Source organism: Sutcliffiella deserti (assembly GCF_020037475.1).
Classification (GTDB): Bacteria; Bacillota; Bacilli; order Bacillales; family Bacillaceae_I; genus Sutcliffiella_A; species Sutcliffiella_A deserti.
The window spans coordinates 115344-346029 of record NZ_JAIQDB010000001.1 but is presented as its reverse complement, the minus strand read 5'-3'; the positions used below and the strand labels follow the sequence as shown (position 1 = coordinate 346029).

The following is a 230686-nucleotide window of genomic DNA, read 5'->3' as shown; positions in this document are numbered from 1 at the left end:
GAAAAATGCATCAGCAAATCGAACTCAATTGGAAAAGACATCGGTAGAGCTAGAGCAGTTTCTTCAAACACATAAAGAAAAATTGACACAAGAACATGTGGTGTTAAATTCTTTGCATCAGGAGCTAATTTTAACAGAACAGCAACTTAAGGAAAAACAAGCGATACATGAACAGCTTGATCAAAACATTGAAGAGAAAATTGATACACTTAAAAGTGAATATATTGACCTTTTAAACAAACAAGCAACTGTTAGAAATGAACTTTCTTACTTAGAACAGCAAGAAAAACAAGAGAAGTTAAAGATAGATAGACTTGATGATGGAAACTTAAAGTATGTTACAAAACGAAAAGAAACAAAACAAAAGAGAGAAGCAGTTGAAGAAGAACAAAAGCGTCTCCAAACTGAATTAAATCAAACCGTTGATGCATACCGTAAAGAGCAGGCAACCTTAGAACAATACAAACAATCCTATCAAAAGAAAGAAACAACCCTGTATCAAGCGTACCAGTTTTTACAACAAACAAGGTCACGTAAAGAAATGCTTGAAACGATGCAAGGGGACTTTGCGGGCTTTTTCCAAGGCGTTAAGGAGATTCTTAAGGCAAGAGATGAGAATAGATTAGCAGGCATAAATGGGGCAGTAGCGGAGCTTATTCAAGTAGAACAGGAAGTAGAAACAGCAATAGAGATTGCTCTAGGAAGTGCTACTCAGCATATTGTGGTCGAGAATGAGCACAGTGCACGAACAGCCATTCAATATTTGAAGAAAAACGGTTATGGTAGGGCGACCTTTTTACCGTTGTCGGTTATGAAGCCAAGATTATTATCAGATTACCAGTTAAGCCAGATAAGTGGACATGACGCATTTGTGGGCATCGCAGCTTCCCTTGTAACCTTTAATCAGACGTATAGTAATATAATTCAAAACCTATTAGGTTCTATCATTATTGCGAAAGATTTAAAAGGTGCCAATGAGCTCGCAGGAATACTACAACACCGCTACCGCATTGTTACGTTAGAGGGGGATGTTGTTAACCCTGGTGGTTCCATGACAGGAGGAGCAGTAAAACAAAAATCCAATAGCCTGTTAAGTCGTGGTCGAGAACTAGAAACGATTGCAGCAAAGTTAGAAGAGATGGAAGGTAAGACAGCACTTCTAGAAGAACAGGTGAAGTTGTTAAAACAAAAAATAACAGATAAAGAAACTCAAGTTCAAAGCTTAAAAGACTCGGGGGAAGATCTTCGTTATAAAGAGCAGAAGGCGCAGAGCCAACTTCGTGAAGTGGAGCTTGAAGAGAAAAATGTAAATGAACATTTAAGTTTGTATGATTATGAAAAACAACAACTAACCTCTTCTATCAAGCAAGGGGTTGAGCGTAAAGAGAAACTTACAATCGACTTGAAAACAGTAGGAACCTATATTGTGGAGTTAGATAAGGAAATTGCTCAACTCCAAATAAAGAAAACTGAACAGCATACGTCCAAAGAAACTGTTCAGAATGAACTAACTCAGTTGAAGATCGATTATGCTAGCAAAAAAGAGAGGCTGCATAACCAATCCGAAAAAGTTGGAATCATTACGCAAGAAATTGATCAATCTCAAGAAAAGCTAACAGAAATTCAAGAAGATCTTGCACTCCTGCAAGGTGAGATGAATAATAACTCTTCTGGAGAGAAGCAATTGGAAATAGCTGCACAGGAAAAACTGCAGGATAAAAATACAACCATGCAGCTTATCGCGCAAAGACGTGCTCAAAGGTTAAGTTTCTATGAAAAGGTAGAAAATGAAGAACAAGAACTAAAAGAGATAAAACGTCAATATAAACAACTTACAGATATTTTAAAAGCGGAAGAAGTTAAATTAAATCGCTTAGATGTGGAGCTTGATAATAGACTTCATCATTTAAGGGAAGAGTATATGCTGTCATTTGAAGCCGCCAAAGAGGAGTATCCTCTTGAGATGGAAATAGATGAGGCAAGAAAGAAACTTAAACTTATTAAGCTAGCAATTGAGGAATTAGGTACCGTGAATATTGCTGCAATTGAGGAATATGACCGTGTAAGTGAGCGATATCTTTTCTTAAAAGTCCAAAAAGAGGATCTCCAAGAAGCAAAAGATACACTCTATCAAGTGATCGGTGAAATGGACGAGGAAATGAAAAAACGATTTGAAAAGACATTCACCAACATCCGTGCTCATTTTCATGATGTTTTCCGGTCTCTCTTTGGGGGAGGCCGTGCAGATTTAGTTTTAACCGATCCAAGTGACATGCTTAATACAGGGGTCGATATAGTAGCTCAACCTCCAGGCAAAAAACTGCAAAACTTAGGTTTATTATCAGGAGGAGAAAGAGCATTAACTGCAATAGCTCTATTATTTTCTATTTTAAAAGTAAAACCTGTACCATTTTGTATACTTGATGAAGTGGAAGCGGCACTTGATGAAGCGAATGTTCATCGCTTTGCACAATATTTAAAACAATTTAGTAAAGACACCCAGTTTATTGTTATTACTCATCGTAAAGGAACGATGGAGTTCAGCGATGTTTTGTATGGTGTAACAATGCAAGAATCCGGTGTTTCAAAGCTTGTTAGTGTAAGACTTGAAGAGTCAAAAGAACTTGTAAAATAATTTCATATTGTTGCGAAAAATGCCAAAATACTTGATAGAGAGGATTGAAAAAAATGAGCTTTTTTAAAAAATTAAAAGAGAAGATAACAATGCAAACAGAGACGGCCTCTGAGAAATTTAAAGACGGCTTAACAAAAACAAGAGATTCTTTTTCGGGTAAAGTGAACGATTTAGTTGCCCGTTATCGGAAAGTGGACGAGGATTTCTTTGAAGAACTGGAAGAGATATTAATAGGTGCAGATGTTGGTGTCAATACCGTAATGGAATTAATTGATGAGTTAAGAATGGAAGTAAAACGCCGTAACATTCAGGATCCACGCCAAGTACAAAGTGTGATCTCAGAAAAACTTGTCGACATATACGAGGAAGCTGGTGACGTTTCACCTTCCATCAATATGCAAGTGGACGGGTTGACTGTTATTTTAGTGGTGGGAGTAAATGGTGTTGGAAAAACTACCTCCATCGGAAAAATTGCCAATAAACTTAAACAGGATGGAAAAAGTGTGCTACTTGCTGCTGGTGATACATTTCGCGCCGGTGCTATAGAGCAGCTAGAGGTATGGGGAGAGCGAGTCGGAGTTGATGTAATCAAGCAATCTTCTGGATCAGATCCCGCAGCTGTCATGTATGACGCACTACAAGCTGCAAAAGCTCGTAAAGTAGATGTCTTGCTATGTGATACAGCAGGACGACTCCAAAACAAGGTGAACTTGATGAAGGAGCTTGAAAAGGTAAAACGCGTGATAGAACGCGAAGTGCCTGGTGCACCACATGAAGTATTATTAGTTCTAGATGCAACCACAGGTCAAAACGCACTGAGCCAAGCAAAAATATTCTCTGAAGCCACAAATGTTTCAGGTATTGTGTTAACCAAACTAGATGGAACTGCAAAGGGTGGAATTGTTCTAGCAATCCGCAACGAGTTGAAAATTCCGGTTAAATTTGTTGGATTAGGTGAAAAAGTAGATGACCTACAGGTGTTTAATGCTGAACAGTATGTATATGGTCTTTTTGCAGATATGATGGAAAAAGAGGAAAAAGCATGATGGAAGAGCTGCCTATTTTAAGGTAGCTTTTTTAACAGGCTAGCCCTGTTTAAGATGAGAATTGCTTTAAAATCAAGAATGAATACAGTGACAAGAAAAAAACTTGACATTACTTTTGGAACTCTGTAAAATAATTCATTATAAAGGCATTTCACTTAACAAGGGAGAGTGAGTAAGATGCTTGAAAAAACAACGAGAATGAATTATCTGTATGATTTCTACCAATCGTTGTTGACACCAAAGCAACGAAGTTATATGGCTTTGTATTACCTTGAAGATAACTCCCTTGGTGAGATAGCAGAGGAATATAACATAAGTCGTCAAGCGGTGTATGACAACATTAAACGTACCGATCATATGCTTGAACAATATGAAGAAAAACTTTTGTTATTTCAAAAGTTTCAAGAGCGGCAAAAGTTGATTGAACAGTTAAGAGAGACACTTTTGACAGAACAGTCGAAAGAAGAACTTCTGACGCTTATTGAGTCGCTTGAGAAATTAGATTAGGGGGCGGCATACATGGCATTTGAAGGTTTAGCCGACCGTTTGCAAAATACGATCCAGAAGATTCGCGGAAAAGGGAAGGTAAGTGAACAAGACGTTAAAGAAATGATGCGTGAGGTTCGACTGGCTTTACTTGAAGCGGATGTAAACTTCAAAGTAGTGAAAGACTTTGTAAAACGTGTAAATGAACGTGCAATTGGACAAGAAGTCATGAAAAGTCTTACACCCGGACAGCAAGTCATTAAAGTGGTAAAAGAGGAACTTACTAATTTAATGGGTGGGGAACAAAGCAAGATTGCGGTGAGCAACCGACCTCCTACTGTTATTATGATGGTTGGACTTCAGGGTGCCGGTAAGACAACCACAACTGGTAAGCTTGCTAATTTATTGCGAAAAAAACATAATCGAAAACCACTCCTTGTTGCGGCAGATATTTATCGTCCTGCGGCAATCAAACAGCTTGAAACGCTGGGAAAACAACTGAGTATGCCTGTTTTCTCCCTTGGAGATCAGGTTAGTCCTGTAGAAATTGCAAAACAAGCCATCCAAAAGGCGAAAGATGAGCATCACGATTATGTGCTTATTGATACAGCTGGTCGCTTGCATGTTGATGAAACCCTTATGGATGAGCTAAAACAGGTAAAAGAGATTTCTAAACCAGATGAGATTTTTCTTGTAGTAGATGCAATGACCGGTCAAGATGCTGTTAATGTTGCCGAAAGCTTCAATGAACAGCTAGGTTTAACGGGTGTTGTATTGACAAAACTAGACGGAGACACTCGTGGTGGGGCTGCACTTTCTGTTAAGGCAGTAACGAATACTCCTATCAAGTATGTAGGTATGGGAGAAAAGTTAGATGCTATCGAGGCTTTTCATCCTGAACGTATGGCTTCTCGTATTCTTGGTATGGGCGATGTGTTAACTCTTATTGAGAAAGCGCAATCGAATGTAGACGAAGATAAGGCAAAAGAGCTTGAGCAAAAGATGCGTACGATGAATTTTACGTTTGATGATTTCCTAGAGCAATTAGGTCAGGTAAGAAGTATGGGACCACTCGATGAAATTTTAGGGATGATCCCTGGTGCCAACAAGATGAAGGGCCTAAAGAATGTTCAGGTAGACGAAAAACAGATCGGTCATGTGGAAGCTGTTATTAAATCCATGACTAAAGCAGAAAAAGAAAATCCAGATCTTATTAATGCTAGCCGTAAAAAACGGATAGCTAAAGGAAGCGGTCGTCCTATTCAGGAAGTAAACCGTTTGCTTAAACAATTCGAAGAGATGAAAAAAATGATGAAGCAAATGACAAGCATGACTAAAGGAAAAGGCAAAAAAGGCGGCTTTAAATTACCTTTCATGTAATAAAACTAAATCATTTTTTCTCTTATAAATGAAGTGACAAGAAAAAACACTTTACAAACTTTAAACAACAGGTTATCATACTATCTTGTGTGAAATATTTTCGGAGGTGCTTTAAAAATGGCAGTTAAAATTCGTTTAAAACGTATGGGTTCAAACAAATCCCCATTCTATCGTATCGTAGTAGCAGATTCTCGTTCTCCTCGTGATGGACGTTTTATTGAAACAGTTGGAACTTACAATCCTGTAACTCAACCAGCTGAAGTAAAAATCAATGAAGACCTAGCTTTAAAATGGTTACAAGATGGTGCTAAACCTTCTGATACAGTTCGTAACCTTTTCTCTAAAGAAGGCATTATGGAAAAATACCACAATGCTAAGTTAAGCAAATAAGAGAAATAATGACAGAACTGATTAAAACAATTGTGACGTCGTTGGTAGATCATCCAGACAAAGTCGTTGTAGCGGAAAAAGAAACAGGTAATGCTGTCACGTATCAACTATCTGTACATCAAGATGATTTAGGGAAAGTGATTGGTAAACAGGGAAGAATTGCAAAAGCGATTCGTTCAGTATTGTTCGCTGCAGCCTCTCACGAAAATAAACGAGTGCAATTAGAAATACTGGAGTAGAGGGAGGCTTTCTAGCTTCCCTTTTTCCTGTTTTAGAAGAGGTTTTCTATTTCTTTTTTAAAATCTCAATTAAGGGTAAAATAGAATTACATATGTGAAAGTGCAAGGGGGTTGCCGTAAAATGTTGCGATGGTTTAATGTGGGGAAATTAGTGAACACCCACGGTATTAAAGGTGAAGTAAGAATTGTATCAAGAACAGACTTTCCAGAAGAACGTTATAAAAAAGGAAATCGACTATATCTATTTATGCCGGACCAAAAGGAGCCTATTGAGGTTGTTGTAGAAACGAGAAGAGTCCATAAATCTTTTGATTTATTAACTTTCGAAGGCTACTATAATGTAAACCAAGTTGAAAAACTTAAAGGAGCGATCGTAAAAGTTCCTGAAGACCAACTGGGGGATCTTGACGAAGGTGAATACTATTTTCACGAAATAGTAGGGTGTAAGGTGTTGCTGCAAGAAAACATGGAAGTTCTTGGTACCGTTAAAGAAGTCCTTACTCCAGGTGCAAATGATGTCTGGGTTGTTCAACCAACAAAAGGAAAAGATATTCTCATACCTTATATTGATTCAGTCGTAAAAAAAGTAGATGTTAAAGAAAAAACAATCATAATTGAGCCACTTGAAGGGCTGTTTTAATATGAAAATAGATATACTATCTATTTTTCCTGAAATGTTCACCGGAGTTCTGGAATCCTCCATTTTGAAAAAAGCGTCTGACAAGGGTGCAGTTGAATACAATGTCACCGATTTTCGTGATTTTGCTTCTAACAAGCATAAAACGGTCGATGATTATCCTTATGGTGGAGGTGCAGGGATGGTCCTGAAGGCTCAACCGATATTTGATGCCGTAGAGAGTCTCACAGCCTCAAACAAGTCATTAAAGCCGAGAGTAGTCCTGATGTGTCCCCAAGGAGAACGGTACACACAAAAGAAAGCAGAGGAGCTTGCAAAAGAGGAGCACCTGATTTTTATTTGTGGTCATTATGAGGGGTATGATGAACGAATTAGAGAACATATAGTGACAGATGAAATCTCTATTGGTGACTACGTTCTAACCGGTGGAGAATTAGCTTCTATGGTAATCGTAGATAGTGTAGTACGTTTGTTGCCGGATGTATTAGGGAAAGTGGAATCTCATGAACAGGACTCTTTTAGTACGGGATTACTAGAGCACCCGCATTATACAAGACCTTCTGATTTCAGAGGCATAAAAGTTCCCGATGTTTTATTGTCAGGAAACCATGCAAATATTGAAAAATGGCGCTCAAAAGAAATGCTTAGGAGAACATGGGAAAGAAGACCAGACCTATTGGAGTCATTTTCTCTTACTAAAGAACAGGAAGAATGGTTAAAGGAATTTAAAAAACAGGACGAGAGATATTGATTTTTTAGCGACGTTATGCTATGATACTCTTTGTGACTTAGCTATTGCTATGTCTTAAAACGGTGTTCCGCTGCATCCCAAAGTATGGTATGAGCATCTGTGGAAAAGGAGTAGAAAACTATGCAAAAATTAATTCAAGAAATTACGCAAGAGCAGTTAAAGACAGACCTTCCGACTTTCCGTCCTGGAGACACTGTACGCGTACACGTTAAGGTTGTAGAGGGAACACGTGAACGTATTCAGATGTTTGAAGGTGTAGTTATTAAACGTCGTGGCGGCGGTATTAGCGAAACATTTACAGTTCGTAAGATCTCTTACGGTGTAGGTGTAGAGCGTGCATTCCCAGTTCACTCTCCAAAGGTTGAGGGAATTGATGTATTGCGTCGTGGTAAAGTACGTCGTGCTAAACTTTATTATCTACGTGCATTACGTGGTAAAAAAGCGCGTATTAAAGAAATTCGATAAAAAGGGAGAGCTTGGAAACAAGCTCTTTTTTTTTACCTTTTAAGAGAAAACTGTTTTCCCATTAATTGTAGGCATTTGTGTAAGCTGGTACAATCCATAACAATTTTTGTGAATAATAAAATATATAACATATTTAAATCAAACCGGTTACTTGCTTATTAGTTTTCTCATGCCTATAAGAAGGTATATAATAGAAGATACATAAATACATATATTTTCTAGAGAACAGACAAACACTAACTGATAGTAGCGGAGGAATAATATGGCACGATCAAAAAATGAGATCTTCGAATGGGTAAAAGCACTGGCGATTGCCATTCTTTTGGCAGCTGGTATTCGATACTTCTTCTTTGCTCCAATTGTGGTAGACGGGGAATCCATGATGCCTACCCTTCACAGTCAGGATAGAATGATTGTGAACAAAATCGGCTATAAAATTGGAGAGCCAGAAAGATTCGATATCGTTGTTTTTCATGCAACCGTCGAAAAGGACTATATTAAACGCGTAATAGGGCTGCCAGGTGATGAAATTGAATATCGTGATGATACTCTTTATATTAATGGGGATGCTTATGAAGAACCGTATTTGGATTCATACAAAGAAGAAATGGCAGATGGCAAATGGACTGAAGATTTTACTCTAGAAGAAATTACCGGTTCAAAATATGTTCCTGACGGTCACTTATTCGTCATGGGAGATAACCGGAGATATAGCAGAGATGGACGGCATATTGGTACAATTGAACAAGACGAGGTGTTAGGCAAAGCGAATATTGTTTATTGGCCATTGCCCGATATAAGAATGGTTAAATAAACAGGTTATGGATTACAGGAGGCAATAGTTTATGACAATTCAGTGGTTCCCGGGACATATGGCAAAAGCCCGGAGGCAAGTAACAGAAAAGCTCAAATTGATTGATATCGTATTTGAGCTTGTAGATGCGCGGATTCCGCTTTCATCGCGTAATCCGATGATTGACGAGATTATATCCAACAAACCACGCATTATTCTTTTAAATAAAGCGGATATGGCAGATCCAAGAATTACAAAACAATGGCTTGAATATTTTAATTCAAAAGGCAGTACAACAAAGGCAATAGCAATTGATTCTCAAGAGGGAAAAGGCATTCAGCAAATTTCTGTTCTTTCAAAAGAGCTTTTGAAGGAAAAATTTGATAAAATGCAATCCCGTGGAATTAGACCAAGAGCAATTCGTGCCTTAATTGTTGGTATTCCGAATGTTGGGAAATCTACGCTTATTAATCGGTTGGCAAAGAAAAACATTGCTCAAACGGGAGACAGGCCAGGGATAACGAAAGCGCAGCAATGGGTAAAGGTTGGAAAAGAACTGGAGCTCTTGGACACGCCAGGTATTTTGTGGCCAAAGTTTGAAGACCAAGAAGTAGGATATCGGTTAGCGACAACCGGGGCGATTAAAGATACCATTATAGTACTTCAAGATATTGCCGTATTTGCGTTGCGGTTTCTAACGAAGCACTATCCTGAACAGTTGAAAAAGCGCTACAATCTTGACGAAATCCCTGAGGAGATTGTTGAATTATTTGATGCTATCGGCTCTAAGCGTGGTTGCATGATGAGTGGCGGATACATTGATTATGACAAAACTGCCGAATTAATTATTAGGGAAATTCGATCAGAAAAACTTGGCAAATTAAGTTTTGAGTCACCAGAACAACAATAAGAGGCTGGCAATTTATTGCAGCCTCTTTCATTTATCCTATGGCTGTTTTCCCATGTATTTTTGCTATTACGTAAGTGGGTACCACCAGTTACAAATCGTTGCAGTTGGCTCTTTTCAAAAAAATTCACAAATTGCTCTTAATCTTGAGTGAAAAGGATAGTAAAAAATCCAGGTACCGATTTTTTACGGACTTAGAGCAACAACCTTAAGAGAAGAGCCTATCATAAAGATAATATTATAAATGTGAGGTAAACCCGATGAAGAATCAACCGATAAAAGAATTAGAACCTCTTTTAATGGGAATTGAAAGTAAAGAAGACCCATTGTTAATCCAATTAAGAAAGGATGAACGCAAAGGGGTTAAGGATCTCATAAGCCGGTGGGAACGAAAAAAGGATCATGAGCTGCTTTTACATCATCAATTTGAAGAGATGTTACATTATGAAAGAAATCTATATATTAAAGGCTACAACTATATTGCAGGAGTAGATGAAGTGGGGAGAGGGCCGCTTGCTGGACCGGTTGTTGCAGCAGCAGTCATTCTTCCTGAAAACTTCTATTTGCCAGGCTTAACAGATTCTAAGAAGCTAAGTGCTTCAAAACGCGCCAGCTTTAATCAATACATTAAAGAGCATGCTATTAGCTATGGAATTGGAGTAATAGATTCAGAGACAATTGATAAAATAAATATTTACGAAGCAACTAAGATCGCTATGCTTCTAGCGATCGAGAGCCTTTCGGTAAAGCCGGATTATTTATTAATCGATGCCATGAAATTAAACATCAGTGTGGAACAGTCCTCAATTATTAAAGGGGATTCAGCAAGCATTTCTATTGCAGCAAGCTCAGTGCTTGCAAAAGAAACACGTGATACCTATATGAAAAAACTCAGTTTAGAGTATCCCTCATATGGTTTTGATAAAAACATGGGATATGGAACAAAGGAACATTTAGAAGCAATTAAAAGCCTTGGGATTATGAAAGAACATCGTCACTCTTTCTCTCCTATAAAAGAAATGGTAGTAAGCTAATAAAGGGGAATGACATATGAATATTTGGCAGATGATACATCAAAGAATACCAGAAAATTTGATGTCTAATTTAAATAATAAACTATTGCCAAAACTCCCTGAAACATTTCAGGCAAAAGTAACAGAGCGGTTACCTGGAGAATTGTATATCATAAAAAAGGGAACAACCTCTATCTCAGCTAAAATAACTGATGAGGTTACAGTAGGAAACGATTATGTTTTTAGAAGAAATGCCAAAGCGGATGGGATCGTTCTAACAATTGAGAAGACAGAGCACCTAAAAGCAAATACGCATAGTTCTCTAATGTCCAATAAGACCGGAGAGAGTGGAATGACATTATCCACAACTCAAAGGTTAGAGAGGTTTATAGAGGAATCTAGTGTAAAAATTTCAAATAATGAGTTGCAAGAATTAGTTAAAAACATCGAAAAACAAAAAGGCGTACAAAAAGAACTAGCACTAGAACTTACAAAATTTTTAGTTATTCGGCAAGCCCAAGCACCGCTCTCCATTCCGAATAACGTAAATATCTTACTTTCAGGTTTTCTTACAGATAAAACAATGGCTACCATAGTGGAAGAAGTTAAAGTGCTCCTACCTCCACAGGAAGCGTCTAGGCCGGAAATAAACAAATTGAGAGAGTTGTTGGAGGGGCTGACGAGACAAACCCCCTTATCCTCCAAACAAGAAACCGTGTTATTCTTAAAAAATCTGATTACTAATTTGGGTTTAAACTATGAAAAAGGTTTAGCTCAAAGTCTTATACCTCCATCAGCTCTTCAACTAGAGCAATTAAAGCCTCTTTTATTACAGTTAGCACATGTCGCAAGTAATATAGAGGACAGGGCAAACATCTCTCAGCTTGTTTCTAAGTTAACTGGATTTCAGCTTCTAAGCAGAGAAGAAGGTTCATTCCAACATTTTTTCCTTCCAATACCAGTTCAACTCGAACAGGAGAGTAAGGAATGGTATGCTCAAATAACCTCCAAAAAGAAAAAAAGTGAAATGGTCGATCCAGAATACTGCAGAATAGTTCTATATATTGACTTGCCTATCTTTTCCTCTACGATCATCGATTTGTTTGTTCAGCAAAAGGTTATTACAATGGGTTTTCATCATTCCTATCCACCATTGGAACGACTGTTGGAAGCAAGCATACCTATGCTAAAAAATACACTTTTGGAAAAAGGTTATACACTATCTACTGTTAAAATCACAGCTGAAGAAAGAGAATCGAAGGAAGAAATGTCCCTGCATTTCTTTCAAAAGATTTTAAACCGCAAAGAGGAAGGGGTGGATATTCGTATATGAAACCTTTTGAGGATTCTTTTTCCCTAAGAAAAAAAGCTGTCGCCCTCTCCTATGATAAATCAAAACAAGCGGCACCCATTGTAAGCGCTAAAGGTAAAGGTCTAGTTGCTGAAAACATTATTCAAGAAGCAATAAAACATAGAATTCCAATACAAGAAGATCCTGCTCTTATTGAGATGCTATTGGAGCTTGAATTAAATAAATCTATACCTGAGGAATTATACGAAATTATTGCTGAGGTTCTTTCTTTCGTTTATAAGCTTCATGAAAAAGAAAAGGAAAATCAATAAAATGTAAATGATATAATCTGTTAAACATCTAAGTTAATTGTTTGAACGCTGATTGCGCTTCGAATGGGACTTTTATAAGGCTTCCAAAGCCTAGTAAGGGGATTCCCTTACTAGAAGTACTAGCTTCCTAAGGCGTAGTTGAGGAGGCGCAAGCACCGCCCTGTGAAGCGTACCCTTTAGCGGAAAGCAACAACGGTGCTTAACAAAGTCAAGGTATTAGAAGGTTTTCTACTATAGGAAATTATTTGAATAATCTGTAAAAACATCAAAGAAAACTCTCTCTAGTAACAATTATGGTGTGTCAACTATTAATTTTTTGAAAATAGTATAATATTTTTGCAGAAAGGTAGACATTTCTGCTTCCTTTTAATAAAATGAAAGCGCAGTCTACTTTTTGAAAATTTTTTTGCTATACATAAGATTGGAGGATGGGAAATGAATATCCATGAATATCAAGGAAAAGAGATCCTCAGAAGCTACGGGGTTGCTGTTCCGAACGGCCGTGTAGCATTTACTGTAGAAGAGGCAGTAGAAGCAGCCAAAGAATTAGGAACGAAGGTTTGTGTAGTAAAAGCACAAATCCACGCAGGTGGCCGTGGTAAAGCTGGCGGAGTTAAGGTTGCCAAGAGTATAGATGAAGTTCGCGAATATGCGAATGAAATCTTAGGAAAAACATTAATTACTCATCAAACAGGCCCAGAAGGTAAGGAAGTTAAGCGCTTACTTATCGAGGAAGGTTGCGATATTAAAAAAGAGTACTATGTTGGTTTAGTTTTAGACCGTGCAACCTCACGTGTTGTGTTAATGGCATCTGAAGAGGGTGGAACTGAAATTGAAGAAGTGGCAGAAAACACGCCTGAAAAAATCTTCAAAGAAGTAGTGGATCCTGTTGTAGGTTTAACTGGATTCCAAGCCCGCCGTATCGCTTTTAATATCAATATTCCAAAAGAATTGGTAGGACAGGCTGTTAAATTTATGATGAGCCTTTACACAGCTTTTGTTGAAAAAGACTGCTCGATTGCTGAAATTAATCCACTCGTAGTTACAGGCGATGGAAAAGTTATGGCACTTGATGCTAAGTTGAATTTCGATGCAAATGCATTATATCGCCAAAAAGATATTGTGGAGTACCGTGATTTAGAGGAAGAAGATGCAAAAGAAATTGAAGCATCTAAATATGACTTAAGTTATATTTCACTTGATGGGAACATCGGTTGTATGGTTAATGGTGCCGGTCTTGCAATGGCAACAATGGATATCATCAAACATTACAGCGGCGACCCTGCTAACTTCCTTGATGTTGGAGGCGGAGCAACAGCGGAGAAAGTAACGGAAGCTTTCAAAATTATTTTGTCCGATGATAAAGTTAAAGGGATTTTTGTTAACATCTTCGGTGGAATTATGAAATGTGATATCATCGCAACTGGTGTAGTAGAAGCTGCGAAGCAAATTGGTTTAAAAGTTCCTCTTGTAGTTCGTCTTGAAGGAACAAACGTAGATTTAGGAAAACAAATCTTACGTGAGTCTGGTTTAAACATTGTAGCAGCAGAGTCTATGGCTGACGGTGCACAAAAAATCGTAGCACAAGTAGGATAAGAAAGGCAGGGGACATTCATGAGCGTATTTGTTAATAAAGATACGAAAGTAATTGTACAAGGTATTACAGGATCAACTGCCCTATTCCATACGAAGCAAATGCTAGAATATGGCACAAGCATCGTTGCAGGGGTAACACCAGGCAAGGGTGGTACCGAAGTGGAAGGAGTACCTGTATACAATACAGTAGAGGAAGCTGTAAAAGCTACAGGTGCGAATGCGTCTGTTATTTATGTTCCAGCACCATTTGCAGCAGATGCAATTATGGAAGCAGTTGACTCTGAATTAGACATCGCTATTTGTATTACAGAGCACATACCTGTTTTAGACATGGTAAAAGTAAAACGCTATATGGAAGGGAAAAAGACTCGTCTAGTTGGTCCAAACTGCCCTGGCGTTATTACTCCTGGAGAATGTAAGATTGGTATCATGCCTGGTTATATTCACACAAAAGGTCATGTTGGAGTGGTATCTCGTTCTGGAACACTAACATATGAAGCTGTACATCAACTGTCTCAAGAAGGCATCGGACAATCCACAGCAGTTGGAATTGGTGGAGATCCTGTTAACGGTACGGACTTTATTGATGTTTTAAAAGCATTCAATGATGACGAAGATACGTATGCTGTAATTATGATTGGTGAAATCGGAGGAACTGCTGAAGAAGAAGCAGCTCTTTGGGTAAAAGAAAACATGACGAAACCTGTTGTAGGATTTATCGGCGGACGTACGGCACCTCCAGGAAAGCGTATGGGCCATGCTGGTGCGATCATTTCCGGAGGTAAGGGTACAGCAGATGAAAAGATCCGTGTGATGAATGAGTGCGGCATTGAAGTTGCAGAGACTCCTTCTGTAATGGGTGAAACACTAATTAAAGTAATAAAAGAACAAGGAATTTTTGATAAATGTAAAACACATTAATTGCTTTTGATTGTCTTATAGGAATAGTCAGCGTGGCTATTCCTATTTCTTGTATATTTCTTTAATCAAACAACAGAAAGGTTGTGTTTCAATGGAACCATGGAGAAAGAGATTAATTGCTCTGCATCATTGTCCATATCTCAATGACTCTTCCTTATTACTTCTATTAAAAAGAGATCCAGAACTAGATAAAATCGATAAGTACACTCCAAGTCAGCTTTCTACAATATTAAAAGCTCCTATTAATAAAACCAGTAATATCCTCTCTTTTATGAAAAACCTTCAACTAGAAAATCTCCTGTCAAAATATAATGAAAATCACATAAGAATAATCTCCCTTTTTGATGAAAGTTATCCAAAGCTTTTAAAGGAAATTTACGATCCACCACTAATACTGTATACAAAAGGTGATTACAAGCTTTTACAAAGCAGAATGCTAGGTGTTGTTGGAACGAGAGAAGTAACAGAATATGGACAAAAATCACTTTCCATGATAATACCTCAACTGGTTAAAGAGGGATTTACAACTGTAAGCGGACTAGCGAGAGGAGTCGATACACTAGCCCATAAGAATACGATAGAAAACAAAGGAAAAACAATTGCTGTTCTCGGTAGTGGGATACTGCAGATATACCCAAAAGAAAATCAATTTCTAGCAAACACTATCTCTTCGGACCACCTCTTATTATCAGAATATCCCCCATTTACCGCTCCAAAGAAATGGCACTTCCCAAAAAGAAATAGAATCATAAGCGGCCTAAGTGAAGGGGTAGTAATTATAGAAGCCAAAGAAAAGAGCGGTTCTTTAATAACAGCCGATCAGGCTATTGAACAAGGAAGAGAAGTTTTTGCGGTTCCTGGATCAATTCTCTGTTCATCATCAAGGGGAACGAATTCTCTTATTCAACAAGGCGCAAAATTAGTAACAAGTGTGGCAGATATAATAGAAGAGCTACGCTGACTTTCTCTTCTGTAAAGGCATATTTTAGATATATTTTTATAATTTATTTATGTTTTCACTTTACAAATCACTATATGTCTATATTATTATAGGGTACAACGATATTACTTTGTTGTACTTTTTTAATTTATATAATTATTTAAAACACCGTGTTGGATTTCCGAAGCTGTGCAATCATTTGTCAGAACCAATACTAGCTCTAATCATTCAAAACTCTTTAACTGTTGCTTCAACATAGTGCTTAAGGCACAAAAAAGTGTACAAAGATTTAAGTGAGCAGATTAGTAATGTATGAAATAGGTAAAAACTGACTACATAATAAGATAGAAATATAAGTTATCGAGTTGAAACCAATCTATTTAAAGTGAAATTAGTGTAAGACTATTAAAGATAAAAACTTTAAGTTGTTTGACAAACCATTGGAAAATATTTAATAATGGTGAAGATTTAATATTTACACAATAATAAATAGAAACCCTAAAAAGGATTATTATACAAATTTAAAAGTGGTTGCTAAAAACTTTGAGAAAACAAAGGCAAATTGCTTATTTTTTTCTAAGAATTTACCCTCTTGAGGAGGATTATTAAATGTCAGATTACTTAGTGATAGTGGAATCACCTGCAAAAGCAAAAACTATTGAACGCTATTTGGGTAAAAAATATAAAGTAAAAGCATCCATGGGACATATTCGGGATCTGCCGAAAAGTCAAATGGGCGTAGATGTTGAAAATGATTTTGAACCTAGATACATAACCATTCGCGGAAAAGGACCAGTTTTAAAAGAACTAAAAACGGCCGCCAAAAAAGCAAAGAAAATTTTTCTCGCAGCTGACCCGGATCGTGAAGGAGAAGCGATTGCTTGGCATTTGGCGCATAGTTTAAATGTAGACATCCATTCGGACTGCCGTGTAGTTTTTAATGAAATAACAAAAGATGCAATAAAAGAGTCGTTTAAACACCCAAGGGCAATAGATCTAGATGTTGTGGATGCACAACAAGCCAGAAGGATCTTAGACCGACTTGTAGGATACAATATTAGTCCATTGTTATGGAAAAAAGTAAAAAAAGGATTAAGCGCTGGTCGTGTACAATCAGTTGCCGTTCGTTTAATTATAGACAGGGAAAAAGAAATACTGGCATATGTACCAGAAGAATACTGGACAATAAAAGGTTCATTCATCACCAATGATTCAAAAGAATTTGAAGGCAGTTTTTATGGTGTAGATGGGAAGAAGACTGATTTAAGTTCAGAAGATGACGTGAAAAATATTTTAGGAAAATTAAAAGGAAATGCTTTTGAGGTAAAAAGTGTTACAAAGAAAGAGCGTAAGCGTAATCCTGCATTACCATTCATTACCTCATCTCTACAGCAGGAGGCAGCACGAAAATTAAATTTCCGAGCCAAGAAGACCATGATGCTTGCTCAGCAATTGTACGAAGGGATAGAGCTTGGTAAAGAAGGAACTGTTGGTTTAATCACTTATATGCGTACAGATTCTACTCGTATTTCTGATACTGCAAAGAACGAAGCTTCTGAGTATATAATGAAAAATTACGGCAAAGACTTTCTTTCAGCTGAAAAGAAAAAAGATACAAAAAATGCTAAAACGCAAGATGCTCACGAAGCAATTCGTCCAACATCTACAATAAAAGACCCACAATCCATTAAACAATTTTTATCCCGCGACCAATTTAGACTTTATAAATTAATTTGGGAACGATTTGTAGCCAGTCAAATGGCATCAGCGATTTTAGACACGGTTAGTATAGATCTGCATCAACAAAATATCATTTTCCGTTCCACAGGATCAACAGTTAAATTTCAAGGATTTATGAAGGTTTATGTGGAAGGGAATGATGATCAACAAGAAGAGAAAGAGAATCTTCTGCCACCTTTGGAAAAGGGAGATAACGTTTTTTCTAAAGACGTAGATCCGAAGCAGCACTTTACACAGCCGCCACCAAGGTACACGGAGGCAAGACTTGTTCGGACTCTTGAGGAACTAGGAATAGGAAGACCTTCTACCTACGCACCTACACTGGATACCATTCAGAAGCGCGGCTATGTTTCTCTAGATAACAAGCGATTTGTTCCTACAGAACTTGGGGAAATTGTCCTCCAGCTAATATTGGAATTTTTCCCTGAGATCATCGATGTAGAATTTACTGCGAACTTAGAGACAAATTTAGATAACGTGGAAGAAGGAAAAGTTAACTGGGTTAATATTATTGATGGGTTTTATCACGGTTTTTCAAAAAGGTTAGAAAAAGCAGAGCTTGAAATGCAGGAAATCGAAATTAAAGATGAACCTGCAGGTGAAGACTGTGAGCTCTGTGATCATGAAATGGTATTTAAAATGGGACGATATGGGAAATTTATGGCCTGTTCCAATTTTCCGGACTGCCGTAATACGAAACCAATTGTTAAAGACATCGGTGTACCTTGTCCTAAATGTGAAAAAGGCAATATTGTGGAAAGAAAAAGCAAGAAGAAACGTATCTTCTTTGGATGTGACCAATATCCTTCATGTGATTTCCTCTCATGGGATAAACCAATTGCAAGAAAGTGTCCTAAATGTGAATCATTATTAGTGGAGAAGAAGCTTAAAAAGGGTAATCAAGTTCAGTGTGTGGAATGTGATTACAAGGAAGAGCAGCAGGCATAAGGAAAAAAAGGGTCTGACACCTAAACTTTTTTGCGTCAGCCCCTTTTCCTTTGTTATAGTATTTTTTTAGGGTTGTTTTCGCTTATTGATGGACCAATAAAGTAAAGTAATGAGATATTTAAAAATAGTAGTCTGTAAAAGATTTGGAGGAACTTTGCAATGAGTACAAAAGTAGTAAATGTAATTGGGGCAGGTCTAGCAGGTAGTGAAGCTGCATGGCAGCTAGCGAATAAAGGTATACGAGTTCATTTATACGAGATGAGACCAGTTAAACAAACTCCGGCCCATCATACAGATAAATTTGCCGAATTAGTATGTTCTAATTCTTTAAGAGCAAATAATCTTACAAATGCAGTTGGAGTGTTAAAGGAAGAAATGCGCATACTTAATTCGGTTATAATTAAATCTGCTGATGAATGTGCTGTCCCTGCTGGTGGAGCATTAGCTGTAGATCGTCATGAGTTTGCCGCAAATGTGACCGAACGGGTGAAGAACCATCCGCTAGTAACAGTGTTTCAAGAAGAGGTAGAAATGATACCAGAAGGACCGACTATTATTGCTACAGGACCTTTAACTTCTAAAAGCTTATCAGATCAACTAAGATCATTAACAGGGGAAGAGTATTTGTATTTCTATGATGCAGCAGCTCCTATCTTAGAAAAAGACAGCATAAATATGGATATTGTTTATCTGAAGTCGAGATATGATAAAGGGGAAGCAGCCTATTTAAATTGTCCTATGACCGAAGAGCAATTTAATACCTTTTATGAAGCATTAGTAGCTGCGGAGACGGTTCCGCTAAAGGAATTTGAGAAAGAGATTTTCTTTGAAGGTTGTATGCCAATTGAAGTGATGGCCAATCGCGGGAAAAAGACTATGTTGTTTGGACCTTTAAAGCCAGTTGGATTAGAAGATCCTAAAACAGATAAACGTCCTTATGCCGTTGTACAGCTCCGTCAGGATGACGCAGCAGGAACTTTGTATAATATTGTTGGTTTTCAGACACATTTAAAATGGGGCCCTCAAAAAGATGTGATACGATTAATACCTGGCTTAGAAAATGCAGAAATTGTCCGATATGGCGTGATGCACCGGAACACATTCATTAACTCACCTAATTTGTTAAAAGCAACTTATCAGTTTAAGGCTCGTGACGATCTTTTCTTTGCTGGTCAAATGACTGGTGTAGAAGGGTATGTAGAATCAGCTGCATCCGGCCTAATAGCTGGTATAAACGCTGCCAGATTAGTAAATGGAGAAGAACCTTTAGAGTTTCCAAAAGAATCTGCTATTGGAAGTATGTCTCACTATATCACAGCTACCAGCTCAAAGAATTTTCAGCCAATGAATGCTAATTTTGGTCTTTTCCCTGATTTACCTACAAAAATAAAAAATAAACAGGAAAGAAATGAAGCATATGCTAGGAGAGCGTTGGAAACAATTCAGAATTTTGTAAAAAGTGAATTAAATTAATTGCAAGGGCTACTAAATTATGATAATATTTAGTAGCCCTTGTGAGGTGAGAAAATGCCAAATGTTAAGATTCCGTTAAATTCTTTTCTAGAATATTTACAAATTGAGAAAAATTATTCAAAATATACTATTGCGTACTATCAAAAAGATATTGAAGATTTTTTTGATTTCATGAAAGAAGAAGCGATTACTAACATACATGAAATCACTCATACAGAAGCACGTTTGTACTTAACGTTATTGCATAAGAAGAAATACGCTAGAAGGTCTGTTGCTAGAAAAACTTCCAGCCTTAGAAGTTTTTTTAAATATTTGAGTAGAGAGGAAAAGATTACTAACAATCCTTTTTCCGTCGTTTCTCTACCAAAGCAAGTGAAGCATTTGCCTCAGTTCTTATATAGTGAAGAATTAGAGAAACTATTTGCTGTATCTAGTAGAGATACGCCTCTTGGGCAAAGAAACCAGGTCCTGCTTGAGCTGCTTTATGCAACAGGCATTCGAGTTAGTGAATGCTGTGACATTAAACTGCAAGATATTGATTTTAACCTTGGAACCATTCTGATTAACGGAAAAGGAAACAAACAAAGGTATGTACCGTTTGGAAGCTTTGCTCAAGAAGCGATGGAGTATTATTTAAAAGATGGTCGTGAGGCACTTTTGAAAAAGTCAAAACAACCTGCTTCTTCTAAGCATCTATTCTTGAATTATCTTGGTGAACCGATTACTCCGCGTGGTGTAAGAATGGTGTTAAACGAGTTAGTGAAACAAGCCAGTTCAACTTTACATATTAGTCCCCATGTATTACGCCATACATTTGCAACACATATGTTAAACGAAGGTGCAGATTTAAGGGTTGTACAAGAATTATTAGGTCATGCAAGTCTCTCATCCACCCAACTTTACACACATGTGACGAAAGAACGTCTACAACAAACTTACAATCAATTTCATCCTCGTGCATGAGGAAGGAACAGGAGGAACCCCCATGTCATCTTTTCATGCCACTACGATATTTGCTGTAAAGCATCAAGGACAATCAGCAATGTCAGGTGACGGGCAAGTTACATTTGGAAATGCGGTAGTCATGAAGCATACCGCAAGGAAAGTACGTAGACTTTTTAATGGTAAAATATTAGCCGGATTTGCAGGGTCAGTAGCGGACGCTTTTACTTTATTTGAACTATTTGAAGTTAAACTTGAAGAATACAATGGAAATCTTCAAAGAGCAGCTGTGGAGCTTGCAAAAGAATGGCGAAGTGACAAAGTGTTAAGAAGATTAGAAGCAATGTTGATTGTTATGGATGACACGAGCCTATTATTAGTATCCGGGACAGGGGAAGTAATTGAACCTGATGATGGCATTTTGGCAATCGGTTCAGGGGGCAATTATGCATTAGCTGCAGGGCGTGCTCTTAAAAGATATGCTGGTGAGCACATGACTGCAAGAGAAATTGCAAAAGCAGCCCTGGATATGGCGGGAGAAATTTGTGTGTATACAAACGACAATATCATTGTGGAAGAACTATAGAAAAGGCGGTTGCTAATATGAGTGAAAAATTAACCCCTAGGCAAATAGTCGAAATGCTTGATCAATATATTGTAGGACAAACGAAAGCAAAAAAAGCGGTGGCTGTTGCACTGAGAAATCGATATCGTAGAAGCTTGCTTTCTGGTAATTTGCGTGATGAAGTTGTTCCTAAAAACATTCTAATGATCGGCCCAACTGGTGTTGGTAAAACTGAAATAGCCAGAAGAATAGCCAAGCTTGTAGGTGCTCCTTTTATTAAAGTGGAAGCAACAAAGTTCACTGAAGTCGGCTACGTCGGCAGGGATGTGGAATCAATGGTCCGTGATTTAGTGGAAACAAGTGTACGTTTAGTAAAAGAAGAGAAAATGTTAAGTGTAAAAGAGAAAGCCTTAGAAAATGCAAACAAAAGATTAGTGGAGCTTTTGGTTCCAGGCAAACAGAAGAATTCCTCTTCCTATAAAAATCCTCTTGAGATGTTCTTTGGAGGTACAAATCAATCGTCTGATACAGATGAACAGATTAAGCAAGAGGAAACGTCCATTAAAGATCAACGAAAAAGAATGGCCCACCAATTAGCATTAGGTGAATTAGAGGACCGTTATGTAACGCTAGAAGTAGAAGAACAGCAAGGATCCATGTTTGATATGCTCCAGGGTTCGGGTATGGAACAAATGGGCATGAACATGCAAGACGCGTTAAGTAACTTAATGCCAAAGAAAAAGAAAAAGCGTAAGCTCACAGTTAGAGAGGCTAGACCAATTCTAACAAATGAAGAAGCATATAAACTTATCGACATGGATGAAGTATCTCAAGAAGCCATCGTTCGCGCCGAGCAAAGTGGAATCATTTTCATAGATGAAATCGATAAAATTGCGAAAAAGAACAGTGGTTCTTCTGCAGATGTTTCACGTGAAGGTGTACAACGCGACATATTACCTATTGTAGAAGGATCTACGGTTATGACTAAACATGGTCAAGTTAATACAGACCATGTGCTATTCATTTCAGCTGGTGCCTTTCATATTGCAAAACCGTCAGACCTGATACCGGAACTTCAAGGTCGTTTCCCGATTCGTGTAGAGTTAACGAAATTGACTGTGGAAGATTTTGTTAGAATTTTAGTGGAACCGGATAACGCCCTGATAAAGCAATACATAGCTTTATTGGAAACAGAAGGTATACAACTTGAATTTTCTGACGATGCTATTCGTAAGATAGCAGAAGTTGCATTCCAGGTGAATCAGGATACCGATAATATCGGAGCGCGTCGCTTGCATACCATCTTGGAAAAATTACTTGAGGACCTTTCTTTTGAAGCACCGGATATAAATCTGGAGAAAATTGTGATTACACCTCAATATGTTGAAGAAAAATTAGGTTCTATTGCGAAAAATAAAGATTTAAGTCAATTTATATTGTAGAAGTAGATTCTAGGAGGAAGTAAAATGCCGTTATTACAAAAAACAAGAACCATTAATGCAATGCTTCAAAAAGCTGCAGGAAAACCAGTTAACTTTAAAGAAATGTCTGAAACCTTGTGTAATGTAATTGAAGCAAACGTGTTCGTGCTAAGCCGTCGAGGAAAGCTTCTTGGCTATTCAATTAACCAACAGATTGAAAACGAACGAATGATTAAAATGTTGGAAGATCGTCAATTCCCAGAAGAGTACACGAAAAACTTATTCAAGATTTCCGAAACCTCTTCTAATCTTGATGTGGATAGTGAGTACACAGCTTTTCCTGTAGAGAATAAAGAGTTATTTAAGACAGGATTGACAACCATTGTACCAATTATCGGTGGTGGAGAGCGCTTAGGAACATTAATTTTAGCTCGTTTACAAGAACCGTTTTCTGATGATGATCTAATTATGGCTGAATACGGAGCAACAGTGGTAGGAATGGAAATTCTTCGTGAGAAAGCTGAGGAAATTGAAGATGAAGCTAGAAGTAAAGCTGTTGTCCAAATGGCGATTAGCTCTTTATCTTACAGTGAACTTGAAGCAATCGAGCATATTTTCGAAGAATTAGACGGAAAAGAAGGATTGCTCGTTGCAAGTAAAATTGCAGACAGAGTCGGAATAACCCGTTCAGTTATTGTAAATGCACTTCGTAAGCTAGAAAGTGCAGGGGTAATCGAATCACGTTCTCTAGGTATGAAAGGTACTTATATTAAAGTGCTTAATGATAAGTTTTTGATGGAATTAGCTAAGCTGAAATCGCATTAATTTATAGTACCCAAAAAACCTGCCTCTTTAAAGGGGCAGGTTTTTTTACGTGTTTTTGAGCGGTAAGTAGCTATGGTGATTAGCCATGTGAGCGAGAGCAGAAGGTCTATGACACCCTAGCTTTCAAAAGAGAATTTTATATGCAAAAGTAAAGTGATTTAGTATTTATTTAGCGGTTAACACTAACTATACTAATTTATGGGATTTATATGTAACTATAGTCCTGTTATGAAAAATGAGTCTATTTATCGCATTATTTTAACAAATAGTGCATAGACAGATGAGGTTCCTTAATTTACAATAAGGCTATATAAACAAATTTCGACAAATCTATATCTTTCGTCATTTTTTTCACTTTTATGGGGGTTATCATGAATATTTTTTCGTCATCCATTACCGCTTTAGAAAAAGGAATTCAATATTCTGCGGCAAAGCATAAAACGATTTCTCAAAATATAGCAAATGTTGACACACCAAATTATAAACGTAAGGTAGTAAATCCTAATTTTGGACAAGTTTTTAACGAAGCGATGAATGCTAAAAGAACAGATGCTCGTCACTTTGAATTTTCTGGAACTTCAAAACAAGCTTTTACTATTGATAACACAGCACATTCCTATTCTCATAATGGGAACAATGTTGATATTGATAAAGAGATGTCAGAACTAGCAGAAAACCAGATTCATTATTACACAATGATCGATCAACTGAGTGGAAAGTTTCAGTCATTGCAGTCTGTTATTAAGGGAGGTAGAGCTTAATGTCCATGTTTAAAAGTATGAACATCTCTGCTTCCGCTCTCACTGCGCAACGATTGCGAATGGATGTAACTTCCTCAAATATGGCGAATGTGGACTCTACAAGAGGCAGGTTTGTTAATGGAGAATGGGAGCCTTATAAAAGAAAGATAGTAGAGACCGCGCCAATGGAAAACAGCTTTCAATCATTTTTACAGAAAGCTTCCGGATCTAGTAATGAAATTGGTAATGGCGTAAGGGTTACAAGAATTAAAGAAGATGACGCCCCTTTTCGAATAGTATTCGATCCAAGTCATCCTGATGCAAATGAGGAAGGCTATGTACAACTTCCAAATGTTGATCCTTTAAAAGAAATGGTGGATCTAATGAGTGCCACAAGATCCTATGAAGCAAATGTAACTGTTTTCAATGCATCTAAAGGAATAATGATGAAAACGCTTGAGTTAGGAAAGTAGGAGGAATAAAGAATAATGATATCAAAAATTTCGAACCAAACACCCTTACTGCAGATATCCGATAATCAAAAAAAGTCGACAGGTGAGGTGCATCAGCAATTTTCCAGTTATTTAAAAGATGCATTAAATGAAGTGAACAGTAACCAAATTGTGTCCAACGAAGCAACAAGAAAACTAGTGAATAATGAAGGTATTGATTTACACGACGTTCTAATCGCGCAGCAAAAAGCGAGTGTCGCTTTTCAGTTGACGATGGAGGTTAGAAATAAAGGTGTTGAAGCTTATCAAGAAATGATGCGCATGCAAGTTTAGTGAAGTCAAATAGGCACCTAATGAATAATAAGATTTTAAATAATAGGGTCTGTTAAAGTTGTTTGTTGAAAAAACGCTATTCCAGCGATGATTGGAGCAAAAGGCGGAGACTCCAACGGGCTCCAGCAACGCCCCTTGGAACGCGTAGCCTTTTGCGGAAATCAACAGCGGCGTTTAACAGAGCCAAAAATAAAATAAATGCGGTTATTAACTGCATAAATCATGCTGCCAGATAATAACCGGGGGAATTGACAGAATGAAAGAGAAATTACTTGATATGAAAAATAAAACAGTCGTCTTTTGGAAAAACAGAGCAAAAACTCAAAAGACCGTTATTATTAGCAGTACATTAGTAGCAGTTCTCGCTATTATAGCTATCATATATTTTGTTACCAAAACTAATATGGCGCCTCTATATAAAGAATTAACACCACAAGAAACCGGGCAAATTAAAGAAGTACTTGATACTAGAGGTATACCTTCACAAATAACGGAAAATGGAACAGCAATCTTAGTTCCGCAAGAAACAGTGGATACCTTAAAAGTGGACCTTGCAGCTGAAGGAGTTCCGAAAAGCGGAAGTATTGATTATAGTTTTTTTGGTGAAAGATCTGGATTCGGTATGACCGACAACGAGTTTCAAATTATGAAACTGGATGCAATGCAAACGGAACTTGCCAACCTCGTTATGAGTATTGATGGAGTGAAAGATGCAAAAGTAATGATAACTATGCCAGAGGAAGGTGTGTTTGTTAGAGATTCTGTACAGGAAGCCTCTGCATCCATCGTATTACATACAGAACCTGGTTATCAATTCGACCAGACTGAAATAAATGCGCTTTATCACTTGGTTTCAAAAAGTATTTCCAATCTCTCTACAGATAATATCGTCATCATGAACCAAAATTTTGAGTATTATGATCTCGCAAATAATCAAAATTCGTCAAATAGTTTAAATGTTACGTCCCAATTGGAATTGAAGAAAGAAATCGAAAGAGATATTCAGCGTCAAGTGCAACAGATGCTTGGGATGATGATGGGACATAACAAAGTAGTAGTTTCTGTCACAACAGACATTGATTTTACACAAGAGAATCGAGAAGAAAAACTTGTTACACCCGTTGACCCAGAAAATATGGAGGGTATTGCTGTAAGTGTAGAAAGAATTACAGAAACCTATACAGGTAATGAAGCAGCTGCTGGAGGGGAAGTAGGTACCGGTGAAGCGGATGTTCCTGGTTATATTGCTGGTGGTGCAAATGGCAGTGGCGACTTCGAACGGATGGAAGAGCGAATAAATAATGAAGTTAATCGAATAAACAAAGTAGTAGTTGAAAGTCCTTACAAAGTTAGAGACATGGGAATCCAAGTCATGGTAGAACCACCGGTGGCAGATGATCCTTTATCTTTACAAGGTGACACAGTTGATGAAATCCGTCAAATTTTGGGTACAATTGTCCGGACTTCGATAGATAAGAATGCTTTAGCAGCTAATCCAGACGATGCAGACATCGATGAGAAAATTGTAGTCTCTGTTCAAACCTTTAATGGAAAAACACAATTTGAACAAGCACCAACACCTACAATCCCAATTTGGATGTATATTGTTGGAGGTTTACTAGTAGCTGTCATCATTTTATTAATATTCATGTTAGTTAGACGCAGCAAAAAAGAAGAGATTATAGAAGAAGAAATGATAGTTGATGAGATTAGGAATGTAAGTATTCCGGATATAAATAACGAAAAAGAATCTGAAGGATCTGCGCGTAAAAAGCAATTGGAAAAGATGGCAAAAGAAAAGCCCGATGAATTTGCAAAACTATTGCGATCCTGGTTATCAGAATAAGAAAAGGTGGTTCAATAAATGGCAAAAGCAAGTTCAAACAAAGTATTTACAAATAAACAAAAGGCAGCCATCTTATTAATCTCACTTGGACCCGATGTTTCCGCTTCCGTATATAAACACCTTTCGGAAGATGAAATTGAAAAGTTGACATTAGAAATCTCAGGTGTCAGAACAGTAGACTCTCATATAAAGGAAGATGTTCTAGAAGAATTCCATCAAATCGCTTTAGCGCAGGATTATATTTCTCAAGGCGGAATTAATTATGCAAAAACTGTATTAGAAAAGGCGTTGGGCAAAGAACAGGCATCTGCTATCATTACTCGGTTAACTTCGTCCTTACAGGTTAAACCTTTTGATTTTGCTAGAAAAGCAGATGCATCACAAATTTTGAATTTTATCCAAAATGAGCATCCTCAAACAATTGCTTTAGTACTATCTTACCTGGAACCAACAAAGTCAGGTCAAATTCTTTCAGAGTTACCACAGGAGCTACAAGCAGATATTGCGAAAAGAATTGCTGTAATGGATAGTACTTCCCCTGAGATCATCAATGAGGTAGAGCAAATACTTGAAAGAAAATTATCGACGACGGTAACAAGGGATTACACAAATACAGGTGGTATCGATGCTGTTGTAGATGTGTTAAATCAAGTGGATCGAAGTACAGAACGAACTATATTGGATGCTCTTGAGATTCAAGACCCAGAACTAGCAGAAGAAATAAAGAAACGAATGTTTGTATTTGAAGATATCGTTACCTTGGATAATATGGCAATACAACGTGTCATTCGTGATGTAGAAAACGAAGATCTAATGCTTGCACTAAAGGTAGCTAGTGAAGAAGTAAAAGATATTGTCTTTAAGAATATGTCTAAACGTATGGTAGAAACGATGAAAGATGATATGGAATATATGGGTCCTGTCCGTTTGAAGGATGTAGAGGAATCTCAATCCCGGATTGTAGGCATTATTCGTAAGCTTGAAGAAGCAGGAGAAATTGTAATTGCCCGCGGTGGAGGGGATGACATCATTGTCTAGATTAATTAAATCGACTTCTTTGATACTAGAGGGAAAAGAAAAAGTAGCCATCAAGGTTGCGCCGATATTTTTAAGACAGGAGAATGAGCATCAAAACAGTAAGAGTCCATCAATTGAAGAGATAAACAGCATGGTACAGAAAACCAAGGCTGAGGCAGCAGAAATTATTAATAAAGCTGTTGAAGAACATAATAGAATCCTTGGAAATATAGAAAAAGATAAACAGAACTGGTCAGAAGAAAAACAGGCATTGATAAACCAAGCGACCGAAGAGGGATACAGTGCTGGCTTTCAACAAGGAAAAGCTGATGCAAATGTGCAATACGAAAGTTATATTTCAGAGGCCAAACAAATGGTGACACTCTCAACTACAGATTATGAAAAGAAACTGGACAGCTCTTCTGAAGAAATCCTCTCCATTAGTATGAAGGTGGCTGAAAAAATCATTGGGATGAAACTAGATAAAGAACCGACCCAGTATATCAGTCTAGTACAAACAGCACTAAAGGAAGTAAAAGAAAAAGAGGAAATCAGAATTTATGTCAGTCCTAAACAATACCCGTTACTTATTCAAAATAAACATCTTTTACAAAATATAATGAACAGCCAATTTGATATTCATATATATCCAGAGGTGGATTTAGCTGAAGATGGGTGCTGGATTGACTCAACTGCTGGTCGGATGGAAGTATCCGTACAAACACAATTAGCAGAAATTAAAGAAAAACTGTTGCACTTAGTGAAAGCAGGGGCAGCGCAATGAAGATGATTGAGGAAATATTGCAGGAAATAGAAGATATAAATCCTTACAAACGGTATGGAAAAGTAAAAAGGGTTATAGGATTAATGATTGAATCAAAGGGTCCGGAAAGTTCAATCGGCGATGTTTGTAATATCATAATTGACAAGAAAAAAAGAAGAGTCGTTCAGGCAGAGGTAGTAGGATTTCGAGATGAGCATGTTATATTAATGCCTTTTACAGATATACAGGACATTGGCCCTGGCTGTATGGTGGAAGCCACACACCAGCCTTTAGAAATAAAAATTGGTGAATGTCTTCAAGGAATGGTACTGGATGCATTAGGTAATCCTCTGGATCCCTCCGAAGAGATGCCAATGGGACTTGGAAAATATCCAACCGATCAACCCCCACCAAATCCAATGTCAAGACCATCCATTTCCGAAGAATTAGAAGTAGGTGTCAAGGTCATTGACGGACTTTTAACCGTTGGTAAGGGTCAAAGGGTAGGCATATTTGCTGGAAGTGGTGTTGGTAAAAGTACCTTACTAGGTATGATTGCAAGAAATACATTTGCAGATATTAATGTAATTGCTTTAATAGGGGAACGGGGCAGAGAGGTAAGGGACTTTTTAGAACGAGACCTTGGATCAGAAGGGCTAAAAAGATCAATTGTTATCGTAGCAACCTCTGATCAGCCTGCATTAATGCGGATTAAGGGCGCGTATACTGCAACTGCAATCGCAGAATATTTTCGTGACGCGGGATTAAATGTAATGCTAATGATGGATTCTGTTACACGTGTTGCAATGGCACAACGAGAAGTTGGATTAGCTATTGGAGAACCACCGACAACAAAAGGATATACTCCATCGGTTTTTTCAATGCTTCCTAAGCTTTTAGAGAGAACGGGGACAAATGAAAAAGGATCCATTACAGCTTTCTATACCGTATTGGTAGATGGAGACGATATGAATGAGCCAATTGCGGATAGTGTCAGAGGGATATTGGATGGACATTTTGTTTTAGATAGAGAACTTGCCAATAGAGGTCAATACCCGGCTATCAATGTTCTCAAAAGCGTGAGTCGAGTAATGAACAATATTGTAAGCCATGAGCATAAGCAAGCCGCTGAGTACATGAGGGAGAAGCTATCCAAATATTATCAAGCGGAAGACCTAATTAATATTGGAGCATATAAGCGTGGTACTTCAAGAGATATTGACGAAGCCATCCAAGCATATCCCGCTATTATTCATTTTCTAAAACAAGATGTTGAATCGAAATGGAGTTTTACTGAAACAAAAGATGAGCTAATTAACTTGATGAAATAAGGTGGTCTCGTGACAGAAAGAAAAGATCGTTTAGGGAAAATATTATTTGTTAAGAAAGCAGAAAAAGATATCGCCAGCTCAGAATATCAAGATGCGATTTCTCAATTTGAATCAGAAGGCCAGGAACTCTATACATTGCTTAAGAAAAAAGAGCAACTTGAAACAACCTTGCATGGTCGACTACAAACCGGGATACCGATAGATATTTTAAAACAACAACAGTATTTTATTGGTAATCTAGAAAAAAATGTGCGGAATCAGCAGAGGAAAGTAAGTCATGCACGAGCACTAATGAATCTTAAAGAAGAAAAATTAAAAGAGCATTCAATAGAATGCAAAAAATATGAAGTGCTTGATGATAAGCAAAAAGTTTTATGGAAACAAAATGAGAGCAGGATCGAGACATCCTTTATAGATGAGCTTTCTATCCTACAATATACGCATCACACGAATAGGTGAAGTAGCTATGAAAAAAGAAAATCAACAATCAAGCATGGAAGAAGAACGCACTTATACTTTTTTACAGAAATTATTATATTTGTTTGTTTTTCCGATTTTATTTTTATTAACATTGGTTCTAGGATATTTAACCTTTCAAGGTGTAAATGTTTTTGATGTTGCTCAATCATTTATTCCTGAAAAAGCAGTTACACAAACAGAAGAACAAGAAAAAGATGAGGATTCTCAAGAAAAAGAGTCCAAGGATGCTCAAGCTCCTAAAGAGGTCGCTCTCCTTGAAAGAGAAATAATCGACAAACAGCAGGAAATAACTAAGCTTGCTGCACAATTAGATCAAGCAAATAGTCGAATTAAAGAATTAGAAACTCAAGAAGAAGAGGTTAAAGTATCAACAAAAGAGCTATCCAATCTTTATGAAAGAATGTCTACGAAGAAAGCAGCAGAAATTATGATGGAGTTAGAAGAAGAAATGGCAGTTCATATTCTAAGTGAATTAAGTGTTGCTAAGAAATCTTCTATTCTAGGCAGCCTGGAACCAGAACAAGCAGCAAGATTTACGGAGTTATTAGCAAAAGATGAGTAAATCTGTTGTGAAAGGATGAAGTAAGATGATGTTAATACCAGGTGATATAGAGAATGCTGTGCAAAATAACCCTCTTCAGCTTAAAAATGAAAAAAGTCAGAAAGTAGATTTACCTGAAGATGGGAAATTTCATCAGCTTTTATCAACCAGTTTGCTAGCTTTATTAAGTGAATCATTGCCAGAAACCAATAAGCTAACTAACCATATCGAAATGGAAACAGATACACAAATCGAAACACTTCTTGAGGAAATGAATGAAATCCTTCATCTAGAGCTTTCACTTCTTAACAGTCTAGAGGGTGAGAATGTTCCGGAAGAGTATTATGCATTAATAGAAGATTTACTTGCCTTTACTGAGATTGTGAACCAAATGCAACAAGCAATTCAGAATGTACCACAGCAGGCAATAAACGTTCAACAATTACCAGAAAAACTGTCCCATATTTCTGAAAAAGTGATAATTTTTATTAAGCAATGGGCTGAAGGTATGGAAGAAAAAAAGGAATTACAGCCTCTCAAACAACAGTCAGATATACGAGAGTTAATGGTGTTAATTGCTAAAAAGTTAGAAAAAGTATTTCCTGATTCAAGTAATCAAGTGCAACGAATGGATACATCTCAATCGAAGGTCATACCTTTTAGCCGGCATTTAAATGATGGCGAGTCTATTAATACTTTTTCAATGCATCTGCTACAACAGCCAAAGCAAGCTACTATTCAATTGACTTTAGATACAACAACTTCTCAAGTGGCAAGAGAACAGCTTATACAAAAGTTGGAAGCTATTCTATCTAAATCTCATACTAGGTTAGTAAATGGACATCAATCTATGACCATTAGGTTGAATCCAGAGCACTTAGGAACATTGCATATCAAGCTACAAGACTCGCAAAATGGGTTAATTGCAAAGCTTGTTGCTCATTCGAAAGTCAGTGCCTCTTTATTAGAAGGAGGAGTGGCATCACTTAAACAAAATTTACTAAATGCAAATATTAATGTAGACAAGATAGAAATCGTCTACCAAGAACAAGAACAACTCTCATTACAACAAGGAAGACAACAGGAAAAACAGCAGAGCCATCCGGGAGCCAATATTAATAATAATCACTCTAAGGAAGAACAGGATAAATCCTTTGAAGAATTATTATTAGAGGAAATAGAAACGAATCAATCTATAGGTGAGGGATTATGACCAATATATCATCCGATTTATACATTCAAAATCGTAGTGTAGAAACTGCCAAACAAAACAAAGTGCTTGGGAAAGATGACTTTCTTAAGCTGTTGATGGCACAACTGAAAAACCAAGACCCAATGAACCCTATGGAAGATCGGGAGTTTATTGCGCAGATGGCAAGTTTTTCTTCTCTTGAACAGATGACCAACTTGAATACCAGTATGGAAGGTTTCATTAAGACCCAAGAAAAACAACATGCGATAAACTTACAACAATATATAGGTTCAGAAATAACCTGGCAAGATACTAAGTTCGTAGGGGAAGAACCTGTCACCGAAATGAAGACAGGTAATGTGACAAGCGTAGCGATAAGTGGTGGAACACCTAAGCTTGTGATGAGTGATGGCAGTGAAATCACGATGGATCAGATTTCCAGGATTACAAGCGGTCAATCTAATAATGTTAATGATTCTACGTTGCTTCAAGCAAGTCATCTTATCGGGAAAAAAGTATCCCTTGTGTTCAAGGAAAAAGAATATACAAATATTTCTGTTGACTCTGTCGTATCAAAGAATGGGAAAACCTTTATTACCGTTTCTGATCCGAGCCTTATGGATGAAAAGATATCGCTTGATGCGATTACAAAAATATCTCAATAACTTAGATAAGATGGGGGAGCAATCACTATGTTACGTTCGATGTATTCAAGTATAGGGGCATTAAGAAACTTTCAAACAAAGTTAGATGTAATTGGTAATAATATTGCCAATGTTAATACGTACGGATTTAAAAAAGGAAGAGCAACATTTCAGGAAATGATGGTTCAACAGCTTTCAGGGGCCAGTGGTCCTGCGGGTGGTAAAGGTGGAGTAAATGCAAAGCAGATTGGGTTGGGCTCGATGATAAGCTCCATCGATTCGATTCAAACACAGGGTTCTTTACAGACAACAGCTAGACCTCTTGATTTGGCATTATCAGGTGACGGGTACTTTGCGGTTGCTTCTATAGCAGATGTTACTAGAGTGAATGTAGACTCCAATACTGCTTATGGAGATAATCGGATTCTTGGTGGGGCCATCAATAATTCGGTGGCGATGAATTATACACGTGCTGGTAATTTTTATATGGACAATAATGGGTATTTAGTGAATTCAAATGGAATGTATTTAATTGGGGAGACCGGAGAAAAGTCTATTCCAACCGAGGACATTATGAATGCTTCCAATGCTGCATTAAACGGAGCAGAAAACTTTTTTGGAGAATTTCAAGAATTTAGAACCGATACCACTAAATTTTTAAAGCTTTCACAAGCCTTCTTAGAAGCTCAGAGAACTTATGAAGATGCCCTGAAGGCGAGTACAGAAGCGGGTAACACAGATGCAAAATTATTAGCGGCAGCAGTGGCGGCCGAGAATGCTCGTGATAACTCTGCAGATGAACTAAATAACTTTTACGGTAACATTTATTCCTCTCAAATAACAAACTTTAATACAGCTGGTCAAACATTAAATACAAATATTGCTAATTTTATTAATGAGACTGGAGAAGTAGTTTACCAGTTATCCAATCCGATTGTACAACCTTATAATGGAACAATGCCTATTCCTAACGGCTCTAACGTCAATACTCTTTCCGATCTCGTATTTTACGCTCAATCTGTTAAAGAAGGCCTTGATAATGAATACAAAAGCTTTGAGAATTTTGTAGCAAAAGCCGAGATGGTTCAGTTGCCAGACTGGAGTGATTCTTTAAGTGGAAGCCCGGGACTTATTCAGATTCCGCCTAATGCAAAGAGTTTTAGTATTTCCGGTGATGGAAAAGTGAGTTTTATTGATCAGTTTGGAAACTTAAAGGTAGCTGGACAGGTGATGCTCGCCAAGTTTCCAAATGGTGCAGGACTGGAGCGAATTGGTGAAAACCTTTTCCAACAATCCAACAATTCAGGAACAATGGACAAAAATGGTGATGGTATTCAGTTAAATGAAATGTTCCGACCGGGAGATGCCGGCGCTGCTTCCATTATTGCCGGGACTTTAGAAATGTCTAATGTAGATCTTTCAGAAGAATTTACAGAAATGATTACAGCTCAAAGAGGGTTCCAGGCCAACACCAGAATCATTACTACCTCAGATGAAATTTTACAAGAGCTTGTCAATCTGAAACGGTAAAGGAGGATGGGGTTAGTATAGGTCTCTAGCCCCTCTATTATGATTATTTTAACAAAGCTTAACGGTAAATCCTTTGCGGTAAATCCTTGGCTTATTGAACAGGTAGAGGAAATGCCAGATACGACCATCAGCCTTAATAATGGTAAAAAAATTATTGTAATTGAAACGATGGATGAAGTTATACAAAGATGTAATGATTTTTACACAAAAATTCACCAAAAGACGCTAGGAGGGGAATTTAATGTTTCAGAATAGATTAGTGAATAGCATGATAATTATTTTACTAGTTATAACCCTCTTAGGAGTAGTTGCATTAGTAACGGTGAATGTATTTTATGCAGATGATTCTTCAGAAGAGGTATCCATCGATGATATTATTAATCATTCATTCGATATGGAAGAAATAACAACCAACCTTCAAAGTGGAGGATATCTTCGGGTACAGTTCAAAATTCAAACGGATAGCAAAAAAGCAAGAGCAGAAATAGAAAAAAGGGAATTCCAAGTGCGGAATATAGTAATTCAAGAGATTTCCGACAAGAAGTCTTCAGATTTTGACGGTAAAGAAGGGTTAGAGGAGCTTGAAAGTCAAATTATGACGAAAATAAATGAATTAATGCAAGATGGATTAGTCGTGAAGGTTTATACAACTTCCTTTCTCCTTCAAAATTAAACACCAAGGGATCCATGGGACTAGGAGGTGGTGGCTATGTCAACAGAAGTAATGTCTCAAAGTGAAATTGATGCACTTCTCTCGGCTATTTCTACTGGGGAGATGAATGCAGATCAATTAAAAAAAGACACCGAAGTAAAAAGAGTGAAAGTATATGATTTTAAACGTGCAGTCAGGTTTTCCAAAGATCAAATCAGAAATATTACAAGAATACATGAAAATTTCGCTAGGCTATTAACCACATATTTTTCAGCACAACTTAGGACATACATCCAAATAAGTGTGGCATCGGTGGATCAACTGCCATATGAGGAATTTATTCGCTCCATCCCAAAAATGACTATCTTGAATGTATTTGAAGTTGCACCGCTAGAAGGAAGGATAGTTCTAGAAGTGAATCCCAATATTGCTTATGCAATGCTTGACCGTCAATTAGGCGGCAAAGGGACAAGCTTTAACAAAGTGGACAGTTTAACAGAAATCGAAACAAAACTAATGACGAACCTTTTTGAAGGGGCGATTGAGAATTTCGGAGAAGCGTGGGAATCGATTGCAGAAATACAACCCTTTTTGGCAGATCTTGAAGTGAATCCACAATTTTTACAAATGGTATCGCCAAACGAAACAGTAATTGTTATATCGATGAACATAACAATTGGAGAAATAACAGGGATGATCAATATTTGTATTCCTTATGTGGTTCTTGAGCCTGTTATCCCTAAGCTTTCTGCTCATTATTGGATGGAAGATAAACACAAGGTAAGGCAGGAACACGAAGTTGCTTCACTAGAAAAGGCAATAAAGGCTACCACCTTAACAATTACCGCAGAGCTTGGCAGGTCAGAGATTTCTTTTGCAGATCTTTTAGACCTGAATATAGGGGATGTTTTGCCACTTGATCAAAAGATAGAGCAACCGATTTACGTTAATGTTGATAATGAAGCCAGCTTTTTGGCTCAAATAGGCCAAGTTAAGAAAAACATGGCAGTACAAATTATGAGTAATATCAAGGAGGGATACGAAGATGATGAGTGATGGTATGTTATCACAAGACGAGATTGATGCCTTACTTCGAGGTTCAGATAACGACAACGAAGAACCCCTCTTTGTTGCACCAAATGTAGAAGATTATCTATCAACACTTCAACAAGATGCACTAGGAGAAATAGGGAATATTTCTTTTGGCAGTTCTGCAACAGCCTTGTCCACTTTATTAAACCAAAAAGTGGAGATTACTACACCGAAAGTTTCTCTAATAGAAAAAGACCGATTAGAGGATGAATTTCCTGATCCCTATGTTGCGATTAGAGTAAATTATACGGAGGGTTTTTCCGGATCTAACATTTTAGTAGTGGAACAAAGAGATGCTTCTATTATTGCTGATTTGATGTTAGGTGGTAATGGTGAAAATCCATCGGGAGATTTTGATGAAATTAAGCTCAGTGCTGTTCAAGAGGCAATGAATCAAATGATGGGCTCTGCAGCTACCTCGATGAGCACAGTATTCTCTAAGAAAATAGATATTTCACCTCCTTCTGTTCTATTAATAGACTTTAAAGAAGGTGAAGGTACAGAACAACTACCAGAGGATAACTTACTTATAAAAGTTGCTTTTTCCATTCGAGTGGGGGACTTAATAGATTCATCGATAATGCAGATCTTACCTTTCCCGTTTGCAAAAAGTCTAGTAGAAGAGTTGCTAAATAAAGATGCAAAGCCGGCAGTTTCATCTGAGCCCATAGCAAGCAATGGGGTAAAGGATAGCCAACCTCAATCTTCTGAATCAGTTTCAGCTAGACCAATGGAGGAACAAGCTCTTGTAGCTAATGGAAATAATATAAATGCTGCGAATTCAGCCTATCAGCACGAGCAAAAGCAGCAAACGGCACCTCCTTCAAGACCTGCTCAACAAATAAATGTCCAGCCGGCAGTTTTCTCTAACTTTGAAACCACTGCGGTCGCAGAAGCAGAACCGAATAATTTAAATATGTTATTGGATATACCACTACAAGTCACTGTGGAGCTTGGAAGAACAAGAAGATCTGTTAAAGATATTCTAGATCTATCTTCTGGGTCGGTTATTGAATTAGATAAGCTTGCTGGTGAACCTGTAGATATTTTAGTAAACAATAAGCTCATTGCCCAAGGAGAGGTAGTCGTAATAGACGAAAGCTTTGGTGTCAGAGTAACAGATATTGTGAGTCAAACAGATAGAATAAAAAAGCTTCGTTGATTACTAGGAGGAATAATAATGAGTAAACGTATATTAATAGTAGATGATGCAGCATTTATGAGGATGATGATCAAAGATATTTTAACTAAGAATGGTTATGATGTAGTGGCTGAAGCAGCTGACGGCCAACAAGCAGTGGAAAAATATAAAGAACATCATCCAGATCTTGTAACAATGGATATTACCATGCCCGAAATGGATGGCATAACTGCACTTAAAGAAATTAAAGCAATCAATCCAAATGCGAAAGTTATTATGTGTTCGGCGATGGGGCAGCAAGCAATGGTTATTGATGCTATTCAAGCAGGAGCAAAGGACTTTATTGTCAAACCATTCCAAGCGGATCGTGTGATAGAAGCTATCCATAAAACACTGTCCTAGGAGTGTTCAACTTGCTTGCTAACATGATGAAAATGAGTTTAATAGTTGTGGTATGCTTCTTTTTCCTTCCTTCTCCCTTTGCAGCTTCTCCAGCATCTGGGGGGGGAAGCGAGATGGTGGATGATTTATTTAATGAAGACAACAACAGGGAAAACAATAACAATCTAATAAATAATGAATCTAATTCTGAAATGGTCAACACACAGAGTACCCCAAGTGTAACTGCTGGGGATTTTGTGAAAATGGTATTTGCACTACTTTTCGTTATTGTTTTAATTTATGGGGCTCTCCGTTTAATAAATAAACGAAACAAATGGTTTGATAAAGGTCGTGCAATCGAAAATATTGGTGGTACTACTCTTGGTAACAATAAGTCGTTGCAACTAGTTAAGGTTGGAAACAGCATATTGGTTGTTGGTGTTGGTGATTCTATAAATCTATTAAAGGAAATAACCGATGAAAATGAATCAGAGATGCTGCTTCAAGCTTACAAAAACAAAACAGAAACTTCTGGATTATCTGCTGAGTCTTTGATAGAGCTAGTGAAGAAGCTTCCCGGTAATAAAAACAAGGATAGTTCCAATAAGTTTTCTTCTTTATTAAAAGAACAAATTGGCCAGCTTTCAAAGGATCGAAAAAAGAAGATAGAAGAGATCGATGATAAGGATGGGTTTAAACAATGACAGAATTTATGGAAATCTTCAGTGGTAATGATGCATCTACTGTTTCCAGTTCTGTGCAGCTTTTATTGTTACTAACTGTTTTCTCCCTCGCTCCAGCAATTATTATATTAATGACAAGCTTTACTAGAATAATTATCGTATTATCCTTTGTGCGAACGTCGCTTGCAACCCAATCGATGCCTCCGAATCAGGTATTAATAGGGTTAGCCTTATTTCTTACTTTTTTCATCATGGCTCCGACCTTTTCGCAAGTAAACGAACAAGCGCTCCAACCATTATTTAATGAAGAGATCACATTGGATGAAGCGTATGAACTAGCAGCAATGCCGATGAAAGAATTTATGAGTAAGCATACACGTCAGAAGGATCTGGCTCTTTTTATGGATTATTCTGGAATGGAAAGACCTGAAACAATCCAGGATATCCCATTAACCGTTTTGGTACCTGCATTTGCAATTAGTGAATTGAAAACTGCTTTTCAAATAGGGTTCATGATCTTTATACCTTTTCTAGTGGTAGATATGGTAGTGGCTAGTGTACTGATGTCAATGGGTATGATGATGCTTCCGCCAGTTATGATTTCTTTGCCATTTAAGATTCTATTATTTGTTCTTGTTGATGGCTGGTATTTAGTTGTAAAGTCTTTGTTGCAAACATTTTAAACGAGGTGTGAAAGAATGAGCCCAGAATTTGTAATATCCATGGCAGAACGAGGAGTTTTTACGATCTTACTTATTTCTGCACCACTCCTTATTTTAGCTTTAGTCGTGGGATTATTAGTAAGTATCTTCCAAGCAACCACGCAGATTCAGGAGCAAACCCTTGCTTTTATACCTAAAATTGTCGCAGTGCTTGTAGGAATTGTTGTGTTTGGCCCTTGGATGCTTTCCAATATGCTTTCATACGCAATGGAAATATTTAATAATATGCATCAATACGTGAGTTGATTGAATGCTAGAATCTCTAAATTATTTTCCTGCATTTTTACTTGTTTTAACAAGAGTAACAGCTTTTTTTGTAACGCTTCCTCTATTCTCTTATCGGAGTGTACCATCCACTTTTAAAGTGGGATTGGGATTTTTTTTCGCACTGGTTATGTCCTTTTCGATTGAATTACCTGTGATTGAAATAGATGGTTTATATATTCTGTTAGTAGTAAAAGAGATGATGGTAGGATTGCTTATCGGGTTAGTCGCCTATATTATCCTTACAGCTATTCAAATTGCTGGTGGATTTATAGATTTCCAAATGGGGTTTGCTATCGCAAATGTTATTGATCCTCAAACAGGTGTACAAAGCCCAATCATGGGTCAATTCTTTTATATGTTTGCCATGCTATTATTGTTATCGGTTAACGGTCATCATTTAATGCTGGATGGAATTTTTTATAGCTACGAACTTATATCCATTACTCAACCTTGGATACCACTTGGGGATGAACTAGTCTTAGAGTACGTTCTAAAAGCCGTCAATATGATGTTCATTATTGCATTACAGTTGGCCATTCCGATAGTAGGAATTTTATTTTTAGTTGATGTAGCTTTAGGAATTGTAGCTCGTACTGTACCTCAATTAAATGTATTTGTGGTAGGGTTGCCGTTGAAAATCGGTGTAAGTTTTATTGCAATCATTTTTTCTATGACCCTCTTATTCACTCTTTTCTATAAGTTATTTGAGTTAATGCTTTACACCATGAGAGGCCTAATGGAATTGCTTGGAGGGGTATAAATGGCGTCATTGTTAAAACTAGATTTGCAGTTTTTTTCTGGTGAAAAAACGGAAAAAGCAACCCCGAAGAAGAAGCAGGATACCAGGAAAAAAGGGCAGGTTGCCAAAAGTGCTGACGTCAACACAGCCTTCGTACTAATTGCAGTCTTTCTTTGTCTGTTCGCTATGGGCCCTTGGATGAAAGCAAAGGTTACTCATATGTTTGTACATGCATTTGAAGTATATGTTTTAGAGGAAGTCACCATAAATCGAATTCACTTAATCTTTATGGATCTCCTGATGGAATTGGTAATTATCATAGGTCCGATTATGCTTGCTGCAATGGTTGGGGCGATTTTTGCAAACTTCATCCAAGTAGGTGCCATGTTATCCACAGAAGCTATTCATATGAAACTGAACAAATTGGACCCGATTCAAGGATTTAAAAGAATCTATTCCGTTCGTGCAATTGTTGAGTTAGTAAAATCATTATTGAAAATTGTCTTTGTTGGTATTATTACTTTTTCCATATTATGGTTAAGTATGGATGAGATACTTATTCTTTCTCAAAAGAATCTCCACGAAGCGCTGGCTTTTCTCGGAAACTTAACGATTCAGATGGGTCTAATTGCTGGTGTGGGGTTGTTGTTTCTTTCTGTGTTTGATTATTTATATCAAAAATATGACTATGAAAAGAACATCAGGATGTCCAAACATGATGTAAAGGACGAATATAAAAAATCCGAGGGAGATCCTCTTATAAAATCTAAAATCAAGCAAAAACAAAGGGAAATGGCGATGCAACGAATGATGCAGGATATTCCACAAGCAGATGTGATAATTACCAATCCTACCCACTACGCAATTGCCTTGAAATATGATGAAAAAAAGCGTGATGCTCCGTATGTGTTGGCAAAGGGTGTGGACTTTGTTGCATTAAAGATAAAAGAAGTGGCAAAAGAACATAACATAACAACCGTTGAAAACAAACCGCTTGCGAGAGCTATCTATAGTCAATCAGAAATAGGTGACTCCATTCCAGATGAGTATTTTCAAGCTGTTGCAGAGATTTTAGCTTATGTGTATCGATTAAAAAAGCACATTAAATGATAAGTGGACCCAAAGGAGAGAGAGAAATGTCAGCAAGAGATTTATCCGTACTACTTAGCGTTATCCTGATTATTGCCATGTTAATTATTCCTTTTCCTTCTTGGATGCTAAGTGTTCTTATCATTATTAACATCTCCCTTGCCTTAATTGTTTTATTAACGACGATGAATATTCAAGAACCTTTACAATTTTCTATTTTTCCTTCCTTGCTTTTATTATTAACACTTTACCGCTTGGCACTAAATGTTTCTACTACAAGGTCCATTCTTAGTGAAGGTGAAGCGGGTAGTGTGGTAGAAACGTTTGGTACGTTTGTAGTAGGTGGAAATGTTGTAGTGGGATTAGTTGTCTTTCTCATTTTAGTAGTGATACAGTTCGTTGTTATAACAAAAGGATCCGAACGTGTATCAGAGGTTGCAGCGAGGTTTACCCTTGATGCGATGCCAGGAAAGCAAATGAGTATTGACGCAGATCTAAACGCAGGTCTAATTTCCGAACAAACAGCCAAATCACGTCGTGAGAAAATATCAAGAGAAGCAGATTTTTATGGTGCAATGGACGGTGCCAGTAAATTTGTTAAAGGAGATGCCATCGCCGGGATTATTATTGTTTTAATAAATATGATTTTCGGGATAGTAGTCGGGATGGCCCAACAGGGTTTATCTTTTGGCGAATCGGCGCAGAAATTCACTTTATTAACCGTTGGAGATGGAATCGTTTCACAGATTCCTGCACTTTTAATCGCTACAGCTACAGGTATTGTTGTAACACGGGCAGCTTCTGAAGGTAATTTAGGAGCAGATATTACATCCCAATTGTTTGCGTATCCTCAAATGCTTTTTGTTGCAGGAGGAACTATCTTTCTGTTAGGTGTCGTTACACCAATTGAATGGATTTTAACTCTTCCTATAGCATTATTACTGATAGTTGGTGGCTATTTTATCTACCAGTCTCAGAAAAAGGAAGAACAAGTCGTAGAAGAAACCGAAGAGGAAGTGGTCACCGACGAACTTCGCAGTCCTGAAAATGTCGTGAATCTTTTAACAGTAGATCCGATAGAGTTTGAATTTGGTTATGGTTTAATTCCTTTAGCTGATTCAAAGCAAGGTGGAGACCTGCTTGATAGGATAGTAATGATTCGAAGACAGCTAGCTTTAGAACTTGGGATTGTTATTCCTGTAGTTAGAATACGAGATAATATCCAACTTCAGCCTAATGAATATAGATTAAAAATAAAAGGAAACGAAGTAGCAAAAGGTGAACTATTACTGGATCATTATTTAGCAATGAGTCCCGGTATGGAAGAAGAAAGTATTGATGGTATTGATACAATCGAGCCTTCTTTTGGCTTAGCTGCCAAATGGATTAGTGAAGAAACAAAGGACGAAGCGGAAATGTATGGTTACACAGTAGTGGATCCACCATCAGTTGTTAGCACACATATTACGGAGAAAATAAAGCAGCATGCCCATGAATTGTTGGGAAGGCAAGAAACAAAACAATTGGTAGATCACTTAAAAGAGTCTACACCAATTCTAATCGAAGAAGTAACACCTTCACCATTATCAATTGGGGATGTACAAAAGGTTCTTTCCAAGCTATTAAAAGAAAGTGTTTCTATTAGAAATTTACCAATTATCTTCGAAACGCTTGCAGATTACGGAAAAATGTCTGCAGATACCGATTTGTTGACGGAATATGTAAGACAAGCTTTAAGCAAGCAAATCACAAACCAGTATGTTGTCGGCAATGAATCTTTCAAAGTAGTAACATTAGCCGGGCGGGTAGAGAAACTGATCGCAGATTCTATTCAACAAACAGAACATGGTAATTACCTTTCTTTAGATCCTAATGTTTCGATGGAAATTGTTCAAAAAGTGGGAGATCAAATGGAGCAATTTTCTGTTTACGAACAAACTCCGGTCCTCTTATGCTCTCCTGCTGTAAGGATGTACATGAAACAATTACTTGAACGGTATCTTCCACAAATACCTGTTCTATCCTATAACGAATTAGAGTCAACCGTGGAAGTACAGAGTTTAGGGGTGGTGAATGTGGAAGGATGAAAGTAAAAAAATATAAAGCCTCTACCATGCAAGAGGCAATGAATTTAGTACGTTTAGAACTTGGAGATCAAGCTGTAATATTGAATTCTAAAGCTGTAAAAACATCAAAGTTTTTTGGATTAATGACGAAGAAAAGTGTAGAAGTGATCGCAGCAATTGATGAAGAACCTGTGAATAAAATAGTAAAGGTGAAAGCTGATCTTCCTAAGGAATACAAAATAGACAAGGAAAAGAATACACTTCCGGTTGATTCTGGTAATTCTAATGAAATCATGGCAAGTCTTCAGGAAATGAAACGAATGATGAGAGGATTTGCGACCGAAAATAAACGGGATCCACAGCTTCCTGATTTTTTCTATGAATTGGAAGGAAAAATAAAGTCCACGGATTTAAGTGGAGAAATGATTGAAGAAGCAATTGAAGAGCTTTATAAAATATGGTTTGTGAATAAAGACCTTTCTAAAACACAAATGATCAAATTCCTGCAATCCTTCTTCTTGGATGAGGTTAAGAATGTGAATTTTAATCAGAACATGTATAAAAAAAAGTTTATTAGTCTTGTTGGACCTACAGGAGTAGGTAAAACCACAACACTTGCGAAACTTGCTGCTAATGCGGTACTAAAACAAGGGAAATCTGTGGGTTTTATAACAACAGATACTTACCGTATTGCAGCAATTGACCAGCTGAAAACTTATGCGAGTATTTTAGATGCTCCAATAGAGGTTTGTTATAATGCAGCAGATTTTCAAGAGGCAAAAAACAAGCTTGCACATCTTGATGTTATATTTATCGACACGGCAGGTAGGAATTTCTTAAATAAAGAGTTTGTAAGTGATTTAAAAGCTGTGATTAATTTTGAAGAAGAAATGGACACATTTTTAGTATTGTCTCTTACGTCCAAACTTAAGGATATGAAAATAATCACAGAACAATTTTGGGAAGTTGGGATTCAACAGTTTTTGTTTACAAAAAAAGATGAAACAACTTCAGTAAGCTCCATGTATTCGTTAATTCATCATTATCAAAAAGGGGCATCCTATCTAACAAACGGACAAAGCGTTCCGGAAGACTTGATAGCTGCTACGAAAGAAACGGTTGTTGATTATCTTATTGAGGAAATAAAGTGATGAATGATCAAGCAAGACTTTTACGAAAACAAATAGAAATGCATCGAGATCAAAAGGATACAATTAAGGAGCCTGAAAAAGAAGCAAAGACTCTAGCAGTTGTTAGTGGTAAAGGAGGGGTTGGAAAATCAAATTTCTCCTTAAATTTTTCTCTAGCTCTTCAAAAACAGGGGAACAAGGTGTTGTTGTTTGATTTAGATATTGGTATGGCAAATATTGATATCTTGATGGGAACAACTCAAAAATACAATATTGTTCATTTGTTTGAAGAAGGCAGAACATTGGCAGAAATCATTCAAAAAGGACCTGAAAATCTTTCCTATATTGCAGGCGGGTCAGGTTTAACAGACATATTCAAGCTCAATGATGATAAACAGAGATTTTTTCTATCACAATTAGCGGAAGTTTCCGCCGAATACGATTATATTATTTTCGATATGGGAGCCGGTATCACAAGTGATAGTCTTCAATTACTATTGTCTGTAGATGAGATCTTTCTCCTAACAACATGTGAACCTACTTCGATAACAGATGCATATTCAGCTTTAAAACATATAAATATCCATAATCGTTCAATACCTTTTTATCTTATACTAAACAAAGTGCCAGATAGAAAAACAGCGATAAAATCTGCGGAAAGAATAAAGACTGTAGCGCAGAACTTTTTAACAAAAGATTTGACTCATTTAGGTTCCATTCCAGATGACCGCTTTGTTTTACGTGCAGTAATGGAGCAAACACCGTTCATTTTGGGATATCCAAACTGTTTAGCAAGTAAAGCAATTTTTCAGTTATCCTTTTTATATGAAGAAGGAAAAAGGATGTCTGATAAATCTACACAGCAAAGAAAACCATCATTTGTCGCAAAGCTATTTCGCCTTCTTTCTTAAAGAGAAATATCGGCAATTGCTTTCGAAAGAGAGGCAAGATAACATCATGAAGAAAATAAAAGTTTTAGTGACCGATGATTCCATTTTTATGAGAAAGCTTATCACAGATTTGTTAAAAGACCACCCTATAATCGAAGTAATTTCGACTGCTAAGAATGGGTTAGAAGCAATAAAAAAAGTCAAAGAATTATCCCCGGATGTGGTCACGTTAGACGTTGAAATGCCAGTGATGGATGGAATACAAGCATTACAAGAAATAATGAAGCACTCGCCGGTGCCAGTCATCATGCTTTCGAGTACCACTTCATCCGGTTCTTTAAATACAATCATTGCACTTGAGTATGGTGCAGTAGATTTTGTCACAAAGCCCTCTGGTGCTATTAGCTTGGATATTTTCAAAGTCAAAGAAGAACTTATAGAAAAAATCATACTAGCTGCTACGTCCAATATAATCTCAGCCCCCAAAAAGCAAGATGAGATAAAGGTATCTCCTGAAAAAGAACAGTATCGTAAATTCACCCGAATAATCAAAGGGAGAGCTGCGGATAAACCGATAATTTGTATAGGAACCTCAACTGGTGGACCACGTGCACTTCAAACCGTACTAACTTCTTTGCCAAATACGTTGACAGCTCCCATCCTTATTGTTCAGCACATGCCTCCGCAATTTACAAAATCATTAGCAGACAGACTTAATTCGTTATGTGAATTTAATGTATTGGAAGCGGAGCATAACCAAAAAGTTTTAGAAGGCACAGTTTATATTGCACCGGGTGGATTTCATATGGAAGTAAAGGAACGCGGAAAAGAGCTTTTTATTAGTTTAAATGAGGAATCGCCAATTAAAGGACATCGACCTGCCGTGGATAAATTATTTTCTTCCATGAGCAACATTAAAGGCTACCGTAAAATAGTTGCTATTTTAACAGGCATGGGAGCAGATGGTGCCGTTGGAGTAAAAAGTCTCAAAGAATCAGAAAATACTATTGTAATAGCTGAATCTGAAAAAACCTCCGTTGTATTTGGAATGCCTAAGGCAACAATACAGACCGGATTAGTAGATAACATAGAAAACCTTGAAGATATAGCGAAAGTAATTCATCAATATACCATGTGATAGGGGTGTTTTAAAATGGAATTAAGTCAATATTTAGATATTTTCCTTGAAGAAAGCAAAGAACACATTGAAACGATTAATAACCAGTTAGTAGAGCTTGAACGTAATCCTGAAAGCGTAAATATTGTTAATGAAATCTTCCGTTCGGCCCATACGTTAAAAGGGATGTCTGCAACAATGGGTTATGAAGATTTGGCGAGCTTAACTCACCAAATGGAAAATGTGCTCGATATGATTCGAAATGATAAATTGGCAGTCTCCTCCACTCTATTAGACGTAATATTTCAGTCAGTAGAATACCTAGAAGCCATGGTTTTCTCAATTGCTGATGGCGGAGATGGAAAGAAAGATGTTTCAGATGTAGTAGCATTGCTTGTCAAGATTGAAAAGGGTGAAGAAGTAGCTGACCTTCATCAAGGGTTTTCTAAAACGGAAGAAAACCATACATATGATTCCTATGAACTTACCATTTTGCAACAGTCTGAGGAGCAAGGTTATCATCCTTATGAAATAACTATAACACTACGAAATGATTGTTTGCTAAAAGCTGCGCGTGTTTTTATGGTCTTTGAGGTAGTGGAACAAGTCGGGGAAGTAATTAGATCGCATCCGTCTGTTGATCAGCTAGAGGAAGAAAATTTTGATCATACTTTTACTATTACAATGGTTACAAAAGAAGAACAACAAGTGATTAAAGACCGAATTATGAAGGTATCTGAAGTAGAGACGGTTATGATACAAACGATACAAACTAGTAATTTAACCACAACTGTTGAGCAGAAAGAAAAAACAACTGATGTGGAGAATCTAGAACAAGCAAAAATGCAAGCTGCTGTCGCTACAGATATAGAGAGACCCAAAAAAGCTGACAATAAGCCTGAAGGCAAAGTCATTTCCAAAGGCTCTCAAAATAAAACAATACGAGTTAGTATCGATCGTTTAGATGGACTCATGAACCTTTTTGAGGAGCTTGTTATTGATAGAGGCAGATTAGAGCAGATATCGAAAGAATTAAACCAGTCAGAGTTGATGGAAACAGTGGAGAGAATGTCTAGAATATCAAATGATTTACAAGATATCATCCTTAACATGCGTATGGTTCCTATTGAAACCGTTTTTAATCGCTTTCCAAGAATGGTAAGACAATTAGCAAGAGACTTAGGTAAAAAAGTTGAAATAGATATAATTGGAGCTGAAACAGAATTAGATCGAACCGTAATGGATGAGATAGGAGATCCTCTTGTTCATCTTTTACGTAACGCGATTGATCATGGAATAGAGCTGCCAGAAGAAAGAAAAAAGCTTGGTAAAGATGAAGAAGGCACCATAACTTTAAAAGCCTTTCATAGTGGAAACCATGTTTTCATAGAAATTGTTGACAATGGTGGTGGGATTTCGAAACAACGAGTATTGGATAAAGCGATAAGTCGGGGAATAGTTTCTCAACAGGTGGCAGAAACCCTAACAGATCAAGAAATATTCGGACTTATTTTATCATCAGGGTTCTCGACAGCAGAGGTGATTTCAGATATTTCAGGCCGCGGGGTAGGATTAGATGTGGTGAAGAATACAATCGAATCTCTTGGAGGAAATATTACGATTGATTCTAAAGAAGGTAAAGGGACTACTTTTTCCATACAGTTACCTTTAACACTTTCCATTATATCGGTGCTTTTGACTGAAATAGAAAAAGAAAAATATGCTATTCCATTATCTTCTATTATTGAAACGGCAATTATCAAAAAAGAAGAAATTTTAACTGCCCACGGCCAAGAAGTTATTGATTTTAGAGGGAAGATAGTGCCGATTGTCTCTTTGCAAAAAGTTTTTCAAGTAAACCAGCTAGATGAGAAAGAACCAGAATTATGCTCTATCGTTCTAGTGAAAAAAGGAGAAAAGATGGCAGCACTTGTTGTAGACTCTTTTATTGGCCAGCAAGAAGTAGTTTTAAAAGGGTTAGGACAATATTTAAACGCTACATTTGCGATTAGTGGTGCAACGATACTAGGTGATGGACAAGTGGCACTTATCATAGATTGTAATTCTTTAATAAAATAAGGCTCTACTAAAAAAGTTGACTAAACCGTCAAATTTAAAATGCCTGGAGGAAGAGGAATGCAGACAACTGCACAAAAATTGAAGCTTATTGTTTTTGAAATAAATAAAGAAGAATATGCAATACCGGTTCATCAGGTTCGTTCTATTGAGAAATTACTCCCTATAACGCGTGTACCTAATGTAGCAGCACATATAAAGGGAGTTATAAATTTAAGAGGTGTAATTACACCGATTGTAGATCTTCGTGCACGTTTTAATTTAGGAGAAAGTGAATACTCTAATTCTACTCGTATCATTATTACTGTTGTTGGGGACTTAGAAGTTGGGTTTATCGTAGATGCTGCTAATGATGTATTAGACATAATGGAGGATGACATAGAAATGGCTCCTGAAGTAGTAGGATCGGTTGAAACAAAGTATGTTCAAGGTGTAGTCAAAGTGAATAAAAGACTCTTTGTTTGTCTTGATTTAAAGGAAGTCCTTCAACTAGAACATTCTACTGATTAGGTTTTGTTAAAGATGAGTGGTGATAATAGTGATATTCCAGCTGATGATTGGAGCAAAAGGTTTAGCCTACCGCCCGCGGAAAGCGAAGCCTTTTGAGGGGATCAACAGCGGTGCTTAACAGAGCTAATGATAAAAGGAGGTTGACATGGATACGCATGAGAACTTAAATGAGCTTGACCTATTAAAGGAATTAAGTAATATAGGTGCTGGTAATGCAGCAACAGCTTTATCGAAACTATTAAATAAAGATGTGAATATGACGGTTCCTTTTGCCAAAATTGTTTCCTTTAACGAGATGATGGAATTAGCAGGAGGTCCAGATCGTCCCGTCGCAGCGGTATTCTTAACGATGGAAGGTGAGTTAGAGGGAAGCTTGTTCTTTGTGCTTTCGCTAGAAGATGCTACAAGACTTGTTCATCAATTAGTAGGAGATAAAAGTGTTGACCCAGATAGTTTATCCACTCATGAGATGGGGTTATCTGCACTACAGGAGCTAGGTAACATTATTTCTGCACACTACCTGACTGCATTATCTGATGCTATTGGTTTGAATGTAACACCTTCAGTTCCACAAGTAACGGTAGATATGGTAGGAGCTATAGTTATGGCAGGCCTTTTGGAGATTTCACAAATAAGCGATCACGCCATTTTTATTGATACAGAGCTTTCAGAAATATCCGACGGACTGACTGAAAAAGCAAAGGGGCACTTTTTTCTTATCCCTTATCCCGATTCTTTTGAAAAAATATTGACTGCATTAGGGGAGAAATAAATGCTTGGAGTACAAAGTATAATAAAAGTTGGTATAGCGGAAATGAATCTGGTGAAGTCGCCACAATGTATTCGAACATCTGGTCTTGGTTCTTGTGTAGGATTGGTATTGTATGACATAACAGCAAAAATCGCTGGAATGGTTCATGTGATGCTGCCGAACTCGAGTCTTGCGCGTACCTCTTCGTTCAACCCAAGTAAATATGCAGATACAGGGGTGGATAATCTACTAGAGGTGCTTCTTCAAAACGGTGCAAAATCCTCCTTACTCAAAGCGAAAATAGCCGGAGGAGCCCAAATGTTTCAATTCACAAGTAATAGTAGTGAAATGATGAGAATTGGGCCAAGAAACGTGGAAGCGGTAAAGATGATGCTTGAAAAATATCATATTCCTATTCTTGGAGAAGATTGTGGTGGAAACAGTGGAAGAACGATTGAATTTAATCCTGAAAACGGAAAACTAATGATTAAAACAGTTAATAAAGGAATCAGGTATATCTGATGTTTTGGCTCTTAGCAGGACAAAGGGAGGGAAAGCCATGAAGACAATGACATCCAACAAGGAATCTTATTATTGGAACCTTTGGAAAACTCGCAAAGATCCCGAAGCAGGCGATTATTTAGTGCAAAATTATATGCCATTAGTTAATTATCATGTACAACGCATCGCAACCGGCCTTCCCAAAAGTGTGAAACGTGAAGAATTGAAAAGTTTAGCGTTAGTAGGGCTATTTGATGCACTTGAAAAATTCGATCCTTCGCGAGACTTGAAATTTGACACGTATGCTTCCTTTCGAATACGTGGATCCATTATAGACGGATTAAGAAAAGAGGATTGGCTTCCACGCAGCTTGCGTGAAAAAGCCAAGAAAATTGAAAGCGCAATGGAAAAACTAGAACAAAATTATATGAGAAATGCTACTTTAGAGGAACTAGCGAATGAACTTTCCATGCCGGAAAAAGAAATAGCTTCCATCACACATGAAATTCTCTATTGTAATATGCTTTCTATAGATGAAATGCCTAGTGATCAGGAAGATTCCAACCAACAAAGATACACTTTGAGGGATGACTCTAGCATATCACCTGAAGAAGAAGTGTTAAAATCAGAGGCAATTCAAGATTTAATGGAGCAAATTGATAAATTAAATAAGAATGAGCAATTGGTAATCAGTCTTTTTTATAAAGAAGAACTAACACTAACAGAAATAGGACAGGTAATGTCTCTTACAACTTCGCGGATTTCACAAATCCATTCAAAAGCGATCTTCAAATTGCGTAAAGAATTGTCTGCTTTAAATTAAGGATGTATTAGTAACCGTTGTTGATTCCTGAAAAGGCAAAGCGGTTGCGGGTCGATTGGGACTCCCGTTGCCACCCTCAGGAGCTTTACACACTCCCTTGAATCAATAGCCAGGAACTATTAACAACCTGGCATTAACCTAGCTTTATAAAAAGGTCGTGAAGCTGTATGACAGTAATATTTTTAGTGATAAACTTCATGTTGAGCTTACTTGCAATATTTTTTGTAATCATCCTTTATGTTAAATTCTCGAAAGTGCAACAGCTTGAGCAGGATTATCACCATTTATTGAAAGAAGCGGAAGAAACAATAAGTGGCTATGTTTATGAGCTAAAAGAAGAAAATGAAATATTTTTATCAAAAATAACAGACAAACGACATGCTAATGCTCCTACAGTGAAAATGGCGAGGGAAAACCTCATTGATAGAACAGAATCTGAAATTACACAACAAGACGTTGAAATGCTTTTGAATGAAAATGAACAAAAGCTATCATCTGATAAGAAAGAGAACTTTGAGAGCTTAAGTTTGTATGAACAGGTGTCGCATTTAGTTGAAAAAGGGCATTCTCTTGAAGATATTGCTAAGAAGCTGAATAAAGGTAAAACGGAGATAGAGCTTTTATGGAAAATTCGACAGTGAAAGTCATTTTGCACTTGATTGTGTAAAGCGTATGTGATATAGTTACTTTCGGTGTTATAAATTCACACGTTTGCCGATTTAAGCAATGGTGCTGATCTTATCAGTTTTGTTTAAAAATGAAGTAAACGGAGGAAAAAAAACCATTAGGAGGAATATAACATGTCAGTAATCTCAATGAAACAACTTTTAGAAGCTGGTGTACATTTCGGACACCAAACTCGCCGTTGGAACCCAAAAATGAAGAAATTTATCTTCACGGAGCGTAACGGTATTTACATCATCGACCTTCAAAAAACAGTTAAAAAGGTTGAAGAAGCTTACAGATTCGTTAAAGAACTTGCTGGTAATGGCGGAACAGTTCTATTCGTTGGTACTAAAAAGCAAGCACAAGATTCTGTAAAAGAAGAAGCAGAACGTTCTGGAATGTACTATGTTAACCAACGCTGGTTGGGTGGTACTTTAACTAACTTTGAAACAATCCAAAAGCGTATTACACGCCTTAAGAAAATTGAAAAAATGCAAGAAGATGGAACTTTCGAAGTTCTTCCTAAGAAAGAAGTTGTAATGTTAAAGAAAGAGCTTGAGCGTCTTGAAAAGTTCCTAGGCGGAATCAAAGACATGAAAGGTCTTCCGGATGCATTATTCATCATTGACCCACGCAAAGAGCGTATCGCTGTTGCAGAAGCTAGAAAGCTTAACATCCCTATCGTTGGAATTGTAGACACGAACTGTGATCCAGACGAAATTGATGTAATTATCCCTGCAAATGACGATGCAATCCGTGCTGTAAAATTATTAACAGGCAAAATGGCAGATGCTATCTTAGAAGCGAAACAAGGCGAAGAGACTGCTGCTGCTACAACAACTGCTTAATTAGATTTAGAAAAAAGGTGATAAGAGGGGAAAGCCTTTTATCACCTTTTTTTGGAAAATATAATATGTGATAGGGCAACTTAAATTGATTGTACCTATTATAGATTTACATAACCTAAGGAGGAATTATTATTATGGCTGTTACTGCTCAAATGGTAAAAGAATTACGTGAAAAAACTGGCGCTGGAATGATGGATTGTAAAAAAGCATTAATGGAAACAGATGGTGATATCGATAAAGCAATCGACTTTCTACGCGAAAAAGGGATTGCAAAAGCTGCTAAAAAGACAGATCGTATTGCTGCAGAAGGATTAACTGCAATTGTTACTAAAGGAAACGAAGCGGTTATTCTAGAAGTTAACTCTGAAACAGATTTTGTAGCTAAAAATGAAGGTTTTAAAACTCTTGTTACTGAATTGGGTCAATTGTTAATCACGCATAAACCTGAAAATGTGGAAGCAGCACTTGAATTGAAAATGGATAACGGTGTTGTAGTTTCTGAACATATCAACTCAGCTATCGCTAAAATTGGAGAAAAATTAACTCTTCGTCGTTATACTATTGCTACTAAAACTGATGAGGATGCATTTGGTGCTTACTTACACATGGGTGGTCGTATCGGTGTTTTAACATTGCTTGAAGGTACAACCGATGAGGAAGCTGCTAAAGATGTAGCAATGCATATTGCTGCAATCAATCCTAAATATGTTTCTCGCGACGAAGTTTCTGCAGAAGAAGCAGAACGTGAGCGTGAAGTATTAACACAGCAAGCTTTAAATGAAGGTAAACCTGAAAATATCGTTGCTAAAATGGTAGAAGGGCGTCTTGGGAAATACTTTGAAGATATCTGCCTATTAGACCAAACTTTTGTTAAAAACCCAGATATGAAAGTACGTCAATTTGTACAAAGCAAAGGTGGAACTGTTAAGGCGTTTGTCCGTTATGAAGTTGGAGAAGGAATTGAAAGACGTCAAGACAATTTTGCTGAAGAAGTAATGAACCAAGTTAAAAAATAAGAGAACAACACTCTGAATATTCCGGGAGCACACTTTGTGTTCCCTTTTTTAAAAAGGCTCTTATCATGTAAACTGTAGTTGCGTAATAAACGAGAAATGGCGCACCTGGATGTTGTCTGGGGTGGAAACAAGCCATGTCTGGAATTAACAGTGGTACTTAGCAAGAGCTATTAAAATAAGAAATCCTTGGATTCCTGGAGGTTATTATGTCTGAAGCAAAATATCGTCGTATTGTATTAAAATTAAGTGGGGAAGCTTTAGCAGGAGAGCAAGGCTTTGGTATTAATCCAACTGTAATTAAATCTGTTTCTCATCAAGTTAAAGAATTGGCTGACCTAGGTGTGGAGGTTGCTGTAGTTGTTGGAGGCGGGAACATTTGGAGAGGTAAGGTTGGAAGCGAGATGGGAATGGACCGTGCCTCTGCCGATTATATGGGAATGCTGGCAACAGTAATGAATTCACTAGCACTTCAAGATAGTCTAGAGAATGCCGGTGTTGAGACACGTGTACAAACCTCCATTGAAATGCGTCAGGTTGCTGAACCTTACATAAGAAGAAAAGCAATTCGTCACTTAGAGAAAAAACGTGTAGTTATTTTTGCTGCTGGAACAGGTAACCCTTATTTCTCAACAGATACAACTGCTGCATTACGTGCAGCGGAAATTGAAGCAGAAGTGATTCTTATGGCAAAAAACAATGTAGATGGTGTATACTCTGCCGATCCTAGCATTGATCGTACAGCGACGAAATACGAAACGCTTACTTACCTTGACGTTTTAAGAGAAGGACTTGCTGTTATGGACTCTACCGCTTCATCTTTATGTATGGATAATAACATTCCGATTATCGTATTTTCTATCATGGAAGAAGGAAACATTAAACGAGTTGTTTTAGGTGAAAATATTGGAACGATTGTGAGGGGGAAATAACATGGCCAAACAAGTTATTACACAAACAAAAGATAGAATGGAAAAAGCAATTCAATCCTATTCTAGAGAATTAGCATCTATCCGTGCTGGACGAGCTAGTGCTGCTCTTTTAGACAAAGTAACAGTGGATTATTATGGCGCACCTACACCTGTTAATCAATTAGCTTCCATAAATGTTCCTGAAGCTAGGTTATTAGTTGTGCAACCATATGATAAGTCTTCATTAGGTGATATTGAAAAAGCTATTATTAGAGCAGACCTTGGACTGAATCCTTCTAATGATGGATCAGTAATCCGCATTTCTATTCCTGCTTTGACAGAAGAAAGACGTAAAGAGCTAGTGAAAGTGGTTAAAAAGTCGTCTGAAGAAGCAAAGGTAGCAATCCGTAACATTCGTCGTGATGGGAATGATGATTTAAAGAAGCTTGAAAAGAGCGGAGACATTACCGAAGACGAATTACGTGGCTATACTGATGACATTCAGAAGCAAACAGACAACTTTATTGCTAAGGTTGAAACAGTAACAAAAGAAAAAGAAAAAGAAATCATGGAAGTCTGAGCGATTTACATGTAAAATAGAAAGATGGAAAGACCCTCTAACGTTTACAGGGGGTTTTTTTGTTAATACTGTTACTATAAATAAGTACCAACAGTAAGGTAGTTATTTATTTTTAATGGAGGATTTTTATGCTGAAGAAAATACAAGAGTGGAGAGGCAAAGAAACCTCTAAATCTTCCCTTACAAAGGAAGAACTATTGAAACACCCTATCCCAAAACATATTGCTGTTATAATGGATGGCAATGGACGTTGGGCAAAGAAACGTGCTTTACCTAGAATTGCAGGACACCATGAAGGAATGAAAACAGTAAGGAAAATAACAAAAGCTGCTAATGGTTTAGGTGTTAAAGTTTTAACCATGTACGCTTTTTCTACAGAAAACTGGAAGCGACCGAAACTTGAGGTGGATTTTCTAATGAAGCTGCCAGAGGAGTTTCTTGGAACATTTCTTCCAGAACTAATTGAAGAGAATGTGCAAGTGCGCCTGATGGGCAACAAATCCGACCTTCCTGAACACACGCTTCGAGCAGTGGAAGGTGCAATGGAAAAAACCAAAAACAATACCGGACTAATATTAAATTTCGCCCTGAATTATGGCGGTAGAGATGAAATACTGCGTGCAGTGAAAAATGTAGCAATAGATTTACAGAACAATACTATTACTACAGAACAACTTTCTGAAGAGGTTTTCTCAGAATATCTTTTCAGTAATCAATTACCAGACCCAGATCTTCTTATTCGTACAAGTGGGGAAATAAGATTGAGCAATTTTATGCTCTGGCAATTAGCCTATGCTGAATTTTATTTTACGGATGTACTATGGCCTGATTTTGAGGAGCTTCACCTTTACGAGGCGATAAACAGTTTTCAACAGCGTGGAAGAAGATTTGGTGGTATATAAGAAGGTGTTGGACATACAATGAAACAACGGATTATTACAGCTTTAATAGCAGCAGCGGTGTTTTTACCTATTGTTGTTTACGGTGAATTGCCATTTGTCATCTTTGTTTACTTATTAGCATCTGTAGGTTTATATGAGGCTTTAAGGATGAAAAAGCATTCCATTGTTAGCATACCTGGTCTGCTGTCCCTTTTACTTATATGGATATTCTTATTGCCGAGCTCCTGGCTACCTTTAGATCCTATCTTTTTGAAAATTGATTTTCTGTTACTAATTGTCTTGCTACTATTAACTTACACAGTATTATCTAAAAACAAATTCACATTTGATGATGTAGGCTTTATTCTTGCTTCAACGGTTTATATTGGAATGGGTTTTTATTATTTTATCGAAATTCGTGAAATATCTTTGGCTTATGTGTTTTTTGCTTTATTTGTAATTTGGACAACCGACTCTGGAGCATATTTTATAGGAAAAGCAATAGGCAATAAAAAGTTATGGCCTGAAATCAGTCCTAACAAGACAGTGGAAGGCTCTATTGGAGGAGTTATTTGTGCTATTGTATTAGCAATTATCTTCCATTTTGTTGTAGATTTTACTCATTCTGTTTTAGTAACAGTTTTATTAGCGAGTATTCTTTCAGTAGTAGGGCAAATTGGAGATCTTGCCGAGTCTGCTTTAAAGAGATACTATCAGATTAAAGATTCAGGTAAAATCCTCCCGGGCCACGGTGGGATATTAGATCGCTTCGACAGCCTTCTCTTTGTGCTGCCACTATTACACTTTATACATAGATTTATATCCTAACTCAGAAAAAAAGTGAGGGTATGGAAGGAGAGGGTGCTAGTGAAACAAATAAGTTTATTGGGGGCTTCTGGTTCTATAGGGATTCAGACCTTGGAAGTAATTAGGCAGCACCCTGACCTATTTAAGCTTGTAGCATTTAGTGTTGGAAGCAATATAAAAGTTGCTTCTGAAATAATTGATGAATTTTCTCCATCATTAGTATCAGTTAAAAGCAGAAATGACCGAGAAATGTTAAAAAGTCAATTAGTTGGCCGGTCTATTAAAGTTGTAGACGGGGAAGAAGGCTTAATTGAAGTGGCGACCTTTAAGGATACGGATATTGTCGTCAATTCTGTAGTTGGTAGTGTAGGACTAGTTCCAACACTACATGCTATCGAAAGTAAAAAAACGATTGCACTTGCTAATAAAGAGACATTAGTGACCGCAGGGCATATCGTCATGGATGAAGCAAAGAAGCATGGTGTTTCCATTCTTCCTGTAGACAGTGAACATTCAGCTATATACCAATGTCTACAAGGAGAAAAGGAGAAAAATATCCAATCGCTGATATTAACAGCTTCTGGGGGGAGCTTTCGTGATAAAACTCGGGATCAACTGATAGGAGTTACGGTTTCCGACGCTTTAAATCATCCGAATTGGTCGATGGGAGCGAAGATTACGATAGACTCCGCAACCATGATGAATAAAGGACTTGAAGTTATTGAAGCACATTGGTTGTTTGGTATCCCGTATGAAGAAATTCAAGTGGTACTGCATAGAGAAAGTGCAATACATTCTATGGTTGAGTTTTGTGATACAAGCATCATCGCCCAATTAGGAACACCTGATATGCGGGTTCCGATACAATATGCTTTAAGTTATCCAGATCGTTTGGTTCACACATCAGGAAAAAGACTAAACCTTGTTGAAATGGGAAAACTTCATTTTGAAACGATGGATTTTGAACGTTTCCGCTGCTTACATTTTGCTTTTGAGGCAGGTAAAACAGGGGGAACGATGCCTACTGTTCTGAATGCAGCAAATGAAATTGCAGTGGAAGGATTCTTGTCAGGAAAAATCGAGTTCTTAACAATAGAGCACATGATAGAAAAGGCCATGGCAAGACATTCTGTTCAAAAAGTTCCAGATCTACAAACCATTACTGAAGTAGACATCGAGACGAGAGAATATGTTCGTTCACTAATAGATTAGAGGTGGAAATCTAGTGAATACAGTTATAGCTTTTATCATTATTTTTGGGGTGCTAGTTTTCGTTCATGAACTAGGCCATCTGGTCTTTGCAAAGAGAGCAGGTATTTTATGTAGAGAGTTTGCAATAGGGTTTGGTCCGAAAGTATTTTCTTTCAAGAAAGATGATACAGTTTATACAATTAGACTTTTACCTATCGGTGGATTTGTACGAATGGCAGGGGAAGATCCAGAAGTTATTGAGATAAAACCTGGCTATCATATTGGTTTATTATTCAATGATATGGGAGAAGTCAACAAAGTAGTTATAAATAATAAGGATAAGCATCCTGAGGCAAAAATTATTGAAGTAGAACATGCAGATTTAGAACATAACCTTATTATTCGCGGATATGAACTGAATGATGAAGAGACTCTTCACGAATTTGCTGTAAGCAGAGATTCCTATTTCGTGATGGATGGTCAAGAAATACAAAATGCTCCTTATGACCGTCAGTTTGGTTCAAAAACATTAGGTCAGCGGACGATGGCGATTTTTGCAGGACCTATGATGAACTTTATACTAGCATTTTTGCTTTTTGCCTTCCTTGGGATGGTGCAGGGATATCCTGTTAATGAGGCAATTATGGGTGAATTAACTTCAGACGGACCTGCGCAAGCATCAGGCTTGCAACAAGGAGATAAGGTTATTGCGATAAATGACAATAGTGTCTCTTCTTGGGATGATGTGGTAAAGATTATACAAGTGAACCCTAACGAAGAATTGTTATTCCTAGTTGACAGAAATGGCCAATCCTTAAATATTCCAATTACTCCAAAGGCTGAACAAGTCGAAGGAGGAGAAACAATAGGAATCATTGGTGTTTATATGCCGATGGAGAAATCTGTACTAGGAGCAATTCCTAAAGCAGGGACCGAAACATACAACTGGACTAAAGAAATCATTACAGGTCTTGGTAAACTGGTAACAGGTCAATTCTCCATCGATATGCTTTCAGGTCCTGTTGGGATCTATAAATCCACCGAAGTGGTGGCAGAATCAGGAGTCCTCTTGTTAATCAGGTGGACGGCCGTGCTTAGTATTAACCTAGGAATTATCAACCTGCTCCCTATTCCAGCATTGGATGGCGGCCGACTTATGTTCTTTGCTGCAGAGGCAGTAAGAGGTAGACCTATTGATCGTCAAAAAGAAGGTCTAGTCCACTTTATAGGATTTGCGTTATTAATGTTATTAATGCTTGTTGTTACATGGAATGATATTCAAAAGTTCTTTTTGTAAAGTCTCTGTTAAAGTTGTGCGTTGATATTAATGCTATTCCAGTGATGATTGGAGCAAAAGGCGGAGACTCCAACGGGATGATAGCGGTAGGCTGGAGACCCCGCAGGCACAGCCGAGGAGGCTCCAGCACCGCCCCGTGGAACGCGTAGCCTTTTGCGAAAATCAATAGCGGCGTTTAACACAGGCTTTGTAAAAGTTGTTTGTAATTTAAATGGTAAAGAGTCAACTTGGATCATGTACTTTGATGCAAGTTCTCTTTGCTTTAATAGAGAGCTCTTATGGGGAAAAATCTCTATTAGACCAGGCAGTGAAGAAATAAGACTCTTTTCTTAAAGGTTCTTGCTATAAGTCCGTAAAAAATCGGCCGCGATTATAACGGGTTGTGCCAATTACATAAAAGCAACAATCAATGCGAAAACAGCCAAAAAAAATAGGTTACGAGGTGCCCATTATGAAACAAAGTATGACGCTTATTCCTACTCTTAGAGAAGTCCCGGCAGATGCAGAGGTGAAAAGTCATCAGCTATTAATTAGAGCAGGTTATATACGCCAGAATACAAGTGGTATTTATAGTTTTCTTCCTTTAGGAAAAAAAGTACTAAAAAAAGTGGAGGATATCGTCCGGGAAGAAATGGATAATGCCGGAGCTGCAGAACTATTGATGCCAGCAATGCAAGCAGCAGAGCTATGGCAAGAATCTGGTCGCTGGTATTCTTACGGTCCCGAATTAATGCGCCTAAAGGATCGTCATAATAGGGAGTTTGCCTTAGGGGCGACGCACGAAGAGGTCATTACGACAATCGTACGTGATGAAATCAAATCTTATAAAAAACTACCTCTGACACTTTACCAAATTCAAACAAAGTTTCGCGACGAAAAACGCCCAAGGTTCGGTCTCTTACGTGGAAGAGAGTTCCTGATGAAAGACGCTTACTCCTTTCATGCCTCCCAAGAAAGTCTTGATGAAGTGTATAACATCATGTTCACAGCTTATTCTAATATATTTACTAGATTAGGATTGGATTTCAGGGCAGTTATAGCCGACTCAGGTGCTATGGGAGGAAAAGATACACATGAATTTATGGTTCTTTCTGAAATTGGGGAAGATACAGTTGCTTACTCAACAAAATCTGGTTTTGCTGCCAATGTAGAGATGGCGCCGGTAATGGCTAACTACGAGCGAAAAACAGAACAAATCAAAGACTTAGAAAAAATAGCTACCCCTAATCAAAAAACAATTGAAGAAGTAGCAGATTTTCTAGATGTTTCAAGTTCTGATTGCATAAAAACTCTAGGGTTTAAAGTAGACGACAAATTTGTGGTAGTGTTAGTTCGCGGAGATCATGAGATAAACGATATTAAGATTAAAAATTTATACCAAGCATCCGTAGTCGATCTTGCGTCACCACAAGAAGTGAAAGAGCAATTGGGATGCCCGATAGGATCCCTTGGTCCAATTAACTTACCAACATCCGTGGAGATAGTAGCTGATGCAGCCGTTGAGTATATTGTTAACGGTGTGGCCGGTGCAAATGAGGAAGGTTTTCACTATAAAAATGTTAATCCTTCTAGAGATTTCAACATCAGCCAGTATTGCGATTTGCGATTTATTAAAGAGGGAGACATGTCTCCAGACGGGGAGGGAGTCATCCAATTTGCAAAAGGTATAGAAGTTGGGCATATATTCAAGCTTGGCAAACGATATAGTGAAGCAATGGGTGCTACCTACCTTGATGAAAATGGAAGAGCTCAGCATATGATTATGGGTTGTTATGGAATTGGGGTCTCCCGTGTAATGGCAGCAATTGTTGAGCAGTTCCATGATGATAATGGAATTGTATGGCCTGATGCTGTGACACCTTATCAGGTACACGTTATTCCTGTAAATGCAAAGAACGATGTACAAGCAGGATTGGCCGAAAAACTGTACGGTGAACTGAAGGATGCAGGCTTTTCAGTACTGTATGATGACCGTCAAGAAAGACCAGGCGTTAAATTCGCAGATTCTGATTTAATTGGCTTGCCTGTTCGCATCACGGTTGGCAAAAAAGCAGAAGAAAATGTGGTAGAACTTAAATGGAGAAAAACAGGAGATATGGAAGAAATCTCTGTGGAACAATTAATACAAACATTACGTCGAAATATAGTACAATAAGAGATATATAAATACACGAAGGTACCCCTAATCAAAATAGGAGGTACCTTCAATTATGAGGCTTTTTTTATCCATTGTTGATGTTGCATACGTATAATCAACGGATATTGTGGCCGAATATGTATGTGGAAAGGAGTCTGAATGTTGCTAGATCCGTTGTCCCAAGAAAAGAAAGATCGTTTTCGACTTCTCCTTCAACAGCTAGGTCTAACTAGCGATGAAATATTTCCTTATTTTGCTGAGGCGGGAATCGAGAAATTAACAGTAGAAAAAGCACAAAAAAAATGGCATTTTCATTTTGTTTTCCAGAATATTCTTCCAGCATCCATCTATGAAATATTTTATGCAAAGCTGACAAAAAGCTTCTCACATATAGCAAGTGTTTCTTTTCATATTAGCGTTAATGAGAATTCTTATGAAGGAACATATATACAAGACTATTGGCCGATATGTTTAAAAGAATTGGAGGGATATTCTCCGCCTTTACTTATGCTCTTAAAAGGACAGGTGCCAACTCTAAAAGGAAATAAGCTTATTCTTACAGCAAGAAATGAAGCAGAGGCCATCGCTGTTAAGAAGAAATTAAATTCTGTTATTTGCTCCATGTATGAAGGTTTTGGTTTTCCTACTTTTGTATTAGATACAAGTTTATCTCATTCTGAAGAAGATTATCAGAAATTTGTAGAACAAAAACAAATAGAGGACGATCAAAAAGCTTTAGCTGCTCTTACTGAAATGCAAAAAAAGGATACTGCTGAAAGTAGTTCTGTAAGTGGCCCAGTAATGATAGGATATAACATCAAAGATGATGCAGAGATTAAGACTTTAGCAGAGATAGTGGATGAAGAAAGACGAGTAGCCGTACAGGGTTATGTTTTTGATGCAGAAACAAAAGAACTTAGAAGTGGAAGAACTTTGTTAACATTTAAAATTACTGATTATACCAATTCCATTCTAGTAAAAATGTTCTCCAGAGACAAAGAGGATGTACCTTTATTACAAGCAGTTAAAAAAGGTATGTGGTTAAAGGTTCGAGGCAGTATTCAGAATGATACCTTTGTTCGAGATCTCGTTATGATGGCAAATGATATAAATGAATTTGCCGGAAAAGAAATAAGAGATACCGCGCCGGAAGGGGAAAAAAGAGTCGAGCTTCATTTACACTCCCCAATGAGTACGATGGATGCAGTAAGCTCTATTACTTCACTTGTTGGACAAGCCAAAAAGTGGGGGCATGAAGCAATTGCTATAACAGACCATGCAGTAGCACAGGCTTATCCTGATGCTTATGCTGCCGGACAAAAAAATGGCGTAAAAATATTATATGGACTAGAAGCGAACCTTGTAGATGATGGTGTACCCATTGCTTATAATCCTATTCACCGCAATCTAGCAGAAGCTACCTATGTTGTTTTTGATGTTGAGACAACAGGTTTATCTGCAATGTACGACACGATTATTGAACTTGCAGCAGTAAAAATAAAAGACGGGGAAATTATTGACCGCTTTGAATCGTTCTCTAATCCGCATCACCCCTTATCTGCGACAACCATAAACCTTACAGGAATAACTGATGATATGGTTCAAGATGCACCAGAAGTAGGGGATGTTTTAAAAGATTTTCATCAATGGATAGATGATGATATTCTTGTTGCTCACAATGCTAGCTTTGATATGGGTTTCTTGAACATTGGTTTACAGAGAATAGGGCTTGGGAAAGCAAAAAATCCAGTTATTGATACATTGGAATTAGGACGCCTGTTATTTCCAGACTTAAAGAATCATCGATTAAATACTCTTTGTAAAAAGTTCGACATTGAACTTACCCAGCATCACAGAGCGATTTATGATGCCGAAGCAACAGGTTATTTATTAATGAAAATGTTAAAAGATGCACTTGAACGAGGAATAACACGTCATGATGAATTAAATGAGAATACTGGTAAATCGGATGCATATAAAAGAGCAAGACCATCACATATTACCTTGCTTGCTGTTAATGATATAGGCTTGAAAAATTTATTTAAAATCGTGTCGATCTCACATATGAACTATTTTTACCGTGTTCCTCGGATACCAAGGTCACAGCTTCAAAAGCTGAGAGAAGGTTTATTAATTGGAACCGCCTGTGATAAAGGGGAAGTATTTGAAGGTATGATGCAAAAGTCTCCAGATGAAGTGGAGAATATTGCAGAGTTTTACGATTATATTGAGGTACAGCCTCCGAGTAATTATAATCATCTTTTAGAATTAGAATTAATTAAAGATGAAAAATCACTACAGGAAATTTTAACTAACATTGTCAAGCTAGGAGAAAAACTGGAAAAACCTGTTGTAGCTACAGGGAATGTCCACTATTTAAAGAAAGAAGATAAAATCCATCGCGAAATTCTTGTTCGCTCACAATCGGGTGCAAATCCACTTAATCGTCATGAACTTCCTGATGTGCATTTTAAGACAACGGACGAAATGCTTGCTGCTTTTTCATTCCTAGGCGAAGAAAAAGCAAAAGAAATTGTTGTGACTAATACTCAAAAAATAGCAGGCATGATTAATGAGATCAAACCGATTAAAGATGATCTCTATACCCCGAAAATTGAGGGTGCTGATGAAGAAATTAGAGAAATGAGTTATTCTCGTGCTCGTAGTATCTACGGAGATGATTTGCCAGAACTTGTGGAAAAAAGAATAGAAAAAGAACTAAAAAGTATTATCGGTCACGGATTTGCTGTAATCTATTTAATTTCTCAAAAGCTTGTTAAAAAATCACTAGATGATGGCTATCTTGTAGGATCACGTGGATCGGTAGGATCCTCTTTTGTAGCAACAATGACAGAAATTACAGAGGTAAATCCCCTACCACCACATTATGTTTGTCCGTCTTGTCAAACATCGGAATTCTTTGACGATGGTTCGGTAGGCTCAGGTTTTGATTTACCTGATAAAGACTGTCCTCATTGTGGAGAATCTTTCACTAAAGATGGTCATGATATTCCCTTTGAAACTTTCTTAGGTTTTAAGGGTGACAAGGTTCCTGATATAGATTTGAATTTTTCTGGTGAATATCAACCAAGAGCGCATAACTATACAAAAGTATTATTTGGAGAAGATTATGTTTTCCGTGCTGGAACCATTGGTACAGTAGCTGATAAGACTGCTTACGGCTATGTAAAGGGGTATGCAAATGATCGTAACTTGATTCTTCGTGGTGCTGAAATAGATCGGCTTTCTTCCGGATGTACAGGTGTGAGGAGATCAACTGGTCAGCATCCAGGTGGAATTATAGTTGTTCCGGATTACATGGATATTTATGATTTCTCACCAATACAGTACCCAGCGGATGATACAGGCTCAGAGTGGAAAACCACACATTTTGATTTTCACTCTATACATGACAACCTTTTGAAGCTTGATATATTAGGACATGATGATCCTACCGTAATCAGGATGCTTCAGGATCTAAGTGGAATAGACCCGAAAACAATTCCAACCGACGATCCATATGTTATGAAGATATTCAGTGGGACAGAATCACTTGGTGTTACAGAAGATCAAATAATGTGTAAAACAGGTACACTTGGAATTCCGGAGTTTGGTACAAGATTTGTTCGTCAGATGTTAGAGGATACTAAACCATCCACTTTTTCCGAATTGGTTCAAATATCAGGTTTGTCGCATGGTACCGATGTATGGTTAGGAAATGCACAAGAACTTATTCATAATAAAACTTGTTCACTCAGTGAAGTAATAGGGTGCCGTGATGACATTATGGTTTATCTTATCTATAAAGGTTTAGATCCTTCCATGGCATTTAAAATTATGGAATCTGTCCGTAAAGGGAAGGGCTTAACTGATGAATTTAAACAAGAAATGGTAAAGAACGATGTGCCAGAATGGTATATAGATTCTTGTTTAAAAATCAAGTATATGTTTCCAAAAGCCCATGCAGCAGCTTATGTTTTAATGGCAGTTCGTATAGCCTACTTTAAAGTCCACTTTCCTTTAATGTACTATGCAGCTTATTTTACGGTACGAGCAGACGATTTTGACCTAGATTGCATGGTTAAAGGGTCAGCCTCCATTCGTAAGATAGTAGAAGAAATAAATGCAAAAGGCTTAGATGCCACACCAAAAGAAAAATCTTTATTAACTGTATTGGAATTGTCATTGGAAATGAGCGAGCGCGGTTTCTCTTTTAAAAAGGTAGACTTATATAAATCTCATGCTTCTGAATTTATTATAGAAGGTGATTCCCTTATTCCACCATTCAACTCCATTCCTGGACTTGGAACAAATGCAGCTATTAACATTGTTAATTCTAGAGCAGGTGGAGAATATCTTTCTAAAGAAGATTTACAGCAGCGTGGCCGTGTTTCAAAAACCATTATGGAATACCTCGACAAGCATGGTTGTCTCGAAGGACTACCAGACCAAAACCAGCTTTCATTATTCTAGGATGTACAATGCTGGCAATGGCGAGTCTCTAAACGCGTAATTGCTTGAAAGATTTGCATAAAATGTAGGAATATGATATATTTACATTGGAAATGCTATATACATGTAATCAGAAAAGAGTGGGGAAACCCACTCTTTCGTATTGTATTCTCATTTTTCTAGCGTCCATTCTTTTGCCGTTAGACGGCAACTTTTTGTTGTACATAAGCTTGCTTGTTTATGATTCCCTGCTAATTGGCAGGGTCTTTTGTTCAGATTTTAAATACATCGTTTCTCGCTATAGCGAAGGAGGAAAAAGATGAGCAAAAATGTTATTGATACGGTAGAACAAATGATGCTACCTATCGTGGAGGAAATGAATGTTGAGTTAGTGGATATTGAGTATGTAAAAGAAGGTTCATCTTGGTTTTTACGTGTTTATGTGGATAAAGATGGCGGTATTGATATTGAAGACTGTGGTACAGTCAGCGAAAAATTAAGTGAACAGTTGGATGAAATGGATCCTATTCCACATAATTACTTTCTTGAGGTATCTTCGCCTGGTGCAGAACGTCCGTTGAAGAAAAAGGAAGACTTAGAGAAATCTGTTGGAAAATATGTGCATATTAAAACATATGAGCCGATAGATGGTTTGAAAATGTTCGAAGGTGATCTTCTGAGTTTTGATGGCGAGACACTTAAAATCTCCATTACAATTAAAACACGTAAAAAAGAATTTGAAATTCCATATTCAAAAGTCGCCAAGGCTCGATTGGCAGTAAAATTTTAAAAGGTTCAACTACCTATAAGACCAATCATATGTGTCTAAAATGAATGCGTAGGTATGTTAAGGGGGACAAAGTTATATGAGCAGCGAGTTATTTGATGCCCTTACCCTTATGGAAAAGGAAAAAGGCATTAGCAAAGATGTAATAGTTGAGGCGATTGAGGCTGCACTGATATCTGCTTACAAACGAAATTTTAATCAAGCGCAAAATGTACGAGTTGATCTAAATCTAGAATCAGGAACAATGCGTGTATTCGCCAGAAAAGATGTTGTTACAGAAGTGTTTGATTCCAGACTGGAAATTTCTGTTGAAGAAGCAAAGGGCATTAATCCAAATTACCAAGAAAATGATGTATTAGAAATTGAAGTAACACCAAAAGACTTTGGTCGGATAGCCGCACAGACTGCAAAGCAAGTAGTTACACAACGAGTGAGAGAAGCAGAGCGTGGAGTGATCTACTCCGAATATATTGAACGTGAAGAAGATATCATGACAGGGATTGTGCAACGATTAGATGCTAAGTTTATTTACGTGAGCTTAGGAAAGATTGAAGCTCTTTTACCGGTTAATGAGCAAATGCCTAATGAACATTACAAACCTCATGATAGAATAAAAGTATTCCTAACTAAGGTAGAAAAAACAACAAAGGGACCTCAAATCTTTGTGTCTCGATCTCACCCAGGATTACTTAAAAGACTATTCGAATTGGAAGTGCCGGAGATTTATGATGGCACTGTTGAAATTAAATCAGTTGCACGAGAAGCGGGGGATCGCTCCAAAATTTCAGTTTTTAGTGATAACCCTGAAGTGGATCCGGTTGGTGCATGTGTTGGACCAAAAGGGCAAAGGGTACAGGCAATTGTCAATGAACTGAAGGGTGAAAAAATTGATATTGTGCGTTGGTCAAAAGATCCAGTTGAATTTGTTGCTAATGCGCTTAGCCCCTCCAAAGTGCTTGAAGTTCAAGTAAATGAAGAGGACAAAGCCACAACGGTCATCGTTCCAGATTACCAGCTTTCACTAGCAATTGGTAAAAGAGGTCAAAATGCACGACTGGCAGCAAAGTTATCTGGCTGGAAGATCGATATCAAAAGCGAGTCAGAGGCAGAAGAACTAGGAATCTACCCAAGCCTTACCTTATCAAAAAGTGATGAAGAAGAGATGGATGATTTCTTTGAGGAAGACAATACAGAAGAATAAAAAAGAGGTGTTGCCAGGTGAACAGTCGCAAAAAAATCCCTATGCGCAAGTGCGTTGCTAGTCAAGAATTGAGACCAAAGAAAGAACTAATTCGCATTGTTCGATCAAAAGAAGGCGAAGTCTCCATTGACTTGACGGGGAAAAAGTCTGGACGAGGGGCATATTTAGCAAGAAACAAAGATAGCATCCTTCTTGCGAAGAAGAAAAATATACTATCCCGACATTTAGATGTAGCGATTGATGATTCATTGTATGATGAATTGATTCAACTGGTAGAAACGGAGAAAGATTCGAATCATGAATAATCAATGGCTATCTCTATTAGGTCTCGCAACAAGAGCGAGAAAGACAATAACAGGAGAAGAACTTGTAGTCAAGGAAGTAAGAGCTGGAAATGCGAAGCTAGTACTTGTTGCAGGTGATGCATCTGTTAATACGTTAAAAAAATTAAATGATAAATGTACTTACTATGAAGTACCGATCAGAACAGTGGCAGATCGGTTTGAGTTAGGTCGGGCAATTGGCAAAGATGCGAGAGTTTCCATTGCAATATTAGATGATGGCTTTGCCAAAAAACTTCTTACGTTGCTCGATTAATCTTTGGGGGTGAATGTATGACGAAATTACGCGTGTACGAATACGCTAAACAAAAGAACGTATCAAGTAAAGATGTCATTACAAAACTAAAAGAAATGAATATTGAGGTATCAAACCATATGGCGACATTAGATGAAGACACAATTCAAAAATTAAACGGCTCCAGTTCAAAAGAAGCACCAAAAAAACAAGCAGCTCCACAAGGTGCTAACAGTACTGCAAAGAAGCCTGCAAATAATCAAGGTGCATCTCAAGCAAATAGAAACAAAAAGCCTTTTAATAACAATAACAACAATGCGAATAATTTCTCTAAAGGCAAGAAGAAACAACAAAAAACAAATCAAAACCGCGGTCCACAATCAGCACCAACACCACCCGTGAAGAAAAAAGAAACACCTTCGAAAATCACTTTCACAGGTTCCCTTACAGTTGGAGAGTTAGCAAAAAAGCTGAACAAAGAGCCATCTGAGATTATTAAAAAGCTCTTTATGTTAGGTGTTATGGCTACTATCAACCAAGACCTTGATAAAGATTCCATTGAGCTAATTGCTGGAGAATATAGTGTGGAAGTAGAAGAGGAAATTATCTTTGAAGTAACTGACTTTGAAGGTTATGACACAGAAGATCAAGAAGAAGTTCTTGAAGAGCGTCCTCCAGTTGTAACAATAATGGGGCACGTTGACCACGGTAAAACAACCCTTCTGGATTCTATCCGTAACACTAAAGTAACGGCAGGAGAAGCAGGGGGAATTACTCAACATATTGGCGCATACCAAGTGGAAGTAGAAAAAGGCAAGAAAATTACATTCCTTGATACTCCTGGGCATGCTGCATTTACAACGATGCGTTCACGTGGAGCTCAGGTAACAGACATCACCATTCTTGTAGTAGCTGCAGATGATGGAGTAATGCCTCAAACAGTGGAAGCAATTAACCATGCAAAAGCTGCGGATGTTCCTATCATAGTAGCGGTCAACAAAATGGACAAAGAAGGTGCCAATCCTGACCGTGTGATGCAAGAATTAACTGAACACGGGCTTGTATCGGAAGCTTGGGGCGGGGACACTATTTTTGTTCACCTTTCTGCACTTAAAGGAGAAGGAATTGATACACTTCTTGAAATGATTCTTCTTGTTGCGGAAGTGGAAGAATATAAAGCCAACCCTAAACGTGCTGCATCCGGTACCGTGATTGAAGCACAGCTTGATAAAGGTAGAGGATCTGTAGCTACCCTTTTAGTACAAAAAGGGACACTAAGAGTAGGAGATCCAATTGTAGTTGGAAACACATTTGGCCGTGTGCGTGCAATGGTAAGCGATATAGGACGTCGTGTGAAGGAAGCTAAGCCATCCACTCCTATAGAAATTACTGGCCTCAGTGACGTGCCACAAGCCGGAGACAACTTTATGGTATTCTCTGATGAGAAAACAGCTCGTAATGTTGGGGAGGCTCGTGCACAAAAACAGCTTCAGGAACAAAGAAGTGAAAAAACTCGTGTAACCTTGGATGATTTATTTGAGCAAATCAAACAAGGCGAGATGAAAGAAATTAATTTAATCGTAAAAGCAGACGTTCAAGGGTCTGTGGAAGCAATGGCTGCATCACTTCAAAAAATCGAAGTAGAAGGTGCAAAAGTTAAGATTATTCATACGGGTGTTGGAGCAATCACTGAATCTGATATCATTTTAGCTTCTGCTTCTAATGCCATCGTTATTGGTTTTAATGTTCGACCAGATGGTGGAGCAAAGCGTACTGCTGATGCAGAGAAAGTGGACATTCGTCTACACCGTATTATTTATAAAGCAATTGAGGAAATTGAAGCAGCGATGAAAGGGATGCTTGACCCAGAGTTTGAAGAAAAAGTGATCGGTCAAGTGGAAGTCCGCCAAACTTTCAAAGTTTCTAAAGTTGGTACAATAGCTGGAGCCTATGTAACTGAAGGTAAAGTTACTCGTGATTCAAGCATACGTTTAATTCGCGATGGCATTGTTATTTTCGAGGGCGAATTAGACACATTAAAACGATTTAAGGATGACGTAAAAGAAGTTGCGACAAACTATGAGTGTGGCGTAACAATTAAGAACTTCAATGACATTAAAGAAGGCGACATCATCGAAGCATATGTAATGCAAGAAATCGAAAGAAAATGATCGGGTATATCGAATGTGACTGTATAATCTATGATGCTCAATCTTTGAAGGAAAAAAGAGCCGTTTTACAACGAATTATTAGCAGGCTTAAGCAACGCTTTAATATTTCCGTTTCAGAGATTGATCATCAGGATGTATGGCAACGGACGAAACTTGGTATTGTTTCCGTTTCTTCTTCAAAAGCTATTACAGAAAAGGAATTACAGAAAGTGCTCGAATTCCTAGATTCTTTTCCTGAAATAGAACGAGCAGAAACTTCGCTTGATTGGCTTTAAAGGGGTGAAAAATATGACACTCAGATCAAACCGTGTTGGGGAGCAAATGAAAAAAGAGCTTTCTGATATTATTGGTCGAAAGATTAAGGATCCTCGTGTAGGTTTTGTAACTGTTACAGATGTGGAAGTTACCGGGGACCTTCAACAAGCCAAGGTATATATATCTGTATTGGGAGATAATGACCAGCGGCAGGATACATTAATTGGCTTAGCTAAAGCAAAAGGATTTATCCGTAGTGAAATTGGACGAAGAATTCGTTTAAGAAAAACTCCGGAACTTTTCTTTGAAATTGATAAATCCATTGATTATGGTAATCGAATCGAAGACCTAATCCATGAACTTAATAAAAAAGACTCTGAAGATCAAGAGTAGTAAAGAAGGATAGGCAGAAGTGTCTATCCTTTTTAAATAGCAATTTAGTTTATCTTGCATGTTGCAGATAGAGCCAAGAAGAAAGGGGTGCATCTTTTGGATGGAATTTTAGTATTAAATAAGCCAAAAGGATTTACTTCCCATGATTGCGTTTTTAAAGTGAGAAAAATCCTGAAAACGAAAAAAGTAGGACATACAGGGACGCTTGATCCTGAAGTAACAGGTGTTTTACCATTATGTATTGGAAAAGCAACTAAATTAGTAGAATTTTTAACTGCTGAACAGAAAACATACATAGCTGAAGTTACAATAGGTTATTCCACCACAACAGAAGACCAAACAGGAGAAGTTGTGGAAGAAAAAGAGGTTACTACCTCAATTACAAAAGATCACATAGATATGATCTTTGAAAAGTTAAAAGGCGAGATTGAACAAACACCACCGATGTACTCTGCAGTGAAAATTAATGGAAAAAAATTATATGAGTATGCCAGGGAAGGAAAAGTAATTGAACGTCCTTCCAGAAAGGTTACAATCCATGATATTTTCTTAACAAGTGACATTATTAAGGAAAACAAGCAAGTTCGTTTTTCTTTTGAAGTAACATGTAGCAAAGGAACCTATGTCAGAACGCTAGCTGTTCAAATAGGAGAAATGTTAGGGTACCCTGCCCATATGAGTAAATTGACGAGAACTTCTTCAGGTAGTTTTTTGTTAGAACAATCGATTACTTTAGAAGAATTGGAGAATCTTGTATCAGAAGATCAAGTTTCGAGCGTATTGATCCCGATGGAAAAAGCCCTATTATCATTGCCTAAGCTAGAGATAAATGATAAAGTAGCAGAGAAAGTGCAAAATGGAGCGGTTTTACCTTTTCCAGAAGGACTCGTGGATGATAGTGAATATTTTGGAGTTTTCCACCAGAATACTTGTATCGCAATCTATATGAAGCATCCTACTAAACCTGGGCTGATGAAGCCGAAAAAAGTATTCCATTGAGCACCGAACTTCTCTAATACTTATTGTGTAATACTAAGCATACATAATGTATGAATATATAGATTTAGGTGATTAAAATGAAAGTTGTTTATCTAGAACATCCTCATTCTCTTTCTCAAAATGAGTGTAATCCTGCTGTCGCAGCATTGGGATTCTTTGATGGTATCCATTTGGGTCATCAGAAGGTTATCCAGTCAGCGCTCAAAAAGGCAAAAGAACTAAACATAGAAACAGCAGTAATGACGCTTGACCCACATCCATCCGTGGTGTTAAGGAGAACCGTTCAACATGTTCGCTACATAACACCTCTTTCAGAAAAAATAAAGCTATTAACTGCACTCGGGGTAGATATTTTATATGTAGTTAAATTTGACTTAGAATTTGCTGGCCTAGTTCCGCAAGATTTTATCGACCTATATATAATAAGATTGAATATAAAACATGTGGTGGCAGGTTTTGATTATTCTTATGGCCGATTAGGTAAAGGAACTATGGAAACTCTCCCTTTTCACTCGCGAAATCAGTTTGGATATAATGTTATTGAGAAATATACAACCAATAATCATAAAGTAAGTTCAACCTTTATACGGGAGCAACTTCAAACAGGAAATGTAGGGGATCTTCCACAAACGCTTGGCCGCTATTATGTTATTCGCGGAACGGTTGGACATGGAGATAAGAGAGGGAGAACAATAGGTTTTCCTACTGCAAATATCGAGCTCTCTGATGAGTATGTTATTCCTAGAACTGGAGTCTATGCCGTCCGTCTATTTGTTAAAGGTCATTGGCACTTAGGCGTCTGTAACATAGGATACAAACCAACTTTCTATGAACGGAAAGAAGAGCGCCTTCCTTCAATAGAAGTTCATTTATTTGATTTTGATGAATTTATCTATGATGAACATGTAATTGTAGAATGGCACTGTTTAATAAGGGAAGAAAAGAAGTTCTCCGGTATAGATACCCTTATAGCTCAAATTCAGAAAGATAAGCAAACAGCAATCGACTATTTTGAAAAAAATACGCCCAATACTTGCTTTTTAACCCGGAAAGATGTATGCTATTAAACGTACGAAAACCATTGCTTGGCAAGTCGAATCACCAACGCTTGCTCGGTAATAGGGGTTTTTTACTATAAGGAGGTGAATAGGATGGCTATCACACAAGAGCGTAAGCAAGAGCTAATCAGTGAGTACAAAACTCACGAATCTGACACTGGATCACCAGAGGTTCAGATTGCTGTCCTAACAGAGCAAATCAACAGCCTAAACGAGCATTTACGTACTCACAAAAAGGATCATCACTCACGTCGTGGTCTATTGAAGATGGTTGGTAAGCGTCGTAACTTATTAACTTACCTTCGTAACAAGGATGTAACTCGTTACCGTGAACTAATTACAAAATTAGGTTTACGTCGATAATGTTTTATGGAAAAGCGGGAGAATTCCCGCTTTTTTATTAGTATTTTTTTGAGAGTATAAATTAGGGTTGATTTTTAATTTCCACCTTTAAGAATTTTTATGTAAAAAGGCAACTTTTAACCTATACAACACGGAATACTATTGATATGTTGTAGTTATTTCGTTCATACTATACATAATAGTAATAACATTATAATCAGTTATTTATGAATAATAGGCATTTCTATGAGTTACTTTTATCTTTTACAAGGCTCTGCTCACTATGAAAGATTGTTGCTGCAAGCCAGTGAAAGGCATTAGCACACTTCACAGTTATACAAACCCTACAAATGGTAGTTTTTCAAGACTGCACTGATAATTAAGGGTGGTAACAACTTACACTGAGGCTAGCTTTATACATAAAAGGTAACACACCCAAAAAGAAGCCTATATAAGAAATGCGAGAGAGGGGTTTAATAAATTTATGGGACAAGAAAAGCAAATTTTTACTATTGATTGGGCTGGAAGAAGCCTCTCAGTAGAAGTAGGTCAATTCGCAAAGCAGGCAAACGGAGCTGTAATGGTCCGTTATGGTGACACAGCAGTATTAAGTACTGCCACAGCTTCAAAAGAACCTAAAAAGTTGGATTTTTTCCCGCTAACAGTTAATTATGAAGAAAGATTGTACTCAGTTGGGAAAATCCCTGGTGGCTTTATTAAACGTGAAGGACGACCAAGTGAAAGAGCTGTTTTGACGAGCCGATTAATTGATCGTCCAATTCGTCCTTTATTTGCGGACGGATTTAGAAATGAAGTTCAAGTAATCAGTATTGTAATGAGTGTAGACCAAAATTGCTCTTCTGAAATGGCTGCCATGTTCGGGTCTTCCTTAGCTCTTTCTGTTTCTGATATTCCATTCGAAGGACCGATTGCTGGAGTTACAGTAGGAAGAATTGATAACGAATTTATTGTAAATCCAAATGTAGATCAATTAGAAAAAAGTGATATTCACCTCGTTGTAGCCGGTACAAAAGATGCAATTAACATGGTAGAAGCTGGAGCGGAAGAGGTTGCAGAAGAAATAATGCTTGAAGCTATTATGTTTGGGCATGAAGAAATCAAGCGATTAATCTCATTCCAAGAAGAAATTGTACAAGCAGTTGGTAAAGAAAAGACAGAAGTAAAACTGTATGAAGTAGATCAAAACTTAGAAAGCGAAATCCGTGCTTTAGCAGAGGATGATATGACAACAGCTGTTCAAGTTTTTGAAAAGCATGCGCGTGAAGCAGCTATCAAAGAAGTAAAAGCAGCTGTCATTGCGAGATATGAAGAGCAAGAAGTAGATGCCGATACTTTAAAACAAGTTAATGAAATATTAAGTAAACTTGTGAAAGAGGAAGTTAGAAGACTAATTACAGAAGAGAAAGTGCGTCCAGATGGTCGTAAAAGTGACGAAATCCGTCCTTTAGCTTCTGAAGTTGGCCTGCTGCCTCGTACTCACGGTTCTGGACTATTTACTCGTGGACAAACACAGGCTTTAAGTATCTGTACTCTAGGTGCATTAGGGGATGTTCAAATCTTAGATGGATTAGGGATTGAGGAAGAAAAGCGGTTTATGCATCATTACAACTTCCCGCTCTTTAGTGTAGGGGAAACAGGACCGATGAGAGGCCCTGGACGACGCGAAATTGGTCACGGTGCTCTTGGTGAGCGTGCACTAGAACCTGTTATTCCTTCTGAAAAAGAATTTCCATACACAGTCCGACTAGTTTCAGAAGTACTTGAATCCAATGGTTCTACTTCTCAAGCAAGTATTTGTGCTAGTACATTAGCGATGATGGATGCTGGTGTTCCAATTAAGGCTCCTGTAGCCGGTATAGCAATGGGTCTAATTAAAAAAGGAGAAAACTACACAGTTTTATCCGATATACAGGGAATGGAAGATCACCTAGGTGATATGGACTTTAAAGTAGCAGGAACAGCTAAAGGTGTTACTGCTCTTCAGATGGATATTAAAATTGAAGGCTTATCTCGTGAGATTTTGGAGGAAGCATTACAACAGGCTAAAATTGGTCGTATTCACATTCTTAATTCCATGCTGGCTACGATAAATGAATCCCGTACAGAGTTGTCTCAATATGCTCCGAAAATTTTAATGATGGCGATTAATCCTGATAAAATCCGCGACGTAATTGGACCAAGCGGAAAGCAGATCAATAAGATTATTGAAGAAACCGGAGTTAAAATCGATATCGAACAAGATGGAACAGTCTTTATCTCTTCTATTAATAACGAGATGAACGAAAAAGCGAAGAAAATCATTGAAGACCTTGTTCGTGAAGTTAAAGTTGGAGAAATCTACTTAGGGAAAGTTAAACGAGTAGAGAAATTCGGTGCTTTTGTTGAGCTATTCAGTGGTAAGGACGGCCTAGTCCACATCTCGGAATTAGCAGAAGAACGAGTGAAACAAGTGGAAGATATCGTGAAACTTGGTGAGGAAGTATTAGTAAAAGTAATGGAGATTGACAAACAAGGAAGAGTAAACCTTTCTAGAAAAGTCCTTTTAAAAGAGCAAAAAGAAAAAAATGAACAACCGTCTTAAGGTTAGAGCCTGGTAAACCACCGGGCTTTTTTTGCAATGGTTAAAGTGGAGATCTCTTTATGTTCTACCTTGTCCTTTTTCTACATAAATTTTAGTAGAAAGGGGGAAGTATAAAATGAATAGAACAACACTTCAACTACTTGCTTTTGTTATTGTTGCTTTTTTTACATATAAAACGGTGAGTCATCCTGATCCCAAAGTACTCACTACCGCTCTAACATTTAATTTATCTGAAACATCCAAGCAAAAAGATGAACTATATCTAGAAATATCAGATAAAGCAGAGGACTACGAGCTTGAACCACAGGATGCAAAAATAGATAAAGTATGGAAAGCACAACCAGGGTTAAACGGCTTAAAGGTTAACGTGGAAAAATCTTATGAAAACATGAAAAAAAATGATGTTTTTGACGAAAAGAAACTTATCATGGACCAAGTTCCACCGGCTATTCATTTATCTGATCTACCACCTTCACCAATCTACCGTGGTCATCCAGAAAAACAAATGGCTGCCTTTTTAATCAATGTTGCTTGGGGAAATGAACATATTCCTGTTATGCTCGAGACGTTGAAAAAGCACGGAGTTCAAGCAACTTTTTTTCTAGAAGGAAGATGGGTAAAAGAAAACCCTTCTATTGCCAAAATGATTGTTGATGCAGGTCACGAAGTTGGAAATCACTCTTACACACATCCTAATATGAAAACATTAGGCAATGATGCTGTCCGGGAACAACTTACGAAAACAAATGAAGTAATTGAAGCAATTACCGGCAATAAAGTAGAATGGTTTGCTCCACCAAGCGGTAATTATCGCGATGAAGTTGTTAAAATTGCACATGAGCTCAAGCTTGGAACTATTATGTGGAGTGTGGATACAATTGATTGGCAACGGCCTGAACCTAATGTTTTAATTAACAGGGTAATGGGAAAAATTCACCCAGGAGCAATGGTGTTAATGCATCCCACCCCGTCCACAGCTCAAAGCTTAGAAACTCTTATCATCTCAATAAAAGAGAAAGGTCTTGATCTTGGGACAGTTTCCACTTTACTGAGCGAGGAGAGAAACCATCACTAGATTTTGCAAACTCGAATAGGAGGATTTATCGTTGCTTACAAAACATACATGTTCAAATGGAGTTAGAATTGTAGTAGAAAACATTCCACATGTTCGATCTGTAGCGATTGGGGTATGGATTGGAACCGGATCTCGAAACGAAGATAAAGAAAATAATGGAGTATCTCATTTCTTGGAGCATATGTTCTTTAAAGGTACCAAAACAAAAAATGCAAGAGAAATTGCAGAGGCTTTTGATTCTATTGGAGGACAGGTTAATGCCTTTACCTCTAAAGAATATACTTGTTATTATGCAAAAGTAATGGACGAACATTCTACCTATGCACTTGGTGTGCTTGCAGATATGTTTTTTCAGTCCATTTTCGATGAGGTAGAATTGAAAAAGGAAAAAAATGTAGTATATGAAGAAATAAAAATGTATGAAGATGCACCGGACGACATCGTTCACGATGTTCTTAGTAAGGCTACTTATGGTAACCATCCACTCGGTTATCCCATCTTAGGAACGGAAGAGACACTATCCGGTTTTAATGGAGAAACTTTACGTGATTATATGAAGGAGACCTACACACCTGACAATGTAGTAATCTCTGTTGCTGGTAATATTGAAGAGTCTTTTATTAAAGAAATCGAGAGCCACTTTGGCAGCTACACAACAGGTTTCTCTAAACGTGATTATGTAAAACCTGTCTTTGAAACGGGTCGCATTGCTAAGAAAAAGACAACAGAACAAGCACATCTATGCTTAGGCTATAATGGATTAGGAATTGGCGATAAAGATATTTATAACTTAATCGTGTTGAACAATGTTCTAGGGGGAAGCATGAGTAGCCGGTTATTCCAGGACGTGCGTGAGGAAAGAGGGCTAGCATACTCTGTTTATTCTTATCATTCCACATATCAAGATAATGGTATGTTAACTATCTATGGGGGAACGGGAAGCCACCAACTTGATCTGCTTTTTGAGACCATCCAAAAGACACTTGATACACTAAAACAAGATGGAATTACTACAAAAGAATTAATAAATAGTAAAGAACAAATAAAAGGCAGCTTGATGTTGAGCCTTGAAAGTACGAATAGCCGTATGAGCCGTAATGGTAAAAATGAGTTATTACTTGGTAGACATCGATCACTTGATGATATATTAGATCGTATCAACACGATTACAGAAGAGTCAGTGAACAGTTTAGCGAAAAGGATATTTACTGATGATTATTCTGCAGCCTTAATAAGCCCCAATGGCGAATTGCCACAAACAATGAATGAATAATAATTTTTTTACCTGCTGGTTATAACTAGCAGGTTTTTTTTTGGACACCTCTTAATATAGTTAATATAAGGAGGCGGTTTGTAATGCGATTAAGTGAAATGAGTGGAAAAGAAATAGTAGATGTAAAGCGTGCTGAAAGATTAGGGATTTTAGGGCATACAGACTTAGAGATTAATGAAAATACAGGAGAAATCAAGTCACTGATTATTCCTTCCGTGAAATGGTTCGGTTTGAAGAAAGAAGGCAATGAGATACGGGTACCATGGCTGCATATTAAGAAAATTGGAACCGATATGATTATTATAGACATACCAGATGATGAAGAGTAAACACCTTAGCGATTCTTTACTTAAAGTGCTGTTCCAGGGAAAGGTTGAGGTGAAGTTTTAACTCCCTGTTCCTTTTCGTTCCAGGTGATCGCTTTCCGCGGGGCGGTGCGGTAGCCTCATCGGCTGCGCCTGCGGGGTCTCCCGTCTACCGCTATCGCCCGCAGGAGTCGATCACCTTGCACTCCAATACAAAGGGGGAGAGCCCTTATATGTGAGTGCCTTCTTTACATTGCTCATATTAGTTACGGTTTAGGGGCTAACCTTAAAATAAGGAGAATTCTTTCTATCCTCCCTGTTCCTTTCCGTTCCAGGTGATCGCTTTCCGCGGGGCGGTGCGGGAGCCTCCTCGGCTGCGCCTGCGGGGTCTCCCGTCTACCGCTATCGCCCGCAGGAGTCGATCACCTTGCACTCCAATCCATAGGGGGGGCACTTTAGATGTGGTGACCTTCTTTACATTGCTTATTAAAGTTTTCACTTGGAGAGCCAGCCTGAAAATATTAGAGTAGCTTCTTAAAACCCTGTTCCTTTGCGTTCCAGGTGATCGCTTTCCGCGGGGCGGTGCGGGAGCCTCCTCGGCGGCGCCTGCGGGGTCTCCCGTCTACCGCTATCGCCCGCAGGAGTCGATCACCTAGCACTCCAATCCATAGGGGGGGCACTTTAGATGGGGTGACCTTCTTTACATTGCTTATTAAAGTTTTCACTTGGAGAGCCAGCCTGAAAATATTAGAGTAGCTTCTTAAAACCCTGTTCCTTTGCGTTCCAGGTGATCGCTTTCCGCGGTGCGGTGCGGGAGCCTCCTCGGCTGCGCCTGTGGGGTCTCCCGTCTACCGCTATCGCCCGCAGGAGTCGATCACCTTGCACTTCAATCCACAGGGGGGGCACTTTATATCTGATGGCCTTCTTTACTTTGTAAGGGGTGAGATGCCTCCTTATGAAGATTCTTTGAATTTACAGGTGATTCTTAACTTTAACTACCATTGGTTTTTAGTTTTAGATAAGCAACATTGAATTCTAAGTACCCTAGCTGTGAATCGGAATGAAAGGCGGAGACTCCTGCGGGAGGTAGTGCTTAGGGAAGACCCCGCAGGCGTAAGCCGAGGAGGCTTCCCAAGCGCCCCGCGGACGCGAAGCCTTTCGTGGAGAGGAACAGCGGTGTTCAAAAAGACCTTTAAAAGTTTCTTGTACAAGTGGTTGTGTTCTTATAAGATCCCTTGAATAGAAAGATTTCTCCATACTTTACCTAAGAATTTCTATTTCAAATGAGTAACATTAATTCAAAGTACCCCAGCTGTGGATCGGAACGAAAGGCGGAGACTCCTTGCTAAGAGGTAGTGCTTAGGGAAGACCCCGCAGGCGATTAGCCGAGGAGGCTTCCCAAGCGCCCCGCGGACGCGAAGCCTTTCGTGGAGAGGAACAACGGTGTTTAAAAAGACCTTTAAAAGTTTCTCGTACTAGTGGATGTTTGCTTATGAAATCCCTTGAATAGATAGGGTTCCTCGACTTTGTATACATTCTGGAAGACCTAGCTAATGCTAGGTCTTTTTTTGCGCTTTTTAACACTGAGAAAACATAAATTCCTCTTTCTCCATATTCAATCACAGAATGAACCTAGATGACATAAGATGTGGAAGTAAGAAAAGTTGAGATGATGTTTTAATACTTCCAAGAAACAGAAGAAGGTGAACAATATATGCTGACCGGAATGCACATAGCTGTCATTGGCGGTGATGCGAGGCAGCTCGAGGTGATACGCAAGCTAATTGAGCTAGATGCAAAACTTTCACTTGTAGGGTTTGATCAATTAGACCACGGCTTTACAGGCGCTTCAAAAGAGCAAATTGATGAAGTGGATTTTTCCACTGTTGGTGCAATAATCCTACCAGTACCTGGGACGAATTTAGAGGGTCAGGTGGATACCATTTTCTCGAACGAAAAGATTGTGTTGACGGAAGAAATGGTTAAAAACACCCCTAATCACTGTACAATTTATTCTGGCATTACCAATGATTATTTAGATAAGTTAGTGAACGCAACTAACAGGAATCTGGTTCAACTGTTTGAGAGAGATGATGTAGCAATCTATAATGCCATTCCAACGGTTGAAGGAACAATTATGATGGTCATTCAACATACTGACATAACCATTCATAATTCAAAAGTGGCAGTCTTAGGGCTTGGAAGAGTAGGAATGAGCGTAGCGCGTACATTCTCTGCACTGGGTGCCAATGTACGTGTTGGTGCACGGAAAACTGAACATATCGCACGTATATTTGAAATGGGATTAACTCCTTTTTCATTAAATGATTTATCTTCCAATATGGCAGACGTAGATGTTGTTATTAATACCATTCCCCATTTAATCGTTACATCAGATGTAATTGCGAAAATGCCTAATCACACTCTAATAATTGACTTGGCTTCAAAACCAGGTGGAACGGACTTTCGCTATGCTGAAAAAAGGGGAATAAAAGCATTGCTAGCCCCAGGGCTTCCAGGCATTGTAGCACCCAAAACTGCCGGACAGATTGTAGCTAATGTATTATCACAGTTACTTGAAAAAGGCTTAGAACGGCGAAAGGAGAATTAATCATGGATTTAAAAGGAAAACGATTAGGCTTTGGCTTAACAGGTTCTCACTGTACGTATGATGCGGTCGTACCGGAATTAAAAAAACTAGTGAACGCAGGCGCAGATGTCATACCTGTTGTTTCCTATACCGTTCAAAATACTAATACAAGGTTCGGTGAAGGGGAAGAATGGATTAAGAAAATTGAGGAAATCACTGGGAATAAAATTATAAATTCAATTGTAAAAGCAGAACCCCTGGGACCCAAACTTCCATTAGATTGCATGGTTATTGCTCCGTTAACAGGAAATTCAATGAGCAAACTCGCAAATGCTTTAACAGAGTCACCAGTATTGATGGCTGCAAAAGCAACATTAAGAAATTTAAATCCTGTAGTCTTAGGGATTTCCACAAACGATGCGCTCGGTTTAAATGGAATGAATTTAATGAAGCTTATGTCAACTAAAAATATATACTTTATCCCATTTGGGCAAGATTCACCGGATAAAAAACCAAACTCTATGGTGGCAAGAATGGAAATGCTAGTACCTACAGTCCTACAAGCACTGGAGCATAAACAAATTCAGCCTGTTATTGTAGAACGATATAAAGATGATTTATAATATAGATCATAGAGGAGAAGAGAGTAAATAAAACTTTCTTCTCTTCTTTATTGGATTAATGTGATAAAATTATAAATTAAGAATCAATGTTTATGCTAGTTATTTTGTAATAGAGAGGTGCTTTATCAATGAATGGTTTTCATGTAGCAGTAGTAGGTGCAACCGGGGCAGTTGGGCAGCAAATGCTCCATACTTTAGCAGAAAGAAACTTCCCTATCAAGAAACTTACCCTATTATCGTCAGAACGTTCTGCAGGTAAAAAGGTAACATTTCAGGGTAAAGAGTATACGTTAGAAAAAGCTGAACCGGAAAAATTTGAAGGTGTTCATATAGCATTATTCAGTGCAGGAGGAGACGTATCAAAAGAGCTTGCTCCAGAAGCAGCAAAAAGAGGGGCTATTGTTGTTGATAATACAAGTGCTTTTCGCATGGATCCGAATGTCCCTCTTGTTGTTCCAGAGGTTAACGAGGCAGATCTAACAAAACATAATGGAATCATCGCCAATCCAAATTGTTCTACTATTCAAATGGTTGTGGCATTAGAGCCTATTAGAAAAAAATATGGAATGAATAAAATAATTGTTTCAACCTACCAAGCGGTTTCAGGCGCTGGAGCAGCTGCTATTGAAGAATTGGAAACCCAATCAAAAGCAATCTTAAACAATGAAGAATTTAGCCCTTCCATACTACCGGTTAAAGGTGAAAAGAAACATTATCAGATTGCATTTAATGCCGTTCCCCAGATTGATAAATTTGAAGAAAACGGCTTTACATTTGAAGAATTAAAAATGATTAATGAGACAAAAAAAATTATGAATGATCAAAAACTCCAGGTTGCAGCAACTTGTGTACGCTTGCCAGTTGTCACAGGACATTCTGAGTCAGTATATATTGAAGTAGAAGACGAAAATGCTACTGTTCAAGATATTAGAGCGTTGTTAGCAAATGCTCCTGGTGTGGTGTTGCAAGATAACCCGCAAGAGCAAATTTATCCTATGCCGGCAAACTGTGTTGGATTAAATGATGTTTTTGTAGGTAGAATCAGGCAAGACCTTGATAACAAAAGAGGATTTCACTTATGGATCGTATCTGATAATCTCCTAAAAGGTGCAGCTTGGAACTCTGTACAAATTGCAGAGAGCTTAGTCAAACTAGGAATCGTAGAATAAGTGCTAAACAGAAGGCTCTGTTAATAAAGAGTGTTAATGTAGTATTTTTCTACCCTTCTGTTGAAATCAAAAGATGTTTAACATAAGCTAAAAAAAGGTCTTTACAGCCCGGCCTTTTCTTTTCTGCTGGCTCCCCCACACCTTATATCTTGAACAATGAATTCTAGTACATTATGTACTAAATTGACAGCAACGTTCGTAAGTATTATGGATGCTTTAAAACAAAGAGGTGTCAAAAGTGAAGATCATTGTTCAAAAGTTTGGTGGTACTTCCGTTAGAGACGAAAAAAGCAGAGAGTATGCCTATAAACATATAAAAAAAGCAGTAGATGAAGGATTTAAAGTGGTGGTAGTTGTATCGGCCATGGGGCGTAAAGGAGAACCTTACGCAACAGATACCTTATTAAGTTTAATAGACAATGGAGGAGAAAACATTTCCAAAAGAGAGGTAGATATATTATTATCTTGCGGCGAAATCATTTCCTCGGTTGTATTTAGCAGTATGCTTAGGAAGAAAGGATTAGCAGCTACCTCCTTAAATGGTCCCCAAGCAGGATTTCGAACAAACAATGACCATACAAATGCTCGAATTATCGGTGTGAAAACGGAGAGGCTCTTAGAAGCCTTAGAGAAGCATGAAGTGGTTGTTGTAGCGGGCTTTCAAGGGGAGTCAAGGAATGGAGATATTTGTACAATAGGACGTGGAGGGAGTGACACCTCTGCGGCAGCATTAGGTGCTGCACTACAAACGGAATGGATTGACATTTTTACAGATGTGGAAGGCGTTATGACCGCAGATCCCCGTATCGTAAAAGATGCACAGCCCCTCCCGGTTGTAACGTATAATGAAATTTGTAATATGGCATATCAAGGAGCAAAGGTTGTTCATCCAAGAGCTGTTGAAATTGCGATGCAAGCTAAAATTCCGATTCGTGTGCGTTCTACTTATTCCGAATCTCCAGGAACACTTGTTACTTCTTTAGATAAAGTGAATAAAGACTCTTATGTCAAAGAACGGCTTATTACCGGTATTGCTCATGTTCCAAATGTTACACAAATAAAAGTGTATGCAAAAGAAGGAAATTACGGTATCCAAACCGAAGTATTTCGAGCAATGGCAAATGAGCAGATCAGTGTAGACTTTTTCAATATTTCTCCTACAAGTGTGGTATATACAATAACAGATGAGATGTGTGAAAAAGCCGTTAGCGTTCTTAGAGGCTTAGGGTATGAGCCGACGGTCACCCCCCATTGCGCAAAAGTAGCAACTGTAGGAGCTGGAATGACAGGGGTTCCTGGCGTGACAGCTACAATTGTAACAGCTTTATCAGAGCTTGGAATTCCCATTCTCCAATCAGCCGACAGTCATACAACCATTTGGGTCCTCGTGAAACAAGATGACATGATACAGGCTGTTAATGCATTACACAAAGCATTTAATCTAGCAAAAAAACAACTAACCATCATCCAAACCGTCATAGAAGAAGGAGAGACTTTATTACATGATTAATTTTGGCAAAATATCAACTGCAATGGTTACCCCCTTTGATAATAAAGGGAATATTGACTTTGAAAAGACAACGCAACTAGTGAACTATCTAATTAAAAATGGTACAGATTCTTTAGTGGTTGCAGGTACTACTGGAGAATCTCCAACCTTAACCACGGAAGAAAAAATTGCTTTATTTCGCCATGTAGTAGCGGTGACCGCAGGACGAATTCCTGTAATAGCTGGTACAGGTAGTAATAATACGAGATCGTCCATCGAATTGACAAAAAAAGCAGAACAAATAGGCGTAGATGCAATTATGCTAGTTGCTCCGTACTATAACAAACCAAGTCAAGAAGGTCTTTATCAGCATTTTAAAACAATTGCAGCCGAAACATCCTTACCAGTAATGTTATATAATATTCCGGGTAGATCTGTTGTTAATATGTCAGTAGAAACAATCTGTCGACTTTCAGAAATCTCTAATGTTATCGCAGTCAAGGAAGCTAGTGGAAACTTGGATGCTATGACTGAGATTATCGCCGGTACAGCGGATGACTTTCTTTTGTATAGTGGAGATGATGGCCTTACACTGCCAGTCCTTTCCATTGGAGGAGATGGCGTTGTTTCCGTAGCATCCCATATACTTGGGAACGAAATGCAAAACATGGTCAATTTATTTGAAAAGGGTGAAGTCGCTAAAGCAGCAAAAATTCACCAAGGATTGCTTCCTATTATGAAAGAATTGTTTAGTGCCCCTAGCCCCACACCAGTTAAGACAGCTCTACAACTAAAAGGGTTAGATGTGGGGGGAGTTAGACTTCCTTTAATTCCACTATCAATAGAAGAACGATCGAAATTAACAAGTATGATTCAATCTATGTAAATCATAGTGAAAAAGTCAAAGCCAGAGTTAAATAGTGGCTTTGGCTTTTTTTATGGTTTAGCGTAAAAAATTTACGTTGTGGAAGCTTGATCATCGAATCGCTAGCACTCTTTGTGTTTCCTTTATCTCGTAAGGCTCAGTCCAGTTTGGTGGGTTTAAAAAGGTTTCCTTTTTTATAAAATTTCTTGTATTCCAATTATTGTGTACGCTATAATAATGGAAAGTGACTGGAGCGGACATTCTTTTAGTAAAAGGTAAAAGGGCAAAAAATTCGTACCGTTTATTTTTGAGCATGGCTCAAGCCTAAGATTTAAGCAAAAGGCGTAGACTCCTGTGGGAGATAGTGCTTAGGAAGGCCTGGCAGACTAAAGGCGAGAAGACTTCCGAGCGCCCCTGGGTGTTGCTGCGCCTTTTGCGTTCATAAATAGAGGTACTATATTACTCTTGAGCTTAAAAAGAAGCATGCAGGATCTTCATAATTATTTTACATATATGTAGGAGGTAGCAGAGTGAGTACAGAAATGGTTGAGAAAGTAAAAGTATTCTCCCTTGGGGGCATAGGGGAAATTGGTAAAAACATGTACGTGGTAGAAATAGATCAATATATTTACGTTATTGATACAGGAGTAATGATACCCGAAGATGGCATGCTAGGTATCGATATGGTAATACCGGATATTTCTTACTTAGTGGAAAATAAAGATAGAATACAAGGAATTTTCTTAACTCATGGGCATGAAGAGCAAATAGGTGGATTACCTTATATTCTTCGAAAAATAAAAGCGCCTGTATATGGCACTAAATTAACATTGGCACTCGCACAAGAGCTTATAAAGGGGGAAGTGTTATCCGAACAAGTTACTTTTCACGAAGTAACGGGAGATACGATTCTTCAGTTAAATAATACAAAGATTTCTTTTTTTAGAACGAACCACAGTATCCCTGACTCTGTTGGCATTTGTTTTCACACCACACAAGGAGCAATTGTGCATACAGGGGACTTTAAATTCGATCAATCTCAATTAGCAAATAATACTGATATGGGTAAAATAGCTAAAATTGGAAATCAAGGAGTACTATGTGTTCTTTCTGATAGCACAAATGCAGAAAAGCCTGGGTATACTATTTCGGAATCCCTTGTCAAGCAAGAAATTGCTGACGTGATTTATCACTCAAAAGGCAGAGTCTTTGCTGCCTGCTTAGCTACCAACCTTTCTCGAATACAACAAATCGTTCAAGCTACCATCGACAGTAAAAGAAAACTTGTCATTGTTTCTCAATCAAGCAACAAAATCCTTGAACTGGCTACTAAGCTAGGATACTTGGAAATACCCGAAAACCTTGAGATATCTTTAAGTGATATGGGTAAAACTGATAATGAAAGATTAGTAGTCCTTACCATAGGAACCCATTCACAGTTAATGAATACACTTTTAAAAATGGCAAAAGGCACACATAAGCATGTTCAAATTAAGGAAAGTGACGTCGTTATGATTGCTGCCTCCCTTGCGCCAGGTACAGAAATTAACGTTTCAAAAGTTATAGACAAACTTTATCGAGCTGGTGCTTTTGTTATTTACGGTCAGAAAAAAATTCATGTTTCGGGTCATGGTTGCCAGGAAGAATTAAAGCTAATGTTAAATTTACTCAAACCTAAATTTGTTGTTCCAATTCAAGGGGAGTATAAAATGCAAATTGCGTTATCCAAAGTTGCCCAGAGTGTGGGGATAGATAAAAAAGCTGTATTCCTTCTTGATAAAGGTGAATGCATAGAGTTTTACGGTGGAGAAGCAAAGTACGCTGGAAAAGTTTATGCAGGAAATGTCTTGATTGATGGTCTTGGTGTAGGGGATATTGGAAATATTGTTTTGCGAGATCGAAGACTTCTTTCAAAAGATGGAATACTTATTGTGGTTGTATCGATAGGTAGAGGGAAAAAAACCATTATTGCCGGACCAGAAATAATCTCACGTGGCTTTGTATATGTACGGGAATCAGAAGAACTTCTTGAAAAGGCAAACTCTATTGTAATTGATATTTTAGATAAAGCTGTAAAAGAACAAATGATGGATTGGTCCAGTTTAAAGTTGAAAATAAGGGAATCTTTAAATCAGCATTTATATGAAAAAACCAAAAGAAGACCGATGATATTGCCTATAATCATGGAAGTATAGAAAATGAAAAGTTGCCTAAAGTGTAAAAGCTTAGGCAGCTTTTTTTATTGCTAAGACAATTTTGGGCAAACTTTTATTCTAAAGATCAACCCTTACCAATAATTCACGGCCCTTCGAAAAAGTTATATTTTATCGGAAATCATTAGCGATGTGTTTAATACAAGCTCAATATTAATAAGCATTATAGAATGAAAATATCTTATGGGTGAATACTATAATCGAATAGCCTTCCTAAGGAAAGGATTGAAAGGAGCAAAAATATATGTCAGATTCTACATATCAGTCATCAAATCAGCAACAGCAAGAACCAAATAAACAAGATGCAGGCAAAGATTCGCTTGTTAATAAAATCCAACAACTAGGACAAACGAATATTGCGCAAATGACACCAGACTCAAAAATCCACTGTTTAACCATTGTTGGTCAAATTGAGGGACATGTACAGTTGCCACCTCAAAACAAAACAACCAAATATGAACATGTCATCCCGCAAATTGTTGCGATTGAACAAAACCCCAATATCGAAGGACTGTTGGTTATATTAAATACAGTCGGAGGGGATGTTGAGGCAGGACTTGCTATATCTGAAATGTTGGCGTCCCTTTCTAAGCCCACTGTGTCACTGGTATTAGGTGGGGGACATTCTATTGGAGTACCAATCGCTGTGTCGTGTGACTACTCATTTATAGCTGAAACTGCGACTATGACCATCCATCCTGTTCGCCTAACAGGACTAGTAATTGGGGTTGCTCAAACATTTGAGTACTTAGATAAAATGCAAGACCGTGTTATTAATTTTGTTACGAAGAATTCGAATGTTTCAGAAGAAAAGTTCAAAGAATTAATGCTAACTAAAGGAAATTTAACAAGAGATATAGGAACAAATGTTGTTGGATCAGATGCAGTAGAATACGGATTAATTGATAGCGTAGGTGGTGTAGGGGAGGCAATAAGAAAGTTAAATGAATTGGTGGAAGAACGCCAAGAAGGTGAGGGGAAACTACTTCAATGATTTTGTATACGATGATGCCTTATGAAGCAATCTACCCGGTGGAGAACAGTGAGTATGAAAAGCAACGAGTGGTGGATTATAACGGAATTTCATTAATGGTTCAAAAAACAGAAACAAATTCTTATCAAATCGTCCGCAATCTCAGTACAGATCCAGCCCATTATCTGAACAGCGAGTATTCTCCAGGACAAATGATAAATATAGGAGAATAGAAATAGATGTCTGGTTGCTAATTTAACTATATTTTATTGAAACAACCTTTAAAGAATAGTTGCTTATGATATAATACAAGCATCAGAGGAAAAAGCAGCCAGGAATGTTTGGCTGCTTTCTTCTTCTCATTATGCTAGTAGATAGGTGAATGAAATGACAAAGCGAAAAAAAAGAAAAAGTAAAAATCGAAATGAATGGAAAAGAACAGTCACCTTTGAAGTGATGGGTCTATTTTTATTAGCTATTACGTGTATTGCTATTGCAAAGCTTGGAATGGTGGGACAAGCATTCGTTTTATTGTTTCGCTTTTTTAGTGGCGAATGGTACATGCTTATGCTACTCGGACTGCTGATATTATCAGGCTATATTATATGGAAACGTGATTTGCCCCCCTTTTTCACAAGGCAACTTGTAGGAGTTTATATTATTATAATGTCGATACTTTTACTAAGTCATGTGACATTATTTAAAATGTTGTCAAGAGGTGGTTCTTTTGTTGATCCATCTGTTATTGCGAATACATGGGAACTCTTTTGGTTCGAGGTAAATGGAGAAACAAGCACCACTGATCTAGGCGGTGGTATGCTGGGAGCCATCTTGTATGCCCTTTTTCATCTTTTATTTGATGCTAAAGGTGCTCAATGGATTGCAACCATTTTTATAATAATAGGTATTATTCTAGTTACCGGAAAATCATTAAATGATACGGTAATTAAAGTTGCACTAGGTCTTTTTTCTTTTGTAAAAGATCAGTGGTTAGCTTTTATGGAAGATATGAAAGCTTGGAGATTAGACAGTAAAGAACGCAAAAATGAAAAGCAAAAAGAAAAGAAAGAAAAAGAGAAAGAGAAAGCTGTGCCATCCTCTATTGAGGAAGAGGTTATTGTTGTAGATGGTAATAAGGAGGATACCCTTACTCCACCAATTATTTCATCATTTAATGATCGTTCAGAGCAGCATGCAATAGGGGAGAATGAAAAGCAAGGAAATGGAGTTAAACAAGAAGTTGACAATAAAGCAGAAGGGGCATCGGAGGATATTATCGCAACGCCAATGGCTTTTACAGAAGTGGAAAATAAAGAATATCAACTACCATCCTTGGACTTATTGGACGAACCGGTTGTAAATCACCAAACAACCGAACATGAAAATATTTATCAAAATGCAAGAAAATTAGAAAAAACATTTGCGAGTTTTGGTGTTAAGGCAAAAGTGACTAAGGTTCACCTAGGTCCGGCTGTAACAAAATATGAAGTGTATCCCGATGTTGGAGTTAAAGTAAGTAAAATTGTTAATTTAAGTGATGACCTTGCTCTAGCATTAGCAGCAAAAGATATTAGAATAGAAGCTCCGATTCCTGGCAAATCCGCGATTGGCATTGAGGTGCCAAACAACGAAGTGGCCATGGTTTCTCTTAGAGAGGTACTTGATACAAAACAAGCTGAAAACTTGGATGCCAAACTACTGATTGGGCTTGGTCGCGATATATCTGGTGAGGCGATAGTCGCTGAATTGAATAAAATGCCCCATTTACTAGTTGCAGGTGCAACGGGTAGTGGGAAAAGTGTCTGCATTAATGGGATCATTACTAGTTTACTTGTACGAGCTAAACCTCATGAAGTGAAAATGATGATGATCGACCCGAAAATGGTAGAATTAAATATGTACAATGGTGTTCCACATTTACTTGCACCTGTAGTAACGGACCCTAAAAAAGCCGCTCAGGCTCTGAAAAAAGTAGTTAACGAGATGGAGAGACGCTATGAGTTGTTTTCTCATACAGGTACAAGAAATATTGAGGGTTATAATGATTACATAAAAAGACATAATCAAGACGATGAAGCAAAGCAACCTTCTTTGCCTTATATCGTAGTTATTGTAGATGAATTAGCCGATTTGATGATGGTTGCTTCTTCTGAAGTAGAGGACTGTATAACACGGCTTGCACAGATGGCACGTGCTGCAGGTATTCACCTAATTATCGCTACGCAAAGACCCTCTGTAGACGTTATTACAGGGGTAATAAAAGCCAATATTCCGTCTCGGATTGCTTTTAGCGTTTCTTCTCAAACCGACTCAAGAACCATTTTGGATATGGGTGGCGCTGAAAAACTATTGGGAAGAGGGGATATGCTGTTCTTGCCTGTAGGTGCTTCTAAGCCAGTGAGGGTCCAGGGCGCATTTTTATCGGATGAAGAGGTACAGCGAGTTGTAGATTTTGTTATTGATCAACAAAAAGCACAATACCAAGAAGAAATGATACCTCAAGAAATTAATGAAGTAGTAGAAGAAGTGGATGATGATCTTTATGATGATGCAGTACAGCTTATTTTAGAAATGCAAACAGCTTCCGTATCCATGCTTCAACGACGGTTTAGAATTGGCTATACTAGGGCTGCCCGTTTAATAGATGCAATGGAATCAAGAGGGGTTGTAGGACCATATGAAGGAAGTAAACCACGAACGGTCTTAGTCACAAACAACAGTGAAGATGTCGGATCATAAATTGGGTCAGCTCTTTTCATCATGAGTCAACACAGAATCAATAACGGTATTTAAAGCCACGACTGAAATTATTCGTATTTTAGTTGTGGTTTTTTCGTTTTGTCCCAGGGTTTTTTGTTGTGTACAATTTGATGATGTTTGTTGGATTGCTACAGTAGAACCCACTCTTGCATTTGCAAGGACCTTTTGAATATTTTTATATTAATTTTCAATATGACAATAATTTAAATAATCTGAATTACTAATTTTCTATTTATTTTGTTTCAGAATAGTGTTATATTATTTTGGATAAAAGGGGCATACATAATTTAAGAGTGTAAACGGTTAATGGGGGCAGGTTTATGTCGATTCGGTCAGACAGTAGGCACTTATACTTACTTGTTGTAGATAGATTAAAGCAAGATATCGAAAATAAGATCTATAAAGAAAAAGAAAAACTTCCATCTGAATTTGAACTTTCGCGTAGCTTGGGAGTAAGTCGGGCAACTCTCAGAGAAGCTTTGCGTGTACTAGAGGAAGAGAACATTGTTATACGTCGTCATGGAGTAGGTACTTTTGTAAACTCAAAACCTGTATTCTCCTCTGGTATTGAACAATTAAACAGTGTAACCGAAATGATTTCACAAGCAGGTATGAAGGCTGGAACCATTTTTTTAACTTCTACGATTGAAAGTCCAACGGAAGAAGACATTAAAAAATTTAATGATCCTTCATTAGAACAATTACTTCATTTTGAAAGAGTTAGAACTGCTAATGATCAACCAGTGGTATATTGTATTGATAAAATTCCTACATCAATAGTGGAAGACTACCAGTCATACAAAAACGAGTCATTGCTAGAACTATTAGAACAAGAAGCTGGCAGGTATGTATCCTATGCCGTTACTCATATTGAACCAGTGGGGTACCATGACAAAATCTCACCAATATTGGAATGCGAACCAGAAACCGCTATGCTAGTATTGAAGCAAATGCACTATGATCAAGAGGATGAACCGATATTATATTCCATTAATTATTTTCGCGCAGATAAATTTAGTTTCCATGTATTAAGAAAGCGTCCATAAATTAAGTGCTAGGTAGGATCTCTTTGTGCTAAAAGGAGATCCTTTTTGCATATCATAAAAAGCAGCAATTCTCTCCTTTTAATAGACCATAACATTATTATGTAAACTAAACACCTAAGTCCTTTAACTTGTAAAACTTTCTAATCAACCGTTATATTGGAATTAAGACTAAATTTCCATTATTAATGAAAGAATAGTACTGACTGATTTCCAATATTTATTGAATACCTTATGAAATTCAGGGAAACATCATGTACTTATATTTTTGCCGACAAGGAGGAGATTTCTTGAAGCTTATTAATGAGCAAACATTTTCCCTTAAAGGGTTGAATGTTCATAGTGTGCCAACCGAAAAATTTAAAACTAATACCCTTATTTTAAAGGTGTTGGGACCTTTATCTGAAGAAGATGTAACACTAAGGGCCTTGTTGCCATACGTTCTCCAAAATGGTACAAAAACCCATCCTCAAGCATCCCAGTTTCGATCCTATTTGGATGAGTTATATGGAGCAAGCCTCGCCGTTGATTTAAGTAAAAAAGGGGAGTCGCACATTATCACCTTTCGATTGGAAATAGCCAATGAAAAGTTCCTGAAAGACTCAACCCCGCTATTGGAAAAAGGGATTCAGCTTCTGAGCGAAGTTCTCCTGCATCCAGTTACAGATAATGGCGCATTTGAAAAAACAACAGTTGAAAAAGAAAAAAGAGCATTAAAACAGAGAATTCAATCTGTATATGATGATAAAATGCGGTATGCCAGCCAGCGCTTAATAGAAGAAATGTGTGCTGAAGAACCTTATCGGTTACCGGCAAATGGATTGAAAGAGAAAATTGATGAAATTACCGGAGAAACCTTGTATCAGTACTACAAAGAAATTTTAGCGACCAACAACATTCATTTATATATTCTAGGGGATATCGAGGAAGAAAAGTTGGAAGGGATTGTAAAAAAACACTTCACCTTGAATGAGCAGCAACATAAAGGTGTTCCAGCGATAATGCCACATCCAAAATTAACGGATGAGCCAAAAGAAGTGGTAGAAGAACAGGATATTAAGCAAGGAAAACTTAATATAGGTTATCGGACCAACGTAACGTTTAACGATAATCTTTATTATGCTCTGCAAGTTTATAATGGAATTTTCGGTGGTTTTTCTCATTCGAAATTATTTATCAATGTAAGGGAAAAAGAAAGCTTAGCTTATTATGCTGCTTCAAGAGTTGAGAGTCATAAAGGGCTACTTCTTGTTATGTCCGGTATAGACTTCGCAAATTATAATAAAGCGGTCAGTATTATCAATCAACAAATTGAGGCGATGAAACAGGGCGAGTACACGGAAGCGGAAATATTACAAACTAAAGCAGTAATCAAGAACCAAATACTCGAAACTATTGATACTGCGCGCGGATTAATAGAGGTGCTTTATAATAATGAAGTAGCGAAAGTGGATAAACCTGTTGATGCTTTCCTTGATGGTATTGAAAAAGTAACAAAGGAAGATATACAAGAAGTGGCCAAACTAATTGAACTTGATACCATTTACTTTTTAACTGGAAAGGAGGCAAAATAAATGAAAAGTATTAAATTTAACCAACTATCCGAAACTCTTTATCACGAGAAAATGGAAAACGGTTTGCAAGTTTATTTACTACCTAAAGATGGGTTCAATAAAACATATGCTACCTTTACAACGAAATATGGTTCCATCGATAATAAATTTGTTCCTATAGATGGAAAAGATGTTGTTACAGTTCCAGATGGAATCGCCCACTTTCTCGAGCATAAATTGTTTGAAAAGGAACATGGTGATGTTTTTCAAGATTTTAGTAAACAAGGGGCATCAGCTAATGCTTTCACTTCTTTCACAAGGACAGCCTATCTTTTTTCAAGCACTTCCAATGTGGAAGAAAATTTAGAAACTTTAATGGATTTTGTTCAGAGTCCCTATTTTACCGAAAAAACGGTGGAAAAAGAAAAAGGTATTATCGGTCAAGAAATCACGATGTATGAGGACAATGCAGATTGGCGGGCGTATTTTGGCCTAATAGAAAGTATGTTCCATCACCATCCAGTTAAAATTGACATTGCAGGTACAATAAAGTCCATATCTGATATTACCGCTGATCTTCTATACACCAGTTACGAAACGTTCTATCATCCGAGTAATATGTTATTATTTATTGTCGGACCGATGGATACAGAGCAGATGATGAAGTTTATTAAAGAAAATCAAAATAAAAAAGCTTTTAAGGATCCACAAGAAATTAACCGGTATTTTGATGAAGAACCTTTAAGTGTACATCAAGAAAAGAAAGTATTAAAAATGAATGTCCATACATCCAAAACACTAGTAGGCATTAAAGAATCTAACCCGACAAAACAAGGTGTCGAGCTATTGAAACATGAATTAACTGTCAATGTAATACTTGATCTTTTATTCGGTAAAAGCGCTGAAAATTATCAAAAGCTTTATGAAAGTGGACTTATTGATGAGACATTTGCCTATGACTATACAGGGGAAAAGGGGTTTGGGTTTGCGATGCTTGGCGGAGACACATCAGAACCAGACAAACTTGCAGAAAGTCTCAAGGATATTCTTTTGAATTTTGACCCAACATCTGTAAAAGAGGAAGAGCTTGAAAGAATAAAAAAGAAAAAAATCGGTTCTTTTCTTAGAGCATTAAATTCACCTGAATTTATCGCCAATCAATTTACAAGATATGCATTTAACGATATGGATTTATTTGAAGTAATCCCGCAGCTTGAAAGCCTAACTCTATCTGACGTGACAAAAGTTGCAAAAGACTTTATAAAGAAAGATGCATTCACTGTCTGTCAAGTTATTCCTAAATAAAAGGAAGTCGATTTGATAACGCCCAAAGCCAATGCGTTATCGGATCGGCTCCTTTCCAATTTGGTTCGCTTAGAACATCGAATCTATCAAGACTCTTTTTCTTTAGGCTATGTTAAACTGCCGATTTTTTACGGGCTTATAGCAACAATCTTTTTATAAAGGTGCTGCTGTAGCTATGGATTGCAAAAAGGCGGAGACTCCAGCTTAGGGAAGACCCCTCAGGCGATAGCCAAGGTCACTGAAAAACTGAAAACATTTAGTTTTGAGTGGTTTCTAGCTGTGGATTGGAGCAAATGGCGTAGACTCCAGCGGGGGTGTAGCGACAAACTTGAGACCCCGCAGGGCATAGCCCGAGGAGGCTCAAGGTCGCCCTCTGGATAAGCGAAGCCATTTGCGGAAAGTAACAGCGGTGTTTAACCAAAACCTAAAATTATGTACTTTTTCAGTGGCGTCCGTTAGCCGAGCAGGCTTACCAAGCGCCCCATGGACGCGAAGCCAAACGCTGAAAATCAATAGCGGTGTTTTAACAGGTGCTTAAATATAAATACAACGGAACGGTATTTAACATGCCATAAAGTAAATAATGAAGGTGAAATTAATGAAAAAAACAGCTTTAATTATAGGGGCAAGCGGGGACATCGGAAGTGCGATTGCAACGAACCTTATAGAAAATGGGTACTTTACCTACTTGCATTATCATCGTGATATAACTACCATTCAAAAATTTGAAAACAAATATGGTTCCGAAAATATAGTTAAAATACAAGCGGATTTATCTGATACTAAAGGTGTTAAAATATTACAAGATACTATCACCAGAAATATTGATACCCTTATTTATACAGCTGGAACTAGCTTTTATGGACTAATGACCGAAATAGAAGAAGAAGCAAAACAAAATATGATACAGCTTAATGTTACGTCATTATACTCTGCTATCCAAGCATTTTTACCAAGCATGGTAACTAATAAAACAGGGAATATTGTTGTGATCTCTTCCATTTGGGGAGAAATAGGCGCATCATGTGAAGTACTTTATTCCATGGTAAAAGGTGCTCAAATTTCCTTTGTTAAGGCTCTAGCAAAAGAAGTTGCTCCAAGTGGAATTCGCGTAAATGCTGTGGCACCCGGTGCGGTCCAAACAAAAATGCTTCATCATTTCACTGAAGAAGAAAAAAAATCGATAGCTGAAGAAATCCCTATGGGAAGGTTTGCAAGCCCTAAAGAAATTGCAGAGACGGTTTCTTTTCTTATCTCCAGCAAAGCATCTTATACCACTGGCCAAATTTTAGGCGTGAATGGTGGATGGAACTAAATATGGTGCATAATTGAGTCTACTCTTAGCCATACTAACTCTTGAACATATGTGGAAGGAGGGGTTAAGATGTCGGTGTTAGACAATTGGGATCAGTGGAAAGGTTTTTTAGGGGACCGCTTGAACCATGCAGAGCATGAAGGAATGGACAATGGTGCTATCTCCCAGCTTGCTTATGAAATTGGTGATTATCTGGCAAAAGAAGTAGAAGCAAAAAATCCACAAGAGAGAGTACTTGCTGACTTATGGAAAGTGGCAAGTCCTGACGAACAACATGCCATTGCAAATATGATGGTTAAATTAGTTCAAAATAATGGGACACACTAAGAGAGGCGAACACCTCTCTTTTTTTTTGCTTCTTTAAAGTATTTTGTTCAAATTTTTATTAAAGACAACTAATTGCTTTCTTATTACCTGAATATTAGCTATTATAGAGTTAACAAAGGGATTAGGACGAACGTTTTTCCTGATTGGAGTGGTTTGATGGAGAAAAAAGAGTGGTATTTAGAATATGAAATACATATAAACAGGCCGGGTCTTCTTGGAGATATTGCCTCTTTACTTGGGATGCTTTCCATAAACATTGTTACAATTAACGGTGTGGATGACTCGCGACGTGGAATGTTATTATTAAGCGATACTAATGAGCAAATTGTTAGGCTTGAATCTATTTTAAATACAATGGATAATATAACAGTAACCAAGCTTAGAGAGCCTAAATTACGTGACCGTTTAGCCGTAAGACATGGTCGTTACATTCAACGAGACGCAGATGACAAGAAAACATTTAGATTTGTAAGAAATGAACTAGGTCTGTTGGTTGACTTCTTGGCAGAGTTGTTTAAGCAAGAGGGACACAAACTAATTGGAATTAGAGGAATGCCAAGGGTAGGAAAAACGGAATCTATTGTAGCTTCAAGTGTCTGTGCTAATAAACGCTGGTTATTTGTTTCCAGTACGTTGTTAAAACAAACAATAAGAAGTCAATTAATAGAAGACGAGTATAGCGAAGACAATCTTTTTATCATAGATGGTATTGTTTCGACTAAAAGAGCAAGTGAAAAGCACTGGCAGCTTATTCGTGAAATAATGCGATTATCCGCAGTGAAAGTGGTAGAGCATCCAGATATCTTTGTGCAAAATACAGAATATAATCTTGAAGATTTTGATTATATTATTGAGTTGCGCAACAATGAAGACGAGGAAATAACATATGAGGCACCTCAATCAAATAATATGTTTGAGGACAACCCTTTTGGGGGCTTTGATTTTTAAATGTTGGAAGGTGTTAGTTCGTGACAGAAATTGGAAATAGATTAAAACAAGAACGAGAAGCTAAAAATATGTCCTTAGAAGACCTGCAGACAACCACTAAAATTCAAAAAAGGTATTTAATAGGGATAGAAGAAGGCAATTACGCCATAATGCCTGGGAAGTTTTATGCAAGAGCTTTTCTAAAGCAATATGCAGAGGCAGTTGGGCTAGATCCGGAAGAATTATTTGAAGAATATCAAAGTGAAATACCTGTGAATGATAAAGATGAGATTCCTGCACTTTCAAGGGTGAAAACAAGAAAAAAAGTTCCAAGCAAAGGCAATAGCAAGGTAATGAATTTTCTTCCTAAATTATTTATGCTGTTTGCTCTTATTGCAGTATGTGCAATTATCTATATCCTTGTTTTAAGTTTTTCTAATGGAGAGGATAATCAAACAGTACCACAACAGCAAGAGGCACCTGCAGAGATTGATGCTCCGAATCAAACGGAGGATTCTGACGCCGAGGAGACTCCCGCTGAAGACGAGGCAATAGAAGAAGATGTGCAGGAAGAAGAGCCGGTAGAAGAAACACCAGCAAATGGTACCCTTACAGAAGTAGAGAAAAGCGGGACTTCAGCCACGCTAGAATTAAAAGATACAGATCAATTTATTGTTGAGATAACTTCACCAGGTGAGACATGGATAGAAGTAGATAATGCCAAAGGCAATAACTTCTACTACGGCCTCGTGAAGGAAGGGCAAACTGAAACTCTCGATTTATCCCAAGAAGAAGAAATTATATTTAAAGTAGGTAGGTCGTTCGAAACAGATATATCAATTAATGGTGAACCATTCGAATTTCCTTTCCCTACAGATGAGATCACAACCCAAATTATTACTATTAAATTTATGCCAACTGGAGAACAATAAAGTCATCAGCATGATGGCTTTTTTTGTACCCAGAGCTCTAGTGAAACAATTTATTTACACTTGAAGGAGCTAATTAATTCCTTGCACTTTACAATTCATTAGACAAATATTCTATCTTTATGTATAGTGGAAAAGCAATATTAGATGTTGGAGGAATGATTGATTGTGAATTTACCTAACAAAATTACCGTATCTAGAATTATCTTAATACCAGTTTTTCTTATTTTGATGTTAGCACCTTTAGACTTTGGCCAGCTAGTCATAGGAGAAGCTTCCATTCCCTACACTCACCTTATTGGAGCTATCATCTTTATTATTGCTTCTATTACAGATTGGGTGGATGGGTATTATGCAAGAAAATATAATCTTGTAACAAATCTTGGGAAATTTTTGGATCCTTTGGCAGATAAGTTATTAGTCTCAGCAGCGTTGATCGCTTTAGTAGAACTCCAACTAGCCCCTGCATGGATTGTAATTGTTATTATTAGTAGGGAGTTTGCTGTAACCGGATTGCGTCTAATCCTTGCTGGAGAAGGTGAAGTGGTTGCTGCGAATATGCTTGGTAAAATTAAAACATGGGCTCAGATTATTGCTGTTTCTGCATTGCTATTACATAATATACCATTCGTTTTTCTTTCAATCCCATTTGATATTATTTCACTTTGGGTGGCAATGATATTCACGGTAGTTTCCGGATGGGATTATTTTTACAAAAATAGATCTGCTTTTCTTCATTCCAAGTAAAATTTCGGGTATACAAAATAGGTAGTATCCCAAAGACGGAGTTAAACTTATATAGAGGGAGAGAGAGAAGATGTTTAAGCGTGCTGAAATCATTGCTGTAGGATCTGAATTACTCTTGGGACAGATTTGCAATACCAACGCACAATTTTTATCAAAGCAATTAGCAGAGCTAGGTATTAATGTGTATTATCATACAGTTGTAGGGGATAACCCTAATCGTCTTGCGTCGGCAATTGAAACTGCGAGAAGTCGGGCAGACCTTCTACTATTTACAGGGGGGCTTGGACCAACGAAGGACGATCTAACGAAAGAGACTATTGCTAGGGTTCTACAAAAAAATTTAGTAACTGATAATCAAGCTTTATCGAATATCGTGGATTATTACAAAAAATCTAATCGTCCAATGAGCGAAAATAATAAAAAGCAAGCCATTGTATTGGAAGGAGCCGCTATTTTGGCGAATGACAATGGCATGGCACCTGGGATGGCACTGAGCGATGAGAATCATACTTTTATGCTTTTACCAGGTCCTCCAAAAGAGCTGCAGCCAATGTTTATGAATTATGGAAGAGAGTATCTTCTTTCTAGATTAGGTGTAAAAGAACAAATACTCTCAAAGGTTCTCCGTTTTTTTGGAATTGGGGAATCCCAGTTAGAAACGGACATTGAAGATTTGATTGAACAACAAACCAATCCAACAATCGCGCCTCTCGCAGGTGACTATGAAGTTACACTTCGATTAACTGCCAAACACCACTCCCAAGAGGAAGCAGAATATCTAATTGAGCAAACGGAAAAACTTATACTCTCGAGAGTGGGTTCCTATTTTTATGGGTATGATGACGATACTATCTTTTCTGTACTGTTCAATAAAATCCAAGACTCGAAATTCACGCTTAGTTGTGCTGAGAGCTTAACGGGTGGATCTTTTGCTGAAAAGATGACCAGCTTTGAAGGAGCATCCTCTGTGATTGAGGGTGGTGTGGTCTGCTATACCAATGAGATAAAAGAAAATGTCCTGGGGGTTTCCCGAGAAACCCTTGATCAGCTGGGTGCTGTTAGTGAACAATGCGCAATAGAATTAGCTGATGGCGTAAAAAAACTGCATCGCACTGACATTGGGATAAGTTTCACAGGGGTTGCAGGACCAGGAACAATGGATGGTAAACCGGTAGGTACTGTTTACATCGGAATTGCATTACCTAATGGTACTACTATTTCCCATCATCTACAGCTTGCCGGTAACCGGGATGCGATTAGACAAAGAACTGTTAAATATGGTTGTTTTCTCTTATTAAAAGAATTATTTAAAAGTAGCTAATGGTCAGCCCTAGCTACTTTTCCTTTATTTAAAATTTCATTTTGCTTACTAAATCTTTTCTAAAATGGCAATATTCCCTTTCAAAAATAGTATTTTGTTACTCTGTTTGTTCTCAAAATAACCGAATGGATGTTCGTTTTTTAGTTGCCAAATTCGTTAAAAAGAGGTATAGTTAGAGATAGTTAATCTATAATAAATATTTAGTTTCATAGATATGAGGAGGAAATTTAATGAGTGATCGTAAAGCGGCCTTAGATATGGCGTTAAAACAAATAGAAAAACAGTTTGGTAAAGGATCCATAATGAAATTAGGTGAACAAACAGGACGAAACATTTCTACGATTCCAAGTGGTTCTTTAGCATTGGATGTGGCACTAGGCGCTGGAGGATATCCACGAGGTAGAGTAGTTGAAATATATGGACCGGAGTCTTCAGGTAAAACAACCGTTGCCCTTCATGCCATTGCAGAAGTACAACGCGGAGGTGGACAAGCTGCTTTTATTGATGCTGAGCATGCACTAGATCCTGTTTACGCACAAAAGCTAGGTGTAAATATCGACGAATTATTGCTATCTCAACCTGACACAGGAGAACAAGCGCTTGAAATTGCGGAAGCACTTGTACGAAGTGGTGCGGTAGACATTATCGTAGTAGACTCTGTTGCAGCTTTAGTTCCCAAAGCTGAAATTGAAGGGGAAATGGGAGACTCTCATGTAGGACTGCAAGCTCGACTTATGTCTCAAGCTCTTCGTAAACTTTCAGGAGCTATTAATAAGTCAAAAACGATTGCTATCTTCATCAACCAAATTCGTGAAAAAGTTGGGGTTATGTTTGGAAACCCGGAAACAACTCCCGGTGGACGCGCATTAAAATTCTATTCTTCTGTACGTCTTGAGGTACGTCGTGCTGAGCAATTAAAACAAGGTCACGACATTGTAGGTAACAAAACGAAGATTAAAGTTGTTAAAAATAAAATTGCTCCTCCTTTTAAGGTTGCAGAAGTGGATATCATGTACGGTGAAGGTATATCCAGAGAAGGGGAAGTTATTGATATGGGCTCAGACTTGGATATTGTCCAAAAGAGTGGTTCATGGTATTCATATAACGAGGAGAGACTAGGTCAAGGTCGTGAAAATGCGAAGCAATATCTAAAAGAAAATAATAATGTCCTCACTGATATCTATCAACAGATACGAGACCATTATGACTTAGATAAAGACCTTAACGCACCAGAAGAAGATAAAAAAGGGCAAGAGGAATTAGATTTTTAATTTATGCACGTAATTTTAAAAGACAGCACCTGATTTTTTTAAGGTGTTGTTTTTGCCATTCAAGAATGTAGAATTTTTTCAAGATTGGTAGTGTATAGCACCTAATTCTCTCCCAAAAGTAACTGGTCAGGGTGAAAAACAGACCGTTTTAGGAAGCGTTCGACTTTTGGGCTAATAATGAGTGTATCAGAGTCATGAGTAACAGATTTCACCACATTGCTTATATAATAAGATCGGTCTGTTAAAAAAGAGTGTTTATAATATATGCTAATTTTGCTGGTGGTGAAACCTCCTAACAAGTAAGTTGAACATTTCCCCCTGATTTTCCTATTTTTATCTTCAAAAATAGGTTTAGTTTACCAAAAAGGATCAATCCTTGATAGGACAGGCTTGACAATAAATTTTCACGGAATTACAATTAGTATGTATAATTTATACTTTGTTAGAATTTTAAAGCTAATGAAAAGCTAAAAAAAGCCTTTGAGCTGTATGTTGACACACATTGTTACAATGTACATGCCGACAATGAAATCTAGCAAGAAACAAGTTCATAGCAAGAGGAGGTGTAATAATGGAAACTGTAATCATCTCCGCTTTGCTTGCCTTATTCGTCGGTGTAGTTGTTGGCTTTTATGTTCGTAAATCTATCGCTGAGCAAAAGATTTTAGGTGCGAAGGGCGCAGCTGAACAGATTGTTGAAGAATCTAAAAGAACAGCTGAATCACTTAAAAAAGAAGCACTCTTAGAAGCAAAAGACGAAATTCACAAACTTCGTACAGAAGCAGAACGTGAAATTCGAGACCGTAGAAGCGAACTACAAAAACAAGACAATCGTTTAATGCAAAAAGAAGAGAATCTAGATCGAAAAGATGAATCGCTGGCTAAACGTGAAGTAGCATTAGAAAGGCGTGAAGATTCTTTAAACGATAGACAACAGCATATTGAAGAATTAGAAAGCAAAGTGGATCAAGTAGTGCGTAAACAGCAGGAAGAACTTGAACGCATTTCAGCTTTAACACGAGATGAGGCTAAGAATATTATTCTCGACCGAGTTGAAAACGAATTATCCCATGACATTGCTCTAATGGTAAAAGAAAGCGAAAACAGAGCAAAAGAAGAGGCGGATAAGAAAGCAAGAGAAATACTTTCTTTAGCTGTTCAACGTTGTGCAGCAGATCATGTTGCTGAAACGACAGTCTCCGTTGTTAACTTACCAAATGATGAAATGAAAGGTCGAATCATTGGTCGTGAAGGCCGGAATATTCGAACGCTTGAGACATTAACTGGAATTGATCTTATTATCGATGATACTCCAGAGGCGGTTATTTTATCAGGTTTTGACCCGATCCGACGCGAAACAGCTCGTATTGCCTTGGATAAGCTTGTACAGGATGGACGTATACATCCTGCACGTATCGAGGAAATGGTTGAAAAATCCAGGCGTGAAGTGGATGAATACATTCGGGAAATGGGAGAGCAAACAACGTTTGAAGTTGGAGCACATGGTTTGCACCCAGACTTAATAAAAATATTAGGTCGTTTAAAATTCCGTACCAGCTACGGTCAAAATGTTTTAAAGCATTCAACAGAAGTTGCATATTTAGCAGGTCTTATGGCAGCAGAACTTGGTGAGGATGCCACACTAGCTCGTCGTGCAGGATTGCTACATGATATCGGTAAAGCAGTAGATCACGAAGTAGAAGGAAGTCACGTGGAAATTGGAGTAGAGTTAGCTACTAAATACAAAGAGCATCCTGTTGTAATAAATAGTATCGCTTCCCATCACGGTGACACTGAACCGACTTCAATTATTTCTGTCCTAGTTGCAGCAGCGGATGCCCTATCAGCTGCAAGGCCGGGAGCTCGTAGTGAAACATTAGAAAACTACATTCGCCGATTAGAGAAATTAGAAGAGATTTCTGAATCTTATGAGGGTGTAGAAAAGTCTTTTGCTATTCAAGCGGGGCGTGAAGTCAGAATTATGGTTAAACCTGATTCCATTGACGACTTAGAAGCTCACCGTCTTGCAAGAGACATCAGAAAGCGTATTGAAGAGGAACTGGATTATCCAGGACATATCAAGGTAACAGTCATCCGGGAAACAAGAGCAGTTGAATACGCAAAATAAAGTGGTGCTTGCACCACTTTTTTTCTTTTTTGAAGGCACTTTTCGTAAAGGTTGGTGCAATAAGTCCGTAAAAAATCGGCATTTTGATTTTTAATTGTCCTTAATTTATCAGGAAAAATGCACAACAGCCCAGATTATAAGCCTCAAAGAAAGTTCAACATCTATTTGTTTATAAAGTTTCTAGCTCTTAGGTCTAGCCGCCGAAGTCATTAATGATTTATTGCAAGAAGATTCATCTTTTATATGTAGGTGTAGGGGCGTTTTCACTTTCCTTATTTGCATTTAGGACACTATTTGCCTCTAAGTAAAAGGTGTGCAAAAATATTAGTATCAAGTAATTACTAGAAGGGATAGGGTCATTTGAGAATTTTATTCGTTGGGGATGTAGTGGGAGCCCCTGGGAGAAACATGATTAAAGAGTATTTACCCAAATTAAAAAGCAAATTTCAACCTGCTGTTACGATCGTAAATGGTGAAAATGCTGCGGGTGGTAAAGGAATCACCGAGAAGATCTACCAAGGTTTTCTAAAGGCAGGAGCCAATTTAGTCACATTAGGAAATCACACATGGGATAATCGTGAAATCTTTGAGTTTATTGATCATGCAAAATATATGATACGCCCTGCGAATTTTCCTAGTGAAACACCTGGGAAAGGAATAGCCTATATACCGTTTGATGGGAAAGAGCTTGCAGTTATTAATTTACAAGGTAGAACGTTTTTGCCGCCAATTGATTGTCCATTTAAGAAAGCAGATGAACTAGTAGAAGAGGCCAGAAAACGAACATCTTTTATTTTTGTTGATTTTCATGCAGAAGCAACAAGTGAAAAGCAGGCTATAGGGTGGTATCTTGATGGACGAGTTACAGGGGTAGTGGGAACACATACGCATGTTCAGACAAGTGATAATAGAGTATTACCAGGGGGTACAGCATATATTACGGATGTGGGTATGACAGGTCCTTATGATGGTATACTAGGCGTTGAAAGAGCTGCTGTATTAAAAAGGTTTATGACGTCTATGCCTGTTCGTTTTGAAGTTACAGAAGGAAGAGAGCAGCTTAATGCGATTATTCTTGATGTTGATATGAAAACAGGTAAAGCAAAATCAATTAAACCGCTAATAATTAATGAAGACCACCCGTTTTTTGATTAGGCACTACGATTTCACAGGAAAAATAGCACGTTAGTAAAGTAGTGTAATAACTCTACGAAATAGCAATAATTCATTGAGTGAATTTGATTAAAGTAAATAAGTTTTATCTTTTCTAACTCTAAAAAAATACAAGCTGGAATACATTGCACTTCTCCTGAATATAGTAGGAATGAAATTATTAACAATAAATTCATCTATGGATTGTTCACCATATACTGTAAATGTTGAGGAGGAGCTAGTAATGGATATATTAAAAGTTTCAGCAAAGTCTAATCCAAATTCGGTAGCAGGGGCTTTAGCAGGTGTTTTAAGAGAACGAGGCAATGCAGAAATCCAGGCGATTGGAGCTGGTGCTCTAAACCAGGCTGTAAAAGCTGTGGCAATTGCCCGAGGCTTTGTTGCACCGAGTGGTGTAGATTTAATTTGTATTCCAGCCTTTACTGATATTTTAATTGACGGGGAAGAAAGAACAGCAATGAAATTAATCGTAGAACCAAGATGAAAACTAGGGGTGCGGACCTATTTGCTAATTAAAGCGAATAGGTTTGTTTTTTTTGTAAGGCTCTACGTAAAGATATGAACTATTTTAAAGAAAATTGTGTTAAACGCCGCTGTAGATTTCCGCAAAAGGCTACGCGTTCCACGGGGCGGTGCTGGAGCCTTTTCGGCTCCGCCTGTGGGGTCTCCAACTACCGCTCCCGATAGAGTCTACGCCTTTTGCTCCAATCATCGCTAGAATAGCCGGCGATAGAATTATATAATGATATAAAATGATGGAAATCATGTTGAAAATTTACTGGTCTGATAGGAGGGGGAAGCTTTGCGTTTATTTGATGCTCATAGTGATACTGTCTACCGATTGTGGGAGGATAGAAGCCTGTCTTTTAAAGATAGCAAAGAACTTCACGTTACATGGGATGGATTAATAAAGGCAAATGGTACGGTACAGTGTTTTGCCATCTATATTCCTGAGAACATCAGGAAGGAATCTGCCTTTGATGTGGCTTTGGAGATGATTGATCTATTTTACCGTGACATACTATACCGTTTCCCTAAAATGAAACCGGTCACAACTAAAAGACAAATTGCTCAATTAAAAAAAGGAGAAGTGGGTGCAATATTGACCCTAGAAGGATGCGATGTAATTGGAACAAGCCTTGAGCGCTTAAGAACATTATACCGTTTAGGTGTTTCTTCTATTGGTTTAACGTGGAATTATGCAAATTCCCTTGCGGATGGAATTCTTGAAAAAAGAGGAGCAGGTCTTACCTCATTTGGACAAAAAGTAGTTTTGGAAAACAACCACCACCGTATTTGGACGGACGTTTCACATCTATCTGAAAAATCTTTTTGGGATGTATTAGAAATCGGAGAATATATAATTGCGTCTCACTCCAATAGCAAGGCCCTTTGTCCGAACCCTAGAAATTTGACAAACGAGCAAATACTTGCCCTTATTCAGAAAAATGCGGCAATAGGGATCACATTTGTTCCCCAATTTTTAACCACTCACCCCCACAGTTCAATTCAAGATGTACTTCGCCATGTTGAGTACGTTTGTAATCTGGGAGGGGTCGGTAATATTGGGTTTGGCTCTGATTTTGATGGAATTACCCAGACTGTAACAGGTTTAAGTCGTTATGAGGATTATACAAATTTAATAAACACTTTATTAAATTATTACTCTCATTCAGAAGTGGAAGGGTTCTTGTTTCAAAATTTCTATCAAAGGTTTCCAAAGTAGTTTTTCAGTAGATCAGTTAGCTGATAAACTCACTTCCCTATTTTCTGATATTTTAGAAGAAATTTATTCAAATGCTTGTATTTTTAAAAAATTAGGTCTACAATGAAAGCGTTTAGTACATATTCTAGCTGTTTTTTTAAAATTTTGGCTGTGTTAAACGCCGCTGTTAATTTCCAACAAAGGTTACGTGTTCCACGGGGCGGTGCTGGAGCCTCATCGGCCGTGCCTGCGGGGTCGCAAGCCTACCGCTATCTTCCCGTTGGAGTCTCCACCTTTTGATCCAATCATCGCTAGAATAGCCTTATTATCAACATGCAACTTTAACAGAGCCTAAATTTCATTAAAACCAAAATATTATATTCTAGTTATTCAATTGGAATAGTGCTACAATTTAAACCGTATTATTTATTCTGACAATGAAGGTAATTAAAGGGGTGTAGGACACATGATCAATCAACTTTCATGGAAAGTTGGAGGGCAACAAGGGGAAGGTATCGAAAGTACTGGTGAAATATTCTCCACTGCGTTAAATCGTTTAGGTTATTATTTATATGGCTACCGCCATTTTTCTTCACGTATTAAAGGTGGACATACTAACAACAAAATTCGTGTTAGTACAACACAGGTTCGTTCCATTTCTGATGATCTTGATATATTAGTAGCATTTGACCAGGAAACAATCGATGTGAATTATCATGAATTGCGTCAAGGTGGAGTAGTTATTGCGGATGCAAAGTTTAAACCAAGCATCCCTGAGGATGGTAAAGCAACATTGTATGCGGTTCCATTTACGGAAATCGCAACAGAATTAGGTACTTCTTTAATGAAAAACATGGTAGCAGTAGGAGCTTCAAGTGCAATAATGGACTTAGATGCCGAGGCTTTTCGTGAAGTGGTACAAGAAATATTCGGAAGAAAAGGCGAAACCATTGTTGAAAAGAACATGGATGCCATTCGTGCGGGTGTTGCATTTATTAAAGATCAAGCTGACAGCGTTCAAACAATGAAACTAGAAAAAGCCAATGGAAAGAAACGTCTATTCATGATTGGAAATGATGCAATCGCACTTGGCGCAGTTGCAGCTGGTTCTCGCTTTATGCCAGCATACCCAATTACTCCTGCATCAGAGATTATGGAATACTTAATTAAGAAGCTGCCAAAGTTTGGTGGGACAGTTATTCAGACCGAAGATGAAATTGCTGCGTGTACAATGGCTATCGGTGCCAATTATGCTGGAGTGCGTACACTAACAGCTTCTGCAGGTCCTGGTCTTTCCTTAATGATGGAGGCGATTGGCCTATCTGGTATGACAGAAACTCCACTTGTGGTAGTTGATACCCAACGTGGGGGACCTAGTACAGGACTTCCTACTAAAATCGAACAGTCGGATTTAATGGCAATGATCTATGGTACACATGGTGAGATTCCTAAAGTGGTAATTGCTCCAAGTACTGTCCAAGAAGCGTTCTATGATACAGTGGAAGCCTTTAATATTGCAGAGGAATATCAAGTTCCTGTCATCCTGTTAACAGACTTGCAACTATCTTTAGGTAAACAGTCGGTTGAAAACCTTGACTTTAAAAATGTTGAAATCCGACGTGGTAAATTAGATATCAACAGTGAAATTCCAACTCGAGAAGATAAAAGCTATTTTAAACGTTATGAAGTAACAGAAGACGGTGTTTCTCCTCGTGTGATTCCAGGTATGAAAAATGGGATTCACCATGTTACAGGTGTCGAACATGAAGAAACAGGTAAACCTTCAGAGGTTGCTGCAAATCGTCAGGCACAAATGGACAAGCGTTTAAGAAAATTAGCGAACCTTAAGTTTAACAACCCAGTGCATATCAATGCTAAACATGAAGACCCAGATGTGTTGATTCTTGGTTTTAACTCCACAAGAGGAACGATCGAGGAAGCAATGGGGCGTTTAGAGTTAGATGGCGTCAAAGCGAATCATGCACAAGTCCGTTTACTTCATCCGTTCCCGACGAAAGAAGTATTACCACTTGTTAAAGCTGCGAAGAAAGTTATTGTTGTGGAATATAATGCTACTGGGCAGTTAGCAAGCATCCTAAAAATGAACGTGGGACATGCTGAAAAAATAAGTAGCGTCTTGAAGTATGATGGAGATCCATTCCTACCGAAAGAAATCCACACAAAATGCAAGGAGTTGTTATAAAATGGCAACGTTTAAAGATTTTCGTAATAATGTTAAACCAAACTGGTGTCCTGGCTGTGGGGATTTTTCGGTACAGGCTGCAATTCAACGTGCTGCAGCGAATGTCGGACTGGTTCCTGAAGAGCTTGCAGTAGTATCAGGAATTGGGTGTTCTGGACGTATATCCGGATACATCAATTCATACGGTTTCCATGGTATTCATGGTCGTTCGCTTCCGATTGCCCAAGGTGTAAAAATGGCCAATAAAGATTTAACAGTTATAGCATCCGGGGGAGACGGAGATGGATTTGCAATTGGCTTAGGACACACTATTCATGCTATCCGACGTAATATTGATATTACGTATATCGTAATGGATAACCAGATTTATGGGTTAACGAAGGGACAAACATCTCCACGTAGTTCAGTAGGGTTCAAAACAAAATCGACACCTCAAGGTTCAATTGAGTCTTCTTTATCTGTAATGGAAATGGCTTTAACAGCAGGTGCTACATTTGTCGCGCAAAGTTTCTCGACAGATTTAAAAGATTTAACTAGCTTAATTGAACAAGGCATCAATCATAAAGGTTTTTCTTTAATTAATGTATTTAGCCCTTGTGTTACTTACAACAAAGTGAACACATATGATTGGTTTAAGGAAAACTTGACGAAACTGAGCGATATCGAAGGTTACGATGCACATAATAAAGTTTCTGCAATGCAAACACTTATGGAGCACGATGGACTGGTTACTGGTTTAATTTATCAAAATACAGAACAAAAATCATATCAAGAATTAGTTCATAATTACAGTGAAGAGCCGTTAGCAAAAGCAAAACTTGAATTGGATGAAGCTCAATTTAATGAATTAGTTAAAGAGTTTATGTAATTAATAATAAAAGCGGGGCAAATTTTTCCTGGCCAGACTGTAGACAAACTCGAGGTATATCGAGGTGTCTACAGTTTTTTTGCATACTCTATATAATAAAGCTAGTTGATTTCCATTCTGGGCATTTCGCTTATCCTTAGGCGCTCCCAGTAGCCTACTCGACTCTGTATGCGCAACCCAACATTGGCTAATTAAATATCAAAATCTAGCAACTTTATGTAAGCGCTTTATAATAAAATTTAAAAAATTTATCCTACACAGTCACATGTGCATTTCCAGTGGACAGTGATGTTTACTCATTCATTCTTAGATGATACAATATTACTAGATTTAAAGAATATATGAATTGTTTAGTGAAGGAGTGTTCTCTGTGAATGGAAAAATGAAAGCGATTGTGAAACATCACCGTGGATATGGAGCAGAACTTCAAATGGTCGACATCCCGAAAATTAAAGAAGATGAAGTATTAATTAAAGTGAAGGCAACATCAATTTGTGGAACTGATGTTCATATATACACTTGGGATGAATGGTCCCAAAGCCGTGTTAATCCTCCCTATGTATTTGGTCATGAATTTGCTGGTGAAATTGTTGAGGTTGGAACTAAAGTAACAAATGTAGAACTTGGAGATCAAGTTTCTGCTGAAACTCACCTTGTTTGCTATGAATGTCCACAATGTTTAACAGGAGACTACCATATTTGTAAAAATACTAAAATTATTGGTGTAGATACACATGGCTGTTTTGCAGAATATGTAGCTCTTCCAGCTGTGAATGTTTGGAAAAACCCTAAAGATATGCCATACGATGTAGCATCTGTTCAAGAACCAATGGGGAATGCCGTTCATACCGTACTGGCTGGTGATGTAGCTGGAAAAACAGTGGCGGTTATCGGATGTGGTCCTATAGGTATTATGGCGGTTGGTGTCGCAAAGGCCGCAGGGGCATCCGAAGTAATCGCGATTGACTTGAATGAATATCGCTTAGATTTAGCTTCTAAAATGGGTGCAACCTATGTAATTAATGCTAAAGAAGAGAATCCTGTTGATAAGGTATTAGCTTTAACAGGTGGTGACGGAGTAGATGTGATTTGTGAAATGTCTGGTCACCCAGTGGCAATGAATCAAGGCTTTAAAATGGTTACAAATGGTGGCCGGGTATCCATTCTTAGCTTGCCTGTCCGTCCTGTTGAACTAGATATTACTAACGATGTAGTATTTAAAGGAGTCACAATTCAAGGTATAACCGGCAGAAAAATGTACACAACATGGCAGCAAGTTTCAAGATTATTAAAATCTGGTCAAGTTGATGTGAAGCCGATGATTACACACCATTTTCCACTTGAGGATTTTGAAAAGGGCTTTGATTTAATGATTTCTGGTCAGTGTGGTAAAGTAGTTTTACAACCATAAATTGAACTTAAATAAGATGAATCAATTATTTTCAGGAGGGGTTTTAATGAAAGGTTTTGAGTACCTACAAGAAGAATTAGATCAAATGAAACAAGAAGGCACATTCCGGAAGTTAGTTGCACTTGAGTCTGATCAGGGATCCAAAGTTGTTATAAATGGAAAAGAAGTGATTCAATTATCCTCTAACAACTATTTGGGGTTAACGTCTCATCCACGTCTAAGAAAAGCAGCCCTTGAAGCGGTTGAAAAGTACGGAGCAGGTACTGGGTCCGTTCGTACAATTGCAGGCACATTTACGATGCATGAGGATCTTGAAAAAAAGCTAGCTAAATTCAAACATACCGAAGCCTCCTTAGTGTTCCAATCTGGTTTCACTACAAATCAGGGAGTTTTATCAGCCATTCTATCACCGGAGGATGTCGTTATTTCTGATGCTTTGAATCATGCTTCCATTATTGATGGCATCCGTTTAACTAAGTCAGCACGTAAGGTGTACAAGCATGTGGACATGGAGGATTTAGAGCGCGCTTTAAAAGAATCTGCAGATTATCGTAAAAGACTAATTGTAACAGACGGTGTGTTCTCAATGGATGGCAATATCGCTCCGTTAGATAAAATAGTGGAGCTTGCTGAAAAGTATGATGCACTTGTTATGGTAGATGATGCGCATGCATCAGGTGTTCTTGGCGAAAATGGGCGAGGTACCGTTAATCATTTTGGTCTTGATGGACGAGTTCATATCCAGGTAGGGACATTAAGTAAAGCGGTTGGTGTACTTGGTGGATATGTGGCAAGTACACAATCACTAATTGACTATTTAATACACAAAGGAAGACCATTCCTTTTCAGTACATCACATCCACCAGCTGTAACTGCAGCTTGTGATGAAGCAATTCAAGTACTATTAGAAGAGCCGGAATTAATTGAAAAACTTTGGGATAATGCAAAGTTCTTCAAAGAAGGTCTCGAGAAACTTGGCTTTGACACGGGTCACAGTCAAACTCCTGTAACACCAGTAATTGTAGGGGACGAAGCTTTATCGCATAAGTTCTCTGATAAATTATTAGAATATGGCGTGTTTGCACAAGGTATTGCATTCCCAACCGTAGCAAAAGGGTTGGCGCGTGTGCGTACCATCGTAACAGCGCAACATTCAAAAGAAGAACTTCAAGAAGCTCTTGATATTTTTGAAAAGGCTGGAAAAGAGTTGGGTATTCTTTCTTAATTCCACAATAAAAGAGAGACACCATGGTAACATGAGTGTCTCTTCTTCTTTGTGTACATTTTTCTACAGGTTTTCTATTTTTATTGTTTAAGGCTGGATAAAATTATATACTATGATAATGTGTAGAGTTTTATTCACTCTATAGGAAGGAGTCATCACAAAATGAATGAAAAACAAAGAGTTGAATCACAACAAGTAGTAGCTGGGAATCTACCGGACAAAAAATCCGAGAAGGATTTCAGCAAATACTTTGAAGCGGTATATGCGCCACCTTCCTTAAAGGATGCTAAAAAACGAGGTAAGGAAGAAGTTAATTATCATAAAGACTTTCATATTGCAGAAGAATTTCAAGGTCTTGGAGAAGGCAAGAAATTTTATATTCGTACCTATGGCTGTCAAATGAATGAACATGATACAGAGGTAATGGCTGGTATTTTCCTAGGCTTGGGGTATGCTCCGACGGATACAGTAAATGACGCGGATGTAATTCTTCTAAATACATGTGCTATTCGTGAAAATGCAGAAAATAAAGTTTTTGGAGAATTAGGTCACTTGAAAACTCTGAAGAAAACACGTCCAAACCTATTAATTGGTGTTTGTGGCTGTATGTCTCAAGAGGAATCTGTTGTAAACAAAATCCTAAAAACGTATAACCAAGTTGATATGGTTTTTGGAACCCATAACATTCACCGTTTACCAAACATACTGAAAGAAGCTTATATGTCTAAAGAGATGGTATTGGAAGTATGGTCTAAAGAAGGAGATGTTATTGAAAACCTTCCGAAAGTCCGTAAAGGTGAAATTAAGGCTTGGGTTAATATCATGTATGGCTGCGATAAATTCTGTACGTATTGTATCGTTCCTTATACACGTGGCAAGGAACGTAGCCGCCGACCTGAGGATATTATTCAGGAAGTTCGTCATTTGGCTGCACAAGGCTATAAGGAGGTCACTCTGTTAGGACAAAATGTTAATGCCTATGGAAAAGACTTTGACGACCTACAGTATGGCCTCGGTGATTTAATGAATGAAATCAGCAAGATAGATATTCCTAGAATACGCTTTACCACAAGTCATCCTAGAGACTTTGATGATCGTTTAGTGGAGGTTCTTGCTCAAGGTGGAAATTTACTTGATCATATTCATCTTCCTGTACAATCTGGAAGTTCAGAAGTTTTAAAGATGATGGCAAGGAAATATGATAGAAAACGCTATTTGGAGCTGGTTGGTAAAATTAGAACGGCCATGCCTAATTCATCTTTAACAACGGATATTATTGTTGGTTTTCCTAATGAAACAGATGAACAGTTTGAGGAAACACTATCTTTATACAGAGAAGTGGAGTTCGACACAGCTTATACCTATATTTATTCACCACGGGAAGGAACACCTGCTGCCAAAATGGAAGATAATATTCCGATGGAAGTGAAAAAGGAACGTCTGCAACGTCTGAATGCTTTAGTAAATGAAACTTCAGCAAAAAAAATGCAAGAATACGAAGGTAAAATTGTAGAAGTTTTGGTTGAGGGAGAAAGCAAAAAGAATCCGGATGTACTTGCAGGATATACAGACAAAAGTAAGCTTGTAAACTTTAGAGGGCCTAAGTCTATTGTTGGTAAAATCATCAAAGTAAAAGTCACCAAAGCAAAAACCTGGTCTCTTGATGGAGAACTGGTAGATGAAACTGTAGAAGAAGCAATGGGGGTAAATTAATATGACAATGTATACAAAAGAGGATATTTTAGAAAGAGCAAAAGAATTAGCTCAAATGATCTCTCAAACAGAAGAAGTAGACTTTTTCAAACGTGCAGAAGCACAAATCAATGAAAATCAGAAAATCAAAGAAATGGTTGCGAGCGTTAAAAGCTTACAAAAGCAAGCTGTGAACTTCCAACATTACGGAAAACACGAAGCGTTAAAGAAAACAGAGCAAAAGCTTGATAATCTTTTACAGGAATTAGATGAGATTCCAATTGTTCAAGAATTCAAAACTTCCCAGCAAAGTGTTAATGAGCTTTTACAAATAGTTTCTTCTGCTATTACAAACAAAGTTACAGATGAAATTATTGTCTCTACCGGTGGAGATGTACTACGTGGTGAAACAGGTAGTTATGTTAAAAATAGTAATGGTGGAAGCTGTAGTTAAGTTGATAAACGGCAGGAATGTGCGGTTTTAAACTAGCTATTTACGCAATCCTAATAAAGGCAGTATGGATAAAAAATATCCGTACTGTCTTTTTTTGTTTTCAGAAAGACAATAACTGCCTCTCATCTAAAAATTCCATAAAAAATAGGCACATATCTGGGTAAGCTTGCATACAATGAACTATACGTTAATGTGTTAGAAATTATTTTTTCTGTTGTAATTTTAATCAAAACACAATAGTCATTTAACCCGCATAGGATGAAATGAAGATTGTAATGAGGAGGGTGTATGCTCGAATGTCTGAATACAGAGAAATTATCACAAGAGCAGTTACCGGTAAAGGTAGAAAGTTTACGCAGTCTAAACATACGATAAGTCCCTCGCATCGTCCTACAAGTATTTTAGGATGCTGGGTCATTAACCATAAGTATGATGCGAAAAAAGTGGACGACACAGTAGAAATCGCAGGATTTTATGATATTAACGTTTGGTATTCCTACAGTGACAATACGAAAACGCAGGTAGTAACAGAAACTGTATCTTACACAGATGTTGTAAAGCTACGGTACAAAGATGATAACAGCATTGGAGATGAGCATGAGGTGGTTGCCCGGATTTTACAGCAACCTAACTGCTTGGAAGCTAGTATTGCTTCAACAGGTGCTAAGGTGGAAGTGCAGGTTGAAAGGGAATTTTTAGCCGAAATAATTGGAGAAACCAAAGTGGTGGTAGAAGTTCATCCGGAAACATTAACAGATGACACCGATTGGGATGTTGATGATGAAGACTTTGAAGATCTAAATCCTGACTTTATTGTAGACGGATACGAAGAGTGAAAAGAAGAATTCTAGGGAGAAAAACTTCCTAGTATTCTTTTTTTGTTTTGTAATTTAATATTCGGCTGTTGAGCTACTTATATCTACACTCATCTTTAACAGATCCTATAAGATAAAGAGAAAATATGATATAATAGGTAGCAAAAACAATGGATAAAAGTTGGGGGACTAACATGGCTTCTTATACGCCTATGATACAGCAATATTTGAGAATAAAGGCAGATTACAACGATGCCTTTTTATTTTTTCGTCTTGGAGATTTTTATGAAATGTTCTTTGAGGATGCAATTAAAGCTTCTCAAGAACTTGAAATTACTTTAACAAGTCGTGATGGAGGCAGCACAGAGCGGATACCTATGTGTGGCGTTCCTTATCATGCAGCACCCAATTATATAGAGCAACTTATCAACAAAGGTTTTAAAGTAGCTATATGTGAACAGGTGGAAGATCCTAAGCTTACAAAAGGTGTTGTCAAAAGAGAAGTGGTTCAGCTTATCACGCCAGGTACTGTTATGGAAGGTAAAGGCCTGAGTGACAAACAAAACAACTTCTTGACCACAATAACTGAATTTGAAGATAGTACTTTTGGTATCGCTTATGCAGATCTTTCAACAGGGGAAATGCATACTACTATTCTTTCAGGTCCTACCCACCAGCTTGTAAATGAAATCTATTCTATTGGTGCAAAAGAAGTAGTGGTAGACGAGAGTTTCTCAGAAAATATTATCTCCATGCTTAAAGATAGAATGGTTGTTACATTTTCCTACGAGACAACAACAACCGTTCCGCATGAATTCAGCCACATAGTAGAGAAGCTTGAGCAAGAAAAGCTGTTAATAACAGTTGGACGCCTTTTGCATTATCTGAAAAAGACTCAAAAAAGGAGTCTAGATCATTTGCAGTCAGCTTTGTTTTATGAATTGGACAATAAGATGAAAATAGATCTATTTTCAAAGAGAAATCTTGAACTGACAGAAACGATTCGCTCTAAAGGAAAAAAAGGCTCGCTCTTATGGTTATTAGATCAAACAGTTACGGCAATGGGTGGCAGGCTTTTAAAACAATGGATCGACCGCCCGTTAATTAAGAAAGACCAGATTGAAGCGCGTCTAACAATAGTAGAAACGTTAATGAAGCAATATTTTATAAGACAGGAAATACGGGACAGATTAAAAGAAGTATATGATTTGGAGAGGCTTGCGGGGCGAGTGGCATTTGGAAATGTGAATGCAAGAGATCTTGTACAACTGCGAAAGTCTTTGTCGCAAATACCTGCTTTAAAAGATGCAATAAAGGAACTTCCAATTGAAACGACCACAGTATTAGAAAATATGGATGAATGTGCAGAACTTACTGATCTTTTGCATATTAGTCTGATTGAACAACCTGCCCTTTCTGTTAAAGAAGGAAACATGATGAAGAATGGCTTTCATGAGGAATTGGACAAATATCGAGATGCACGAAAGAATGGTAAAACATGGATTGCTGAATTGGAAAAACGCGAACGAGAACTGACAGGTATTCGTTCCTTAAAAATAGGATACAACCGTATTTTTGGATATTATATTGAAGTTACTAAAGCAAATATTGCTGCATTACCTGAGGGGCGTTACGAAAGAAAGCAAACATTAGCAAATGCGGAACGGTATATTACCGAAGAACTTAAAGAGAAAGAAACACTCATTTTGGAAGCGGAAGAAAAGATTGTCGCTTTAGAATATGAGCTATTTCTTAAACTACGGGAAGAAGTAAAGGCATATATTCCACGATTGCAATGTTTAGCGAAAGCTGTTAGTGAACTGGATGTTCTTCAATGCTTTGCCACAATTAGTGAAGAAAGACATTACACTAGACCTACATTTAATGACGAACGAAGAATCCACATTAAGGACGGGCGGCATCCTGTTGTAGAAAAAGTAATGGAATCCAATGAGTATGTACCAAATGATTGCACGATGGATAAGGAGAGAGAGGTTCTTCTTATAACTGGTCCCAATATGTCAGGTAAAAGTACGTATATGCGACAAGTGGCTTTAACGTCCATTCTTGGCCAGATTGGTTGCTTTGTACCGGCAAGTGAGGCATCTTTGCCAGTTTTTGATCAAATATTCACAAGAATTGGTGCAGCGGATGATTTGATTTCTGGTCAAAGTACCTTTATGGTTGAAATGTTGGAAGCACGTAATGCCATCGTTTACGCAACACAAAATAGTTTAATTCTATTTGATGAGATCGGGAGAGGAACTTCTACCTATGATGGAATGGCCCTTGCCCAAGCATTGATTGAATATATTCACGATAAAATTGGAGCCAAGACCTTGTTCTCCACGCACTATCATGAACTAACAACCTTAAATCAGGATTTGGACAACCTTAAAAATATCCATGTTAGTGTAGTTGAACAAAATGGAAAGGTCGTTTTTCTTCATAAGATGAAAGAAGGCCCAGCCGATAAAAGCTATGGAATTCATGTAGCCGAATTAGCTGAATTACCGCTAGAATTAATTGAACGTGCGAAAACCATCCTCGAAAAGCTAGAAGCCGAGCCTGAGAAAAAAAGCGTAGTAGTAAAGAACGCACAGGATACCGATCTTGATCCAATAAGCCAGCTCTCTTTTTTTGAATTAAAGGATGAACAAACAATAAGTGACGAAAAATTAAAAAAGTCAGAAACTCAAGCACTCGAGAAAATTAAAAAACTAGACTTATTAGATACGACACCAATAGATGCTCTTAATAAATTGTATGAAATTCAAAAACTATTAAAAACAAAAAAATAGAAGAAAGGAGGAATTGGGTTGGGAAAGATATTTCAATTAAGCGATAGCTTAGCTAATAAAATTGCTGCTGGAGAAGTGGTTGAACGACCTGCATCTGTAGTAAAAGAATTAGTAGAAAATGCGATAGATGCAAATTCTACCATTATTGAAATTGAATTGGAAGAAGCTGGATTATCTAAAATTCGAGTATTAGATAATGGTGATGGTATGGACCAGGAAGACTGTCTTACTGCCTTTAATCGTCATGCAACAAGTAAAATTAAAAATGAAAATGATCTTTTTCGTATTCGCACGCTTGGATTCCGTGGGGAAGCGCTCCCTAGTATCGCTTCAGTTTCACTGTTTGAAATAACCTCTTGTACAGGGGAGGGACCAGGTACTTACCTGAAATTCAAAGGCGGGCAATTAGAAGCGGAAGAAAAGTCCAGCAGCCGAAAAGGGACGGATATTAACGTTCAGCATTTATTCTTCAATACACCTGCTCGATTGAAATATATGAAAACTATTAACACAGAGCTTGGTAACATATCAGATTTGGTTAATCGATTTGCGCTTGCCAACCCTGGCATTTCCTTCCGTTTATCTCATAATGGGAAACGAATGATGTCTACTACAGGTAGTGGTGACAGTCTGCAAGTAATGGCATCTATATATGGAATGAATATTGCCAAAAAAATGATTCCTATTTCATACTCTTCGTTAGACTTTGAAATAAAAGGTTATATTTCTCTACCAGAGATAACGAGAGCTTCCAAGAATTATATTTCTACGATTATAAATGGGAGAAATGTTAAGAACTATACCATTATAAGAGCGATCCAAGAGGGATATCATACTCTTTTACCTATCGGCAGATTTCCGATTTGTTATTTGCAAGTAGAAATGGATCCCATTTTAGTAGATGTTAATGTACATCCAGCTAAACTAGAAGTCCGTTTGAGTAAAGAAGAGGAACTTTACCGCTTGATTAGTGATGGAATAAAAAATTCATTCCAACAAAAACAGCTTATCCCTTCAAATGACTCTAAAAGACCCGTAAAGTATACATTGGAAAATAAACCTTCCCAGCAAGCTTTCACTTTAGAGCATAAACAGGACAGTGAAGAATTGCCACCGTCAAAAAGCTCAGTAGTTGCAGTTGCAGAACGCGAAAGCAATTCTTTTCTAACAGAAGAACCAGAAAAAAGTACTTTATTTTCCTCAGAAAAGGTTAATGAGCCTTCTGACAAGGGTATGGTTTTGGGTAACAAGGAAGAAGTGGTCGACTGGTTGGAGGATCAAGAAAACCATGAAGAGGTAGAAGAAGAGCTAACATCCAGAATTCCTCAGCTTTATCCTATAGGTCAAATGCATGGCACCTATATTCTTGCCCAGAATGAAAATGGTCTTTATTTAATAGATCAGCATGCAGCACAAGAAAGAATTAATTATGAATATTTTTATAAAAAGCTAGGTCAAGATGACCGTAATCTTCAAGAGCTACTTGTTCCTTTAACCATTGAATGTTCTTTAGATGAATATTTATTTCTCGAAGAAAACAAAAAAGCTTTCGAAGAAGTTGGTGTGTTTTTAGAACCTTTTGGACATCAAACGTTTGTCGTAAAAGCATACCCAGTATGGTTTCCAAAAGGGGAAGAGCGGGAAATTCTTGATGAGATGATGGAACATGTGATGGAAAAGAAAAAAATAAACCTAAGCGACTTGCGTGAAGAAGCAGCGATTATGATGAGCTGTAAAGCTGCAATAAAGGCGAATCGTCATTTAAAATCAGAGGAAATAACTTCTTTATTAAATACATTAAGAAAAGCGGATAATCCTTTTACATGTCCGCATGGAAGACCGATCTTGATTCATTTTTCCACTTATGATATGGAGAAGATGTTTAAGCGTGTCATGTAGACAGTTGTTGCTTCATTTTTAAGTTAAACTATAATATTGCTTTTTTATTTTCTAATCTTTGGCAAAGCTCTAATAGACACAAGTACTAAAAAGCATGCTTTAAATTAGCTTTTATAAAGATAGTTTGGACAACTTTAAAAATGGGTATAATGAATTCTTGTGATACAGATTATTTGAGAGAGTGAATATGTATTGGGTAAAAAACAGAAAGTGGTAGTAATTATAGGTCCAACTGCGGTTGGTAAAACAAGGTTAAGTGTGGAGTTAGCTAAAAAAATAAATGGAGAAATTATTAGTGGGGACTCGATGCAAATTTACAGGGGAATGGATATAGGAACTGCTAAGGTAACACATGATGAAATGCAAGGAGTTCCGCATTACCTTATTGATATTAAAGAACCCACGGATACTTTCTCTGTAGCGGAGTTCCAAAAGGAAGTACGCCACCTTATTGAAATTATTTCTCAAAAAGGATGTATTCCCATTATCGTAGGAGGAACAGGGCTCTACATACAATCTGTGCTGTATGACTATCAGTTTTCGGAGACTGGCAAAGATGAAAAAGTCCGACTGAGTATCGAAAAGCGAGTGGAAGAGCAGGGGATTGATGAGGTTTATAAACAACTTCAACAGATTGACCCTAGAAGTGCTGAACAGATACACCCAAATAATGTGCGAAGAGTTATACGGGCATTAGAAGTATACTACACAACAGGGAAAACGATGACAGAATACCAACAGTCCCAGCAACATGAACTGTTATATGATGTTGCATTCATCGGTTTAACAATGGACAGGGAAACATTATATAATAGAATCAACCAACGTGTAGATCTAATGGTAGAGAACGGGCTTTTTGATGAGGTGGAAAGTCTTTTTCAAAAAGGTATCAGGGAATGCCAGTCCATACAAGCAATTGGTTATAAAGAGCTATATGCCTACTTTGATGGTCGATTGACTAAACAGGAAGCAGTTGAAACCTTGAGGCAAAACTCTAGAAGATACGCTAAACGTCAACTTACTTGGTTTCGAAACAAAATGGATGTAACCTGGTTTGATATGACCGATACTGTTTTTGAAGAAAAGTTACAGGAAATTTTTTCTTTTGTAGCAGGAAAGCTGGAATTTGAAGCGAATATGTAACCAATATAGAGATAAGAGGAGGACGAAAAGATGAAGCAATCAATCAATATCCAAGACCAATTTCTTAATCAGCTAAGAAAAGACGGAACAAGTGTCACCGTATTTTTATTAAATGGATTTCAACTTCGAGGTTTAATTAAAGGTTTTGATAATTTCACTGTTCTGTTAGAAACTGAAGGTAAGCAACAGTTAATTTATAAACACGCTATTTCAACTTTTTCTCCATCAAAAAATGTTCAAATTGAAACAGAAGCTTAAAACCAGCCTAATAGCTGGTTTTTTTCGTTATCAAACACCAGACGTGGAGTCTCCGCCATATGCTCCAATCCTCGCTAGATTAGCCTTATGATCAACACGCAACTTTGACAGAGCCAATATTAAAAGCACAAAGCACTAGTATCAATTTAAAGCAAAAGTAACAATCAATGCGAAAACAGCCTAAAACATTCATGATAGTCCTTTACAAATCATATAGTTAAGTAGAAAATAGTGTTTTCATTTTATATAAATGAAAATATATAAAATCAAATTATTTCTCGGGAAAGCGCATATTATGACAAATTTGTCAATAGAATGAGAAAAAAGAAGAATTATGTTGAAAATAATCGCATTAAAGGCAGAAAAGTAAACCAGGCGGGTGTTTTTCACAATTGCAGCAGGAAATATTCTCGTGTTATGGAGGGAATGTGAGGTGAACGCTCTTGGAACAGTCAATGACAACAAACAATGGAAAAATTAATATTGTATTAAATGGGCAAAAAAAACCTATTAAAGTGAAGCATGTTCAAACGATAGAAGAAAATGATATTTATCCAAAGCATGCGATTTTGAAAGAAATAGAACGTGAGCTAGGAGAGCTTGTTGGTCTTCAAGAAATGAAAAAGGTTGTCAAAGAAATATATGCTTGGATTTACGTTAATAAAAAGAGAGAAGAAGCGGGGCTTAAAACAGAAAAGCAAGTATTGCATATGATGTTTAAAGGTAATCCTGGTACAGGTAAGACGACGGTTGCTAGGTTGATTGGGAAATTGTTTTGTGACATGAATGTCCTGACAAAGGGTCATTTAATAGAAGCGGAGAGAGCAGACTTAGTTGGAGAATATATCGGACATACGGCACAAAAAACGAGAGATCTTGTCAAAAAAGCTCTTGGGGGAATTTTGTTTGTCGATGAGGCTTACTCTCTTGCAAGAGGTGGGGAAAAGGACTTTGGAAAAGAAGCCATAGATACTCTTGTAAAGCATATGGAAGATAAACAACACGAATTTATTTTAATTTTAGCAGGCTATCAAAGGGAAATGGAGGATTTTCTTAGAACCAATCCAGGATTAGTCTCCCGATTTCCGATAATAGTTGACTTTCCTGATTATTCAGTGGATGAATTAATGGAGATTTGTATGAGGATGTTAAAGGAACGAGAGTATGCATTGAGTAAAGAAGCGGAATGGAAATTACGTGAGCACTTAATTCAAATGAAAACCGTTTTGCTTCCCTCTGCTTTTAGTAATGGACGTTATATAAGAAATATCTTGGAAAAATCAATTCGGACACAAGCCATGAGACTACTGACTCTAGATCTTTTTGAAAAAGCTAATTTGATGACAATTGAAAGTAAAGACTTAATTTTAGAATAGAAAAATAAAAATAGCGTGACAGTCCCTAAGTTAAAGAGACTATCATGCTATTTTAGAAATTTCACCCTTAAAACTAGCCGATACTCTTGCTGATATGTTCGATATCCTCTTTGATCTCATCTGCAGTTAATTGACCTGACAATGTTACCATCGGAACGCCGCCGCCTGGATGAGTTGATCCACCTGTGAAATAAAGATTTTCCACTACTTTACTTCTGCATGGAATTTTAAAACCTCCGTTTTTCTTGCGATCTGTAACTACCCCATAAATGGACCCTCCGTTTGAGCCATAAAGATTATTGATGTCATTTGGCGTAAAGCAGTATTCAAACTCGATGGATTGCTTTAAGCCGCCCATTCCCATCCTCTCAAGTTTGTTAAGAATATTTTCACGATAAATATCCTTATACTCTTTCCAACTTTCTCCTTTTTTTAAAGGAGGAACATGGGTGAGAACAAATAAATTTTCTTTACCCTCTGGTGCTTGGCTAGGGTCTGATTTTGAAGAAACACCAATATAGATAGTAGGATCATCTGCTGGCTTCCCATCGTTGAAGACTTCTTGAAATTCAGTTTCTGGATCTTTTGAGAAAAAGAAATTATGATGAGCTAGTTCCTTAAACTGCTTGTTTACTCCTAATAATAAAACTAATCCCGAAACGCTAGGAGAATATTTAGTTAAGTCTTTTGCAGCACGCTCAGAGTATGGAGCATCTTTTAATAAGTGTTCATAGGTTGGAATGGCTTCAAGATTAGAGACAATAAGATCTGCCATTATTTCCTCGCCGTTTTCAAGTTTTATCCCTGTCGCTTTATTACCTTGAGTCATGATTTTTTTGACAGAAGCATTAAGTTTATATTCTACCTGCAGCTCATCAAGTAAACTCTGCATCGCTTCTGCAATTTTGTACATACCGCCTTTTACATAATAAATTCCCAAGCCCATCTGAACATGTGTTAGTTGGGATAATATAGCTGGAGCGTTATAAGGGGAAGAACCTACGTACATGATCATAAAATTGAAAAGTTGCTGTAAATGCTTATCTTCAAAATACTTCTTTGTTATCTGATCCATGGATTTCATTGGCTCCATCCCCAATAATTCCTTCAGATTGTGCAAAGCCCGTAGTTCACTGAGCCCTGTTAAGCTTTTCTTATAAAAGCTTTTTAAGCTATATTCATACATCTTGCTGCAATAATTAAGATATTCAAAGAATCCGTTTGCATCCTTAGGGGAAACGGATCTTATTTCTTGGAGCATCTTAGGAAGGTCACTAGTTACATCGATTTTCGTTCCGTCTTCGAAAAAAGTCCTCCATTGAGGTTCTATTCTTTCTAGAGTGATATAGTCATGTAAATTTCGATTTGCACTAGCAAACAGTTGCTCTAGAACCCAGGGCATGGTTAAAATAGAAGGACCTGTATCAAATGAAAATCCTTTACCGTACCGTTTATTTAACTTTCCACCTAGACGTTCGCCTTTTTCAATAATTTGGACACTTAAGCCATCCGCTGCTAAACGAATAGCTGTAGACATTCCACCCAATCCCCCACCAATTACTATTACTTTCTTTGACATAATACTCCTCCTGATTTAGAAAATTATTTTAAGGCTAATTATATTTATTACCCTTTTGTTTAACACTCATAACTTTTAGGTAAGAATTAATAAAAAAGGAGGCAAATATGTTCATAATTGTTGCAGTAACTTTTATTCTTGGATATATCCTGTTTTATCATATTCCTATTTTCGATGATAAGAAATCAAGACTCCAAAAGAATAATTTAGGGTCTCTTTCAATCATTGTTCCAGCAAGAAATGAAGAACATAATCTCCAATATTTATTAGGTTCTTTAGCTCCTTATAAGGATAAATTGAAAGAAATAATCGTAGTAGATGACCATTCTACAGATAGCACAGCTAAAGTTGCTAAAAACTTAGGTGCAAAAGTGATTAGTCTTAAAAGCTTACCGAAAGGGTGGTTTGGAAAATCCTTTGGTTGCTGGAGTGGGGCAAAAAGTGCTTCGGGTGAAATCTTTCTTTTTTTAGATGCAGATACCATGGTAGAGAAAAACGGACTGGAAAGATTACTTCGAGGTTTTCAAGGGAGAGGCGAGATGATTACCATCCAACCTTATCATAAAACAGAAAAATTTTATGAGTCTTTTTCATCTTTTTTTCATCTTGTTATAATGGGTTCGCTTGGCGCTTTTCACCCATTTAGCAAATGGTTTCCGACTAAAGGTGCATTTGGACAAGCGATGCTGGTTAGTAGAGAAGACTATTTCAGTTGGGGTGGCCATGAATCCATACAGGGGCAAATTATGGAGAATATGGCGTTTGGTTTTAAGGCGTTTGAACTTGGAGGAAGAGTACGTGCTTATAGTGGTAAAGGTGCGATCACGATGAGAATGTATCCTGAAGGTTTTTTTTCCTTAATCCAGGGCTGGAGCAAAAGCTTTGCAAGTGGAGCTATGAATACAAATCGTATGTATTTAATTATCGTTTCCTTATGGATAAGTGGCATAATGACATTTTTGCTTAATATACATACCTTTTCCTTACCTTTAGGTTTATTCGTTTATTTACTATTTGTCTTTCAGTTAGGAAGGATTCTTCTTCGTGTAGGTAATTTTAAGTGGCACACTAGTTTATTGTTCCCTATCATGTTATTGTTCTTTATATTTGTTTTTGGCTACTCATGTTTTCGTACTTTTATTAAGAAAAATATTACCTGGAAGAATAGAAAAATTGATATGTAGAAAGAGTGTTTCAAAATGCTAATCTAACTGACGGACCCTTGTAAATATCTTTTGTGGAAACAAAAAGGATGGAGAAAAATCCCCATCCCTTTTGACACACTATTATTTAGAAAAGATGTGCTAAGCTTGTTGAAGCAAAGCACGGTTCGGCAGTTTCCATTTGTAGGTGTAAGAAAGGACCCGTAATGTAACAACACCAATGAAAAGCACAAATAATTGTAATGGTGTAGTTGCCAAACCAAAACCGATGATTAATCCGGCGAGGATTGCCCAAGCAGCGTAGATTTCCGAACGCAAAACTAATGGTTTTCTGCCGGCTAATAGATCTCGTATAATTCCTCCGCCACTTCCTGTCAGTACGGCAGCTACAACTACTGCACTAATTGGGTGATTCATGCTGGTGGCAAATAATGCACCTTGAATAGCGAAAGCTGCTAGTCCAATAGCATCAAAAAAGTTTCCCCGTTTTCTCCAGTGGCGTAAGAGATTGTTAGGGAATAAAAACACAGCAGTCATTGCTACAAGAGCTACTTGAAAGAGCATCCCTTGGTCCCATAAAGCAGAAATTGGAACTCCTATTAATAAATTGCGAACAGCTCCTCCGCCAAATGCAGTAACAATGCCTAATATATAAACTCCAAGAATATCATATTCTTCTTCCATAGCCACAATTGCTCCGCTTATTGCAAAAGCAATTGTTCCAATAATACTAAAGACTTCCCACGTCATATAAATCACTTCACTTTCCTAGGAAAACAATAAGGCCTATCTGATTTTATAAAGAATCTACAAGGAAATCAATAGGTATAATAAATATTAGTGAAATTAGCTTAACTTTGATATCATTAGATGAAACTTACATAATAGTTATTGGGGAAAAATAGTAATCATTAAAAAGTAAAAGGGGTATCGCTATTGAACGAAACACAAAATAATGAAAAAGAACGAGTTATATTAATTGGTTGTCAATTGCCTAAAAATGATGATGAATCTTTCCAATATTCCATGGAAGAGCTTGCATCTCTAACTAAAACAGCAAACGGAGAGGTGCTTGCTACACTTACACAAAAGCGGGAACGGAGGCACCCTGCAACCTATATTGGGAAAGGGAAACTAGAAGAACTCGTGCAATTAGAAGAAGAGCTGGAACCGGATATTATAATCTGCAATGGGGAATTATCTCCAAGTCAGAATAGAAACCTCTCTAAAGTTTTGAATGCACGAATCATTGACCGTACTCAACTTATTCTAGATATTTTTGCGCAACGAGCGAATTCTAAAGAAGGGAAACTTCAGGTTGAATTAGCTCAACTTCAATATTTGCTGCCTCGTTTAACTGGAAAAGGTGTGGAACTTTCCCGTTTAGCAGGAGGCATAGGCACTAGAGGTCCGGGGGAAACAAAATTAGAATCAGACCGGAGACATATTAATAGAAGGATTGTTGACATTAAGCAACAGCTTTCATCAATTGTGAGTCACCGGGAACGGTACCGTAATCACAGAAAGAAAAACCAAGCGTTTCAGCTCTCTTTAGTCGGTTATACAAATGCCGGAAAATCAACAATCTTTAATCGAATAACAGAAGCTGGTGCTTTTGAAGAAAATCTACTTTTTGCAACATTAGATCCGACCACACGGAAAATCAGTTTGCCATCAGGATTTCAAGCGCTCTTAACGGATACGGTAGGTTTTATTCAAGATCTTCCTACCTCTTTAATTGCTGCTTTTCGGTCAACTTTAGAAGAGGTAACACAGGCGGATTTGATTCTTCATATTGTTGACAGCTCAAGTCCTGATCACGCTAATCACGAAAAAACAGTGGATAAGCTATTAAAGGAAATAGGGGTAGAAGGAATTCCAATTCTTACGATTTACAATAAAAAAGATAATGTATCTGAATCTTTTGTACCTTCCTATAACGAAGAAATGATGCATATAAGTGCCTTTAATAAAAGTGACATAGCTGAGCTGATTAGAAAGATAGAAACTCTGATACAAAGAGAAATGAACCCTTACACTATTTTAGTTTCTTCTTCAGAAGGAAAGCTAATTTCGCGATTAAAGCAAGAGACTATTATACAAGATACCGAGTTTATCGAAGACAAGGATAGCTATCGAATAGAAGGATATTCCTTTGAAAATTCTAAATTAGCTGTTGAGATAAAGACTAGAACGCAAAGTTAAGAGGAGAATGGAAATGTTTCGTAATTTACTGCACGGGGAAACAATCAAACCAATCGTTGCAAAAGTGGAAAATCAGCTAGATGAATTATTTAAGAAAGTAGACTATCGTATTGAGTCGAATCAATTTAGAGTGTTGAACAGTTTTCAACAAAACAGAGTAAGTGATTCGCACTTTATTCCTTCAACAGGTTATGGATATGATGATAATGGAAGGGATACCTTGGAAAAAATTTATGCAAATGTTTTTGGTGGGGAAGCAGGATTGGTGCGCCCGCAAATCATTTCAGGAACTCATGCTATCTCTATTGCGCTATTCGGTGTGTTACGACCAGGGGATGAGCTCGTTTACATGACTGGTAAGCCCTATGATACGCTAGAAGAGATTGTCGGAATCCGGGGCTCTGGTGTGGGTTCTTTAAAAGAATTTAATATATCCTACAAAACAGTTGATTTAAAGAATAATCGCGGAATTGACTGGGAATCAGTGAATGCTGCTATAACCCCAAACACCAAAATGATTGGAATTCAACGATCAAAAGGATATGCTACACGACCTTCTTTTACAATAGAAGAGATAAAAGAAATGATCACTTTTGTTAAGGAAATCAAACCTGACGTTGTTGTTTTTGTCGATAACTGTTATGGAGAGTTTGTTGAGTTGCAAGAGCCTTGCCATGTAGGTGCGGATTTAATCGCAGGGTCACTAATAAAAAATCCTGGTGGTGGAATTGCTAAAACCGGCGGATATATTGTAGGTAAAAAAGAATTAGTCGAAGCTTGTTCTTATCGTATGACATCTCCTGGAATTGGTGCAGAAGCCGGAGCCTCGCTCTACAGTCTTCAAGAAATGTATCAAGGTTTTTTTCTTGCTCCACATGTGGTTGGCCAAGCTTTAAAAGGTGCCATGTTTACAGCAGCACTTTTAGAAGAGTTTGGAATGAATACGAGCCCAAGCTGGGATGCGCCAAGAACAGATCTGATTCAGTCTGTACAATTTGATGATAAAGACAAAATGATTGCGTTCTGCCAAGCAATTCAATATGCATCACCAATTAATTCACATGTTACACCATACGCCGACTATATGCCGGGTTATGAAGATGATGTGATTATGGCTGCTGGAACCTTTATACAAGGAGCTAGCATTGAATTAACGGCAGATGGTCCGATTCGTCCACCTTATGTTGCTTACGTCCAAGGAGGCTTAACTTATTCACATGTGAAAATCGCAGTGTGTAGTGCGATTGATCATCTGATATCAAAACAGCTGCTTGAAGTATAGATGTTTGAAAGAAAGGCTCTGTAAAAGTTGTTTTTTGATAATAAACCTATTCCAGCGATGATTGGAGCAAAAGGCGGAGGCTCCAACGGGCGATAGCGGAATACTTGCGACCCCGCAGGCACAGCCGAGGAGACTCCAGCACCGCCCCGTGGAACGCGCAGCCTTTTGCGGGAATCACCAGCGGCGTTTAGCACTGCCAAAAGAAAAAGTAATTTCCTTTCCTATTGAAATATATCCTTGTATAAAACAATTTGAGGCTGCCTGCTGGGTGGTCTTTTTTTGTTATCTGAAATCTTTAAGAAAAACTTAGTTTCAAATCTGAAGATTAGGGGATTTATAAGAGGTATGGTTAATTGATCAAATTCGCTCTGATAAATACTTCATCATGATTGACATTATTTAGAGTGAAATAATCAAATGCGGTCTTTAAAAGTAGCCAAAATAAGAAAATATCCCTCTAAAAACATAGTTTATGAAAAATGATGTTAGAAAACCTTACATATTCTTGACAGGATACCTAACATGAGATAAACTTAAGTTAACTTCACAGGAAATAGTGAAAGGAGGATTTGTAATGAGTGACAATATAAGACGCTCTATGCCGTTATTTCCGATGAGTATTGTGATGCAGCTTACGGAATTGTCCGCTCGGCAAATCCGTTATTATGAGGAAAATGAATTGATTTTCCCTGCACGTACGGAAGGAAATCGCCGCCTTTTTTCATTCAATGATGTTGATGTATTATTAGAAATTAAACATCTTATTGAACAAAAGGTTAATATAGCAGGAATTAAACATTTGATGGCTGTCAAAGAACAGAACGCAAAACCACAGCAAGAAGTGGTGGAGAATGTTTCAAAACCTGATTTATCGGATGAAGAACTTCGCAAACTTTTACGAGCAGAAATGACACAAAGAAGAACTAGTCTTCGTCAAGGGGATATGTCAAGATTTTTCCATTAATCGTTAGTATGAGTAAGGTTTATTAAAAAACTAATATAGTGATAATTTTGAGGAGGAACATGAAAATGGCAAAGTACACACAAGATGATATTAAACGTATTGTTAAAGAAGAAAACGTAAAGTATATTCGTTTACAGTTCACTGACATTCTTGGAACAATTAAAAATGTTGAAATTCCTGTTAGTCAATTGGAAAAAGCGCTTGATAACAAAATGATGTTTGACGGATCTTCCATTGAAGGGTTTGTACGTATTGAAGAGTCTGACATGAACTTATATCCTGATCTAGATACTTTTGTTGTATTCCCATGGACATCCGAAAAAGGTAAAGTTGCCCGTTTTATTTGTGACATCTACAACCCGGATGGTACTCCGTTTGAAGGAGATCCTCGTGCAAACCTAAAGCGTGTATTAAAGGAAATGCAAGAACTAGGTTTCTCAGATTTCAATCTTGGACCTGAGCCGGAATTTTTCCTTTTCAAATTAGATGAAAAAGGCGAGCCTACATTAGAGCTAAATGATAAAGGCGGTTATTTTGACTTGGCGCCAACTGATTTAGGGGAAAACTGCCGTCGTGATATCGTTCTTGAACTTGAAGAAATGGGCTTTGAAATTGAAGCGTCTCACCATGAGGTTGCCCCTGGCCAACATGAAATTGACTTCAAATATGCAGATGCAATTAGAGCATGCGATGACATTCAAACATTCAAGCTAGTAGTTAAAACGATTGCCCGCAAGCATGGCTTACACGCTACTTTCATGCCAAAGCCATTATTCGGTGTTAATGGATCTGGAATGCACATGAACCTTTCTTTATTTAAAGATGGTGAAAATGCATTTTACGACAAAAACGGTGATTTAGAATTAAGTAAAACAGCAAAACAATTTATTGCTGGTATCATTGAACACGCTCCAAATTTCACAGCGGTAACGAACCCGACTGTAAACTCTTACAAACGTTTAGTGCCAGGATATGAGGCTCCTTGTTATGTTGCATGGTCCGCTCGTAACCGTAGCCCATTAATTCGTATTCCAGCTTCACGTGGTATTTCCACTCGTGTAGAAGTGCGCAGTGTTGATCCTGCAGCAAATCCATATTTAGCAATGGCTGTGCTATTAAAAGCAGGTCTGGATGGAATTAAAAATAACATGGAAGCTCCAAAACCAATCGACCGAAATATTTATGTAATGAACAAAGCAGAACGTATGGCTGCAGGTATCGTAGATCTGCCTTCCACATTGGCTGCTGCTCTTGATAATCTACAAACAGATGAAGTTATTCAATCTGCTCTAGGGGAACACTTACTAGAACACTTTATTGAAGCAAAAGAAATAGAATGGGATATGTTCCGTACCCAGGTTCACCCATGGGAGAGAGATCAGTATTTAACTCAATACTAAAAAAGAAGCCCTCTTGTTACTAAGGTAACAAGAGGTTTTTTTATATGTGGTGGTTTTAATGAACCTGTTAACCAAATTTTTAGCACCTAAATGTAATAAGAGACAAACTTATTTCAAACCAATAATTTCACCTGATTAGGAAATAATAAGAGAAATCTATAAAAGGAATTAATCTTATAAAGGTGGTAAATTAAATGGACTTTAGCTGGATCTGGAAAGCTATCTTAATTACAATAATAGGCACATTTCTTTTGCGGGTTGCTGGGAGAAAGTCCATTTCACAGATGACTCTTGCGCAGGTCGTTATTATGATTGGGATCGGATCCTTATTAATCCAACCTTTGGCAGGCAAAAGTGTATGGACAACTTTTGGTGTTGGGGCTGCACTTGTTTTAACGTTAGTGGTGATTGAGTTTTTACAATTAAAATCAGATTTTCTTGAAAAACTTATTACAGGAAAGTCTAAAGTAATAATAGAGAACGGAATATTGCAAGAAAAAACACTAAAAAAATTAAGATTTACGGTAGATCAGTTAGAAATGAATTTGAGACAGCAAAATATAACGAAAATTAGTGATGTTAAGTGGGCTACATTAGAACCCAATGGCCAACTTGGATATGAACTAGTAGAAGAGGCAAAGCCAGTGACAATGAAAGATCTCACACTGCTACATCAAGAACTTCAACTTATAAAATTGTTAATAGATCCTGAAGCGGCTACAAGTAATTTTAATAATAATAACAGTAGTGGTAATTTGTTTACCGAAGTTAAAAATAAAAAGCATTCAATGAAAGAGCAACCGCCGGAACATTTGGACTGATATTTTCAACTTTTCAGTTCATTAAAAATGGGTCTTCTGAAAAAGTAGCTTTAAGCTATTGAAGTGTCTACCAAAGTTATCTTATGGGAATATTACTTCACGAATACATAGAAAAGAGCAAACCTGCAACATTAAGTGATATCAGATTAAGAAAAAACGGCTTAAAACCAAAATCTCAAGTTTTCATAAGAGATTTTGGTTTATTTATTTGACTATTGTTTCTGGCATTTAATTAATATATATTTTGGCAGTATGCTTATAAAATTTTTGAATAGTTACTAAAAAACAGTATAAACACTAATATTTATACACAATTTTGATGTTGCGCTTTTTCAATATAAGGGCCAGATTGTTGAGTAAGACTTCCAATAAGACTGGATGTTTATGTTAATATTAGTGTGAGATTGTCAAAAAAATGTACTATAGTTCTTAATGTAAATTAAATAGAAGAACACCTTTATCCCTTTATTAAATTAAAATTTAGAATAGTAGCATAAAATAGAATATTATAGTACTTAGATACTAAATTTTATGTAAACTATTTCTAAGGGAGGTTTTACGTATTGGGAAATAACTATCGTGGTCTAATACTATTTATGTCGTTGGTTATTATGGTGGTTGGGTGTGAAAACATTCAGGTCTCAAAAGCGTATGAAGGTAGCTATAATATTCATGAAGAAAAAGTGGGATATGGAAATATAGAGTTAGATATTGAGGAGTTAGATGGGGAAATAAGTTATTCATTTGAACCAAAAGCGGAGCAAGATTATGCATTTCAATATGACATTCACATAAATGAAGGGGAATTTAAGATTCTAGTTGTTGCTTCTAATGAGAAAATTCTTGACGAAGTTCCCTGGACCAGTGAGGAATATCAAAGATTGAAGAGTGAAAATAAAGACACCATTTTAAATGATGTAGGTGGTAGTTTATCCGTAGTAGGTGGGGATAAACCAATTTCTATTATAATACAAGGGAAGAAGGCAACAGGAAAGATAAGATTATCTTGGTAAATGCATTTACCCCAGCAGAGACAGTATTAAAATAGAGCAATGTAGATAATAATTTAATAAAAAGAAGATTCTGTTAATAAACACACTTAAACTAACGGGTGCAAAAGCTGAAAAATAATGGTTGTGGTTTAAATTAATCTATTGGAGCTGCTTTATGGAAAAAGCCGATAAAATTATTGATGTTTTAGAAAGTGAAGGATTTTTAATGAACGCTAATATAGAGTTAAAACGGATGAATAGTGGTACTACCAGTGGACTCTTATATACTCTTTTATTAGATAAAAAACCAGCGTATGTTATTAAAATAGATGATTCGAAAATAATAAGTTCAACTAAAGATTTCCTGCTAGCGTACAAAGAAATAAGTGTAATACCTGATGTGATTTATGCGGATGAAAAAGATAACTACATAGCTTATACATTTATCCCCGGAGAAACTCACAATAATCGTGGTTCTAAATTAGAGTGGATGACCATTTTAATTCGAGAATTATTTACTAAATACAACAAGATAAATAATGATACATCATGGGGTAGAGTTAATGGAATACATAGAAGTACTGGTCAGAGTTTAACAATATTAGTTTTCAGCTTGCTCATAAAAGCATAGGAAACCATCTACCTAATGAAGACCATAGAAGAGTCAAAGAGTTAGTAGATAAACTAAGAGATTATCATAATCAAGAAGAAAAATATTATCTTCATGGAGATACAGGGATTCACAATTTCGTCTATTATTCAAATAAACTAGTCGGAGTTATTGATCCTTCACCTTTAATCGGTCCTAGAATTTATGATTTTACGTATGCATTCTGTTCATCTCCAGATAGCCTTAATTTAGAAACGCTGTTGCCATTATTCGCAATATGGAAAGATAATACACCCTTCACAGAAAAACGCCTTATAAATGAGGTGATTTTTCAACTGTATACCCGTATTGGTGTATGCATTAAAGTACACCCTCAGGACTTAAGTAGCTATATAAAAGCTTGGAGTGAATGGAGAGAGTATCTTTATTAACAACTCAATACATTAATATAATGACCACTATTCCGCAATCGGGCGCTAAAATAGAATAATAGTAAAGAAAAAGACTGCAAAAATATCAAATTTTATACAACACTTTGATATTGCGGTCTTTTTAATTTGCAAAAATCATACTGCCATTTCGAACATAAATTAAATGCCAAATAATACTATGTCTTTTTTCTTGAAATCTAATTAAGGTCATATTTCCTCTAAATTCAAAATAAGATGGACTAACTATTCTTTTTAGGAGGAGTATTTATGTCCAATGGTATTAACCAAACAGTTTCAAGGGAAATGTTGGAAATGTACTATGAGTTAAACAAACAAAAAAAAGAGATAGAACTGCAGATGAAGAACCTTAAGGAAAAGTTTCATCAATATTTTGATCTACAATATGGACCAGATAGCAAAGCTGAAATAACAATGGACGGATATAAGCTTCAAAGGCAAATTAAGAAAACCGAAAGATTTATAGAGGAAGAGACTATAAAAAGATTAGAAGAGCTTCAAATGGTCGATTTGATTAAGGTTGTTAAGAAGCCTGATGAAGCAAAAATTGAGGCTGCTATTCAATTAAACTTGTTAAAGCGGACAGATCTCGAAGGTTGCAAAGTGATTAATATGACTCCAGCAATTTCGGTCAAACCTACCACACCGAGGTAGAATGGAGATAAATAACAGGGGGGGATGCTAGGTATGGAAGAAATTAAAATAAGACCTGTTTCTAAAGGTGCATGGTTCCGAGTTGTGTTTTTAGTGCTTGCTTTGATAAATCAAGTATTGGTAATGATGGATAGGTCACCTATTCCTGTAAGTTCCGATCAATTAGAATTGCTTTATACGTTAACATGGACGATTATTGCATCTCTGGTTGCATGGTGGAAGGATAATGATTGGACTAAAAAAGCAAGAAAAAGAATTAAATAGTATTCAGAGATTTTCTTACCTCTCTTGTGCAGAGGTTTTTTGAATTTTAAGACCCAGTCAACCCCTGTGGTTGAGGTTCTATGTCTTTGTGTCCTCCCTCAGCTAGAGAAGCAACAAAAATCATCACCTTTTCTAAAAAATGCTTATTTCAACTAAATAGTTGGTATAATGGGAATTAGATTATTTAAACTTCTCTTAAAGATTAAGCTCTGTTAAAGTTGCGTGTTGATAATAATGCTAATCCTGCAATGGAACAAAAGGCGGAGGTTCCTGCGCCGTCCCATGGAACACGTAGCCCTTTGCGGAAATCAATAACGGGAATACGTAGCCTAAGATTAAGATAATAAAGCAGTAGAAGTAGTGAATGACCATTTAGGTATAATTTTATAAGTTATGGAGGAGTTAAAAATTATGATGTATTTACTCGCAATTTTATTACCACCTGTGGCGGTATTGTTTACTGGGAGACCGATTCAGGCGGTGCTCAATCTAATTCTAACACTTATTTTTTGGATACCTGGTGCAGTTCATGCCATCCTTGTTGTTAATGAACATAAAGCGGACAAACGAATGAAAAAACAGGCAAAATTAATGGGTAGAAAATAAAGGGTTTGCAGCAGTTATAAGAGGATGGGGTTGTTGAAATCCTAGTTCTAGTGTGATTTTTAAACAATCGTAGAAAATTATAAAGAAAATAAAAAGGTATTGGACTACAGAATCCAATACCTTTTTATACTTTCTTCCATTTGCAATTCGTTAATGAATATTACGATAGACTCCAATGACTTTACCTAGAATAGTAACGTTACGAACAATAATAGGATCTAATGTTGAGTTTTCCGGTTGTAGGCGAATATAGTCCTTTTCTTTGAAGAAGCGTTTAACTGTAGCCTCATCATCTTCTGTCATGGCAACAACAATCTCTCCGTTATTAGCGGATTGCTGTTGGCGAACGATAACATAGTCTCCGTCTAGAATGCCTGCCTCAATCATACTGTCTCCCATAACTTCAAGCATAAAGACCTGTTCATCTGGAGATACGTAGCGCTCAGGTAGAGGGAAATAATCCTCTACATTCTCGATTGCAGTTATAGGTTGTCCGGCAGTTACTTTACCGATAATCGGCACATTAACAGCGGAAATCTTAGGGGTTAACTCGTCCTCCATGCTTCGTATTTCAATAGCTCTAGGCTTAGTAGGATCGCGTCTGATAAGTCCTTTGCTTTCCAAACGTGCCAAATGACCATGAACAGTGGAACTTGAAGCTAAACCGACGGCTTCTCCTATTTCTCGAACGGAGGGTGGATAGCCTTTGTCCTGAACTTCTTTTTTAATGAAATTTAGAATATCTTGCTGCCTTTTTGATAGTTTCATATTCCGCACCTCTATCATTAATAATTAAGAATATTATAGCATGTGAATAATAGAAATACAAACATAAGTTCGAATAATTGACAGGAATACTTGTTCGGAAGATAATATGCACTTAGAAAGTAGAGGGAGGTAATTTATATGAAAGGAATTATCTATTGCCGAGTGAGTACCAAAAAAGATACCCAAGAAACTTCATTGGCGAGACAAAAAGAAGAGTTGCTGGTTCTATCTTCCCAAAGTGGGATTGAAATTGTAGAAGTGATTGAAGAACAGGCAAGTGGCTTTGATTTAGAGCGTGAAGGTGTCTTTCAAATTATTGATATTATAGCTAAAGATAAGATAGATGTAGTACTTATCCAAGATGAAACAAGACTTGGAAGAGGGAATGCAAAAATCGCTTTTTTACATTGGTTAAGAAAACATGGGGTCAAAATTTTCACTATAACAGATCACGGGGAAGTTACATTATCTGATTCTGACTCGATGGTGTTGGATATTGTGGCCATTGTAGAGGAATATCAGCGAAAGCTTCATAATTTGAAAATTAAACGAGGAATGCAAAGAGCCGTTAAAAATGGGTACAACCCTTCAAAAAATCTTTCCAATCTTCACTTAAGTCCTGGGAGAGATAAACTTGAACTGCCTACAGACGAGATAGTCAGACTTCGTAAAAATAAACTTACCTTTCACGAGATCGCTGCTACGTTAAGGGGATTAGGTTATGAAGTGTCGAAAGCTACGGTTCATAGAAGGTATAAAGAATTTTTGAAAGAGAAAGATGGCGGTTTTCTTGAAAAAAAAGAGACCCTCTAGTAAGATATAGTCATATCTTTTCAAGAATGAAAGAAGGTTAATTATGTTATCAAAGGAAAAAATCGCAAGAATTAACGCTTTATCAAAAAAATCTAAGACCAGTGAACTTACAAAAGCAGAAGCAATTGAACAAAAAGAGTTGCGTGATGAGTACATTAGGACATTTCGTTCCTCTGTGGAGAATACCCTGCATTCCGTAACGGTGATGGATCCGGAAGGTAATGACGTAACTCCTGATAAGTTAAAAGAAACAAAAAATAATTTAAAGCATTAATCTTTTTTTTTATATCAATAGAACATACTATGGTAAGATGAAACATTACCACATTACAAAATAACGAAAAAAGAGAGGATGTAATCTATGTCACAGAATATAGATCAACTTTCCATAAGTACAATTCGTACTTTATCTATCGATGCAATTGAAAAAGCAAACTCAGGACACCCAGGCATGCCAATGGGTGCTGCACCAATGGGTTATTCCCTATGGACAAGATTTATGAATCACAACCCTAGAAACCCTACATGGTTTAATAGGGACCGTTTTGTACTTTCCGCGGGTCACGGTTCAATGCTTTTATATAGCCTCCTTCATTTAGGTGGGTATGACTTATCTATCGAAGATTTAAAAGAGTTCCGTCAATGGGGCAGTAAAACACCTGGTCATCCAGAATTTGGTCATACAGCAGGAGTTGATGCAACAACAGGTCCTCTTGGTCAAGGAATTGCAATGGGTGTGGGAATGGCGATGGCAGAACGCCACCTTGCTGCAACGTATAACAAAGAAGACATGGAATTGATCAATCATTTTACATATAGTATTTGTGGAGATGGAGATCTAATGGAAGGCATCTCCAATGAGTCTGCTTCCTTGGCATCTCATTTAAAATTGGGTCGCTTCATTGTATTATACGATTCGAATGATATTTCACTTGATGGAGATTTAGATCGTTCCTTCTCTGAAAGTGTGGAAATGCGCTTTAAAGGTTACGGTTGGCAATATATCAGAGTGGAAGACGGAAATGATTTAGAAGAAATAGCCTCTGCTGTGGAAGAAGCTCGCAGTGATCTTTCCCGTCCTACGCTGATCGAAGTGAAAACGACGATCGGTTTTGGTTCTCCGAATCTTTCTGGTAAATCAGATATCCATGGTGCTCCACTTGGCGCAGATGAGCTTAAATTAACAAAAGAAGCATACAAATGGACATTTGAAAAAGATTTTCATGTTCCTGATGAAGTATACGCCCATTTCCGTGAAACAGTAGTAGAAAAGGGGCAACAAGCTGAGTCTGATTGGAATAAGCTATTCGAAGACTATAAAGCAAAATACCCAGAATTAGGACAACAACTTGAAACAGCAATTAAAGGAGAGTTACCTGAAGGCTGGGATTCTGAGATTCCAGTTTATGAAGAAGGAAAAAGTTTAGCATCCCGTGCATCTTCAGGTGAAGTATTGAACGCAATTGCAAAAAGAGTTCCAAACTTCTTTGGCGGTTCTGCAGATTTAGCTGGTTCGAATAAAACTAATATTAAAAATGAAGCAGACTTTACTGCAGAAGATTATAGTGGACGTAACATCTGGTTTGGAGTGCGTGAGTTTGCAATGGGAGCCGCTTTAAACGGTATGGCACTTCATGGCGGATTAAAGGTATTCGGAGGAACATTCTTCGTATTCTCTGATTACTTACGCCCTGCAATACGGTTATCCGCTTTACAGCAACTGCCTGTAACGTATGTGTTTACACACGATAGCATTGCTGTTGGAGAAGATGGTCCTACCCATGAACCGGTTGAGCAATTACCATCGTTACGTGCGATGCCTAATTTGTCTGTGATTCGTCCAGCAGATGGTAATGAAACAGCTGCAGCATGGAAAATTGCTATGGAATCAGAAAAAACACCTACCGTCTTGGTGTTAACTCGTCAAAATCTGCCTACAATAAAAGCCACAAATGAAACAGCCCTTGAAGGTGTGAAAAAAGGCGCTTACGTAATTTCGAAGGCTGGAAAAGAAACAGCAGATGCATTGCTTCTTGCAACTGGTTCAGAAGTTGGATTGGCATTAGAAGCGCAACAAGCACTTCAACAAGATGGCATCGATGTTTCAGTTGTAAGTATGCCTTCATGGGATCGATTTGAACAGCAATCTCAAGAATATAAAGATTCTGTCCTTCCAAAAGATGTGAAAAAACGTCTTGGTATTGAAATGGCAACTCCACTTGGATGGGAGCGCTACACAGGAGATGAAGGGGACGTACTTGCAATCAACACGTTCGGTGCATCTGCACCAGGGGAGCGAATCATGAAAGAGTATGGATTCACTTCTGAAAATGTAGTAGCAAGAATCAAAGCGTTATTAGACAGATAAATTATAAAGGCTTACCATGAGCAATTTCATGAAAAGAGCCTAAATATAACGAAAAAACCGGACATTTAATTGTGTCCGGTTTTTTTATCCTTTATCGAAATGGATAGGTTATTAAGTGACCTACTAAAAAAAACAATTCCCTAAAGAAAAATGGTATTTTAGTTTTAGATGTCTTGTAAACCGAGCTAGGAGTTGGCGAGGAGTAAACCTCCATTCCTAAATCTTCTGCAATGATAGATGAACGTTTCATATGCAATGGATCGCTCACTAAGATAAAGGTAGTTAAATTATGCTCTTTTGCTACCTCGAAAGCATAGAAGAGGTTTTTTTCTGTTATATCAGATTTAGTTTCAATGAGAATATCTGAACTTGGTACGTTTTTACTAATTGCATAATTTTTAGCCACCTCTGACTCTGCATAGCTGTCTTCTGCACCTTTACCGCCAGTAAAAATCAATTTTGCTACATAACCGTTTTCATATAACCATATCGAGTGATCTACTCTCTCTTTAAGAACGGGAGAAAGTTGCTTGTCCCATACTGCTGCACCAAGGACAATGGCAGCATCTGACCGAACTAGCTCATTTTTGTCACTAAAAGTTAAAATGCTTATTCCGTTGAATATAATAAAAACCAATAGTGCAACTAAAAATAATAATGTGATTTTTCTTTTTGGCATTATGTCCAATCCTTTTTTATTAGGCTCATTTCTTAAAGCTTGTTGCTATATGCCCGTAAAAAATCTGCATTTGGAATTTTTACTGCCCTATAGTAACGAGAGGTATCAACTTACGTAAAAGCAACAAGCAATACGAAAACAGCCTTTTATTATTATCTTTTTCATTGGTAATGAAAAACCTAGCTAAACTATTATCTCTTATCAGAAATTTTTTTGCATGAAATAGTTAAGTATTCGACATAAATCAACAAAAGAAGTCAACACCTGCTACATCAACAGACAAACCTCTTCTAGTATTTTATTTATAATGATAGAAAAGAGGATGATAAAGGAGGGCTTCGAGTGCGCCAATACATGATCTATTTAATAGAGGAAGAAGTGGCAAGTCACTATTCTGGAAATGAAGTTAAACTGTTTCAGCTTTTTCAAGAATTTGAACAAAAAAATCATGTTCAAAGTATAGTGGAGCAGCAAGTTGATTACATCACAAATCACATTCCAATTTTCCCTCTCCAATCAGCCTTGGGTGCTTCCTTAAAGAAAATGGATGGTTACGAACGTAATGGTCATCAACATAAGATTGAAAAGATAAATTCAGTAGCCAAGCTTTCCTTATTCAAAAAACATATAAAATTATCATCTACCGGATCTTTTGAAGCAGAAGCAATTTTTTTCGAAGTTATTCGAAAGCAAGCACCATTTTATATGGCAATAGATACTAAATCAGGACGATTCGGCTGGCTTCAACCGATCAAACAAAGAAAATATGTTTAGCAGATAGAGAAAAATGACGGAAAATGTTGTATAATGATAATTGGTTTAGTACACTACATTGGTAGACATAGTTTAGAGGAGGAAATGTTAGATGCAACCTTGGATTTGGATTTTGCTTATTGTTGTAGCTTTGATAGTTGGAGTTGCACTAGGATTTTTCATCGCTCGTAAGTATATGATGACTTACTTAAAGAAAAATCCACCTATTAATGAGCAAATGTTACGCGTGATGATGATGCAAATGGGTATGAAGCCTTCACAAAAGAAAATCAACCAAATGATGAAAGCAATGAATAACCAACAAATGAAATAGACGATAGAGCACTCATGATGAGTGCTTTTTCTTTTTGAAAAATAAGAAAAAATAATCTTCCTAAATATTTGAATTTTTGCTAAACTATTTAAGTTGAATATAGAAAGAAATATCGGGGGAGCGACAATGAGTATATTTAAAGACTTGTGGTGGTTTTTTAAACAAGAGAAACGATCGTACCTACCGGGAGTTTTCCTTCTTTCATTAGTAGCACTACTGGAGTTAATCCCGCCTATGATAGTGGGTCGAACGGTAGACTATATTGCAGAAGGGAATTTAACGGAAGAATTAATCTGGCAATTAATGCTTGTACTATTGGGGACAGCAATCATTGTCTATATTCTTCGCTACATTTGGAGGATTTTAATCTTTGGTCCGTCAGTACGATTAGCAAGACTGTTGCGTAATAATCTGTTCGAAAATTTCACAAAAATGTCGCCAAGCTTTTATCAAAGACGTCGCGTTGGAGACCTAATGGCTCACTCAACAAATGATCTGCAAGCCATACAGCAAACAGCAGGGGTTGGAGTATTGACATTAGTCGACTCTCTAATGACAGGCGGATTTGTTCTTGTTGCAATGGCAGCGACCATCAGTTGGAAACTGACATTAATATGTTTAATCCCGTTACCTTTTATGGCGTTATCCACGAGTTATTACGGAACGCTGCTGCATAAAACTTTTCATAAAGCACAAGCCGCTTTTTCATCATTAAATGATAAAGTACAGGAAAGTGTAAATGGAATCAAGGTAATTAAGACATTTGGACAAGAAAAAGAAGAGATACATACATTTGAGAAACAAGCAGAAGATGTAGTGAAAAAGAATATTACTGTTGCAAGAATTGATTCTTTATTTGACCCCACAATCGGTCTAATAATTGGAATCTCCTTTTTTCTAGCATTAGTATTCGGCTCCTACTATGTTCTGCAAAATGAGCTTACAATTGGGCAGCTGATTGCCTTCACTACGTATCTAGGATTGTTAATATGGCCGATGCTTGCATTTGGATGGCTTTTTAATATTGTAGAACGTGGCAGGGCTTCCTATGACAGGGTATCCTCCCTCTTAAAAGAAGAAGTAGATATAAAAGATCTAGAGACTGCAAGAGAAGATATACCTACAGGTAACATCAGATATGATGTAAGTACTTTCAACTATCCTACAACGGAAGAGCCAACACTCAATGATATTCGTTTTGAAATTAAACAAGGGGAAACACTTGGCGTGGTAGGGAAAACAGGAAGCGGTAAAACAACACTACTTAAAATGCTTTTACGAGAATTTGATGGAGTAAATGGATCCATTTCAATCGGTTCTTATTCTATTCGTGACTATTCTCTGGAAGCTCTTAGGAAAGCAATTGGATATGTTCCACAGGATCATTTTTTATTCTCAGCTACTATAGAGGATAATATAGCTTTCGCTGTGCCAGACGCGTCTTTTGAAGAAGTTATTAATGCTGCGAGACTTGCGAACATTCATGAAGATATCATTCAATTTACTGAAGGTTACCAAACGATGGTCGGTGAACGAGGTGTGTCCTTATCAGGAGGGCAAAAACAGCGATTATCAATCGCTCGTGCACTATTGCTTGATCCTGAAATATTATTATTGGATGATTCTCTCTCAGCTGTTGATGCAAAAACAGAAGAAAGTATCTTACGTTCATTAAAAGAAAATCGTCAAGGAAAGACAACAATCATTACTTCTCACCGCTTAAGTGCCATACAGCACGCTCATACATTATTGGTCCTAGATAACGGGATAATCATTCAAAAAGGGACACATGCACAGTTAATGGAAGAAGACGGATGGTACCGTCAAATGTATCACCGTCAGCAATTAGAATCCCTAGTGGAGCATGGGGGCTAAATAATGAACAATCAATCTATCTCAGCTAAAGAACAAAGAAAAGTATTAAAAAGACTCTTATCCTATGCGAAGCCCCATACGAAGCAATTTGCCTTTGCTTTTTTGCTGCTGGTTATAGCAACTGTGGGGGAAATAGCAGGGCCGCTTATCATCGCTATCTTCATTGATGATTACTTGACACCTCAAGCTATGGAAAGAGGTCCTATTTTCTTCCTCGCGGCTCTCTATATTGGTGTGTTAGTGTTGAAAGTTACCGTGACCTATTTTCAATTACTGAAGTTTCAGGAAATATCATTAAAGATCATTCAAGAACTTCGGATTGATGTATTTTCAAAAGTGCAAACTCTTGGGTTAAAGTTTTTTGATCAAACACCAGGTGGTAGTATCGTTTCGAGAGTAACAAATGATACCGAGGCCATTAAAGAAATGTTTGTTAGTGTAATTTCAACCTTTGTCCAAAATGGTGTATTTTTAATAGGTATATTCCTGGCAATGTTTTATCTGAATGTACAATTAGCCTTATTTTGTCTGTTTATTATTCCTATAATATTAGGAATTATGGCAGCATATCGCTACTTCAGTTCAAGGTATTATTCGGATATGAGGGAAAGGTTAAGTCAGCTTAATGCAAAGCTTAACGAATCTTTGCAGGGCATGTCGATTATTCAAGTATTCAGGCAAGAGAGAAGACTGCGCAAGGAATTCTCTGAGATTAACGAAGCTCATTATCAAGCTGGAGTTAAGAATATTAAATTAGACGGCCTTCTGCTGCGTCCGGCTATCGATTTTGTTTATGTATTATCCTTAATATTGGTGCTAAGTTACTTTGGTGTATCCTCCATTACAAACGTTATAGAGATTGGTGTACTTTATGCTTTTGTCAATTACTTAGGACGCTTCTTTGAACCTGTTAATCAAATGATGATGAGGCTCTCGATGTATCAGCAGGCAATCGTTTCTGCATCCAGAGTTTTTGATTTACTTGATGAAAAAGAACTGGCTCCAATCTCAGAAAAAGAAGGGCTAGCTCCGGTTATTAAGGAAGGTGAGATTGAATTTAAAAATGTCACCTTCTCCTATGACGGCAAAAGGGATGTTCTAAAAAATATTTCCTTTAAAGCGAATCCTGGAGAAACAATAGCACTGGTTGGGCATACAGGCAGTGGGAAAAGCTCGATTATCAATTTACTTATGAGATTTTATGAGATTAAAAATGGCCAGATTTTATTAGATGGTGTAGAATTGAAGAATTTTGAAGATAAGGAACTTCGTAAAAAGATGGGGCTAGTTCTTCAGGACCCTTTTCTCTTTTATGGTACGATAAACTATAATATTCGAATGCATGACCCATCCATAACCGACCAAGAAATTCGAGATGCTGCCGAGTTTGTACAAGCGGATACCTTTATAAAGAAGCTTCCTGATCAGTATGAACAATTAGTTGTAGAAAGAGGGGCTACTTTTTCAAGTGGTCAAAGACAATTGGTCGCTTTTGCAAGAACTATTGCTGTGAAACCAAAAATTTTAGTGTTGGATGAAGCGACTGCCAACATTGATACGGAAACAGAAGAAGCGATTCAGGCAGCTTTGGAAAAAATGCGAAAAGGAAGAACAACGATTGCTATTGCCCATCGACTTTCCACCATTCAGGATGCGGACTGTATATTGGTTCTACATCAAGGTGAAATAGTAGAACAAGGAACGCACCAGGAGCTATTAAAGCAAGAGGGCTTGTATTACAAAATGTACCTTTTACAAAACGGGCAAGCGGATACAGTAGAAAATGCCGTTATTTGAACGTTACTTATAATAGAACAAAAAGAACCATCAGATTTGATGGTTCTAGATGTACATATCAGAATCAGCCTTATATTTTGGAACAATTAACTGGTTATACTTATTTAATAGGATGTCTAGTTCTTGGCTTACTTTTAAAGTTTTAGTCGAGGACATTCCATAGTTAGCAACAATATCAATTAATTCCGTCCGTTTTTTTTCTATAAGTTGTAAAATCTCCTGTTTAGTAGCCAAAGTTGTGTTTCCTTTCTTCTTCCAATTGGTATCATTATTATACAAGAATACTTTAGGGAATTCAAAGAATATTTTCAAGTTAATGGGACTTTAAATTTTGAATGGAAGATATTCATTGAGAAAGAAAGATTGTCATGGTTTTGACATAGAATAATGGTGGGAAGTGCTACGATAATCTGGTTAATCTGTTACTATAGAGAGGGCTCTGTTATAGAGGAGTGTCGGTAATAGCGCTTCTCAAGCTGATGATTGGAGAATAAGGTGTAAACCTCAGCTGAAATCAACAGCTTTTCTAACACAGCCATAAAGAGAACAATCGTGTAGGAGCAGTGATAATATGGAAGCAGATATTACTTTATTATTAGCCTTTGGTGCTGGATTCTTATCCTTTATCTCACCATGCACACTCCCTATTTACCCTGCTTTTTTATCGTACATAACAGGAGTATCTGTGGAGCAGCTTAAATCAGATAAAGGAATGTTGCAACGAAGAAGTATTATACATACAATATTCTTTTTATTAGGTTTTTCTAGTATCTTTATTACGCTTGGTTTTGGGACCACTTTTTTTATAGGGAACTTTTTTACAAATTACCAAGATTTGATTAGACAAGTTGGGGCCATTCTGATCATCATTTTCGGGTTTATGATTGTTGGGGTATTTCAACCCAAATTCCTTATGCAAGATAAAAAAATCTCTTTTAAAAATCGACCTTCAGGATACCTCGGAACGATTTTAATCGGGATGGCATTTGCTGCTGGATGGACACCGTGTACAGGTCCTATCTTAGCGTCCGTATTCACATTATCAGCGAATAACCCTTCCTCTGGTGTGCTATATATGACTGCCTATGTACTTGGGTTTGGCATTCCATTTTTTATATTATCTTTCTTTGTAGGAAAACTAGATTGGATTAAACGGAATCATTTGCTAATTATGAAAATTGGTGGGTATTCGATGATTGCGATGGGGATTCTCTTGTTTTTCGATTGGATGACAAAAATTATTGCTTGGTTATCTAGAATAACCGGCGGATTTCAAGGTTTCTAAAAGAATAGTTTTATTAGTTGCTTCCTTATCTTAAAAAGGGTAAAGTAAAAATTGGATATAACTTTTTTTATAGGACATAAGGAGGTTTTCTGCGGTGGCTAATGTTTTAGTGGTGGATGATGCAAAGTTTATGAGGCTAACAATAAGGAACATTCTAACAAAAGCCAACCACGCTGTTGTCGGGGAAGCGGAAAACGGGAAGGAAGCTGTCTCGCTTTATCGTGACTTTCAACCTGATCTAGTGACAATGGATATTACCATGCCAGAAATGAACGGAATTGAAGCGGTTCGTGAAATATTGGAACAGTTTCCAAAAGCAAAAATTATCATGTGTTCAGCAATGGGGCAGCAGCGATTAATTGTTGAGGCAATAGAAGCTGGCGCGAAGGATTTTATTGTAAAGCCTTTCGATGAAAGCAGGGTTTTAGAGGCGGTAAAAAGAGTATTAGGCTAATTTTTTAGGTAAACTACCATTCCAAGATTATTAGAATGGTAGTTTATTTATTATGGCTTTTATAATAACACCGATTAACTACTTTTATTATTTGTTTTTTTCGGTATAATAGTAAGAGGTAAAAAGTTGTAAAAATAAAGGATGATCTTTGTGCAAACTATTCTATCTACGATTTTCGCTGTATGTATGGCGCTACTAGTCATCTTTATTAGAATGAAAGCAGCAAAAAAACCCTCTTCGGTGAAAAAAATTATACTGCCTCCGATATTTATGAGTAGCGGAGCGCTAATGTTCTTATTTCCTGAGTTTCGTGTAAATTCACTGCAGATTGTTGAAGCACTCGCTGTTGGTGCAATCTTTTCAATTTTTCTTATCAAAACATCTAAGTTCGAAATAAGGGATGCAGATATTTATTTGAAACGTTCAAAAGCATTCGTTTTTATCCTTTTAGGTTTATTGGTCATTCGGATTGTAATGAAATTGGTTTTAAGTACAACAATTGATCTTGGAGAGTTGACCGGAATGTTCTGGCTGCTTGCTTTTGGGATGATTGTTCCTTGGAGAATAGCGATGTATTTGAAATATAAGAAGCTTGAAAGTGGTGGAACGCTATCAACAATAAAAACCCCGGTGTAAACCGAGGTTTTTATTTTCCTTTAATGAATCTCAGAAAAGGTGCTGATATGGGGTTTGATCAATGTCGAGATTTTCTAGCGTTTTAATAAGAAATTTGTGATCACGTTTAGGCGTTGCTAGTATATAGCCTCTAATGACATGCTCTTTTGTAATAATAGGCGCATTTTCCTTAAAGGCAAGCTCGCCAATTTTACCAGCAATTTTTTGTCTAGCGATATCTCTAAACAATTCCGGTACAGGAGAGACAAGTTCCTCTAGCAGTGACAACAAATCGTCTGGCCAACGTTCACGTGTTTCTTTAATATAATAATCCTGCCAGTCCAGTTCAGACATTCCATCTTCTTTTGGCAGACGCTTTAAAAATTTGCGAAACATGAAAAAACCGCCAATGGCAAGTAATCCAATCATTGTAACTACCCAAAATAAAATTAACCATAAAAACCATCCGGTTAACATGTTCTTCCCTCCGAACTCGTTAACATTTCTTGTATTATTATACCTGAAACTATTATAATTGCACTAGTAAAACATAAAGACAAATTAAAAATATATAAAAAAGCCATATTTATACTGGAGGTGGACATAATGAAAAAAATTGGCGCTGTGATAGGCAGTATGGGGAAAACAGAAGTTTTATCAAGTAGAGTATGCTCTAAATGTAATAGAGAAGTTAAACGCGTGCGGATGCAGATCATTGGTGGGGAAAACAAAGGGCAATGGCAGGAGTTTGAAAATGAATGTGATTGCCGATTAGCAATTGAAACGATGCAAGCAGAAAAAAGAAGAAAACATAAATACTTTGAGCAGTTTTGTATTGTTCCAAAAGAACTGGAAAATGCGACACTTGAAAACTTTAAGATGGATTATACTAGCCAAGGGGACGCCCTTGCCAACACAATAGACTATTTTGACCAGTTTACAGGAAAAGAAAATCTATATTTTTATGGCCGTACTGGTCGGGGCAAGACCCACCTGGCTGTAGGTTTATATAAATATTTTAAGCAAAATAATATTACAGCAATGTTCTTTGATGTGCCAAAGCTTATGGACACAATTGTTGCATCATGGGAAAATGATTCTGGATATTCCGAAAGCAAATTTATGAAAGCAATTTCTGAAGTAGATGTGTTGATTCTCGATGATCTGGGAGTTGAGCGTATCAGTGAATGGGTAGACCAGACGATCTATTCCATCTTAAATCAGAGACAAGGAAAGAGTATTGTCTTTACTTCCAATATTCATCCAGGTGATCTAACGAAACGTTATGGAGAGCGAATAGCTGATCGAATAAAAAATAAAATGAGCCAAAACCAATTAATCTCAATCGTAACTCCAGAAAGTTACCGCACGAAAGATCTAACTATGTTTAAGGACTAAAGAAAAGACAAAAAAACGCTCAGTTAAGTGTACCCGCTTAATGAGCGTTTTTTTGTCTTTTCAAATTATCGTTTTCTATTGGGGGAAATTTGTCTATATTTGAAAGTTAATCAATGGTAAAATAATTCTAAATAGAAAGATAATACAAGGGGTGTTCATAGTAAATGGAAACAATCCAACGACTAAAAAGTGAAATGGCTAGTGTTATCATAGGGAAGGATGACGTGGTGGAATTAATGTTTAATGCATTAATAAATAAGGGACATGTTCTGCTTGAAAGCGTACCGGGAACAGGAAAAACGATGCTTGCAAAGAGCTTTGCTAAAACGCTTGATGCACAGTTTAAACGTGTTCAATTTACACCAGATGTGCTGCCAAGTGACGTTACAGGAATTCAATTTTTTAATCCAAAGGACCAGAAGTTCGAGCTAAGACCAGGTCCAATTATGACAAATATTTTATTAGCAGATGAAATAAATCGTGCTACTCCTCGTACACAATCCAGTTTGCTAGAGGTAATGGAAGAAAGACAAGTGACAATAGATGGAGAGACGATGCAAATTCCAGGTCCATTCATGGTCATTGCAACGCAAAACCCAATCGAATCGCAGCAAGGGACATTCCCATTGCCTGAAGCTCAAATGGACCGATTCTTCATTCAAATTGATATGGGGTATCCAACATTCGTAGAAGAAAAACAGATGATGAACAGTTATCGAATCGAGGAACCTATACAAAAACTTACTGCCCTTTTTTCTAAAGAAGAAGTATTGTCTTTCCAAAAAAGCGTAAATAGCATAAAGGTCTCCTCGGTAGTGGAGGATTACATTTTGGATATTATACACACCACAAGAGATCATGAAGAAATAGAGGTGGGTGTCAGTCCACGTGGAACGTTGGCTTTAATGCGAGCAGCACAAGGAAACGCATTTATTAAAAGCAGAAAATTTGTTCTTCCTGAAGATGTTAAGAAAATGGCGCCATATGTCCTAAGTCATCGAATCGTCCTTACTATGGAAGGATCTTTAAAGAAAACCAATAAGCAGATTATCGATGAGGTGCTCTCCCGTGTCAGTGTGCCTGTGGAAGCGACCATATAGCAATGAAGTGGAACCAGCAAATTGACAACCTTAACCAACACAAATATTTAAGAGCGGGGGCTTTCGTTCTTCTTGTGGGTGGGTTCCTAAGTGGAAACACCATTTTCTTTTTTATCAGCAGTTTATTTATGTTCTATTTCCTTGCCAGTTATTTTTACTTAGAGTTTGTAGGAAGAAAACTGCAGTTTAGTATCGTTGAAGATCAGATTAAACTTTTTCCGAATGATGAAGGGAAATTCACTATTAAAATTGAGCAACAATCATGGTTGCCTATTTTCTTTGGGTCTGTCCTCTTAGCGGTAGATAAGAATATCAGCTTTCACATTGGAGAAGAAAGAAAACAATTAAACTTAATAAAAATTCCATTCACGATTTTCGGAAAAAGAGAATTACAAATAGAGGTTCCGTTTATAGCTAAAAAAAGAGGCGTTGCAAAGATCCATCGTGTTGATATTGAAATCGGTCACTTTATCGATTACGGAAAGGTGTATCTTCAAAAAGTCGATCTTACCAAATTGGAAGTGGTGGTCTATTCGGATCAAAGGAAAGTATCTGGGCTTAAAAGGATCATTCCTAAAAATCAAGGTAACTACCCTTCTAAGTCAGCAATAATTGAAGATTTGACCACGATAGTTGGAACAAGAGATTACCAAAATGGAGATCCTTTTAATAAAATTCATTGGAAAGCTAGTGCAAGAATGGCTGGGCTCCAGACCAAAATGTTCGAAAGAAGCTCTCAATTTTCTTGGCTGATTGTCTTAGATATTCGTGCATCCTATTTAGAAGAAAGAATAAAGGTTGTGACATTTCTTTTGCATCATGCTGCTTCCAACCATATCCCTTTTTCTTTAATCGTTAATAGTAAGAAAGTTGGAAAGCCTTCTTACTTTGAACTTCCAAACGGGGAAGGGAAAAGACATTTACAGTTGGCGTTAACTTTTCTTGCTAGATTACAAGTTAATAGTGTAGCCATTGGGATGCATTCATTTGAAAAGATCACGTATCAGCATGCCTTAAGTTCTCCATATGTCATTGTTTGTGCAGATCAAGAGAGTGTAGCTGGCTGGCATATGCCCACCACTTCTCATGTTTATGGACTGGCTGTTTCAGATCAAACATATTCTTTACATCAATGGCGTTCTTTCGTGAGTCAGGAGGTACAACATGGCTGATAATTGGAAACATGGTTTTGCAATTTTAATGGAACTTAATATAATTTATTTCTTTGTTCTGATACTCCATTTAGATCAAGGTATATTTCCATCCATAGCAGGCTTTTTATTGGCGTATGTGGTTGGAATAATCATTTACATGGGTTTAACTGCAAAATTACCACAAACTTATGTAGCCATTATTTTTGTGGCTCCCGTTCTTGCATTAATTCTTTTTGTTTTTCACTATCATCTTACAGTATCTTTGTTAGTAGGATTATTTTTATCCTATCGATGCTTTATTTACTTTGTGCAAGGTAAACCTGTCTCCACTTACAGTTTATTGCTGCATTCATTCTTTTGGATGCCTATCATCTATGTTAGTGCAGTAGCTATGGAGTACCCTTATAGCAATAACTTACTCTTTCTATTTGTAAGTCAGCTCTTCCTTGTAATATTTCTTTATAGTGGTGAATCTTTTTTCTCGTTAAAAGGAAATAGACCGTTACAGAAAATTGTATTTATTGCATCAGCAAGTGTTTTAGGAGCAGTATTAGCATTTGCAGGAGTTTTTGCAACTTTAGGTAAATGGTTGATAGGCTCGTCCTTTGAGTTCATTGGTAAAGTCTTAACTTTTATTACAAAACTAATTGCAATTCCGCTATTCTATCTTTTAGGCCTGCATGATTGGGAGGTAAAGCCAAGAGGGCAAGAAGAGGTAAGTTCTGTAGAACTTGAAGAGAATGAAGAAATTGTGCCAGAAGTCGTACCCCAAACAGGGAACATGTTTGACAATCCATTGGTGATCGCTTTTATTCTCCTTTTCATTGCTTTAGTTGTGTTTTTTATTTTAAGAAAGAAAAGGGTTAGAAGAGACGAGGAAGATGAAACCGCTCAGCCTATGCTTCACATGAGGATGACAAAAGAAGCGGACAACTTTAAGCTCTTTAGAAGAAAGCAAAAGCCGCCTGAGAATCAGGTGAGAAGGCTGATGTATAGTTTAGAAAAGCAGGCTCAGAAGAAAAAACATGGAAGATTTCCTCACGAAACACTCGAGGAATGGCTTAAGCGCGAAACGTTTCTAAAAGAAGAATTTATACAATTATATGCCAAAGTAAGATATGGAGATATTGAATTATCTCTTGAAGAAAGACAACAGTGTATACACTTGGCTGACGACCTTCGTAAGGTAATAAAAAAATTGAACAAAGCAGGATGAGAAGAACAGCGTGCATTCCTAATGGAGTGCACGCTTTCTTTTTTTGGAAGACTGTTTTCGATTGATTGTTGCTTTTACGTAAGCGGGTACCACCCGTTTCAATCGTTAATGTCGTGCTCTTTTCTTTTTAAATTAGGCTCTGTTAAAGTTGTGTGTTGATAAAAAAGTTAATCTTGCGATGATTGGAGCAAAATTAAATCAGAAGTAAGGGGACCGTAGGGAAATCTAATGCTTAAAATCAGCCATATTTCGTTGTTTAGAGGGTTTATTCATCATCAGAGGAACTTAAGAATGAATGTCATATGTTTGGTAGCGCTTACACTCACTATCTGGCTCTTATGCACGCTATTGAAGGAAACCCCCTTAAAGTCTTTTATTCTACATGTTACTATAAATCTGTTGAATAAAAACCGCACGGAAAAGACAGGAGAGATTAGATGCTGAGAGATAAAGTTATAGGTTTTATAGGTGCAGGCTCCATGGCTGAAGCGATGGTATCTGGAATTGTAGCAAGTAAAATTGTGCCGCCAGATAATGTTGTCGTCAGTAATAGATCCAATCAATTAAGATTAATTGAACTTGAAGATAAATACGGTGTTCGTGGTGTGACAAAGGATAATCTACAGCTTCACGAATTAGATATTATTGTAATTGCGATGAAACCGAAAGATATAGATAGTGCACTTTCCTCTTTGAAAAATCATTTAAAGCCAACCCAATTGTTACTTTCCGTACTAGCTGGTATTTCTACAAGTTATATGGAAGAAGGCTTACAAGGTGAACAGCCGGTTATTCGAGTAATGCCTAACACTTCTAGTATGATTGGAGAATCAGCTACTGCTATTTCTACGGGAAATCATGTAGGACCTGATCATATCATGGATGCAAAGGCTATCCTTGGGACGATAGGGAAAGTGTATACGATTGAAGAGGAACAAATGGATGTTTTTACTGGAGTAGCAGGGAGCGGCCCCGCATATTTCTATTATTTAATGGAACATATGGAAAAAACAGCGAACGAAGCCGGATTGGATGTTGATGTTACGCGAGATGTGGTTGCACAAACTATCCTAGGTGCAGCTAAAATGATGCTTACTAATAACGAAGAACCTGAAAGCTTGCGGAAGAAAGTAACATCTCCTAATGGTACCACAGCGGCGGGTCTTGAAGCCCTAAGAGAAAATGGTGGTGGTACTGCTATTTCTGCTGCCATAAAAGGTGCAGCACGTCGATCGAGAGAAATAAGTATGGAAAATGAAAAAGTATTGGTCTTATCTTGAATGTTACAACAAAGATTAAAACAGGAGTGATTGAATGAACCCCGCAGCAGATATAAAACGGGTGGTAATAAAGGTTGGAAGCAGTTCTTTAACAAGTTTACACGGTGAAATTAGCAGACGTAAGTTAGAAAGACTAGTGGATGAAGTAGCTCAATTAAAGGATTTAGGCTATGAAGTTCTCCTGGTTTCCTCAGGTGCAGTAGCAGCTGGGTATCGTAAGTTAGGTTGTATCAATAGGCCAACTTCTTTACCAGAAAAACAAGCAGCAGCTTCAATAGGGCAAGGGCTTTTGATGGAAGCATATTCTGAATTGTTATTATCAAACGGGTATGTAGCTTCTCAAATTCTCATAACTCGTGAAGATTTTTCAGATGAAAATCGCTACAATAACGCGCGTAACACTGCAAATGTTCTTCTAGAGCGTGGTATTGTACCGATCGTCAATGAAAATGACACTGTAACAGTTAATCGACTTAAATTTGGCGATAACGATACTCTTTCAGCCAAGGTAGCAGGCCTCGTTGATGCTGATATGCTACTAATTATGTCTGATATTGATGGATTATATGATGCAGATCCCCGAAAAAACCCTGATGCAACTTTACTGAAAAACGTGGAAGCAATAACCCCTGAGATCGAAGCGGCCGCTGGTGATTCTGGCAGTGCTGTCGGCACGGGTGGAATGAAGTCAAAAATTGATGCAGTGAAAATTGCGATGGCTTCAGGAATTCCAGCTTTCTTAGGAAAAGCAGGTGTACCTGGAATTCTTCTACAAGCGCTTGAAAAACAAGCAGTAGGCACTTATTTTGACTCAAAGGATACTTCTAACAATTTAAATCATAAAAAACAGTGGATTGCTTTTAACTCTGGTCCTGAAGGGGAAGTGTTTCTTGCTGAGAATGCCGATATTTCCATGCTTGGAAAGCAAAGGCTCTTACCTTCAAATATTAATAAGGTTATTGGAGATTTCCAAGAAGGCTCTGTGGTTAGAATTCTTGATTATAAAGGAAAGCGAATTGGGCTAGGGGTAGTAAATTATTCTTCGGACCAGCTGCGCGAATACGATCAAAGCGGCCCAGAATATAAAATGGAAGTAGTAAAACATGATGATTTAGTTTGTCATTTAGAAGCTTCCATACCAGTAGGAATATAATTATCTAGTAGAATAATAGGGAGGAATTTGATGTCTTTAACAACAGAAGTTAATGTAGAAACCCAAGCAATTGAAGCGAAAAAAGCAGCGAAGGTTTTGAGTTTGCTATCAACAGAAGAAAAAAACAGTATTTTAAAACAGATTGCCAATACATTAGAGAGTAATGTAGCCTTTATATTAGAACACAATGAGAAAGATTTAGAAAAAGGACGCGAAAAAGGCTACAATGACGCCTATATGGATCGCCTTTCCTTATCAGCAGAACGAATCGCTGATTTTGCTAACGGGTTAAGAGAAGTGGCAGAACTGGAAGACCCAATTGGCGATATCCTTTCAGAGTGGACATTAGAGAACGGTCTTCATGTGGAAAAAGTAAGAGTTCCATTGGGCGTTATTGGAATGATCTATGAGGCTCGTCCAAATGTAACAGTAGATGCAACAGGTCTTGCTTTAAAATCAGGAAATGCGATCGTGCTAAAAGGTGGTAGCTCTGCTATTCACTCGAACCAAGCAATCGTAGATGTGATACACAAAGCACTAGATTCCACGGCTATCCCAAAGGAAGCGGTCCAATTTATTGGGAGCACGGATAGAAAAGCGACTGAGCAACTTTTTACAATGAAAGAACATATTGATGTACTAATTCCACGTGGCGGTGCTTCTTTAATCAAGGCCGTGGTCGAAAATGCCACCGTGCCTGTATTAGAAACGGGAGTAGGCAATTGCCATCTTTATGTGGATAAGGCTGCCGATCTAGAAAAAGCTTTATCAATTATTGTGAATGCTAAAACAGACAGACCTGCAGTATGTAATGCAGCAGAAACATTAATAGTGCATGAAGAATGGTTTAATGAACATAAGGATGCATTAATTCAAATGTTTAAAGAGAACAATATCGGCGTTCATGGAGACGATAAAGTAGTTCAGGCCATCCCAGATTCTGTAAAAGCAGACCAGGAAGACTGGGCGAACGAATATTTAAGTTTAGATATCGCTGTAAAAGTGGTAGATAGCCTAGATGATGCAATAGATCATATTGATGAATATGGGACCAAACACTCCGAAGCAATCATTACAGAGGATAAGGCTACCGCAAGTAAGTTTCTTAAACTTGTCGATGCTGCTGCTGTATACCATAATGCATCAACAAGGTTTACGGATGGTGGGGCATTAGGTTTTGGTGCAGAAATCGGCATTTCCACCCAAAAACTGCATGCGAGAGGTCCGATGGGCTTACCAGCACTTACAACAGTGAAATTCCAAATGACTGGCACAGGTCAAATTAGATAATATAACGGAAAGCTATACCTTTTTTTAGGGTATAGCTTTTTTTTACTATTAAGGCAGGATTTTCATGTCGATTTGTGGAAATACCTTTTATAACAAATTTTTAATAAGGAAAGTGAAGGACAATCAATAATAATATAGTTATAGAAGGCATAATTCAATTAGCAATATTTTTCCTAACATTGTCAGTTCTGACTGTCGTTAAACGAATTCTGAGTAAATACTATAAAATTATTTATTGTATCATCTTGTTATTTTTCTCAGTGCTCTTTCTTTTTTCTGTATCTGAATACTCTGACCGTTTTTTCTGGCTTATTTTTGGTGTGATTTTATTTGGAGTTATTCAAATGGTAGAATCTATCCCACATAAGCAAAAAAGGCAATATGATACAAATTAATTTGAAGGATTTTTCTAAGGTAGAGAAGGGGTAGGTTATGCAGAATATCATATCAAGAATACTTATGGTGATCGGTTTTGTTGTTATAAGTTTTGGATTTATTATTGCATTGATCATTGCAACAGAAACAAGTCTAATGCAAGCCACAATGACATTCTTTAGTACATTTGTGAGTGGAATGTTATTTATAGGGTTTGCAGAAGTTATTCGACTGTTAGATGAGATAAACAATAAACTATCTCGAAGAAAAACAAACGTAACTAAAGAAGACACTCAAGAGGAAGCGTATGTTGCAAACGATAACCTGACAGTTACTTCTATAGCAGAAGCTGAAATTAGAGAGTTTTTTGCTAAAAGTAACAAGAAGGTTCAACATATCACTGCCACTCCATATGAAGATTACTATATTGTAAACGTGGAAGCAGAACATGTTATGGTTGAGCTCGGCGGGTTCAAACCTAAGGCCTATACACGTGATTTCTGGCCAAAGAAAGTTAGAGAATGGTATCTAGTAAACGAAGAAGATATACCTTAAATTAGTGAAGAAGCATGGCGGGAAAGTACTCGTCATGCTTCTTTTCTTTATACTAATAAACTGAATAGAATCTGTTTAAAAAGGCTATTTTTTCATGGTTTGTTGCTTTTACGTAAGAGGTATCCCTCCAGTTACAATCGTTGCTGTCGTCCACTTTTCCTATTAAATTAAAATATTAATCTTAATCTTGAATGAATGGGACAGTAAAAAATCCAAACACCGATTTTTTACGGGCTTATAGCTTACGAGAAAAGCCTTTAAAAAAGAATAATGCTCAAATAGTTTAAATGAAAAAATATCGGGAAAGTAAAGAGTAGGACAACAAATTCACAAAACATACAGGAGGAATTAATTATGACACAAACTGCTACTTATACTAATGAATCTACAACTACCGAAAACGAAAAAAATGGTAAGCTATTAAAAGGCGTTGTAATGGGGGCTGTTGTTGGTGGTGCAATTGCAATGCTTGATTCAAACACAAGAAACAAAGTAACTTCCACAACAAAAAACATGAAAGATTCTACAATGGATATGTACAGCCAAGTCAGAAACAATCCTTCAGGAGTGAAAAGCGACCTGCAAGAACGACTAAACTCTGCTTCTTCCGTACTGAAAGAGGCAATCAACGATGCTCAAAGTCTTTATGAAAAAGTAAACACAAATATTCTTGGGCAAGCTAATCAAGTAAAAGAAGATTCAACAGATATTCTTTCCACTGCTAAAGAAGTCACATCTGAAATAAAAGATATCGGTGGAAAAGTGAAAGAAGCAGGCGAAGAAGTAATGGATGACAGTGAGGGTCAAAGCATGGGTTCAAATACTAACGGTGCTTCCATCCCTAAGACAACAGCTGGTACAACTACTAGTAAAGTGCCAGGACAATTGGGTTAATAAAAAAAACCGGTGTATACCGGTTTTTTTGTGGGTTTTTTCGCTATAGAAATACAAAGTTTAAGATATCCATTGGCGGGACTGCGTGGGAATCGAACCCACCTGAGACGACACGCGCCTCACAAGCGGTTTTGAAGACCGAGACAAGCACCAGCATTGCAATCAGCCCCATGTAATGTTGTTATATCAACGTTTATTTCAGTATTTACTCGGTTTTTCTGTAAATACTGTTTCGGTTTTACTCTTAGTTCACACGGTCTTATTATGAAGGATATATGTAAGTTTTACAAGTAGAAAAACCGCTGATACTACATCAACGGTTATTTTTTATTAATTATTCAATCTTAATTGAAATAGAAGTTTTGCTTTCTTCTTGTTGTTTAAAATCTATTTCACAAATATAATGTGTGTGAATAATACCTTCAATTGTTTCTTCAAGACTTAATTCTAGTCCAGTGACCACATTTTGATTCTCTGTAATAAACTCTAACTTCTTGTAACATACATCTGACAACATAATTTTTAATTCTTTCATTTTCACTTCACCTTTTCTGTTTTATTTTTATTTACAACCCTATAACAAAGGTTGATTCTTTTTCAGACATTGTAATAAAAGAAAAGTGCTATAATTAATAAGTAAGAATATTCCAACGGAGGTGGTAGAAAATGGGGGAGGAAAAAGGGAAGATGTTTACTGCAATAGGGGAATTTATGGCTAGAATGGATGCACAACAAAAAGCAGTAAAAGAATTGGATTTTAAAAACCGTATTAATCATACTCATCTACTTAAAATTGCACCAATTGAAAGAAATAATAAGGATACTGAAATACTTTCAGAATTGAAAAAAATATCTGGACTACTGGAAGAAGGCAACCAAACTAATAAGCAATTGTTAATAAAAATGAGTGAACTCAATATAGCGATATTTTCAGCATCATCACGTGAAGAAGCTGAAAGCATTGTAAGGGAATCATTGAATAAAGCAACTGAAGCTAAGGAATCAATCGATACTATTGTAGGTTTAGGTAATTACGCTAAACTTGTACTAAATATGCTTTTCCCCGAAAGTGGATTATAAACCTACACTTCAGGAGTGTTTGTTTTCGTGTACCAGCCATATAAATTATGTTTTACATCAAAATTTTATCAATCGCTTGATTGCTGGCATTTACTTGACTGAAAAAATACATTGTACATATGGAAAGGGAAGCACTGAACCAAAGATAGAAATTGCATATAAATAGTAGTACACCTAAACCTTCCGTAAAAGCTTACAGGGGGTTTTTATTTGTAATAGAATTGCAGTTTTTATCTACTATTAGGGAAAATTGTTATATAATAGAATATAACTTACATACAACTTCAATATGATTTTTGGAGGGATAAATTAAATGAATAAAGTATACTATTCAAGAAGAAATGGTGTAAATCATAATATAAGACTTGGTATGGATGAGTTAACTGAGTATTTTGATGATATACTAACGTTTTTTGAGAGAAGAAATAGTTTTTGGGTTTTAGATAAAGAAGCAGAAGATAATTACGATTTATTCACAATTGAAAAATTAGGAAAAAAAGATTTACTTCCGTTTGATACTGATAAAGATTACCTAGATGACGATATTTTTGATTTAATTGAACTTTACTATGACTATATAGAACCTATTTCTGAAACGGATGATTTTAGAAGTATCGATTTTAGGTTTGAGTACCGCCGAAAAGTAAACAGAGTTATTACTAAGTATGGAGAAGGTTTTTATCTGACAGAAGAAGGTGAAGTAAGAAAAGGTGTTACCGATGGTTTAGACATTCTAGTGAACTCTGAAATTACTATTGATGAAACAGAAGCTGATGATGTTAAAAATAGTAATGAAGTAGAGGAAGCTAAAGCATTATTCTTACACCATAAGTCTTCAGAAACTGATAAAAGAAATGCTTTATTAATTTTGGGAAGGGTACTTGAAGAAAACAGAAAAGAACTTAAAACAGAATTTATGAGTAAAGATGAATCTGACCTGTTCCTATTACTTAACAAATACAACATACGTCACAGTGATTTATCACAAAAGAAAGACTATCCAACAGACGTTTACTTTGATTGGATGTTCTATAATTTGTTAGCTGCCATTGATGCATTTTATAAGATTCGAAGTGTAAAGGATGATAACTAATGAATGAAGAAGTAAATATTCAAGTAGTTACTAATCTAGTCAATAACATAGACCAGATTAAAGAAGAGATTGAAAACTTTAGTAATCCTGTTAGAGAATATTCTGCCCTAGCTGAAAATTTAATATATCCATATAAATTGACAATTAGTGCTTTGACTATAGCAAATAGGATAAGATTTAAAAGATTCCTTAAAGAATTTAGTAAAAGCTTAGAAAAAGACAAGATTAATGACATCTATATAAGCAAGCTGGAAAACTTTCTAAAAAAAGAAAAAAATTTAGAATTTGTAGGGGAAATCATTAATTCATCAGTTAAATCAAAAACATCCAAAGCTTCTGCAATAATGGGTTACTATGCTGGAGATTTACTAAATGAACTTAGGGAAATTCACTATAAAGATTTGATTATTTTAGATGCATTAACATTATTAAATAATAATGATTTTGATAACTTTCTTATAATTTACGAAAAGTTTTACGACAAATTGGTAACTCGAAATATATCATCTATAAGAGTTCATGATTCAAAAAAAGAATTTGAAAGTCTTAATGTTGCATGTTTTGAGTTGGAAAATACAATTGAAAAACTGAAAAGTGTGTTGATTTTTGGATATGATGTTGGTGGTTTAGGTAATGTAGGAAATGCATGGGGTTCATTTAAATTTAATGAGAATACTCATTATTTTTTTGAAATTATTAAGAAATCTAAAATTATGGAAATTTTTGAGAGTTAGTGTTACTTTTCACTAAACTAAATAACAATAAAGGAAGTTATACGAAATTATGTTTTTATATGGGGAAGAAGCCTGGTTTGAATTATCACTTAGTAATTTTGGTGAATATATCGAATACCTGGAGGAAGTAGAATCTAAAAGGTGGTTATATTTATTTAATTTCAAATGTAGCGGAACAGGAACATATTAGGAGTTTCATAGAGTTAACCGTAGGTATAAGCATAGAAAATAATGACAGAGTAATAATTGAATCTACTTTTTGTAAATTATTTTCTGAACTATCGGTAAAAGTGCTAAGAAGTATTTTCAGAGAAATGACTTAAAAAGATAGGAGGAGTAATTAAAGCACCTTATTTATTTCAGAAATGATGCAGGGATTCTGTATTACAAAGGAAGTGCTTATTTGAAGAATATAACGCAAACTTTTGTTTATTTAATTGAAGTAGTTTTGGTTCAATTTATTATTTTATCTTTATTTTCATATTTAGAACATGGTGATAGTTTTCAATGGCTTCAAATAGTAAACACATTTGAGTTTATCAATCGTTTTACTATAATATTAGCACTTCATCAATTAATTATATTTGCATTAATACGTCTTAAATTTTCTGCACGTGAAGATGCCGTTCAATCTAAAATTTTTTGCATTAACATAGCTTTGCACTTAGATAAATATGATATGGACTTTAGTGAATTACATAAACAGGTATATGACCTTGTACATGAAAGAAAAGAAGTAATGTTCAACAAAAGCGATATTGTTTGGTTGAAAAAATTTTATGAAGCTATTGAAATAAGGAATAATACAAATGACGAGAATTTTAAAAACGATTTTAAGAGTTATTTAGAGTACGATAAAATTAATGCAGAACATGAAAAAGAAACCTTAAAATATGATTGGACAAATTCATTCCTATTAAACATTTTAAAATAGGTATATAGAAAAGGGGTATTCTTAATGACTACTAAAGAAATAAAAGAATGCGGAATAATTATGCCAATAGCAGCTATGCCTGGTTACAAATCAGACCATTGGGCTGAAGTTAAATCGATAATAAAAGAAGCAACTGAACTTGTAGAAGGCTTTGAATTTAAAACAAGCATAGTTAGTGATTCTAATGGCGAAATTGATGTAATACATAAAAGAATAGTACAGAACATTTACAATGCAGATATAGTAGTTTGTGATATTAGCGGTAAAAATCCAAATGTTATGTTTGAGTTAGGTATGAGATTAACGTTTGATAAACCAACTATCATTATTAAAGACGATGATACAGAATATATCTTTGATACTGGGCTTATTGAACACATCACTTATCCAAAAGATTTAAGATTTACGAAAGTAGTACTCTTTAAGGAAGAGTTAGCTAGAAAAATAAAAGCTACTTATGAAAAAGCACAATCCACTCCTGATTTTTCTACGTTTCTTGGGAACTTTGGACAATTTAAAGTACCTTCATTAGACCAGACTACTGTTACAGATGCCAACCAATATATCCTTGAAGAATTAGGGTTTTTGAGGAAAGAATTGAATTCATTTAAAAATGAAGTTGCAGTTACAAAGATGCCACAAAGTTCTTTTAGAAGAACTAAATCAGATTTTATTAGGGAATTACAACATTCAATAGAAAAATATATTATAGCAAATTTAGAATTTGGTAATGCTATAGAACTGTTAGAAAACAATGACTTTAAGAATTATTTAGATATGAATGATTTTAATGTAGAAGCATTGACTAGGAATACCTTTCTTAGGGTGGTTCGAGAAGCACAGGAAAATGCACTGAATTCATTGCAAAAGTAATCAGGTGAAAAAAAAAGACTACCATTTTCAGGATAGTCTTTTTTAAAGCTTGTTATACAAATACTGTTCTAGCAAACATCTCATTCTTTTACTAGGAATATATAAGTTAATCTGCTTACCTTCCCTGATTCTGCTTCTGAATACCCACTGCAACAATTCGGATAAAGCAAAGATATCTTCATCAATTGTTACCCCCTGTTTTGCAAAAAAGTTTTTAGTCACAGGATTAAGAAATCTGTTAGCTAAATAAATGCAAGTTGATTTATCTCTATATTCATTTGTTGCCCGACTTGTTACTTCCACAAAGCAATCTTTTAAGCCGACTGGTGCTATTCCCCCATTACCTTTAAAGTCCTTGAAAGTAGTCCACATCACTTCATCAGCAGGAACCTTGCATTTATTGCGATAAAAATTGTAAGCATTGTCACGTATAACCTTTTTTATAGCAGATTGTTTACTTTTAGTCTTTAGATTTGAAACACTGAAATCAGTTCTTTTAGAACCTATTTTGTTCATGTCTTTCTTATCTGTAGGAGATGCGTAATAAATATTTATATTTTCCTTAATGTGAGTACGATTTTCTTCTGTATGTGAAATGTAATCTGCTAAACAATAATTTCCTTTTTCTTTTTTAACAGAGTAGTATCTGTACTTAATTTTAAACAAATCAAAATATGCACGCTGAATCTGACCATTAAAAAGATAGGTTAAAAGATAAATTTCTGTAAAACATTTAAAGGATTCGGCTGGGAAAGTCCAGTAAAGTACCACTGGCTGTCCTTCTTCATCTTCATACATCATCAAATTACCTGAATTAGCTAGGTTACGTATCTTTGTAAAATATCCTTCTTCACTATTGTAATCAGGCTTGTTCCAGTGAACAAAACCCATATCATCTACTTGTATTATCCCTTCATTATGAAGCAACTTTAAATCGGATTTGGTGTATTCATCTAGTGGTGAAATAACATTCATTACTTCATCTAATATTAGGGTGTAATCTTCTATTTCCAGTAATTCAAGTAGTTCTGCATCTACACGTTGAAAAAGGGAATGAGTAGAAGCAATATCCATCCCTTCAGATATCAGCCGTTTGATATCTTCTAATTTAGTCCCGTTTTGATTAGAAGGTTGAAAAAATTCCCTGTTAGTACATTCAGAAATAATTCTTTCCACTTCATTTGTAAAAGGTGTAATGTAAATGAATTTCTTCCTTACTGGTGCATTATTCATAAACTGAATTGCCCAGCTGCTTTTACCGCTTCCCATAATTGAATCTACTACATTTATTGATGTTAGTTGGTAGTATGTTGTTGGTTTGGTTAAGTTGGTTCTGTACATTAAAAGCATTCCTTTCTAGTTTTAGAGTTTTACAACCCTTAAACAGAAGAAGAAAGGGGTTCAGACAAAAAAATAATTTAATGGAACACCTTCAAGAAAAAACACCTTACTATCTTAGCCTAGTAAACGATTGCTGGAACCCTTGGGAGAGTAAGGGTGAAGAGAAATTTCCTTTAAAGAGAAGAATAAAAAAATAATAACTGTATTAATGTTTATTTAATCGTAATGAGGTGGAAGGAAAAGCACCTTCCCCCAAATTAAAATCAAACTGAATCATTAACTGAAATGAATTCTGACAAAATACACGGTAATTATTCAGAGTATTTTTTTCAGGATTCTCTTTTAGGGTTTTAAATATTGGGGAAGGGGTGGTTTTTCCCTTACCCTGCGAAGCAAATAAAATATATCATTTGATAGATTAGTAAGTTAAAATAGACTAAAATATGTAAAAAGGATGATGACATTGACTTTAAAAGATTACAAGTTTAATTCAAAGGAAGACTTTATCTACTATTTAAGAAGCCTAATTATTCTTACCTTTAAAAACTTAGAAACTTATGATAAGCAGATAAACCAATTAGGAGAACTTATAGAAGAAAAAAATGTTATAGAAAGACCAAAACGCTTAGTATCTGCTAATATCTACAAAAATTATCGTAATATGCTTGGTTATACCAGTAACTATTTAGCAAATCTTTTCGGAGATACAGCAGAGTATGGTAGTTCATATCAGAACTATAGAAGATTTATAAAGAAAAAGAGTAAACAGCTTAATTTAGATTACCTTGAATTTTCCCAGGAACAAGATGCAGAATTAAATGAGATAACAAGTGCAAGAAATTGGGGTAGTCACGTACCTGTATCTTTAATGAACTCTACTGAAGATAGAGTGTATGAGGTAGAAATAGATACTAATAAACCTATTTATGTTGCTGATTTTGAAAAATATGAAGGTATGTGGTTGATAAATCTGTATGACGAAAGTGCTAGGAATCTAAAAGGTTATAAAGTACTGTTTGAAATGATGAAGGAAGAATATTCTGTTTTGACCGGACACCCTTGTTTTGTAATTAAACAAGACTATCCTGTTAGAGATATGAGTGATTTAATCATTCCTAAGATATCAAGTGGTATACAGAAAAAGAGAATAAAGACTGTAGAAGACATTAAAAAGTTGTATGAAGAAGAATCAGAGTTAGCTTAATACTTAAATTGCATTTGCTTCAGTTATCAAAGCTGAACAAGTGCCTTTTTTATGTCTAAAATGTGAATGATAGAAGTGTTTTTAGGTGATATGTTCGTGTTTATGAAGGTGTGAATCGGGCATGTATCAAGGCTGGTGAAGGGAAAAGAAAAGGTGTCAAGTTAATTAACTTTACAACAATAAATAAAGCGGACTAGAGTCATTCACACAATCATCCAGTACGCTTTAGAATACATCTATTAACCTTTTATGTTTGCCTGTACTTCATTAAGCTTCACCTTAAAAAACACTTTATGTAGGTTACCTGATGTTGTGCTGGTAACATAATTTGCTTTTAGGGTTCTTTTTGCATTATCAAAAATGATAACTTCCTTTCCATTTGTTTTCTTGAAAGCTTGTACTATATTCAGAATGTGGTTTTCTTGGGGAAAGTATAGTTCTCGTAATACTTCTTGGGTGTATGTATTTATGAATTGAATTTTATGAAACTTTTGCACCTAGTATCTAAGACAAGGTATACAATATAGTAATAGTTTAACTCATTTGGAATAGTTTAGGTGATACTTTCACTTGAAATAAATGAATTTCTTTTATGCATTTTTAATGTGATTCACATACTTTCACAAAGTTAAAAAGAAGCTGGAAACCTTGATATATCAGCACTTGCATAAAATCATGTATATTCAATAAAAAAGCCAGTTTGTGAAATGCTTATGTAACAGGGTTTGTACATGTAAGCAACTTCCTATAGGGTTTATTATGTGAACTAGATTTGAATATACAATTCATAAAAGTGTATAAAAAGATTCGTGTTCCTTATCGGATTACGCAACTTTGTAGAGTTGAAACATAGAGAATCCTTAATTAACGGTTTAATAGTTTCGTGTTCCCTTTGATTATCTTGATTAAATAGTTTCGTATTCCCTGAATCCATTAAAAAGGGGTGGTAGTAATTATCTTAAAAGGGTATGGGTGATTATTTCTAAGGGGGTACTTCTGATAGTTCTGCAAGTATACCAGTAGTAATTCAGCATCATACAGGAACCCACAGGAAGCTTGTATTCCATCCAGTTTAACAGGTAAGTAGTAAATACTATTCATAGGGTACAGAACCAGCAGAAGGGACATATACAGTACAGGCAATAGTACAGGGGAATAGTATGGGCAGAAGGTACAGGTAGATAGCTGTAGAAGATGTAGAAGTATTTATTGATGAAAGAAAGAAGAAAGAATTGATTATTAATATTCAATAAAGATTAAACAAATGAATGTAAAAGCACTGAAAAATATACATATAAATTTGCTTATAAGTTCAGTGAAATCAGGATGAATACATATAAATTCAAATATGTCAAGGGGGGTACATGGTGGGGCGGTATAAGGTGTTGTGGAGGTTCGGTATTTATATTTGACAACTGTAATTTTCACCTTCCCAACTTTCTCAAACTAAATCTACAAAGCAAATAGGGGTGGGGTACTTTTATTTTTCAGAATATGAAAAGCAGCTATACAAAATATAATAAAATTTTTACATGAAATTCTTTTCCTTGTCATACTTTACACTGATTTCAAATACCCTATATATAGACGGATAAAGTCTGTCGATAATCGTGTTTTTCAAGAAACTTTTGCTTAACGTTTTCGATTTTGTTATTACCTTTCCTTTTACTAAAGTTTTGTAGAATTTGTTTGTTTCAGATGTGTGTATGTAAAGTGTGGAGAATAAGGCTGGTGCTTAATTGCATCAGTCTTTTTCTTTTGGATTACTATTCTTATTTTAATAATTAACTAACTAATAAATGGGGTGCTAACAGTGGATAAAGATATGATTAAAAATTTAAGAAATTTAGTTGGATGGAGTCAAACAGATTTAGCTGAAAAATTAGATGTGCATCAGACTTTAGTTTCTAAGCTAGAAGCTGGATTGGTGGAATTACGGACTGAAACAGAAGAAAGGTTATATAAGGTGTTTGATGATGCTGGTATAGGTTTTGACGATGTTATGCTTCTTCAATCTGTATTTTCAGCTTCTAAATTAAAGGCAAAGAAAAAAGATTGGAGTGGTGTTAGGTGAGTTCAGTAAAAGAAATGGTAGAGAAATTGGTATACATTGAACGTGAACTATTATCAGGTGAATATAAGCTAAATAAACCAATACTTCTATTATTAGCTGGTGAATTGGTGCTAGATATGAAAAAGACAACTTTCTATTTTGAAGTGGAACGTACCAGTAAATTCAAAACACATTTTGCAAGCTATGCTAATACCGCTAGGAGATACAAATACAAAGCTATCACTGATTTAGAAGAATTAGTAAGCGAATTTTCTAAAAAGGTGATTAACGAAAATCGGTGTAAACAGATTGTTCAGAACCTGATAGAAACTACTTTTTATAAAGCAAATACAAAAGCAAAGATTTCAGCGTGGAAACCTAAATATTCTCAAAGAACTAGACAAGAAAATTTAAATTATTAAGGGGTGAAAAAAGGCAATGAGTAAATCAATTAACGATATTAAAATACCGAATACACTAGATGAAAAAATGGTAAAGGTAGCAAAGTTTTATGTTCAGAACAAGCTGAAAGATGGCTTCACGAAAGATGCAATGTTCAAGGAACTTTCTATCTCCAGCAAAACTTTTTACGTTTACTTGGAGAATCCTGATTTTCAGCGATATGTAAATGAAATGGATGAAATTTTAATACCTTCTGATGAACTAGAAGCAGTTAGGAAATTTAAAAAGAAGATTCTTAAGTTAGCTGAAAAGGATAATATGACTAGCAACGAAATGAAGCATTTCAGCGAAACCTTTAAACACATTATAGAAGCAGATAATCGTATTCAGGCTGAAAAGCTAGGCTTAAACATTACAGGTGGTTCAGGTGGTTCTAAGTATTCAGATACAACCAGTATTGAAGAAAGGCAAAGAGTGATACTGGATAGATTGAAAAAATAAAACTAATTACAATACAAAGGGGATTTTTAAAATGGCTAGAGATTTTCAACAATTATTTAAGGAAAGACAGATTCCAAAACAAGATATTAGTGCTGGATATAAGAAGCTTAAAGAGGAAGCTGAAGCAACAAAGAATGAAGAAAACGTTACAGAAATTAAGCTAGGTGGTGCAGAAGATAACCTTACCCAAACTCAACAAATTGAATTGCTGACAAAAGCAGTTGCAGACCTGACAAAAAGAATACATGGAATTGATGATGATACAGAACAAGGGGGAAATGAATAATGGCAAAGGTAGTAAAACAAATGCAAGCTTTAGAAACTGAAGAACAAGCAATTAGACAAGAATATCAAACTGCATTAAAAAGTGCTGAAGCAGATGTTGTAAAGCTTTCAGCAGAAATTGCAGAAGCTGAAGTTGATTTAAAGGAAATTTACAAACACTATGTACTTAATATCACTAGCTTGGATTCCTATAACACTGAAAAGAAAGCACTGGAAGATAAGAAAGCTACTTTAAAAGTTGCCCAACAAAAAGTAATTGATGTGGACAAGCTAATGAAAGAAGAACTATATGAAGTTCGCAACAAAGCAAAAGAAATGGGTTTAAAGTTTCAGCAAGAAACAAGGAAGTTAATTGGCGAAAGAAAGAAGCTAATGGTGGAAGCTAGAGAAAAATATATCCAAGCAATTAAAGAAGCTAGTATTCCAATCGTTAAACAGGAACGCTATGATGTATGGTTATCAGAGTTAGAAGTTGAACTTGGGTTAAAAGAATACTCTTATGCAACGAATATAAATTCACATTATTTTATCGGTGAATCATTGGATGGTTCAGGAAAAGGCAGTGCGGTAGTTACAAAAGAAGAAGTTCAAAAAGTATATGGTCGTAAATAATAATTAACCGGTGGTTTTCTGTATATCTTACAGTTTACCACCTTATTTTTTTTATCTAAAATGGGGGGAATAATAGGATGCTGAAGAAGATTAAAGAAGTTTGGGGTAAATGGTTCAACCTAAATAAACAAGCTGAAGGGGAAGCAATGAAGCCTGAAAGGGAATATAAAACAATACAACGAATTGAAGAACTGAAGAAAGAGTTGAACCAGTTAATAGTAGGATATGACAAAAGCCTGGAATCAGTAACAAGCCAATACAATGAAGCTAATAGTGCTTATGAACAAGCTTATCAGGAATTAACCAATATAGAAGATTATGATAGTACAGTGAAGCCACTGGAAGATGCAGTTAGGGAATTTGGTTTTGAATTAGATACCATTAACCAATATAAAAAAGAAGATGTGGCTGGCATAGTAAATGAAATCAATTATTTACAAGATAAATACGTTGCAGAAGTTGCTGGTTCAATCAGTAGACAAGCTGAAAAGGTGCAAGAATTGAAGAAGCAGTATCTTCAGCAAGTGGAAGCAATAGGTGCAGATTGTAATGTATTAATAGATACAGAAAACTTCCTAGTCCACCATTCAGATTACAGTTATAAACCTGTTCTAGTTGATAAGCTTGCACTACTTACAAAGGATGCACCAGTGAAAGCAGCTAACCTTGAAATTGACGCTGGTGAAGTTCAGAAAGCCTTATCAAATGGTTAAAATTCAATTGAATATTAATAAACAAAATGTCCCTTTATCCATTTCCAATAATACGGAAGCTGGTAAAGGGATTCTTTTTTTATGAGTTTTAAAACTAAGCAAATTTGCTTACTAAAATTTCCTGTAAGATGGTTTTAGAGGAGGTGAAATCATGGATAAATATGATAACCATACAGATGAAACGATTAAAGTTGAAACCAAATCGGATATTGAAGAAACTGTCCTAGAAACTACCGAAGATAAGCCTGTTACCAGTATTGAAGACATTGTTAATGAAGTTACTAACCGCCCACGCCCAAAGATTAAACGTCAAATTTCCGCATACCTTGATGAAGAAGTTGCAAAGGCTTTTAATATGTACGGGAACAAAAATGGTAAGGGTGCTAAAACAATACTGATAAACACCCTTCTGAAGAAGGCACTGAAAGTTGAATAATAATATTCACAAAAAAAACAGTTGGTAATTGGTTTACTGTGAATGAATTAAAAAAATCGATAGGTTGGGTGAAAGAAAAAGCCTATGAACAATTGAACTTTTTAAAATTGAAAATGCATAAAAGCGTTCCCTTTTTAGGAAACGCTTTTTTTATTAATAGATGCTATTCAGTGCAGAGAAGTTATTGTGTTGCCTTCTAACATCAGTATCAGACATTTGTATATACTTTCTTACCATATTCATATGACTATGACCAAGAATCCTCTGTAAAGAAAATGGGTCGCCTCCATTCATTATATAAAGTAAAGCACCTGTGTGCCTGAAAGTGTGTGGACTAACTCTTTTATTTGTGATACCTGCAAGTTTTCCGTACTTTGTTAAACTCATTCTAATAGTAGTAGGGAATATATCGTGACCATCATAAGTTAAGAAAAGGTGTTCATCATCAAAGTCTTCAGTTTCCTTAATATATTCTTTTAACAATTTTATAGTTTTAGTTGAAAGGGGGACAGTTCTTGTCTTCCTTGTTTTTGTTTCCATTGCTTCTAAAGTAATGAATCCACCTTCTAAGTCAACATTACTTTTCTTGATTGCTACTAATTCTGAAATTCTGACAAGTGTGTCAAGTAGTACCAAAATAATTACTTTATCTCTAAATCCAGTGTACATATCTTCATCTATTACTGAAAGTAATCTCTTAATCTCGGCTGGAGTAAGGGATTCTAAGGTGTCTTCAGGTGTTTTTACTGGCTTGAATTTCTCATGAATAGGGGTATTAATGTACTCTTCAATGTAGCAATATCTAATAAAGGCACGCATAGTTCTTATTCTTACATTCGCAGTTACAGGTGACAATTCTAATTCATGAAGCATGTGTCCTGTAAATCCACGAAATACATCAGCATTTATTTCTTCAGCGTTTAAATCTTCACCAATGTATCTTTTAAAATACTCAAAGTTATTATAGTAATCAGTAATGGTTCTGGAAGACAATGCTTCAGTTTTCTTTACTGTCATGAAACGGTCAAACATTTCAAATAGAGTAAGTTCATTAGTTACCTTCTTAGTGCTTATAGTACCTTGTCCACGTTTGTACTTACGGATAGTTTTCTTCTGCATAAAAATAAGCCCCCTATGGATTAAAATAGGTGACTAAGAGTAAATGTACAGTACGGTTTTCCTTATCGGACTTTATCGGTTTAGTATAAAATCACTGAAAAGACCGTACCAAACATATTGAGTTATAAACGTTGAAAACCTTGATATACCTGAACCTGTTACGGTTTTTTACAGGTAAAACAATCAAGCGGTTTTGAAGACCGAGACAAGCACCAGCATTGCAATCAGCCCCATGTCTATGTACATAACTATTATTTTACTTTTTTTCTAAGTAAAAGGCAATAGGTTTGGTTGAAATTACGTAAAGCGATGCATAATCAAGGCTCAAAGCACAGTAGAGAAATAGACTATTTAGTACGTATACTCAAGTAAATCATACAATTAGCTGAATAGTATGAAACCTTTCCTTATCTTTATCGTATAATTCCTTATAAAGAATTATAAGGGGTGAATATATGAAAAGGTATTTATTTTTTGTACTACTAGTATTAGCTGTAGAGATCGGTTTTTGGTGGGAGTATCCGCTATATTTAATACAAACCTTGTAAATACAATGTTTTATGGATCTTGTTTTTTTACTTTTTTTGCTTTTTTAATGAGTACAACTGGTGATGCACTATCAAAGAACTCTCAGGTAGCAGTTTTTGATACTTTATTAGGGTCTTACAAACCTCAACATGAAAAGATGACATTTACCATTAGTCCATTTTTAATAGGTTCCGTGCTATGCCTTGTAGTCTATTTTGTTTTATATTATTTAGGAGTTATCAGCTGAACTTTACAAGCCGGTTACGGTAAAAGTTAGTGATTCCTTCCTTATTAGTAACTTTTAATGTGGTTTTGGGAGGGATGGGAGGGACGCAGGTCTCAAAGAGCAGGGATGGAACCCTCGCCTTGCGATTTTAAGTGTATCGATGGTCTTAAAGAGCAGGGATGGAACCCTTCGCCTTGCGATTTTGAGTGTGTCGATGGTCTCAAAGAGCAGGGATGGAACCCTCGTCTTGCCAATTTGAGTGTATCGGTGGTCTCAAAGAGCAGGAATGGAACCCTCGTTACACCTTTTTGAGTGTGTCGATGGTCTCATAAAGTAGAATATAACCCTCGTCATGTCAATTTGAGAGTGGCGAAGGTTTTTCATTATGAGGAAAATAACCTCATAATGAAACAGCTGGTTCTAAAATCGTTATGGTATTAGCAACAGTATTAAGATTCACCATTACTCCTATTGGGATCGTTGTTTTGTAGTACCCGTGGCCAGTGGCGAGGTTTGTCATGAGAGGTTTACCTAGTGGCAGGAGCCATTCATTAATAAGGTCGTCATAGCTTTTCCCATAGGACACCGTACAATTGGTGCATTCTCCCATAATGATCCCTACACAATCATCAAACTTTCCAGCCAGGGATAGTTGGCTCAGGTAACGATAGATTGTATTTGAAGGGGTATTAATATCTTCAATAAAAAGTATTTTTCCTTTTGTATCTATTTCATAGGGCGTTCCAAGTGTATTAACAATGGAAGTTAAGTTCCCGCCCACAATGGGTGCACTTACATCGCCCGGAACCAAACTTCTCAAAATCATGCTAGGCGGATTGTTCAGTTGCCTAGGGGAGGTTATGGTAGAGACGGCCTCAAAAAACTGGTTGAAATTATATGTTGGTGTGTCCAATGTAAAATTAACAAGCATCAATCCATGAAAGGTTATGAGATTGCTAAATTGATATAAAGAGTTTAGCAGGACAGTTATATCACTGTAGCCAGATAGGATCTTAGGATTATTTCGTATCACATCGAAATCTAAATAAGGAAGAAGAGACTGTACACCAGTACCGCCTCTTGTAGGTAAGATAGCTTTTATGTCAGGGTTGATAAACATATTCATCAGGTCTTCGGCTCTTCTGGGAGCAGGAGAAGAAACGATTCCTTCAAAAGAGTATACATTTGTTCCGTATACAACGTTAAACCCCATGTCAATTAGAGTTTGGGCTCTTGTGTTAATTATATTTGCATCAAGAGGACTACCAGGCGAAATAAGCCCAATGGTATCCCCAGTTTGCAGCAATGGTGGCGAAATTGCCATATTCAAAGTCCCCCTGTGATCACATATTTAGAGATAGCTTTATTTAATATATGTTGGGGACTTTTCCTTTAGGATTGGTATCTTCAATTCTATTCTTTTTCTTCGATAGAAAACCCGATATATTCCAGTGCAGATTCCAGGTTCCGAACCTTTTTAGACGTTACCTCAGATAGCTGACCATGACCTGCTTCATATTTCGCGATTTCAGGTGTAATGCCTGTAAGAATAGTCTTAATTCCCATTAGCTGCAGAGAATTTACCAGGTCCGTTAATACTGTCGGAAACACTTCATCTACTATTACTAAACCTGATAAATCTAGGATAAAGTGATGGATTTGATGGTCTGCACCATAGTTTAATACCGTATCCAAAATTTTCTCTGCACGATGAAAATCAATGACACCTTGAATGGTTAGGATGGAAACGCCTTTTGTGATTGGAACAATGGGAACATTTAGATACGCCATATTATACTTGGTTTCATCAAGTTCAATGAGATGAGACAAGACCTCTGCCATTGACTTAAGGTAAGCAATATCTGCTTCACTGAATTCTTTTTCTTCTTTATCCATCACACAGAGAGTACCGAATACGTTGCCATACACATCTGTTAAGGTGACACCTAGAAAACCTTTAACTTCAAGATGAGAAGTAACTTCTAACTCACTTGTAATTAAATCTTTTGCTAAGTTTTCAGTATGCATCACATTTTCTTCATTTGTAATAATTAACTTGCAATAAGTTTCCCCATATTCCACAGCATATCCCTCAGGTATAATTTGTTCTTTTTCATTATAAGAACTAAGAACAGTCATTGCTGTTTTGCCTTTTCTTGTTACATAGGCTGTATTTACATCCAAGCGTTCACTTATACTTTTAAAGATCTTTTTGGATGCTATTTTTAAAGATGAAAAATCAGTAGTTGTTTGATTGTAATGACTTTGCATTTCATTTTTCCCCCTTAAGAAAAACCGCATAATATCTTTAATGGTAACAACATCCGCTAAATCTTGCAACAGACCTAGAGTGACTAACCTTCTCTGTTTTGTTTTCCGTTTAGTAGTGAAATTGCTATAATAGTGTTATATGCCATGAACGCTGGAGGGTAAATTGAATTTATATTGTACAAAACATAAGAAACAATTATCAGAGCGCTATGATTCGCTAAATAAAGAAATTGAAACCTATTGCGTCTATTGTAAGATAGAAAACAAGTACGAATCGCAGCATAACTTATCCAAAGAAGCGCGGAAAGACATTATCAAGAAACTAACATATCGAGGCTGGATGCTAATTGGTGGGTGTGTTCTTGTTGTTCTATTCACACCAATACCGCTGCCCTTGAAGCTTGTAGTATTACTGTTTCTAGTCATCTTTGTATTTAAAAAAATTATCGATCCGCTTCTAACACAACCACCTTCTCTAAAACCAGATTGGGAAGATATACGAGCAAAAGAACTCAATCAAAGCAGCATTCAAGCCAACCAGGTAGACAATGTGAAAAGGCAATGGAAGAAAGGATTTTTACAAGAACAAAAAGGCAGAAGCTGGACAGAGGAAGAATGGGATCTCTATCTTCAGCAGTACTATAAAAAAAAGTAAAAAAGGGACGTCCACCTATACAAGCACTGATTTCCTTTCATACGCTAAAAGAAAAGGGAGTGGCAAATATGGGATGTTTGATTCATAAGGTGATTATTGAAAATGTAAATGGTGGAGTAGTGAACTTTGGAAATATTTTTAAAGCAAGTCCCATTGCAGAAGAAACAGGGATTACTGGTTCCGGCAGTGGGAATGTAGGGGAATGCATCAAAACCTATACAAAAATTAGTAACGTTCATGTTTGTGGCAAAAAGAAGGTAGAGTTTAACGATGAAATAGGTGAGAGTATTGACTAAACATTTTACAATTGGCATGGCCGGACATATTGATCACGGAAAAACCACCTTAACGAAAGCATTAACTGGTGTCGACACAGATCGTCTTAAGGAAGAGAAGGAGCGGCAAATCTCTATAGAGTTAGGGTACGCTCCTTTATATCTTGAAGGATCTGATTCTGTCGCCTCTATTGTTGATGTTCCTGGACATGAACGGTTTATAAGACAAATGATTGCAGGGGTGTCGGGAATAGATCTCGTTATGCTGGTGATAGCTGCAGATGAAGGGGTCATGCCACAAACGAAGGAACATTTGGAAATCTTGAAATTTTTAAAAATACAAAAGGGTATCATTGTTATAACAAAAATGGATAAAGTAGATCCCGATATTTTAGAGCTCGCAAAAGAGGAAATATTGGACGAGCTCGAAGATAGTATCTTTCAGAATGCTCCAGTAGTTTTTGTAGATAGCATGAAGAATCAAGGCATGAAAGAATTGAAAAGAACGATCGAAAAAGAGCTAGATTCTCTAATGGAAAAACAGATTACAGGAAGTTTTCGTTTGCCTATTGATCAAGTTTTTACAATAACTGGTCAAGGTACTATAGTAAGAGGGACGATTGTAGAAGGTTTTCTTAGCAGTGGGGATACACTAGAAGTGCTGCCTGAAAAGAAAACTGTTAAAGTAAGACAGCTACAAGTTCATGGAAAACAAGTGGAATCTGCCTCTGCTGGTCAAAGGGTAGCAGTTAATATTCCAAACATCAAAAAGGAAGATATTCAACGAGGAGATGTTCTCGTTAAAGTGAATACATATGAAACCACTGATACAATCGATGTGGCTCTAAAATTTGTCGGAAACCTCCTAAGCCCTATAAAACAAAGGAGCCTCTTAAAAGTTCATACAGGCACTTCAGAGGTTCTCGGGAAAATCATCTTTTTTGATCGTAATGAAGTCTCCCCAAATGAAACGGGGGAAGTATTATGTCAGTTGCGTTTACAAGAACCGATTACCTGTAAAAGAGATGACAAGATTATTATCAGAAGACCATCACCTATTGAAACCATTGGTGGCGGCTGGGTTTTTCAAGCTAAAGGTAAGAAATACAAATTCGGTAAAGGTACAATCGACGCTCTTATGAATATGAAGCAAGGCTCTCCGGAGGAACGGGTGAATGAAATCTTCACTAAACAACAGATTATACCAGGAGAACAACTCCAAAGAGAAACCGGTTTAACTTTGTTGGAAACTAAAGCACTGAAAGAAGAAGGCATAATTACGATGATTAGAAACTATGATTATGCTCTTGTAAAGCAGTTAAAGGAAACGGAACAACGCATTGTTCTTCACTTGGAAGATTTTCACCATACATACTCACTTAGAATAGGAATAGCGAAAGCACAGCTATTATCCGAATTAATTAAGATAAGTTCAAAAGAGATACTTGACTATCTCCTCTTAAAATTAGAAGAAACCGGTAGAGTTGTGCGAGTGGAAAATATGATTTCTTTAAAGACTTTCAGCCCAGACTATCCAATACAGTGGAAAAAGAGGATGGAGCAGGTAGAACAATCTATACTGAAGGATAGACTCACACCTAAACCTTTTAAACAATATAGTGAGGAAGCTGGCTTGCCTGAAAAAGAAGCAGCCGATTTGCAATATTTTTTACTTAAGCAAAACAAAGTACTGCTACTTAATGAAAACTATTTGATTAATAAGGATGTATTTCAGGAGGCTGTATCAAGTTTGCGAGAAAAGATGGTGGAGGAGATGGAGCTTTCTGATATTAAGGATGCTCTCCAATTATCTAGAAAATATTTAATTCCTTTTGTAGAACTAATGGATCGCCAAGGAATAACCGAGCGGGATGGGACAAAACGAAAGTGGATAGTGACATAAAAAAAGCAGCCATTAAACGGCTGCTTTTTCATTTCTTAACATAAAGTAAAAAGTCGTCCAGACTTTTCACTTCCCCTATAATAGAAGCGGCTATATTTACATATGAAAGTTGATTCACATAATCCTCGGCTTCCTCATAAGGCATACTCACTAACAAGCCGCCGGATGTAATTGCGTCACATAAAACTAATTGCTGATCAAGTGTTATGGAAGGAGCATATTTCACTTTAGAGTCTATCCATTGGTGATTTGCTTTAGAGCCCCCAGGAATGATTCCCTTTTTAGCAAAGTCAAATGTCCCTGGCAAAACTGGTACACTACTCAAGCGAATATGTAAACTAACTTGGCTTCCATTAGCCATTTCACTTGCATGTCCCAATAACCCAAAGCCAGTAACGTCGGTTACAGCATTTGGGGAGAAGTTTTGTAAAACTTCTGATGAAACTTTGTTCAGTTCACTCATCGTAGCGGTAACAAGTTCAATCTGTTCTAAAGTTGCTTTCTCTCTTTTTATCGCTGTGGTAACAATTCCAACACCTATTGGTTTTGTAAGAACGAGAGCATCTCCTGGCTTTGCTCCAACGTTCTTCCATATTTTTTTTGGATGTACAAAGCCGGTCACCGATAAGCCGAATTTAGGTTCTTGGTCATCAATGGAATGTCCTCCTATAAGGACAGCACCTGCTTCTTTCACTTTGTCCATCGCACCAGTCAAGATCTGATTTAGTATGTCCGGCCCCAATTTCTTTATAGGGTAACCGACTATATTCAAAGTTGTTTTTGGTGTTCCACCCATAGCATAGACATCACTTAAGGCATTAGCCGCTGCTATCTGGCCGAACATATATGGATCGTCGACAACCGGTGTAAAGTAATCAACGGTTTGAATCAATGCAATCTCATCTGTTACTTTATAAACTCCCGCATCATCTGATGTGCTATATCCACCTAGGAGATTAGGGTCTTCCAAATTAGAAGGTAAATCACGCAAAACTTGCGCGAGGTCTTGTGGACCAAGTTTGCATCCTCAGCCAGCTTTTGTGGAAAGAGCAGTTAAACGGATTTTCTCTTGTTCACTCATGAATACCACCTCCTGAGCTTAAGTATAGTAGTATATCTTCACGTTTTCCAGTAATAAAATTCATACTTTTGCGAAAAATAAATAGTTGTATTACAATTAAGGTAAGGGTTTTCATACTCTACAGTAAAAAATGCTCAAGGAGGAATGTGAGATGAAAAATTTTAAAGTATCTGTTGAGTTTTGCATGCAGTGAAACTATTCACCAAAAGCCGCGAGTTTCGCGGAATCACTTTTTAATCATTTTCGAACTAATATCAGCTCCTTAGAACTTATACCAAGTTCAGGTGGTAAATTTGAAGTTATGGTAGATGGAGAAACGATTTACTCAAAAAAAGAAACAGGTGTTTTTCCTAAAGTTGAAAACATTATAGATGAAATGGAAAGCAAGTAGACCAAAAGAGGAGGGAGAACCCTTCTCTTTTTTGTGTTTTTCCATAGTTTTTCTTAGCATGCTATAATAACTCTATCAAGCATTGTAAGGAAAAGGTGAGTAAAATGAACGAAAAATTATTACGTGAGATTCCTCCTGTTCATGAATTGAAAAGGGACCATCATTTTCACTTAATAAGAAAACAATACGATATAAAGGAAGATATCCTTACCCATGCACTTCGAGAAACACTCGATGAACTTCGAACATCCATTCGAAATGGGGAGTGGAGTGGTACTGCACTTACCCCTTATATCTGGGAGACGCTATCAAAAAGAGTACATAAGAATAGTCAATATTCTCTAAAGAAAGTAATTAACGCGACAGGCACCATACTACACACTAACTTAGGAAGAGCAAGTCTTAGTAGGGAAGCGATCAACCGAGTAGTGGAAGTAGCTGGCGGCTACTCTAATCTGGAATATAATATTGATAAAGGTTCCCGTGGCTCTAGATATGATATTGTAGAATCCATCATAAAGGATGTAACAGGTGCAGAAGCAGCAATAGTTGTGAATAACAATGCTGCAGCAGTTTTTTTAGTTTTAAAAGCGTTAGCAAAAGAAAAAGAGGTAATTGTATCTCGCGGCCAACTTGTTGAAATTGGCGGTTCCTTTCGGATTTCCTCCATAATGGAAGAAAGCGGCGCAAAGCTTGTAGAGGTAGGAACGACGAACAAAACTCATCGGAAAGACTATGAAGAAGCAATTACCGAGCAAACTTCTATCTTGCTTAAAGTACATACAAGTAACTTTAAAACGATTGGATTTACTCAATCTGTTCCTACTACAGACCTTGTCTCCATTAGTGAAAACTATGAAAATTTAATTGTATATGAAGACTTAGGGAGTGGGGTATTTTATGATTTCACCCAACATGGAATCGGGGACGAGCCTGTTGTTCAAAAAGTTATAGAATCAGGTGTGGACCTCGTTTCCTTCAGCGGGGACAAATTACTTGGTGGACCACAAGCGGGTATTATTGCCGGAAAGAAGAAATTCATCGACAAACTTAAAAAGGATCAGTTGGCGAGAGTACTCCGTGTAGATAAAATGAGTTATGCTGCGCTTGAAGCAACATTACAAGCATATCAAAACGGCAAAGCTTTAAGTATACCTACTGTCAGAGATATCCTTCAAACAGAGGAAGAAATCAATCAAAAGGCCATGCATGTTTATACTGAAATAAGTAAAATAGAGGAGATAGAGGTTTCTGTAGATAAAGATTATTCTATGATTGGTGGCGGCACTATGCCAGATGTACTTTTATCTACTTATGTTATCAAAATTAAGCACAGCCTGTTATCCCCAAATGAATTGGCTGAGAAATTAAGAAAAGGGACATCGAGCATTATTGTACGAATTCACGAGAATGCTATTCTTCTCGATTTTCGAACAATCACACAAGAAGAAATCCCTCCTCTTTTAGATGCGTTAAAACTTGTTACATATCATGATTAGAATTATGTTTTTGACGAGTGTGGTTACGATTCTTCACTTTGTGAGAACCGCTTAACGGTTCAGGTTGACCAGGATTATTTCCTTTAGGTGCATTTTTCTTCATATCTTTATGGTCATTTTTGTTCATGGCTATCTCCTCCTTTACGTTTAGTTTCTGAAGAATCCTGAAGTTTATGCGGAGGCTTTTTAGAATAAATTTTTGTAAGAAGGGCAGTATAGGTAGAGCTATTATTACTTTTAAAAGGAGCGAACCTTATGCCGTACAATAAAGATAAACAGCAAGCGTTTCAAGCTGCACAGCAGGGAACAGAACAAGCACGTGATGTATATGAAGCAATTGTGAAAAATGATCCTGACTATGGACATGATTTTAAACGATTGGAAAACGAAGTGAATGAAGCGATGGAACAAATTAATAATGCGCTAGAGGTTGCTTCTGAAACACAGCGGCCACAGTTGATGCAATTTCAAGAAGATCTTCAGACTATCTTACAACAAGGGAATTTAAACGAATAAAGGCAAATTAATCAGGTATCTCGGGGACTGGTTGAATTCCCAGTTGCTCTTTGTTTCGGGTGTTCGCTTTCCGCGGGCCGGTGCGGGAGCCTCCTCGGTTTTGCCTGCGGGGTCTTCCGTCTACCGCTATCTCCCTCAGGAGTCTCTCACCTGCCACTCCAATCCAAAGGACTGAACTGCTAGGGTTTAAAGTAGATTAGATGTTACATGATGACTTTTTCTGTTGATCAAAATTCTCCCCATTGATGTTTGATGGGTGTTTTTTTGTGGGTAATAATTTTATGGATAGGACTTTGAAGTAATGGAATTCCTCTTAATAAAACATAGCCAATGATTTATTGGCTATGTTATTGAGTAAGCTTCAATCGTAGTGACTTAGAAGTTAAACAGCAAAATATTATTGATTCTTTTTTCTTTTTTTATTATTTTGTTTTTGTGCTTCTGTTAAGGGCTCATTTGAGTATTCTTCATTGTAGCCAGCACCAATGCCTTGCGCACTTGCAGCGTTCATGCCTGGTCGTACATGATTTGCTTTACGTTTTGCCATTAAAATCACCTCCATTTAATATCTTTTCCAGGAGTTAGATTTGCATTCATCCATGGATAATGATGAATATAAGTGAAACTTATGTGATTTGATAACTTTATTGATATTTACTTATGAAGAATGTTGTATTAAGATAGTGTCGTAAGGACTATTTGGTGAGTGAAATTAATCGAATTTTGTCTCTAAGAAAAACAATCGCAAACGCTTTCTCAAAGAAAGCCTGTTTTTCAATGCCTATTAATTGTTCATAGCGAGGTCCTATTAAACTATGAGTAGCAGGGGGAATACATATGACGAAAAAAGATGTTTTTAATGCACGAGCATCCTTTGATGTGAATGGCAAAACTTATCATTACTATAGTTTGCAAGCACTTGAAGATGCAAAACTAGGTGACGTTTCTCGTCTGCCTTATTCAATTAAAGTATTATTAGAATCAGTTCTACGTCAAGTAGATGGTCGAGTAATTACAAAAGAACACGTAGAAAATTTAGTAAAATGGGGAACAGATGGCCAAAAGGAAATCGATGTTCCGTTTAAACCTTCCCGTGTTATCCTTCAAGATTTCACTGGAGTGCCAGCTGTTGTTGACTTAGCTTCTTTACGTAAGGCAATGGCTGATATGGGTGGAGATCCAGATAAAATCAATCCTGAAATCCCAGTAGATCTTGTAATTGATCACTCTGTTCAAGTCGATAAAGCAGGTACATTTGATGCACTGGACTTTAACATGAAACTTGAGTTTGAACGTAATGCAGAGCGATACAAGTTCCTAAGCTGGGCAAGAAAATCAATCGACAACTATCGTGCTGTTCCACCAGCAACTGGAATTGTTCACCAGGTTAACCTGGAATATTTAGCGAACGTTGTCCATGCAGTGGAAGAAAACGGCGAAAACCTTGCATTCCCTGATACATTGGTAGGTACAGATTCACATACAACCATGATCAATGGTATTGGTGTACTTGGATGGGGTGTAGGAGGAATTGAAGCAGAAGCAGGAATGCTAGGTCAACCTTCTTATTTCCCTGTACCTGAAGTGGTAGGAGTGAAGTTGACTGGTACGCTTCCAAATGGCACAACTGCAACTGACTTAGCGCTTAAAGTAACTCAAGTATTGCGTAAGCATGGTGTTGTAGGTAAATTTGTAGAATTCTTTGGTCCTGGTGTATCTGAACTTCCACTTGCGGATCGTGCAACAATTGCCAACATGGCACCTGAATATGGAGCAACATGTGGGTTCTTCCCAGTTGACGATGAAGCACTTGACTATATGCGTCTAACAGGCCGTGAAGAGGATCAAATCAGACTAGTAGAGGCATATTGCAAAGCAAATGGATTGTTCTTTAGCCCAGACGCTGATCCGATCTATACAGATGTAGTAGATATCGACTTAGGAGAAATTGAACCAAACCTTTCCGGTCCAAAGCGTCCACAGGATCTTGTGCCGCTATCCATGATGCAGGAAACTTTTCACAAAGCACTAGCTGCACCTGAAGGAGCTCAAGGATACGGGTTAACTCCTACGGAAGTTAGTAAAGAAGTGGACATCACTTTAGCTTCTGGAGAAAAAACAACAATGAAAACAGGAGCAATTGCCATTGCTGCAATTACATCCTGTACGAACACATCAAACCCTTATGTGCTGGTTGCAGCTGGATTGGTTGCAAAAAAAGCGGTTGAGTTGGGATTAGATGTTCCTAGCTATGTAAAAACCTCTTTAGCACCAGGATCAAAAGTTGTAACTGGCTATCTTCAAGATTCCGGCTTACTTCCATACCTTGATAACTTAGGATTTAACATTGTAGGTTACGGTTGTACTACTTGTATCGGTAACTCTGGTCCATTAGCAGAAGAAATTGAAGAAGCTGTCGCGGCAAACGATTTACTTGTTACTTCTGTATTGTCTGGTAACCGTAACTTTGAGGGGCGTATCCATCCTCTAGTTAAAGGAAATTATCTCGCTTCACCACCTCTAGTAGTTGCATATGCTTTAGCTGGAACAGTAGATGTGGACCTTCAAAATGACGTGCTTGGTAAAGATAAAGATGGCAACGATGTATTCTTTAAAGACATCTGGCCTTCTATGGATGAAGTGAAAGAAGTAGTGAAAACGACTGTTACTCCTGAACTTTTCCGTAGAGAGTATGAGCATGTGTTTGATGACAATGAGCGTTGGAATGAAATCCAAACATCAGATGAAGCATTATATACATGGGATGACGATTCCACATACATCCAAAACCCTCCTTTCTTTGAAGGGTTAACACCAGAGGCAGGCTTAGTAGAGCCATTATCTGGGTTACGCGTTGTAGGGAAATTTGCTGACTCGGTTACAACCGACCACATTTCACCAGCCGGATCTATCGGAAAAGATACTCCTGCAGGTAAATATCTACAAGCAAATGGAGTACCACCTCGTGAATTTAACTCTTACGGTTCTAGACGTGGTAACCATGAAGTAATGATGCGTGGTACATTCGCAAATATTCGTATCCGTAATCAAATTGCTCCTGGTACAGAGGGTGGCTGGACAACATACTGGCCAACAGGCGATGTAATGTCAATCTACGATGCTTGTATGAGATACAAAGAAGACAGAACAGGCCTAATGGTAATTGCCGGTAAAGACTATGGAATGGGAAGCTCCCGTGACTGGGCAGCAAAAGGAACAAATCTACTTGGAATTAAAACAGTTATTGCAGAAAGCTTTGAAAGAATTCACCGTAGCAACCTTGTTCTAATGGGTGTTTTACCATTACAGTTCAAGGCTGGCGAAAGTGCCGAAGTTCTTGGCTTAACAGGTAAAGAAACGTTTGAAGTTCAAGTGGACGAAACTGTAAAACCACGTGACTTTGTTAAAGTCACGGCTACTGATGAAGAAGGAAACAAAACAACTTTTGAAGCCCTTGTTCGATTCGATAGCGAAGTAGAAATCGACTACTACCGTCATGGTGGTATTTTACGAATGGTATTACGTGACAAATTAAAAGTTTAATTAATATAATAAAAAAGCTGGTCTCCTCATATTTCTGGAGACCAGCTTTTCTATTTTGGTATTCTTAAATGTGTCTATGACAAGAATGATTAAAGCAGGGAGGCTCTCGCAAAATTACCAGCCAAGCTTAATATGCCAATTTATTTGAATGCAAATGTTAAAATATAGACACATCCACTTGAGAGAAACAATAAGAGTTATGATTAAATAGAAGTAAAAGAGGTCTACATAATTATGGATGCAATTCAATTAGGTCCCCTATTGTTGAAAAAATCAATACTTGTCCTTCTTTTTTCTTGTTTACTTGCATATCTATATATTGCCGTTTATTATCGAAAGCGACAGGATACTCTGAAAACGATAGAACACCATCTTGTATCGACGGCCTTGTTGTGGGTGCTCGTATTCAAATTTAGTATTTTGTTATTCAGGCCTTCCATTCTTTGGACCAATCCTTACGGGCTCTTGTTTTTTACTGGTGGAACAAAAGGGGTCTATTTAGCGAGTATTATGGCAATCCTATTTTTTTATTGGCAAGCGCACAAATCGAATCTAAATATAAAAACTACTACTATCCTCGTGGTCCCAGTTGTAGTCATTATTTTAACGAGTTATTATTTATTGATGTATTTACTGTAAAAGGGCGGAGATATATATGAAAAAAATACTGGCTATTATATTTTTACTTGGATTAAGCGGGTACGCAATTTTTCAGGTTTTTGCAGAAGATAATCCTCCTGTAGGAAATACGGCAGGGGAAATGGCGAGAGATTTTGATTTAGTAACCTTGGATGGAGAAAGTGTGAAGCTTTCTGATTATAGAGGTAAGAAAGTTATCTTGAACTTTTGGGCTACATGGTGTGGACCGTGTCGTGCAGAAATGCCTGAAATGCAGGAGTTTTCCGAAAGCAACAAAGAAGAAGTTGTCGTATTAGCACTGAACCTTACCAGTCAAGAAAGCAGTATTGATACCGTTAGGGAATATGTAGAAGAAGGGGGCTATACCTTTCCGATAATATTGGACGAAGATGGTTTTTTTCGCAATTATGAAGTTATGACAATGCCAACTACGTTTTTTATTGACTCAGAGGGGCTCATTTCCTATCGTCATCTTGGACCAATGACCTATGAGTTGATGGAAGAACAAGTGAAGAAGATGAATTAACCTACGATTTTGCACATTATAGGTTAGTTTAAAATTAAAATACAATATAGTAGCACACAAAAAGCTTGGGTATACTCCAAGCTTTTTGTCTATATCTCCCCAAATCTAAGCTTCCCCCATATTATTTTGTAATCTTTCCAATTGTGTTCCTATCATTCAAACTATGGAAGAACAATTTATCATTAGATTCAGTTACACCAGTTAATTCAGTATATGAACCATATTGATCTTGTAAATCAGCTAAAATACCCCCTGATTCATTAATAGAAATGACATGAGAGTATGCACTACCTTTTTGCAGAATGACAGCGTTTATGTCAAGGTGCTATTTAGTGTGCTAGGTAAATTTTTCTTCATAAAACAGAATGTTAAAATTTCCACCTATAATGCCCAGTAATAGGGGACTTAAAGGAGGTGAGCTTAACTTCTGCAGCAAAGGGATAGGTGTTGTGAATTACATAGGGTGTCCCGTCTTTAGCTCTTTTGTCTGAAACAATTCCTATGTGGTCTAAATCGCCGCCCAAAAACACAATAATATCACCCGGTTGCCATCTCTTCAAATTCTCTAGATCATCTTTAACGAATTTTGTAGTTAATGAAAGTGCATGTCTTTTAAGAAAAACATCTTGATTTGGAACACGTCTGAAATCAATGTTGGGATCTGGTTTCACTCCAACTCTTGGATAAAGTTTTGTGTTTTCTGCAATGTCTTTATCCATTAGATCTTTTAAATTAATATTGGCACCTATAAGCCCCCGCCATATAACATCTGTACATACACCTTCATCATCTGGTGGATAGCCTCCGGCATAGTAGGTGCTTTTATATGTTGTACGCTGAGCCACTTCTACTCTTGCAGCTTCAACGATGTCTATTGGGTCAGGTATTCCGTTATTATTAGCATCGGTTAGTGAGTAGTCGTCTGGTACTTCCACCGCTTTAATAAAAGGGGTATCTAGATGTATTCCGATATGATCAAGTATGATTCCGTCCCTGAAAAATAAAAGGAAGGTCAAAAAACAACCGCTTAGTACAAGGAAAAAGAAACTCAGTTTTTTCTTCAATACAATCACCTCGTTAAAATACTAACTATTCTTATAATTATCATACCATAAGATTAAATTTACCAGTTTATTTGTCTGAAAATTCGGCAACAAAGTATATAAGGGAAGGATTTTTTAAAAGAAGTTTTAAAAATAACAATTTATTTTTCTTGATTTGTCGGAAAGTTATCATAATTTTAAAGTATTTTGGACATTAATACTATTACAATAATAAGTGAGAAGGTGATAATATGAGAAGAATACGTAAACGTTCATTTGAAGAGCTTGTACTGGAAAACAAAGAGCTTCTTATGAAAGACGAAGATGCACTTCGAAAAATCGAAGACCGCTTAGAACAGAAAATGTTAAATAAAGCCGAATAACTTTCAAATATTTCTTGTTATGAAATTCCCTCCACTTTGAAATAGTAAAGGTAGGAGGGATGTTTTTATGAGTAATCCAAAAAAAGACAGCAAGCACTTTGTACCAAGCCATTTAGGCACTCAACCTCGTCAAGCTGGGGGAAATAAAGGAAAACAAATGCAAGATACTTCAGGTAAACATGCACAAGTGATTCAAACGAAGGGCGAGTAATGTCCATGTTTTTCTAGTTATCTAAACGCTTAACCTGTACACAATAAAGTTGTAGTACTTTGATAGAACAAGGGAGGCGTTTTGTTATGGCAAACAACAAACAACATCGTCCAAACCCGGATGATCGCAGTGACAATGTAGAAAAGCTCCAAAGTATGGTGCAAAATACAATTGAGAATATTGAAGAATCCCACGAATCAATGCAGTTTGCTGGTCCTGAAGAAAGAGAACAGATTGAAGCCAAGAATCATCGTCGTGAAGAAAGCATTGAAGCGTTTAGAGCTGAGATCAAAGACGAGGCTAGTTCACGAGAAAACGGATTTAAATGAGTTAGGAAGAGATGGCTTGTGTGTCCATCTCTTCTTTAGTGGTTAAGAAATATTTGTAGCTAACACAAGTGCCGTCACTGAAAAGGCACTTGTGTTCTTTTAATTTGCTCGCAAAAAAGTTAATTTATATGGAAGATTATTCAGATATGGTATCATTATTAAAGGCTGTTTTAGTCTAAATTGTTGTTTGTCCAAAAGTGATTACAATCCGAAAAACTTGTGGCTGTAAACTCTTTTCCTACGTATCGGTGAATAGTCATTTATTCGAGAGGTTAGGCACTTACTTATAACAACAATCTAAATGAAAAAAGCTTATAAAAGTACTTATAAAAAAAATGGGGGAGAGAAAGTGTTAGTATCTACTAAAGAAATAGAGGTTCGATATGCCGAGACCGATCAAATGGGTGTCGTCTATCATGCTAATTACTTGGTATGGATGGAGCTTGGCCGGACCCAACTTATTAAAGATTTAGGCTTTTCCTACGCTCAAATGGAGCAGGATGGAGTTATCTCTCCTGTTATAGATATAAATGTCAGCTATAAGAAGCCTCTTCGTTATGGAGAAGTCGCAACGATTCAGACCTGGATTGAAGTATATGATGGATTTAGAGTGGTTTATGGGTATAAAGTCTTAACGCCAAACGAAGAAATTGCACTTATTGGTAGCTCTTCACATGTTTGTGTGAAGAAGGAGAATTTCAAACCAATTATTATTCGTAAAAAATACCCAGAATGGCATACAGCATATGAAAATGCGAAAAAGCAAGGAGAGTAAGCATGGCTTTTGGGATCAATCGAGATGAGCTTAAGAGATGGAAACTGCGTGTAGCAAGAGGGGAAATAGCTTTTATTACCCATCATTGGGTACACCCTAGATTTGCAGGGATCTGTTCTGTGACAAAAGCGGGATGCAGCAATTATCAGAAGTTGGTGGAGTGGGGCAAAAGCTACGGTCTTAAAGAGGAATGGATACATAAGCGTGATCAATACCCGCATTTCGATCTTATAGGGGAAAAGCAGCTCGAAATTTTAACAAAAGAAGAGCAGTGGGATCAGATTCAAAGATTTTTCTTAAAAGAGAAGAATTAGGAAGCAGTTCCTAATTCTTCTCTGGCAAGTTATTTGTAATCAAACTTTGGCTCATTAAGTTTTTCATCAAATGTAATATGAAGGTCGTGCCCGTCAAAATACCATTCTTCTTTTTCTTCTATAAAGAAGGTAATTCCTTCGTATTGAACAGTGTCTGCAGGCTGATCAGGGGACTCTTTTTCAATACCAAGTGAAAATCCTTTTTGCACCGTGCTATGGCCACCATATCGAACATGGAATCGAATGTTATCACCGCTTTTCAAATCAAGCTCGCTTTTGTACCATTCTAATGCTTGTTTGGACATTGTCAGTTTCATTTTAAAAACTCCTTTAGTAAAGCATTTCGCATACATTGATGCAAAAAAGTTGTTAGTCTCAGGAAAATTGCAACTGTCTTCCTCTTTTTCAGTGCATGGACGAAATATCATTAAATATGTACATTCTTATTATAACTAACTTCCACAAAACGAACCAATTAAAACATCTGTGGTGGTTAGGGGTGTTAAGGGTGGTAAGAAGAAGGATAAGAGCAGTTTAAAAGAAGGCTCTGTTAAAGTGAATGTTGATAATAACGCTATTCCGCGGAGGAGACTCCGTAGCCTTTTGCGGAAATCAATAGCGCGTTTAACAAAGACTAAAAGAAAAATAAAGTATTATAGGGATAGGGGTTAAAAGATGACGATACAAAGAGCAACTATTGAAAATGTTAAAGAGCTGGCAGAACTTTTTAATCAATACAGAGTATTTTATGATCAAGAGTCAGATATAGAAGCTGCACAAGCTTTTTTACATGAACGAATTTCTCGTGAGGAGTCAGTCATATTCCTAGTCTTCGATGGAGGGGAAGCTGTCGGCTTTACACAACTTTATCCTACCTTTTCTTCTGTGAAAATGAAGCAATCATGGGTGTTGAATGATTTATTTATTAATGAGGAAAGTCGTGGAAAAGGTTTTGGAGAAAACTTAGTAATAGCGGCCATTGAATTTGCTAAGGAAACAAGTGCATCAGGTGTACTTCTTGAAACAGGTGAGGAAAATACCCGTGCACAAGGACTTTATGAAAAAATAGGGTTTAAGAAAGAATCGAATTATTTCTATTTTTATTCTTTGTAGGACGTCGTGAAAATAGAAAAGCATGGACCATTTAATTGGCCCATGCTTTCTTACTTAGTTTACCTCATCGGTTTCCAACCATTGATACATATGGTTGAGCATTTCCTCGTTCTTCGCTATGGCATCAGGAAACCCGAAATTCGCAGCATCTTTTAAGAGTACGACATGATAGATCGGTTCCACTTGTGATACATAGGTAGGGATGAAATCGTCCACTTTAATATCGATCGTATATTCATCCCCATTCACAAATTTTTCGACTCGGAGTTGTAAGATCCCACCGATATCTTTATAATCATCCTTTTGCCCAGATAGGAAATTGCCTAATGAATAAACGACAAACATTTTCTTACCATCCGGCCGATTAAGGAATCTCATTGGCTGAAGTACGTGAGGGTGGTGTCCAATTACGATATCGACATTAAGCTCAGCTAAGAACTCTGCAAGTTCTTCTTGCTGAGAGTTTGGCAAAAGTATATACTCATCCCCCCAATGCATCGCAACAACGACTACATCGGAGTGTTCTTTTGCTTCTTTGACATCCCGTTTAATTACATCCCTGTCGATAAGGTTGACAAAATATTCTTTTCCTTCAGGTACAGGAATCCCATTAGTGCCGTAAGTATAGGATAAAAAAGAGAAGGTAATGCCGTTTTTAGTTATCGTCCGGAGAGTAGCCCGGTCTTCTTCGCTTTTATAGCCACCAACATATTGCATATCAATCTTTTCATAATGATTAATTGCGTTCATAATCGCTTTTTCTCCACGATCCAATGTATGATTATTAGCGATACTCACAATATCAACACCGGACTCCTTTAAGGCGTCTGCTACCTCATATGGGCTATTAAAGCTAGGATAGGTAGATAAACCGATTTCCGTACCTCCAATAATTGTTTCCTGGTTAGCGATTGAAATATCTGTTTCTTGCAGGTACTCTTTTACCCGATCAAGCATTGGATTGAAATTGTAGCTGTTTTCACCCGTTTGAGCTAATTCGTAAACCCTACGATGTATTAAAAGATCGCCAACTGCAGAAAGTGTTGCTTCTGTACGATAGGATTTATCAATAACTTCTATATTCTTGTTTTGATGTTTCTTCACTAGCTGCGTATTCTGCTGCCCCGATTTATTTGCAGAAGTAGAGTATTGGTGTAAAAGTAAGGCTGAAAAGCCAGCTCCTAAAATAAGTATTATTATTAATGGTAAAAATATTTTCCACTTTGCCTTCATCCTCTTGACCCCTTTATTTTCTTGTCTATACTCTCACTATAATACATTTCGGATACTATTGTTATTCCTTTTTCGCTAAAATCGTCGAATATTCTAATTTTTTGAAGGGATTTTACTTCCGGCCTCGAAATAAGTAAGTGTACAATTTATTTTGAAAGGAGAATACCAGATGTTCACATTTAAGAAGCCAGAAGCGGAACAATTTTTCCGCGTATTTAATATTCAAGATTTCACACTAAGTCCTGACGAAAAACAGCTAGTTTATAGTACAAACTTAACAGGTCATTACAACTTATGGGCAATGGATTTACCTAACTCGTACCCATACCCACTAACATTTAATAATCAAAGCTGTCATGCCTTAAAATATGAACCAAATGGAAAGTATATTTTAGCAAGCTTTGATCACGATGGTAACGAGCTGACTCAATTTTATGCACTGCCAAGTCAGGGTGGATCGCTCGAGGATTTGCGTGTAGATGAAGAATATCGTCATATGGCACCAAAATACTCGAAGGACGCAAAAAGACTGTATTACACAGGTTCTAAAAATAATAAAACTTACTTAAACACATACTGCTATGACCTTGAAACAAAAGAGGAAACGCTCATTGTGGAAGGGGAAAGTGCTTCTACCTATTTAGTTGATGTATCTGAAGATGAAAAAAAATATTTACTTCTGAAGCATTTTGCCAATACATACACTTTAGCTTATGTAGTAAGTGATGGAGAAACTGTCCTTTTAACACCTGAAACAGAAAAACAGCATACAGTGGCCAGTGCGACTTTCACCAGTGCATCTTCTGTTTATCTGATCACAGACTATGAAGACGATATGGGATATTTAGCACACTATGATTTGAATACGCAAACGTTTACTAGAATCACGGAAGATCAAGGATTGCAGCTTTCTGATATGTATTACGATGAAAAAGGAAATCAGCTTTATCTTGTATCCTCCCAAGGAGTACAGGACACTTTTTATTCATTTTGTTTAGAAAAGAAGGAACTGAAAGAGATTGAAACTCCTGTAGATATTATCGACAAGGTAATGATTGCAAAAAGCGGTACTGTGTATTTATTAGGCAAAACAGCAACAAGCCCATCTAATATATTTAAAAGAGAAGAGGACTCATGGCAAGCGCTAACAAATAATCGTGTTCCAGCGGTTGCAAATGAGGATATGTCCGATCCGGAAATACTAACTTACCCTTCCTATGATGGCCTTGAGATTGAAGCATTGTTCTTTAGAGCAAAAGAAGAAGTTTCCAATGGGCATGTAATACTTTGGCCACATGGGGGGCCACAAGCCTCAGAAAGAAAATCATTCCGTTCTTATTTCCAATTACTTGTGAACCGCGGTTACAGTATATTTGCTCCTAACTTCCGCGGGTCTTCCAACTATGGATTAAAGTATATGAAGATGGTGGAAGGTGACTGGGGCCATGGACCTCGGTTAGACAATATTCAAGGATTAGAATGGCTGATTGAAAATGGCTTTGCAGACAGAGAAAAGATTTTCTTAATGGGAGGAAGCTACGGCGGGTATATGGCACTTCTTCTTCACGGTAGACACCCAGAATATTTCAAAGCTGTGATTGATATTTTCGGAGTAAGTAACTTGTTCTCCTTTATCGAGTCCGTTCCAGACCATTGGAAGCCAGTAATGAAGCAATGGGTTGGAGATCCTATAGAGGATAAAGAAAGATTAACAGTAGACTCACCAACGACTTATTTAGACAATATGACTAAGCCGATGTTGATCATCCAGGGTGCAAATGATCCTCGTGTAGTGAAACAGGAATCAGATCAGATAGTAGAGGCCCTAAAAGAAAAAGGCCGAGACATTAAATACCTTGTTTTAGATGATGAAGGCCATGGGTTCTCCAAAAAAGAGAACGAAATTAAAGTTTTTGAAGGAATTCTCACATTCTTGGATTCTAATTTATAATCAATTTTGTTTAAAAACAAGCTGAACAATTCTGTTCGGCTTGTTTTATGCCGAAAATGCTCATATAGCATCTTAAAATATAGAAAAGTATAGAAGATACTATAATGGCTAGGACGAATGTCAAATATATAGTGGACAGGTACTCATAAATAGTAAATAAATTCGTTTCTGTATCACTCTACTTCTGCACAGGATCGTTATTCATGATATAATAGGAATATATGTTCGCATCCCGTAAAAGAGGTGACTTTATGCTATATAATGAACAGGATATCAAAATATTAATTTCTAGTGACAAGTGGATGATGGATGCCCTGGATGCAGTGAGATCGCTAAATTTACCGGATTGTTGGATTTGTGCTGGATTTGTTCGCTCGAAAATATGGGATACTCTCCATAATTACGGAATGAGAACACCTGTTCCTGATGTGGATGTTATTTACTTTGATTCAATTAATATTAGTGAACAGCAAGAAAAATTACTCGAAGCTAAACTAAAAGCCATCGATCCGGCTGTTCCCTGGTCTGTAAAAAATCAAGCGAGAATGCATGTGGTGAATAATATCCCACCATATGCTTCCTCCATTGATGCCATCTCTAAATTTCCTGAAACAGCGACTGCACTAGGGATTAAATTGGAGAAGGATGACACCTTGACATTGACTGCCCCCAGTGGAATTCAGGATGTAATTAGCATCGTGCTCCGACCGACTGTCTTTTTTCAAGAAACAGCGGAGCGGAGAAATGTGTATAAACAAAGAATGGCAAAGAAAAATTGGAAATCAATTTGGCCTAAGCTAGTTATAGAAACAGTAGATTAGCTTTACAACTGAGGAGGATTTTTCATGCAAGGGATGATTCACCATATAGAACTCTATGTGTCGGATTTGAGAAAGTCTGTTCGGTTTTGGGGCTGGCTCTTAGAAGAATTAGGTTACAGTGTTTACCAAAAGTGGGAACAGGGACAAAGCTGGAAGTTAGGGGAAACCTATCTTGTTTTTGTGCAAACAGAAGAACGTTTTTTGGAAATCCCTTATCATAGAAAGCGAGTGGGTTTAAATCATTTAGCTTTTCACGTAAGTTCTCGTGATAAAGTGGATGAAATAACAGAAAAACTTTCAAAGCAGAAAGTTAAAATACTATACCAGGACAAGCATCCATATGCAGGAGGAGAGAACTATTATGCTGTTTTCTTCGAAGACCCGGACAGAATGAAAGTAGAAGTCGTAGCACCAACAAAACCTTAAGATGGAAGGCTGTAGGAGGAAAACATCATGTTAGTTATTTTAATTTTTTTGATAACCTTAGGTGTCGGATCGATTTTAGGATATCTTCGTGAATTAAGTAAACAAAATCAGAAAATGATAGAGCTGTTAGAGAAAATTCATTCCGATCAGAATGAAAGAGAACTATAGTATGACGGCTGACATCAAAGTAGACATTTATACCATGTGTCTTGTTCAAGATAACGACAAGGTGCTTTTAATTAACAGACCTGCGGAAAGAGGATTTCCAGGATATATCGGCCCTGGTGGGAAAGTGGAGTTTCCCGAAAGCCTAACAGAAAGCGCTGCTAGAGAAGTCCTTGAAGAAACCGGTTTGAGTGTAAAGAATTTAATATATAAAGGACTGGATGAGTTTGTCGATGCCAAGAAAAAATATCGATACATGATCTTTAATTATATAAGTGATACATATGAAGGAGAGCTTTTACAAGAACCACCGGAAGGCGAACTGCATTGGATCTCAATAAAAGAAGCAGACAATCTCCCTATGCAGCCATGGTTTAAAGAACGTTTTCCTCTGTTCTTTAAGGAAGGCACGTTTGAAATCTATTCTGTTTGGGATGAAGAGAAAGGTGAAACTATTAAAAAGACTGTAAAAGATTTATAAAATAAAAATACGCCCAGAAATAGTCTGAGCGTAATCTTTTTCTTTTGTATATCAATTTATGTGCTTTTTCTTTAAATTCAACCAAGTGATTTTAGGTTCGGTTTTATTTATAATTCGACCAATATTTGTTCGATGTTTAAAGATGACAAAAGCACTTAACAAGGAAACTGCTATGATTAATGGTAAGTCTCCCAGCACAATACTATAAGTCGTTGCAACCACTGCTGTAAGCATAGAAGAAAGCGACACATATTTTGTTAAAAATAAGAACAAAAAGAAACAAAATAGCATAATGACAAATAATAATGGACTTACGAAAAGTAAGACTCCACCGGAAGTTGCAACCGCTTTTCCACCACGAAACTTTGCGAATACCGGATAAACATGGCCCACCACTGCAACTGCTCCAGCAAGTAATGGGTGAATCTCGGAAGCAAATATAACGGATAAAGAGGCAGCGAGTGTCCCTTTAAGGATGTCACAGATAGTAACAATAAGGCCGGCTTTAACACCCAATGTACGGAATGTGTTGGTGCCCCCCAAATTACCGCTGCCGTGTTGTCTAATATCAATTCCGTAACCGATTTTTCCGACTACAAGCGCAAAAGGAATGGCGCCAATAAGATAAGCAAGTATAAGTATAATAATATCAACCATTCAATAAACTCCTTTATGTAATAATCTATCTTTAATATATGTTATATTTCTCAAGAAGCAAAGGGTTTCTTATAACAAATGCAGAATAAAGATAAGAAGACGCGTGCATAGTGTATGTTATTAATTCTAGCATAATCGGGTATACCATACAGTAAAACTGAAAGAAAGGGGAAAAGAATGATGAATATTACAAATCCAAGCCGAGAAGAAATAGGGAAGATCCTAAAGAATAGCAAGCGTATAGCTGTGGTGGGCCTATCTGACAATCCACAAAGGACATCCTACATGGTTTCCAAAGCAATGCAAAACGCTGGTTATGAAATTATTCCAGTAAACCCTGTGGTTGATGAAGTATTAGGAGTAAAGGCTGTATCCTCATTGAAAGAAATTGAGGGACATGTTGATATTGTCAATGTATTCCGGCGCTCTGAGTATCTTTATGAGGTAGCAAAAGAGTTCTCTGAAATAGATGCAGATGTATTTTGGGCTCAGCTTGGTCTAGAAGATGATAAAACCTTCCGTTTTCTAAAAGAAAAAGATTATACTGTCATTATGGATCGCTGTATAAAAGTAGAACATGCATTAACAAAATAGTCCTTAATGTCCTTGTTTTGTTATCCAAAGCAAGGATTTTTATTCTTCTTGTGACATAAAAAACCAAAAAACGTTGGCGAAAATGAAAGAACCTTATACAATAGGACATAGACAACATTAAAATGTATGTTAATATATAAACGAATATTTGTTTGTTGAATCGCAGGCAAATTAGTTAAATAGCAATACATATTTAGCATTTTTACATATAGAGATAATGGTAACAGCAACGAAAGGGGTATGTTTTTGGTGGTAAAAAATACGTTTGATTATAACGATGATGCAATACAGGTGTTAGAAGGTCTTGAAGCAGTCCGTAAACGTCCAGGAATGTATATTGGGAGTACGGATAGCAGAGGGCTTCATCACCTTGTATACGAGATTCTGGATAACTCCGTAGATGAGGCACTTGGCGGATTTGGGGATCATATCATTGTGACTATACATAAAGATAATAGCATAAGCGTGAAGGATAAAGGCCGTGGTATGCCAACCGGAATGCACAAAATGGGAAAACCTACCCCTGAAGTTATCTTAACGGTATTACATGCAGGAGGAAAATTCGGACAAGGTGGTTACAAAACGAGTGGTGGTCTCCATGGCGTTGGTGCATCTGTTGTAAATGCATTGTCAGAATGGCTAACTGTTACAATAAAGCGCGATGGATTTATTTATGAACAACGATTTGAAAATGGCGGAAAACCAGCTACAACACTGGAGAAAATCGGGACTACCAAACAAACAGGTACTACGATTCATTTTAAGCCAGACACAACGATTTTCAGTACAACTACTTATAATCTTGAGACATTATGTGAACGATTACGAGAATCCGCCTTTTTATTAAAAGGATTAAAGATTGAAATTAATGACGAACGAAGCGGTGACAAAGAGGTTTTCCACTACGAAACGGGTATAGAAGCATTTGTCGCATATCTGAACGAAGAAAAGGATACACTTCATTCTGTTGTTTCATTTGAAGGAGTGCAGAATGGAATAGAGGTAGATTTTGCTTTTCAATTTAATGACGGCTACTCTGAAACGATTTTGTCATTTGTAAATAATGTCCGGACAAAAGATGGAGGAACCCATGAATCAGGTTCCAAAACCGCTATGACAAGAATTTTTAATGAATATGCAAGAAAAGTAAGTTTATTAAAAGAAAAAGATAAGAACCTTGATGGGTCAGATATTCGTGAAGGATTATCTGCCATTATTTCTGTAAGAATACCTGAAGACCTCCTGCAGTTTGAAGGCCAAACAAAAGGTAAGCTTGGAACAAGTGAAGCGCGTTCTGCCGTAGATTCTATTGTTTCTGAGCATTTAGCCTACTTTTTAGAAGAAAATCCTGATATTAGCTCAATGCTCGTGAAAAAGTCGATCAAAGCTTATCAAGCACGTGAAGCGGCAAGAAAAGCACGTGAGGATGCAAGAAGCGGGAAAAAGAGAAAGCGTTCCGACGCGATGCTTAGTGGAAAGTTAACACCTGCACAATCACGAAATCCACAAAGAAATGAGATTTATTTGGTAGAGGGTGACTCTGCGGGTGGGTCTGCAAAACAAGGACGAGATCGCCGTTTTCAAGCTGTTTTGCCACTACGTGGTAAGGTAATCAATACGGAAAAAGCAAAGCTTGCTGATATTTTTAAAAATGAAGAGATAAATACGATTATTCATGCGATAGGCGGGGGAGTTGGCCCTGACTTTTCAGTAGAAGATATTAATTACGATAAAATAGTGATAATGACTGATGCTGATACAGATGGAGCACACATTCAAGTACTATTACTTACTTTCTTTTACCGATACATGAAACCGTTAATTGAAGCAGGTAAAATTTTTATTGCCCTGCCGCCTCTATACAAGGTCTCCAAGGGGACCGGGAAAAAAGAAGTATTAGAATATGCTTGGTCCGATGAAGAGCTAAAAGGCGCGATTGATAAAATAGGCCGAGGATACATGATACAGCGTTACAAAGGATTAGGGGAAATGAATGCGGATCAGCTTTGGGAAACAACGATGAACCCTGAAACAAGAACGCTTATTCGAGTACGCATAGACGATGCAGCCAGAGCGGAACGTCGAGTAACAACCTTAATGGGAGACAAAGTAGAGCCCCGTCGAAAATGGATAGAGAGCCATGTTGCATTTGGTTTAGAGGAAGATCCAAATATATTAGAAAACGATAATTTGGTTGCCGCAGAGGAGGTATAACGGATGACACAGACAGAGAAATTTCATGACTTACCCCTAGAGGAAGTTTTAGGCGACCGATTTGGGCGTTATAGTAAATATATTATTCAAGAGCGTGCATTGCCTGATGCCAGGGATGGATTAAAGCCGGTGCAGCGCAGAATTTTATACGCAATGTATGCGGAAGGAAATACATCAGAAAAAGGCTTCCGTAAGTCAGCGAAAACAGTGGGTAACGTTATTGGTAATTATCATCCTCATGGAGATACATCTGTTTATGATGCGATGGTAAGGATGAGTCAAGACTGGAAAGTTCGTAATATGTTAATCGAAATGCATGGTAATAATGGTAGCATCGACGGAGACCCACCTGCTGCTATGCGTTATACGGAAGCAAGACTATCACCAATTGCATCAGAACTATTGCGTGATTTAGATAAACAAACAGTAGAATTTATTCCAAACTTTGATGATACAAGCAAAGAACCTACTGTTCTGCCAGCTATGTACCCTAATCTACTAGTTAACGGTTCAACCGGTATTTCAGCAGGATATGCAACCGATATTCCTCCGCACCACCTAGGTGAGGTTATCGATGCAACGATAATGCGGATTGACAACCCTGGAAGTACGGTTGATGAATTAATGACTTTCGTAAAAGGCCCTGATTTTCCGACAGGCGGTATCATACAAGGAGTAGAAGGAATTAAAAAAGCCTATGAAACTGGCAAAGGGAAAATCATCGTTCGTGGTAAAGCGGAAGTGGAAAATATACGTGGCGGGAAACAACAAATTTTCATTACAGAAGTACCTTATGAAGTAAATAAAGCAAATCTGGTAAAGAAAATAGATGAGCTTCGCTATGATAAAAAGGTAGACGGTATATCGGAGGTACGGGACGAAACGGACCGTACAGGCTTACGAGTAGTCATTGAATTAAAAAAAGATGCAGATGCTAATGGTATCTTAAATTACCTTTATAAAAATACCGATCTACAAATAACATTTAACTTTAATATGGTAGCCATTTACAATAAAAGACCGACCTTAATGGGTTTACCCCACTTTTTAGATGCATACATAGCACATCAGAAAGAAGTAATATCGAACAGATCCCGCTATGAGCTGAAACAGGCAAAAGATCGGGAGCATGTGGTTGAAGGTTTGATGAAGGCTTTATCTATTTTAGATGAGGTAATTGCAACAATCCGTGCATCGAAAGATAAGCGCGATGCAAAGGATAACTTAATTAAGAACTTCTCCTTTACTGAACAGCAGGCTGAAGCAATTGTTTCTTTGCAACTTTATCGTTTAACAAATACTGATATCACTGCGCTTCAACAGGAAGCAGAGGAGCTGGCAAAGAAGATTGCTGAATTGGAAGCGATTCTTTCTAGTGAAAAGAAATTGTTTTCTGTTCTTAAAACCGATCTAAGGAAGATTAAAAAGTTATATACCAATGATCGTAAGTCTAAAATTGAGCAGGATATAGAAGAACTAAAAATCAATTTAGAAGTGATGATCCCATCAGAAGAAGTTATCGTAACCGTTACAAAAGATGGGTATGTAAAACGTACAAGTCTACGTTCTTACTCTGCATCAAACGGCCAGGATTTTGGTATGAAAGAAACCGACCGCATTATAGCTAAACTCGATATTAATACGACAGATACTCTACTCTTATTTACCAATAAAGGTAATTATCTATACCTTCCAGTCCACGAGCTTCCAGATATTCGTTGGAAGGACATGGGCCAACACGTTGCTAATATCATTAGCATTGATCGTGATGAATTCATTCTCAAAGCAATTCCTGTTAGTAATTTTGAAGAAGCAAAGTATTTCTTATTCATTACAAAGAATGGAATGGTGAAGAAGACAGATTTAATCAATTACAAAGCTCAAAGGTATTCGAAACCGCTAATGGGAGTTAATCTAAAGGGGGACGACCAGCTTGTTAATGTTTATTTGACTGACGGTACCCAAGATCTGTTCTTAGCGACTAGAAACGGTTATGGCTTATGGTTTAGCGAAGAGGAAATTAATGTAGTAGGCCCTCGTGCAGCCGGTGTAAAAGGCATCAACCTTAAAGAAGCAGATTATGTAATCAATGGCGTGGTATTTGAGAAAGATGCGAAAACAACCCTATTTATTGCAACCCAACGTGGTGCAGTTAAAAAAGTGAAAATTACCGAGTTTGAAAAATCCTCACGTGCTAAACGTGGCTTGGTAATGATACGAGAAATTAAAAACAATCCTCATCTAATTGCTGCGGTAGATATAGTGCAAGCTGGAAGTAAGATTTTCATCCGTACAGAAAAAGGTTCAATAGAAACTCTAGATGCTTCGATGTACAGAAATAATGATCGATACTCTAATGGTTCCTTTGTAATTGACCAGCAAGATGCAGGCGATGTAGTAGAACTGTGGGTAGAAACGGAAGAATTAAAATAAATTCAACAAAAGGAAAATCGCCTTGGGGCGGTTTTCCTTTTGTTTTTATAAGGCAATATACATGAGACTCCATAGGGATGAAGGAGTGTTATTTTTTGATCGTGCCCTTATATAGTAAGGAAACAACACTAGTTAAACACAGGAACTAGCGTTAAGACTCATTAAGACACGTTAAAATATTTACGCAGGATAAGGAAAAGGTAAAACTAAGTGCTGAGCTTATTTTTTGAAAGAATAATAGTTTATTATAATAATGTTATGTGAACTAGGAATTTCTGAAAGGGAAGCTGTTTCTAAAAGAAACAAAAAAGATGTGATATTAATATTTTAAATGCTGAGTTTAATAAATTTTAACGTGTTCAACAGGGGCCAATTTTAAAGAAATTTTATAAATAGACAATAGGTAAAATTACTTTATAAGCTGGACTAAATGAAATATCAAGTTACAACAAAACACACTAATTAAAGAAATTTCTCTTTTTCTGTCTCATTATCAAAAGTATACTAGGTATGTGATACGGAAAACGTTATTCACTACTAACTTCCTATAATATATATTATGTAAACTAGAATATTTAAAATTTATTATGTTATAATCAATCCTCTCCTTCTATTGATGACGAGCGACACAATAAACTTTGTGAATTGTTTCAAATTTTTCTAGTTGAACTTTCTCCAATTGTGGATGATCATAAATGTTTTTTAAAGTGAGAGCCATTCTACTAAACTTATCTTTTCTTTTATAATGCTTTCTTTATTCATTTATATCCCCTTAAGCAACATATATTTTATGTTAATATCTGTACTTTCGATAAAACCTTATCAAACTACTTTATTTAAAATAATCAGTTACCTGCAGGAAAATATGTATTTAATAAGATATACATATTTAAAAGCCTCAATCTCTCACTGTTATAAATGAGAAATTTAGGTTTGTTTACTCAGGAATTGCGCCCGATTGCTGAATATCCTAGATATGAGAAAGTTCTGAAAAAATCGAAAGAGTCCTGGAATACACCAACAGGACTCTTTCATATTTTTAATTTTTTATTGCAACCTTAACTTGTTTTTTACCAAGTGAGACTTCTTTCATATCTTCGTATTCACCAATATTCAATTTATTAACAAGAACATTTTTACGAATCATTTCTTCATTTTGTCTTATTGCGTTTTTCACATCATTGTCCCCATCTAATAGTATGTCAACACGAAGGTCAATGGGTAAGTCGAGTTTTTTACGTTCATCTTGGATTGCACGGATGACTTCCCTTGCAAGCCCTTCTAAACGAAGCTCTTCAGTAATGGTAGTATCCAGTACAACGTTAAAATACTGATTTCCCCCCATCGCTAAACCTGATTCGGCTACTCTTTCCACAACGAGAAGGTCTAAAGGCACCTCTATTATTCCTGCACCAGTTGGAACCATCACTTTTTGAGCTTGAACGACTTTTGCAACTTCTTCTTCAGATAATTTCTCTAAATATCCTTTAACCGTACTAATCTCTTTTCCTAGAACAGGTCCTGCCACTCGGAAATTCAGCTTTATATCATAACGGACGAGGTCGTCAGAGGTTTGTTTAACTAACACATTTTTCACATTGATTTCGTCTCTAATGATCTCGCTATACCTATCTAGGGCTTTCCCCATCTCGGGGTCAACAGGAATTACGACTAATTCAGAAAGTGGTTGCTTCGTTTTAATTGCTTCGGCATTACGTACACCTCTTGCTAACTCTACAACTTGTAAAACCGCATCCATTTCCTTTTCTAACTTTGAATCTACTTCCTTTGCAATTACTTTAGGAAAGTGAGTAAGGTGGACACTTTCTCCTGTCAAATTAAGGTGGATATCTTCCGCAAGAAACGGTATATATGGAGCTAGGAGTTGACTTGTACGTACCAGCACTTGATGAAGTGTATGGTATGCTGCTTTTTTGTTTTCCGTCATCCCCTCTTTCCAAAAGCGATCACGAGAACGTCGGATATACCAGTTACTAATTTCATCTACGTATGTTTCAAGTGCTTTTGCTGCCTTAGTAAAATCATATTCTTCCAAAGCTTCCGAAACAATTGCTGTTACGCTATTTAAACGAGCTAAAACCCACCTGTCTAATAATGTCTTTTCACCAGTTTCTGTTTCATTAAATTGATAGCCATCTATGTTTGCGTATAAGGTATAGAAGCCGTGCATATTGACTAGCGTGTCAATTACTTTTGACTTCGCTTCTATAACCACACGTTCTGAGAATCGCTTATTATTCCAAGGAGCACTATCAGCCAGAAGCGCCCATCGGAACGCATCTGCCCCAAATTTATCCACCAAATCCATCGGGTTTAATGCATTCCCTTTGCTTTTTGACATTTTCCGTCCCTCTTCATCCAAGATATGGCCTGTAGATAATACACGTTTGTAAGGAACCTTTCCTGTAAACAAGGTTGATACGGCAAGCAGGCTATAGAACCATCCACGAGTCTGGTCTATCCCTTCACATATGACATCTGCCGGAAACTGCTGTTCGAATTTCTCTTTGTTTTCAAATGGATAATGATGCTGAGCGAAAGGCATGGAGCCACTATCGAACCAAACATCTATAACTTCTGAAACACGAGACATAGAACCTTTACATTTTTCGCACTCCAAATGAATCCGATCTACATATGGTTTATGAAGCTCAATTTCCTCGATATCAACTATTGCCCTTGCTTTAAGGTCCGCCTCACTATTCGGAGCATATTGATGTTCACAAGAATCACAAATCCACACCGGAAGAGGAGTACCCCAATAGCGATTTCGTCCTATGTTCCAATCGACCATATTCTCCAAGAAGTTTCCAAAACGCCCATCCTTGATATGAGCCGGATACCATTCCACTTTCTGGTTGTTTTGCAAAAATTGATCTCTTAGTTCCGTTGTCTTGATGAACCAACTTTCGATAGCATAATATAGCAGTGGAGAATCACAACGCCAGCAGTGAGGATAACTATGTTCATATTTTTCTTTATGGAATAGAAGCCCTTCATTCGCTAAGTACTTTACAATATCTACATCGCAATCTTTTACGAAACGACCTGCAAAAGGAGGAATTTCTTCTGTATAACAACCTTTTCCATCTACAACATTAAAAAAGGAAAGATCATGTTGCTTGACTAAGTTATAATCATCTTCCCCGTATGCTGGAGCGATGTGGACAATCCCCGTTCCACTGTATGCATTGACAAAATCGCCCTCGACAACAAAATGTCCACGTTCTGGTTTCATGTAAGGGAACGGAGCAAGGTAGGCAACATTTTTAAATTCGCTACCTTTATGCGAAGAAATCACTTCAAAATTTTCTCCTAGATTCTTACTGGCTAAATCTTCTGCAACGATAAAAATTTCTTCCCCCTTTTTAGCTCTAATATAAGTAAGCTCAGGGTTCACAGCAAGTGCGACATTGGCAGGAAGGGTCCATGGAGTAGTGGTCCAACCTAGGAAGTATTCATTTTCTTTATCTACTAGTTTAAATTTAGCTGTTGCTGAAAGATCCTTCACATCCTTGTATCCCTGTGCAACCTCATGAGAGCTCAATGTTGTTTGGCAACTTGGACAATAAGGCGTAACACGATGACCTTTATACAATAATTCGCGACGATGAAGATCACTTAAAATATACCAAACGCTTTCAATATATTTATTTTCCAAAGTAACATATGGATCTTCCATATCAAGCCAATATCCTATGGATTCTGTAAAGTCCCTCCACTGTTTTTCATAATTAAATACACTGTTTTTACATTCCTCAATAAACTTTTCCACACCATATGCTTCGATCTCTTGTTTTCCTGAAATCCCAAGTTGTTTTTCTACCTCGAGCTCAACAGGTAATCCATGCGTATCCCAGCCCCCCTTACGAAATACTTGATATCCAGACATTGTCTTATATCTAGCCACAAAGTCTTTAATGACTCGTCCAAGTACATGCCCTGCGTGCGGGAGGCCATTTGCTGTTGGAGGACCTTCATAAAACACAAAGGTTTCTGCTCCATCGCGATTTTCAATAGAACGATTAAATACATTTTTTTCTTTCCAGAAATTCTTAACTCTGTTCTCACGTTCCAAAGCTGCCTCTTTTGTATTGACATTACGCAATTAAATCACCTCATTAAACATTTTTATATAAAACAAAAAATCCGCCCCTGTATATAAAGCTAAACAGGGACGGATTGAATCCGCGGTACCACCCATATTCCGTAATCTTTCTCACGGCACTTGGTAAACGAAACGGATAACGGCCATTGACCGGTTCACCCTACAAAGTAATTTCAGGTAAACTTCTCGGAGATGATTTTCAACTTAAATATGTCATCGCTTTTCCAGCTAACAGCGACTCTCTATAGACAGGGATTATAGCCTACTCTTCTCGTCATAAAATAACGTAATAAATAGTTTTCCAATATAATACAACGAATGCATTGCTTTTGTCAAAGAAAATTCTGTAAATTATAATTATAATCTTTATTAAAAGGAACTACTGCTCTTTGAGAATTAAGGCTAATATGAGGTACTTTATAGAATTTTTATACACTTATGAAATTAATTAATTTCACCCGATTTTGGAAGAGTACTTACATAAATAGAATACTTGATTTTGCTAGTTCTCCTGACTATTGAATAAAAGATCTTTAAAATATGACATCAATTAAATCAATTCGACTTTGGCTTAAATCTATTTGTATTCTTTCAAATGACTCACAATTCACATGGTGTTTTTTCGTATAAGATTGAAGTTTTATTAGTGCTTGCTCTATGATATACAGCCCTCAGGCATTACCATGAAGTCTTTTTCACTACCTTCTGTTATCATTTTAACCAATTTCTTAAGATTCTTTGAAACATTAAGTGTTGGTTTAAACTGGCCTAGAGCAATATTAGTTCTCATTAATATCTCCCATGATATAAGTTTATTTTCTATTTACATATTCCTCAATAAACCCTTTATCAATATCATTTAATTTACTAGGCAAATTATCCGCAGTGAAATACTTCATATCTTTTGACTCGTTATAATCTATCTTCAAATCCCCACTGACATCATTGGTATAATAAACAGCTGTTGCCGAATATAATTCGTCCCCATTTGGAACTTTTAAGTAATATTTTGAACCAGAGTACACATTAAGTAATTTTAGATTTGCAACTGCTAATCCTGTTTCTTCAAAAACTTCTCTTTTCGCCACTTCTTCAAAACTTTCCCCCAAATCCATTAAACCACCTGGCAATCCCCAATTTCCATTTAGTCTTTTTTGCAATAATATCTCATTTTGTTCATTTAAAATGATAACAACAGATCCAGGTAAAATAACTGGTCTCTGGCCCACGTACTGCCTTAAATATTTAAAGTATTCCACAATCTTTTTCCCCTTTATATCATTAAATTTCGTTAAATCGCCCAAATGAAAAGTAGCACTACTTCTTGTTCCATGATTGCTCCAATTTAATGGAAGAACGTTCTTGGATATCTATGCTGCACAACTATTCAAGAAAAGCTCCATTTAACTGAATAACATTTAATGAAAATTAAACAAGTTATATACTACCACTTTTTCAGCTATATTCTCATTATTAGTGTTGGTGGAATACCAACCTCTTACTTTTTGACCTTTTTTTAAATCTTCAAAGCTGTTTACAAAGAGGGCTTTTGGACCGAAGCCTGATATTTTGGTTTCATCTGTAATTTTCACTTCTAAAAGCATATACGAAGCATCAGGTTCAACTTTAAGAACAGTTAGCACTAAAGTATCTCCTTTTACTTCTTCTATTTTTTTCTTTTCATCAAAATTACTGTATCTAATAAAATCGATAGCATTCCAAACTACAATTACTACTATAATTGATAGAATAGCCGATTTAAGTAATTTCAAAAAAGCCCTCCTTTCTCTCGAATAAAGACTAATAACTTTGTTAAAGAATCCTGCCCTTTTGCTTAATACCAATTATTTCAAATATTAGGCATTTACTCAAGATATATTTTTCCAAAAAAAAGAAGCTTACCTGGTTGCCGGATAAGCTCCTTGTAGCTGAAGATTAACAAGTAAATCTAATCCAGCTATTATCCTTTATGATTATCAGCAAACTCGTGCGAGCAAACACCCTCGGAAGTTTTTGTCTTACTTCAAAGGATATCTGCATGCAAGGGGAGTTAGTTACAAAAAGATCACTATAAATAGAAATTTATCCGAATCAAAGTAAGCGTCAAATAGCCCACACCTTCTCCATCAAATGAATTTTAAAATTTCTCATAATAAATTTTTGAAAGTTCCCTCCAAGCAAAAAGGATCTGGAAGCTTACTTTCAGATCCTTTTTGCTTGGAGGCTTTGAATTCCTTTATTTTCACATCAAACCCATATGAATTTTTCAGTGGTAACTAATTATTAATTCGTTTGTTAACTTCAATCGCAATGAACTCCGGCAAATAATTGGGAGTACATCCTTTTGATACCATTTCATCTTTGTAAAGACCCGTTTTCTCACCAAGTTTAATACAACGTGCTCGATACTTTTCATCATAAACGCCTATCCAGCCTGCGGTGAAATTCATAGCCCATTGAACTTCCGGTTCTTCCTGCGTAATATTAGATTCAATTGCAGATAGTAAGTCTGCGGTGTTATCAGGCGGTGTTTGTCCAGTCCATCTCAAACGCCCTTGAAAATACCAGAAAGCTCGCCTTTGAAGAGCAGAAGGACTATTTTCCCATAACTTCATCAATGCAATGTTCTTCTTGTCTTTGGTGAGCTGATTAGCCATTAACCAATCCATTATATTTTTTCGCTCATCAAATGTGTGAGTCTGCATATCCTTATCAAGCTTATTTAGTACATCTTGTGAAAGAAGTTTTTTGTCCATAATTAAGATTGCCAATAGTCTAGGCAAAAACTCTCCGGTGGACCAAAGTTCCATAGCTAGTTCGTGATCTTTTTTAATGTCCTTCGCGATTTTTCGTAAGTCGCCTAGCTTAGTTTTATTATTGATCAGAGGTAGAATGTTTTCTGCTTTTGTTGAGCGTTTTATTTCTGTGCTTTTATTTTTATTCATTTGACACAACTCCTTATTAAAGCACTGTTTCATAATATGTCATTGGCGGGATATATCAAATTAAATTTTCGTTATAAGTCTTATTGCATACAATTGTACCATAACAATGTACAAGGAGTGATCCATTTCACCGTTACTTATGGTACGGGGTACGGTTCCCTACTACTGGTGATAAACTACATCTTCAACAATCTGATCCTTTAATGGAATATAGAGAATAATACAGCTCTCACAAATTTGTTAATACTTTTGTGTCAATTTACAAGAATGTTATGACTTTTGTGCCGAAAAGAATGACACAAAAGTCATTGTTGCTACAATTATATCACCCGATTGCTGAAGACTGTTCTGCACGTCTATGCTTTCTTGATAATGAAGAAACAATCCTATCTTGCTTATTTCTACTTCACTAATTTAAAACAGAAGCTTCACATAAAGAAATTATTACAATTAAGCCAAAGGTATACACCGCAACTAGAACGTCTCATTCAATTTCTGAATCTTTGAGTGGGAGATTAAATATACATTTCCAAAAATGTCGACTTTGTCTCCCTTTGTACGTACAGCGCAATCTTTGTTTGAAGCATAAATATTCATTTCTTCCGATAAGGGAGACAGTTCACTTTGAACCAGGGCAATGTTATTTTCAAGATCAAAGTGAGACAGGACAGAAAAATCGTCAAGACCGATTCCGTCGTAAACAGAGCTTACTTCATCTCCAAAGTTTTTCGAGCATAACCATTTAGCGGACATATTGATAGCACCAGCGCTTGCTCCCATAACAACGGCTTTGCTTTTTCTAATCAAATCAGACAATTCATATTCCATTAAAAAATCTTTTTGTTTAAGAATGCTTCCACCCAACAAGAAAATGACTGAAGCATTTCGAATTAACGTTTGTGCTTCTTCCTTGTGAATCCGAAAATTAATTAAATGATATTCATCAAATATAATGCCTGCCTGGTCAAGCCACGAACGCTCAGTAGCACCATCATCTTCATAAAGAATAGGATTCGAGCTAATCATAACAAGCGATTTTCTATCAGTAATATCCTGCTGTAAAATTCTGACCAAATTCTCTGGAAAAAAGTTGTTAAACCAACCTAAATAATAGTGAATATTCATATGTTTCCCCCGTTATTACTCATTCTGTTTTCTTATCACCCATACAATATTCTCAATAACGCCCTATTTTAATATATGGACGCAAGCGTTTATTAGGGTATTGCGTCAGATAGCTATAGATCCAATTTGATATTATTAGTTAATGAAACAGAATTATTCTCTTTTATCGAAACCTAGATGAACAGAGTCTGCAATCATTTCATAGCCAATTTCCCTATAAATCTTATTTGATGTCGGATTCATCAAATCTGTGTACAGGACGCAAAAGTTGAAGTCTTTAAGTAGTTCTCTTGATACTGCCGTAACAAGAGTTCGAGCATATCCTTTTTTGCGTTCTTCCTTTGGAGTAAAAACCAAACCAACGGTTACACCGTTCTTTGTAGGACGTGACTTCTTCATCATAGATACGATTTTTCCTTTATCCTCCCATATAAAAACCTCTTGTTCCTTTAGAAACATTGCTACACGTTTTTTTACTTGTTCGATTGGCGATATCGGCAGTCCGGCATCATTTTCGAATGAGTTGAACCACTTCTCGATAAGTGCAGAATCACTTTCTTCCGCATAACGCCAAGAACCGGGACTATGTTCAAGAGTTTCATGGACCCTATTTAAACGATACAATCCCTGATCCATAAGCAGTTGATGAGCCTTACCGGTTTTAATTTCCCATTTCTCCGCGACTTTGTATGCCCACTCTTTCAAACTGATGATTGAACGAAAGTCTATTTCAAGTTCGACTATAACTTTTATGAAGAAATCTATCAATTCTTCTAAACGGTTTTCATCAACAAAAATAAGATTTAACGGATGCGGGGGTGTCATTTGGAAAAAGGCTAACACATTTCCATCTTCCTCAATTGTTGCCATAAATGGATTCTCATAGTTACCAGCTTTAATTGCTTGCAGGACACCGTAAAAAAGACTGAATACATCTTCCTTTTCCAATAAAAACGACTCTATTTTTCTCTCAAAATCATGAGCATTATCATAAACTATAAATTTCATTTTCAACATCCTTTGAATTGTTTCTAAATCTTCAGGATACATATGTATTAAACTATCTAATTCTGATAAAGACTTCCAAGCGGCTTCAATAATTGTTTTGTCAGGGTCATTTATCCCTATGCTCTCCCCTATTTTTTCTACTTTAAAGTAATGAGTATTTACCTTTATTTCGTTTATTTCAGTCTCTTTGACAAACAAAACCTCAACAATTCTAACATCATATCCTGTTTCTTCTTTCACTTCTCTTATGCAACATTCCTCAGGTGTCTCTCCTTTTTCAATTCCTCCAGATGGAACACTCCACCCCATAGAATCATTACTTCTTACCATAAGAACTTCTTTATTTTCGTTGAAACAAATCGCTGCAGAACCATACCATTCTTTAATAGAAATCGCTCCCAAATTCTTTTTTCATACCTCAACTGTTATATACCTTTTCAAAATTTCTTTCCTTTACTTATTACGAATTATTCCATAATCTGAAAAATATCTACAAAAGTTATTCTTCTTTCAGGCAAAATTAAAATGAACACTGATCCTAGGCTTTTGATAGCGTCCTTTACTTGTTCATTGCAGCTTGTTCATGAATCAAATAGAGCTTCCAGTAAAGAAATGTTGTCCCATAATCCTTCTAGTTGGTAACTGTCAACTGCCCAATGCAGACGATTCCATTTGTCATTAAAGTTGTAATAGGTCAGCTCCCATTCTAGTACCAATTTAATATGGGGTGATCAGGCCTCTTTTGTGGGGATTTCCAGCTGAAGGTCGCGGGGTTCTCTTTGGTAGATTTTCTGGTTGATTTCTTTAGCGAGCACACAACCCATTTCCTGGTAGAATTTCTGTGTATCTACAGATGGATGTGCACCTATGTAGAGTTTGGTGGCTCCCATTTCTTTTGCTGTTTGAAGAGATTTCTGGAAAAGCTTCTTTCCTAATCCTTGCCCTCTTAGCTCTCTAGATACGTGAATGTAGGAAAGCTCCAAGTAGACGTCCTTTTTGCCAAAGCGCTCTGGTTCTAAAACTGCGAATCCTATAAGCATCCCGGCACGCCGAGCTCCGATCACCGCCCCTCCTGCTGCAGCGGTTCTCCTTAAATCTGCACTTATTTTCTGCTTTTTCCCCTCATCCCAGTCGTCGATGAACTCATCCTTCATTACGGTAATTTCTTCACCATCTTGTACAAATACATGAGTCGTTTTCTGATATCTATTAAAGTCCTGTAAAAGCGTATCCATAATATCTTCCTCAGCCATCCTGTTAATTGCTATTTCGGTATTCGCTCCCATGGATTCCATCCCTCTTTTTCTTTATAAATAACTTGGAACCCGCCAAAACGACTGCGCTACATAAAGGAAAAATCCATTTTAGGCTATCCAATTACACTCCATAGATACCGTCCCGCAACAAGAATGTACCACCTACTTAAACTCGCATTAGGCTTATGATTTAGAGAAATACTTCTCTTTAAAAGCTGGACTTAACTCGCTCCACACATCAAATTTATTTCCATCAAGATCTTCAAAGACAAAATTTCTACCTGCATGACCTCTGTCTTCAATCTCTCCTACCTTTATATCCTTCTGTGTAAAGTCAAGATGTATCTTCTCTAAAGCATCCATTCCGTTCACTTCAAAAGTTAGAGAAAAACGCTCAGAACCATGAATATCTATAAAGTTCGAAGTTTGGTTCTGAGCTGCTCTAACAAGAAAAATGCTTTGTTCTGCCAAATTTAATATCGCCTTTTCCCCATCCCGGAAATTCAACTCAGCACCAAGGTTCCTTACATACCATTCAGCTGATTTTTCTACGTTGGTAACGGGTATATAGGTTGTTCCTACTCTCCATAATTTTTCCTGCATAATAATTTCTCCCCACTTTCTTATTCTATTGTATCCAATAATTCTACTTCCACATTTTCAGGATTCTCCCAAGATTTAAAAATCTCAATATGCCATTTATCTGTTAATCTCGTATAACCATATTGTAAAGCCCATTTATGTAGTTCTTCATAAGCGTTGAAAATCTCTTTATTAGAGCCGTTATACCTTGCAGCTGCATATCTTTGAGAAGGAATCGTTAAAGCTACCATATCAGCTAGAATATCCTCAAATTGCTCTACTTGAAAGCCTACCCAATACCCATCTTAGGTTTCTAATCGGGGAATATTCATGAAATTCATTACACTTCGCTTTAGTTGTTCATCAAGTATATAAAGTTTTTCTTCATTGGTTTCAGCTTTTTCTAATGCAGCATCTTAAATGATTATTTCGGTTTATATGGTCAGTAAATTGAGTTGACGCACTTCCAGCAGGAAACAATTTATCTAAATTCCAGAATTGTCGATACTTTGTTACTTTCATTTGTACCCCATATGAATTTATGTAACGAAATAAACGAACGTTCATTCTTATTCTATCATACTATGGGAAATTATAGGAGCTTAATCATTTTAAATAATTTTAAAAATCTATAAATTATGAGGCGAATATATGATAAGACAAGCTCAAAAAGCCAACCCATTTTACAATGAGTTAGCTATAAATTGATCTGTCAAATACCCGGAATAATTGAATATCTAAGTAAATTCTTTTAGCAGTTTATTAAAATCTTAGTTGTCTTAGCGCTGAACTTTTAATATAAGTACGAAAAATATTAAATAAATTCAAATATCTTTATATCCACAGAAACTAATTAGCCTACTTCTTCTATTAAGTCCCAAAGTCTTATTTTATATGCTTCTGCATTTTCTAAAAAAGGTAACTCTTCGCCCATACCAGTGCCAATTTCACCATCAAAAATAAACTATGAAATATAGCGAGTTCCCTCAACCGCAACATTCCGAAGCTTAGCAAGCATTGGAAGACGCAGTGCTTGCTCCTGCGCCTTTCCTTATTACCTGATTCTTATTCAAATTTTATATTATCAATAAATAGTCTACCTGCAAAATCGCTTTCTGTGTCTGCAAAAATTAGAATCATATTACGTAATACTATATCATTTGAAACATTTCCAAAATTAATTTTCACTTCATAATGGTATAATCCTTCATCTGTAATGGTTGCTGAATTTAAAGCTTCAAAATCTATTGTGAAAGTTCCGCCTTGTGCCCAGTATCCTGCAGCAGGCGGCTGGAAAACAAGATTAATTGACATCGCTCCTTCGGTGGCACGAACTGGGTCGATATAAAGATCAAATGCAACTTTATCATTATCTCCCCGCACTAAATTATCTTTCCAAAATTCTAGACGTGGAGCAGATGCCCAACCATCACCTGGTTTTACTACCGGATAGGCAAATTCAAAGGAGAGTGCATCAGAATCATTTGCTTCTTCGATTGTTAGCGCAGTTTTAACACCTGATTCAGGATTCCAGTCCCAGCCTTGTCGTGTTCCATCTTCAAAATCAGAAGGGAGTGTCGCAGTGCCTTTTGGATCATGAATTACTGGAATATCAATTATAGCACCAGAAACTCTAATATTATCAAGAGATATTACGTCAGCTCCGTCAGTACCTACAAAAAGAACAATATTTTTTAATTCATTATCGTTTTCATGCATTCCAATAACTTCAAGTCCTGGTGCATCATCTTTTGTAATAGTTAAGACAGCTTTATAACCATCTTTATATGGCTCAAAGTCTTCTTCAGTTACTATAACTGCGTTTGCAGGGTTCGTCCACCACCCATTAGCATCACCTTGTGGAATTGCCGCAATGGATACAGTTGCTGGTGCGTCCACAATAACATCTATTTTCAACTCGTCGGCACCTAAAATATTTGCAGAACCACTCCAAGCATTTGCAGAAATCCGAAGGTTAGCCCAAAAGTTCCCCTCTGATATATCATTACTCGCATTTAAACCGGAAACTTCCAGTGAGTTTTCTGAATTAATTACCGAAATTCCGTCTTTAATTGGACTATCAACATTTAAACCAAATCCCTGTGTTGTTCCATCGTTAAAATCCCAAATAACCTCGGAATATCTCGTACGGTCAAATGGTTCATAAGAAATCCCTTTAATACGAGCACGTACATATTCTCCGGAAACACTTAATTCGTTAGGTGCCCATACTTGATCATCACCTGGATCGAGATTGGTGGCATCAGACTTACCAAGCTGAAAAGGAGTGAATGAGCCAGAGGTTTCATTTTTATTTGTCAATGACCAGTTAGCCCAGCTAATATTATTTTCATTTAAGTAATTTAGCCAAACATCCGTCTCCTCTAGGTAGGGTCCGCCATCTCCACTTGCTTGACTGGTTCCCCATTCTGTCGCAAAAACAGCTGCACCATTTTCCATAGCATATCTAGCATTAGCCATCACATTTCCCCTGTCAGCACTTGGTGTGCCAGCTGGATAGCTTACATCAGAAGGTGCGTGCGTACCAGTGTAAAAATGTACCGAATACATTATATTCTTAGCCTTAATTGGATTGTCGGCAGCTAAATCAGGGCGCTGGCTCCAGTTAGGGTTTCCAACAAGAATGATGTTGTCTCCTCTTTTACGTAACATTTTTACAATAGGATCCGCATATTCTTTAACTGCTTCCCAACCGGCTTCATCATTTGTAATACCGGGGCCACCACTGTTATTTGGGCTAGGCTCATTTGCTAATTCCCATATAATATAATGATTTTTCGGGTGGTCTTTATAATAATCCGCGAGTTCTTTAAAGAAATCATAGGCACCAGAATAAACATCTGCTCTAGGGTCACCTGGTGCATGGACATGCCAGTCCACGATGACATACATATCATTTTCAAATGCAAGTTCAATTCCTTCATATACTAAATCCTTTACTTCTGGATTAGTAGCATAGCCGTTTTCACCAACATACATAGCTAAACGAATCATATTAGATTCCCAATCATTAGAAAGTGCCGCAAAAGCATTGTTATTAACGATTTCGCCGAACCATTGTAAACCATGCGTACTCATCCCACGAAGTTGAATTGGATCTCCGTTCGAATCACAAAGAGTCTTTTGGGGTTTACCGGCATGATTAGGCTTGCCTGGTTTTCCAGCATGATTAGGCTTGCCAGAAGTTCCAGCATGATCAGGTTTTCCCGGGGCTTTATTACAAAGCTGCAAAGCACCAGCCTCGGATGGTTTTTTAACAGCACTATTTCCAAGTAAATGTGTAAAATCAGATTCCGCCGCTTCGCTAACTGGTGGGGAAATAGAAACTACCAATAACAATATTAGTAGAAACATCAACCCATTACTAAATGCTTTTTTGATCATTTGCTTTTTCAATGTAAATCCTCCTTTATTTGTTTTAATTTCGATTTAATATTTTTTAGATTATTATAAATAACAACGAAAGCGCTTTCGTTTTGTTGCAAATTAATGACCTAAGTACATGAATAGCGACAAAATTTCACTGAATATTTTGAAAAATAAATCCGCAATTTTCTATAATATATAAGATAATACTATAAAACACCTCCATGTATTGAAAAGTGTCTTTCGATGTTACTGAAAAAATATTACTATTAATCGTAGCTCAGTTTTTCGAAAGCGCTTTCTTTTTCTTCTAAAAAGAGAGCGCTTTTGAAATCACAAAGTGAAAAAGCGATTATTTTTATTATAATGTGTAAAGAAGAAACTGGCAATAAAAATAGAAAGCGCTTTCCTGATTATGTCTTTAGTACTAGATTATATATTCGTATAACTTGATCAGTATAACCATCGGCTCCCTCCTACAATTTATTATTCTAATAAATTTACTTTTTGCAAGGTTTTTATATACAATTAATCCTTTTGAAGACCTTATACCGTCTTACATTTCCCAGGTTCATACTTCTAACATAACACTCAAGTTCGTAGAGAGGAAAATTAGAGCTGCTTAGCTTATGAAAAATTCATTATAGTGGTTCATGTATTATTCAAACATCCTTACTTAAAAAACTCACTTTATCCAACTTGGAATAAAGTCCCCAAAATATGTACCTATTTTCTTTACTTCATTCATGATTCGATTAATACCAACTTCTGATAAATACCAGTTTTCCTTTGTTATTCCAAACCTATCCACGCAAGGCGAGACAAGAAACTCACAATCTTGTGGAAATGCAGCTTGATAGCATAATAGGGCTCGCCGTGCATGCCCTGCTTTACAAACTATAATTGCTTTTTTCGGGGTTATACCTTTGCTAAGCAGAACTTCCAGCGAAAAACGTGCATTTTCTAATGTATGTTGAGCTTTGTCTTCTTTTAATATCGCATCTTCAGGTATTCCATTTTCTATACCGATATTTCGTAAATACTCCCACTCGGTAGTCCCAACATGTGGTTTATGTCCACCAGATGGAAGTACGTAAGGAGCTAACCCTTGTTTATACAAGTCAGCAGCCATTTCCATTAGTTCTGGATGATTAGCACCAGGAACCAAGATTATATCTGCTAGAGCAACTTTTGTTTCAACAAATATAAATTCAGTAATACAATCAAACGGATTAGACATCTGTATAATCACCTCTTAACGTTTCTCTCTATTTAAACTCAGGATCTAGCTGTAATGTGCGAAAAACTTTTGAATCCACTGGAGCTTCTTAAACCTGAATTTCCAGATTTTTTTTGAAGTAGCTTTTACAATAAGGAAATGAGGACTTGTCATAAGATAGTGATATGTTTTTTCCTTCACTTCTTTCATCTTTCGTGGGGTTGGGGTTCAATAAGCTTGCTAAGAGAGAAATGTTGAGTTGTTTCATTTACAATGCTTTGCATGGACCTTCTGTAAAAGCTGACATCAATTGTAATATTAGGTTTACTCCAAGTTTCTGATAAAAGTTGGGTTTGAAAGTAATCTTTACAATTGTGTCTTGTATAGTCCATAAAAGGGTGATGAACCGAGAATAAAAAGATGCCGCCTGCTTTCAAAGTGCGGTTGAATTCTTGAAAGGTGGATGTCCATCCTTTTAGATAATGTAGTGTAAGTGAACTTATAATTATATCAAAGGAATCATCCTTAAATGGAAGGGGTTCTTGGAGATCATGACAAAGGAATGTTGCATCTTCCCCTAAACGAAGCTTTGCAGCCTTCACCATTTCAGGACTAATGTCTAAACCAGTAACTTCCGCTCCTCCCTGCAATAATTGAGAAGAATACCATCCAGCAGAACAACCCGCATCAAGCACCTTTTTCCCGTTTAAATTAGCTGACAAAGCCGTCATCATAGCCGGGCGTTCATAATATGCGTATAAGGACTCCCCTCGTCAACATCGTGAAGATATGTATTAGCTAATTTATTATAAATTTCTCTAGTAGGAAGACTCATTTTATTCACCCTTCAAGGAAATGATTTAAAATATATTCTTAAATAAGAGTTCGTATTTATAATGGAACCTCTTTTTGTCTCCGTAAAGACTAAACCAATATCTTACTAAATCCTTTTAATTAAACTAATATATTATCTATTCAATTTATAAGATTGATCCCTAACTACTACAGTTTCAGGTACAAAGCGTATCAAGACACTTTTTGGATCTTGGTTTCTAAATCTAGGATCCCAGTCCTTGTCGTTTGAACCTAAATATTTTGAAAGCAATCGTTTTGCTAAATCTAAGTTAAATGGTTCCGCGGTTGCTTTTCCTCTAAAACCAGCATGCAATACCTTTCCTATAGAAGGATCAAAATCAACAACACCGATAGCACAATTGGGAGTTTTTTCTATCCTTATCGGAAAAGTATCTCCGGGAGTTCCTATAATCCAAAGGAACTTATTCTCCCAAAGAAACCACACCGGAGAATCCCTTGGTCCTTCTGATGAAGCCGTTGAAAGATGTGCAAAAAAAGGTTTCGTTAAAAATTCTTCTAAATCAAAGCTACGGTTACCTGTTATAATATCCACTTTTTTCACTCCAATATTTCAAATCAGCATACTTTGGTTTTCACAGCCTACCATTAAAATATCAACATAGTAACCTATTATTGAGCTTTTAATTTGACAATACGTTCACTTATAAACCCGACTAATAACCCAACAGCAATTGGTAATAGAGCTATCTCAGTGTGTTCAAGTGAGATTTTAAATATTAGAAAATCTATATCAGCTATATAGCCTATTAAATATAGTAATACCATCGTACCAAATGAAGTCATTAACGGGATCCAAAAGGATTTACTCATAATCTTAACCTCCTATTCTTGCTTTGATTTTTCAAAGTCAGAAGATCATTGTCTGGCTCAGCAAATTACCTTTGACTATAACCTTTTTAGAATTCTATATAAAAAGGTTGTGAGTCTTCATTTAAACTGTATTCAATTCTTTGTCTGAAATTCATATAAGTAACCATTTCTAAAGCTTGCTCAATAGGATAGAACCCAACTTCCAAACTTTCTGGTGAAGTTGTTAATATACCTCCAACAGGATTAGCTAAGAACAACGTATTACATATTGAATGGTTGACGTTTTGGATGATTCCACAAAATTTTATAACCTCGATATCAATACCTGTTTCTTCTTTAGTTTCCCTTATTGCTGCATCTTTCAATGACTCTCCTTCTTCTACTTGCCCACCTGGCATTTCCCAACCTCTTCTAGGACCCTTGATTAGTAAAATTTCTTTTTGTTCATTAATTACAATAGTCGCTGCTGACACTATATGTTTTGGTGGTGAATAAATATTCTTTACGCTTTGTTCCAATTGACTTCCCCATTTCTATAAACTTTATCTGTTGGCTAAATTATTAATCTCGTCTTATCTTAAATGTAAAAAACAAAATAATTATTTATTGGTGAATAATTTAAGGGAAATCCGATGAAATAATATGTCATTAAAACATACTTTAGTAACTTTCTACTCTACTACTTCAATCTTCTGTGCATGTGCTTGAACCGGATATGAATCGTTAATACCACCCTCTATCCAAACCTTTACTTTTTTCCCTACCTTCAAATTACTAGTAGATTCATAACTTAGGTAAATCAACGAAATTCTTTCTTCATCTAGTTCTTGAAATGTTTTTTCACTAATTTCTTCATATTCACTCCATGTTATGTTTTCAGCAACTAATATTCTTCCTTCTTCAACCTCAAGTATATAACCTTCTATCTTCATACTAGAATCTAATGTTTCTCCATCAATTAGTGTACATCCTACAGCAAAAACAAATGCAATTAATAATAAAAGGAGAGCGCGAATCCAATTAACGTTCATTGACTATCTTATATATACCTTTCCGGTCGCGGAGCTCACATCCATTTTTCTCGAAGATTCTAATCATATAGGAATTGTTAACGTCGGTGCTGCCGACATAATAGTTGGCCTGAAATTGCTTGAGTAATCCCATACTGATGTTGTGGATACTTGCCCCCAGTCCTTGCCCTCTTAGGTCAGGGACGATACCGAAATAAAATAATCTTCCTTCATCTTCTGTTCCTATTTCAATATGAGGAATACTTATCCCTATTAAATTTTCATCTTTCTTAAAATAATAACAATGCCGATGCCAATCCGCCCCCAATTCATTTCTAATCGAGTTCATTACTTGGTCAATAGGTTGTTTTGTATTCTTATTGGCAGACCCTGATCGGCAAAGCTCGTATAATTTTTCATATTCTTTTTCACTTAACATTTCTTCCGAAAGAGAATGCCAAACAAGTAGATTATCTGTTTCCGGCAAATTCTCCAGAATTTTTGTATACTCAACGATACTTGAAATCTTGCTAAACATTTTTAGGTGCAGCCAATCTTCAAAGCTTTCATCCATAAGTAATGATAAATAGCCAATTCCCTGATGGTTCCAATCTCCCAGAATTTCTTCCAATTGACGAAAATATAATTCTTCTGGAACATGATCCCTTTTGATTTGGTCAACTAACCAATATTCATTTTGATTTTTAATGATATTAAATAAATTCAAGTTGCTTCACCTCTTAATTTATACCTTTATCTGAATCAGGTGATCCACTCAATCACCTCTCATATTACTAGTTATTTTCTTGTTACAGCATCGATCTCATAAAATAAATATGTACTACGAATATTCAGTTTATTAAATCTCTAGAAGTATCTTCTCTGCTTGCTTAATGCTTTCCTTTAAATATCCTGGCACGTCTGTACCAGCTAGAATCTCTGAGGTTGTCATCCACCTAATATCATCAACCTCTTCACTGCTTTTAGGATAAGGCTCTCCCGACTTATACTCACATAGAAAAACAACATCTATCACATTTATTCCTGTGTCAGTAACAAAGGATGAACTATTTACGTATCTAAGACCTGTAACTTCGCATCCTACTTCCTCAAAAATCTCTCTTATTAAGGTTCTTTCTAAAATATCTGATGAAAAACCTTCAAGTTCACATTTTCCACCGACCAATGAAAGTGTTCCTCCTGCATGCTCTTCCTTTTCGCTTCTTAAGATTAAAAGCCATTGTCCGTTTCGTTGAATGGCACCCTCAACATTAACCACAAACATTAAATGATCCCCCTTTAGATATTAGATACATTATTCATAGCTCAAAAATTCACAATAAAGCTAATACCAAAAATGACTACAAGAACCGCTCCCTTGAAGCAAGTGATCCTTTATTTTCTGGTGCAAGAGGATCTTTGAATTTATTACTTAACGAAGAACATCTCTTACTTTACTGGACTATGCTACCTTCTTTTCCAATATGTATCTTAATACCAATTATTTCATAATCAAATAATTCTAACAATATTTTATTTATCTATACGCCTATAAAAAGAAAATGAGCGCTAATCCTTGTTAAAGGGTAGCGCAGTTTGTGTCGCAAAATGTCAAATGACCTTAATTACTCCAATTGGTCGATATAGTGAAAAAGTTGTTTATAAACTTAAAAGTTGGATGATCAAATATTAACTCGGATTAAATAATTCTTATGTGAATGATAAATAAGTCCATGTAAAATTTTACCCACGATATCATAGATTTTTCTCCTCCATAACAGCAACGGTACATATGACCTATAATCACTCTCCTATTAAAGAAGATCTCAGTTATATTAGTTGGTGAAAAATCTGTGCTGGTATACAATAGTTTGGAAAGGGTGTGGAACTATGGCTATTATTTTACCTCACATTGAAGATTCTGATCGAACATTATATTTGCCACCTAAAGGCGAGTTTGAAACTTTTACAGACGAATCCCACTATCAAGACAAAGTTAGAGAGTGGGGGTTATCCACTACAAAAGAAGTGAAAAAACAATTTTGGTATAAGGATGCTACATACCAGCGACTTGTCTCTATTAAGGGTTATGAGGTGTACGGAAAAGAGAATGATCTCTACACGATTGTCATTGAATTTCAAGATGGTAATTTAAGTTGCATTCATCCTGCGTATTTAAAGGAAATGCAGTCACCTAATTTCGGTAAAGCAATACCTGCTTCATCTGACAAGGAAGAAACACTTGCTGCTGTTTCCGTAGAAAAGAAACAACCTACAGTAGCTCCTTCAAAGAATGAAATGAAAAAAGCCTTTAAACAGGATAAAAAGGCGCCTAAGAAAGAGAAAGTGGATAAAGAAAAAAATGAAAAACTAGATTTACCGTTAGATAAGGTGCATTTTACTGCTACTGTTAAGCAACTAGCTTTAAGCTGGAATCATTTTAATGAAGAAAATGACGAAGTAGTTGTATTAGAGAATGTAATCATTGATCAGGATAATCCTATAAATGTGGGTCTTGCGTGGTGCTCTCATTCGAAAACGTTAAAAAAGTTCGAATTAACACCAGGTGAGAAGCTTGAATTTGACGGGAAAATTGTTAAAAAGAAACTACCTAAAGGTAAAGAGATTGAAGAGGAATTTGTCATTGAAGATTCCGTTCTATACAAGGTTAATAATCCTTCTAAAATTAAGAAAAGCTGAGTTCATCTATACTCGGCATTATAGTATCAAACTATTCCATACAAATAAACAATTAATACGCTCGTTTATTTGTATGGAGATTATGCTGTAGCCCTTTATTTAATAACCCTTTTCAAAATCCACTTTGTTAATCAAGGGTTCGTTATTCTCGATGTTTTTTAAAGTGTTGCTAAAACAGTGTACAGCCTCTTTCAGTGCAGTTACAGCTGAGATATGAGGAGTAATGGTAACATCCCTTCTCCCCCATAACGAAGAACTTTCCGGTAGCGGTTCAACAGCTACCACATCTAGAACGGCGCAACGAACTTTTTTTGTATCCAAAGCTTGAATTAAGGCAGCCTCATCCACTGTTGCTCCCCTACCAACATTGATAAAACCAGCATTATTCAGGTTAGTAAAGAATTCACTGTTAAAATAATTGGTCGTCTTTTTAGTTAATGGTAAGGTGCTTATAACCCAATCTGCTTCACTGACCAAAGAATTTGCTTCTGTGCTTTCAGACACTTTATGAAAATAGTCTTTTGATCTACCACTTTGGGAAACACCATAAACAGCAGCGCCGAAACTGCTAAAAGTTTTTGCGATTTCTTGACCGATCTCTCCTGTACCATAAATAACAATAGTCTGATCTCGAATCATCTTTGGTGTTTTGGGTTCCCACTTCTTCTCCCACTGATTTTTTTGAAATTTATGATGATATTGAAGTTCTTTAAGTATATAGCTTAAGCAGTATTCACTGATCTTTTGGCCAAAATTGCATACCGTCCGGGTTAGTAAAATGTTATTCTCTTTCCACCCTTTTACCTCAAGATAGTTATTAACCCCTGCATTAAAGGAATGTACCCATGATAGATTTGAAAGATTAAAGTTTTGACATGGTCTGGAACCCACGTAAGCATCTGCCCATGCAAAGTCAGCGCTTGTAATATCTTCTATACGCAAAAAACGGAAATTTTGTTGCAAGTGATGGTGATCTAGTAGATACTTCATGAACTCATCTTCCCTAACACCTGCTATAAGTATATTTTTAATTTTTCTCAATGAGACAACCTCCATATGTATATCTCTACCTATTTCATTGCTCCTTGTTCCCTATCCTGAAAACTTCAAGTAAAAGCATAACGTAATAGGAATATGGTTAAAATCTTAGCATAAAGTCCAATACTTAAAAAGGTAAATGAAAGGATGATCAGCTTGGTAGGTAAAGAACACAAAAAAAATAATGTCTTATATATAACAAATTCCACGTATGACGAAATGTATTCCTCTACCATTAAAGATAAATCGGGGAGAAATGTACTACAACAACATAATGAAACAACGCTTAATTTAGAAACGGATAAAAAATAATATTGATAAGGCATGCTTGTTTTATGGGTCCCATAGTTAAAAACAGTAAAAAACTCTCTACAACTGATGTAGAGAGTAAGTGAAGTACTTTGCAAACGAGCTTACTTAACTGAAGGTGGAGTGTTATGCAAGCTAGGTGGAGCGGGTGATAATACCGGTTTATTGCCCCAGGCACCAGGCATGGAAAGATACTTGAATTGTGATAGACTATCAATCGATGGCCCTTTTGCCCAACGCCCTTTACTACTTTCTTCACCTTCTGATAAAGCAATAAAGGTATGAGAAACTTCTTTCTTTTCTTTTTCAAAAGGAAACGTGCTTGGAACAATCACACCTTCTTGGGCCTCTAATTCTTTTATTGCAGCAAGCCACTGGTTTTGATGCATGCGGTCCCTTGCGATAAGGAAAGAGAGCATATCTTTGACACCACGGTCGTTCGTTTGTTCATAAAGTCTCACTGCCTGTAGTCTTCCTTGGCTTTCAGCAGTTAAGTTTGCGCGAAAATCTGCTAATAGATTTCCACTTGCTATTGTATAGCCTCCATTCCATGGTACTCCTACACTATTAACGGGTAATGCGCCTAATCCTGAAACAATGGCATATTGAGGATTCATTCCCCCCATTATGGCTGCTAATACAGGATTTTGAGCCGCTTCTTCTTGTGCTGTTACTGGAGCATTTTCTAAAAGCCTCGCAATCATCGTAGCCAACATTTCAATATGTGCTAATTCTTCTGTTCCAGTGTCCATCAATAGATCTCGGTATTTATCATGCTTTCTTGTGGCCCATCCTTGAAATAAGTATTGAACAGCAACGGTAATTTCTCCGAATTGCCCTCCTAATATTTCTTGAAGTTTGGTGGCAAATACCGGATCTGGTCTGTCAGGCTTGGCTTCATACTGCAATTCTTTAATATGAAAAAACAAAAGCTCCATCCTCCTTTTTTACCCATACTTCTATATGTATATGGGGGAGGAAAAGATTAATTACTTTTTCCGTTGGAATGCTGAATTAATACCGCAATTTAAAAACTATTCTTACATTTCAGAAAAAACCAATGGGAAATCAGAACTATCCTTTTGAATCCTAGAATTTAAAAGGATAGTTCTGGTTTTCGTTAGACAAAAATATTTTAGGCCTAAAGCCTTTTCATGTATATTATATTTTTCAAGCAGGGAGCACTTCATATGCCAGTTTTTTTATGATATCTTCATGCTCTGGGAACTGTATTAAAAGATCATCCTGTGTTAACAGCTCAAAGTCTTCGAATTCGAAACCAGGTGATACCATACAGCCAACTAGAGAGAATGCATCAGATTCTTCCACTGTAGAGCCGAAAATTGCATTTTTAGGTACTATCGCTTGTGGGACTTCCCCTTTTTCCAGGTTCAGTCCTAGTTTGTACTTCCTATACTCCCCATTTTCATGAATAACATGAACGGTAAACGAGCTCCCCCCATGATAATACCAAACCTCGTCAGATTTTAGCCGGTGAAAGTGTGAGATGTTTTTATCTGTTAATAAGAAATAAATGCTTGAATAAAGTCTTCTTGTTCCATTAAATCTTACGCTTAACTCTTTGTCAGTTATGCGTTCTTCAGAAAGGAACGTTTGCTTATAAAATCCTCCTTCTGGATGTGGTTTAAGGTCTAGCTTTGTTATCCATACTTCCATGTCATGAAGAGTCAAATTAAACATCCTTTCAACTTGAGAATTTTGTAGAGATTAATATTTTCAGCCTGTAATGTCACGCTTGTTATAAGATACAAAACCAACCACAACTAATACAAACGCAATTCCTGTAAGTATAGAAACTTTCAAATAATCCATTTCCTCCACTGGCAGCTGTGGAATTTGACCAAACGGAGAAAGATTACCCATCCATTCTGGAAACTGCAGCAAGCCTCCCAAATAAACAACAAAGAAGGAGTAGCCTAAATATAACCATGATAAGCTTACTAGTTTCGGTAATAATCCCAGTAGCAAGACAGTTACCCCAATCATGATCAGAATAGCTGGTAGATAGACCATTGCTGCACGGAATAGAATGCTAAACGAAATAGGGTCTTCCATAACAGAAGAAGAAGCTAACCATAAACCGATAAGCGAAAGGAAGAGCATCAAAAAGCCAGATAGTAGGGAAAATACAAAATAGCTTGCTAATAATGTGTTTCTTGAAACAGCTCGACTTAGTAAATGCTCTGTTCGGTTTTTGTTTTCTTCACCTTTAAGCTTTAGCATAAACATTAAAGCCGGAACAGTACAAATCATGGAAATAACAGACATTAGCATCGATAAATATTGCTCTGTTAAAGAGTACCCTTCTACAGGTGCGAGAAACTCTGTCATGATTTCATTGGTTGCAAAAAAGGATTCTAAATCACCAAACACAGATCCATAGGATAGTCCTAGAATAAACATTCCTATAGCCCAAGCAATAAAACCAGTTCGCTGTAGCCTGAATGCCAGCCCAAAAGGATTGGTAAGGAATGTGGAAGCATGCCTTTTTCCTGGTTTTTGAGGAATAAATCCAGAATCTAAATCCCGGATGCTATTTAAATAAAGTGCTGCAAGAATGATTATAACCGCTGTAGAGGTTGTTAAAATCAAAGGCAGCCAGTAGTTGTTCACATATGCTTCTGTTTTTAAGATCCATCCCAAAGGTGAAAGCCATGAGATTGTTTCATTGCTAACATCTCCTATTGCACGAATAAGGTAGGCTCCCCCTAAAATCGCAAAAGAATAGCCGATCGCACCTCTGGAATTTTCTGAAAGCTGGACAAATAGTGTTGTTACAGCAGCGAAAAATATACCAGTCGCTCCAAGTGCCATTCCATATAACAGCGAACCGTTTAAATCGATGCTTTCAATTCCTAACCCGAATAGTCCTAATCCTATTAAAAGTGCCATTAGCAGATTTGCACAGAGTGCTACACACAGCGTTGCAGTAAGATTTGCTAATCTTCCTACTGGTAAGGAGCGAATCAATTCCACACGTCCATCCTCTTCATCTGTACGTGTATGTCGAGTAACAAGTAGGATATTCATTATGGCAACAACGATTGCAGTGAAAAGCAGCATTTGATGTGCCATCATCGGTCCTTCCGTATAATTGTCTAGTCCGTATCCTGGACCTAGCATCGCAATCATCGCAGGGTTTTTCATTGTTTCAGCGATCGTCTGCTTTTCAACTTCTGTCGGATATAAATCAGTAAAAGCTGAAGCGGTTAGGATAGTTAGAGAAATGATTCCGATTAGCCAAATAGGAAGCCGAACACGATCACGTCTTAATATAAATTTGGTCAGCCCTCCAGTTTGGTAAAATAAAGAGGACCACATTATACTCTCCTCCCTGCTTTTGAATCTGTAGTTGCCTCTTTCCCCACGTAATGGCTCATAAACAAGTCTTCCAAGGTAGGAGGAGAGCTTTCCAACCTGATTACTCCAAATTGACTTATATGCTTTATGACATTCTCTAACGTATCAGCGTCCACTTGAAATTGCAGAGCATTATCCTTTCTTTCTATATCATGAACACCGTTTATACCTTCCAAAGAAGGAAGCGGCTGTCTTGTTTCCACTAATAAACTTGTTCTTGTCAGATGACGCATCTCACTTAACGTACCTGTTTCGATTATCTTTCCTTGTCTGATAATAGCAACTTTATCGCAAAGTTTTTCAACTTCAGATAAGATGTGGCTTGAGAGAAGCACGCTTTTCCCTTGCAACTTAGCATCTGTGACACTTTCCTGAAATACTCGTTCCATTAAAGGATCAAGACCGGAAGTAGGTTCATCTAAAATAAATAAATCTGCTTCTGAGGCAAATGCTGCAATTAACGCCACCTTTTGCCGGTTTCCTTTTGAGTAGGTTCGACTTTTTTTTGAAGGATCCAGATTGAATCTTTCAATAAACTCATTCCTCCGCTTTTCATCATAGGTTCCTCGCAATTTCATAAATAAATCGATCACTTCTCCACCAGTCAAGTTTGGCCAAAGATTCACATCCCCTGGTACATAGGCAATTCGCTTATGAATTTCAACAGCATCCTTCCATGCATCCTTTCCAAAAATGGATGCTTGACCTTTGGATGCTTTCAATATTCCTAGTAATATTCGAATCGTGGTAGATTTACCCGCTCCATTTGGTCCAATAAAACCATAAATTTCTCCACGATCCACTTCAAGGTTTACTCCATCTAATGCCGTGAAATTCCCGAAATTTTTCGTTAAATCTGTTGTTTTAATTATAGCCATTATTTTTCCTCCCCTTATAATATATTCGATAGATCGTTTCAAGTTATGAAATATTTTAACTTATAGAGTTCATAATATATAAAAAAAAGGATTGTGACAAGAGTTTATGAACTATAATAATTGTTTTATTACATAAATTTTATTAAACTGTTTAAGAGGTGAACAATATGGACGGTTTTAAAAGGCGAAGAGAGCATAAAATGAATAATATTCTAGAAGCAGCATTAGCATTATTCATGGAGTACGGTGTTCAAAAAATATCGATAGCTGAAATAGCCAATAAAGCTAATGTTTCGCAAGTTACGATATATAACTATTTTGAAAGTAAGCATAATTTAATTCATGAGGTATTTTTGCATTATATAAATAAGGTATCAAATGAATTTGAAGAGCTCGTGTATAGTAATATTGCCTTTCCGGAAAAAATCAAGAAAATTATATTTAATAAAAAAGAAGTATCTACTCAAATTAATGAAGAGTTTTATCAATATTTGATGAAAGAATATTCAAAAGAGGATAATGAGATCGAGAGAATATACATTGAAAAGGCTGTCCCATATTTCACTTATATTTTTAAAGAAGGAAAAGAACAGGGATATATTGATCAAAGTTTATCAGATGAAGCGATCCTTTTCTATGTACACATGCTAAAGGAGTATATGCAGCGTGAAGAGGTTTATCAAAAAGTTCTTCCATTGACAGAAGACATCACAACTATTTTCTTCTATGGAATTTTAGGGAAAAGAGAATAAAGGAAATGATACGAAGACTTCATTTTTTTGCTGAAGTCTTCGTTTTGTATTCCCATTTACTTTTTCATTAACTGAAACTTTATTGAAAGTCCTATTTTGGGCCAATCATATTAGATGGGTTTACCCATTGATCAAATTCTTCTTCTGAAAGTAATCCAGTACTAATTGCCGCTTCCTTTAAAGTGGTTCCCTCGCTATGAGCTTTTTTAGCGATTTTGGCTGCATTTTCATATCCAATATGAGGATTTAAAGCTGTCACTAGCATTAAAGAGTTGCGCAAATTAAAGTCTAATTTTTCATAATTCGGTTCTATCCCTACAGCACATTTATCGTTAAAGCTTGTAATCGAATCAGATAAAAGTCTTGTTGACTGAAGGAAATTATAAATAATAACTGGTTTATACACATTCAACTGGAAATTCCCTTGGCTTGCTGCTATGCCGATTGTAACATCATTTCCCATAACTTGAGTCGCTACCATCGTTATTGCTTCACTTTGAGTAGGGTTTACTTTACCCGGCATAATGGAACTTCCTGGCTCATTTTCGGGAATAAAAATCTCTCCAATTCCACTGCGTGGGCCGCTTGCCAGCCAACGTATATCATTGGCAATTTTCATCAGGTCTGCAGCAAGAGCTTTTAAAGAACCGTGGATGTATACTATTTGATCGTGACTTGTGAGAGCATGAAATTTATTAGCTGCTGAGGTAAAGGTTTTACCAGTATATAATGAAATTTCCTCTGCCACCAGTGTTCCAAAGTCAGGGTGAGCATTTAAGCCAGTTCCTACTGCTGTCCCGCCGATTGCAAGCTCCTTCATATATGGAATGCTTTCCCTTAGCATCTTTTCATTCTTTTCGAGCATATGATGCCATCCACTAATTTCTTGTCCAAGGGTAAGCGGTGTTGCATCCTGAAGATGTGTGCGACCAATTTTAATTACGTCTTTAAAGCTTTCCTCCTTTTCCGCCAATGTCTCTTTTAATATCGAGAGTGAGGGTAGCAGAAAATCTTCTATAGCTAGCACACCCGCTAAATGAAGGGCTGTAGGAAAGGTATCATTAGAGCTTTGGGACATATTCACATCATCATTTGGATGAAGTGTCGTGTCAAAGCCTCTTTCTTTAAGGATCTGATTACCTCTATAAGAAATTACTTCGTTTAGATTCATATTTGTCTGAGTACCGCTTCCTGTCTGCCATACAGAAAGAGGGAAATGATCATTCCACTTTTCATTATTGATCTCCTCACAAGCTAATGTGATTGCTTCTGTCTTTTCAATCGTCAATTTCCCCAGCTTATAATTGGCAACAGCCGCTCCCTTTTTTAAAAGAGAAAAAGCTTTAATCATTTCGATAGGCATTAGTTCCGTACCAATTGCAAAATTCTCTTTGCTTCTTTGTGTTTGCGCTCCCCATAACTTATTTTCCGGTACATTTATTTCTCCTAAAGTATCTTTCTCAATTCGGTATTTCATCCCACTCTTCCTTTCTCTTTGAAATTCTTTTAAAAAGAACTACCTTCTAATCTATTCCTATATTCAAACTATCCAAAACAATCTTATTTTAGACAAAAACACAGAAAACCCGTTTCCCAATAAAGGAAACGGGGTGAAAAATGGATTAATTTAATTGTGCTTCTCTATTAATTGCTTCTAATCTGCGTTTTACTTCTTCTTCAGGTAATTGGTGTTCCGTAACATAACGGTTTCTAGGATGTTCTCTACATTCAGAAGAACAGCTGCGTAGATAACGATGCTCGTTCTCTTCTGAAGTTAATATTTTTTTGTTGCATTCAGGATTAGCACAATTCACATAACGTTCACAGGGCTCACCTGAGAAGTAGTCCTTGCCGACTACGATATGTTCTTTTTGATTGACAGGTACACTGATTCGTTCATCAAATACATAGCATTGACCATCCCATAGTTCCCC

222 protein-coding genes, 1 tRNA gene, 5 pseudogenes and 1 other annotated feature (2 of these 229 only partly in view) are annotated in these 230686 nt (G+C 36.9%); of the genes and pseudogenes, 183 read left to right on the top strand and 45 right to left on the bottom strand.

Annotated elements, in window-relative coordinates:
• The 114 genes from smc to spoVK all read left to right on the top strand — a co-directional run.
• Window positions 1–2635, top strand: partial view of a chromosome segregation protein SMC gene (gene smc, locus K9B36_RS01650; protein ID WP_223700263.1) — the 3' portion only. It extends 932 nt beyond the left edge of the window; 2635 of the gene's 3567 nt are visible here — the last part of the coding sequence; its start codon lies beyond the left edge, outside the window; its stop codon occupies window positions 2633–2635.
• Window positions 2636–2688: 53 nt separating this feature from the next.
• Window positions 2689–3681 carry a signal recognition particle-docking protein FtsY gene (ftsY, locus tag K9B36_RS01645; protein ID WP_223700262.1) on the top strand — a complete coding sequence of 331 codons (993 nt, stop codon included), beginning with the start codon at window positions 2689–2691 and terminating at the stop codon, window positions 3679–3681.
• Window positions 3682–3858: 177 nt separating this feature from the next.
• Entirely contained in the window at window positions 3859–4188 is a 330-nt protein-coding gene (locus K9B36_RS01640; protein ID WP_223700261.1) for a putative DNA-binding protein, read from the top strand.
• A 12-nt stretch (window positions 4189–4200) separates the two neighbouring features.
• Window positions 4201–5547: a signal recognition particle protein gene (gene ffh / locus K9B36_RS01635; protein WP_223700260.1), complete on the top strand. Its 1347-nt coding sequence runs from the start codon at window positions 4201–4203 to the stop codon at window positions 5545–5547.
• Window positions 5548–5664: 117 nt separating this feature from the next.
• Window positions 5665–5937 carry a 30S ribosomal protein S16 gene (rpsP, locus tag K9B36_RS01630; protein ID WP_223700259.1) on the top strand — a complete coding sequence of 91 codons (273 nt, stop codon included), beginning with the start codon at window positions 5665–5667 and terminating at the stop codon, window positions 5935–5937.
• 8 nt (window positions 5938–5945) lie between these two features.
• Window positions 5946–6176 carry a KH domain-containing protein gene (locus K9B36_RS01625; protein WP_223700258.1) on the top strand — a complete coding sequence of 77 codons (231 nt, stop codon included), beginning with the start codon at window positions 5946–5948 and terminating at the stop codon, window positions 6174–6176.
• 121 nt (window positions 6177–6297) lie between these two features.
• Window positions 6298–6816, top strand: coding sequence for a ribosome maturation factor RimM (rimM, locus tag K9B36_RS01620; RefSeq protein WP_223700257.1), 519 nt, complete (start codon window positions 6298–6300; stop codon window positions 6814–6816).
• Window position 6817: 1 nt separating this feature from the next.
• Window positions 6818–7564 (top strand): tRNA (guanosine(37)-N1)-methyltransferase TrmD, encoded by a 747-nt coding sequence (trmD, locus tag K9B36_RS01615; protein WP_223700256.1) that lies wholly within the window; start codon window positions 6818–6820, stop codon window positions 7562–7564.
• Between the two features lie 120 nt (window positions 7565–7684).
• Window positions 7685–8029, top strand: a complete 345-nt coding sequence (gene rplS, locus K9B36_RS01610; protein ID WP_223700255.1) for a 50S ribosomal protein L19 — start codon at window positions 7685–7687, stop codon at window positions 8027–8029.
• Between the two features lie 262 nt (window positions 8030–8291).
• The gene (gene lepB / locus K9B36_RS01605; protein WP_223700254.1) at window positions 8292–8843 is read left to right on the top strand and encodes a signal peptidase I; all 552 of its coding nucleotides are present in this window, start codon (window positions 8292–8294) and stop codon (window positions 8841–8843) included.
• A 31-nt stretch (window positions 8844–8874) separates the two neighbouring features.
• A complete protein-coding gene (gene ylqF, locus K9B36_RS01600; RefSeq protein WP_223700253.1) occupies window positions 8875–9732 on the top strand; it encodes a ribosome biogenesis GTPase YlqF in 858 nt (285 codons plus the stop codon).
• Window positions 9733–9989: 257 nt separating this feature from the next.
• Window positions 9990–10763 (top strand): ribonuclease HII, encoded by a 774-nt coding sequence (locus K9B36_RS01595; protein ID WP_223700252.1) that lies wholly within the window; start codon window positions 9990–9992, stop codon window positions 10761–10763.
• A 16-nt stretch (window positions 10764–10779) separates the two neighbouring features.
• Entirely contained in the window at window positions 10780–12075 is a 1296-nt protein-coding gene (locus K9B36_RS01590; RefSeq protein WP_223700251.1) for a hypothetical protein, read from the top strand.
• The gene (locus tag K9B36_RS01585; RefSeq protein ID WP_223700250.1) at window positions 12072–12365 is read left to right on the top strand and encodes an EscU/YscU/HrcU family type III secretion system export apparatus switch protein; all 294 of its coding nucleotides are present in this window, start codon (window positions 12072–12074) and stop codon (window positions 12363–12365) included. Before K9B36_RS01590 ends, K9B36_RS01585 begins: the two co-directional genes overlap by 4 nt.
• A gap of 435 nt (window positions 12366–12800) precedes the next feature.
• The gene (gene sucC / locus K9B36_RS01580; protein ID WP_223700249.1) at window positions 12801–13961 is read left to right on the top strand and encodes an ADP-forming succinate--CoA ligase subunit beta; all 1161 of its coding nucleotides are present in this window, start codon (window positions 12801–12803) and stop codon (window positions 13959–13961) included.
• Window positions 13962–13979: 18 nt separating this feature from the next.
• Window positions 13980–14882 carry a succinate--CoA ligase subunit alpha gene (gene sucD, locus K9B36_RS01575; RefSeq protein WP_223700248.1) on the top strand — a complete coding sequence of 301 codons (903 nt, stop codon included), beginning with the start codon at window positions 13980–13982 and terminating at the stop codon, window positions 14880–14882.
• A 91-nt stretch (window positions 14883–14973) separates the two neighbouring features.
• Window positions 14974–15843 (top strand): DNA-processing protein DprA, encoded by an 870-nt coding sequence (dprA, locus tag K9B36_RS01570; RefSeq protein ID WP_223700247.1) that lies wholly within the window; start codon window positions 14974–14976, stop codon window positions 15841–15843.
• A 588-nt stretch (window positions 15844–16431) separates the two neighbouring features.
• On the top strand, window positions 16432–18510 hold the full coding sequence (gene topA, locus K9B36_RS01565; RefSeq protein WP_223700246.1) for a type I DNA topoisomerase: 2079 nt from the start codon (window positions 16432–16434) through the stop codon (window positions 18508–18510).
• Window positions 18511–18669: 159 nt separating this feature from the next.
• The gene (gene trmFO / locus K9B36_RS01560; RefSeq protein ID WP_223700245.1) at window positions 18670–19983 is read left to right on the top strand and encodes an FADH(2)-oxidizing methylenetetrahydrofolate--tRNA-(uracil(54)-C(5))-methyltransferase TrmFO; all 1314 of its coding nucleotides are present in this window, start codon (window positions 18670–18672) and stop codon (window positions 19981–19983) included.
• A gap of 54 nt (window positions 19984–20037) precedes the next feature.
• The gene (gene xerC / locus K9B36_RS01555) at window positions 20038–20946 is read left to right on the top strand and encodes a tyrosine recombinase XerC (RefSeq protein WP_223700244.1); all 909 of its coding nucleotides are present in this window, start codon (window positions 20038–20040) and stop codon (window positions 20944–20946) included.
• A gap of 22 nt (window positions 20947–20968) precedes the next feature.
• Complete coding sequence (gene hslV, locus K9B36_RS01550; RefSeq protein WP_223700243.1) at window positions 20969–21511, top strand: ATP-dependent protease subunit HslV; 543 nt, start codon at window positions 20969–20971, stop codon at window positions 21509–21511.
• Window positions 21512–21528: 17 nt separating this feature from the next.
• On the top strand, window positions 21529–22932 hold the full coding sequence (gene hslU, locus K9B36_RS01545; protein ID WP_223700242.1) for an HslU--HslV peptidase ATPase subunit: 1404 nt from the start codon (window positions 21529–21531) through the stop codon (window positions 22930–22932).
• Between the two features lie 24 nt (window positions 22933–22956).
• Window positions 22957–23736 (top strand): GTP-sensing pleiotropic transcriptional regulator CodY, encoded by a 780-nt coding sequence (gene codY / locus K9B36_RS01540; RefSeq protein ID WP_223700241.1) that lies wholly within the window; start codon window positions 22957–22959, stop codon window positions 23734–23736.
• 371 nt (window positions 23737–24107) lie between these two features.
• Entirely contained in the window at window positions 24108–24497 is a 390-nt protein-coding gene (flgB, locus tag K9B36_RS01535) for a flagellar basal body rod protein FlgB (RefSeq protein WP_223700240.1), read from the top strand.
• On the top strand, window positions 24497–24949 hold the full coding sequence (gene flgC / locus K9B36_RS01530; protein ID WP_223700239.1) for a flagellar basal body rod protein FlgC: 453 nt from the start codon (window positions 24497–24499) through the stop codon (window positions 24947–24949). The genes flgB and flgC overlap by 1 nt, the downstream gene beginning before the upstream one ends.
• A 15-nt stretch (window positions 24950–24964) precedes the next feature.
• A complete protein-coding gene (fliE, locus tag K9B36_RS01525; protein WP_223700238.1) occupies window positions 24965–25261 on the top strand; it encodes a flagellar hook-basal body complex protein FliE in 297 nt (98 codons plus the stop codon).
• A gap of 256 nt (window positions 25262–25517) precedes the next feature.
• Window positions 25518–27107: a flagellar basal-body MS-ring/collar protein FliF gene (fliF, locus tag K9B36_RS01520; protein WP_223700237.1), complete on the top strand. Its 1590-nt coding sequence runs from the start codon at window positions 25518–25520 to the stop codon at window positions 27105–27107.
• A gap of 18 nt (window positions 27108–27125) precedes the next feature.
• Entirely contained in the window at window positions 27126–28145 is a 1020-nt protein-coding gene (gene fliG, locus K9B36_RS01515) for a flagellar motor switch protein FliG (RefSeq protein ID WP_223700236.1), read from the top strand.
• The gene (gene fliH, locus K9B36_RS01510) at window positions 28138–28908 is read left to right on the top strand and encodes a flagellar assembly protein FliH (RefSeq protein WP_223700235.1); all 771 of its coding nucleotides are present in this window, start codon (window positions 28138–28140) and stop codon (window positions 28906–28908) included. The genes fliG and fliH overlap by 8 nt, the downstream gene beginning before the upstream one ends.
• Window positions 28905–30218, top strand: a complete 1314-nt coding sequence (gene fliI, locus K9B36_RS01505; RefSeq protein WP_317889846.1) for a flagellar protein export ATPase FliI — start codon at window positions 28905–28907, stop codon at window positions 30216–30218. Before fliH ends, fliI begins: the two co-directional genes overlap by 4 nt.
• A 9-nt stretch (window positions 30219–30227) precedes the next feature.
• Window positions 30228–30677, top strand: coding sequence for a flagellar export protein FliJ (gene fliJ / locus K9B36_RS01500; RefSeq protein WP_223700234.1), 450 nt, complete (start codon window positions 30228–30230; stop codon window positions 30675–30677).
• Between the two features lie 7 nt (window positions 30678–30684).
• Window positions 30685–31260 carry a magnesium transporter MgtE N-terminal domain-containing protein gene (locus tag K9B36_RS01495; RefSeq protein WP_223700233.1) on the top strand — a complete coding sequence of 192 codons (576 nt, stop codon included), beginning with the start codon at window positions 30685–30687 and terminating at the stop codon, window positions 31258–31260.
• A gap of 25 nt (window positions 31261–31285) precedes the next feature.
• Window positions 31286–32452, top strand: a complete 1167-nt coding sequence (locus K9B36_RS01490) for a flagellar hook-length control protein FliK (RefSeq protein WP_223700232.1) — start codon at window positions 31286–31288, stop codon at window positions 32450–32452.
• Window positions 32449–33096, top strand: a complete 648-nt coding sequence (flgD, locus tag K9B36_RS01485; RefSeq protein ID WP_223700231.1) for a flagellar hook assembly protein FlgD — start codon at window positions 32449–32451, stop codon at window positions 33094–33096. The genes K9B36_RS01490 and flgD overlap by 4 nt, the downstream gene beginning before the upstream one ends.
• A gap of 27 nt (window positions 33097–33123) precedes the next feature.
• Window positions 33124–34605 (top strand): flagellar hook-basal body complex protein, encoded by a 1482-nt coding sequence (locus tag K9B36_RS01480; RefSeq protein ID WP_223700230.1) that lies wholly within the window; start codon window positions 33124–33126, stop codon window positions 34603–34605.
• 39 nt (window positions 34606–34644) lie between these two features.
• On the top strand, window positions 34645–34860 hold the full coding sequence (locus tag K9B36_RS01475) for a flagellar FlbD family protein (RefSeq protein WP_223700229.1): 216 nt from the start codon (window positions 34645–34647) through the stop codon (window positions 34858–34860).
• Complete coding sequence (gene fliL, locus K9B36_RS01470) at window positions 34847–35278, top strand: flagellar basal body-associated protein FliL (protein WP_223700228.1); 432 nt, start codon at window positions 34847–34849, stop codon at window positions 35276–35278. The genes K9B36_RS01475 and fliL overlap by 14 nt, the downstream gene beginning before the upstream one ends.
• A 36-nt stretch (window positions 35279–35314) precedes the next feature.
• Window positions 35315–36313, top strand: coding sequence for a flagellar motor switch protein FliM (fliM, locus tag K9B36_RS01465; protein WP_223700227.1), 999 nt, complete (start codon window positions 35315–35317; stop codon window positions 36311–36313).
• Complete coding sequence (fliY, locus tag K9B36_RS01460) at window positions 36303–37511, top strand: flagellar motor switch phosphatase FliY (RefSeq protein WP_223700226.1); 1209 nt, start codon at window positions 36303–36305, stop codon at window positions 37509–37511. The genes fliM and fliY overlap by 11 nt, the downstream gene beginning before the upstream one ends.
• Window positions 37512–37529: 18 nt before the next feature.
• Complete coding sequence (locus tag K9B36_RS01455) at window positions 37530–37892, top strand: response regulator (RefSeq protein ID WP_223700225.1); 363 nt, start codon at window positions 37530–37532, stop codon at window positions 37890–37892.
• A gap of 11 nt (window positions 37893–37903) precedes the next feature.
• Complete coding sequence (locus K9B36_RS01450) at window positions 37904–38575, top strand: flagellar biosynthetic protein FliO (RefSeq protein WP_223700224.1); 672 nt, start codon at window positions 37904–37906, stop codon at window positions 38573–38575.
• Entirely contained in the window at window positions 38572–39237 is a 666-nt protein-coding gene (fliP, locus tag K9B36_RS01445) for a flagellar type III secretion system pore protein FliP (protein WP_223700223.1), read from the top strand. The genes K9B36_RS01450 and fliP overlap by 4 nt, the downstream gene beginning before the upstream one ends.
• Window positions 39238–39252: 15 nt before the next feature.
• Window positions 39253–39522: a flagellar biosynthesis protein FliQ gene (gene fliQ / locus K9B36_RS01440; RefSeq protein ID WP_223700222.1), complete on the top strand. Its 270-nt coding sequence runs from the start codon at window positions 39253–39255 to the stop codon at window positions 39520–39522.
• Window positions 39523–39526: 4 nt separating this feature from the next.
• Entirely contained in the window at window positions 39527–40303 is a 777-nt protein-coding gene (gene fliR / locus K9B36_RS01435; RefSeq protein ID WP_223700221.1) for a flagellar biosynthetic protein FliR, read from the top strand.
• The gene (gene flhB / locus K9B36_RS01430) at window positions 40304–41392 is read left to right on the top strand and encodes a flagellar biosynthesis protein FlhB (RefSeq protein WP_223700220.1); all 1089 of its coding nucleotides are present in this window, start codon (window positions 40304–40306) and stop codon (window positions 41390–41392) included. It begins immediately after the preceding gene.
• Window positions 41393–41418: 26 nt separating this feature from the next.
• Complete coding sequence (flhA, locus tag K9B36_RS01425; protein WP_223700219.1) at window positions 41419–43458, top strand: flagellar biosynthesis protein FlhA; 2040 nt, start codon at window positions 41419–41421, stop codon at window positions 43456–43458.
• A complete protein-coding gene (flhF, locus tag K9B36_RS01420; protein ID WP_223700218.1) occupies window positions 43455–44588 on the top strand; it encodes a flagellar biosynthesis protein FlhF in 1134 nt (377 codons plus the stop codon). The genes flhA and flhF overlap by 4 nt, the downstream gene beginning before the upstream one ends.
• Window positions 44588–45478: a MinD/ParA family protein gene (locus tag K9B36_RS01415; protein WP_223700217.1), complete on the top strand. Its 891-nt coding sequence runs from the start codon at window positions 44588–44590 to the stop codon at window positions 45476–45478. Before flhF ends, K9B36_RS01415 begins: the two co-directional genes overlap by 1 nt.
• Window positions 45479–45524: 46 nt before the next feature.
• The gene (locus K9B36_RS01410; protein WP_223700216.1) at window positions 45525–46595 is read left to right on the top strand and encodes a protein-glutamate methylesterase/protein-glutamine glutaminase; all 1071 of its coding nucleotides are present in this window, start codon (window positions 45525–45527) and stop codon (window positions 46593–46595) included.
• Between the two features lie 15 nt (window positions 46596–46610).
• Window positions 46611–48653: a chemotaxis protein CheA gene (locus K9B36_RS01405; RefSeq protein WP_223700215.1), complete on the top strand. Its 2043-nt coding sequence runs from the start codon at window positions 46611–46613 to the stop codon at window positions 48651–48653.
• Window positions 48654–48710: 57 nt separating this feature from the next.
• The gene (locus K9B36_RS01400) at window positions 48711–49160 is read left to right on the top strand and encodes a chemotaxis protein CheW (RefSeq protein ID WP_223700214.1); all 450 of its coding nucleotides are present in this window, start codon (window positions 48711–48713) and stop codon (window positions 49158–49160) included.
• A gap of 145 nt (window positions 49161–49305) precedes the next feature.
• Window positions 49306–49932: a chemotaxis protein CheC gene (locus K9B36_RS01395; protein WP_223700213.1), complete on the top strand. Its 627-nt coding sequence runs from the start codon at window positions 49306–49308 to the stop codon at window positions 49930–49932.
• Window positions 49933–50433 carry a chemotaxis protein CheD gene (locus tag K9B36_RS01390; protein WP_223700212.1) on the top strand — a complete coding sequence of 167 codons (501 nt, stop codon included), beginning with the start codon at window positions 49933–49935 and terminating at the stop codon, window positions 50431–50433. It begins immediately after the preceding gene.
• A gap of 37 nt (window positions 50434–50470) precedes the next feature.
• Window positions 50471–51235 carry a FliA/WhiG family RNA polymerase sigma factor gene (locus K9B36_RS01385; protein WP_223700211.1) on the top strand — a complete coding sequence of 255 codons (765 nt, stop codon included), beginning with the start codon at window positions 50471–50473 and terminating at the stop codon, window positions 51233–51235.
• A 167-nt stretch (window positions 51236–51402) separates the two neighbouring features.
• Complete coding sequence (locus K9B36_RS01380; RefSeq protein WP_223700210.1) at window positions 51403–51876, top strand: hypothetical protein; 474 nt, start codon at window positions 51403–51405, stop codon at window positions 51874–51876.
• 159 nt (window positions 51877–52035) lie between these two features.
• Window positions 52036–52749: a 30S ribosomal protein S2 gene (gene rpsB / locus K9B36_RS01375; RefSeq protein WP_223700209.1), complete on the top strand. Its 714-nt coding sequence runs from the start codon at window positions 52036–52038 to the stop codon at window positions 52747–52749.
• Window positions 52750–52883: 134 nt separating this feature from the next.
• Window positions 52884–53765, top strand: coding sequence for a translation elongation factor Ts (gene tsf / locus K9B36_RS01370; protein WP_223700208.1), 882 nt, complete (start codon window positions 52884–52886; stop codon window positions 53763–53765).
• Between the two features lie 206 nt (window positions 53766–53971).
• Window positions 53972–54694 carry a UMP kinase gene (gene pyrH, locus K9B36_RS01365; protein WP_223700207.1) on the top strand — a complete coding sequence of 241 codons (723 nt, stop codon included), beginning with the start codon at window positions 53972–53974 and terminating at the stop codon, window positions 54692–54694.
• Between the two features lies 1 nt (window position 54695).
• Window positions 54696–55253, top strand: a complete 558-nt coding sequence (frr, locus tag K9B36_RS01360) for a ribosome recycling factor (protein ID WP_223700206.1) — start codon at window positions 54696–54698, stop codon at window positions 55251–55253.
• 128 nt (window positions 55254–55381) lie between these two features.
• Window positions 55382–56155, top strand: coding sequence for an isoprenyl transferase (locus K9B36_RS01355; protein ID WP_223700205.1), 774 nt, complete (start codon window positions 55382–55384; stop codon window positions 56153–56155).
• An 18-nt stretch (window positions 56156–56173) separates the two neighbouring features.
• Window positions 56174–56962: a phosphatidate cytidylyltransferase gene (locus tag K9B36_RS01350; protein WP_223700204.1), complete on the top strand. Its 789-nt coding sequence runs from the start codon at window positions 56174–56176 to the stop codon at window positions 56960–56962.
• A gap of 39 nt (window positions 56963–57001) precedes the next feature.
• Window positions 57002–58153, top strand: a complete 1152-nt coding sequence (gene dxr / locus K9B36_RS01345; protein ID WP_223700203.1) for a 1-deoxy-D-xylulose-5-phosphate reductoisomerase — start codon at window positions 57002–57004, stop codon at window positions 58151–58153.
• 13 nt (window positions 58154–58166) lie between these two features.
• Window positions 58167–59429: an RIP metalloprotease RseP gene (rseP, locus tag K9B36_RS01340; protein WP_223700202.1), complete on the top strand. Its 1263-nt coding sequence runs from the start codon at window positions 58167–58169 to the stop codon at window positions 59427–59429.
• A 451-nt stretch (window positions 59430–59880) separates the two neighbouring features.
• Complete coding sequence (locus K9B36_RS01335; RefSeq protein WP_223700201.1) at window positions 59881–61584, top strand: proline--tRNA ligase; 1704 nt, start codon at window positions 59881–59883, stop codon at window positions 61582–61584.
• Between the two features lie 141 nt (window positions 61585–61725).
• Window positions 61726–66039 carry a PolC-type DNA polymerase III gene (locus tag K9B36_RS01330; protein WP_223700200.1) on the top strand — a complete coding sequence of 1438 codons (4314 nt, stop codon included), beginning with the start codon at window positions 61726–61728 and terminating at the stop codon, window positions 66037–66039.
• A gap of 298 nt (window positions 66040–66337) precedes the next feature.
• A complete protein-coding gene (gene rimP / locus K9B36_RS01325; RefSeq protein WP_223700199.1) occupies window positions 66338–66808 on the top strand; it encodes a ribosome maturation factor RimP in 471 nt (156 codons plus the stop codon).
• Between the two features lie 76 nt (window positions 66809–66884).
• Window positions 66885–68006: a transcription termination factor NusA gene (gene nusA, locus K9B36_RS01320; RefSeq protein ID WP_223700198.1), complete on the top strand. Its 1122-nt coding sequence runs from the start codon at window positions 66885–66887 to the stop codon at window positions 68004–68006.
• A 17-nt stretch (window positions 68007–68023) separates the two neighbouring features.
• The gene (gene rnpM / locus K9B36_RS01315) at window positions 68024–68311 is read left to right on the top strand and encodes an RNase P modulator RnpM (protein ID WP_223700197.1); all 288 of its coding nucleotides are present in this window, start codon (window positions 68024–68026) and stop codon (window positions 68309–68311) included.
• Complete coding sequence (locus K9B36_RS01310) at window positions 68304–68603, top strand: YlxQ family RNA-binding protein (RefSeq protein WP_223700196.1); 300 nt, start codon at window positions 68304–68306, stop codon at window positions 68601–68603. The genes rnpM and K9B36_RS01310 overlap by 8 nt, the downstream gene beginning before the upstream one ends.
• A gap of 17 nt (window positions 68604–68620) precedes the next feature.
• Entirely contained in the window at window positions 68621–70753 is a 2133-nt protein-coding gene (gene infB / locus K9B36_RS01305) for a translation initiation factor IF-2 (RefSeq protein WP_223700195.1), read from the top strand.
• Window positions 70750–71028 carry a DUF503 domain-containing protein gene (locus tag K9B36_RS01300; protein ID WP_223700194.1) on the top strand — a complete coding sequence of 93 codons (279 nt, stop codon included), beginning with the start codon at window positions 70750–70752 and terminating at the stop codon, window positions 71026–71028. Before infB ends, K9B36_RS01300 begins: the two co-directional genes overlap by 4 nt.
• Window positions 71029–71041: 13 nt before the next feature.
• Window positions 71042–71401 carry a 30S ribosome-binding factor RbfA gene (gene rbfA / locus K9B36_RS01295; protein ID WP_223700193.1) on the top strand — a complete coding sequence of 120 codons (360 nt, stop codon included), beginning with the start codon at window positions 71042–71044 and terminating at the stop codon, window positions 71399–71401.
• Window positions 71402–71497: 96 nt separating this feature from the next.
• A complete protein-coding gene (gene truB, locus K9B36_RS01290; RefSeq protein ID WP_223700192.1) occupies window positions 71498–72400 on the top strand; it encodes a tRNA pseudouridine(55) synthase TruB in 903 nt (300 codons plus the stop codon).
• A gap of 77 nt (window positions 72401–72477) precedes the next feature.
• A complete protein-coding gene (gene ribF / locus K9B36_RS01285; protein WP_223700191.1) occupies window positions 72478–73467 on the top strand; it encodes a bifunctional riboflavin kinase/FAD synthetase in 990 nt (329 codons plus the stop codon).
• An 84-nt stretch (window positions 73468–73551) separates the two neighbouring features.
• Entirely contained in the window at window positions 73552–73821 is a 270-nt protein-coding gene (rpsO, locus tag K9B36_RS01280; protein WP_223700190.1) for a 30S ribosomal protein S15, read from the top strand.
• A 463-nt stretch (window positions 73822–74284) separates the two neighbouring features.
• Window positions 74285–76402 (top strand): polyribonucleotide nucleotidyltransferase, encoded by a 2118-nt coding sequence (pnp, locus tag K9B36_RS01275; RefSeq protein ID WP_223700187.1) that lies wholly within the window; start codon window positions 74285–74287, stop codon window positions 76400–76402.
• A gap of 115 nt (window positions 76403–76517) precedes the next feature.
• Window positions 76518–77477 (top strand): polysaccharide deacetylase family protein, encoded by a 960-nt coding sequence (locus tag K9B36_RS01270; RefSeq protein WP_223700185.1) that lies wholly within the window; start codon window positions 76518–76520, stop codon window positions 77475–77477.
• 31 nt (window positions 77478–77508) lie between these two features.
• Complete coding sequence (locus K9B36_RS01265; RefSeq protein WP_223700183.1) at window positions 77509–78750, top strand: M16 family metallopeptidase; 1242 nt, start codon at window positions 77509–77511, stop codon at window positions 78748–78750.
• 83 nt (window positions 78751–78833) lie between these two features.
• Window positions 78834–79079, top strand: a complete 246-nt coding sequence (locus tag K9B36_RS01260; protein WP_223700181.1) for a YlmC/YmxH family sporulation protein — start codon at window positions 78834–78836, stop codon at window positions 79077–79079.
• A 1690-nt stretch (window positions 79080–80769) separates the two neighbouring features.
• A complete protein-coding gene (gene dpaA, locus K9B36_RS01255) occupies window positions 80770–81666 on the top strand; it encodes a dipicolinic acid synthetase subunit A (protein WP_223700180.1) in 897 nt (298 codons plus the stop codon).
• A 2-nt stretch (window positions 81667–81668) separates the two neighbouring features.
• Window positions 81669–82268, top strand: coding sequence for a dipicolinate synthase subunit B (locus K9B36_RS01250; protein ID WP_223700178.1), 600 nt, complete (start codon window positions 81669–81671; stop codon window positions 82266–82268).
• 128 nt (window positions 82269–82396) lie between these two features.
• Window positions 82397–83437: an aspartate-semialdehyde dehydrogenase gene (asd, locus tag K9B36_RS01245; RefSeq protein WP_223700176.1), complete on the top strand. Its 1041-nt coding sequence runs from the start codon at window positions 82397–82399 to the stop codon at window positions 83435–83437.
• A 238-nt stretch (window positions 83438–83675) separates the two neighbouring features.
• Window positions 83676–84947, top strand: coding sequence for an aspartate kinase (gene dapG / locus K9B36_RS01240; RefSeq protein WP_223700174.1), 1272 nt, complete (start codon window positions 83676–83678; stop codon window positions 84945–84947).
• Window positions 84940–85812, top strand: a complete 873-nt coding sequence (gene dapA / locus K9B36_RS01235) for a 4-hydroxy-tetrahydrodipicolinate synthase (protein ID WP_223700172.1) — start codon at window positions 84940–84942, stop codon at window positions 85810–85812. Before dapG ends, dapA begins: the two co-directional genes overlap by 8 nt.
• A gap of 509 nt (window positions 85813–86321) precedes the next feature.
• The gene (locus K9B36_RS01230) at window positions 86322–87986 is read left to right on the top strand and encodes a ribonuclease J (protein ID WP_399201175.1); all 1665 of its coding nucleotides are present in this window, start codon (window positions 86322–86324) and stop codon (window positions 87984–87986) included.
• 262 nt (window positions 87987–88248) lie between these two features.
• Window positions 88249–88998, top strand: a complete 750-nt coding sequence (locus K9B36_RS01225; protein WP_223700170.1) for a ClpP family protease — start codon at window positions 88249–88251, stop codon at window positions 88996–88998.
• Window positions 88995–89210, top strand: coding sequence for a YlzJ-like family protein (locus K9B36_RS01220; protein ID WP_223700169.1), 216 nt, complete (start codon window positions 88995–88997; stop codon window positions 89208–89210). The genes K9B36_RS01225 and K9B36_RS01220 overlap by 4 nt, the downstream gene beginning before the upstream one ends.
• Before the next feature lie 154 nt (window positions 89211–89364).
• Complete coding sequence (locus K9B36_RS01215; RefSeq protein ID WP_223700167.1) at window positions 89365–91716, top strand: DNA translocase FtsK; 2352 nt, start codon at window positions 89365–89367, stop codon at window positions 91714–91716.
• Between the two features lie 341 nt (window positions 91717–92057).
• A complete protein-coding gene (locus tag K9B36_RS01210; RefSeq protein WP_223700166.1) occupies window positions 92058–92783 on the top strand; it encodes a GntR family transcriptional regulator in 726 nt (241 codons plus the stop codon).
• A gap of 287 nt (window positions 92784–93070) precedes the next feature.
• A complete protein-coding gene (gene yfmF / locus K9B36_RS01205; protein WP_223700164.1) occupies window positions 93071–94354 on the top strand; it encodes an EF-P 5-aminopentanol modification-associated protein YfmF in 1284 nt (427 codons plus the stop codon).
• Window positions 94355–95638: an EF-P 5-aminopentanol modification-associated protein YfmH gene (gene yfmH / locus K9B36_RS01200; protein WP_223700162.1), complete on the top strand. Its 1284-nt coding sequence runs from the start codon at window positions 94355–94357 to the stop codon at window positions 95636–95638.
• A 598-nt stretch (window positions 95639–96236) separates the two neighbouring features.
• Window positions 96237–96953: an elongation factor P 5-aminopentanone reductase gene (gene ymfI, locus K9B36_RS01195; protein ID WP_223700160.1), complete on the top strand. Its 717-nt coding sequence runs from the start codon at window positions 96237–96239 to the stop codon at window positions 96951–96953.
• A 69-nt stretch (window positions 96954–97022) separates the two neighbouring features.
• Window positions 97023–97280: a DUF3243 domain-containing protein gene (locus K9B36_RS01190; RefSeq protein ID WP_223700158.1), complete on the top strand. Its 258-nt coding sequence runs from the start codon at window positions 97023–97025 to the stop codon at window positions 97278–97280.
• A gap of 156 nt (window positions 97281–97436) precedes the next feature.
• On the top strand, window positions 97437–98228 hold the full coding sequence (locus tag K9B36_RS01185; protein ID WP_223700157.1) for a DUF3388 domain-containing protein: 792 nt from the start codon (window positions 97437–97439) through the stop codon (window positions 98226–98228).
• 20 nt (window positions 98229–98248) lie between these two features.
• Window positions 98249–99139, top strand: coding sequence for a helix-turn-helix domain-containing protein (locus K9B36_RS16945; RefSeq protein ID WP_223700154.1), 891 nt, complete (start codon window positions 98249–98251; stop codon window positions 99137–99139).
• 165 nt (window positions 99140–99304) lie between these two features.
• A complete protein-coding gene (gene pgsA, locus K9B36_RS01175) occupies window positions 99305–99883 on the top strand; it encodes a CDP-diacylglycerol--glycerol-3-phosphate 3-phosphatidyltransferase (protein WP_317889857.1) in 579 nt (192 codons plus the stop codon).
• A gap of 70 nt (window positions 99884–99953) precedes the next feature.
• The gene (locus K9B36_RS01170) at window positions 99954–101204 is read left to right on the top strand and encodes a competence/damage-inducible protein A (RefSeq protein WP_223700153.1); all 1251 of its coding nucleotides are present in this window, start codon (window positions 99954–99956) and stop codon (window positions 101202–101204) included.
• 230 nt (window positions 101205–101434) lie between these two features.
• Entirely contained in the window at window positions 101435–102475 is a 1041-nt protein-coding gene (gene recA, locus K9B36_RS01165) for a recombinase RecA (protein ID WP_223700151.1), read from the top strand.
• A gap of 571 nt (window positions 102476–103046) precedes the next feature.
• A complete protein-coding gene (rny, locus tag K9B36_RS01160; RefSeq protein WP_223700149.1) occupies window positions 103047–104603 on the top strand; it encodes a ribonuclease Y in 1557 nt (518 codons plus the stop codon).
• 360 nt (window positions 104604–104963) lie between these two features.
• The gene (locus K9B36_RS01155) at window positions 104964–105758 is read left to right on the top strand and encodes a TIGR00282 family metallophosphoesterase (RefSeq protein WP_223700147.1); all 795 of its coding nucleotides are present in this window, start codon (window positions 104964–104966) and stop codon (window positions 105756–105758) included.
• Between the two features lie 241 nt (window positions 105759–105999).
• On the top strand, window positions 106000–106260 hold the full coding sequence (gene spoVS, locus K9B36_RS01150) for a stage V sporulation protein SpoVS (protein WP_223700146.1): 261 nt from the start codon (window positions 106000–106002) through the stop codon (window positions 106258–106260).
• Between the two features lie 318 nt (window positions 106261–106578).
• Window positions 106579–107502 (top strand): dipeptidase, encoded by a 924-nt coding sequence (locus K9B36_RS01145; RefSeq protein ID WP_223700144.1) that lies wholly within the window; start codon window positions 106579–106581, stop codon window positions 107500–107502.
• 445 nt (window positions 107503–107947) lie between these two features.
• Window positions 107948–109684 carry a 2-oxoacid:acceptor oxidoreductase subunit alpha gene (locus K9B36_RS01140; RefSeq protein ID WP_223700142.1) on the top strand — a complete coding sequence of 579 codons (1737 nt, stop codon included), beginning with the start codon at window positions 107948–107950 and terminating at the stop codon, window positions 109682–109684.
• A gap of 1 nt (window position 109685) precedes the next feature.
• Window positions 109686–110552 carry a 2-oxoacid:ferredoxin oxidoreductase subunit beta gene (locus tag K9B36_RS01135; protein ID WP_223700140.1) on the top strand — a complete coding sequence of 289 codons (867 nt, stop codon included), beginning with the start codon at window positions 109686–109688 and terminating at the stop codon, window positions 110550–110552.
• Between the two features lie 370 nt (window positions 110553–110922).
• Complete coding sequence (gene tdh, locus K9B36_RS01130; RefSeq protein ID WP_223700138.1) at window positions 110923–111963, top strand: L-threonine 3-dehydrogenase; 1041 nt, start codon at window positions 110923–110925, stop codon at window positions 111961–111963.
• Window positions 111964–112009: 46 nt separating this feature from the next.
• Window positions 112010–113188, top strand: coding sequence for a glycine C-acetyltransferase (locus K9B36_RS01125; protein WP_223700136.1), 1179 nt, complete (start codon window positions 112010–112012; stop codon window positions 113186–113188).
• 162 nt (window positions 113189–113350) lie between these two features.
• Complete coding sequence (gene miaB, locus K9B36_RS01120; protein WP_223700134.1) at window positions 113351–114901, top strand: tRNA (N6-isopentenyl adenosine(37)-C2)-methylthiotransferase MiaB; 1551 nt, start codon at window positions 113351–113353, stop codon at window positions 114899–114901.
• A gap of 1 nt (window position 114902) precedes the next feature.
• Window positions 114903–115334: a RicAFT regulatory complex protein RicA family protein gene (locus tag K9B36_RS01115; protein WP_223700132.1), complete on the top strand. Its 432-nt coding sequence runs from the start codon at window positions 114903–114905 to the stop codon at window positions 115332–115334.
• 296 nt (window positions 115335–115630) lie between these two features.
• Window positions 115631–116170: an outer spore coat protein CotE gene (locus tag K9B36_RS01110; protein ID WP_223700130.1), complete on the top strand. Its 540-nt coding sequence runs from the start codon at window positions 115631–115633 to the stop codon at window positions 116168–116170.
• 173 nt (window positions 116171–116343) lie between these two features.
• The gene (mutS, locus tag K9B36_RS01105; RefSeq protein WP_223700129.1) at window positions 116344–118950 is read left to right on the top strand and encodes a DNA mismatch repair protein MutS; all 2607 of its coding nucleotides are present in this window, start codon (window positions 116344–116346) and stop codon (window positions 118948–118950) included.
• An 18-nt stretch (window positions 118951–118968) separates the two neighbouring features.
• Window positions 118969–120849, top strand: a complete 1881-nt coding sequence (mutL, locus tag K9B36_RS01100) for a DNA mismatch repair endonuclease MutL (protein WP_223700128.1) — start codon at window positions 118969–118971, stop codon at window positions 120847–120849.
• A gap of 192 nt (window positions 120850–121041) precedes the next feature.
• Window positions 121042–121992, top strand: a complete 951-nt coding sequence (gene miaA, locus K9B36_RS01095; protein ID WP_223700127.1) for a tRNA (adenosine(37)-N6)-dimethylallyltransferase MiaA — start codon at window positions 121042–121044, stop codon at window positions 121990–121992.
• Between the two features lie 30 nt (window positions 121993–122022).
• The gene (hfq, locus tag K9B36_RS01090; RefSeq protein WP_223700126.1) at window positions 122023–122250 is read left to right on the top strand and encodes an RNA chaperone Hfq; all 228 of its coding nucleotides are present in this window, start codon (window positions 122023–122025) and stop codon (window positions 122248–122250) included.
• Between the two features lie 455 nt (window positions 122251–122705).
• Window positions 122706–123626 (top strand): stage V sporulation protein K, encoded by a 921-nt coding sequence (gene spoVK / locus K9B36_RS01085; protein ID WP_223700966.1) that lies wholly within the window; start codon window positions 122706–122708, stop codon window positions 123624–123626.
• Between the two features lie 73 nt (window positions 123627–123699).
• Here spoVK and K9B36_RS01080 read toward each other — a convergent pair whose 3' ends face one another.
• Window positions 123700–125205: a phytoene desaturase family protein gene (locus K9B36_RS01080; protein ID WP_223700125.1), complete on the bottom strand. Its 1506-nt coding sequence runs from the start codon at window positions 125203–125205 to the stop codon at window positions 123700–123702.
• A gap of 107 nt (window positions 125206–125312) precedes the next feature.
• Here K9B36_RS01080 and K9B36_RS01075 point away from each other — a divergent pair, with 107 nt between their 5' ends.
• Window positions 125313–126389 carry a glycosyltransferase gene (locus K9B36_RS01075; RefSeq protein WP_223700122.1) on the top strand — a complete coding sequence of 359 codons (1077 nt, stop codon included), beginning with the start codon at window positions 125313–125315 and terminating at the stop codon, window positions 126387–126389.
• A gap of 120 nt (window positions 126390–126509) precedes the next feature.
• Here K9B36_RS01075 and K9B36_RS01070 read toward each other — a convergent pair whose 3' ends face one another.
• Window positions 126510–127118, bottom strand: a complete 609-nt coding sequence (locus K9B36_RS01070) for a trimeric intracellular cation channel family protein (protein WP_223700120.1) — start codon at window positions 127116–127118, stop codon at window positions 126510–126512.
• A gap of 186 nt (window positions 127119–127304) precedes the next feature.
• Here K9B36_RS01070 and hflX point away from each other — a divergent pair, with 186 nt between their 5' ends.
• From hflX to K9B36_RS01020, 10 genes are all read left to right on the top strand, one after another.
• Window positions 127305–128573: a GTPase HflX gene (gene hflX / locus K9B36_RS01065; RefSeq protein WP_223700119.1), complete on the top strand. Its 1269-nt coding sequence runs from the start codon at window positions 127305–127307 to the stop codon at window positions 128571–128573.
• A gap of 13 nt (window positions 128574–128586) precedes the next feature.
• Complete coding sequence (locus tag K9B36_RS01060; RefSeq protein WP_223700118.1) at window positions 128587–129855, top strand: methionine gamma-lyase family protein; 1269 nt, start codon at window positions 128587–128589, stop codon at window positions 129853–129855.
• Between the two features lie 574 nt (window positions 129856–130429).
• The gene (locus tag K9B36_RS01055; RefSeq protein ID WP_223700116.1) at window positions 130430–130819 is read left to right on the top strand and encodes a MerR family transcriptional regulator; all 390 of its coding nucleotides are present in this window, start codon (window positions 130430–130432) and stop codon (window positions 130817–130819) included.
• A gap of 65 nt (window positions 130820–130884) precedes the next feature.
• Window positions 130885–132219 carry a type I glutamate--ammonia ligase gene (gene glnA / locus K9B36_RS01050; protein WP_223700115.1) on the top strand — a complete coding sequence of 445 codons (1335 nt, stop codon included), beginning with the start codon at window positions 130885–130887 and terminating at the stop codon, window positions 132217–132219.
• Window positions 132220–132413: 194 nt separating this feature from the next.
• Window positions 132414–133040, top strand: coding sequence for a DUF421 domain-containing protein (locus K9B36_RS01045; RefSeq protein WP_223700114.1), 627 nt, complete (start codon window positions 132414–132416; stop codon window positions 133038–133040).
• A gap of 563 nt (window positions 133041–133603) precedes the next feature.
• A complete protein-coding gene (locus K9B36_RS01040; RefSeq protein ID WP_223700113.1) occupies window positions 133604–134053 on the top strand; it encodes a hypothetical protein in 450 nt (149 codons plus the stop codon).
• Window positions 134054–134207: 154 nt separating this feature from the next.
• A complete protein-coding gene (locus tag K9B36_RS01035) occupies window positions 134208–134663 on the top strand; it encodes a hypothetical protein (protein WP_223700111.1) in 456 nt (151 codons plus the stop codon).
• A 677-nt stretch (window positions 134664–135340) separates the two neighbouring features.
• Window positions 135341–135745 carry a hypothetical protein gene (locus tag K9B36_RS01030; protein ID WP_223700110.1) on the top strand — a complete coding sequence of 135 codons (405 nt, stop codon included), beginning with the start codon at window positions 135341–135343 and terminating at the stop codon, window positions 135743–135745.
• Window positions 135746–135778: 33 nt separating this feature from the next.
• Window positions 135779–136009 carry a phage holin gene (locus K9B36_RS01025; RefSeq protein ID WP_223700109.1) on the top strand — a complete coding sequence of 77 codons (231 nt, stop codon included), beginning with the start codon at window positions 135779–135781 and terminating at the stop codon, window positions 136007–136009.
• Window positions 136010–136420: 411 nt separating this feature from the next.
• On the top strand, window positions 136421–136615 hold the full coding sequence (locus K9B36_RS01020) for a YqaE/Pmp3 family membrane protein (RefSeq protein WP_223700108.1): 195 nt from the start codon (window positions 136421–136423) through the stop codon (window positions 136613–136615).
• 150 nt (window positions 136616–136765) lie between these two features.
• Here the strand turns inward: K9B36_RS01020 and lexA are convergent, their stop codons facing one another.
• The gene (gene lexA / locus K9B36_RS01015) at window positions 136766–137383 is read right to left on the bottom strand and encodes a transcriptional repressor LexA (RefSeq protein ID WP_223700107.1); all 618 of its coding nucleotides are present in this window, start codon (window positions 137381–137383) and stop codon (window positions 136766–136768) included.
• Window positions 137384–137521: 138 nt separating this feature from the next.
• Between lexA and K9B36_RS01010 the strand changes: the two genes are divergently transcribed.
• From K9B36_RS01010 to tkt, 3 genes are all read left to right on the top strand, one after another.
• Window positions 137522–138196 carry a YneB family resolvase-like protein gene (locus tag K9B36_RS01010; protein ID WP_223700105.1) on the top strand — a complete coding sequence of 225 codons (675 nt, stop codon included), beginning with the start codon at window positions 137522–137524 and terminating at the stop codon, window positions 138194–138196.
• Between the two features lie 43 nt (window positions 138197–138239).
• Entirely contained in the window at window positions 138240–138470 is a 231-nt protein-coding gene (locus tag K9B36_RS01005) for a DUF896 domain-containing protein (protein WP_223700103.1), read from the top strand.
• Window positions 138471–138557: 87 nt separating this feature from the next.
• Window positions 138558–140564: a transketolase gene (tkt, locus tag K9B36_RS01000; RefSeq protein WP_223700102.1), complete on the top strand. Its 2007-nt coding sequence runs from the start codon at window positions 138558–138560 to the stop codon at window positions 140562–140564.
• A 91-nt stretch (window positions 140565–140655) separates the two neighbouring features.
• Here the strand turns inward: tkt and K9B36_RS00995 are convergent, their stop codons facing one another.
• A complete protein-coding gene (locus K9B36_RS00995) occupies window positions 140656–141243 on the bottom strand; it encodes a YdcF family protein (protein WP_223700100.1) in 588 nt (195 codons plus the stop codon).
• A gap of 342 nt (window positions 141244–141585) precedes the next feature.
• On the opposite strand from K9B36_RS00995, the gene sirA reads away from it, so the two are divergent.
• The 4 genes from sirA (at window position 141586) to K9B36_RS00975 (ending at window position 146002) form a co-directional block, all read left to right on the top strand.
• Complete coding sequence (gene sirA / locus K9B36_RS00990) at window positions 141586–142017, top strand: sporulation inhibitor of replication protein SirA (protein WP_223700098.1); 432 nt, start codon at window positions 141586–141588, stop codon at window positions 142015–142017.
• A gap of 91 nt (window positions 142018–142108) precedes the next feature.
• The gene (locus tag K9B36_RS00985; RefSeq protein ID WP_223700095.1) at window positions 142109–142330 is read left to right on the top strand and encodes a YneF family protein; all 222 of its coding nucleotides are present in this window, start codon (window positions 142109–142111) and stop codon (window positions 142328–142330) included.
• Between the two features lie 126 nt (window positions 142331–142456).
• Entirely contained in the window at window positions 142457–144205 is a 1749-nt protein-coding gene (locus tag K9B36_RS00980; RefSeq protein ID WP_223700093.1) for an ABC transporter transmembrane domain-containing protein, read from the top strand.
• Window positions 144206–144208: 3 nt separating this feature from the next.
• Window positions 144209–146002 (top strand): ABC transporter ATP-binding protein, encoded by a 1794-nt coding sequence (locus K9B36_RS00975; protein WP_223700092.1) that lies wholly within the window; start codon window positions 144209–144211, stop codon window positions 146000–146002.
• A gap of 45 nt (window positions 146003–146047) precedes the next feature.
• On the opposite strand, the gene K9B36_RS00970 is transcribed toward K9B36_RS00975, so the two are convergent.
• Window positions 146048–146236 carry an aspartyl-phosphate phosphatase Spo0E family protein gene (locus K9B36_RS00970; protein ID WP_223700089.1) on the bottom strand — a complete coding sequence of 63 codons (189 nt, stop codon included), beginning with the start codon at window positions 146234–146236 and terminating at the stop codon, window positions 146048–146050.
• A gap of 337 nt (window positions 146237–146573) precedes the next feature.
• Here K9B36_RS00970 and K9B36_RS00965 point away from each other — a divergent pair, with 337 nt between their 5' ends.
• The 3 genes from K9B36_RS00965 (at window position 146574) to K9B36_RS00955 (ending at window position 148377) form a co-directional block, all read left to right on the top strand.
• The gene (locus K9B36_RS00965; protein ID WP_223700087.1) at window positions 146574–147287 is read left to right on the top strand and encodes a cytochrome c biogenesis CcdA family protein; all 714 of its coding nucleotides are present in this window, start codon (window positions 146574–146576) and stop codon (window positions 147285–147287) included.
• Between the two features lie 94 nt (window positions 147288–147381).
• Entirely contained in the window at window positions 147382–147741 is a 360-nt protein-coding gene (locus K9B36_RS00960) for a response regulator (protein WP_223700085.1), read from the top strand.
• Between the two features lie 141 nt (window positions 147742–147882).
• A complete protein-coding gene (locus K9B36_RS00955) occupies window positions 147883–148377 on the top strand; it encodes a CcdC family protein (RefSeq protein WP_223700083.1) in 495 nt (164 codons plus the stop codon).
• Window positions 148378–148407: 30 nt separating this feature from the next.
• Here the strand turns inward: K9B36_RS00955 and K9B36_RS00950 are convergent, their stop codons facing one another.
• The gene (locus tag K9B36_RS00950; protein ID WP_223700081.1) at window positions 148408–148833 is read right to left on the bottom strand and encodes a DUF2621 family protein; all 426 of its coding nucleotides are present in this window, start codon (window positions 148831–148833) and stop codon (window positions 148408–148410) included.
• Window positions 148834–148962: 129 nt separating this feature from the next.
• Between K9B36_RS00950 and K9B36_RS00945 the strand changes: the two genes are divergently transcribed.
• From K9B36_RS00945 to K9B36_RS00905, 9 genes are all read left to right on the top strand, one after another.
• The gene (locus K9B36_RS00945; RefSeq protein WP_223700079.1) at window positions 148963–149754 is read left to right on the top strand and encodes an ATP-binding protein; all 792 of its coding nucleotides are present in this window, start codon (window positions 148963–148965) and stop codon (window positions 149752–149754) included.
• Between the two features lie 164 nt (window positions 149755–149918).
• Window positions 149919–150854 carry an AAA family ATPase gene (locus tag K9B36_RS00940; RefSeq protein WP_223700078.1) on the top strand — a complete coding sequence of 312 codons (936 nt, stop codon included), beginning with the start codon at window positions 149919–149921 and terminating at the stop codon, window positions 150852–150854.
• Between the two features lie 2 nt (window positions 150855–150856).
• On the top strand, window positions 150857–152026 hold the full coding sequence (locus K9B36_RS00935; protein WP_223700077.1) for a DUF58 domain-containing protein: 1170 nt from the start codon (window positions 150857–150859) through the stop codon (window positions 152024–152026).
• The gene (locus K9B36_RS00930) at window positions 152019–153224 is read left to right on the top strand and encodes a DUF4129 domain-containing protein (RefSeq protein ID WP_223700076.1); all 1206 of its coding nucleotides are present in this window, start codon (window positions 152019–152021) and stop codon (window positions 153222–153224) included. Before K9B36_RS00935 ends, K9B36_RS00930 begins: the two co-directional genes overlap by 8 nt.
• Window positions 153225–153661: 437 nt before the next feature.
• The gene (gene proC, locus K9B36_RS00925; protein ID WP_223700075.1) at window positions 153662–154504 is read left to right on the top strand and encodes a pyrroline-5-carboxylate reductase; all 843 of its coding nucleotides are present in this window, start codon (window positions 153662–153664) and stop codon (window positions 154502–154504) included.
• Window positions 154505–154538: 34 nt separating this feature from the next.
• Window positions 154539–155657 carry a glutamate 5-kinase gene (proB, locus tag K9B36_RS00920; RefSeq protein WP_223700074.1) on the top strand — a complete coding sequence of 373 codons (1119 nt, stop codon included), beginning with the start codon at window positions 154539–154541 and terminating at the stop codon, window positions 155655–155657.
• Window positions 155658–155687: 30 nt separating this feature from the next.
• Entirely contained in the window at window positions 155688–156947 is a 1260-nt protein-coding gene (locus K9B36_RS00915) for a glutamate-5-semialdehyde dehydrogenase (protein WP_223700073.1), read from the top strand.
• Between the two features lie 432 nt (window positions 156948–157379).
• A complete protein-coding gene (locus K9B36_RS00910) occupies window positions 157380–157877 on the top strand; it encodes a hypothetical protein (protein WP_223700072.1) in 498 nt (165 codons plus the stop codon).
• Window positions 157878–158231: 354 nt separating this feature from the next.
• Window positions 158232–158771, top strand: coding sequence for a YtxH domain-containing protein (locus K9B36_RS00905; RefSeq protein ID WP_223700071.1), 540 nt, complete (start codon window positions 158232–158234; stop codon window positions 158769–158771).
• Between the two features lie 73 nt (window positions 158772–158844).
• Here the strand turns inward: K9B36_RS00905 and K9B36_RS00900 are convergent.
• Window positions 158845–158941: transfer RNA gene (locus tag K9B36_RS00900), tRNA-Sec, on the bottom strand.
• Window positions 158942–159105: 164 nt separating this feature from the next.
• Complete coding sequence (locus tag K9B36_RS00895) at window positions 159106–159306, bottom strand: hypothetical protein (protein WP_223700070.1); 201 nt, start codon at window positions 159304–159306, stop codon at window positions 159106–159108.
• 131 nt (window positions 159307–159437) lie between these two features.
• On the opposite strand from K9B36_RS00895, the gene K9B36_RS00890 reads away from it, so the two are divergent.
• The 5 genes from K9B36_RS00890 (at window position 159438) to K9B36_RS00870 (ending at window position 163485) form a co-directional block, all read left to right on the top strand.
• Complete coding sequence (locus K9B36_RS00890) at window positions 159438–159851, top strand: hypothetical protein (protein ID WP_223700069.1); 414 nt, start codon at window positions 159438–159440, stop codon at window positions 159849–159851.
• Between the two features lie 313 nt (window positions 159852–160164).
• Window positions 160165–160944, top strand: a complete 780-nt coding sequence (locus K9B36_RS00885; RefSeq protein WP_223700068.1) for a hypothetical protein — start codon at window positions 160165–160167, stop codon at window positions 160942–160944.
• The gene (locus K9B36_RS00880) at window positions 160944–161678 is read left to right on the top strand and encodes a hypothetical protein (protein ID WP_223700067.1); all 735 of its coding nucleotides are present in this window, start codon (window positions 160944–160946) and stop codon (window positions 161676–161678) included. Before K9B36_RS00885 ends, K9B36_RS00880 begins: the two co-directional genes overlap by 1 nt.
• A gap of 403 nt (window positions 161679–162081) precedes the next feature.
• Window positions 162082–162612 carry a hypothetical protein gene (locus K9B36_RS00875; RefSeq protein ID WP_223700066.1) on the top strand — a complete coding sequence of 177 codons (531 nt, stop codon included), beginning with the start codon at window positions 162082–162084 and terminating at the stop codon, window positions 162610–162612.
• Window positions 162613–162636: 24 nt separating this feature from the next.
• Window positions 162637–163485 (top strand): hypothetical protein, encoded by an 849-nt coding sequence (locus K9B36_RS00870; protein WP_223700064.1) that lies wholly within the window; start codon window positions 162637–162639, stop codon window positions 163483–163485.
• 42 nt (window positions 163486–163527) lie between these two features.
• Here the strand turns inward: K9B36_RS00870 and K9B36_RS00865 are convergent, their stop codons facing one another.
• Window positions 163528–164826, bottom strand: coding sequence for a hypothetical protein (locus K9B36_RS00865; protein WP_223700063.1), 1299 nt, complete (start codon window positions 164824–164826; stop codon window positions 163528–163530).
• A 463-nt stretch (window positions 164827–165289) separates the two neighbouring features.
• On the opposite strand from K9B36_RS00865, the gene K9B36_RS00860 reads away from it, so the two are divergent.
• The 8 genes from K9B36_RS00860 (at window position 165290) to K9B36_RS00825 (ending at window position 171032) form a co-directional block, all read left to right on the top strand.
• The gene (locus tag K9B36_RS00860) at window positions 165290–166030 is read left to right on the top strand and encodes a hypothetical protein (RefSeq protein ID WP_223700061.1); all 741 of its coding nucleotides are present in this window, start codon (window positions 165290–165292) and stop codon (window positions 166028–166030) included.
• Window positions 166031–167843: 1813 nt separating this feature from the next.
• On the top strand, window positions 167844–168104 hold the full coding sequence (locus tag K9B36_RS00855; RefSeq protein WP_223700060.1) for a helix-turn-helix domain-containing protein: 261 nt from the start codon (window positions 167844–167846) through the stop codon (window positions 168102–168104).
• Complete coding sequence (locus K9B36_RS00850) at window positions 168101–168505, top strand: hypothetical protein (RefSeq protein ID WP_223700059.1); 405 nt, start codon at window positions 168101–168103, stop codon at window positions 168503–168505. Before K9B36_RS00855 ends, K9B36_RS00850 begins: the two co-directional genes overlap by 4 nt.
• Window positions 168506–168521: 16 nt before the next feature.
• Window positions 168522–168986 carry a phBC6A51 family helix-turn-helix protein gene (locus K9B36_RS00845; protein ID WP_223700058.1) on the top strand — a complete coding sequence of 155 codons (465 nt, stop codon included), beginning with the start codon at window positions 168522–168524 and terminating at the stop codon, window positions 168984–168986.
• Between the two features lie 31 nt (window positions 168987–169017).
• On the top strand, window positions 169018–169272 hold the full coding sequence (locus tag K9B36_RS00840; RefSeq protein WP_223700057.1) for a hypothetical protein: 255 nt from the start codon (window positions 169018–169020) through the stop codon (window positions 169270–169272).
• A complete protein-coding gene (locus K9B36_RS00835; protein ID WP_223700056.1) occupies window positions 169272–169883 on the top strand; it encodes an efflux RND transporter periplasmic adaptor subunit in 612 nt (203 codons plus the stop codon). The genes K9B36_RS00840 and K9B36_RS00835 overlap by 1 nt, the downstream gene beginning before the upstream one ends.
• A 77-nt stretch (window positions 169884–169960) precedes the next feature.
• Window positions 169961–170596 (top strand): hypothetical protein, encoded by a 636-nt coding sequence (locus K9B36_RS00830; RefSeq protein ID WP_223700055.1) that lies wholly within the window; start codon window positions 169961–169963, stop codon window positions 170594–170596.
• A 151-nt stretch (window positions 170597–170747) separates the two neighbouring features.
• Window positions 170748–171032, top strand: coding sequence for a hypothetical protein (locus K9B36_RS00825; RefSeq protein WP_223700054.1), 285 nt, complete (start codon window positions 170748–170750; stop codon window positions 171030–171032).
• Window positions 171033–171185: 153 nt separating this feature from the next.
• On the opposite strand, the gene K9B36_RS00820 is transcribed toward K9B36_RS00825, so the two are convergent.
• From K9B36_RS00820 to K9B36_RS00810, 3 genes are all read right to left on the bottom strand, one after another.
• A complete protein-coding gene (locus K9B36_RS00820) occupies window positions 171186–172151 on the bottom strand; it encodes a tyrosine-type recombinase/integrase (protein WP_223700053.1) in 966 nt (321 codons plus the stop codon).
• A gap of 1154 nt (window positions 172152–173305) precedes the next feature.
• Window positions 173306–174229, bottom strand: coding sequence for a S66 peptidase family protein (locus tag K9B36_RS00815; protein ID WP_223700051.1), 924 nt, complete (start codon window positions 174227–174229; stop codon window positions 173306–173308).
• Window positions 174230–174318: 89 nt separating this feature from the next.
• Window positions 174319–175176 carry an STAS domain-containing protein gene (locus K9B36_RS00810; RefSeq protein ID WP_223700050.1) on the bottom strand — a complete coding sequence of 286 codons (858 nt, stop codon included), beginning with the start codon at window positions 175174–175176 and terminating at the stop codon, window positions 174319–174321.
• Window positions 175177–175339: 163 nt separating this feature from the next.
• On the opposite strand from K9B36_RS00810, the gene K9B36_RS00805 reads away from it, so the two are divergent.
• From K9B36_RS00805 to selB, 3 genes are all read left to right on the top strand, one after another.
• Window positions 175340–175831 (top strand): hypothetical protein, encoded by a 492-nt coding sequence (locus tag K9B36_RS00805; RefSeq protein ID WP_223700048.1) that lies wholly within the window; start codon window positions 175340–175342, stop codon window positions 175829–175831.
• 68 nt (window positions 175832–175899) lie between these two features.
• Window positions 175900–176127: a spore germination protein gene (locus tag K9B36_RS00800; protein WP_223700047.1), complete on the top strand. Its 228-nt coding sequence runs from the start codon at window positions 175900–175902 to the stop codon at window positions 176125–176127.
• On the top strand, window positions 176111–178009 hold the full coding sequence (selB, locus tag K9B36_RS00795) for a selenocysteine-specific translation elongation factor (RefSeq protein WP_223700046.1): 1899 nt from the start codon (window positions 176111–176113) through the stop codon (window positions 178007–178009). Before K9B36_RS00800 ends, selB begins: the two co-directional genes overlap by 17 nt.
• 28 nt (window positions 178010–178037) lie before the next feature.
• Here the strand turns inward: selB and selD are convergent, their stop codons facing one another.
• Window positions 178038–179090, bottom strand: a complete 1053-nt coding sequence (selD, locus tag K9B36_RS00790; RefSeq protein WP_223700045.1) for a selenide, water dikinase SelD — start codon at window positions 179088–179090, stop codon at window positions 178038–178040.
• A gap of 205 nt (window positions 179091–179295) precedes the next feature.
• Between selD and K9B36_RS00785 the strand changes: the two are divergent.
• Together K9B36_RS00785 and selA are read left to right on the top strand one after the other, a co-directional pair.
• A pseudogene (locus K9B36_RS00785) lies at window positions 179296–179481 on the top strand (Rdx family protein); the annotation flags it as partial.
• Between the two features lie 104 nt (window positions 179482–179585).
• A complete protein-coding gene (selA, locus tag K9B36_RS00780) occupies window positions 179586–180980 on the top strand; it encodes an L-seryl-tRNA(Sec) selenium transferase (RefSeq protein ID WP_223700044.1) in 1395 nt (464 codons plus the stop codon).
• Here selA and K9B36_RS00775 read toward each other — a convergent pair.
• Window positions 180964–181107, bottom strand: a complete 144-nt coding sequence (locus K9B36_RS00775; RefSeq protein ID WP_223700043.1) for a small acid-soluble spore protein P — start codon at window positions 181105–181107, stop codon at window positions 180964–180966. The two genes, selA and K9B36_RS00775, sit on opposite strands and share 17 nt — an antisense overlap.
• A 128-nt stretch (window positions 181108–181235) precedes the next feature.
• Between K9B36_RS00775 and K9B36_RS00770 the strand changes: the two genes are divergently transcribed.
• Window positions 181236–181496 carry a hypothetical protein gene (locus tag K9B36_RS00770; RefSeq protein ID WP_223700042.1) on the top strand — a complete coding sequence of 87 codons (261 nt, stop codon included), beginning with the start codon at window positions 181236–181238 and terminating at the stop codon, window positions 181494–181496.
• 397 nt (window positions 181497–181893) lie between these two features.
• Here K9B36_RS00770 and sspO read toward each other — a convergent pair whose 3' ends face one another.
• Entirely contained in the window at window positions 181894–182043 is a 150-nt protein-coding gene (gene sspO, locus K9B36_RS00765; RefSeq protein ID WP_223700041.1) for a small acid-soluble spore protein O, read from the bottom strand.
• 290 nt (window positions 182044–182333) lie between these two features.
• Here sspO and acnA point away from each other — a divergent pair, with 290 nt between their 5' ends.
• The 3 genes from acnA to K9B36_RS00750 all read left to right on the top strand — a co-directional run bounded on the left by acnA (window position 182334) and on the right by K9B36_RS00750 (window position 186204).
• Window positions 182334–185039 (top strand): aconitate hydratase AcnA, encoded by a 2706-nt coding sequence (gene acnA / locus K9B36_RS00760; protein WP_223700040.1) that lies wholly within the window; start codon window positions 182334–182336, stop codon window positions 185037–185039.
• Between the two features lie 234 nt (window positions 185040–185273).
• Window positions 185274–185678, top strand: coding sequence for a hypothetical protein (locus tag K9B36_RS00755; protein WP_223700039.1), 405 nt, complete (start codon window positions 185274–185276; stop codon window positions 185676–185678).
• A gap of 16 nt (window positions 185679–185694) precedes the next feature.
• Window positions 185695–186204, top strand: a complete 510-nt coding sequence (locus K9B36_RS00750; RefSeq protein WP_223700038.1) for a TlpA disulfide reductase family protein — start codon at window positions 185695–185697, stop codon at window positions 186202–186204.
• Between the two features lie 368 nt (window positions 186205–186572).
• Here the strand turns inward: K9B36_RS00750 and K9B36_RS00745 are convergent, their stop codons facing one another.
• Window positions 186573–187277, bottom strand: coding sequence for a DUF1287 domain-containing protein (locus K9B36_RS00745; protein WP_223700037.1), 705 nt, complete (start codon window positions 187275–187277; stop codon window positions 186573–186575).
• Between the two features lie 221 nt (window positions 187278–187498).
• Here K9B36_RS00745 and K9B36_RS00740 point away from each other — a divergent pair, with 221 nt between their 5' ends.
• From K9B36_RS00740 to K9B36_RS00720, 5 genes are all read left to right on the top strand, one after another.
• Entirely contained in the window at window positions 187499–187630 is a 132-nt protein-coding gene (locus K9B36_RS00740) for an FbpB family small basic protein (protein ID WP_223700036.1), read from the top strand.
• Between the two features lie 67 nt (window positions 187631–187697).
• The gene (locus K9B36_RS00735; protein ID WP_223700035.1) at window positions 187698–187841 is read left to right on the top strand and encodes an acid-soluble spore protein N; all 144 of its coding nucleotides are present in this window, start codon (window positions 187698–187700) and stop codon (window positions 187839–187841) included.
• 86 nt (window positions 187842–187927) lie between these two features.
• On the top strand, window positions 187928–188170 hold the full coding sequence (tlp, locus tag K9B36_RS00730; RefSeq protein WP_223700034.1) for a small acid-soluble spore protein Tlp: 243 nt from the start codon (window positions 187928–187930) through the stop codon (window positions 188168–188170).
• Window positions 188171–188519: 349 nt separating this feature from the next.
• The gene (locus tag K9B36_RS00725; protein ID WP_223700033.1) at window positions 188520–188945 is read left to right on the top strand and encodes an acyl-CoA thioesterase; all 426 of its coding nucleotides are present in this window, start codon (window positions 188520–188522) and stop codon (window positions 188943–188945) included.
• Between the two features lie 2 nt (window positions 188946–188947).
• A complete protein-coding gene (locus K9B36_RS00720; protein WP_223700032.1) occupies window positions 188948–189259 on the top strand; it encodes a hypothetical protein in 312 nt (103 codons plus the stop codon).
• A 29-nt stretch (window positions 189260–189288) separates the two neighbouring features.
• Here the strand turns inward: K9B36_RS00720 and K9B36_RS00715 are convergent, their stop codons facing one another.
• Window positions 189289–189576, bottom strand: coding sequence for a HesB/YadR/YfhF family protein (locus K9B36_RS00715; RefSeq protein WP_223700031.1), 288 nt, complete (start codon window positions 189574–189576; stop codon window positions 189289–189291).
• 358 nt (window positions 189577–189934) lie between these two features.
• Here K9B36_RS00715 and K9B36_RS00710 point away from each other — a divergent pair, with 358 nt between their 5' ends.
• Window positions 189935–190372 carry a GNAT family N-acetyltransferase gene (locus K9B36_RS00710; protein WP_223700030.1) on the top strand — a complete coding sequence of 146 codons (438 nt, stop codon included), beginning with the start codon at window positions 189935–189937 and terminating at the stop codon, window positions 190370–190372.
• A gap of 54 nt (window positions 190373–190426) precedes the next feature.
• Here K9B36_RS00710 and K9B36_RS00705 read toward each other — a convergent pair whose 3' ends face one another.
• On the bottom strand, window positions 190427–191605 hold the full coding sequence (locus tag K9B36_RS00705; RefSeq protein WP_223700029.1) for a CapA family protein: 1179 nt from the start codon (window positions 191603–191605) through the stop codon (window positions 190427–190429).
• 169 nt (window positions 191606–191774) lie between these two features.
• Between K9B36_RS00705 and K9B36_RS00700 the strand changes: the two genes are divergently transcribed.
• The 5 genes from K9B36_RS00700 to K9B36_RS00680 all read left to right on the top strand — a co-directional run bounded on the left by K9B36_RS00700 (window position 191775) and on the right by K9B36_RS00680 (window position 195449).
• Window positions 191775–193556 carry a S9 family peptidase gene (locus tag K9B36_RS00700; protein WP_223700028.1) on the top strand — a complete coding sequence of 594 codons (1782 nt, stop codon included), beginning with the start codon at window positions 191775–191777 and terminating at the stop codon, window positions 193554–193556.
• A 251-nt stretch (window positions 193557–193807) separates the two neighbouring features.
• Entirely contained in the window at window positions 193808–194377 is a 570-nt protein-coding gene (locus tag K9B36_RS00695; protein WP_223700027.1) for a nucleotidyltransferase family protein, read from the top strand.
• 24 nt (window positions 194378–194401) lie between these two features.
• Window positions 194402–194803: a VOC family protein gene (locus K9B36_RS00690; RefSeq protein WP_223700026.1), complete on the top strand. Its 402-nt coding sequence runs from the start codon at window positions 194402–194404 to the stop codon at window positions 194801–194803.
• Between the two features lie 27 nt (window positions 194804–194830).
• Window positions 194831–194971, top strand: a complete 141-nt coding sequence (locus tag K9B36_RS00685) for a hypothetical protein (protein ID WP_223700025.1) — start codon at window positions 194831–194833, stop codon at window positions 194969–194971.
• A 1-nt stretch (window position 194972) separates the two neighbouring features.
• The gene (locus tag K9B36_RS00680; protein ID WP_223700024.1) at window positions 194973–195449 is read left to right on the top strand and encodes an 8-oxo-dGTP diphosphatase; all 477 of its coding nucleotides are present in this window, start codon (window positions 194973–194975) and stop codon (window positions 195447–195449) included.
• A gap of 51 nt (window positions 195450–195500) precedes the next feature.
• Here the strand turns inward: K9B36_RS00680 and plsY are convergent, their stop codons facing one another.
• Window positions 195501–196106 carry a glycerol-3-phosphate 1-O-acyltransferase PlsY gene (gene plsY / locus K9B36_RS00675; protein ID WP_223700023.1) on the bottom strand — a complete coding sequence of 202 codons (606 nt, stop codon included), beginning with the start codon at window positions 196104–196106 and terminating at the stop codon, window positions 195501–195503.
• A gap of 180 nt (window positions 196107–196286) precedes the next feature.
• Between plsY and K9B36_RS00670 the strand changes: the two genes are divergently transcribed.
• From K9B36_RS00670 to parC, 3 genes are all read left to right on the top strand, one after another.
• Window positions 196287–196700, top strand: coding sequence for a CoA-binding protein (locus K9B36_RS00670; protein WP_223700964.1), 414 nt, complete (start codon window positions 196287–196289; stop codon window positions 196698–196700).
• Window positions 196701–196949: 249 nt separating this feature from the next.
• Window positions 196950–198914, top strand: coding sequence for a DNA topoisomerase IV subunit B (parE, locus tag K9B36_RS00665; protein ID WP_399201174.1), 1965 nt, complete (start codon window positions 196950–196952; stop codon window positions 198912–198914).
• 3 nt (window positions 198915–198917) lie between these two features.
• Window positions 198918–201347, top strand: coding sequence for a DNA topoisomerase IV subunit A (gene parC / locus K9B36_RS00660; protein ID WP_223700021.1), 2430 nt, complete (start codon window positions 198918–198920; stop codon window positions 201345–201347).
• Between the two features lie 1039 nt (window positions 201348–202386).
• On the opposite strand, the gene ileS is transcribed toward parC, so the two are convergent.
• The 3 genes from ileS to K9B36_RS00645 all read right to left on the bottom strand — a co-directional run bounded on the left by ileS (window position 202387) and on the right by K9B36_RS00645 (window position 207248).
• Window positions 202387–205476, bottom strand: a complete 3090-nt coding sequence (gene ileS / locus K9B36_RS00655) for an isoleucine--tRNA ligase (RefSeq protein ID WP_223700020.1) — start codon at window positions 205474–205476, stop codon at window positions 202387–202389.
• A 62-nt stretch (window positions 205477–205538) separates the two neighbouring features.
• Window positions 205539–205763 (bottom strand) — a binding site (T-box leader).
• Between the two features lie 525 nt (window positions 205764–206288).
• Window positions 206289–206735 carry an NUDIX hydrolase gene (locus tag K9B36_RS00650; RefSeq protein WP_223700019.1) on the bottom strand — a complete coding sequence of 149 codons (447 nt, stop codon included), beginning with the start codon at window positions 206733–206735 and terminating at the stop codon, window positions 206289–206291.
• Window positions 206736–206894: 159 nt separating this feature from the next.
• A complete protein-coding gene (locus K9B36_RS00645) occupies window positions 206895–207248 on the bottom strand; it encodes a hypothetical protein (protein WP_223700018.1) in 354 nt (117 codons plus the stop codon).
• 181 nt (window positions 207249–207429) lie between these two features.
• On the opposite strand from K9B36_RS00645, the pseudogene K9B36_RS17025 reads away from it, so the two are divergent.
• A pseudogene (locus K9B36_RS17025) lies at window positions 207430–207525 on the top strand (hypothetical protein); the annotation flags it as partial.
• Window positions 207526–207752: 227 nt separating this feature from the next.
• Here the strand turns inward: K9B36_RS17025 and K9B36_RS00635 are convergent.
• The 16 genes and pseudogenes from K9B36_RS00635 to K9B36_RS00565 form a co-directional block, all read right to left on the bottom strand.
• Complete coding sequence (locus K9B36_RS00635; protein ID WP_223700017.1) at window positions 207753–208421, bottom strand: DNA alkylation repair protein; 669 nt, start codon at window positions 208419–208421, stop codon at window positions 207753–207755.
• Between the two features lie 474 nt (window positions 208422–208895).
• Window positions 208896–209546 (bottom strand): Type 1 glutamine amidotransferase-like domain-containing protein, encoded by a 651-nt coding sequence (locus tag K9B36_RS00630; protein WP_223700016.1) that lies wholly within the window; start codon window positions 209544–209546, stop codon window positions 208896–208898.
• Between the two features lie 153 nt (window positions 209547–209699).
• Complete coding sequence (locus tag K9B36_RS17020) at window positions 209700–210182, bottom strand: GNAT family N-acetyltransferase (protein WP_399201365.1); 483 nt, start codon at window positions 210180–210182, stop codon at window positions 209700–209702.
• 366 nt (window positions 210183–210548) lie between these two features.
• Window positions 210549–210941 (bottom strand): annotated as a pseudogene (locus K9B36_RS16935) (NUDIX hydrolase); the annotation flags it as partial.
• Between the two features lie 344 nt (window positions 210942–211285).
• Window positions 211286–211840, bottom strand: coding sequence for a GNAT family N-acetyltransferase (locus K9B36_RS00620; RefSeq protein ID WP_223700014.1), 555 nt, complete (start codon window positions 211838–211840; stop codon window positions 211286–211288).
• 153 nt (window positions 211841–211993) lie between these two features.
• On the bottom strand, window positions 211994–212413 hold the full coding sequence (locus tag K9B36_RS00615; protein ID WP_223700013.1) for a VOC family protein: 420 nt from the start codon (window positions 212411–212413) through the stop codon (window positions 211994–211996).
• Window positions 212414–212433: 20 nt separating this feature from the next.
• Window positions 212434–212679: pseudogene (locus K9B36_RS00610) on the bottom strand (GyrI-like domain-containing protein); the annotation flags it as partial.
• A gap of 778 nt (window positions 212680–213457) precedes the next feature.
• Window positions 213458–215809, bottom strand: a complete 2352-nt coding sequence (locus tag K9B36_RS00605) for a carbohydrate-binding domain-containing protein (protein WP_223700012.1) — start codon at window positions 215807–215809, stop codon at window positions 213458–213460.
• Between the two features lie 655 nt (window positions 215810–216464).
• On the bottom strand, window positions 216465–217019 hold the full coding sequence (locus K9B36_RS00600; RefSeq protein WP_223700011.1) for a YdcF family protein: 555 nt from the start codon (window positions 217017–217019) through the stop codon (window positions 216465–216467).
• Between the two features lie 111 nt (window positions 217020–217130).
• Window positions 217131–217833: pseudogene (locus K9B36_RS00595) on the bottom strand (class I SAM-dependent methyltransferase); the annotation flags it as partial.
• A 132-nt stretch (window positions 217834–217965) separates the two neighbouring features.
• Window positions 217966–218406, bottom strand: coding sequence for a pyridoxamine 5'-phosphate oxidase family protein (locus K9B36_RS00590; RefSeq protein ID WP_223700008.1), 441 nt, complete (start codon window positions 218404–218406; stop codon window positions 217966–217968).
• Between the two features lie 77 nt (window positions 218407–218483).
• Window positions 218484–218684 (bottom strand): ATPase, encoded by a 201-nt coding sequence (locus tag K9B36_RS00585; RefSeq protein WP_223700006.1) that lies wholly within the window; start codon window positions 218682–218684, stop codon window positions 218484–218486.
• 86 nt (window positions 218685–218770) lie between these two features.
• The gene (locus tag K9B36_RS00580) at window positions 218771–219202 is read right to left on the bottom strand and encodes an NUDIX hydrolase (RefSeq protein WP_223700004.1); all 432 of its coding nucleotides are present in this window, start codon (window positions 219200–219202) and stop codon (window positions 218771–218773) included.
• Window positions 219203–219355: 153 nt separating this feature from the next.
• Complete coding sequence (locus tag K9B36_RS00575) at window positions 219356–219715, bottom strand: YobA family protein (protein WP_223700002.1); 360 nt, start codon at window positions 219713–219715, stop codon at window positions 219356–219358.
• Window positions 219705–220421 carry a GNAT family N-acetyltransferase gene (locus K9B36_RS00570; RefSeq protein ID WP_223700001.1) on the bottom strand — a complete coding sequence of 239 codons (717 nt, stop codon included), beginning with the start codon at window positions 220419–220421 and terminating at the stop codon, window positions 219705–219707. Before K9B36_RS00570 ends, K9B36_RS00575 begins: the two co-directional genes overlap by 11 nt.
• A gap of 132 nt (window positions 220422–220553) precedes the next feature.
• Entirely contained in the window at window positions 220554–220979 is a 426-nt protein-coding gene (locus tag K9B36_RS00565; protein ID WP_223700000.1) for an NUDIX hydrolase, read from the bottom strand.
• A 605-nt stretch (window positions 220980–221584) separates the two neighbouring features.
• Here K9B36_RS00565 and K9B36_RS00560 point away from each other — a divergent pair.
• Entirely contained in the window at window positions 221585–222394 is an 810-nt protein-coding gene (locus K9B36_RS00560) for a hypothetical protein (RefSeq protein WP_223699999.1), read from the top strand.
• 99 nt (window positions 222395–222493) lie between these two features.
• Here the strand turns inward: K9B36_RS00560 and K9B36_RS00555 are convergent, their stop codons facing one another.
• The 5 genes from K9B36_RS00555 to K9B36_RS00535 form a co-directional block, all read right to left on the bottom strand.
• Window positions 222494–223384 carry a D-2-hydroxyacid dehydrogenase gene (locus K9B36_RS00555; protein WP_223700962.1) on the bottom strand — a complete coding sequence of 297 codons (891 nt, stop codon included), beginning with the start codon at window positions 223382–223384 and terminating at the stop codon, window positions 222494–222496.
• Between the two features lie 461 nt (window positions 223385–223845).
• Window positions 223846–224670, bottom strand: a complete 825-nt coding sequence (locus tag K9B36_RS00550; RefSeq protein WP_223699998.1) for a manganese catalase family protein — start codon at window positions 224668–224670, stop codon at window positions 223846–223848.
• Between the two features lie 241 nt (window positions 224671–224911).
• On the bottom strand, window positions 224912–225442 hold the full coding sequence (locus K9B36_RS00545; protein WP_399201173.1) for a cupin domain-containing protein: 531 nt from the start codon (window positions 225440–225442) through the stop codon (window positions 224912–224914).
• A 36-nt stretch (window positions 225443–225478) separates the two neighbouring features.
• Window positions 225479–227083, bottom strand: coding sequence for an ABC transporter permease (locus K9B36_RS00540; protein WP_223699996.1), 1605 nt, complete (start codon window positions 227081–227083; stop codon window positions 225479–225481).
• On the bottom strand, window positions 227083–228000 hold the full coding sequence (locus K9B36_RS00535) for an ABC transporter ATP-binding protein (RefSeq protein ID WP_223699994.1): 918 nt from the start codon (window positions 227998–228000) through the stop codon (window positions 227083–227085). Before K9B36_RS00535 ends, K9B36_RS00540 begins: the two co-directional genes overlap by 1 nt.
• 167 nt (window positions 228001–228167) lie before the next feature.
• Between K9B36_RS00535 and K9B36_RS00530 the strand changes: the two genes are divergently transcribed.
• Window positions 228168–228752, top strand: a complete 585-nt coding sequence (locus K9B36_RS00530) for a TetR/AcrR family transcriptional regulator (RefSeq protein ID WP_223699992.1) — start codon at window positions 228168–228170, stop codon at window positions 228750–228752.
• A 91-nt stretch (window positions 228753–228843) separates the two neighbouring features.
• On the opposite strand, the gene fumC is transcribed toward K9B36_RS00530, so the two are convergent.
• Complete coding sequence (gene fumC, locus K9B36_RS00525; RefSeq protein WP_223699990.1) at window positions 228844–230229, bottom strand: class II fumarate hydratase; 1386 nt, start codon at window positions 230227–230229, stop codon at window positions 228844–228846.
• A 145-nt stretch (window positions 230230–230374) separates the two neighbouring features.
• Window positions 230375–230686, bottom strand: the 3' portion of a protein-coding gene (trhO, locus tag K9B36_RS00520) for an oxygen-dependent tRNA uridine(34) hydroxylase TrhO (protein ID WP_223699988.1). Its footprint extends 651 nt past the window's final position; 312 of the gene's 963 nt are visible here — the last part of the coding sequence; its start codon lies off the right edge, out of view; it ends in the stop codon at window positions 230375–230377.

Bases quoted from the DNA above. Each gene is read 5' to 3' on its own strand.
- K9B36_RS01025 (WP_223700109.1), top strand. From the start codon at position 135,779: ATGGAAGAAATTAAAATAAGACCTGTTTCTAAAGGTGCATGGTTCCGA.
- K9B36_RS00555 (WP_223700962.1), bottom strand. From the start codon at position 223,384: ATGAAGTATCTACTAGATCACCATCACTTGCAACAAAATTTCCGTTTT.
- K9B36_RS00615 (WP_223700013.1), bottom strand. From the start codon at position 212,413: ATGCAGGAAAAATTATGGAGAGTAGGAACAACCTATATACCCGTTACC.
- selA (WP_223700044.1), top strand. From the start codon at position 179,586: ATGAACGAAAAATTATTACGTGAGATTCCTCCTGTTCATGAATTGAAA.
- rpsB (WP_223700209.1), top strand. From the start codon at position 52,036: ATGTCAGTAATCTCAATGAAACAACTTTTAGAAGCTGGTGTACATTTC.
- topA (WP_223700246.1), top strand. From the start codon at position 16,432: ATGTCAGATTACTTAGTGATAGTGGAATCACCTGCAAAAGCAAAAACT.
- K9B36_RS00975 (WP_223700092.1), top strand. From the start codon at position 144,209: ATGAACAATCAATCTATCTCAGCTAAAGAACAAAGAAAAGTATTAAAA.
- tlp (WP_223700034.1), top strand. From the start codon at position 187,928: ATGGCAAACAACAAACAACATCGTCCAAACCCGGATGATCGCAGTGAC.
- tkt (WP_223700102.1), top strand. From the start codon at position 138,558: ATGTCACAGAATATAGATCAACTTTCCATAAGTACAATTCGTACTTTA.
- K9B36_RS00905 (WP_223700071.1), top strand. From the start codon at position 158,232: ATGACACAAACTGCTACTTATACTAATGAATCTACAACTACCGAAAAC.
- K9B36_RS00735 (WP_223700035.1), top strand. From the start codon at position 187,698: ATGAGTAATCCAAAAAAAGACAGCAAGCACTTTGTACCAAGCCATTTA.
- flgD (WP_223700231.1), top strand. From the start codon at position 32,449: ATGACCAATATATCATCCGATTTATACATTCAAAATCGTAGTGTAGAA.
- K9B36_RS00620 (WP_223700014.1), bottom strand. From the start codon at position 211,840: ATGGGAGCGAATACCGAAATAGCAATTAACAGGATGGCTGAGGAAGAT.
- K9B36_RS01185 (WP_223700157.1), top strand. From the start codon at position 97,437: ATGGAGAAAAAAGAGTGGTATTTAGAATATGAAATACATATAAACAGG.
- K9B36_RS01590 (WP_223700251.1), top strand. From the start codon at position 10,780: ATGAATATTTGGCAGATGATACATCAAAGAATACCAGAAAATTTGATG.
- K9B36_RS00720 (WP_223700032.1), top strand. From the start codon at position 188,948: ATGGCTTTTGGGATCAATCGAGATGAGCTTAAGAGATGGAAACTGCGT.
- K9B36_RS00830 (WP_223700055.1), top strand. From the start codon at position 169,961: ATGCTGAAGAAGATTAAAGAAGTTTGGGGTAAATGGTTCAACCTAAAT.
- K9B36_RS01125 (WP_223700136.1), top strand. From the start codon at position 112,010: ATGAAAGGTTTTGAGTACCTACAAGAAGAATTAGATCAAATGAAACAA.
- fliL (WP_223700228.1), top strand. From the start codon at position 34,847: ATGTTTCAGAATAGATTAGTGAATAGCATGATAATTATTTTACTAGTT.
- spoVK (WP_223700966.1), top strand. From the start codon at position 122,706: ATGACAACAAACAATGGAAAAATTAATATTGTATTAAATGGGCAAAAA.
- fliR (WP_223700221.1), top strand. From the start codon at position 39,527: ATGCTAGAATCTCTAAATTATTTTCCTGCATTTTTACTTGTTTTAACA.
- K9B36_RS00715 (WP_223700031.1), bottom strand. From the start codon at position 189,576: ATGAAACTGACAATGTCCAAACAAGCATTAGAATGGTACAAAAGCGAG.
- K9B36_RS01385 (WP_223700211.1), top strand. From the start codon at position 50,471: ATGAAGACAATGACATCCAACAAGGAATCTTATTATTGGAACCTTTGG.
- K9B36_RS00835 (WP_223700056.1), top strand. From the start codon at position 169,272: ATGGCAAAGGTAGTAAAACAAATGCAAGCTTTAGAAACTGAAGAACAA.
- ftsY (WP_223700262.1), top strand. From the start codon at position 2,689: ATGAGCTTTTTTAAAAAATTAAAAGAGAAGATAACAATGCAAACAGAG.
- fumC (WP_223699990.1), bottom strand. From the start codon at position 230,229: ATGAAATACCGAATTGAGAAAGATACTTTAGGAGAAATAAATGTACCG.
- rny (WP_223700149.1), top strand. From the start codon at position 103,047: ATGGAAACTGTAATCATCTCCGCTTTGCTTGCCTTATTCGTCGGTGTA.
- K9B36_RS00955 (WP_223700083.1), top strand. From the start codon at position 147,883: ATGATCTTTGTGCAAACTATTCTATCTACGATTTTCGCTGTATGTATG.
- K9B36_RS00935 (WP_223700077.1), top strand. From the start codon at position 150,857: ATGAAGTGGAACCAGCAAATTGACAACCTTAACCAACACAAATATTTA.
- K9B36_RS01640 (WP_223700261.1), top strand. From the start codon at position 3,859: ATGCTTGAAAAAACAACGAGAATGAATTATCTGTATGATTTCTACCAA.
- rpsO (WP_223700190.1), top strand. From the start codon at position 73,552: ATGGCTATCACACAAGAGCGTAAGCAAGAGCTAATCAGTGAGTACAAA.
- miaB (WP_223700134.1), top strand. From the start codon at position 113,351: ATGAATGAAAAACAAAGAGTTGAATCACAACAAGTAGTAGCTGGGAAT.
- K9B36_RS00870 (WP_223700064.1), top strand. From the start codon at position 162,637: ATGACTACTAAAGAAATAAAAGAATGCGGAATAATTATGCCAATAGCA.
- K9B36_RS01475 (WP_223700229.1), top strand. From the start codon at position 34,645: ATGATTATTTTAACAAAGCTTAACGGTAAATCCTTTGCGGTAAATCCT.
- K9B36_RS01210 (WP_223700166.1), top strand. From the start codon at position 92,058: ATGTCGATTCGGTCAGACAGTAGGCACTTATACTTACTTGTTGTAGAT.
- rpsP (WP_223700259.1), top strand. From the start codon at position 5,665: ATGGCAGTTAAAATTCGTTTAAAACGTATGGGTTCAAACAAATCCCCA.
- K9B36_RS00690 (WP_223700026.1), top strand. From the start codon at position 194,402: ATGCAAGGGATGATTCACCATATAGAACTCTATGTGTCGGATTTGAGA.
- K9B36_RS00710 (WP_223700030.1), top strand. From the start codon at position 189,935: ATGACGATACAAAGAGCAACTATTGAAAATGTTAAAGAGCTGGCAGAA.
- asd (WP_223700176.1), top strand. From the start codon at position 82,397: ATGAATGGTTTTCATGTAGCAGTAGTAGGTGCAACCGGGGCAGTTGGG.
- spoVS (WP_223700146.1), top strand. From the start codon at position 106,000: ATGGATATATTAAAAGTTTCAGCAAAGTCTAATCCAAATTCGGTAGCA.
- K9B36_RS00895 (WP_223700070.1), bottom strand. From the start codon at position 159,306: ATGAAAGAATTAAAAATTATGTTGTCAGATGTATGTTACAAGAAGTTA.
- K9B36_RS00930 (WP_223700076.1), top strand. From the start codon at position 152,019: ATGGCTGATAATTGGAAACATGGTTTTGCAATTTTAATGGAACTTAAT.
- K9B36_RS00845 (WP_223700058.1), top strand. From the start codon at position 168,522: ATGAGTAAATCAATTAACGATATTAAAATACCGAATACACTAGATGAA.
- K9B36_RS00560 (WP_223699999.1), top strand. From the start codon at position 221,585: ATGGCTATTATTTTACCTCACATTGAAGATTCTGATCGAACATTATAT.
- K9B36_RS01480 (WP_223700230.1), top strand. From the start codon at position 33,124: ATGTTACGTTCGATGTATTCAAGTATAGGGGCATTAAGAAACTTTCAA.
- K9B36_RS01005 (WP_223700103.1), top strand. From the start codon at position 138,240: ATGTTATCAAAGGAAAAAATCGCAAGAATTAACGCTTTATCAAAAAAA.
- K9B36_RS01070 (WP_223700120.1), bottom strand. From the start codon at position 127,118: ATGACGTGGGAAGTCTTTAGTATTATTGGAACAATTGCTTTTGCAATA.
- K9B36_RS01335 (WP_223700201.1), top strand. From the start codon at position 59,881: ATGAAACAAAGTATGACGCTTATTCCTACTCTTAGAGAAGTCCCGGCA.
- glnA (WP_223700115.1), top strand. From the start codon at position 130,885: ATGGCAAAGTACACACAAGATGATATTAAACGTATTGTTAAAGAAGAA.
- K9B36_RS01495 (WP_223700233.1), top strand. From the start codon at position 30,685: ATGAAAAAAGAAAATCAACAATCAAGCATGGAAGAAGAACGCACTTAT.
- fliE (WP_223700238.1), top strand. From the start codon at position 24,965: ATGATATCAAAAATTTCGAACCAAACACCCTTACTGCAGATATCCGAT.
- parC (WP_223700021.1), top strand. From the start codon at position 198,918: ATGACACAGACAGAGAAATTTCATGACTTACCCCTAGAGGAAGTTTTA.
- K9B36_RS01060 (WP_223700118.1), top strand. From the start codon at position 128,587: ATGTTTCGTAATTTACTGCACGGGGAAACAATCAAACCAATCGTTGCA.
- K9B36_RS01405 (WP_223700215.1), top strand. From the start codon at position 46,611: ATGGAATTAAGTCAATATTTAGATATTTTCCTTGAAGAAAGCAAAGAA.
- K9B36_RS01410 (WP_223700216.1), top strand. From the start codon at position 45,525: ATGAAGAAAATAAAAGTTTTAGTGACCGATGATTCCATTTTTATGAGA.
- K9B36_RS01010 (WP_223700105.1), top strand. From the start codon at position 137,522: ATGAAAGGAATTATCTATTGCCGAGTGAGTACCAAAAAAGATACCCAA.
- K9B36_RS00945 (WP_223700079.1), top strand. From the start codon at position 148,963: ATGAAAAAAATTGGCGCTGTGATAGGCAGTATGGGGAAAACAGAAGTT.
- K9B36_RS00770 (WP_223700042.1), top strand. From the start codon at position 181,236: ATGCCGTACAATAAAGATAAACAGCAAGCGTTTCAAGCTGCACAGCAG.
- rplS (WP_223700255.1), top strand. From the start codon at position 7,685: ATGCAAAAATTAATTCAAGAAATTACGCAAGAGCAGTTAAAGACAGAC.
- K9B36_RS00995 (WP_223700100.1), bottom strand. From the start codon at position 141,243: ATGCCAAAAAGAAAAATCACATTATTATTTTTAGTTGCACTATTGGTT.
- dpaA (WP_223700180.1), top strand. From the start codon at position 80,770: ATGCTGACCGGAATGCACATAGCTGTCATTGGCGGTGATGCGAGGCAG.
- lexA (WP_223700107.1), bottom strand. From the start codon at position 137,383: ATGAAACTATCAAAAAGGCAGCAAGATATTCTAAATTTCATTAAAAAA.
- K9B36_RS00915 (WP_223700073.1), top strand. From the start codon at position 155,688: ATGTCTTTAACAACAGAAGTTAATGTAGAAACCCAAGCAATTGAAGCG.
- sucC (WP_223700249.1), top strand. From the start codon at position 12,801: ATGAATATCCATGAATATCAAGGAAAAGAGATCCTCAGAAGCTACGGG.
- K9B36_RS01115 (WP_223700132.1), top strand. From the start codon at position 114,903: ATGACAATGTATACAAAAGAGGATATTTTAGAAAGAGCAAAAGAATTA.
- K9B36_RS01625 (WP_223700258.1), top strand. From the start codon at position 5,946: ATGACAGAACTGATTAAAACAATTGTGACGTCGTTGGTAGATCATCCA.
- K9B36_RS00700 (WP_223700028.1), top strand. From the start codon at position 191,775: ATGTTCACATTTAAGAAGCCAGAAGCGGAACAATTTTTCCGCGTATTT.
- K9B36_RS01330 (WP_223700200.1), top strand. From the start codon at position 61,726: ATGTTGCTAGATCCGTTGTCCCAAGAAAAGAAAGATCGTTTTCGACTT.
- K9B36_RS01390 (WP_223700212.1), top strand. From the start codon at position 49,933: ATGCTTGGAGTACAAAGTATAATAAAAGTTGGTATAGCGGAAATGAAT.
- K9B36_RS01110 (WP_223700130.1), top strand. From the start codon at position 115,631: ATGTCTGAATACAGAGAAATTATCACAAGAGCAGTTACCGGTAAAGGT.
- fliM (WP_223700227.1), top strand. From the start codon at position 35,315: ATGTCAACAGAAGTAATGTCTCAAAGTGAAATTGATGCACTTCTCTCG.
- K9B36_RS01075 (WP_223700122.1), top strand. From the start codon at position 125,313: ATGTTCATAATTGTTGCAGTAACTTTTATTCTTGGATATATCCTGTTT.
- K9B36_RS00985 (WP_223700095.1), top strand. From the start codon at position 142,109: ATGCAACCTTGGATTTGGATTTTGCTTATTGTTGTAGCTTTGATAGTT.
- K9B36_RS01225 (WP_223700170.1), top strand. From the start codon at position 88,249: ATGTCAGATTCTACATATCAGTCATCAAATCAGCAACAGCAAGAACCA.
- K9B36_RS01585 (WP_223700250.1), top strand. From the start codon at position 12,072: ATGAAACCTTTTGAGGATTCTTTTTCCCTAAGAAAAAAAGCTGTCGCC.
- xerC (WP_223700244.1), top strand. From the start codon at position 20,038: ATGCCAAATGTTAAGATTCCGTTAAATTCTTTTCTAGAATATTTACAA.
- trmFO (WP_223700245.1), top strand. From the start codon at position 18,670: ATGAGTACAAAAGTAGTAAATGTAATTGGGGCAGGTCTAGCAGGTAGT.
- K9B36_RS00635 (WP_223700017.1), bottom strand. From the start codon at position 208,421: ATGAATAAAAATAAAAGCACAGAAATAAAACGCTCAACAAAAGCAGAA.
- K9B36_RS00530 (WP_223699992.1), top strand. From the start codon at position 228,168: ATGGACGGTTTTAAAAGGCGAAGAGAGCATAAAATGAATAATATTCTA.
- ffh (WP_223700260.1), top strand. From the start codon at position 4,201: ATGGCATTTGAAGGTTTAGCCGACCGTTTGCAAAATACGATCCAGAAG.
- K9B36_RS01490 (WP_223700232.1), top strand. From the start codon at position 31,286: ATGATGTTAATACCAGGTGATATAGAGAATGCTGTGCAAAATAACCCT.
- K9B36_RS00865 (WP_223700063.1), bottom strand. From the start codon at position 164,826: ATGTACAGAACCAACTTAACCAAACCAACAACATACTACCAACTAACA.
- K9B36_RS00695 (WP_223700027.1), top strand. From the start codon at position 193,808: ATGCTATATAATGAACAGGATATCAAAATATTAATTTCTAGTGACAAG.
- K9B36_RS01080 (WP_223700125.1), bottom strand. From the start codon at position 125,205: ATGTCAAAGAAAGTAATAGTAATTGGTGGGGGATTGGGTGGAATGTCT.
- K9B36_RS01415 (WP_223700217.1), top strand. From the start codon at position 44,588: ATGAATGATCAAGCAAGACTTTTACGAAAACAAATAGAAATGCATCGA.
- K9B36_RS00545 (WP_399201173.1), bottom strand. From the start codon at position 225,442: ATGTTTAATTTGACTCTTCATGACATGGAAGTATGGATAACAAAGCTA.
- K9B36_RS01400 (WP_223700214.1), top strand. From the start codon at position 48,711: ATGCAGACAACTGCACAAAAATTGAAGCTTATTGTTTTTGAAATAAAT.
- K9B36_RS00885 (WP_223700068.1), top strand. From the start codon at position 160,165: ATGAATAAAGTATACTATTCAAGAAGAAATGGTGTAAATCATAATATA.
- K9B36_RS00980 (WP_223700093.1), top strand. From the start codon at position 142,457: ATGAGTATATTTAAAGACTTGTGGTGGTTTTTTAAACAAGAGAAACGA.
- ymfI (WP_223700160.1), top strand. From the start codon at position 96,237: ATGAAAAAAACAGCTTTAATTATAGGGGCAAGCGGGGACATCGGAAGT.
- ribF (WP_223700191.1), top strand. From the start codon at position 72,478: ATGAAAGTTGTTTATCTAGAACATCCTCATTCTCTTTCTCAAAATGAG.
- dprA (WP_223700247.1), top strand. From the start codon at position 14,974: ATGGAACCATGGAGAAAGAGATTAATTGCTCTGCATCATTGTCCATAT.
- K9B36_RS01270 (WP_223700185.1), top strand. From the start codon at position 76,518: ATGAATAGAACAACACTTCAACTACTTGCTTTTGTTATTGTTGCTTTT.
- nusA (WP_223700198.1), top strand. From the start codon at position 66,885: ATGAGCAGCGAGTTATTTGATGCCCTTACCCTTATGGAAAAGGAAAAA.
- K9B36_RS01140 (WP_223700142.1), top strand. From the start codon at position 107,948: ATGATCAATCAACTTTCATGGAAAGTTGGAGGGCAACAAGGGGAAGGT.
- K9B36_RS00810 (WP_223700050.1), bottom strand. From the start codon at position 175,176: ATGCAAAGTCATTACAATCAAACAACTACTGATTTTTCATCTTTAAAA.
- lepB (WP_223700254.1), top strand. From the start codon at position 8,292: ATGGCACGATCAAAAAATGAGATCTTCGAATGGGTAAAAGCACTGGCG.
- K9B36_RS00940 (WP_223700078.1), top strand. From the start codon at position 149,919: ATGGAAACAATCCAACGACTAAAAAGTGAAATGGCTAGTGTTATCATA.
- fliY (WP_223700226.1), top strand. From the start codon at position 36,303: ATGATGAGTGATGGTATGTTATCACAAGACGAGATTGATGCCTTACTT.
- sspO (WP_223700041.1), bottom strand. From the start codon at position 182,043: ATGGCAAAACGTAAAGCAAATCATGTACGACCAGGCATGAACGCTGCA.
- K9B36_RS00910 (WP_223700072.1), top strand. From the start codon at position 157,380: ATGCAGAATATCATATCAAGAATACTTATGGTGATCGGTTTTGTTGTT.
- K9B36_RS00680 (WP_223700024.1), top strand. From the start codon at position 194,973: ATGACGGCTGACATCAAAGTAGACATTTATACCATGTGTCTTGTTCAA.
- K9B36_RS00775 (WP_223700043.1), bottom strand. From the start codon at position 181,107: ATGAACAAAAATGACCATAAAGATATGAAGAAAAATGCACCTAAAGGA.
- codY (WP_223700241.1), top strand. From the start codon at position 22,957: ATGCCGTTATTACAAAAAACAAGAACCATTAATGCAATGCTTCAAAAA.
- K9B36_RS00540 (WP_223699996.1), bottom strand. From the start codon at position 227,083: ATGTGGTCCTCTTTATTTTACCAAACTGGAGGGCTGACCAAATTTATA.
- K9B36_RS01380 (WP_223700210.1), top strand. From the start codon at position 51,403: ATGACAGTAATATTTTTAGTGATAAACTTCATGTTGAGCTTACTTGCA.
- K9B36_RS01350 (WP_223700204.1), top strand. From the start codon at position 56,174: ATGAAACAACGGATTATTACAGCTTTAATAGCAGCAGCGGTGTTTTTA.
- yfmH (WP_223700162.1), top strand. From the start codon at position 94,355: ATGAAAAGTATTAAATTTAACCAACTATCCGAAACTCTTTATCACGAG.
- fliQ (WP_223700222.1), top strand. From the start codon at position 39,253: ATGAGCCCAGAATTTGTAATATCCATGGCAGAACGAGGAGTTTTTACG.
- K9B36_RS00575 (WP_223700002.1), bottom strand. From the start codon at position 219,715: ATGAACGTTAATTGGATTCGCGCTCTCCTTTTATTATTAATTGCATTT.
- flhA (WP_223700219.1), top strand. From the start codon at position 41,419: ATGTCAGCAAGAGATTTATCCGTACTACTTAGCGTTATCCTGATTATT.
- K9B36_RS01020 (WP_223700108.1), top strand. From the start codon at position 136,421: ATGATGTATTTACTCGCAATTTTATTACCACCTGTGGCGGTATTGTTT.
- rimM (WP_223700257.1), top strand. From the start codon at position 6,298: ATGTTGCGATGGTTTAATGTGGGGAAATTAGTGAACACCCACGGTATT.
- hslU (WP_223700242.1), top strand. From the start codon at position 21,529: ATGAGTGAAAAATTAACCCCTAGGCAAATAGTCGAAATGCTTGATCAA.
- K9B36_RS01055 (WP_223700116.1), top strand. From the start codon at position 130,430: ATGAGTGACAATATAAGACGCTCTATGCCGTTATTTCCGATGAGTATT.
- infB (WP_223700195.1), top strand. From the start codon at position 68,621: ATGACGAAATTACGCGTGTACGAATACGCTAAACAAAAGAACGTATCA.
- K9B36_RS00800 (WP_223700047.1), top strand. From the start codon at position 175,900: ATGGGATGTTTGATTCATAAGGTGATTATTGAAAATGTAAATGGTGGA.
- K9B36_RS00950 (WP_223700081.1), bottom strand. From the start codon at position 148,833: ATGTTAACCGGATGGTTTTTATGGTTAATTTTATTTTGGGTAGTTACA.
- trmD (WP_223700256.1), top strand. From the start codon at position 6,818: ATGAAAATAGATATACTATCTATTTTTCCTGAAATGTTCACCGGAGTT.
- mutS (WP_223700129.1), top strand. From the start codon at position 116,344: ATGGCTTCTTATACGCCTATGATACAGCAATATTTGAGAATAAAGGCA.
- K9B36_RS00600 (WP_223700011.1), bottom strand. From the start codon at position 217,019: ATGTCTAATCCGTTTGATTGTATTACTGAATTTATATTTGTTGAAACA.
- K9B36_RS01215 (WP_223700167.1), top strand. From the start codon at position 89,365: ATGACAAAGCGAAAAAAAAGAAAAAGTAAAAATCGAAATGAATGGAAA.
- flgB (WP_223700240.1), top strand. From the start codon at position 24,108: ATGAATATTTTTTCGTCATCCATTACCGCTTTAGAAAAAGGAATTCAA.
- ylqF (WP_223700253.1), top strand. From the start codon at position 8,875: ATGACAATTCAGTGGTTCCCGGGACATATGGCAAAAGCCCGGAGGCAA.
- K9B36_RS01395 (WP_223700213.1), top strand. From the start codon at position 49,306: ATGGATACGCATGAGAACTTAAATGAGCTTGACCTATTAAAGGAATTA.
- K9B36_RS01220 (WP_223700169.1), top strand. From the start codon at position 88,995: ATGATTTTGTATACGATGATGCCTTATGAAGCAATCTACCCGGTGGAG.
- K9B36_RS01250 (WP_223700178.1), top strand. From the start codon at position 81,669: ATGGATTTAAAAGGAAAACGATTAGGCTTTGGCTTAACAGGTTCTCAC.
- fliI (WP_317889846.1), top strand. From the start codon at position 28,905: ATGAAGATGATTGAGGAAATATTGCAGGAAATAGAAGATATAAATCCT.
- K9B36_RS00890 (WP_223700069.1), top strand. From the start codon at position 159,438: ATGGGGGAGGAAAAAGGGAAGATGTTTACTGCAATAGGGGAATTTATG.
- rimP (WP_223700199.1), top strand. From the start codon at position 66,338: ATGAGCAAAAATGTTATTGATACGGTAGAACAAATGATGCTACCTATC.
- K9B36_RS01035 (WP_223700111.1), top strand. From the start codon at position 134,208: ATGGAAAAAGCCGATAAAATTATTGATGTTTTAGAAAGTGAAGGATTT.
- K9B36_RS00705 (WP_223700029.1), bottom strand. From the start codon at position 191,605: ATGAAGGCAAAGTGGAAAATATTTTTACCATTAATAATAATACTTATT.
- K9B36_RS00965 (WP_223700087.1), top strand. From the start codon at position 146,574: ATGGAAGCAGATATTACTTTATTATTAGCCTTTGGTGCTGGATTCTTA.
- K9B36_RS00820 (WP_223700053.1), bottom strand. From the start codon at position 172,151: ATGCAGAAGAAAACTATCCGTAAGTACAAACGTGGACAAGGTACTATA.
- K9B36_RS00740 (WP_223700036.1), top strand. From the start codon at position 187,499: ATGAGAAGAATACGTAAACGTTCATTTGAAGAGCTTGTACTGGAAAAC.
- K9B36_RS01260 (WP_223700181.1), top strand. From the start codon at position 78,834: ATGCGATTAAGTGAAATGAGTGGAAAAGAAATAGTAGATGTAAAGCGT.
- K9B36_RS17020 (WP_399201365.1), bottom strand. From the start codon at position 210,182: ATGGATCAGGGATTGTATCGTTTAAATAGGGTCCATGAAACTCTTGAA.
- fliP (WP_223700223.1), top strand. From the start codon at position 38,572: ATGACAGAATTTATGGAAATCTTCAGTGGTAATGATGCATCTACTGTT.
- fliF (WP_223700237.1), top strand. From the start codon at position 25,518: ATGAAAGAGAAATTACTTGATATGAAAAATAAAACAGTCGTCTTTTGG.
- proB (WP_223700074.1), top strand. From the start codon at position 154,539: ATGAACCCCGCAGCAGATATAAAACGGGTGGTAATAAAGGTTGGAAGC.
- K9B36_RS00750 (WP_223700038.1), top strand. From the start codon at position 185,695: ATGAAAAAAATACTGGCTATTATATTTTTACTTGGATTAAGCGGGTAC.
- K9B36_RS00755 (WP_223700039.1), top strand. From the start codon at position 185,274: ATGGATGCAATTCAATTAGGTCCCCTATTGTTGAAAAAATCAATACTT.
- pyrH (WP_223700207.1), top strand. From the start codon at position 53,972: ATGTCTGAAGCAAAATATCGTCGTATTGTATTAAAATTAAGTGGGGAA.
- K9B36_RS01190 (WP_223700158.1), top strand. From the start codon at position 97,023: ATGTCGGTGTTAGACAATTGGGATCAGTGGAAAGGTTTTTTAGGGGAC.
- fliG (WP_223700236.1), top strand. From the start codon at position 27,126: ATGGCAAAAGCAAGTTCAAACAAAGTATTTACAAATAAACAAAAGGCA.
- K9B36_RS00840 (WP_223700057.1), top strand. From the start codon at position 169,018: ATGGCTAGAGATTTTCAACAATTATTTAAGGAAAGACAGATTCCAAAA.
- pnp (WP_223700187.1), top strand. From the start codon at position 74,285: ATGGGACAAGAAAAGCAAATTTTTACTATTGATTGGGCTGGAAGAAGC.
- tsf (WP_223700208.1), top strand. From the start codon at position 52,884: ATGGCTGTTACTGCTCAAATGGTAAAAGAATTACGTGAAAAAACTGGC.
- K9B36_RS01045 (WP_223700114.1), top strand. From the start codon at position 132,414: ATGGACTTTAGCTGGATCTGGAAAGCTATCTTAATTACAATAATAGGC.
- K9B36_RS01310 (WP_223700196.1), top strand. From the start codon at position 68,304: ATGAATAATCAATGGCTATCTCTATTAGGTCTCGCAACAAGAGCGAGA.
- hslV (WP_223700243.1), top strand. From the start codon at position 20,969: ATGTCATCTTTTCATGCCACTACGATATTTGCTGTAAAGCATCAAGGA.
- K9B36_RS00565 (WP_223700000.1), bottom strand. From the start codon at position 220,979: ATGTTTGTGGTTAATGTTGAGGGTGCCATTCAACGAAACGGACAATGG.
- flgC (WP_223700239.1), top strand. From the start codon at position 24,497: ATGTCCATGTTTAAAAGTATGAACATCTCTGCTTCCGCTCTCACTGCG.
- K9B36_RS01455 (WP_223700225.1), top strand. From the start codon at position 37,530: ATGAGTAAACGTATATTAATAGTAGATGATGCAGCATTTATGAGGATG.
- rbfA (WP_223700193.1), top strand. From the start codon at position 71,042: ATGACACTCAGATCAAACCGTGTTGGGGAGCAAATGAAAAAAGAGCTT.
- flhF (WP_223700218.1), top strand. From the start codon at position 43,455: ATGAAAGTAAAAAAATATAAAGCCTCTACCATGCAAGAGGCAATGAAT.
- K9B36_RS00670 (WP_223700964.1), top strand. From the start codon at position 196,287: ATGAATATTACAAATCCAAGCCGAGAAGAAATAGGGAAGATCCTAAAG.
- K9B36_RS00685 (WP_223700025.1), top strand. From the start codon at position 194,831: ATGTTAGTTATTTTAATTTTTTTGATAACCTTAGGTGTCGGATCGATT.
- recA (WP_223700151.1), top strand. From the start codon at position 101,435: ATGAGTGATCGTAAAGCGGCCTTAGATATGGCGTTAAAACAAATAGAA.
- K9B36_RS01300 (WP_223700194.1), top strand. From the start codon at position 70,750: ATGATCGGGTATATCGAATGTGACTGTATAATCTATGATGCTCAATCT.
- K9B36_RS00825 (WP_223700054.1), top strand. From the start codon at position 170,748: ATGGATAAATATGATAACCATACAGATGAAACGATTAAAGTTGAAACC.
- plsY (WP_223700023.1), bottom strand. From the start codon at position 196,106: ATGGTTGATATTATTATACTTATACTTGCTTATCTTATTGGCGCCATT.
- dapA (WP_223700172.1), top strand. From the start codon at position 84,940: ATGATTAATTTTGGCAAAATATCAACTGCAATGGTTACCCCCTTTGAT.
- flhB (WP_223700220.1), top strand. From the start codon at position 40,304: ATGGCGTCATTGTTAAAACTAGATTTGCAGTTTTTTTCTGGTGAAAAA.
- sucD (WP_223700248.1), top strand. From the start codon at position 13,980: ATGAGCGTATTTGTTAATAAAGATACGAAAGTAATTGTACAAGGTATT.
- proC (WP_223700075.1), top strand. From the start codon at position 153,662: ATGCTGAGAGATAAAGTTATAGGTTTTATAGGTGCAGGCTCCATGGCT.
- K9B36_RS00585 (WP_223700006.1), bottom strand. From the start codon at position 218,684: ATGAGTAAATCCTTTTGGATCCCGTTAATGACTTCATTTGGTACGATG.
- K9B36_RS01170 (WP_223700153.1), top strand. From the start codon at position 99,954: ATGTTTAAGCGTGCTGAAATCATTGCTGTAGGATCTGAATTACTCTTG.
- acnA (WP_223700040.1), top strand. From the start codon at position 182,334: ATGACGAAAAAAGATGTTTTTAATGCACGAGCATCCTTTGATGTGAAT.
- K9B36_RS00880 (WP_223700067.1), top strand. From the start codon at position 160,944: ATGAATGAAGAAGTAAATATTCAAGTAGTTACTAATCTAGTCAATAAC.
- K9B36_RS01355 (WP_223700205.1), top strand. From the start codon at position 55,382: ATGCTGAAGAAAATACAAGAGTGGAGAGGCAAAGAAACCTCTAAATCT.
- K9B36_RS01135 (WP_223700140.1), top strand. From the start codon at position 109,686: ATGGCAACGTTTAAAGATTTTCGTAATAATGTTAAACCAAACTGGTGT.
- K9B36_RS01030 (WP_223700110.1), top strand. From the start codon at position 135,341: ATGTCCAATGGTATTAACCAAACAGTTTCAAGGGAAATGTTGGAAATG.
- frr (WP_223700206.1), top strand. From the start codon at position 54,696: ATGGCCAAACAAGTTATTACACAAACAAAAGATAGAATGGAAAAAGCA.
- K9B36_RS00630 (WP_223700016.1), bottom strand. From the start codon at position 209,546: ATGAATATTCACTATTATTTAGGTTGGTTTAACAACTTTTTTCCAGAG.
- hfq (WP_223700126.1), top strand. From the start codon at position 122,023: ATGAAGCAATCAATCAATATCCAAGACCAATTTCTTAATCAGCTAAGA.
- K9B36_RS00535 (WP_223699994.1), bottom strand. From the start codon at position 228,000: ATGGCTATAATTAAAACAACAGATTTAACGAAAAATTTCGGGAATTTC.
- K9B36_RS00815 (WP_223700051.1), bottom strand. From the start codon at position 174,229: ATGGCAATTTCGCCACCATTGCTGCAAACTGGGGATACCATTGGGCTT.
- K9B36_RS01595 (WP_223700252.1), top strand. From the start codon at position 9,990: ATGAAGAATCAACCGATAAAAGAATTAGAACCTCTTTTAATGGGAATT.